Origin of the sequence: Serratia sp. BNK-10 (genome assembly GCF_047456065.1) — a bacterium.
Classification (GTDB): domain Bacteria; phylum Pseudomonadota; class Gammaproteobacteria; order Enterobacterales; family Enterobacteriaceae; genus Serratia; species Serratia ureilytica.
Genome location: NZ_CP179894.1, coordinates 1 through 230686 on the forward strand (window position 1 = coordinate 1; position 230686 = coordinate 230686).

A 230686-nucleotide genomic window follows, 5' to 3' on the forward strand; every position below is an offset into this window, starting at 1 on the left:
AACTCCCTATAATGCGCCTCCATCGACACGGAACATGTGAACAACTTCACAGAGTATCCGGGGGTCGCAGAGAAAAAATCCTGAAAATTAGGGTTGACTCTGAAAGAGGAAAGCGTAATATACGCCACCTCGAGTTAGCAAGCGAAAGCACCTAACTCACTGCTCTTTAACAATTTATCAGACAATCTGTGTGGGCACTCCACAAGACGATATCCAGCATCTTCGGATGCAAAAAAATATCAAGTCTTGAAGAGTGACTAACTGAAGTAAAATTCATGCAGTAAATCTTTGAGCATCGCTTCTCGAGTGGAAGCACATCAAGCTTTTAATTGAAGAGTTTGATCATGGCTCAGATTGAACGCTGGCGGCAGGCTTAACACATGCAAGTCGAGCGGTAGCACAGGGGAGCTTGCTCCCCGGGTGACGAGCGGCGGACGGGTGAGTAATGTCTGGGAAACTGCCTGATGGAGGGGGATAACTACTGGAAACGGTAGCTAATACCGCATAACGTCGCAAGACCAAAGAGGGGGACCTTCGGGCCTCTTGCCATCAGATGTGCCCAGATGGGATTAGCTAGTAGGTGGGGTAATGGCTCACCTAGGCGACGATCCCTAGCTGGTCTGAGAGGATGACCAGCCACACTGGAACTGAGACACGGTCCAGACTCCTACGGGAGGCAGCAGTGGGGAATATTGCACAATGGGCGCAAGCCTGATGCAGCCATGCCGCGTGTGTGAAGAAGGCCTTCGGGTTGTAAAGCACTTTCAGCGAGGAGGAAGGTGGTGAGCTTAATACGCTCATCAATTGACGTTACTCGCAGAAGAAGCACCGGCTAACTCCGTGCCAGCAGCCGCGGTAATACGGAGGGTGCAAGCGTTAATCGGAATTACTGGGCGTAAAGCGCACGCAGGCGGTTTGTTAAGTCAGATGTGAAATCCCCGGGCTCAACCTGGGAACTGCATTTGAAACTGGCAAGCTAGAGTCTCGTAGAGGGGGGTAGAATTCCAGGTGTAGCGGTGAAATGCGTAGAGATCTGGAGGAATACCGGTGGCGAAGGCGGCCCCCTGGACGAAGACTGACGCTCAGGTGCGAAAGCGTGGGGAGCAAACAGGATTAGATACCCTGGTAGTCCACGCTGTAAACGATGTCGATTTGGAGGTTGTGCCCTTGAGGCGTGGCTTCCGGAGCTAACGCGTTAAATCGACCGCCTGGGGAGTACGGCCGCAAGGTTAAAACTCAAATGAATTGACGGGGGCCCGCACAAGCGGTGGAGCATGTGGTTTAATTCGATGCAACGCGAAGAACCTTACCTACTCTTGACATCCAGAGAACTTTCCAGAGATGGATTGGTGCCTTCGGGAACTCTGAGACAGGTGCTGCATGGCTGTCGTCAGCTCGTGTTGTGAAATGTTGGGTTAAGTCCCGCAACGAGCGCAACCCTTATCCTTTGTTGCCAGCGGTTCGGCCGGGAACTCAAAGGAGACTGCCAGTGATAAACTGGAGGAAGGTGGGGATGACGTCAAGTCATCATGGCCCTTACGAGTAGGGCTACACACGTGCTACAATGGCGTATACAAAGAGAAGCGACCTCGCGAGAGCAAGCGGACCTCATAAAGTACGTCGTAGTCCGGATTGGAGTCTGCAACTCGACTCCATGAAGTCGGAATCGCTAGTAATCGTAGATCAGAATGCTACGGTGAATACGTTCCCGGGCCTTGTACACACCGCCCGTCACACCATGGGAGTGGGTTGCAAAAGAAGTAGGTAGCTTAACCTTCGGGAGGGCGCTTACCACTTTGTGATTCATGACTGGGGTGAAGTCGTAACAAGGTAACCGTAGGGGAACCTGCGGTTGGATCACCTCCTTACCTAAAGATATTAGTTCGCGTGGCGTGCTCACACAGATTGTCTGATAGAAAGTAACGAGCAGAAATACCTTTATAGGCTTGTAGCTCAGGTGGTTAGAGCGCACCCCTGATAAGGGTGAGGTCGGTGGTTCAAGTCCACTCAGGCCTACCACTTCTTGTAAGTGGAAAAGGTACTGCACGTGACTGTATGGGGCTATAGCTCAGCTGGGAGAGCGCCTGCCTTGCACGCAGGAGGTCAGCGGTTCGATCCCGCTTAGCTCCACCATATAGTCCGGTATTTCAATACTTCAGAGTATATTGGCGACAGTATGCTGCGAAGTATTTTGCTCTTTAACAATCTGGAACAAGCTGAAAATTGAAACATGACGGCTGAAATTTATCCCTCCGTAGATGTACTGGGATGAAGAGTAACCTGTCATAGAGTCTCTCAAATGTTTGCAGCGCGAACGATGGAAACATCTTCGGGTTGTGAGGTTAAGTGACTAAGCGTACACGGTGGATGCCTAGGCAGTCAGAGGCGATGAAGGGCGTGCTAATCTGCGAAAAGCGTCGGTAAGGTGATATGAACCGTTACAACCGGCGATACCCGAATGGGGAAACCCAGTGTGTTTCGACACACTATCATGTCATGAATACATAGTGGCATGAGGCGAACCGGGGGAACTGAAACATCTAAGTACCCCGAGGAAAAGAAATCAACCGAGATTCCCCCAGTAGCGGCGAGCGAACGGGGAGGAGCCCAGAACCTGAATCGGCTTGTGTGTTAGTGGAAGCGTCTGGAAAGTCGCGCAGCAAAGGGTGATAGCCCCGTACACTAAAATGCACAGGTCGTGAGTTCGATGAGTAGGGCGGGACACGTGACATCCTGTCTGAATATGGGGGGACCATCCTCCAAGGCTAAATACTCCTGACTGACCGATAGTGAACCAGTACCGTGAGGGAAAGGCGAAAAGAACCCCGGCGAGGGGAGTGAAATAGAACCTGAAACCGTGTACGTACAAGCAGTGGGAGCACCTTCGTGGTGTGACTGCGTACCTTTTGTATAATGGGTCAGCGACTTATATTTTGTAGCAAGGTTAACCGTATAGGGGAGCCGTAGGGAAACCGAGTCTTAACTGGGCGATTAGTTGCAAGGTATAGACCCGAAACCCGGTGATCTAGCCATGGGCAGGTTGAAGGTTGGGTAACACTAACTGGAGGACCGAACCGACTAATGTTGAAAAATTAGCGGATGACTTGTGGCTGGGGGTGAAAGGCCAATCAAACCGGGAGATAGCTGGTTCTCCCCGAAAGCTATTTAGGTAGCGCCTCGTGAACTCATCTTCGGGGGTAGAGCACTGTTTCGGCTAGGGGGCCATCCCGGCTTACCAAACCGATGCAAACTCCGAATACCGAAGAATGTTATCACGGGAGACACACGGCGGGTGCTAACGTCCGTCGTGAAGAGGGAAACAACCCAGACCGCCAGCTAAGGTCCCAAAGTCATGGTTAAGTGGGAAACGATGTGGGAAGGCATAGACAGCCAGGATGTTGGCTTAGAAGCAGCCATCATTTAAAGAAAGCGTAATAGCTCACTGGTCGAGTCGGCCTGCGCGGAAGATGTAACGGGGCTAAACCATGCACCGAAGCTGCGGCAGCGACGCTTAGGCGTTGTTGGGTAGGGGAGCGTTCTGTAAGCCGTTGAAGGTGGCCTGTGAGGGTTGCTGGAGGTATCAGAAGTGCGAATGCTGACATAAGTAACGATAAAGCGGGTGAAAAGCCCGCTCGCCGGAAGACCAAGGGTTCCTGTCCAACGTTAATCGGGGCAGGGTGAGTCGACCCCTAAGGCGAGGCTGAAAAGCGTAGTCGATGGGAAACAGGTTAATATTCCTGTACTTGGTGTTACTGCGAAGGGGGGACGGAGAAGGCTAGGCTGGCCGGGCGACGGTTGTCCCGGTTTAAGCGTGTAGGGGGTGTGACCTGGTAAATCCGGTTGCATACTAACCCTGAGGCGTGATGACGATGCACTACGGTGCAGAAGTAGTTGATGCCCTGCTTCCAGGAAAATCCTCTAAGCTCCAGGTAACATTAAATCGTACCCCAAACCGACACAGGTGGTCAGGTAGAGAATACCAAGGCGCTTGAGAGAACTCGGGTGAAGGAACTAGGCAAAATGGTGCCGTAACTTCGGGAGAAGGCACGCTGGCATGTAGGTGAAGTCCCTTGCGGATGGAGCTGAAGCCAGTCGAAGATACCAGCTGGCTGCAACTGTTTAATAAAAACACAGCACTGTGCAAACACGAAAGTGGACGTATACGGTGTGACGCCTGCCCGGTGCTGGAAGGTTAATTGATGGGGTCAGCCGCAAGGCGAAGCTCTTGATCGAAGCCCCAGTAAACGGCGGCCGTAACTATAACGGTCCTAAGGTAGCGAAATTCCTTGTCGGGTAAGTTCCGACCTGCACGAATGGCGTAATGATGGCCAGGCTGTCTCCACCCGAGACTCAGTGAAATTGAACTCGCTGTGAAGATGCAGTGTACCCGCGGCAAGACGGAAAGACCCCGTGAACCTTTACTATAGCTTGACACTGAACATTGAGCCTTGATGTGTAGGATAGGTGGGAGGCTTTGAAGCGTGGACGCCAGTCTGCGTGGAGCCATCCTTGAAATACCACCCTTTAATGTTTGATGTTCTAACTCGGCCCCGTGATCCGGGGTGAGGACAGTGTCTGGTGGGTAGTTTGACTGGGGCGGTCTCCTCCCAAAGAGTAACGGAGGAGCACGAAGGTTAGCTAATCACGGTCGGACATCGTGAGGTTAGTGCAAAGGCATAAGCTAGCTTGACTGCGAGAGTGACGGCTCGAGCAGGTACGAAAGTAGGTCTTAGTGATCCGGTGGTTCTGAATGGAAGGGCCATCGCTCAACGGATAAAAGGTACTCCGGGGATAACAGGCTGATACCGCCCAAGAGTTCATATCGACGGCGGTGTTTGGCACCTCGATGTCGGCTCATCACATCCTGGGGCTGAAGTAGGTCCCAAGGGTATGGCTGTTCGCCATTTAAAGTGGTACGCGAGCTGGGTTTAGAACGTCGTGAGACAGTTCGGTCCCTATCTGCCGTGGGCGTTGGAAGATTGAGAGGGGTTGCTCCTAGTACGAGAGGACCGGAGTGAACGCACCACTGGTGTTCGGGTTGTCATGCCAATGGCATTGCCCGGTAGCTAAGTGCGGAAAAGATAAGCGCTGAAAGCATCTAAGCGCGAAACTTGCCTCAAGATGAGTCTTCCCTGGGCCTTCAAGGCCCCTGAAGGAACGTTTAAGACTAAGACGTTGATAGGCTGGGTGTGTAAGTGCAGCGATGCATTGAGCTAACCAGTACTAATGATCCGTGAGGCTTAACCTTACAACACCGAAGGTGTTTTTAGAGAGACAAAATCGTCAGGAACGATTTTGAACAACGCAGAGCGTTGGCCCCGAAGGGGTGAGTATCAGGATGATACGAATAATTTTCAGCGACGTTCCAAGATTGGTTCTGATGGCTTCATGGAAGTGAAGCGGTTGGAATGAAACAGAATTTGCCTGGCGGCAATAGCGCGGTGGTCCCACCTGACCCCATGCCGAACTCAGAAGTGAAACGCCGTAGCGCCGATGGTAGTGTGGGGTCTCCCCATGCGAGAGTAGGACACTGCCAGGCATCAAACAAAGCCGAAAGCCCTGAACTGACGTTCAGGGCTTTTTGCTATGCGTAAAACGCAAAAAAGCGCAGCTACGCTGCGCTGCTTTCTCCTCCTTCTTCTCCGTCAGCGAGCCAGAGAAAAGGCCCCGAAGGGCCTTTGATTAGGGTGTGTTTGCTTTTTTCACTTATTATTCGGTCAATGCGAGCTGCCCTGAGAAATGCCCAGCCCGGTTTGCGAACGAACAAACTGCGCCCGGAAGCGTTCCCGCTCTTGCTGCCCGGCCAGTGAGCTGTCGGTGATCGAGAACAGCCAGGTGCCGACAAAGGCCACGATCATCGAGAACAGCGCCGGGTATTCGTACGGGTAAATCGGTTTCTCATGGCCGAGGATCTGCACCCAGATCGTCGGGCCGAGGATCATCAGAATCACTGCCGTCAGCAGGCCTAACCAGCCGCCAATCATCGCGCCGCGGGTCGTCAAACGCGACCAGTACATCGACAGGATGATGATAGGGAAGTTACAGCTGGCGGCGATGGAGAACGCCAGCCCGACCATAAAGGCGATATTCTGCTTCTCGAACAAAATCCCCAGGGCAATGGCGACCAGGCCTAATACCACGACGGTGATCTTGGAGACCTTCAGCTCATCGCGCTCGGTCGCCTTGCCGTTTTTAATCACGCTGGCGTACAGATCGTGGGACACGGCCGAGGCGCCGGCCAGCGTCAGGCCCGCAACCACCGCCAGAATGGTGGCGAACGCCACCGCCGAGATAAAGCCGAGGAAGAAGTTGCCGCCAACGGCATTGGCCAGATGCACCGCCGCCATGTTGGTACCGCCCAGCAGCGCGCCGGTGGCGTCTTTGAACGCCGGATTGGCGCTGACCAGCAAGATGGCGCCGAAGCCGATGATAAAGGTCAGAATATAGAAGTAACCGATAAAGCCGGTGGCGTAGAACACGCTCTTGCGCGCTTCCTTGGCGTCACTCACGGTGAAGAAACGCATCAGGATGTGCGGCAGACCGGCGGTGCCGAACATCAGCGCCAGGCCAAGCGACAGCGCGGAAATTGGATCGGACACCAGCCCGCCGGGGCTCATGATGGCGATGCCTTTCGGATGCACCTTCACCGCTTCGGCGAACAGGGTATTGAAGTCGAAGTTAACCGACTTCATCACCATCAGCGCCATAAAGCTGGCGCCGGCCAGCAGCAGCACCGCTTTGATGATCTGCACCCAGGTGGTGGCCAGCATGCCGCCGAACAGCACGTACAGCACCATCAGGATACCGACCAGGATCACCGCCACATGGTAGTTGAGCCCGAACAGCAGCTGGATCAGCTTGCCGGCGCCGACCATCTGCGCGATCAGATACAACGCCACCACCACCAACGAGCCGCAGGCCGAGAGGGTACGGATCGGTTTCTGCTGCAGACGGTAAGAGGCGACATCGGCGAAGGTATAGCGGCCGAGATTACGCAGGCGTTCCGCGATCAGGAACAGAATGATCGGCCAGCCGATGAGGAAGCCGATGGAGTAGATCAGGCCGTCATAGCCCGAGGTATAGACCAGTGCGGAGATGCCGAGGAACGAGGCGGCGGACATGAAGTCGCCGGCGATCGCCAGCCCGTTTTGCAGACCGGTGATGCGCCCGCCCGCAGTGTAGTAGTCCTGACGGGAACGGGTGCGTTTGGAGGCCCAATAGGTGATGTAGAGCGTGGCGCCGACAAACAGGATAAACATCACAATCGCCTGGATGTTCAGCGGCTGACGATGCACCTCGCCGCCAATGGCGTCGGCGCAGGCCAGGCCCGGCAGCAACAGCAGCGCGGCGGCGGACAATAAGCGCTTCATTGTTTCACCTCGCGCAGAATCTCTGCGGTGAGGCGATCGAATTCGCCGTTGGCGCGGAACACATAGATCCCGGTCAAGACGAAAGAGATCACGATCAGCCCGACGCCGACCGGGATCCCGCGGGTAATGGTCGATCCGGCGGCGATCGGCGTGCCGAGCCATTGGGGATCGAAGGCGATCAACAAGATAAAGCCGACGTACAGCGCCAGCGTAATCAGCGAAAGCAGCCAGGCGAACCGGCCGCGTTTTCTCACCAGCTCTTTAAAGCGCGGGTTTTCTTCAATCCCTTGATAAATGGTGTCATTCATCAGAGTGTCTCCAGTAGGTATTGATAGAGTACGCCGCGCCAGGGCCCCTCAACGGCGCGTTATCCGAATGAGCGGCCTGAAGCGGCGTAAATTATGACGGCACTTTCATTGATTGTTTTTCTTCCAACAGCTTGTCGACTACAGCCGGATCCGCCAGCGTGGAGGTATCCCCCAGGTTGCTGGTGTCGCCGGCGGCAATTTTGCGCAGGATACGCCGCATGATCTTGCCGGAGCGTGTTTTGGGCAGCGAGTCTGTCCAGTGCAGCACGTCCGGCGTGGCGATTGGCCCTATCTCTTTGCGCACCCAGTTGCGCACTTCGGCATAGAGCTCCGGCGTCGGTTCTTCGCCGTGGTTCAGCGTGATATAGGCGTAGATCGCCTGGCCTTTGATGTTATGAGGAATGCCGACCACCGCCGCTTCGGCGATTTTCGGGTGAGATACCAGCGCGGACTCGATCTCGGCGGTGCCCAAACGGTGGCCGGAGACGTTCAGCACGTCATCGACGCGGCCGGTGATCCAGTAGTAACCGTCCTCGTCGCGGCGGGCGCCGTCGCCGCTGAAATACATGCCTTTGAAGGTCGAGAAGTAGGTTTGCTCGAAGCGGTCATGATCGCCGAACAGGGTGCGCGCCTGGCCCGGCCAGGAATCGACGATCACCAGGTTGCCTTCGCAGGCGCCTTCCTGCGGCGTGCCGACATTATCGACCAGCGCCGGCTGTACGCCGAAGAAAGGCCGCGTGGCGGAACCGGCCTTCAGCTCGGTGGCGCCCGGCAGCGGGGTAATCATGAAGCCGCCGGTTTCAGTTTGCCACCAGGTGTCGACGATCGGGCATTTGGCGTTGCCTATCTTGTTGTAGTACCACTCCCAGGCTTCCGGGTTGATCGGTTCGCCGACCGAGCCCATGATGCGCAGCGAATCGCGCCGGGTGCCTTCGATCGCCTTGTCGCCTTCGGCCATCAGGGCACGAATGGCGGTCGGCGCGGTATACAGAATGTTGACCTGGTGTTTGTCTATCACCTGCGACAGACGATTGACGCCCGGATAGTTAGGTACGCCTTCGAACATCAGCGTGGTGGCGCCGCAGGCCAGCGGGCCGTACAGCAGATAGCTGTGACCGGTGACCCAGCCCACGTCGGCGGTGCACCAGTAAATGTCGCCGTCGTGATAGTCGAACACATACTTAAAGGTCATCGCGGCGTACACCAGGTAGCCGCCAGTGGTGTGCAGCACGCCTTTTGGCTTGCCGGTCGAGCCGGAGGTGTACAGGATAAACAGCGGATCTTCGGCGTTCATTTCTTCCGGCGGGCAATCGGCGGAAACGCCCTGGGTCAGCTCATGCCACCACAGATCGCGCCCTTCCTGCCAGTAACCCGGTTTGCCGGTGCGCTGGAACACCACGACGTTGGCCACGCTGACCACGCCGGGGTTTTTCAGCGCATCGTCGACGTTCTTTTTCAGCGGCACGGCGCGGCCGGCGCGCAGGCCTTCATCGGCGGTGATCACCAGTTTGGCGTTGGAGTCGATAATGCGCCCGGCGACCGCTTCCGGTGAGAAGCCGCCGAAGATCACCGAATGTACGGCGCCGATGCGGGCGCAGGCCAGCATCGCGACCGCCGCTTCCGGCACCATCGGCATATAGATAGCCACCACGTCGCCTTTTTTCACGCCGAGCTTTTTCAGCACGTTGGCGAATTGGCAGACATCATTGTGCAGCTGTTTGTAGGTCACTTTCTTGGATTGGGTCGGGTCATCGCCTTCCCAGATAATGGCGGTCTGGTCGCCGCGCTCGGCCAAATGACGGTCCAGGCAGTTGGCCGCCAGGTTCAACGTGCCGTCTTCAAACCAACGGATGCTGACGTGGCCCGGATCGAACGAGGTGTTTTTGACTTTGGTATAGGGTTTGATCCAGTCCAGGATTTTGCCATGCTCACCCCAGAAAGCTTCTGGGTCTTGAACCGACTGTTGATAATACTGTTGGTATTGTGCCGGATTAATCAGGGCGCGTTCTGCAATTGCAGAAGGAATAGCGTGTTTATGCAGTTGGCTCATAGCTTTTCTCCTTGAAGTTGTTAATGATATGTCAACTGAAGGTTAAGTATAGTTTGCTACGATTCTTTGTTTCTTTTTTGCGCGGCAGATCACGCAACAAAGATATTGATTTGTAATAGTTCTGTCGCATTTGCAGTACGTATCTATCTATTTGGCGTTTAAATCATCATAAACCCGCTTTTTTAGCCAAAAACACTTATCTAAAGAACAAAAAAGAATAAACAAAGGCGAGGGTATTTGCCTTGCGCTTAATAAGGGTGGGAGAGACCGACATTATTTCGCGCTATAAATCTTTTTTGATTATTTTTCGCTATTAATATTCGAAGTTGGTATTAACGCGATATAACGATGGACGCCACATCGTGAAATAACGTTCTATTAACGTTTAATTCCTGATGAAAACTCGGGAAATACCGTGTGGCATTCATCCTGCTGAATTGTTCGATTTTTAATCGGAATATAAAACGGCGCTGCATTTATGGGTGAAAATGTCACTCGGTCAATTCCCATTTATTTGACTTTTGAGTAACAAAATATAAACATTTGATGCGGACTAAATATGCAGAATGGACGAAAAATAACGCATTTTAATCGCGTTCAAAAAAACGTCGCCGGCGCGGTTATGTGCTTCATTATATGAAAAATTATGTTTTTAATAACAAGCAATTATGCCATTTGAAATAGTTGCGCGAATTTTTTGTGATTCGATTCAGCGCTCAACCCTGACAAATCAAGGCTTGCAGAGCATGCCGCCCGGATGATACAGATTTATACTGCGTCGCACCCAGGGCAGGTGAACGCTTCCACTGAATTAACATAAGCCTGTAATAAATGATTAAGTATTCTTTTCGCCGTGTTGCGACTTTGTACGGCGCAAAGAGTCTTTGAGGACTTTTTGGGTATGAAAAGTGTAAAAATTAGCCTGGCTTGGCAAATCCTGATCGCGTTGGTGCTGGGTATTATTGTTGGCGCGGTATTGCACAACCAGACCGAATCTCGTGAGTGGCTGGTGAGCAATATTCTCAGCCCGGCGGGTGATATCTTTATTCGTCTGATTAAGATGATTGTGGTGCCGATCGTTATTTCCACGCTGATCGTCGGTATTGCCGGCGTGGGGGATGCGAAAAAGCTGGGCCGCATCGGATTGAAAACCATTATTTACTTCGAAGTGATCACCACGATCGCCATCGTGGTGGGGCTCACCTTGGCCAACGTCTTCCAACCGGGCCACGGCATCGATATGTCGACGCTGACCACGGTGGACATTTCGCAGTATGAGAAAACCACCGAACAGGTGCAAAGCGGTTCGCACAGCCTGGTGGCGACCATTCTGTCGCTGATCCCGTCGAACGTCTTCTCGTCGATGGCCAAGGGCGACATGCTGCCGATTATCTTCTTCTCGGTGCTGTTCGGTCTGGGGCTGTCGTCGTTGCCGAAAGAGACCAAAGAGCCGCTGCTGAAGGTCTTCAAGGCAGTGTCCGAGAGCATGTTCAAAGTCACCCACATGATCATGCGCTATGCGCCGATCGGGGTGTTTGGTCTGATTTCGGTCACGGTGGCGAACTTCGGTTTCGCTTCGCTGCTGCCGTTGGCCAAGCTGGTGGTGCTGGTGTACTTCGCCATCGCGTTCTTCGCCCTGGTGGTGCTGGGGGCGGTCGCTCGGCTGTGCAACCTGCGCATCTGGACGCTGATCCGCATCCTGAAAGACGAACTGATCCTGGCTTATTCCACCGCCAGTTCGGAAACGGTGCTGCCGCGCATCATCGAAAAGATGGAGGCTTACGGCGCGCCCAAGTCGATCACCAGTTTCGTGGTGCCGACCGGTTACTCCTTTAATTTGGATGGTTCGACGCTGTACCAGAGCATCGCCGCCATCTTTATCGCCCAGCTGTACGGCATCGAGCTGTCGTTGGGGCAGGAGATCGTGCTGGTGCTGACGCTGATGGTGACCTCGAAAGGGATCGCCGGCGTGCCGGGCGTCTCGTTCGTGGTGCTGCTGGCGACGTTGGGCAGCGTCGGCATTCCGCTGGAAGGCCTGGCGTTTATCGCCGGCGTGGACCGTATCCTGGATATGGCGCGCACCGCGCTGAACGTCGTGGGCAACGCGCTGGCGGTACTGGTTATCGCCAAGTGGGAGCACCAGTTCGATCGCAAGAAGGCGCTGGCCTACGAAACGGAGTTCCTGGCGCAGAAGGTGAAGCCGGCCAATCAAGGCTAATCACCGGCTAGCGGGATATGAAAACCGCCCCGGGCATCCGTGCCCGGGGCGTTTTGTTTTTATGCCCTTTCAGCCTGCCACTTTCTTTTCTCTGCCCCCGCTGCGTCGCTTGCATCCCCGCTTAACAGAATCTAAAGTGTTACCAAATTATTGGAAATGATAATAGATGTTATTATCATTTTCATTTGATGATGTATGGAGACACACAAAAGCCGTTGAACGGCGGGGTATCGCCCATTCGGCGCTTTTATTCAGGCTTATCAAAGGTAGGTAACATGTCGGACACCGCTTTGGCCTCTGAATGGTTGCCGCTGGCGCCAGCGCAGCTTGATTTCTGGGAAGAATACACCTTGCACCCTGGGCAGACCTTATCCACCGTCGCCCATTGCACCGAACTGTGCGGCGCAATAGAGGAAGCGGCGCTCTGCCGGGCGATCGCCGCCACCCTCGCCGAGACGCAGGCGTTTGCCCTGCGCTTTGGCGAACGGCGTGGCGACCATCCACCGTCGCTACGGCACGAGCCACAGCGCATACCGCCATTGCAACGTATCGATCTGCAAACGCATCGCGATCCCTGGCAGGCGGCGCAAAGCCTGATGCACGAGGATATCGCGCAGCACCGGGCGTTGCACCGCGAACCGTTAGCCGCCGCCTGGCTGCTGAAGCTGGGACCGGAGCGTTACCTCTGGTACGTGCGTGCGCACCATATTCTGGTCGACGGTTTCGGCATGGCGCTAATCGAGCACCGCTGCGCCGCGCTCTATGCGCACTACCTCGGCCAGGGGAGCGCGGGCATCCCTTTGGGCGCCTTCGCCCCCTTTCAACAGGCCGAGTTGGCCTACGTCGATTCTGAACGCTGCGAGCGCGATCGGCGCTTTTGGCAGGCCTATCTGCCGCCGTCGCAGGCGCTGCCGACGGTGCGTAAGGGCGGCGGGGAGTATGGCGTGCGACGCCTGAGCGTCAACCGTCGGTTGCCGACAGAAGTCGCGCAACGTCTGGCGCAGCAGTCGGAACGCAGTGGCATCAATTGGCCCGACTTGCTGGTGGCGCTGTCGGCGGCCTGGCTGTTTCAGGTCATGCCGCGCCACGCCCGGCAGGGCGATGCGTTGCCGATGTGGATGCCGGCGATGAATCGCCGCGGGCAAGCCGCCACCAACGTCCCTTCGTTGGCGGTTAATACCCTGCCGCTGCTGGTATCGCCGTCGCCAATGGAGACGCTGGGGAGCTTTCTGACCACCCTGACGCAGCAGCTGCGCGAGCTGCGCAGCCACGCCGGCTATCGTCTGCGCCAACTGGCCGCCGATCGCGGCGTGGATCCGAACTCGCGCTTCTTTATTTCTCCCTTCATCAACGTGCAACCCTTCGATGCGCCCCGTTTTGTCGGCTGTCGCGGCGCCCGGCGCGTTTTGGCCGGCGGCTCGGGCGACGGTTTCAACCTGACGTATCGCGGCCGCACCGACGCCCGCGATCTGCAGGTGGATATCGATATTTATCTGGAACAGTTCCCGACGGAGGATGCGCTGGACTATGGCGAGGCGCTGCAAGAATTTCTGCTGCGCGCGCTGCAGCGGGAAGCCTGGGAGCAACCGCTCGCGGCCCTGACGGCATTGCCCGCCTGATAACCTGCGGGCGGGGGATATCCCCGCCCGAGTGATGTGGCTTCAGCTTGTCAGTAACGCCGCCACTTCGCGCGCATTCTTGCACGGCAAGAGCGCACTGCTCCCCAGCCGGGTGCCGAAAGCGTCATTGAGGCGCTCCGCCACCTGTTTGATATGCGGCAGCTTCAGCCCCATGGCGATAAACGCCGTCTCTTCTCCCCATTCCGGGCGCGGCGTCACGCCGATCGCCTGCCAATAGATGGTCAGGATCTCTGCGCTGCGCGCCAAAGGCGCGTTCGGCGGCGGGGCTGCGCAGGCGTTCAGCGCCGGCGCGGTTTGCCGCTGGCTCAGGTCGGCGCGGATGCGATGGCGGTCGGTTTTGCCGTTGGCAGACAGCGGCAGCGCCTCGGCGTGGATAAAGCGCGTGGGAATATGGGTACAGGGCAGATAGCCGGTGGCGAAGGCGCGGATCTCGGACAGCGGCAGCGGCTTGCCGTCGCGGGTCAGATACAGGGCGCCGAGCGCCGCCTCGTTGTTCTCTCCGCTGGGATAATCCACGACCACCATATCCCGGATCGCCGGATGGCGGCGCAGCACGTCTTCGATTTCCGGCAGCGAGACGCGCACGCCGCGGATCTTCACATAGCCGTTCACCCGGGTGGCGAACATGATGTTGCCGTCCGGACGGTAATAGCCCTGATCGCCGGTGCGGAAAGCGCGCAGCGGCTGCCCGTCCGGCCCTGCAAGGGTGACGAAGTCGTGCTGCTTCAGCTCCCCCTGCTCCAGGTAGCCCAACGCCAGATTGACCCCGGTGGTATGGATGCGGCCGACCACGCCGGCCGGGCAGTGGCTGCCGTCGTCATGGCAGATGAAATAGCGGTTGGCCGGCAGCGGGCGGCCGTAAGGCACGGTGCCGCTCTCCTGCGGGGCGATCGGGTGCCAGATGCTCCAGATGGTGGTTTCGGTCGGCCCGCCGAGTGAGAACAGCGCGAGATCCGGGCGCAAGGTGCGCAGGGTTTGCACCGTCGCCGGCTTGATGTAGTCGCCGCCCTGCGCCACCAAGCGCAGCGAGCGCAGGCTGTCGGCCGTTTTACAGGTGAGCAGCATCTCCAGAATGGCGGGCACCGAGCACCACAGGCTGACCCGATGTTTTTCCACCAGTTGGTTCCAACTGATGGCGTCTTTTTCCTGATGCGGCGCCGGCAGCACCAGCGTGGCGCCGGCGCACAGCGAACCGAACAGATCGAACATCGACATGTCATGGTGTGGCGGCGTCACGGAAATAAAGACGTCGTCGGCGGTGACTCTCCAGCGCTGTTGGGTTTGGTGCACGACATTGGCGGTGGCGCGGTTGTTGAGCACCACGCACTTGGGTTTACCGGTGGTGCCGGAGGTATACAGGTAATAGCTCGCGGCCTGGCTGGCGCTGCGTTCCGCCAACGCCTGTTCATCCGGCAGCGCGGGCGCGCGATCTGTCGGCGTCAGCAGGGTAGCCGGCGTCACGCCGATCGGCGTCTCCAGATCGCCGCCGTGCACCACCAGCGTCGGCCGGCAGTTCTCCAGCAGGTAGGCGGTGCGCTCCGGCGGCGAGTTGATGTCGATAGGCACCCAGATCACCCCCTGTAGGGCGCAGGCGAGGCTGAAGATGATCTGTTCCGGGCTGCGCGGCAAATACAGCGCCACCACGTTGCCCGGCTGTACGCCGCGGCTCTGCAGGTTGGCGATCGCCGTGGCGATCCGCTGGCCCAGCTCGCGATAGGTCAGCGTCTGCTCGCCACAGATAAGCGCGTTGCCGCCGTTATGCGCGCCGAACAGCCGCTCGGCCAGCTGCGCCAGATAAGGATAAGGCGCGTAATTCGCTTCGCTGTCGTTGTGGCGGTAATGCGCCAGATCGATGAAATCTCGCGGGGCGATCGCCAGATCGGCGCGTTGGCAACTGTGCAGGATGCGCCGCTGCAAGGCCGCCAGCATGGCCGCTACCTGCTCGCCGTGCAGCGCCTGCTCGGCGTAATCCACGCACAGCTGCAGGTTTTTTTCGCTGTCCTGCGTCAGACGGATATCAATGGCGACCTGCGGCGTTTGGGTCAGGCCATCGTGGAAGCGCACCGGCGCCTCGGCCGGCAGCGTTTCCCAACCCAAACAGTTGGTCAGGATCACCGGCAGCGCCGGGCCGCCCTGGCTTTGGCCGAGCAACTGACGCGCCAGATCGACGCCGGAAAACGCCAGGTGATCGAGCGCGCCGAGCACATCGTCCTGCAAGGCTTGCGCGCGCTGGATAAAGTCTTCGCCATAGCGCGAATAGCGCACCGCCACGAAGCTGGAGGCGTTGCCCAGCGCGCCGTCGGCGGCGGGGAACGCCACCGGCACCCCGACGCACAGCTCCCCGTCGGTGGTCCAGTGGGCCAGCGTATCGAGGATCAGCGCCGAGAGCAGGCTGTTGCGCAGCAGCGCATGCGGCGATCCCAGGCGGCCGAGTTGTTTGACCGTGTCGTGCGGCAGCGTCAGGGTGGCGCGGCGATAGCGTGATGCGGTGAGATTGGCGAGCGGGGCGCGCCACGGCAACGCCGACGGGGTGGTGACATCCTGCAGCTTCTCGCGCCAATAGGCGGCATCGGCCTGGCGTTGCGCCGCCGATGCCGCAGGGGGCGGCAGCGCGGCGGCGGTCGGCGTCAGAGGGCGATCGTCGAACAGGCGCGCGATCACGGCGGAGATCCCCTGGCCGTCGAGGATCAAGGCATCAAAGCTGGTAAAGATCAGCGTATCGTACGGCGATCCTGTCGGATCCTGCTGTTCGGCAAGTTGGATCACGGCGATGCGCCACAGCGGTTGGCTCGGATCGTGGCGCTGGTGGGAGTAACGCTCGCGCAGTTGTTCCGTCTGGCGCTGCGCCGCTTCGTCATCCAGCGAGCGCAGGTCGTGGCGATCCAGATGCAGCGTGATTTCCGGGCGCACGTGCTGCGTGCCGCGCTGCACATCGATGCAGGTGCGCAACGCCGGGTAGTGTTGTACCAGCTCGGCCAGGCGCGCTTCAAGGCGCGGCACATCCCGCTGCCGGGCGCGGTATTCGCGGAAGTCGTGCATCGCCACGCCGCCGAGCGGCCATCGATCGCTGCGGCCGAGAAGATAGGCCTGCTGCAGTGCGGTTAATGGTGTCTCCATGGTGCTTCCCTATAGTCGCTAACCGATTAAAACGTGCCGGACGTCGCGCGCCCGGAAACCGATCTCAGTGCTGCGGCGCCAGCGCGGCGAGCAGCGTTTTCGCATGCCGTCCTGCCTCGGGCGAGCGTTGGCAGATCAATGCCGCCAGCGCCGCCGGAGAGGGATGCGCCGCCAGATCCTGCGCCGTCAGCGCCGCCGCCAGATATTTGTTGAGCACCGTTAGCAGCGCGTTCACCCCAGCATCCGGCAGGGCCAAGCGGTGGATATCGTCGTGGTCGTGCAAGCCGGCCTCGGGAGCCACCCGTGCCAGCAGGCGGTGCAACACCTGGCGCACCGGCGCCTGCTGCGCCAGCGCGTCGGGGGTACACTGCGCCAGCAGTTGCGACAGCGGGCGATCGAACGCCCCCGCTTGCCGCGCGGCCAGGTGCAGCAGCGCCCGGTAACAGGCCAGCAGGCGTGGCAACACGTGCTCGGGAAACGCGTCCAGCCGCACGTCCCAGTTGATCAGAATGCCGTCGTCGACGTGGGCGACCTGTGCATCCAGCGCGACCTGCGGCCCCTGAGAGATGACCCAGCCGAGAGGGCCGAAGGTGTCGGCGACCCGTTCGGAAAACAGCGTCTTGCCGCGGATGCCGAAACCGGCGGTAAACACCACCGGCGAAGGCTGCAGGCTGCCGTGCAGGCGTGACAGATCGCGCATCACGCTGACGCCGGGATAATCCGCATGCTCGATCAGCTCCGCCAGCTGCGCCATCAGGCGTTGGCAGAAGGCGTTCAGGTTTTCCGCCGGGTTCAATTCCACGCCGAGCAATACCAGATTAGAGAAGTCGCCGACGAGGCGATGCGCGTCTTCCCGTTCGCTCTCGCGGTGGAACAGCGGCACGTTGAGCCGGAAGCGCGTCATGTTCCAACCCTGGCCGACGGCCAGCGCGAACAGCGCCAGAAACAGCGTCGAGAGGGAGGTGTGGTGCCGCTTGGCCACGCTCTCCAGCGCACGGCTTTCTTCTGCATTCAACTGGATGGCCAAACGATCGCTGCGGCAGCGATCCGGCGTGCGCAGCAGGCGCGGCGCCGGCGGCACCTGCGCCAGGCGAGCACGCCACCAACGCTGGCCGCGTTCGCGCCGCTGGCGCAGCGCCTCGTCCGCGTTGCGTCGTTCGAGGTGATCGAAGTAGGCCGGCGGCGCGTCATGGGAGGGCGCCGCCGGACACTGGTGATAAAACGCCGCCAGATCCTCCATCAGCAGGCGAAAGCTCATGGCATCGCCGGCGATCATGTCGAGATCGACGTGCAAGCGGCTGCGCCCTTCCGGCAGCAGGCTCAGGCTGATATCGCAGGGAACGCCCTGTTCCAGCGGCAGCAGCTGGGTGCTTTTCGCCTGGCGTTTGGCGGCGAGCGCGGCCGCCAGCGTCGCTTCATCGGCGTGTCGCCAGTCGTCGAGATGCAAGGTATGCCGGGGACTGGGGGGCGCGATCGTCTGTCGGCCATCGTCGGTAATGCGCAGGCGCAGCAGCGGATGATGCAGGTACAACATCTCTACGGCCTGGCGCAGCCGAGCGGCATCCAGCTCGCCGCCGTCGAACTCCGCATACAGGTGGGCGGCCATGCCGCCCAGAGGGGGAGCGGACTGTCGGCCTACCCAATAGGCGGCCTGCATCGTGGTTAACGCTTTCATCGGGTATCCATTTTGATTCAGCCAACGAGACTGCAAGAATATATCCAAATGTTAATAGGAATGAAAATTATTATTATTTGATCCATTTGGCGCACGGGTGCTATCTATAAGGCGTTTTAGCAATACCGAGCAGAGAGGGCGTTGGGTGTGAATAATTTATCTATATTATTCTTAGCATTGAAATGATTGCTTGTTATTACAGCGCTCGTTTTTCCTGCGAAAGTATAAGGGTTTCTGGCAGTTATCTTGTCAGCCCTCACACCTTTATTGATAATGATTTGCATTAGAAAATGCAAAATATTATCATTATTAACATTATTTTACGTTTTTATACAAGCTGCCGGCCGCTCCGCCGGCGGCTTGGCCGTGGACGGGGCCGCGCCCGTTCGGCCGCGAAAGACATGGGTTTGCCGCAGGGATAAGCAACAGCAAGGCCGGGAAGGCCGCAGCGTCATGATCTGTGTGAGTGTCGATGTAGGTTGTGTAAAAAAAAATCAAATTTTGTGCACCTCTGGGATGAAAGGAGAAGACATCTATGGGCAAGCATTTTGCGGCTCAACGGCATGAAAGCGTAGGAAACGGGGAAAAGGCGGGGTTGAAAGCCATTGGGGCATTTTCCTCCGTATTTTTAGGGGTTTGTTCACTGGCGATCGGTAACGTCAACGCGGCGGAAACGAAGAGCAATGAAACCTACCAGGACGCGGAAACGCTGCTGGTCACCGGTGAGAAGATCAAACGGTCCATTTTCGACACCGGCTCCAGCGTGCAGGTGTTCGACAGCAACCGCATCGCCTCGATGCCCGATGCGGTGCAGATCCCCGATCTGCTGCGCATGACCCCCAACGTGGTGGATCTGGGCATCGGCAACGAACTGCCGACCGTGCGCGGCATCGACGGTTCCGGCCCGAACGTCGGCGCCAACGCTTTCCTCAGCGGCACCCGCCCGCGCCTCAATCTGTCATTGGACGGCCGTTCGCTGACTTATAACGAACAGGCGTTCGGTCCGCAGTCGCTGTGGGATCTGGATCGCGTCGAAGTGTTCCTCGGCCCGCAAAGCTACATCCAGGGGCGCAACGCCATCGCCGGCGCCATCGTCATGGCCAGTAAGGATCCGACCTTCGAGTGGGAAAGCGCCTTCAAGGGCGGGGCCGGCAACCAGCACTCTTCACAGTTGGCGGCCATGGCGTCCGGCCCGCTGGTGGAAGATCAGCTGGCGTTCCGCGTCAGCGTCGATCGCCAGCGCCGCCGCAGCGAAGCCGATCTGCCGGCCTATGCGCCGGTGGGCGATCCGCGCGAAGTGGAAGCCACCACCGCCCGCGCCAAGCTGTTGTTCAACCCGGCCGGCCTGCGCGATCTGACCACCAAGCTGACCTTCAACCACTTCGGCAGCACCGCGCCGCAGAACGAAAGCCTCAACCCGCAGCCACATCCGACCAATCCGCGTTACGAGTCGCGTCGGCCGGTGTTCAAAAGCAACATGAACAGCACCATCTGGGATTTGGCCTGGGAGCAGTCCGACGCACTGACGTTGGAAAACCGCGTTATCTACACCGACTTCAATATCAATCGGCCGACCGCCTACAGCCAGCCTTATGCCGAGATCGACGGCCAGGAAGTTCACGTGGAGCCGGTGGTGCGCTTCGGCGGCGCGGACAGCCGCCTGCACGGGCTGGCGGGGCTGCGTTACTTCCACGGCACGCAGGATGAGTTCGTCAACATCTTCGGCGGCTCGACCTTCAAGGATAAGACCGATACCCATTCGGCGTTCGCCGAGCTGACCTATGCGCTGACGCCGCAGGTGGATGTGACCGCCGCCAGCCGTCTGGAGCGCGAACATCGTCGCCGAGACGGTGGCAGCCAGGCGGTGCGCATCGATTTCGATGAAACCTACACCGTGTTCCTGCCGAAGCTGGACGTGGCCTGGAAACCGACGGATACCCAAACCTACGGCGCCAAGATCGCACGCGGCTATAACGCCGGCGGCGGCGGCATCACGATCGGTACGCCGGTGGTCAGCTACACCTACGGTTCCGAGTATGTCTGGAACTACGAGCTGTACACCCGCCATCACCTGAAAGACGCCAACGTGGTGCTGACGGGTAACATCTTTTACAACGATTACAAGGATATGCAGCTGCCGTACTCGCTGGGCGAGAACTCCAGCGTGATCCGCAACGCCGACAAGGTGGAAACCTACGGCGCGGAAATCGGCGCTACCTGGCAGCCGCGCTGGGATTTCGAACTGTTCGGCAACCTCGGCCTGTTGAAAACCGACATCAAGAAGTTCTCGGGCAGCGGCGTGGAAGGGCATGAGCTGGCGCGCGCGCCGGCTTACACCGCCAACATGGGCGCCAAATATCAGTTCCTGAAAGGGTGGGAGCTGAGCAGCAACGTGGCGTTTACCGACTCCTACTATTCGCAATACGACAACGACTCGCGCGGGCGCATCGGCTCCTATTGGACGGCCAACGCCCAGCTGGCTTACACCTTTGACTACGGTCGCGCCACGCTGTATGCGAAAAACCTGTTTGATTCCGACCGCCGCGAGATGGTCAGAAGCAATGACATTTACACGGCGACGCTCCAGCGAGGCCGCCTGGTCGGCGCAGCGGTTGAGCTGACTTTCTAACGCTATCGCGGTGACGGGGGACGAATGTCCCCCGTTTTATGCGCTATCCCGGCACGGCCGGGCAAAGGAGATAACGCAGTGATCGGTGATTTTGACAGCATTCTGAGCGATGAAGAGGCCCAGCGGCTGGAGAGCGCGTTTCAGGCGCTGGGCGCGGGGGCGGCGAACGGCGAGCGGCCGGTAAGCGAAGCCGAAGAACGGGCATGGTTTGCCCATCTGCAGCAGGGTGACGCACGCGGGCAGCGGGCGCTGGCCTGGCGCCTGACGGGAGAGGTGGATATCGCCCAACTGACGGCGGCGCTGCAGGCGCTGGTGCGGGAAACGCCGGGCGTGAACGTGCATTACGTTTTTGATGATGAAAACGGTCTGATTAAACGCGCCGCCGATTCGGCGCCGTTGCCGGTGAGCCTGCGTCAGGTGGCGGATGAACAACACGCCATGGATTGCCTGCTGCAGGCGCAGGCGGCGCCGTTTGAACTGGAAGGCGAAGCGCCGCTGCGCTTCTTGCTGTTGCTCACGCCGGGCGGTGACGTGATGTTGGGCGCGGTCTTGCATGACATCCTGGCGGAAACGCTGCCGTGGCGCCACCTGCCGGCGATGTTGTCCGCCCGTTATAACGGAGATGCGATGCCTCTGCCTTTCGCGGCGGAGCCGGTCGAGCCGCCGGAAACCCCGGAGCCACAGCTGCCCTGGGCGCGCCAGGCGGTCGCGCTGCAGGATTATCGCAGCCCGGCGCAGCGTGTTGAAGCGTTGCCACCGGTGGGCGCGCGCGTGGTCACGCGCATTGCGCGCTCGCTGTTGCCCGCCAACGACACGCCGCGGGCGTTGATGGCGGCGGTGGCGGCGCGTTTTGCCGAGTTCGTCGCCGCGCAGGCCGGCGGCCAAGCGGTGCAGCTGTGCGTGCCGGCGGCGGAGACGACGGAGTGCGTCGGTCTGGAGCTGGGCCTGACGGCGCCGCCGCTGATGCGCCTGACCGTACAGCATGGCGAGGGCGACATCGGGCAGCGGCTGCTGGCGCAGGCCGTGGCTGAACAGCCGGATCCGCAGCGGGCACAGCTGCTGGTGGCGTGGCGCGACGATCTGACCGCAGAGTGGCGGTTGGAAGGCGTTCACGCCGAACGCCTGTTGCTGCCGCCGCTGCATACGCCGTTTGAACTGGCGCTGCTGCTGGGCTTGCCCGAGGCGGAAGCGCTGACGCTGGAGCTGGTCACCGACCCGCGCCTGTCTCCGCACGCGGCGCCTTTCCTGCTGGAGCAGTTCAGCGCTTTCCTGGCCGGGCAGCGAATTGCCGTCGCATTGCCGGTGGCTGAGTCCGCTTCCCCGGCGATGGCCGCGCCGGCGGCGAACGGCGACGCGGACGAAAGCGTTGCGCCGCTGATTTTGCAGGAGTTCCGTGAGGCGCTGGTGGCCCCGGAAATGACCCTGGATGAAGACTTCTTCGATCGCGGCGGCCATTCGCTGGTCGCCACCCGGGTGATCGGCCGCTTGCTGAGCCTGCATCAGATCGAAATCAATATTAACGATCTGTTCAGCCATCCCACGGCGCGCGGGCTGGCGGGGTACGCCAAACGCCTGAACGTCGCGCAGCCGAATGCCGCACCGACGACCGCCGACGATCATGATCGGGCGCAGGCGCCGCTGTCGTTGGCGCAGGAATCGTTGTGGAAGGTGTATGAAGCCTTTGGTCATGACGAGATCTTCAACCTGCCGTTCTCTCTGCGTTTCTTCGATGAGGTGGATGAAACGGCGCTGCGTCAGGCGTTTATCGACGTCATGACTCGCCATACCGTGCTGCGTTCACGCTTCGTCGAGCAGCAGGGCGAGGTGGTGCAGGTGGTGGTGCCGGCTGCCGAACTGTCAGATTACCAATGGTTCCGCTTCTCTCAGGAAACGCCGGCGGGCAACGCCGCCGCCCTGTTGGCCGACGCCGGCCAGCACCGTTTCGATCTGGCCGCCGAGCTGCCGCTGCGCGTCACGCTGCTGCGCGATGCGGACAACGGCCAGCAGCTGCTGTCGCTGCTGTTCCACCACGTGGTATTGGATGAATGGTCGCTCAACCTGATGATGGATGAGCTGGGCGTCGCCTACCGCCATCGCGTCGTCGGCCAGGTGCCGCAGTGGAGCGGACAGCCGCCGCAGTTCCACACCTTCGCCCGGCAGCAGCGGGCCTCGGGGGTGCAGCAGCAACATCTGGATTACTGGCTCGACGCGCTGCGCGGCGCGCCGGTCGGCCAGCCGATCTTCCGGCAAGAACCGTCCACCCATCCGGCGGTGCCGGCGCCGGCGGACGTCAACGGCGGCTGGCTGGAGTTCGAGGTCGATCCCGCCGTGGCGGAAGGCCTGTATCAGCTCGCTCGCCGCAACAACGCTTCGTTGTTTAACGTAGTGTATGCCGGGATTACCTCGGCGCTGCGCCTGCTGGGCGGCCCGGCGGATCTGCTGGTGGGCACCTCGACCTCCGGCCGTAACGACGCCGAGTTCTTCGATACCGTCGGCTACTTCACCACCGTGGTGGTGCACCGCGTGCGCTTCGACGAAGGGCTGACGGTCGCCGGGTTGGTCAGTCAGGTGAAAAACACCATCAATGGCTCGCTGCCGTACACCGACATTCCGATCGACCTGGTGGAAGAAGGGCTGTTCGGCGTGGATGCCGACCGCAAAAACCACATGTTCGAAGTGTTCATCCAGATCCACAGCCGCATCAAGCTGAACGGCGAGTTCCGGCTGCAGGACGGCCGTGCGATCGCCTACCGTCAGGTGGAGCCGGAGAAAGCCGAATCGCTGCTCGGCCTGCAGTTTGAGGTGATGGAAGACGATCTGGCCGGGAAGAAATCCCTGCGGGTGATGATGACCTATCGCCAGGATCACTACAGCCGGGAGCAGGCCACTCTGATCGCCGACGGCGTTCAGCACGTCTTTACCCAGTTTGCACAGCACATCGCTGGTGATATCGCTCTGGCGGCGCTGCCGCCCGGGCCGCAGGCATGACGTTGTTTCACTCTAACCGAAAGCATGATTTTCAAGGAGATAAAAGGATGTCTGGAACCCTAGCAACCCCGCGCGCGTTACTGTCGCTGCTGGTGGCGGCCTCTCTGGTGGTCGCCGGCGCCGCGCAGGCGGACGATGCCGGCATCAAACCGCAGGACATCAAGCGCCAGGCGCTGTCGTCGGCGGTGGTGGAGATGGCCTACAGCACCTCGCAGCAGGCGCTGTTCGTCAGCGCGCCGGACTGGAAGGAAGAAGCGCGCTCCCGCGTGCTGCGGCTGGATCCCAACACCCTGGCGATCAAGGCGGAGATCCCGCTGAAGGTGAAAGGCTTCGGCGTGGCGCTGAACGATGCGGGAAACCGTTTGTACCTGACGCAGGCCTTCAACGGCGAAGTCGGGGTGGTGGACACCACCACCAACCATGCGCTCGACAGCATCAAGCTGCTGGATAAAGCGGTGCTGGAGCAGGCCTACAAGCAGGCGGGCATCAGCGGCAAGCGCCTGGATTTCCTGCTGGCGGAGCTGAAGAAGTTCAAGATCACTGAGGACTACCTGTACCGCATCCGCGAGATTAAATATGACGCGCAAAGCGGCCGCCTGTTCCTGCCGGGGCTGGGCTTCGGCGTCGACAGCGTGCTGTACGTGGTCGATACCAAGGCCGGCAAGCTGGAGAAAGTGATCCCGGGCTTCGGTTACAACGCGGTGGGCATCACGCTGGATGAGAAGGGCCGCAGGGTGTTCGTCTCCAACATGCAGGGGCAGGTGATCACCCTGAACGCCGACACGTTGGCGATCGCCGCCACGCACGAGGTGCAGGCCGATCAGTTGCTGAACCTGGTGTATGACCCGGCGAGCAACCGCCTGTTGGGCGTCGATCAGGGCATCGACCGCGACGACTACCGCAACCATCATCTGGGGCGCGACTACGTGAAGCGCAGCAGCGGCCACCGGGTGTTCGCGCTGGATGCGGACAGCGGCAAGGTGCTGGCCAGCGAACTGACGGATGAAGTGCCGATCGGTCTGCTGCTCGACGAGCGCAGCCAGCGGCTGTATGTCGCCAACCGCAAGGGCGTGCGCGTGGATCACGGCGCCGGGACGCTGACGGTGTTCGACGCCAAGACCCTCAAGCGCCTGCAAACTGTAGACCTGCCGCCGCACCCTAACAGCCTGGCGTTGGATCCGAAAGGCGATGCGCTGTTCGTAACGGTGAAAAACGACGGCGCTGCCACCAAGGCCGGCACAGCCGAAAGCGTGGTGCGCATTCAGCTACACACCAAATAACTGAATGGAAAGATAAAAAAAGGGCGCCGCGGCGCCCTTTCTCGTGGCTGATAAAGGAGGAAAAAGCGTGGTTTTTCCTCCTTTGTGGTTATCAGCCGAAAATCAATGAATTGATTTTCCTTGTTTTCTATCTGTCGCCTAATGAAAGCCCGGCAACGTCATCCGCTTTGTCATTTACCTCAAGGGGTGCTGAGCACCCCTTTGTCGTTGGTTCATGTCATCAGAAGTGGGTGTTGATGCTCATGTAGTAGGTGCGGCCCGGTTCGTTGTAGGTGGCCGCGCCCGCACCGGCGATGTTGATCGCACCGGTGTTCGGATCGCCGACGTTCTGCGCGTTGCCGGCGCGGAACTGGCGTTTATCGAACAGGTTGTCGATGCCGGCGGTGAGGCTGACGTTTTTGGTCAGATCATAGGTCGCGCTGGCGCCGACGACGGCGTAAGGGCTAACCTCGCGGGTTTCGCCGCCGGTGGCCGGTTTACCCTGGTAGTTGTACTTCTTCGGCTTCTGACGGCCGTACCAGGTCAGGGTGGACTGCATCGACAGATCCTGCGTGGCCTGCCAGCTGAGGGTCGAGTTGACGGTGAACTTCGGGATCACCGACAGGTAATCGCCGGTGGTCTTGTTCTTGTTCTCGATCATGTAGGTGGCGTTGTTGCTCCAGGTGACGGTCTCGCTGACCGGCACGTTCAGCGAGCCTTCCAGCCCTTGCACCACCGCCTTCGGCACGTTTTCCCACTGATAGACCGCCGTGCCGGTGCTGCTGGTGGCGATGCGGGAGTTACCCGCTTCAATCTTGTTGTGGTAATCGTTGCGGAAGTAGGTCACGCCGGCCAGCCAGCCGTCGTTATGGAACTCCAGCCCGATCTCTTTGTTGACGCTGGTTTCCGCCTTCAGATCGTCGTTGCCGAGCAGGTAGCAGCCGTTTCTGGTATCGCTACCGGCGCATCCCTGGCCTTTGCTGTACAGCAGATAGTTGCCGTTGGTCTGGAACAGGGTCGGCGCCTTGTAGGAACGGGCGATGCCCATCTTCAGCGTGAAGTAGTCGCCCAGTTCCTGCGACAGGTTCAGCGCCGGGCTCCAGTTGTTGCCGGATTCCGAATGCAGATCGTAACGCAGCCCCGGCGTCAGCATGGTGGTGTCGGTCAGTTCAATGTTGTCTTCGGCGAACAGCGAGAAAATATGCGCGGAAGCGTAAGGGCTGCGCGTACCGGTCGTCATGCCGGGAATGGTGCCGCCCATCAGCGTTTGGCTGGTGGAGGTGCCGTCCTTCATCCGTTGCTGGCTCCATTCGGTACCCAGCGTAGCGGTTTGCGCGACGCCCAGCTCGAACGGCACGCTGACTTCGCTGTGCGCCAGGAAGTCATCCAGCTTGGTGGTGCCGAAACCGGTGTTCTTGGTATCGAAGATGCCTTCGGTGCCGCCGGCCAAGCCTTCGTTCAGGCGGGTGTTGCGGGTGCGTTCGAACTGCACGTAGTTGTTGGTGCTCACGCCGTTGTCCCAGGCGCCGCGGTGGGTCAGGCCGAAGGTTTCACGGTAGATGCGGTTGGTCTCTTTGCCGTAGTTGCTCTGTACCAGGGCGTTGGTGTTGGTGTTCTGAGTATCGCCGGCGTACAGGTTGCCCTGGCGGCCATAGGCGTATTCGAACTCCAGCGACTGCAGATGGGCGAAATCCCAGTGCAGCAAGGCGTCGATGTTTTTATCGACCACCCCTTCGCGCCCGGCGGGCACGCTGTTGGCGTAGGCGCCGACGCGTTCGGATTTGTGCGATTCGTTAATGTCCCAGGCGTCGGCCTGCGTTTTGCTGTAGCCGCCGAACAGGCGGAAGCTCAGGGAATCGCTCAGCGGGCCGGACAGGCTGAAATCGGTACGCTTGGTGGCGCCTTCCTGCTTGTGCTGCGGCACGTTGAAGTAGCCGTTCAGCGAGCCGTGCAGCGCATCGCCGGCCTTCTTGGTGATGATGTTGACCACGCCGCCCGCGGCGCCGTTGCCATAGCGCGCCGCAGCCGGGCCGCGCAGCACTTCGATGCGTTCGATCATTTCCGGCGGCACCCAGGCGGTATCGCCGCGTGAGTCACGTTCGCCGCGCCAGCCCTGACGCACCGAGTTGCGGCTGGAGGCCGGTTTGCCGTCGATCAGAATCAGGGTGTTTTCCGGGCCCATGCCGCGGATATCGATCTGGCGGTTGTTGCCGCGCTGGCCGCTGGTGGAGTTGCCGGTCAGGTTAACCCCGGGCATGGTGCGGATCAGCTCGCTGATGTCGCGCGCCGGCGGGCGTTTCTTGATCTCGTCGGCGGTGATGGTGGATACCCCCGGCGCCTGCAGGTTCTGCCGGGCGGCGGTCACGACGATGGTGTCTTCGCCGCGCGGCTTTTTATCCGCTGTGCCGCTGTTTTCTTCCGTGGTGGGGGTGTCGGTCTGCTGCGCGGCGTTGGCGAACGCGGACGCGCCCAATCCCAAGCCGATAAGAGTGGCCAAAGAATAACGTGATAGCTTGCTTTTCATTTGAGTGTCCTACCTTGCTGCCCTCCCTCGCCGAATGGGGGAAAGGCGGTTGTAGTTTTTGTGTAGTCGGAATAGAAAATCGGCTGCGGCAAGGGATGCCATTGATGTATCCCCGATCCCTGTCCGTTGCGCGCAATACCAGCACGATCTCCAAGCCTTACACACTATTGCAAATGCAAATTATTATCAATAGTATTTGGCCTACAGTGTGTTCGGGCGGTGGCCGGCGATAGGGAAAAGTCGACGTTCCCGGTGCCGCCAACTACAAAATGGGTAGGCGTTGTGAATACAGAACTAGAGTCAGAAAGCAGCAGATTATTGGCCAGCAGCAATGCGGGCAGTCCAGGGTGGTGGTTGACGGTGGCACGACGCGGTACGCCATGGGTAGAACCGGCGGGTAACGGCCGGTGGCGAACCACCTTTTTCTGGCGCGATCCGCAGGGATGCGAATTGACTTCCGCCTACCGCCGGGTGTGGATCAACATCAACTGCCTGACCGACCACCATCAGCCGAATCCGCCGCAAAGCCTGCTGCGTTTGGCCGGTACCGACGTATGGTACTGGCAGACCGAGCTGAACGGCGCCTGGCGCGGCAGCTACTGCTTTATTCCTTGTTTTGACGAGCGGCCGCCGGCGTTCAGCGACGACGACGCGCACGCCAACATGCACAACCTGCGTCACTGGTGGCACCAGGTGTTCGCCTGCGCCACTCCCGATCTGCTCAACCCCTATCGCTCCTGGCAAAGCGCCAGCGGCCACAGCGTTTCCGGTCTGCACATGCCGGATGCGCCGCCGCAGCCGGTGTGGCGCTCGTTCGATGAGTATGAGATCGCCAGCGGGCGCTGCACGCCGCCGCTGCCGGCGCGTTTGCAGCGCCATACCTGGCAGAGCGAGCGTCTGGGCAACAGCCGCGATGTCTGGATCTACACCACCGGCGACAGCAAGCCGGCCGAACGCCCGCTCGCGATCCTGCTCGACGGCCAGTTCTGGGCGAAGCAAATGCCGGTCTGGGCGCCGTTGATGCAACTGACCCGCGAGGGGGCGTTGCCGGAAGCGGTGTATGTGCTGATCGACATCATCGATCTGCCGCACCGGGCGCGTGAGCTGACCTGCAAGGACGATTTCTGGCTGGCGGTGCAGGAAGAACTGATGCCGCAACTGGCCGAATGGGCGCCGCACAGCGACAATCCGGCTGAGACGGTGGTGGCGGGGCAAAGCTTTGGCGGCCTGGCCTCTCTGTACGCCGGGCTGCGCTGGCCGCAGCGCTTCGGCGCGGTGATCACCCAGTCCGGCTCCTATTGGTGGCCGCGGCGCGACATGCTGCAGCTGCCGAGCATTCCCGACGACGCCTGCTGGCTGATGCAACAGGTCGAACGCCACGGCCTGGGCAACCACGGCGCGCTGAAGGTATTTATGGAAGCCGGTACGCAGGAAAAGCTGGTGCATCAGGTCAGCGGGCAAATGGCGGTGCGCCTGAGCGAAGCCGGCCATCGGGTGCACTACCGGGTGGTGGAAGGCGGGCACGACGCGCTGTGCTGGCGCAGCGGCCTGACCGACGGGCTGCAGGCGGTGTGGGCTTCCGCTTTCGCCACCGCTTATCCGGCATCGGTAACGACAGCGGCACAAGGAACGCAGGATGGAAAGCCTGAATCCGTTCGATGATCAACAGCAGCGCAGCCTGGTGCTGCGCAACGTACAACAACAATACAGTTTGTGGCCGGATTTCCGCGCCATTCCACCCGATTGGACGATCGTATTTGGCCCGGCGGCGCGCACCGAGTGCGCCGAGTGGCTGGAACAGCATTGGCAAGATATTCTGCCGGTCGCAGCACGCAAGGCGTGACCGGCGCCTGGTAATCACGGGAGCAATAAGCAGTGTCACACACCCCTAACTCTCTCAGCGGCCCGGCGCTTGCGGGCGAATGGCCGCTGGTCGCGGCGCAACCCGGCATCTGGGTCGCCGATCAAATCTCCCCGCATCGCAACGCCTACGCGGTGGCGCATGCCATCGAACTCAACGGCCCCGTCGCCGTGGAGCCCCTGCTGCAGGCCATCACCCAGGGCCTCGGCGAGGTGGACATGCTGCGGCTGCGTTTTGCGGAACTCGACGGCGTGCCGGTGCAATGGCTGGATGACTCGCTGGCGGTGCATGCGCCGGAACTTGTCGATCTGACGACGTCGCCGGATCCCGAAGCCGCCGCGCGCGCGCTGATGGATATCGATCTGGCGAGCGATCTGCGCGCCGGCAGCGGCGCACCGCTGTATCGCCATGTGGTGATGCGCCTGGCGGACGATCGCTGGTTCTGGTATCAGCGTTATCACCATCTGCTGGTGGACGGTTTCAGCTTCACCGCCATCGCTCGCCGCGTGGCGGCGATTTATACCCATCTTTGCCGCGGCGACGCGCTGGAGCCGACGCCTTTCACGGCGTTCAGCGACGTGGTGGCGGAATACCAGGCTTACCGGCAGGCGCTGGCCTGGCAACGCGACGCCGATTTCTGGCGCGAAAAAGCGCGGCAGCTGCCGCCGCCGGCCACGATCTGCCCGCAGCCGCTGGCCGGGCAAACGCCCACGCCGCGCATCCACCGGCTGGAACAGCGCTGCGATCCGCAGGCCTTCGCCGAACTGGTGCAGCGTGGCGCGCAGCAGAAGCTGAACGCCGCCGATATGGCGGTGGCGCTGGTGGCGCTGTGGGTGTCGCGCCTGAGCGGCCAACCGAGCTTCAGCGCCGGTTTTATCTTCATGCGCCGTACCGGCTCGGCCGCCCTGTGCGCCGCCGGCCCGGTGATCAACGTGCTGCCGATGGAGATGCATCTCGAGCCGCAGGCCACGCTGTATGAGGCCGCCGCACGCATCAGCCGCGAGCTGAAAACGGTGCGCCGCCATCAGCGCTACGACGCCGAACAGGTGCAGCGCGATCTGGGGCGCATCGGCGACGGCGAACCGCTGTACGGCACGGTCTTCAACTTCAAAATGTTCGATTACCAGCTGGATTTCGCCGGCATCGAGGGCATTACCCACGATCTGGCCTCCGGGCCGGTGCGCGATCTGGAGATTGCGCTGTTTATCGATGAACACCGCCAATTGAAGGTGGAGCTGCTGGCCAATGCCGAACGTTACAGCCGCCAGGAGCTGCAGGCGCACCTGCAACGGTTGCCGCTGCTGCTGGCGCAGTTCGCCGCGCAGGCAACGTTGCCGATCGGCGAGGCCGATATGCTGACCGCCGACGATCGCGCGCTGCTGGCGCGGATCAACGACACGGCGCATGCGGTGCCGGCGACCACGCTGAGCCAATTGCTGGCGCAGCAGGCGCAAGCCACGCCGGACGCGCCGGCGTTGGCGGATGCGCATTTCAGCTTCACCTACCGCGAAACGCGCGAGCAGGTCACGGCGCTGGCGCGCCAGCTGGTGGCGCAGGGCGTGCGGCCGGGCGACATCGTGGCGGTGGCGCTGCCGCGCTCGGTGTTCCTGTCGCTGGCGTTGATGGCGATCGTCGAAGCGGGCGCCGCCTACCTGCCGCTGGACACCGGTTATCCGGACGAGCGGCTGGCGATGATGCTGGAAGACGCCGCGCCCCGCTTGCTCATCACTCACCCGGCGCAGCAGGCGCGTTTCGCCGACAAGGGTGACATGTTGCTGTATGACGCGCCGCTGGCGGCCGATCACGCCGCCGGGGTGGCGATCGCGGGCCCGACGCCGGACCATGCGGCCTATATCATCTTTACCTCCGGCTCCACCGGGCGCCCGAAAGGCGTGCTGGTCGGCCATCAGGCGATCGTCAACCGCCTGCTGTGGATGCAACACCAGTATCCGCTGGGGGCGGACGACGCGGTGCTGCAGAAAACGCCGTGCAGTTTCGATGTCTCGGTGTGGGAATTCTTCTGGCCATTGATGGTCGGCGCCCGGCTGGTGATGGCGCCGCCGGAGGCGCACCGCGATCCGCAGCAGCTGCAACAGCTGATCGCTCAACACCGCATTACCACGATGCACTTCGTACCGTCGATGCTGGCGGCTTTCGTTGCCGCCCTGGACGACGACGCGGCGGTGGCGAGCTGCGCCGCGCTGCGCCAGGTGTTCTGCAGCGGCGAAGCGCTGCCGGCGGAGCTGTGCCGCCTGTGGCAAAGCCGCACGGCGGTGCCGCTGCACAACCTCTACGGCCCGACCGAAGCGGCGGTGGACGTGACCTGGCATCCGGCCTACGGCGAGGCATTGGCGAAGGTGACCGGCGCCAACGTGCCGATTGGCCTGCCGGTGTGGAACACCGGGCTGCGCATTCTGGACGCGCGTCTGCGGCCGGTGCCGCCGGGCGTAGCGGGCGATCTGTATCTGACCGGCGTCCAGTTGGCGCACGGCTACCTTGGCCGGCCGGATCTGACCGCCAGCCGCTTTGTCGCCGATCCGTTCGGTGAGGGGGGGCGCATGTACCGCACCGGCGACGTGGCGCGCTGGCTGCCGGACGGCGCGGTGGAATATTTGGGCCGCAGCGACGATCAGCTGAAGATCCGCGGGCAGCGTATCGAGCTGAGTGAAATCGACCACGCCCTGCTGTCGCTGCCGGGCGTGCGCCAGGCGGTGACGCACGCGCGGGTGCTGCAGGGCACGCCGGTGGACGCCGGCGGCGATGCGCGCCAGCTGGTGGGTTATCTGGTGATGCAGCCTGGCGCGAGCTGGGATGCGGAAGCCCTGCGCGCGGCGCTGGCCGACCGCCTGCCGCCGCACATGGTGCCGGTGGCGTTGGTGGAAATGCGTGATTTGCCGCTGAGCGCCAACGGCAAGCTGGATCGCAAGGCCCTGCCGCAGCCGCAGGGCGGCGAGCGCAAGGCAGGACGGCCGCCGCAGGCCGGGTTGGAAAGCGAGATCGCCGCGGTATTCGCCCGCCTGCTGCAGCGCGAGCAGGTGTTCGCCGACGACGATTTCTTCGCGCTGGGCGGCCATTCGCTGCTGGCGATGCGTCTGGCGGCCGAGCTGCGCCGCGATCTGGGCAAGGCGGTGTCCGTCGGCCAGGTGATGGTGGCGTCGCGCGTCGAGCAACTGGCCGCCTTGCTGGCGGAAGATCGCACGCAGGAAGAGGCCGATCGCAGTGGCTTCGACAGCGTATTGCCGCTGCGCGTCACCGAGGGGCCGACGCTGTTCTGTCTGCATCCGGCGTCCGGTTTCTCCTGGCAGTTCAGCGTATTGCCGCGCTATCTCGATCAGCACTGGTCGCTGGTCGGCATTCAGTCGCCGCGGCCGGACGGCCCGCTGGCGCTGAGCGAAGACATGGACCAGGTGGTGGAGGCGCACCTGCAGACGGTGCTGCAGGTGCAGCCGCACGGGCCGTACCACTTCATCGGCTACTCGCTGGGCGGCACGCTGGCCCAGGGCATCGCCGCCCGGCTGCAGGCGCGCGGCGAGCAGGTGGCGTTCCTCGGCCTGCTGGATACCTATCCGCCGGAGACCCAAAACTGGGACGTAATGCTGGACGACAACGTGTTGAAGGAAGTGCAGCGCGAGCGCGAACAGTTCCTGGCGGTGTCGCAGGATACGCTCGATCCGGCGCTGGGCGAGACGCGCACCATGATGTTCGACAACATCGAAGCCAACTACGCCGATTCGGTGCGGTTGCTGTCGCACACACGAACCGCCCGCTTCCACGGCCAGGCGACGCTGTTCGTCGCCAAACGCACGTTGCAGGTAGGGATGGACGTGCAGCAGACCTGGTCGCAGTACGTCGATGCGCTGCAGGCCCACGAGCTCGACTGCGCGCATGTCGATATCGTTTCGCCGGCGTCGTTCAAAGTGCTGGGGCCGCTGCTGAACCGGATTTTGCGCACGCTGTAATAACGCCCGTCATCTCGCCGCCAGGCACGGGGATTGCCCCGCGTTTGGCGGCGTTTCTTGCGTCCGCTCACAATTGAATATCAATGATTTCTATTATCATTATTGATTTCGTTATCTGTGCTAGCATAGCGCTCCGCAACTGCAGAATCCCCGTTTAAAGATGTGGTGAACAACCGATGAGTAGCAAACCCTCCATCCTGCTTGATTTTAGCCTGCTGAAAACCCACCGGGCCTTTCGCGCGGTATTCTGCGCGCGTTTCATCTCCATTGTGGCGCTGGGGCTGATGGCGATCGCCATCCCGGTGCAGATCCAGGCGCTGACCGGTTCCACCCTGCAGGTCGGGTTGGCGGTGACGCTGGCCGGCGGCGGCATGTTCGCCGGGCTGCTGATGGGCGGCGTATTGGCCGATCGCTATGAGCGGCGCCGGTTGATCCTGTTCGCGCGCTCCACTTGCGGCATCGGGTTCGTCGGCCTGTGCCTCAACGCCCTGTTGCCATCACCTTCGCTGGCGGCCATTTATCTGCTGGCGGTGTGGGACGGTTTCTTCGGCGCAGTGGGGGTGACGGCGCTGCTGGCGGCCACGCCGGCGCTGGTGGGCCGCGAAAACATCGTGCAGGCAGGCGCCATCAGCATGCTGACGGTGCGCTTCGGCTCGATTCTTTCCCCGGCCATCGGCGGCCTGGTGATCGCCCATATGGGCATCGCCTGGAACTACGGCCTGGCGGCGTTCGGCACCCTGTTGACGTTGCTGCCGCTGCTGAGCCTGCCGCAGCTGATGCCGCCGCCGCAGCCGCGGGAACATCCGCTGCGCGCGCTGGCGGGCGGTTTCGCCTTCCTGTTCCAGAACAAGGTGATCGGCATGGTGGCGCTGATCGGCGCGTTGCTGACCATGGCCAGCGCGGTGCGCGTGCTGTACCCGGCGATGGCGGAAAACTGGCGCATCGACGCAGCCCACCTCGGTTATATGTACGCCGCCGTGCCGCTCGGCGCGACTATTGGTGCGTTCACCAGCGGGCGCGTGGCGCACGTGGCGCGCCCCGGTTGGGTGATGCTGCTGACGGCGATCGCGGCTTTCGCCTCTATTGGCCTGTTCGGCCTGATGCCGTGGTACAGCCTGGCGTTGCTGTGCCTGGTGGCGTTTGGCTACCTGAGCGCGCTGAACTCGCTGCTGCAATACGGCCTGATCCAGGGCCTGACGCCGGACAATTTCCTTGGCCGCATCAACGGTCTGTGGACGGCGCAGAACGTGGTGGGCGATGCGCTGGGCGCGTTGCTGCTGGGGGCGATGGGCGCCTTTATGCTGCCGGCGATGAGCGCCAGCGGTTTCGGCTTTGGCGCGGCGCTGCTCGGCATCCTGTTGCTGTTCGCCATGACCGGTTTGCGCCAGGTTACGCTGCACAAACCGGAGCCGCAGCCCGCCACAGAAAAGTAGTCGAACGCGTTAAGACAACGCTGTGGGATCAAATAAAAGGCTGCGTCCCACCCTTGCACGTGAGCGCCGCTGGCGGTCATTTGGGCGCGCAGCAAGGCGCGAGTCGTGAGGTTTGGTGGGCCAAATAAGCGACTCGCAACACCGATGCGCGTCCAAATGGCCCCAGCCCTTCGGGTCGCGCCCCAAAAGCCCGTACTCCGCGTTGTCGGGCTGGAACATAGGCCCGCTATGCCCTGCACCCTCCGCCTTGATTACGGGCTTTTGGGTCTGCGACGGCGCCACGGTCAAGGGTGGGGCGCAGCCTGGCTTATCATCGGCATGCGTAAAACCCACAGCGTTTATGTCATGATTTCGAAATGAAAGAAGTGCTTACGTTTATTGACATAGCAAATATCGGCGAGTAATTTAGCGCGGAATCAACTCAAATGATAATCATTATTATATTGGTTATCACTTCAAATTCTTGAGGGCGAAGCGATGGTTACTGCCGTGAACGACATCAATCGAAAGGAAATGCAGGAGCGCGAAGAACACCGGTTCGCCGCTGATTTTTCTCCGGCGTCGGGCTTCTTCTTTACCTCCCCTTACCGCAGCTTGACCACCACCGGTTGTTTCAGCCGCATTCGCCTGCCGGCCGCGGACGGCGCCGATCTGAACGGCGAGTTCCAGCGCCGCGTGCGGCAGGCGTTTGCCGAGGCCCGTCAGGCCGGCATCAAAAAGCCGCTGCTGTGCGGCGCCATTCCGTTCGATACCCGGCAGCCTTCGGCGCTGTTTGTTCCCCAGCAGAGCCGCTGGTTCGACCGCGCCGCCTTTATGGCCGGCGTTCGGCCTTCGGCGAATGGCCCTGAACTGGCCGGGGTGACGGAGCTGCCGCCGCAGCAGACGTTCATGAACATGGTCAGCGACGCCGTTGCCGCGATGAAGGCCGGTGAGCTGGATAAAGTGGTCTTGTCGCGCCTGCTGGAGATCGAAACGCGCCAGCCGGTGGATCGCCATGCGCTGATGGCGCGCGTGATCGCCCAGAACCCGCACGGTTTCCACTTCCATGTGCCGCTGGAGCAGGGCGCGCTGTTGGGCGCCAGCCCAGAGCTGCTGCTGCGCCAGGACGGCGGCCGTTTCTATTCCAACCCGCTGGCCGGTTCCGCCCGGCGCGAGGCCGATCCGCAGCGCGATCGCGAAGTGGGGGAGCGGCTGATGGCCTCGGCGAAAGATCGCCACGAGCACCGCATCGTCACCGAAAGCATGCGCGACGTGCTGGCCGGCCGCTGCCGCTACCTGAACGTGCCGCAAACCCCTGAATTGCTGACCACCACCACGCTGTGGCATCTCTCCACGCCGATCGACGGCGAGGCGGCGTCTCCGGACGAAAACGCCCTGTCGCTGGCCTGCCTGTTGCACCCGACGCCGGCGCTGTGCGGCATGCCGACGGCCGAGGCGCACGCCCTGATCGGCAAGCTGGAGCCGTTCGATCGCGGCCTGTTCGGCGGCATCGTCGGCTGGTGCGACGATGAAGGCAACGGCGAGTGGGTTGTGACTATCCGCTGTGGCACCGTTGACGGCAACCGAGTGCGGCTGTTCGCCGGCGCCGGCATCGTGGAAGACTCTTCACCCGAATCTGAATGGCATGAAACAGGTACCAAACTCAGCACCATTCTGCGTGCCTTTGGTATGAATCAAGGATAACGACAAGATGAGCATTGCCTTTACCCCCTGGCCGGCGGAGTTCGCCAGCCGCTATCGCGAGCGCGGCTACTGGATTGACAAGCCGCTGACCGAGATCCTCGACCGCCAGGCCAATAACGACGCTCCGGCGATTATCGACGCCCAGGGCAGCCTGACCTACCGCGAGCTGCAGCAGCGCTCCGATCGCCTGGCGGCCGCTTTGCTGCGCCGCGGCGTGAAATCCGGCGACACCGCGCTGGTGCAGCTGGGCAACGTGGCGGAATTTTATATCGTGTTCTTCGCGCTGCTGAAAATTGGCGTGGCGCCGGTCAACGCGCTGTTCAGCCATCAGCGCAGCGAGCTGAACGCCTATGCCGAGCAGATCAAACCGGCGCTGCTGATCGCCGATCGCCGGCACGCGCTGTTTGCCGACGATCAATTCCTGAACGCCTTCCGCGATGCGCATCCTTCGCTGCGTGCCGTGGCGCTGCGCAGCCAGCCCGAGGGCGAGCTGGCGCTGGCCGCCTGGCTGGAAGAAGCCAGCGACGGTTTTGTCGCGCAGCCTTCCGCGGCCGATCGGGTGGCGTTCTTCCAGCTTTCCGGCGGCAGCACCGGCACGCCGAAGCTGATCCCGCGCACCCACAACGATTACTACTACAGCATTCGCCGCAGCGTGGAGATCTGCCGTTTCGACGCGCAGACCCGCTATCTGTGCGCGCTGCCGGTAGCGCACAACTACCCGATGAGTTCGCCGGGCGTGCTGGGCGTGTTTTATGGCGCTGGGCTGGTGGTGTTCGCCGCCGATCCGGACGCCGCGCAGTGCTTCCGCCTGATCGAACAGCATCAAATCAACGTGACGGCGCTGGTGCCGCCGGCGGTCACGCTATGGCTGCAGGCGATCGAAGAGTGGGGCGGCAATGCCCAGCTCGCCAGCCTGAAACTGCTGCAGGTGGGCGGCGCCAAGCTGGGCGAAACGCTGGCGGCGCGCATTCAGAATGAAATCGGCTGCCAATTGCAGCAGGTGTTTGGCATGGCGGAAGGGCTGGTGAACTACACCCGGCTGGACGACGACGAACGCCACATCCTGACGACGCAAGGGCGGCCGATGTCGCCGGACGACGAAGTGTGGGTGGCGGATGACGACGGCAATCCGTTGCCGGCGGGTGAGATCGGACGGTTGATGACGCGCGGGCCTTACACCTTCCGCGGTTACTACCAGAGCCCGGCGCACAACGCCGACGCCTTCGACGCCGACGGTTTCTACTGCTCCGGCGATCTGATCAGCATTAGCGAAGACGGTTACATCACCGTGCAGGGGCGGCAGAAAGACCAGATCAACCGAGGCGGAGAGAAGATCGCCGCCGAGGAGATCGAGAACCTGCTGCTGCGTCATTCGGACGTGATCAACGCCGCGCTGGTGTCGATGCCGGACGCGCTGATGGGGGAGAAGAGTTGCGCCTATATCATCGCCAACGCGCCGCTGAAGCCGGTGGTGCTGCGTCGCCACCTGCGCGAACAGGGCGTGGCGGACTTCAAACTGCCGGATCGCTTTATTCAGGTGGACAGCCTGCCGCTGACCCCGGTCGGCAAAGTGGACAAAAAACGGCTGCGCGAGCAGCTCGACGCGCAACTACAGACTCAGGCTCAGGGAGATTAATTGATGGCCATTCCAAAACTTAATGATTACGCACTGCCGACGGCGGACGAACTGCCGCAAAATAAGGTCACCTGGCAGGTAGAACCGCAGCGCGCCGCGCTGCTGATCCACGACATGCAGCAGTATTTCCTCAATTTCTGGGGCGAAGACAGCGCGCTGATTAAACAGGTGGTGGAGAACATCGCCAACCTGCGTCGCTACTGCAAACAGCAGGGCATTCCGGTGTTCTATACCGCGCAGCCGAACCAGCAGAGCGATGAAGATCGCGCGCTGTTGAACGACATGTGGGGGCCGGGCCTGAACAAACACCCCGAGCAGCAGGCGGTGACCGCCGCGCTGGCGCCGGACGAAGACGACACGGTGCTGGTGAAATGGCGCTACAGCGCTTTCCACCGCTCGCCGCTGCAGGAGATCCTGCAGGAGTCCGGCCGCGATCAGCTGATCATCTGCGGCGTGTATGCCCACATCGGCTGCCTGACCACCGCCATCGACGCCTTCATGCGCAACATCCAGCCTTTCATGGTGGCCGACGGCCTGGCGGACTTCTCGCGTGACGAACACCTGATGGCGCTGCGCTACACCGCCGGCCGCTGCGGCCGGGTGGTGACCACCGCGTCTCTGCTGCCGGCGACCGGCATCGCCAGCATCGACGCGTTGCGTCAGCAGATCCTGCCGCTGCTGGACGAAGACAGCGAAGACATGGGCAACGATGAAAACCTGATCGATTACGGTCTGGATTCGGTGCGCATCATGGAGCTGGCGACCCGCTGGCGCAAGATCCGCGGCGATATCGACTTTATCGCGCTGGCGCGCAACCCGACCATCGACAGCTGGTGGGCGCTGCTTTCCGAAGAGAAAGCCTGATTTTAATAATGAAAAGAGGGCGGCCGCGCGGTCGCCCCGTTAGCTCTATAAGGAAATTTCAATGAATGCTTTGATCACCAAGGGAAAACGGGCGGCATTTCCGCTGATGCTGCTGTCCACGCTGCTGTTCTCCAACACCTTGCAGGCGCAGACCGCGCCGGACGTGCTGCGCAAACCGGTCGGCAAGGGCGCTTATGAAATGGCCTACAGCCCGAGCGAGAACGCGCTTTACCTGGCGACCTCGCAGAGCCGCAAGCTGGATAAGGGCGGCATCGTCTACCGCCTGGATCCGACCACGCTGGACGTGACCCAGATTATTCATAACGACATCAAGCCGTTTGGCGCCGCCATCAACGCCAAGACCGGTACGCTGTTCTTCGGCAACACCGTCAATAACTCGGTGACCGCCATCGACGCCAAGACCGGCGACGTAAAAGGCCGTCTGGTGCTGGACGCGCGCCAGCGCTCCGAGACCGTCAAGCCGCTGGCGCCGCGCGAGCTGGTGGCGGATGCCGACAGCGATACCCTGTATATCACCGGGCTGGGTGAATCCAGCGTGGTGTGGGTGGTGGACGGCAAGGATCTGACCCTGCGCGCCACCGTGGCCGACACCGGCAAATACGGCACCGGCCTGGCGCTGGACGCCGCCGCCAAACGCCTGTACGTCACCAACGCCGACGGCGAGCTGGTGACCATCGATACCCAGAGCAACAAGGTGCTGTCGCGCAAGAAGCTGGATGAGACTAAAGAGCACTTCTTCCTGAACATCAGCCTGGATACCGCCACCCATCGCGCCTTCATCACCGATTCCAAGCAGCCGCAGGTGCTGGTGGTGGATACCCGCAACGGCAACATCCTGAGCAAGATCGACGTGCCGGAATCGCTGGCGGTGCTGTTCAACCCGGCGCGCAATGAAGTCTACGTCACCCACCGCCAGGCGGGCGAAGTGAGCGTGATTGACGCCAAGAGCTACAAGGTGCTGAACACCATCAAGACGCCGACCCATCCGAACAGCCTGGCGCTGTCGCCGGATGGCCAGACGCTGTATGTCAGCGTCAAACAGGCTTCCAGCCGCGAAAAAGAGGCGACTGCGCCGGACGACGTGATCCGCGTAGCGCTGAAGTAATCCCGCGCAGAATAATCCCCTCGAACAGGCGAAGCAGCGACGCTCCGCCTGTTTTTTTCGCCGTGCGATCTGCGGTATAAAGTGTGGATTGCCTTATTGATCCGAAGGAACGTTGGTTATGCCTGCCTCACGCACACCGCTGTTGTTGTCCGTTATCACCCCGCTGCTGCTGGCCGCGCTGATCCACAGCGGCATCAGCCCTTACGATCGCACCACCTGGTTGATGGAGGTGGCGCCGGTATTGATTGTTTTGCCGCTGCTGTGGCTGACCCATCGCCGTTATCCGCTGACGCCGCTGCTCTATACGCTGATTTTCTTCCACGCGCTGATCCTGATTTTCGGCGGCATGTACAGCTACGCCCGCGTGCCGCTGGGGTTTGAGGTGCAGCAGTGGCTGGATCTTGGCCGCAACCCGTACGACAAACTGGGGCATTTCTTCCAGGGGCTGGTGCCGGCGCTGGCGGCGCGCGAGATCCTGCTACGCGGCGGTTATGTGCAGGGCCGCAAAATGCTGGGCTTCGTGGTGTGCTGTATCGCGCTGGCGATCAGTGCGGTGTATGAGCTTATCGAGTGGTGGGCGGCGCTGGCGCTGGGCCAGGGCGCCGATGAGTTTCTCGGCACCCAGGGCGACCCGTGGGACACGCAGTCCGACATGTTCTGCGCCTTGCTCGGCGCGATAGCCGGCCAATGGCTGTTTGGTGGCTGGCAGGATCGGCAACTGCGGCGTTTAAAGGCGTAAGCCCGGCGGCGGTTGAGCCTGGTGAAAATGGATATTTCTCGTGCCGCCCGGTATTTGCCGGGCGGCATTTTTAATGTCGACATGATAAAAATCGACAATCATCAGTTAAATGTTTGGCATGCTGTGATATGGCGCAATGTTATTTCCCATATTTATGTTTATTTAGCTTTTTATGCGTTTTTCTAGGAATTTTCTTAACTCATGCCGTGTGCTACTATTCTCATGTTTAACAAGGGCTAATTATTATTAATTAGTTTTTTGAGCGGGGAACAATGAGATACATAATTAATAATAAGATTAAATATCATGAAGATAGATCAGAGTTGGTGGATCTCAACGCTGAGCTGCCGCCTCAACCGCTCACCGCCACGCTGAACCGCCTGCTGTCCGCGTTGGTCAGAAACAATAATCTGGTGGTCTCCCGCGATACCCTGCTGACGCAAGTATGGGAAGCGCACGGCCAGGTGGCCTCCGGCAATAACCTCAATAACACCATTTCCATCCTGCGCAAGATGTTCGCCGCCATGGGCGAGGACGACATTATCGTCACGTTGCCGCGCCAGGGATTCATGTTTACCGCCGCTTCGTTGAAGACGACGGACAGCCTGGCGGAGAGTTTGCCGGAGATGCCGATCCTGGCGGCTGCAGAAAACCCCTTGCCGACCAGGCCGCTGCGAGTGCAGCGATTTAAGCGCTTCGGGTTGGCCGCGTTGCTGCTGCTGGCGGCGGGGAGCGGGATTTTGGCCTGGCAGGAGACGGGGTATCCCTCGGCCAGTTTGATGACGGTGGGTAAGATCGGGAGCTGTAATGTGCAATTTGTCACTTCCTATCACAATGTCGGCCCCGGTGAGATCGACCTGAACCACCTGAAGAACATGTTGCAAGAGAAGAAAACGGCAACCTGCGGCGAGCCGGCGACGTTGCTTTATTATGACAGCCAGGCCCTGGTGCCAAATGCCAGTGGACGGGTCAGAGCATCTTATTTCTATTATTGTCCGCAAGAGGCCATGACCTCGGGCAAAGTACAATGTGAGAACTACTATGAAAGCAGGGGTCTATAGCTCGGTATGCCGCCACGGTTATGCGATTGCCGCGGCGGTGGCCGTGCTGGTATGCAGCGTTTCTGCTTATTTTTTATTTTTTAAACCGCAAATTCCGGAATGTACGGCGGTTGAACGTTTCGTCAACCAATATGAAGGAAAAATGCTGGAGAGAACGCTGCTGATAAGCGTGGTCCCTGATGGGGTGCGGCATGCCACCATACTGTTTAACGGCAGTGTGTTTTACGATGGCAAGCGTTACATCATTGAACGATCCATGGGGGTCGATTACCGAAAATGGGGGGGAACTACGAATTTCAGGTGCGGGAAAATATCCGAAAACCTCAGGACACGCTACAAGATGAGGCGCTGAACCGCAGTTTACCCATCGAAGGGCAGACGATTCATCTGCGTATTGAACGCATGGATGCACGCCATTATCTGTTTGTGGATAACCATGCGCCGTATTATGTCTGCGTGACGTCATCATAACAGCAGCCTGCGCCCCCGGTACGACCGAGGGGCAAGGTGGATTCATAGCCCAGGTGCTATTTTAAAATGAATTGAGATATCGTTATTTTTTTATGTAATTGTTAATGCACGGGCTATTGCTCGCCCGCGGGCAATAGGTTAACCACTGTTCGTCCTTCTCGGCATCCTCATTGCGAATGTTGTCATAGTAATAGACATCCGCCCGGTATTGGCAGTCGAAGCCGGCTTGCCGTATCTCTCGCTTAATATTTGCCAGCTCGCCGCTGCCTAACCGCATGGTGTAAATTTGGCAATTTTGCTCATTGCCCAACGGATAAACGCTGATGCGCGTGCTGTTTTGGTAAAGCACAATCGCGGCAAACGGCACTAAACAAGCGGCCACAATCATAATTAAACGCTGTACAGAACGGCGAAAGTTCGGCGTTCTTGCCGGCGGCGGCGTTGACGCTATTTCGGTTTCGCTATAATCATTATTATTAATCTCATCGGTATTTATATCCATCTGTTGAATGCTTGAAGCATTAAATTTAAACCCCTGGCGGGGGTAGGTCACAATAATATCTTCTACGCCGAACTGCGCCAATGACTTACGCAGGCCGGAAACGTAATTATTCAGGTTGTTATTGGAGGCTTTGAGCCCATGCTCAACCCAGACGTCATTAAGCAACCTCTCTCGCAGCAGCAGTTTATCATTATTGCGTATAAACAACGAAAGCAATCTGCTGGTCGGTTTAAGTAACGCAACTTTATTGCTGGCATTATCAATATGCGACAGCGTGCCCTCATCCTCATTAAAGAGGACGTCTTCATTTATGATAAAAATCATTTCATTTACCCATCAACTTTCCTGTCGAGGGATTATTCTGAGACCTGATGCGGCTTTTTTCAATCCTTCAACCTGTGTGTAAATAGGATTTTTCTCTCTATCCGTATAATTGACATGAAATGTTTATCTTCTTACAAGTTTTTTTATATAAATAGTGATAATTAATTTCTATTTTTTGGGTTTAAAATCTATTTAATTATTATTTAATCGATAATAATCCTGTGTTTTTGTCTTTTTGCGACATAACGTTTCAAAAATGAGGCGTGAGGTGTAAATTTGTTTCCACTGATACGGAGCGTGGAATCGCAGCGTATTAGCCACGAATACAACGCTCAGGAATAAAGCTGTGGCATTGCATGCGTGACTTAAGGATTTAATTTACTCCACTACTTACTAAGGAATGTAAGGGATTTCTATGAAACTGAATAAAATTATGCTGGCCGCCGTTATGGCATTGGGTGTTTCTTCTCTGGCGCACGCTGCTGACCAGGGGCACGGTAAAGTGACCTTCAGCGGTTCTATCATTGACGCTCCTTGCTCAATCGCGCCTGAATCTCTGGATCAGACCGTTGAACTGGGCGCGATCTCCAATGTGGCGCTGAAAAGCGGCGGTAAATCTACCCCGCGCAATTTCCAGATCAAGCTGGAAAACTGCGAACTGTCTGATAATAAGAAAAGCGTTGCGCTGACCTTCAGCGGCGCGAAGTCCGAAGCTAACGACAAGCTGCTGGGCATCACCGGTTCCGCCAAGGGCGTGGGCATCGCCATCACTGACGGCGCTGGCACCAACATCGAACTGGGCACTGCTTCTAAAGCGCAAGCGCTGCAGAGCGGCAGCAACACCCTGGCCTTCTCCGCCTACCTGCAGGGCGCTACCGCCTCTACCGCAACGATCACCCCGGGTGAGTTCCAGTCTGTAGCCGACTTCACGCTGGCTTACCAGTAAGTCGTTACCTGACGAAATACGTGTGATTATCGGGCATGCGGGGCAACCCGCATGCCATTTTGAGGAAACATGATTTCACCAGGGAATGGCAATGAATGAACAGCTAAAAAAGACAGGGGCTTTTTGCCTATTGCTGGTGCCGTATTTTATTTCCCAGCAGGCAATGTCTGCCGGGCAAGGTGAAGGGCGCGTCAATATGCAAGGGGCTATTATCGATACAGCCTGTGCCATTGCGACTGAGAGCCGAGAGCAAATTATCGATATGGATATTATTCCCATTTCAGATATTGCACGAGATGGCAGAGGCCGAACGGTGCCATTCAGTATTGAGTTGATTAATTGCGTGCTCGAACGTGCCGATAAGCATTTGCCGGACTGGAAACAGTTTCGGATTACCTTTGATGGCCACGTTGATGGCGAGATGTTTGGTATTAACGGCCATGCCTCCGGTGTTGCGCTGAAAATTACCGATGCCGCCGGCAATATTGCCACGCCAGGGAAATCATTGCCGCCGGTGAATATCTTGCCGGGAAATTATCGGCTGAATTACGCCATGACGTTAATCAGCAACCAGCGGCCATTGAAGGCCGGGGACTATTTCTCATCGGTGCGTTTCAAAATGGATTATTACTGAGCGGCTGATGAATCAGGGAAGTTAATAAATTAGAAGGTCTTGGAAATGATGTCTTTACCTGCCGGGAAACCGTTTCGTTTGCATATTCTCAGCGCCTGCGTGGCGCTGGTGCTGGGCAGTTTGACGAGCAAAGCCGGCGCGGTGGAAGACATTCAGTTCAACACCGACGTGCTCGATGTAAACGATCGTAAAAATATCGATCTGAGCCAGTTTTCGCGCGGCGGCTACATTATGCCCGGCCAGTACAGCATGGTGGTGCGCGTGAATAAAAGCGATCTGCCGGAACAGCCGGTGGCGTTTTATGCGCCGGACGGGGATGCCAACGGCAGCCGCGCTTGCTTATCGCCGGAGCTGGTGGCGCAGCTGGGCATCAAGGATGAGGCCGCGAAAAAACTGACCTGGTGGCGAGAAGGCGCCTGTCTGGACGAGGCCAGCCTGCCGGGCATGGAGGTGCGCGGTGAATTGGCCACGTCGGCGCTGTATCTGAGCATCCCCCAGGCCTATCTGGACTATGTCTCGGAGGACTGGGATCCGCCGGCCCGCTGGGACGAGGGGATACCGGGGCTGCTGTTCGACTATAACCTCAACGGCCAGGCGCAGCGCCAGCAGCAGGTGGGCACTCAGAACTACAGCCTGGGCGGCAACGGCACGGCGGGGGCCAACCTGGGCGCCTGGCGGCTGCGGGCCGACTGGCAGGGGCAGTGGAACCGGCAAGGCGGCGGTGAATCCACCCGGAACCTGGACTGGAGCCGCTATTACGCCTACCGGGCGATCCCGATGCTGCGATCCAAGCTGACGCTGGGGGAAGACTATCTGGATTCCGGGCTGTTCGACAGTTTTCGCTTCGGCGGTGTAAGCCTGCGTTCAGACGACAACATGCTGCCGCCGAACCTGCGCGGTTATGCGCCGGAAGTCAACGGAGTGGCGAAGAGCAACGCCAAGGTGACCGTCAGTCAGCAAGGGCGAGTGTTGTATGAGACCACCGTCGCGGCGGGGCCATTCCGCATTCAGGATCTGAACGATGCGGTCACGGGCGATCTGGACGTGCGGGTGGAGGAGCAGGACGGCAGCGTGCAGGAATTCAAAATGAGCACCGCCAACATCCCGTATCTGACGCGCCCCGGCTCGCTGCGCTACAAGCTGGCGGCGGGCAAGCCGTCGGATATGGATCACCGCTACCAGGGGCCGATGTTCGGCACCGGCGAGTTCTCCTGGGGGGTGAGCAACGGCTGGTCGCTGTTCGGTGGGGCGTTGCTGGGCGGCGATTACAACGCGGCGGCGCTGGGTATCGGCCGCGATTTGCTGCTGCTGGGCGCGCTGTCGTTCGACGTCACCCAGTCGCGCGCCAAACTGCCGTATAACGGCGAGACGTTGAGCGGCGGTTCTTACCGCCTCAGCTACTCGAAAAGCTTCGACGAACTGGACAGCCAGGTGACCTTCGCCGGCTACCGCTTCTCTGAGCGGAACTTTATGAGCATGAGCGAGTACCTGGATGCGCGGCAATACGGGCAGCGGTTCGGCAACAGCAAGGAGATGTACACCATCACCTACAACCAGCAACTGCGTGACATCGGGCTGAGCGCTTATCTCAACTTTAGTCATCAGACCTACTGGGAGAGGCCGGCCAACGATCGCTACAGCCTGACGATGTCGCGCTATTTCGACCTGGGCAAGTTTAAAAACCTGAGCCTGTCGCTGTCGGCGTACCGCAATCGCTATAACGAGACCAACGACGACGGCATGTATTTGGGACTCTCGGTGCCGTGGGGCAACGGCGCGACCCTGAGCTATAACGCGACGCTCACCCGTGATGACAACACTCATCGGGCGGGGTACTACGATCGCATCGACGAGCGCAGCAACTACCAGATCAGCGCCGGCGGCTCGCGCAGCGGTGCCAGCCTGAGCGGTTATTACAACCGCGACGGCGATCTTGCGCGAATGAGCGCCAACGCCAGCTACCAGCAGAGCCGCTATAGCGCGATTGGCGGTTCTGTTCAGGGGGGCATGACGCTGACTGCTGAAGGCGGGGCGCTGCACCGCAATGGGATCGCGGGCAGCACCCGGCTGCTGCTGGATACCGAAGGGGTGGCCGGGGTGCCGGTGCGTGGCTACGGCAGCCCGGTGGCGACCAACCGTTGGGGCAAGGCGGTGGTGACGGACGTCAACAGCTACTACCGCAACAAGGCCAGCATCGATCTGGACAAGCTGGGCGATAACGCCGAGGCCACCACTTCGGTGGTGCAGGCGACGCTGACCGAAGGCGCCATCGGCTACCGCAAGTTCGCGGTGATCGCCGGGGAGAAGGCGATGGCGGTGATCAAGCTGGCGGACGGCAGCGAACCGCCGTTCGGCGCCACGGTGCTGAACGCGCGTAAACAAGAGACCGGCATCGTCAACGACGGCGGCAGCGTCTACCTGAGTGGCATCAACGCCGGGGAACGCATGATGGTGCGCTGGAACGGCGCCGAACAGTGCGAAGTGCAGATGCCGACGCCGTTGCCGGCCGAGATGCTGACAGCCAATTTACTGCTGCCGTGCCGGGCGCTGAGCGCCGGTGCGGATAGCAAAGAACAATGAATTAAGGAGTTTTTTATGATGAACACGATGCGTAAACCTGGCGTTTTACTGTTGACGGCGGCGCTGCTGGGCGGCGCGTTGGCACCAACCGCCCAGGCGGCCATCGCGCTGGATCGCACTCGGGTGATTTTCGACGGCAGCGTGCAGTCGGTGAGCCTGAGCGTGAGTAACCAGAACAAGCAATTACCGTACCTGGCGCAGGGCTGGCTGGAAGACGAACAGGGCAACAAGATCCAGAGCCCGCTGACGGTATTGCCGCCGGTACAGCGTATTGAACCGGGCAAACCGAGCCAGGTGAAGCTCCAGGCGCTGCCGGCGGCGAAGATGCTGCCGCAGGACAGGGAGACGCTGTACTACTTCAACCTGCGCGAGATCCCGCCGAAGAGCACCAAGCCGAACTCGCTGCAGATCGCGCTGCAGACGCGCATCAAGCTGTTTTACCGCCCGGCGGCGATCGCCCCGGAGCGTGGCGCGGCGCCGTGGCAGGAGCAGCTGACGCTGAACAAGCAGGGCGACAAGTATGTGGTGAACAACCCGACGCCGTACTACGTCACCATCATTGATGCCGCCAGCCGCAAAGGCATTGACGGCGCCAAGGAGTTCGAACCGTTGATGGTGCCGCCGAAGGGCAACTTGCCGTTAACGGTGAGCGCCGGGAGCCTCGGCAGCAGCCCTGTGCTGACCTACATCAATGATTACGGCGGCCGGCCGCAGCTGAGCTTCAACTGCGCGGGTGCGGTCTGCAAAGTGGTGCCGGAGAAGAACGCATCTTGATGTTTCGGCGGGCGTTTGCGGCGCGGATTGGCAAAACGTCCTCATTATCGTGCCGCCCGATGTGATGGGGAATATAACGGGCAGTACATAACAGGGAATGGGGCAAAAGGTGAACCGCTTATTTAACACAACATGCATGCTTTGTTTGACCGGCGCATTTTGCCTCTTGGCGGCCAGCGTGGCGCAGGCTGCCACTACGGTGTCGGTTAAGGTAACCGTGTTGGCGCCGCTGCCCTGCGTGCTCAATGGCAATCAACCGATCGAGGTGAATTTCGGCGATGAGGTGATGACGACGCGTATTGATGGCGAAAACTACCTTACGCCGGTCGATTATGAATTCACCTGTAACAAGCCGGAAAAGAACGGCATGCGGTTACTGCTTGCCGGCGCCGGGGCGGGGTTTGATGGCAAATTGCTGCAGACCAGCGTCGGTGGCCTGGGCATTGCCTTTTTGAACAATGGGTCGCGTATCGCGCTGAACAGTTGGCAAAACTTCACTTTTCCCTCATTGCCGAAGCTTGAAGCCGTGCCCGTGAAGCAAGCGGACGCAGTGCTGCCGACCGGTGAGTTTACGGCGTCCGCCACGTTGCGTGTCGATTATCAATGAACCGGGAGGCGAACATGAAACAGGGCGTTGCCGTGATGCTGTTGTGTGCAAGCAGCCTGGCCAGCCATTCCGTTCAGGCGGCCGAAGAGGTCGCCATGCACCTGAAAGGGACGCTGCGTGCGCCACCGCCCTGCCACATCAACGATGGCGGCGTTATCGAGGTGGCGTTTGGCCAGCGCGTCGGTATCAACAAGGTGGATGGCGTCAACTACCGGCAGGCGGTGAATTACCGCGTCCAATGTGATTCGCCTGGCGCTCTGCCGTGGGAACTGACGTTGACCTTCAAAGGCAACGCCGCGTCCTTTGATAACGCCGCGTTGCAAACCGATAACGACAACCTTGGCATTCGGCTCTATCACGATGACCAGTCGTTCGCGCCGAACAGCAGCATCAAAATCGATCCGGCGAACCCGCCGCGTTTGGAAGCGGTGCCGGTCGCGAAGGCCGGGGCGCCGTTGACGGAAGGCGCGTTCGCCGCAACGGCGACGCTGCAGGCGGATTACCTGTGAATGACAGGGGCGGCAGGGAATGGGAGAGAAAAAGCGCATGAAGAGGAGAAGTAAAGCGGCGGCGTGGCGAGGGTTTATCGGCGCTGGGTTGTTGGTTAGCGCGAGCTGGAGTTGGGCCGCCGCCGACAATATGCATTTTAGCGGCGCGCTGGTGGCCGAGCCTTGTACGCTGCGCCCGGGAGATGAGGACATCCGCCTGGATTTCGGCACCGTGATCGATAAATACCTGTACACCCATGGCCGCACTGCCGGCAAGGCGTTCAGTCTGGTGTTGCAAGACTGTGACATCAGCCTGGGCAACTCGGTGAAGGTGACCTTCAGGGGCGCCGAGAGCGCGGCATTGCCCGGCCTGCTGAGGCCGGACGGAGGGAGCCTGGCGCAGGGCATCGCCCTGGGGCTGGAAACGGCGGCGGGCGCGCCGCTGGCGCTGAACAAACCGAGTGCGGGATATGCAATCGGCAAGGGCAGCAACAGCCTGCAATTGCAGGTTTATGTTCAGGGAGAGCCGGAGGCGATAGCGCAGAAAAACATCGGCCTGGGGACATTTTCTGCCGTGGCGACCTTCGGTTTGGAATATGAGTAGGCGTGATTAACGCCACTGCTAATGAACATAACGGATGGATTTATCTGGAGAGAAACATGACCGGGAAACAGACGGCGCGCGATTGGGCGTACCTTTGCGGTGAGCTGCGCTATTACGCCGTGTTGGGCGGGCTGGTGCTGATGGCGCCACTCAGCTTGACGGCTCTGCTGTGGCTGCTGCCGCCTGCGAATGCCGTAGATAACTGGCAGGTGGACGGCGCCGGCGGCGTGCTGGAAATTCGCGGCGCCATGACCGAGAGCGCCTGCCGGCTGGAGATGGACAGCGTGCGGCAGGAGGTCTGGCTGGGGGAGGTTGCGACCGGCAGGTTAGAGCAGCCGGGTGCTCGTGGTACGCCGGTGGCGTTTGAGTTGCGGTTGCGCGACTGCCTGCGTAGTCCGGCTGCGAGTCGGGATGAGCGCACCGGCGCGCGGAGCTGGGCGGCGGATCAGCCTGCGGTGCGGGTGAGCTTCCGGGCGCCGGCCGATGCGGACAACCCGCAGCTGGTGAAAGCGCAGGGCGTAAGCGGCATGGGGCTGCGCCTGCTGGGGGCCCAGGGTGAAGACATTCGCTTAGGCAGCCGCGGCAAGCCGCTGTGGCTGACGCCGGGCAGCAATGTGCTGAACTATCGCGTTATGGCGGAGCGTACCGGTGCGCCTTTGCGGCCCGGCAGCTTTGCGGCCGTGGTGGATTTTAGCCTGAGCTATGACTGATACAGGAAAATGGGCGCTAGCTAAATAGCACAGTCTCAGCAGAGTAAACATAAGGCTTAAATCGGCACTGAATTATTGTGTTCATGACAAAAATAAATTCTGCTGTTTTTCTTGGCCATCAAGGTGCCGGTCGGGAGAGTATTTCCATGATTTATCTTCTTCCCGTGTTGGAGTAGAGAATGAAACCGTTATTTATTTTTTGCATGCTGTTTATTTCGCTCCAGGCTAAAGCTAGCTGGGAGTTAGATGTGAAATACTTTCCGCAAGATAATCAAGTTAAAGTTAATGTTATTCGGTGGGATGTGAATGATTCAAGCAGGAACCTTTTATATAACTGCTGGGACCCTATCGCGGCTTCTGATCAGCGCTGTCGGCTTTTCATAGCATTTGACAACGAAGAGCGCGGTGCGACCTTGCTCGGTGAGCCATTTAATATGGGCAAAGAGGTATCAGGTTTAAGAACGATGGGGGAAGTAGCCGCTGTTTTTGCCCGAAAAGGGTATTTGAATCAAGAGAGAAGCGGTGGAGCGCAACTTATTGGAAGAAGAAACTGTTTTGCATTGGCTTGGAAGTATCCCACCGGATTCCATGGCCCCTTGCCGAATGGAGCCGTAGATTGCGCGTTGCCGGAAATTACCCCGACCTACTGCAGTATCAGGGAGCCCTATATTGAATTGGATCACGGCTCGGTAACAAGTGAGAGGGTAAATGGCCATACCGTCAGCCACTCTTTTAGGGTGGCCTGTAATAATAATTTTAAAGTATTGATTGTTGCGCAGGGTGGAAAAGGCGATCTGCCGTTAGGCGGTGGCATCACCAGCCACCTGAAAGTCAATGGCGACGATCTCGGTGCCGGGCATGCGGAAATGGTCGGCCCGACAGGGAAAAGCTTTACGTTAAGCTCAACGCTGAGCGGCTTTCCCAGCGGTGCCGGTGAATTCCAAGGTTCGAAAGTGATTATTTTAAGTCTTCCGTGATGGGCTATAGGGAATCGCGATGTATCCACAAACGGTAAGTTTGTTCGTTTCCTGCAGCACCGCGTCGATGCTGGGGTAAGGGGGCGTCTGGTGCTGGGTACCGCCAGCCTCGCGGGTGCCCGAGACGCAGTAAACAACGTCAGCGTTCAGGGATGGAGAGATGAAATGCGTTTTGTGATGGCGGGTTGGGCCAGTACGGTGTGGCGTCACGGTATGGTGAGAAAGCATGTGTGCATGACAGCGCGGGCTTGGCCTGGGTTTTTCAGGCGCTACGGTTTATGGGGAGTGGCGCTGGCGGGGACGATCTTTCTCTCACCCGGGCGGGCGGCGACGGCCCCAATCTTTATCTCCGGCACGATCACCAGCAAACCGCAGTGTGAGGTGAACAACAATCAAACCATACGGGTCGAGTTCGGCGATGATCTGGTGACCACCAAGGTCAATGGCAGCAACTATCTTCGCACGATCGATTATGTGCTGGAGTGTAAAAACAACAGTAAAAACGCGATGAGGATGAAAGTAGTGGGCGTTGCTACAGCGTTCGACCGCAGCGCGATTCAAAGCAGCAAAAGCAATCTGGGCATCGCGCTGCGGGCGAATGATATGCCGTTGGTCATCGGCAGTTGGTTGAACTTTACCTACCCGAACAAGCCGGTGTTGCACGCGGTACCGGTGAAAGGCAGCGGTGTTCTGACCGCCGGCTTTTTTAGCGCGGGAGCGACGCTGATGGTGGATTACCAATGAAGATAACCGCTGGGAAAGTGGTGGCGTTGTTGGCTTGCAGCCTGTTCCTGCCGGTGTGGCAGGGATGGGCGGCGGACAATGAGGCGGGCATGTCGTTCAGCGGCACGCTGAACGAACCGCCTTCATGCGTGATCAATAACGGCCAGCAAATCGACGTGGATTTTGGTCAGAAGGTCGGGATCGGTAAGGTTGATGGGCAGAATTATCTGCAAACCGTCAATTACCGCATCGAGTGTGAGCCGGGTGGCAACGGACAGACGCTCGGCTTAACCGTGGTGGCCGCCGCCAGTGGATTTGACGACGCCGCCGTGCCGACGAATGTGCCCGATCTGGCGGTACGGCTCTTGCTGGCGGGGAATGCTTTCGTTCTGAATAAACGCGAAGCGATTGACGCCGCCAATCCGCCGACGTTGCAGGCCGTACCGGTGAAGCGACCGGGAGCCGGATTAACGCCGCAGGCGTTTAGCGCCCAGGCGACGCTGTTGGCCGATTACCAGTAATCAAAACTATATTTAACGCGCCTCCAGCCGGCGATGAGTATTCATTTTCTGGCATAGCGCTGTCGTTATTATTTAAATAATTAAGGCATGAAGGAGCTATTGTGAAATATCTGCTTCGTTATATCTTTGCAGTGTTTCTCACGCTTTGGGTGGGTGTTTGCCACGCTGACGTTAAAGTGCAATGGGAACCCTCCAGCGACGGAAAAACATTGAGATTTACCGTGTTGTCTGCGACATCAAACCCGTTTCCGGCAGAGTTTACGCTGAAGTGTGGGCTTTTTTCTACATGTTATGTCGATGCGCATGTCGGATTACTTACCGAAGTCTATCGATCGCCTAACATCGCTTCATCCCCAGGAACGCAGAAAGCCTCAACGCTGATTGCCGCCTGGGCTGCGAGATCGCCGGTTGGGTTCATTGGCAACTGGGGAGAGCTGGTGGAGAAAAATGGCGGCCAGCCACCTTGTATCATCTTTAATCTCATGGGGGGCGTGAGTGGTTCGGGATCGTTTGGCAGTACATGTAATGGTTCGGTGAACCCGCCTGAACCCCCAAAACCGCCGGTGTCATGTTATATGATCGGCGATATTTATCTGCGCCACGGTTCTCTCGCCGATAGTGAAGTGACGGGTAACCGAGCCGAGAGTACGGCCTACGTCTATTGCACCGGGGCCGCTAAAGTGAAGGTGCGAGCCTTAGCCGCCGTCGGCAGCGACAGCTACACCGTCAATTTGCGTGCTGACGGCAGCCTGAAATCGATGCTGAGTGTCAATGGGGTTGTAGGTAACTCAGGGGTGACGTTGAATGTACCTGGGGCGGGAGGAAATACGGTGACCTTCTCCTCTTTACTGATTGCAGCGGGAATACCGGCCCCAGGGGATTTCTCCGGTTCGGCGGTAGCGGTCGTCGATATTCTCTAAAATTGAGGCGATAACATAGAAAAGCCTGTGGTTAATGCCGTGGGAACCCTTATATGAAGTTATATATAAATATCCTTGTTAAGTTATAAATATGGAGAAATAGATTTTCTGTGGATCAAATCATCCACTGGCAGGGGAACTATTCCTTAATGATTTTATTAAATTAAAGAAGAACTCTCTTCTTGACCACTATTTTAAATGTTGATTCTCGGAAAAAAGGGGGGGGTAATGAAATCTCTCAATATCGTCATCGATGACGAAAACCGCTATTTTGCCGCCGGCTTGCGGTTAAGCATTGCGAAATATGCGCAGCAGCATAATAAAGTCGCGCATTTTCTGCCGCCGGGCAGCGATGAGCGGCCTGACATTGTATTGACTTCTACGGCCCGGCGCGCCCGGCGTTGGGCTGCCTATTCAGGGGAGCATGTCGTTACCATTAAAGAAAGACAGACCCTTGTCGCCAGGCGTGCAAGCCGGGTGCTGTACCGCACCGACGACCAGCAATGCCTGTTTGCGCTGCTGTCTGATACGTTGACTAATCCGAGGCCGGTATGTCGGTTTCCCGCTAAGCTGTTGACTCCCCGCGAGCGGCAGGTTATCGGTTATTTGCGGCGCGGGCTGGATCAATCGCAAACCGCCAGAGTAATGGGCGTGAGCGTTAAAACGGTGCATAGCCATAAACGTTCGGTAATGGGTAAGCTGATGTTAAACCGCAGCCATGATTTTATTTATTGGCTGCTATCCCCAGAGGCAGAGTATTCCTAACCGTGATGGGGAATAATTTTAGTTGTTATCATCTGCTATCTTTATAGCGTTAAAAGATAATGGGTTATGATTAAAATTCCCCAAGGGAATGTTAAATCTCGTTTTATTCACTTGCTAAATAACACAAAGGGAAAATTATGAAAAAGAAAGCAACTTTGCTTCTCGGCGCCTGCATCATGATGGCGTCTTATGCACATGCCGGTTTTAACGGCAATCAGAACGTGCAGGGCAATAATGGCAACGCCAGCGGCGCCGGCAATAGCGATTTTGGCCAATGCATCAATGGCCAGGGGAAAAATGGCGGGCAATGTGCAGGCAACACCAACTCAGGCGCCAAGCCTAAAGAGAAAGATAAAGGCGAAGTCATGAATGCGATCTGCGAATCGCCGTTTATGAAAAAATACTCGCCGCTATGTCAATAATATTGATTTTTAAATAACAAGCAGGGTCATCCTCCCTGCTTTTTTTGTGACTATTGATTAAATAGCCTGTTGTTTCGACCCAAAGCATAATTTCGGTGAATTATTATCGTTGGCAGCGAGGGTAGCTGTACGTAATTTACGTTAGGTATTATCTACACCAAGGGAAAGGTGAAGTGGATTTGTTTTATTTTGCGATATTCTTGTTCTGTTTAAGCATCTATTCATTCTACAAACATGCGCAGCGGATGAAGAAAAGGCAGTTGTCTATCCAAGACTACGGCCATTCTTCCTGGTGGTTGGCATTACTACGTCATCATTGACGCTGCTGCACATTGTATGAGGTAGCGTTTTTTACCAGAGAGTGATTATCCGCCTCAACGAAATTGGGCATTGCTCGCCTGACGTCGCCACTTTCACGCCTAATGCCGAGAATGCGGTAATTCGCTTACCCTTGGAGCCAACGTTTCTGGGGGGATGCCAAGCAGATAAGGGAGCATTCGTCCTGTGTCGCCGACCCGCAGGGTGAGGCCCTTGGCCGAATAATCGAATGCAGTTCGATGGAGAGTCCTGTCCCTGAAAAGCAAAAACCCAGCCATAGGCGGGTTCTTCTAAATAGGGCGACCGGACTCGGACAACCGGCGCTGGCGCCGTGTTGAACAGCGCTTCAGCGCTGGCCCGCAGGGTGAGGCCTTTGGCCGAATAATCGAACGCAGTTCGATGGAGAGTCCGTACCCCAGAAAGCGAAAAACCCGCCATAGGCGGGTTCTTCTAAATAGGGCGACCGGACTCGGACAACCGGCGCTGGCGCCGTGTTGAACAGCGCTTTAGCGCTGGCCCGCAGGGTGAGGCCTTTGGCCGAATAATCGAACGCAGTTCGATGGAGAGTCCGTACCCCAGAAAGCGAAAAACCCGCCATAGGCGGGTTCTTCTAAATAGGGCGACCGGACTCGGACAACCGGCGCTGGCGCCGTGTTGAACAGCGCTTTAGCGCTGGCCCGCAGGGTGAGGCCTTTGGCCGAATAATCGAACGCAGTTCGATGGAGAGTCCGTACCCCAGAAAGCGAAAAACCCGCCATAGGCGGGTTCTTCTAAATATGGTGCCCGGACTCGGAATCGAACCAAGGACACGGGGATTTTCAATCCCCTGCTCTACCGACTGAGCTATCCGGGCAACGGGCAGCATTAAACCGTATTGGCCGAAAGCCGTCAACGGCTTTATGCGTGAAATACGCGAAAATGCCTCCGGTTGCTGGCTTTTCAGGCAAAGGGCGCAAAAAATGCGCCTGTTGGGGCTATCGCCTCGGGTTGGTGGCGCTGCCAACCCTGCCGATTCAGCTCAACGCCCCGTTGCGGCGGCACTGCGCCACCTGCAAGATGTCTTCCGCCAGCCGTTTGGCGACCGATACGTCCTGGAGCTGGCGTTTTACCAGCAGTTTGCTCAGGCAGCCTTCCTGAATCAGCTCCATTTGCTGCGCCACCATGTCGGCGTCGTCGGCATCCATGTCGCGCAGCAGCTCGCGGGTCAGCTCCAGCGAGGTCAGCTTCTGTTGCTCCGCCAGTTGGTGGATCGGATGATCCGTTTCCGGGAAGAAGCTGCAGGCGGCGATAAACAGGCAGCCGGGGTAGCGGTCTTGCTGCACGTATTCCGCCAGCACGTCATAGCGCGCCAGCAGTTTTTGCTGCGGGCTCAGGTTTTCGTCCAGCAGCAGCTGGCGGCGCCAGGTGTCGATCTGTTGGCCGTGGTAGCGCAGGCAGTCGTACAGCAGCGCTTCGCGATCCGGCCAGAACCGTTTGAGATCGCCGGGCTGAACGTCGAGTTTTTCCGCCAGCATCTCTAATGTGGCGGTCGCCAGGCCCTGTTGTTCCAACAGGCCCAGCGCGGTATCAAGGACGTGTTCACGTTGCACTTGTGCTTCCTCCCATTCGCTTCCGATCTTCAGTGTCAGTTATCGCATCACTTTCTGCAAATGCGTGTTGAAGGCTTCCGCCTTCATAAAACCGGTGACACGCTCGGCCGTCAGCTCGCGGCCCGCCGGATCGAAGAACAGGATCGTCGGCAGCCCCAGCACCTGCAGGTGCTTCAGCAGCGCCGCCTGTTCCGCACCGTTGGCGGTCACATCCGCCTGCAGCAGCACCGCGTTGGCCAGGCTTGCCTGCACTGCCGCATCGCTGAAGGTGTATTTTTCGAACTCTTTACAGGCCACGCACCAGTCGGCGTACAGATCCAGCATCACCGGCTTGCCCCGCGCCTGTTGCAGCGCGAGATCGAGCTGTTCGACGTTGTTGATGCGGGTAAAGGCCAGGTGCGGCTGAGCCGCCTGCTGCGCCTGGTCGGCGCCGAAAGCCCAGTCCTGCAGCGGCCGCGCGGCGATCACCGCCGCCGCCAGCAACAGCAGTTGCAGGGCGCGTGCCCAGCCGCGCGCGCTTCTCAGGCTCAGGGCGAAGGCCCAGCCGAAGAACGCCAGGCCGAGCAGGCTCCACAGGCGCATGCCCCACAGATCGCCGATCACCCGCTCCAGCAGGAACACCGGCAGCGCCAGAATGACGAAGCCGAAGGCCTCTTTCACGTACTGCATCCACGGGCCGCTGCGCGGCAGCAAGCGGTTGCCGAACAGGGTGACGATCACCAGCGGAATGCCCATCCCCAGCGCGTACAGGTACAGCGTGCCGCCGCCGGCCCACAGATTGCCGCTCTGGGCGATATACAGCAGGATGGCGCTGAGCGGCGCGGTGGTGCAGGGGGAACAGATCAGCCCGGCCAGGGCGCCCATCAGGAACACGCCGGTCAGTGAGCCGCCGCGCTGGGTGTTGCTCCAGTTTGCCAGCCGGGTTTGCAGCGCCGAGGGCAGCTGCAGGGAATAGAGGCCGAACATCGACAGCGCCAGCGCGATGAACAGCGCCGACAGGCCAATCAGCACGTAAGGATGCTGCAGCGCCGCCTGGAACTGCAATCCGGCGGCGGCCACCACCAAGCCCAGCAGGGTGTAGGTGAGCGCCATGCCCTGCACGTAAACCACCGCCAGCGCCAGAATGCGGCCGCTGCTTTGCGGCCGGTCGCGGCCGAGAATGATGCCGGAGATCAGCGGGTACATCGGCAGTACGCAGGGGGTGAAGGCGATGCCGATGCCGATCAGCAATGCCCACAGCGGCGAGAACGGCAGGCTGGCCGGTGTTGCGGATTGTTCGGCTGGCTCAGAGGCAGCCGCCGGGAGCGGCGCGGCTGCGGTGGCGCTGACCGCGTCCAGCGGGATGGTTCGGGTTTCCGGCGGATAGCAGAAGCCGGCCTCGGCGCAGCCCTGATAGGTGACGCTGAGGCTGGCGTTGGCCGCCGCCTGTTGCAGCGGCACCTGCAGATTCAGCTGCTGCTTGAAAATCGCCACTTCGCCGAAGAACTCGTCCTTGTGGCTCAGCCCTTCCGGCAGGGTAAAGGCGCCGAGCGTCGCCTGCTGCGGCACCAGTTTGATCTGCTGGCGATACAGGTAATAGCCGGGGCGGATCTGCCAGTTCAGCGTCACCTGGCCGCCTTGCTGTTTGAAATCGAAGGCGAAGGCCTGATCGACGGGCACGAACTGGCTGCCGCCCTTCGGCGCGAACAGCGAAGCCTGCGCCGCCTGCGGCAGGAAGCACAGGCTGCACAGCAGCAAAATCAGTTTAATGAAGCGTTGATCCATAACAGGTAGTCTTTATCTCCGGCCATCACCGGCAAGACCAGCAGCTCAGGCGTCTGGTAAGGGTGATGTTGTTTCAGGGTGTCGAGCAGGGCTTGCTGACGGCGGCGATCGCTTTTGAACAGCATCTGCACTTCGTATTCCTGTTCCAGTTTCCCTTCCCAGTAATACAGCGAGGTGGCGCCGGGCAGCAGCGTGGCGCAGGCCGCCAGCTTATCGCCCAGGACCCGCGCCGCCAGTTCCTGGGCACTGGCTTCATCGGGTGCGGTACAGAGTATGACGACAGCTTCGCAATCAGACATCTTCAGCCCTCTCATCGGTTCGAATGGGCACTATACCCTGAAGGCGGATTGGCTAGAAGGCGAGTTTATCGCCAGAAAGAAAACCGGGGCCGCAGCCCCGGTCGACGCCTTACAGCATGACGCTGCCGAGCAGGAAGCCGAATACCACCGCGAAAATCACGCCCATGGTGCCGGGAATGAAGAACGGGTGGTTGAACACGAAGCGGCCGATGCGCGTGGTGCCGGTATCATCCATCTGCACCGCGGCGACCAATGTCGGGTAGGTCGGCAGGATGAACAGGCCGGAAACGGCGGCGAAGGAGGCGACGGCGGTCAGCGGCGACACGTTCAGCGCCAGCGCCATCGGCATCAGCGCCTTGGCGGTGGCGGCCTGCGAGTACAGCAGCGCCGAGCAGAAGAAGAAGATCACCGCCAGCAGCCACGGGTGCGCCTGAATGACGCTGCCGGCCGTCTCTTTGATCCAATCGATGTTGGCCTGGACGAAAGTATCGCCCAGCCAGGCGACGCCGAGGATACAGATACAGGCGCTCATGCCGGCCTTGAAGGTGCTGGAGTTCAGCACCATGTCGGTGTCGACGCGGCACAGCAGGGTGGTCAGCGTGGCGACGCTCAGCATGATGATCAGAATGGCGTTGGTGGTGTTCATCAGCGGCTTGGCCACCAGACCCAGGCCCGGGCTGTTGATGATGGCGTAGGCGACCACGCACAGCACGCCGAGCAGGAACAGCAGCACCGAGGTTTTGGCGCGTGGTTTGATCGCCAGCGCGTTGTTGCCGCGCAGGGTGATCAGGCCTTCTTCCAGGCGTTTCAGGTACACCGGATCGTTAGACAGCTTGGAATCGAACAGCCAGGTCACCAGCAGCGACATCAACAGCACCGCGCAGAAGGTGGACGGGATCACCACCATCAGCAGGTGCAGGTAGCTGACGCCGTGGCCCTCCATCACCGAAGACATGTACACCACCGCGGCGGAGATTGGCGAGGCGGTGATGGCGATCTGGGCGGAGACCACGGCGGTCGACAGCGGGCGGCAAGGCTTGATGCCCTGTTCTTTCGCCACCTCGGCGATCACCGGCAGCGCCGAGAGTGAGATATTGCCGGTGCCGGCGAAGATGGTCAGGAAGTAGGTGACGATAGGGGCGAGAATGGTGATGTGCTTGGGGTTCTTGCGCAGCAGTTTTTCGGTCTGCTGCACCAGGTAGTCCATCCCCCCGGCGACCTGCATGGCAGAGATCGCCGCAATCACCGCCATGATGATGGAGATGACGTCGAAGGGAATGTTGCCCGGTTTGACGCCGATCAGCGCCAGCGCCAATACGCCCAGTCCCCCCGCGAACCCGATACCGATACCGCCCAATCTGGCCCCTAAAAAGATGGCCAGCAGAACGATAACCAATTCTACGGCTAGCATAGTGTTTACTCCTTAAAATGAGAGAAATTGAAAATCAAACGTTAAAATTTTGTGGGCGCCTAAAAGTAAAAAGGCACGCTATCCAGAGGATTTAGCGTGCCTTTCAGGGCTACCGGGTAGGTCTGTTATTGTTCATTTTCATCCGTATAGCGTTTAGCTTTATAGGCCGGGTGCATCAGGTTCTCCACGGAGAAGATGTCATCCAGCTCGGCTTCGGTCAGCAGGCCGCGTTCCAGCACCACTTCGCGCACGCTCTTGCCGGTTTCGGCGCAGATCTTCCCGACGATGTCACCGTTATGGTGGCCGATGAACGGGTTCAGATAGGTGACGATACCGATCGAGTTGAAGACGTAGTGTTCGCAGACATCTTTATTCGCGGTGATGCCGTTAATGCATTTTTCCAGCAGGTTGTAGCAGGCGTTGGTCAGGATGTGGATCGACTCGAACATCGCCTGGCCGATCACCGGCTCCATCACGTTCAGCTGCAGCTGGCCCGCTTCGGCCGCCATGGTAACGCAAGTGTCGTTGCCAATCACCTTGAAACACACCTGATTGACCACTTCCGGCACCACCGGATTCACTTTGGCCGGCATGATGGACGATCCCGCCTGCAGCTCCGGCAGGTTGATTTCGTTCAGGCCGGCGCGCGGGCCGGAGGAGAGCAGGCGTAGGTCGTTACAGATTTTGGACAGTTTCACCGCCAGGCGTTTGAGCGCGCTGTGCACCATCACGTAGGCGCCGCAGTCGGAGGTGGCTTCGATCAGGTCTTCCGCCGGCACCACCGGCAGGCCGCTGACTTCCGCCAGTTTTTGCACCGCCAGCGGCTGGTAGCCTTCCGGGGTGTTGAGCGCGGTGCCGATGGCGGTGGCGCCGAGGTTCACTTCCAGCAGCAGTTCCGCGGTGCGGTGCAGATTGCGGGTCTCTTCGTTCAGCAGCACGCTGAAGGCGTGGAATTCCTGGCCGAGGGTCATCGGCACCGCGTCCTGCAGCTGGGTGCGGCCCATTTTCAGGATGGTTTCGAACTCTTTCGCCTTGCGATCGAAGCCTTCGCGCAGCTGGTTGATGGCGTCGATCAGTTTCTGGTTGGAGGCATACACCGCGATGCGGAACCCGGTCGGGTAGGCGTCGTTGGTGGACTGACACTTATTGAGGTGATCGTTCGGGTTCAGGTACTGGTATTCGCCTTTTTGATGGCCCATCAGCTCCAGGCCGATGTTCGCCAGCACTTCGTTGGTGTTCATGTTCAGCGAGGTGCCCGCGCCGCCCTGGAATACGTCCACCGGGAACTGATCCATGCACTTGCCTTTATCCAGCACCTCGTCGCAGGCCTGGATGATCACGTCGGCGATTTTGCGCGGGATGGTTTTGAGTTCTTTGTTGGCCATCGCCGCGGCCTTTTTCACCATCACCATGCCGCGAACGAACTCGGGGACATCGCTGATTTTGCTGTTGCTGATGTAGAAGTTTTCAATCGCACGCAGAGTGTGAACTCCGTAGTAAGCGTCTGCGGGGACTTCACGTGTTCCTAACAGGTCTTCTTCGATACGAATGTTGTTTGACATGAGAACCTTCTCTATGTGTTGCTGCCGAATTAATAATTTGTCAGGTCAAGGCTAGTAAGGGCACAGCCTAAATTAATATTGCCGAAGGCTTGGGGCGTGAAACGATTAACCAAATCGCCCGTAGCTGCCCAGATCATATGCTGGTTGGTAAGAAATGACTGAATCCAGATCACCTTATGGTGTTTAAGGATATGCCCTTTTTCGGTTCTGTGACTTCTTTCACGTTTGTGAACTTTAGCAATAAAAACCGGCTCTCGGTTGAAATGGTGGGGGGATGCCCTCATTGTAATAGTGTCGGCCGTTTACGGCCTCTTTTTTCGCGCCGTCGCCCCGTGGCGGCCGTGCCTTACCTACCGATAGGAGAACCAGGTGCGCTGGTTACCGCTACTGCTGATATTTCTGCTGGCTTACATAGAAATATCCATCTTTATCAAAGTCGCCGCCGTGCTCGGCGTGGCTGTCACCCTGCTGCTGGTGGTGTTCAGCTCCTGCGTCGGCATTTCGCTGGTGCGCAATCAGGGCATGAAAACCTTCGTGCAGATGCAGCAAAAACTGGCGGCCGGCGAAAGCCCGGCGGCGGAAATGGTGAAAAGCGTTTCGCTGGTGCTGGCGGGCTTCCTGCTGCTAATACCGGGCTTCTTCACCGATTTCCTCGGCCTGTTGCTGCTGCTGCCGCCGGTGCAAAAATCGCTGACGCTGAAACTGATGCCGCACCTGTCGGTGTATCGCCCCGGCGGTTGGACGGGCGGCGACGCCGCCAACGGCAATACCTTCGACGGCGAATTCCAGCGCAAGGACGATGAACGCCCGGTGCTGGAACACCGCCCGGACGAGGATCGCAAACCTCACGATCGTTAAGCAAACGCGGCTCTGGCCGCGTTTTTCATCTCTGCGGCACTCGTCGGACCAAAAATGCGAAATTTTTTTTGTTCGCCCCCTTGAAGGGGGCTGGAACGCCCCCATCTCAAATGCCACGAGGCCGGTAATAACAACCATCCGGTGTACAACCCTAAATCTGATAGAGACCTTCTTACAGGAGAGCGTTCAATGAGTATTCGTCCATTGCATGACCGCGTTATCGTCAAGCGCAAAGAAGTTGAATCAAAATCTGCTGGCGGCATCGTCCTGACTGGCTCTGCTGCGGGTAAATCCACTCGCGGTGAAGTGGTTGCAGTGGGTAAAGGGCGTGTGCTGGAAAACGGCAACATCCAACCGCTGGATGTGAAAGTTGGCGATATCGTGATTTTCAACGACGGCTACGGCGTGAAAGCAGAGAAGATCGACAATGAAGAAGTGTTGATCATGTCCGAAAGCGACATTCTGGCAATTGTTGAAGCGTAATTGCGCTTTATCTTCTGAACTGAACGAGTTGAAGGGAAATACCAATGGCAGCTAAAGACGTAAAATTCGGCAATGACGCTCGCGTGAAAATGCTCCGCGGCGTGAATGTTCTCGCTGATGCAGTAAAAGTGACCCTGGGCCCGAAAGGCCGTAACGTAGTGCTGGATAAATCTTTCGGCGCACCGACCATCACCAAAGACGGCGTTTCCGTTGCGCGTGAAATCGAACTGGAAGACAAGTTCGAGAACATGGGCGCACAGATGGTGAAAGAAGTGGCCTCCAAAGCGAACGACGCGGCGGGCGACGGCACCACCACTGCAACCGTACTGGCTCAATCCATCATCACCGAAGGCCTGAAAGCGGTTGCTGCAGGCATGAACCCGATGGATCTGAAGCGCGGCATCGACAAAGCGGTTGTCGCTGCGGTTGAAGAACTGAAAAAACTGTCCGTACCTTGCTCCGATTCCAAAGCTATCGCTCAGGTCGGCACCATCTCCGCCAACTCCGACGAAACCGTGGGTAAACTGATCGCGGAAGCGATGGAGAAAGTGGGCAAAGAAGGCGTTATCACCGTTGAAGAAGGCACCGGCCTGCAAGACGAGCTGGACGTGGTTGAAGGTATGCAGTTCGACCGCGGTTACCTGTCCCCATACTTCATCAACAAGCCGGAAACCGGTTCTGTTGAGCTGGAAAGCCCGTTCATCCTGCTGGCTGACAAGAAGATCTCCAACATCCGCGAAATGCTGCCGGTGCTGGAAGCCGTTGCCAAAGCAGGCAAACCGCTGCTGATCATCGCTGAAGACGTAGAAGGTGAAGCGCTGGCGACCCTGGTGGTCAACACCATGCGCGGCATCGTGAAAGTGGCTGCCGTTAAGGCGCCTGGCTTCGGCGACCGTCGTAAAGCCATGCTGCAGGACATCGCTACCCTGACTGCCGGTACCGTTATCTCTGAAGAGATCGGTCTGGAGCTGGAAAAAGCCACCCTGGAAGACCTGGGTCAGGCGAAACGCGTTGTCATCAACAAAGACACCACCATCATCATCGATGGCGTGGGTGACGAAGCGACCATCCAGGGCCGCGTTGCTCAAATTCGTCAGCAGATCGAAGAAGCGACCTCTGACTACGATCGTGAAAAACTGCAGGAGCGCGTAGCGAAACTGGCCGGCGGCGTTGCCGTTATCAAGGTTGGCGCAGCCACTGAAGTTGAAATGAAAGAGAAGAAAGCCCGCGTTGAAGACGCCCTGCACGCGACCCGCGCCGCAGTGGAAGAAGGCGTGGTTGCCGGCGGCGGCGTAGCGCTGATCCGCGTTGCAGGCAAAATCGCCGCGCTGAAAGGCGACAACGAAGACCAGAACGTGGGTATCAAAGTTGCGCTGCGCGCAATGGAAGCCCCTCTGCGTCAGATCGTGGTCAACGCCGGTGAAGAAGCTTCCGTTATCGCCAACCAGGTGAAAGCGGGCGAAGGCAGCTACGGCTACAACGCTTACTCTGAAGAATACGGCGACATGATCGCGATGGGTATCCTGGATCCAACCAAAGTGACCCGTTCTGCTCTGCAGTACGCGGCTTCCGTGGCTGGCCTGATGATCACCACCGAATGCATGGTCACCGACCTGCCGAAGGCTGACGCACCGGATCTGGGAGCAGCAGGCGGCATGGGTGGCATGGGTGGCATGGGCGGCATGATGTAATCATCCCCCACACGCTTGTGTGCTGAAAGCCCCGGTCAAATGACCGGGGCTTTTTTATGCCGGAGCGCCGCCGCACTGTATTTGATGATATTTTTGCCGCCCGGGGCGATTTAGCTGGTAAACTGGTAAGTCATCAGCTGTCGCTCAAGACGTTGGCCCGCTCGCGTGGCAACGGATGCTTAAGAGATGGCATCGCTTTCTGATATACCCTATGAATTTCAAGTTGTAGCTAGGCGGCCAGCTCGTGAGTCCCCAGGCGCTTACTTGAGTAAGTAACTGGGGTGAGCGAGTGCAGTCAACAACGCTACAGCTTGAAAGGCGACGGGTAGAAGATTTTGCGTAATTCTCAACATCGAATGGGGAACAAGATGCGGATTAAAGCCTTACTGGGTCTTTCGGCAGCGATGCTGCTGGCGGGTTGCAGCACCACTCATGAACTGACCGCTGCGGGTCAGCAGATCAAGTTCACCGACAGCAAGCCGGCGGCGGAATGCCAGCTGCTGGGGGAAGTGACCGGCACCCAGAGCAACTGGCTGTCCGGCAACGGCGGTGAAGGCAGCTCCATGCGCGGTGCGGCCAACGATCTGCGCAACAAGGCAGCGGCGATGGGCGGCAACGTCATTTACGGCGCCAACAGCCCAAGCCAGAACCTGCTCTCCAGCTTCGCGCCGCTGGACAGCAAAATGGTCGGCCAGGTTTACAAGTGCCCGTAAGGCGCTGAGGCCTAACGCCGCGAAGAGATAAAAAAGAGGAATGCCACGGCATTCCTCTTTTCGTTTCGTCGAGCCCTGTGGCGCGCGTCACTCCTGCATCAGGCGCAGGTCGATCGGCGTTTTGCTCGGTTCGCCGCCTACTTCACGCGTCAGGCGCGGCACCAGATAACCGGACACCTTGCTCAGCAGCGCCTGCATGATGACGCGCGCTTCATCGTCGCTGACCATGAAATGCGCCGCGCCCTGCACTTTGTCCAGCACGTGGATGTAATAGGGCAGGATGCCGGCGTCGAACAGCGCGTTGCTGAGCGCCGCCAGCGTATCGGCATCGTCGTTGACGTCGCGCAGTAGCACGCTCTGGTTGAGCAGCGTGACGCCGGCGAGGCGCAGCTGGGCCATGGCGCTCTGCAGCTCGCGGTCGATTTCGTTGGCGTGGTTGATGTGGGTGACCATCAGCACCTGCAGGCGCGAGGCCGACAGCAGGCGGCACAGCGCCGGCGTAATGCGCGCCGGGATCACCACCGGCAGACGGGTGTGAATGCGCAGGCGTTTCAGGTGCGGGATGGCCTCCAGCTCGCCGACCAGCCACTCCAGCTCGCTGTCTTTGGCCATCAGCGGATCGCCGCCGGAAAAAATGATCTCGTCCAGTTCCGGGTGTTGGCGGATATAATCCAGCGCCTGCCGCCAGTTGTTCTTGTTGCCCTGATTATCCTGATAGGGGAAGTGACGGCGGAAACAGTAACGGCAGTTGACCGCACAGCCGCCTTTGACCAGCAGCAGCGCGCGATTGCGGTATTTGTGCAGCAGGCCCGGCACCACGCTGCGCTGTTCATCCAGCGGATCGGTGGTGAACCCTGGGGCGTTGATGAACTCCTCTCTGGCGGTCAGCACCTGGCGCAGCAGCGGGTCGTTGGCATCGCCGGGGCGCATGCGCGCAGCGAAGGCGCGCGGCACGCGCAGGGCAAACAGCCGACGGGCATCGCGCCCCTGCGGCAGTTCCGGGTGCGTATTCAGTGACAAAAGCTGCAGTAATTCATCGGGATCGGTAATAACATCGGCGAGTTGATGCAACCAATCTTCTCTATGTGCCGTACTTTGGGTTATAATGTGTGCCATTTTTTTGGCTAAGCTACCAGTTCAAATATTCAGAGGGCCATCATGGCGACTTATTCTAGCAACGATTTCCGTCCGGGTCTTAAAATCATGTTCGAGGGCGAACCTTACGCCGTCGAAGCCAGTGAGTTCGTTAAGCCGGGCAAAGGCCAGGCGTTCGCGCGCGTGAAAATGCGCCGTCTGCTGACCGGCACCCGCGTGGAAAAAACCTTCAAGTCTACCGATTCTTGCGAAGGCGCAGACGTGATGGACACCAACATGAACTACCTGTACAGCGACGGTGAGTTCTACCACTTCATGCACCCTGAGTCTTTCGAACAGCATCAGGTTGACGGCAAAACCGTCGGCGACGCGGCCAAATGGCTGCAGGATAACGCAGAGTGCATCATCACCCTGTGGGATGGCCGTCCAATCGCCGTTCAGCCGCCGAACTTCATCGAAGCGGAAATCACCGATACCGATCCTGGCCTGAAAGGCGATACCGCAGGGACTGGCGGCAAGCCGGCTACCCTGAGCACCGGCGCCGTGGTTAAAGTGCCGTTGTTCGTCCAAATCGGCGAAGTGATCAAGGTTGACACTCGCTCTGGCGAATACGTCTCTCGCGTCAAGTAAGTTTCAAAACAGAGGAACCCCCGCGGTTCCTCTGTTTTATCCCATCCCCGTTCGTTGGCAGAAAATCCGCATGTTCAAGAAAACGCTGTTGGCCGTGCTCTCCCTGTTGTTCCTTTTCTCCCTCAGCAGTTGCAATACGTTTCGCGGTTTCGGCGAAGACGTTCAGCATCTCGGCGGCGCCATCTCCCGCACGGCCAGTTGATCCCGCCTTTAACCCGATGTATTTGCGCCACAAAGCCGGTCACGATCCCACACCCTCCGTCAATTTTGACTACGCTTAGAAAGCCGTACTTTTTCATCAACGACAAATAAGGACTTTCTTATGCTGAAGAAAAGTATTATCGCGATCTTCTCTTTGATGATTTTGAGCTCGCTGACCGCCTGCAATACCACCCGCGGTGTGGGTGAAGACATTCAGGCCGGCGGCAAGGCTATTCAGCGCAGCGCGGAATAATCCGCATTCCACCCGGCGGCGTTCCGGCTGCGGAGAGCCGCCACATTTCTATCCCTTGCCTGAGCGTTAACGCTGCTGCTATCCTGCCGCAGTGCGGGTGAGGTTACCCGTCATGCATCACCTCGCTAAACGGGACGACCCGTTTACGCGTCATTTTATCGGGGACGACCCCAGTGGTAGGGAGGCCGTCTCATGGCCTGGATTATTCTGCTTATCGCCGGTTTGCTCGAAGTGGTTTGGGCTATCGGTCTGAAATACACCCACGGTTTTACCCGGCTGACGCCGAGCATCATCACCATCGCCGCGATGGTGGTCAGCATGTTGCTGTTGGCCAACGCCATGAAAACGCTGCCCGCCGGCACCGCCTACGCGGTGTGGACCGGCATCGGCGCGGTGGGCGCGGCCATCATGGGCATGGTGCTGTTGGGCGAATCGACCAATATCGCGCGCATCATCAGCCTGTGCCTGATCGTGGTCGGCATACTCGGGCTGAAGTTCAGCAGTCACTGATCGGCGGACTGCTGCACCCAGATCAGCTTGTCGGTGGCGAAACCGTAGCCTTTGGCTGTCTGCAATAAGCGGTCGCGCACGGCGGCGTCAAGCGTCGGCGTGCGCGACAGGATCCACAGATAGTCGCGGTTCGGGCCGCAAACCAGCGCGTAGCGATACGCCGGATCCAAGGCAATGACGTTGTAGCCGCCATAGAAGGGGCCGAAGAACGACACTTTCAGCGCCGCGACCTGCGGTGAACCGATAAAGTAGGCTTTGCCTTCGCTTTCTTGCCATTGCTGTTTCTGCGGATTGAAGCCGCGATTGATAACTTTCAGCCCCCCGTCGGCGCGTGGGCTGTAGTGGGCGGTCACCTGCTGCAAACCGCGTTCAAAACGATGATCCAGACGCGCGATTTCGTACCAGGTGCCGAGATAGCGCTGGCTGTCGAAATTGTTCACGACCTTGATGTCTTTAGGCGGAGAGACGCTGCAGGCGACGGAGAGCAGGGCGGAAAGCATGACGCAAAGCTTTGACCATAAACGCATCGGTGACTCCTGTTTACCGGGGGCGAGTAGACAGTGTAGCCGATGAGAAAAGGGCGGCCAACGGGCGTTGGCCACCCGAGCGGTTTACAGAGTGACGACGCCGATGACGGTGACGACGCTGAGGATTGCCGCCAGACCGTAGAACACCCACTTGCCGGCCGGCACGTGGATCTTCAGATCGTGCATCGCATGGTGGATGCGGTGCAGGCCGCACCACAGCGGCAGAATGATCATCAGCAGCAGGAACAGGCGGCCGATCAGGCTCTGGCAGAACGCCAGCACGCGCTCGTAACCCAGCGCTTCACCGGGGAACAGCCCCAGCGGCAGCAAAATGCCGATCAGCAGCACGATAGCCGGCGCGACGATCGCGCCCCACATGCCGCCGGCGCCGAACAATCCCCAGAAAACCGGCTCGTCGGAGCGTTTAGGTGCTTGATTTATCATGTTTCCTCCGGATTAGAACAGGGCCACGGCCAGGATGACCACGCTGACGACGATCGTGACGGCCCACAGCCCTTTCACGATGGGGCCCGGTCCCATTTTCTCGCTGTTGACCACGATATTGGCGGCCTTCGGCGCCAGATCGAACCAGGTTTTGGTGTGCAGCGCCGCCGCCAGCAATGCGACGACGTTGATTAACAGCACCAGCGGATTCTGCAAGAAACCGACGAAGCCGGCCCAGCTCTCGGCACCGCCCTTCAGCGCGAACACGCCGTAGAGCAGCACGATGCTGAACCAGACGGCCAGCACCGAGGTGCCTTCGCGCAGCATGTAGAAACGGTAGAAGCCGAGCTTTTGCCACCAGGTGGGCGTCATGGTGCGCACATAGGGCTTACGTTGAGTTGTCATGGCAATTTTCTCCCTTATTGCGGCTTCAACATGGCGATCATGAAGTCTTTGGCGCTCTCCACCTTGCCTTGCTGGATAGCGGCGGCGGGATCGACGTGTTTCGGACAGACTTCGGAGCAATAGCCGACGAAGGTGCAGCTCCAGACGCCGTTTTGGCCGTTGAGCTGCGGCATGCGCTGTTTCTTGCCGTGGTCGCGGTTGTCCAGGTTATAGCGGTGCGCCAGCGTGATCGCCGCCGGGCCGATAAACTCGGGGTTGAGGCCGAACTGCGGGCACGCCGCGTAGCACAGGCCGCAGTTGATGCAGCCGGAGAACTGGTGGTATTTGGCCATCTGCGCCGGAGTCTGCACGTTCGGGCCATCCTCCGGTTTGCGATCGTTGCCGATGATGTACGGTTTGATCGCCTCCAGGCTTTCGATGAAGTGGGTCATGTCGACCACCAGATCGCGCTCGATCGGGAAGTTGCCCAGCGCTTCGACCTTCATGCCGCCGACGTAGTCGCGCAGGAAGGTTTTGCACGCCAGCTTCGGCACGCGGTTGACCATCATGCCGCAGGAGCCGCAGATCGCCATGCGGCAAGACCAGCGGTAGGAGAGGTCCGGCGCCAGGTTATCCTTGATATAGCCCAGCGCGTCGAGCAGCGAGGTCTGTTCGTCGTAAGGCACGGCGTAAGTGACGAAATGCGGCTCGGCGTCGCTTTCCGGGTTATAGCGCATGACGTCGATCTTCAGGGTTTGCATCTCAGCCATTTGCCTGCTCCTTATTCTTTTTCTCCTGCGCTTCGGCTTCTGCGCCGTAGACGCGTTTGGCCGGCGGCAGCTTGGTGATTTTCACGTCGCTGTATTCAAGACGCGGCGCGCCCTGCGGATTGTGGAACGCCAGCGTATGCTTGAGGAAGTTGACGTCGTCACGCTCGGTGCAGCCTTCGTCCAGGCGCTGGTGGGCGCCGCGCGACTCTTTGCGGTTAAATGCGGAGTGCGCCATGCATTCAGCGACGTCCAGGCCATAGCCCAGCTCGATGGTGTACAGCAGATCGGTATTGAACACGCTGGTGTTGTCGGTGATTTTGACGCGCTTGAAACGTTCTTTCAGCTCGGCCAGCTTATCGATGGTTTTTTGCATCAGCTCCGGCGTGCGGTAGATGCCGCAGCCTTCTTCCATCGACAGCCCCATTTCGTCGCGGATCTTCGCCCAGTTTTCGTTGCCTTCCTGCTTCATCAGGTTGCTCAGGCGGGTTTCGACGTCGCGGGTTTGCGCATCCAGCGCGCTGCCGTTGGCCGGCGCGGTTTCCAGCGCGCGGCGCGCGGCGTGTTCACCGGCGACGCGGCCGAATACCACCAGTTCCGCCAGCGAGTTGGAGCCGAGACGGTTGGCGCCGTGCAGGCCGACGGAGGAACATTCGCCGACTGCGAACAGCCCCTTGATGCGGGTTTCGCAGTTCTGGTCGGTTTCAATGCCGCCCATGGTGTAGTGCGCGGTAGGGCGCACCGGGATCGGATCTTTCACCGGATCGACGCCGACGTAGGCTTTGGCCAGTTCACAGATGAACGGCAGCCGCTCCAGCAGCTTTTTCTCGCCCAGGTGGCGCAGATCGAGGTAGACCACGTCGCCGCGCGGGGTGGCGATGGTGCGGCCGGCACGCCATTCGTGCCAGAAGGCCTGGGACACTTTATCGCGCGGGCCCAGCTCCATGTATTTGTTCTTCGGCTCGCCCAGCGGGGTTTCCGGGCCCATGCCGTAGTCTTGCAGGTAACGGTAGCCGTCTTTGTTCACCAGAATGCCGCCTTCGCCGCGGCAGCCCTCGGTCATCAGGATGCCGGAACCGGGCAGGCCGGTCGGGTGATACTGCACGAACTCCATGTCGCGCAGCGGTACGCCGTGGTGGAACGCCATGCCCATGCCGTCGCCGGTAACGATGCCGCCGTTGGTGTTGTAGCGATAAACGCGCCCGGCGCCGCCGGTGGCCATCACCACCGCGTTGGCGCGGATCTGCACGCGGGTGCCTTCCATCATGTTGAGCGCCACCAGGCCGCGCGCCTGGCCGTCATCCACCAGGATATCCAGCACGAAGTGCTCGTCGAAGCGTTGGATTTGCGGGTATTTCAGCGAGGTCTGGAACAGGGTGTGCAGCATGTGGAAGCCGGTCTTGTCGGCGGCGAACCAGGTGCGTTCGATCTTCATGCCGCCGAAGCGCCGCACATTGACCGAACCGTCCGGTTTGCGGCTCCATGGGCAGCCCCACTGCTCAAGCTGGGTCATCTCGCGCGGGCACTGATGCACGAAGTGATCGACCACGTCCTGCTCGCACAGCCAGTCGCCACCGGCGACGGTGTCGTGGAAGTGATAGTCGAAGGTATCGTGATCCTGGGTGACGGCGGCGGAGCCCCCCTCGGCGGCGACCGTGTGGCTGCGCATCGGGTAGACCTTAGAGATCAGCGCGATTTTCAGTTGGGGATTGGCTTCCGCTGCGGCTATTGCTGCACGTAAACCAGCGCCCCCGGCCCCAATAATGGCAAGATCGGCGTTAAAGGTTTGCACTGCATTCCTCCAATGTTCTTGTTAAGAACGGCAAGTTAAATATCTATGCTTAAAATTTAGCGAACTCTTCGGGTGCTAACTAATTGAACCGATTAATGTTGCTTAAAGGTTAAGGATAGATATCTCCCACCAATAATGGGGAATTAACTATACCTAAAGTTAAGTAGTCGAAATTTGATGTGATCGATTGTTTTGTCGATTAACGCTTGCCCGGCAGCCTTGTCTGTTTTTTTGCGCGTTCGGCCGGCTTTACTCTTTTTAACGCGCTTTTGCCGCCCTTTTATCGGAAATTGGCGTTATCGCCGGTTGCGCATCGTGAAGAATTTGTTTGGCTGCAAGGATGCGAGTAGACTGCATCCCCTGTTTGATTTCGGAGTTAATTACCATGAGCGAAACGGCAAGCTGGCAGCCTAGTGCACCCATCGCCAATTTGTTGAAACGCGCAGCGATTCTGGCTGAGATCCGGCGTTTCTTCGCCGATCGTGGTGTGCTGGAAGTTGAGACGCCCACCATGAGCCAGGCGACGGTCACCGACGTTCACCTGTTCCCGTTCGAGACGCGTTTCGTCGGGCCGGGAGCGGCAGAGGGCCTGACGCTATACATGATGACCAGCCCGGAATATCACATGAAGCGCCTGTTGGCGGCGGGCAGCGGCCCGATCTACCAAATGGGGCGCAGCTTCCGCAATGAAGAAGCCGGGCGGCATCACAACCCGGAATTCACCATGCTGGAGTGGTACCGTCCGCACTACGACATGTACCGCCTGATGAATGAAGTGGACGATCTGCTGCAGCAGGTGCTGGACTGCGAGAGCGCGGAGACCCTGTCCTATCAGCAGGCGTTCCTGCGCCATCTGGACATCGATCCGCTGTCGGCGGAGAAGGCGCAGCTGCGCGAAGCAGCGGCCAAACTCGATCTAAGCAACATCGCCGATACCGAAGAAGATCGCGATACGCTGCTGCAGCTGCTGTTCACCGTGGGCGTGGAACCGCATATCGGCCGTGAAAAACCGGCGTTCGTGTACCACTTCCCGGCCAGCCAGGCGGCGTTGGCGGAGATCAGCACCGAAGACCACCGCGTGGCGGAGCGTTTCGAGGTGTACTTCAAGGGTATCGAGCTGGCGAACGGTTTCCGCGAGCTGACCGACGGCCGTGAACAACAGCAGCGTTTCGAGCAGGACAACCGCAAACGCGCGGAGCGCGGCCTGCCGCAGCAACCGATCGACTACAACCTGTTGGCGGCGTTGCAGCACGGCATGCCGGAGTGTTCCGGCGTGGCGTTGGGCGTGGATCGCCTGGTGATGCTGGCGCTGGGCGCCGAGAGCCTGAGCGACGTATTAGCCTTCCCGGTCGGGATCGCCTGACGTTTCAGGCGGCGAAAAAGCAAAAAAGGGGGTCGGCATTTGCCGACCCCCTTTTTTATCGCGAGAAGCGCTTATAGCCCCCCGACGTCGCGCTTGGTGTTCGGCGCCGGCGTGGACGGCGGCGTGCGGCCGTTGTTGGTTAGCCGCGACAGCGTCTCGGTACGCACCTGGAACGGCGGGTACGGCAGCGTGATGCCGTGCTCGCGGTAGCCCGCCAGGATCAGCTGGTGGATCTCATGGCGTAGCGGCATACGGTGGCCCATCTCGGCGGCGTAAATACGCATCTCGAAGATCTGAATGCCTTGCTGCAGATCGACCAGATAGACCTCCGGCGCCGGGTTATCCAGCACCAGCGCGCAGCGCTCGGCGGCGTTCATCAGGATCTTGGTCACTTCTTCGCTGTTGGCCTCGCCCGGCGCCGGTACGGTCAGCACCACACGGGTCAGGGTATCCGACAGCGACCAGTTGACGAACTGTTCGGTGATGAACGCTTTGTTCGGCACGATGATCTCTTTGCGGTCCCAGTCCGAGATGGTGGTGGCGCGGGTATTGATCTTGGTGACGGTGCCGGTCAGATTGCGGATCGTCACGGTGTCGCCGATGCGGATCGGTTTCTCGAACAGGATGATCAAGCCGGAGATGAAGTTGGAGAAGATCTCCTGCATGCCGAAGCCCAACCCCAGACTGAGCGCGGTAACCACCCACTGCAGTTTCGACCATTCGATGCCGATCCAGGCGAAGCTGAGCACCGCGCCGAACAGCAGCAGCAGGTACTTGGTGATGGTGGTGATTGCGTAGCCGGTGCCCGGGGACAGATCCAGGTGCTGCAGCACCGCCAGCTCCAGCAGCGCCGGCAGGTTGCGCACCAGCTGCATGGTGATGATCAACACCAGAATGGCGATCAGAACCGCGCCGAGGGTGATCGGATGGGCGGTTTCCACGCCGTTCACCGTCGAGGTTACGTCCCACAGCGAGATGTTTTCCAGGAAGGCGAACGCGGAGTGGATCTCCGACCACAGCACGATCACCGACACCAGCGCGATCAGCGTTAGGATCGAACGCACCAGCCGCAGCGACTGGGCGCTGATGGTGTCCAGATCGAAGTCCGAATCGTCCGGATCGATGGCGCCTTCGGTGCTGTTCGGGGTATGTGAAGTTTCGTCTTCGCCGCGGGCGCGCTGGGCCAGAATGTCGGCGCGGCGCTGCTTGGCGCGATCGAAGGCGATGCGCCGCCGCTGGATCAACATCCAACGGCGGATGATGTGGTAGACGACCAGCAGCAGGAACCAGATCGCCACCGAAGTTTCCAGACGCGCCAACAGCGCCTGCGCGGTGGTGAGGTAACCGACGGTCGAGGCCAGCGCCGCCAGCAGCGGCGCCGACAGCAGCAGCCCCCAGAAGGCGCTGTTGAGCATGTTGTCGCCGGAGCCGTTTTTATCCAGATACAGCGGAATGCCGGCGCGTTTCAGGCTGTGGGTGACCAGCGCCAGCGCCAGACACAGCAGGATGAAGCACAGCCGCCCCAGGGTGTTGGCGAACTCGCGTTCTTTCAGGCTATCGAAGGTGATCAGCGCCATGATCAGCGGCACGATCAGCCAGATCGACATCTTGTAGTAGCGCATGGCGCGCGAAACCTGCTTCGCCGGCCAGCGGAAGTGCACGATGAACAGCCCCTGCGGGTGGGCGAAGGCGGCGCAGATCATGCAGATCCACAGGATCGGCAGCGTGGCGGTTACCCCTTTGCCGATCGCTTCCGCCACCGGGTAGTTCCAGGCGCTTTGCAGGCCGTAACCGAGCGCGGCCCACAGCACCGGCAGCGGCATCGCCACCAGAATCGACCAGAACACGGTGCGCACCGTCAAGAAGAATTCGTCCTGCGTCACCTTGCCGACGCGGCTGCTCGCGCGCTCGAGGAAGGCGTGGTAGTGCTTGCGCGAGCTGATGCTGAAAATCACCAGCAGCAGGGCGCCGAAGATCGGGATCAGCGTTTCGCGGCTGGTCACCATCATCATGAAGGCGCCGCCGAGTTGAGACAGCGTGTCCAGCGACAGGACGCGCGTCAGATCGTGCGCCACGTTGAGCGGGTAGGAGAAGTTGATCGGATTGACGTCCGGCACCCAGAACAGATAGCGGTGGGTGGCGTCGCGAATTTCGTTCAACGCTTCGATCAGCTGGGTGTTGGCCACCTTCAGCTTGGTCAGCTCGAGGATTTGGGTGTCGCACCCGGATAACAACGAGTTGAGCAGCTCGCGCTGGGTGCGCAGCTGGGCATCGACGATGCGTTGCTCCTGATTGGTCAGCGCGCTGCCGTCGTCGCGTTTGAATTCGCGCTGCGACAGTTTTTCCAGCTGGTTTTCAAACTGCAGGCGCTGCACGCGCAGCTGGGCCATGTCGCCGTCCAGCTGTTGCGGCTTGGGCATTTCCGGCAGTGTCGCCACCTGGGCGCGCAGGGTTTCCCCCAGCGCCGACGACGAACCGAGCCATTGGGCCTGCTCGATGATGGTGCTCAGCGCCTGGCGCACCTGCAGCGTCTGCGCCGCCGCCTGCCGCTGCTGCGATGAAATCAGATCCATGCGCTGCGCCTGGCTGTTCAGCGCGGCGGACAGTTCGCGGTTGATCTGCAGCTGCTGGCTGATGCTTTTTGGCAAATCGCCGTTCTGCTCGGCCAACTGCTCGGTTTTTTCCAGCGCCAGCTCTGCTTCGCGTTGGCGTTGGGCGTTGAGGTTATTGCGCAGCGCCTGCAGCTGAACGTCTATTTTCTCGTGGCGCTTTTTATAGACCTCGGCGCGCATGCGCGCCAGCTCCTGACGGTTGTTGGCCGACAGCTGCGCCAGCTCCAGCTCGTCCACTTTGGCTTTGCGCGCCGCGGCTTCGGCCTGCAGCAGGGCCAGGGCGGCCTGCGCATACGGCGTGGTTGGGTTGGCGGGCTGCGCCTGCAGGCGGCGCTGCACTTCCGTCAGCGCACGGCGGGCGTCGGTCTGCTGCTGCGGCAGCTGGCCGAGCGAATCGCTGATCTCCCGCGTGCGATCCTGTTCTTGCTGCAGCAGGCGCGCCTGTTCCAGCAGCAGGCTGCTGGTTTGCAGGATCTGCTGTTCCAGCTCGGCGGCCGGCAGATCGTCGCCGTTAGGCAAGATCTTGTTGCTTTCCAGCACCAGCTGACGGCGCAGCTCCTGCGTCATCTTCGGAAAATCGTCGATCACCCTCTGATACTGCTCGGAGCGAGTCTGCGACTCTTTGCGCTCCGTCAGCCAGTTGAGGGCGCTTTGCAGCGCCTCGGTGGTTTCCGCCTGATTCGGCGCGTTTTTGCTGCTTTCCGCCTGCTTCAGCTCCTGTTTGAGCTGGGTCTCGGTCGGCACGGGGGCGGCCAGCGCCGGTTGCCACAGCAGGCAACCGAGCAAAAGCGTGATGAAAAGGCGCACGGCGTCGATTCCTTTAGAGCGGGGTCTGTGGCGTTTCAGCGGCGGCCGGGATTTCGGCGAAGGCTTCACCCATGCGGGTGACGGTGCCGTTATGCAGCTGCGGCGCAAACTGCACGCTGCCTGCGGTAAACAGGTTGATCACCGTGGAGCCGAGTTTGAAACGGCCCATCTCGGCGCCTTTTTCCAGCGCGATGGCGCCTTCTTCGCCGGCGGCCGGGTAGGTCCAGCGTTTGATGATGCCTTCGCGCGGCGGCGTGACGGTGCCGGCCCAGACGGTTTCGATGCTGCCGACGATGGTGGCGCCGACCAGGATTTGCACCATCGGCCCGATGTCGGTGTCGAATACGCAGATCACGCGCTCGTTGCGCGCGAACAGATTAGGCACGTTGGCGGCGGTGAGCGGGTTGACCGAGAACAAATCGCCCGGCACATAGATCATTTCGCGCAGCACGCCGGCGCACGGCATGTGTACGCGGTGATAGTCGCGCGGCGCCAGATAGGTGGTGGCGAACAGGCCGTTGCGGAACGGCTCGGCCAACAGATAGTTGCCGGCCAGCAGCGCTTCGAGGCTGTAGTGGTGGCCTTTGGCCTGGAAGATTTGATCGTCGCGGATCGGGCCGAGCTGGCTGATGGCGCCATCGGCAGGCAGCGCCAGCCAGTTGGCGTCGGCGATGATGGGGCGCGCGCCGTCGCGCAGCGGGCGCACGAAGAAGTCGTTGAAGGTGGCGTAAGACGCCAGGTCCGGATTTTGCGCTTCCTGCATGTCCACGCGGTAGTAGCGGGCGAAGGTTTTGACCACCAGTTGGGTCAGCCAGCCGGCCCGTTTGTCGGCGCCCCAGCCCGCCAGGCGGGTCAGCGCCAGCTTCGGCAGCCAATATTGCAGTTTAATCTTGATGCTATCCAGCACGTTAACCTCGTGAATCAGGGTAAAGGGCGCGCATTGTAACGAGGGCTCCGCCGTCGTCAATGCTCGCTCGTCAGTGTCAGTCTGCGGCGTCCGTGAAGTTCTTGCGAACCTTCACCTGCGCCATGCTTTCCAGAATACGGTGATAGTTGTCGAACCGCTCTTGCGCGATATCGCCTTTCTCCATCGCCGCGCGAATGGCGCAGCCGGGATCGGTATCGTGGCGGCAGTCGCGGAATTTGCAACCGCCTAAATAATCACGGAATTCGACAAAGCCGCGGGTGATTTGTTCCGGCTCCAGGTGCCACAGGCCAAACTCGCGCACCCCCGGGGAGTCGATCACGTCGCCGCCGTGCTGGAAATGGTACAGCCGCGCGGCGGTGGTGGTATGTTGCCCGAGGCCCGAGACGTCGGAAACCTGATTTACCAGAATTTGCTCTTCAGACGGCGGCAGCAGCGCGTTCAGCAAGCTGGACTTGCCGACCCCGGACTGACCGGCGAAGATGCTGATGCGCCCGGCCAGCGCCTGTTCGAACTCCGCCATGCCTTCCCGCGTTTGGCTGGAGACTTCCAGCACCCGGTAGCCAATCTTGCGATAGATATCCATCATGCCGTCGACCAGCTTGCGCGCTTCGGCGTCCAGCAGGTCAATTTTGTTGAGCACGATCAGCGGCTCGACTTCGAGCGTTTCGCAGGCCACCAGATAACGGTCGATGATGTTCAGCGACAGCTCGGGCAGGATCGCCGACACGATGACGATCTGATTGATATTGGCGGCGATCGGCTTCACGCCGTCATAGAAGTCCGGGCGCGTCAGCACCGAGGTGCGTTCGTGCACCGCTTCCACAATGCCTTTTACCCCTTCATGGGCGCCCAGGCCGGGGCGCCACACCACGCGATCGCCGGTCACCAGCGAACGCAATGTGCGGCGGATGTTGCAGCGGTGCTGAGTGCCATCCGGCGCCTCAACGTCGGCGTGCATGCCGAAACGACTGATGACGACGCCTTCCTGCGGCTCGCCCAGCTGGGAATCATCCGGTTCCGGTTTGTTATCGGCGCGCTTCAGACGGCGCTGATGGTTCGCCTGCACGCGGCGTTGCTGACCTTTGGACAGTTTGTTCTTACTCACTGCGCCTCACTTGAATCGGTTTTATACCTTTACGTATACGCACAGCCGCGGCGGGGGACTTGCCCCGGGCGCAGCCTTGAACCCGTCAGGGTATATGTCGCCCATGGCGACCAAAAAGACTATGATACACGCTATTTTATATTAAATAACCGTTGTTAGCCGCCGGCTGCGGCGTGTCGCCATCGGCGGCGGCCGTCGTCTCGTCCGCACAGCGTTTTTCTCTCGGCTTTTAGGCAGGAAACATCATGACAGCAAACGAAAATAACCTGATTTGGATCGATTTGGAGATGACCGGGCTGGATCCCGAGCGTGACCGCATTATCGAGATCGCCACGCTGGTCACCGACGCCAATCTGAACATCCTGGCGGAAGGGCCGGTGATCGCCGTGCACCAATCCGACGAGCAGCTGGCCTTGATGGACGAGTGGAACGTGCGCACCCATACCGGCAGCGGGCTGGTGGAGCGGGTGAAAGCCAGCCGGCAGGACGATCGCGCCGCCGAGCTGGAAACCATCGCCTTCCTGCAGCAATGGGTGCCGGCCGGTAAATCGCCGATCTGCGGCAACAGCGTGGGCCAGGATCGCCGTTTCCTGTTCCGCTACATGCCGGAGCTGGAGGCCTACTTCCATTACCGCTACCTGGACGTCAGCACGCTGAAAGAACTGGCGCGCCGTTGGAAGCCGGAAATTCTCGGCGGCTTTAAGAAGCAGGGCACCCATCAGGCGCTGGATGACATCCGCGAATCGGTGGCCGAACTGGCTTATTACCGCGAGCATTTCATTCAGCTTTAAGGCGATGGCGGCCTCTGCGGGGAAAAAATGCCGTTTTTAGCCGCTTAATTCGCCAATCTGGCGCTTTAATCGGCAATCAAACAAAAATCGCGTTTTTTTGCTTTCAGGGGCTTGCGACAAAAAGGATTTCTCGTATAATGCGCACCCCGTACCGATGAAGAATTTCGTAACGTTCCACCATCGATACGCCGGGCGGGAATAGCTCAGTTGGTAGAGCACGACCTTGCCAAGGTCGGGGTCGCGAGTTCGAGTCTCGTTTCCCGCTCCAAATTCAACAATGTCGCGATGCGGCATGATGAATAAATAAAGCAGTATCAAGCAGTACCTATGCGACGCGGGAATAGCTCAGTTGGTAGAGCGCAACCTTGCCAAGGTTGAGGTCGCGAGTTCGAGCCTCGTTTCCCGCTCCAAAAATTCAAAGGTCACGCCAGTGTTTGGTGACCGGATGCAAAAAGCATCTCAATGCGGGAATAGCTCAGTTGGTAGAGCACGACCTTGCCAAGGTCGGGGTCGCGAGTTCGAGTCTCGTTTCCCGCTCCAATTTTCTCTTCGTTTCAAACTCAAATCCAACGCCTTATCCGGCGCGGGTTTTTGTCCCGTTTTACACACCTGCTAAAAACGTTGTGAACAGAGTTATCCACAGCCTCTGTATATAAACCCGCCAGCCTGAAAAATCAACGTCATACAAATTAAATATTTATGCATTTGATTTATAAGCTTATTTATTTATCCCAAAACGTTATGCCGATCACTTGCTCTTTTTGTTGCAGTTGAAAGACAACGTGTTTTTATTTTTATGCACAAATCCACAGAGTGAGATTTCGGGCGATACGCCCGCGCGGCGCACCCCGTCAGGCATCCCTTGGCAAACCTTTTTCCACAGCCCGTATCAACCGTTTTTTCTGCGCCGTTTGCACCTCGATGCCCAGCGCTTCACGGCGAGCGAGCTGTTGCGCCAGCGCCCAGTGGATATGTTCGTCCAGCATGGCGTCCTGGTCCAAACGCGTGCGCAGCGCGAGCACGATGCTGTCCTCATAAGGCGCATTGCCCAGCGCCACGGCGATGTTGCGCAGCCAGCGCAGGTGACCGATGCGGCGTATCGCCGAGCCTTCGGTGATGCGCAGGAATTTTTCTTCCGTCCAACTGAACAGATCGATCAGCTGCGGCGCATGCAGCGCGGCGCGCGGGCTGAAATCGTCTTCGTCGGTGAGTTGCGAAAATCGGTTCCACGGGCAGATCAGCTGGCAGTCGTCGCAGCCGTAGATACGGTTGCCGAGCAGCGGCCGGAATTCCTCCGGGATCGCGCCTTCCAGTTCGATGGTCAGATAGGAAATGCAGCGCCGGGCATCGACGGTGTAGGGCGCGACGATGGCCCCGGTCGGGCAAGTGGTGATGCAGGCGACGCAGCGGCCGCACTGCTCTTCCTGCGGCTGATCCACCGGCAGCGGCAGGTCGATCAGCAGTTCGCCGAGGAAAAACCAGGATCCGGCTTCGCGGTTAAGAATTAGTGAGTGTTTACCAACCCAGCCGATGCCCGCCTTGGCGGCCAGCGCGCGCTCCATGACCGGCGCCGAGTCGACAAAGGGGCGGAAATTCAGTTCGCCGCAGTAGGCCTGGATCTGATCGCCCAACTTTTTCAGGCGCTGACGCAACAGCTTGTGATAATCGCGCCCCAGTGCATAGCGGCTGACGTAGCCCAATTGCGGGTTCTGCAGGGTGCTGGCGAACGCCGCCTTGGCCGGCAGGTAGTTCATGCGCACGCTGATCACCCGCAGCGTGCCCGGCAACAGCTCGTGAGGGCGCGCGCGCAGCATGCCGTGGCGCGCCATCCACTCCATCTCGCCGTGGTACTGTTTGTCGAGCCAGGCCTGCAGCTTCGGCTCTTCCAGGCTGAGATCGGTATCGCAGATGCCAACCTGCTGGAATCCTAGCGATTGCCCCCATTGCTTGATATGTTGGGCGAGTTGATGGAGATCGAGGGGGTGCGTCATGACGGGCCACAGTGAAAAAGCATACGCTGACAGTTTACCACACTCTGTCTGGCCTGCGGATTGGATCCGTCGTTCGGAACCTGCGGCGGCGGCCTCGCTCGGTCTTTCTCTTTACGATTTAATGCTGCGCGCCGGTCAGGCGGCCTACGTACTGGCGCGCGACACTTATCCCTCCTGCAACCACTGGCTGGTGCTCTGTGGCCACGGCAACAACGGCGGCGACGGCTATGTGGTGGCGCGTTTGGCGAAGGCGGCGGGCGTGCAGGTGACGGTGATCGCCTGCGAAGGCGCACGCCCTTTGCCGCCGGAGGCCGCAGCGGCCCGCGAGGCCTGGCTGGCCGCTGGCGGCGATATTCTGCCGGCGAACAGCCGCTGGCCGGCGTCCGTCTCTCTTATTATCGACGGTCTGTTAGGCACCGGCCTGGGCAGCGCGCCGCGCGCGCCTTACGATGCGCTGATCGAGGCCGCCAACCGCCATTCGGCGCCGGTGGTGGCGCTCGATATTCCGTCCGGGCTGCTGGCGGAAAGCGGCGCGGCGCCGGGCGCGGTTTTGCGTGCCGCGCATACCGTCACCTTCATTGGCCTCAAGCCGGGCTTGCTGACCGGGCAGGCGCGCGACTGGGTCGGGCAACTTCATCAGAATACGCTAGGCTTATCGGATTGGTTGGCGAAGCAACCGGAACAGATTCAGCGGCTTACCGCCGAGGCGTTGCCGCGCTGGCTGCATCCGCGGCGCCCCTGCGCCCATAAGGGCGAGCATGGCCGTCTGCTGCTGGTGGGCGGCGACCGCGGATTCGGCGGCGCCATTCGCATGGCGGCGGAAGCGGCGCTGCGCAGCGGGGCTGGATTGGTGCGAGTGCTTACTCACATTGAGCACGTCGCGCCGCTGCTGGCGGCCAGGCCGGAGTTGATGGCGCAGGCGCTGGACGAGACGGCCTTGCGGCAGGCGATGCAATGGGCGGATGTGCTGGTGATTGGCCCGGGGCTGGGCCAGGCTGAGTGGGGCAAAAACGCCTTGAACGTGCTGCAAACCAGCGATAAACCGGCCTTGTGGGACGCTGATGCGCTGAACTTGCTGGCATTAAATCCCGAGAAACGGCAGAATCGCGTGATGACTCCGCATCCCGGAGAGGCGGCGCGGCTGTTGAGCTGCAGCACTGCCGACATCGAGAGTGATCGCTTACTTGCCGTGCGTAACCTGACGGCGCGCTATGGCGGCGTGGCGGTGCTGAAAGGCGCCGGCACGCTGATCGCCGATGAGCAGGGCCAGATGGCGATCGCCGACGTCGGCAATGCCGGCATGGCCTCCGGCGGCATGGGCGATGTGCTGTCGGGCATCATCGGCGGTTTGCTGGCGCAAAAGCTCTCGCTGTATGATGCCGCCTGTGCGGGCTGCGTCGTACACGGCGCGGCCGGCGATCGCGTAGCGGAAAGACAAGGAACAAGAGGCATGTTGGCGACCGATTTACTGCCGGACATCCTTCATTTCGTTAACCCTGAGTGGGCAAAATAGACTTTATCGAATGAAAGAACTCGTTTTACCTCTGCCGGACGAGGCAGCGACTGTCGCTTTGGGCACCACTTTGGCCAAGGCTTGCGATCGCGCCAGCGTCATCTATCTCTACGGCGACCTGGGCGCCGGTAAAACCACCTTCAGCCGTGGCTTCCTGCAGGCGTTGGGGCATCAGGGCAATGTCAAAAGTCCGACCTACACGCTGGTGGAGCCCTATGCCTTGCAGCCCTTGGCGGTATATCACTTCGATCTGTATCGCCTGGCCGATCCGGAAGAGCTTGAATTTATGGGCATTCGCGATTACTTCGCGCAAGACGCCATCTGCCTGGTCGAATGGCCGCAGCAGGGCACCGGCGTGCTGCCGGAGCCGGATCTGGCGCTGCACCTCAGCTATCAGGGCGAGGGGCGAGAGGCGAAGATCGAGGCGATTTCTGCTTACGGCAGCCAGCTGTTAGACCGTATTCATGGATCACAGGGATGATGCTGCAATGACGCATGCGTTGAAAAAATTTGCGGTCATCATGCTGATCGCCGTGCTGGGGCCGCTCGGCGCGTTGAACGCGCTGGCGGCGTCCTCGCTGTCCGATATCAAAGTGTCCAACGCCCAGCGCGAAGCGACGGTGTCGGTGAGCTTCAATGGCCCGCCGGACTACGCGTTTTTCCCGCTGCACGGCCCGGAGCGCGTGGTGCTGGACGTCAACCAGAAAGGCAAGGTCGGCGGGCTGCCGCTCAATTTCAGCGGCCAAAACCTGGTGAAAAGCATTCGCTCCAGCGCGCCGAAAGACGCTCAGAGCGTGCGCCTGGTGTTTGATCTGACTCAGCGCGCTAAAACCCGCGTCTCCACCCGCCAGAACGGCGGCGTGCACACCGTGGTATTCACCCTTACGGCCGAAGGCGGCGTCAATACCGTGGCGCGTAAAGCGCCGGTCCAAACGCCTGCGCCGGTCGCCGTCAGCCAACCGCCGCGTCAGGCGCCGGTCGCGGTGCGTGAAGCGCCGGAGCCGCCGCTGCGCAAAGCGCCGACGGGATCGAATCCCTTTACCAATAAACAGAGCGTGGTCGCGGGCACCGCCACTGAGGTGACGCCGCGCAGCAGCCGCGTTTCCGCCGGTTCCGGCGATCGGGTGGTGGTGGCGATCGACGCCGGCCACGGCGGCCAGGATCCGGGCGCCATCGGCCCGAGCGGGTTGAAGGAGAAGAATGTCACTATCGCCATCGCGCGTCGCCTGCAGGCGATGCTGGACGCCGATCCGCAGTTCAAGCCGGTGCTGACACGTAACGGCGACTATTTTATTTCGGTGATGGGGCGTTCCGACGTTGCGCGTAAACAGGGCGCCAACGTACTGGTCTCCATCCACGCCGACGCCGCGCCAAACCGCAGCGCCAGCGGGGCTTCCGTCTGGGTGCTGTCCAATCGCCGCGCCAACAGCGAAATGGCCGGTTGGCTCGAACAGCATGAGAAGCAGTCCGAGCTGCTCGGCGGCGCCGGCGACTTGCTGGCCAACAGCCAGGCCGACCCTTATCTGAGCCAGGCGGTGCTGGATCTGCAGTTCGGCCACTCGCAGCGCGTTGGCTACGATGTGGCGGTGAAGGTGCTGCAGCAGCTGCAGAGCGTCGGATCGTTGCATAAACGCCGGCCGGAACACGCCAGCCTGGGCGTGCTGCGTTCGCCGGATATTCCATCGCTGCTGGTGGAAACAGGATTTATCAGTAATAGCACGGAGGAGCGGCTGCTGGGCAGTAGCGCGTATCAGGAGAAGATTGCCAAGGCCATTCATAACGGCCTGCGCAGCTACTTCCTGGCGCATCCGCTGCAAGCCGACCCAAAGGTGGAAAACCGACCGCTGGACGTCGCAGCGGCGGTTAACACCTCAACACCAGACGTGCGCCAGCCTGAGCCTATCGTCAGCTCGGCCGGCGCGGGCCGCAGCGTAAGCGGCAAGACCCAGATCCACGTGGTGAAACGGGCGGAGACGCTGTCCGGCATCGCCGACAGCTACGGCACGACCATGGCGGCGCTGCGGGATCTGAACAAACTGAAGAAAGACGGCGTGTGGGTCGGGCAACGCCTGAAGGTGCCGGCGGGGAAAACCGCCGCCGTCACCGCCGTCGCCAAAGCGAAAACGCCGGCGAAGAAGCCGTCTAAACATAAAGTGGCCCGCGGGGACACGCTGTCCTCCATCGCTTCTCGCTACGGGGTCAGCGTCGGCGATTTGAAACGGGTCAATAATCTGAAGTCGGACGTCGCGCCGCTGGATCGGACGCTGACCATTCCGCAGGCCTAGCGCCACCGCTACAGGAGTCAGCATGCCTATCCAGGTGTTACCGCCACAGCTCGCCAACCAGATCGCCGCCGGAGAGGTGGTCGAACGCCCCGCGTCGGTCGTCAAAGAGCTGGTGGAAAACAGCCTGGACGCCGGTGCGACGCGCATCGATATCGATATCGAACGCGGCGGCGCCAAGTTGATCCGCATTCGCGACAACGGCTGCGGCATCGGCAAGGACGATCTGGCGCTGGCGCTGGCGCGGCACGCCACCAGTAAAATCAGCACGCTCGACGACCTGGAGGCGATCGTCAGCCTCGGTTTTCGCGGCGAAGCGCTGGCCAGCATCAGCTCGGTTTCCCGTTTGACCCTGACGTCGCGCACCGCAGATCAGAGCGAAGCGTGGCAAGCCTATGCCGAAGGGCGCGAACAGGCGGTGACGGTCAAACCCGCTGCGCACCCGGTCGGCAGCACGCTGGAAGTGTTGGATCTGTTTTACAACACCCCGGCGCGCCGCAAGTTCATGCGCACCGAGAAAACCGAATTCGGCCATATCGATGAAGTGGTGCGGCGCATCGCGCTGGCGCGCTTCGATGTGGCGATCAACCTCAGCCATAACGGCAAACTGATCCGCCAATATCGGGCGGCGAAGGAAGAAAGCCAGCACGAGCGCCGTTTGGGCAGCATCTGCGGCCCGGCGTTTTTGCAGCATGCGCTGAACATCGACTGGCAGCATGGCGATCTGAGCATCCGCGGTTGGGTGGCGGATCCGGACGGGGCGCGCCAGCTGGGTGAGATGCAGTATTGCTACGTCAACAGCCGCATGATGCGCGATCGCTTGATCAACCACGCCATTCGTCAGGCCTATCAGGATCAGCTGAAAGACGATCAGCAGCCCGCTTATGTGTTGTATCTGGAGGTGGATCCGCACCAGGTGGACGTCAACGTTCATCCCGCCAAGCACGAGGTGCGTTTCCATCAGGCGCGGCTGGTGCACGATTTTATCTACCAGGCGGTGACCACGGTGCTGCAACAGGCCGGACAGACGCCGTCGCTGCCGTTGGCGGAAACGCCTGACGAGGCGCCTGCGCCGGTCTGGCAGCAGGAAAACCGCGTCGCCGCCGGCGGCAACCATTTTTCACAGCCGGCGCCGCGTCGCGAAACGCCGCCACCGGCCGGCGCTGCCCGCGAGCGCGCGCCGCAGCCCGGTTGGCAAACGGCGGGCGGTTACCAGAAACGCGAAGGCGAGCTGTACGGCAAACTGATGCGGCCTGCCGCCGAGCCGCAGGCTGAGGCCGCGCCGGAAGCCCCGAGTCGGCCGCCGCTGTTCCCACCGGTGAAAGCCGCCGTGGAAACGCCGTTGGCGAGCGGGCAACACAGCTTTGGCCGGGTGCTGATGATCCATCCGCCGTGCTACGCGCTGATTGAACAGCGCCAGCAGCCGGCGTTGCTCAACCTGACGGTGGCCGAGCGCTGGCTGCGCCAGGCGCAGCTCAATCCGCCGACGGAAGGGCTGCGGCCGCAGCCGCTGCTGATCCCAGTCAAGCTGACGTTGGACAAGAACGAAGCGGCGGCCATCGCGCGGCATCAGGCGCTGCTGACGATGATGGGGCTGGACTTGCAGACGGATCACGGCCGTGTGACGCTGCGCGCAGTGCCTTTACCATTACGCCAACAAAATTTACAAAAACTGATACCCGAACTGTTAGGCTATCTGGCCGAGCATCAGGAGATGTCGCCCGCGGTGTTGGCCACCTGGCTCGCTCGCCGTCTCGGCAGCGAACATGAACAGTGGAACACCTCGCAAGCGATACAATTGCTGACCGACGTTGAACGACTTTGCCCGCAGCTGGTCAAATCGCCACCGAGCGGACTTTTACAACCCGTTGATTTACAGGCCGCACTGGCGGCCCTCAAGCATGACTGAAACTGAAATGACATCACGTCCCCCGGCTATTTTCATTATGGGGCCGACCGCCTCGGGCAAGACCGCGCTGGCGATCGCGCTGCGCGAGCGCCTGCCGGTGGAACTGATCAGCGTCGATTCCGCGCTGATTTATCGCGGCATGGATATCGGCACCGCCAAGCCGAGCGCCGAAGAATTGGCGCAGGCGCCGCATCGGCTGATCGATATTCGCGATCCCGCCGAAGCTTACTCGGCTGCGGAGTTCCGCGCCGATGCGCTGAAAGAGATGGCCGATATCACCGCCGCCGGCCGCATTCCGCTGTTGGTGGGCGGCACCATGTTGTATTTCAAGGCGTTGCTGGAAGGATTGTCGCCGTTGCCGTCCGCCGATCCCGCGGTGCGCGAGCGCATCGAACGGCAAGCGGCGGAGCAGGGCTGGGAGGCGTTGCACCGTCAGTTACAGGCGATCGATCCGGTCGCGGCAGTGAGAATTCATCCGAATGATCCGCAGAGACTGTCCAGAGCACTGGAAGTTTTTTTTATTTCGGGTAAAACTTTAACGGAACTGACTAAAATTTCGGGTGAATCGTTACCGTATCAAGTTCACCAATTTGCGATAGCGCCGACCAGCCGTGAGTTGATCCATCAACGCATCGAGCTGCGGTACCATCAAATGTTGGCGGCGGGTTTTGAGACGGAAGCGCGTGCACTTTTCGCACGGGGTGATTTGCATACGGACTTGCCCTCCATTCGCTGTGTCGGTTACCGCCAGATGTGGTCATACTTGTCTGGTGAAATTAGTTACGATGAGATGGTTTATCGTGGTATTTGCGCAACACGTCAGTTGGCTAAACGCCAGATGACCTGGTTACGGGGTTGGGAGTCGGTCCATTGGTTGGACAGTGAAAAGCCGGGAGAGGCTTTGGACTCGGTGACACAGGTTGTTAGTGCATAGGTTGGGTGATTGTGTACAATTGCTGAGTATTCAGCGCGCAAATTTTTTACGTCGTTTATTTTAGAGCCGACAGGTTCTTAGTTACAAACAACAAGCAAATAAGGAAAAGATAGAATGGCTAAGGGGCAATCTTTGCAAGATCCGTTCCTGAACGCATTGCGTCGTGAACGTGTTCCGGTTTCTATTTATTTGGTGAATGGTATTAAGCTGCAAGGCCAGATTGAGTCTTTTGACCAGTTTGTCATCCTGTTGAAGAACACGGTTAGCCAGATGGTGTACAAGCACGCTATCTCTACCGTTGTCCCGTCACGCCCGGTTTCGCATCACAGCAACAACCCGAGCGGCGGTTCAAGCAACTATCACCATGGCAACAATCCGTCTGCGCAGCAACAGCCGCAGCAGGAAAGCGATGACGCTGAATAAAGCGCGTTGCAAGTCAACCATGACGGGGAGCATAAGCAGCCGCGTGCTGTTTATGTCCCCCAAACTCACGGTGAGTGTCCGTTTGAGAGGTTGCACGCTTGTTTGACCGTTATGAAGCCGGTGAGCAGGCCGTACTGGTTCATATCTATTTCTCGCAAGACAAAGATACGGAAGATCTCAGCGAGTTCGAATCGCTGGTCTCCTCAGCCGGTGTCGAAGCTTTGCAAGTGGTGACTGGTAGCCGCAAAGCCCCGCATCCGAAGTACTTTGTCGGCGAAGGAAAGGCCGAAGAAATTGCAGATGCGGTGAAAGCCAGCGGCGCGTCTGTTGTCCTGTTTGATCATTCCCTTTCCCCGGCGCAGGAAAGAAACCTCGAGCGCCTGTGCGAATGCCGGGTGATCGATCGCACCGGGCTGATTTTAGACATTTTCGCCCAGCGTGCCCGCACCCATGAAGGTAAGCTGCAGGTGGAGCTGGCGCAGTTGCGTCACATCGCCACGCGTCTGGTACGCGGCTGGACGCACCTGGAGCGGCAAAAAGGGGGGATAGGCCTGCGCGGGCCGGGGGAAACCCAGCTTGAGACCGACCGTCGCCTGTTACGCGATCGCATCAGCTTGATTCTGCGCCGCCTGGAGCGGGTAGAGAAGCAGCGTGAACAAGGCCGACGCGCGCGAACCCGCGCCGATGTGCCGACCGTATCGCTGGTGGGCTATACCAACGCCGGCAAATCCACCCTGTTTAACCGAATAACGTCTGCCGAGGTGTATGCGGCGGACCAGCTATTTGCCACCCTGGATCCTACGTTGCGGCGCATTGACGTGCCGGACGTGGGGGATACCGTGTTGGCGGATACCGTAGGCTTTATCCGGCACCTGCCGCACGATCTGGTGGCCGCCTTCAAGGCGACGCTGCAGGAGACGCGCCAGGCCTCTTTGCTGCTGCACGTCATCGACGCGGCGGATCCGCGTGTCGACGAGAACATCGACGCGGTGAACACCGTGCTGGCGGAGATAGACTCGGATGAAATCCCTACACTGTTAGTGATGAACAAAATAGATATGCTGGACGATTTTGTGCCGCGTATCGACCGCAACGATGAAAACCTGCCGATCCGGGTGTGGCTGTCCGCCGCCAGCGGAGAGGGTATTCCGTTGCTGTATCAGGCGTTGACGGAGCGCTTATCGGGGGAGATCGCGCATTACGAATTGCGCTTACCGCCACGGGCAGGCCGTCTTCGCAGCCGTTTTTACCAGCTTCAGGCGATTGAAAAAGAGTGGAACGAAGAGGACGGCAGCATTGGCGTGGTGGTGCGAATGCCGATCGTCGAATGGCGTCGTCTCTGCAAGCAAGAACAGGACCTGATTGACTTTATCGTATGATCATATCCTGTTACATTTATGCTTCGCGAAAGCCTGAAGTACCCAATCACAGAATATGGAGCTAAAACATGGCGTGGAATCAGCCCGGTAATAACGGACAGGACCGCGACCCGTGGGGGAGCAGCAATAACAATGGCGGCAACTCTGGCGGTAACAACAAAGGCGGTCGTGATCAAGGGCCACCTGATTTGGATGATATCTTCCGCAAACTGAGCAAGAAATTGAGCGGTTTTGGCGGGGGCAAAGGCTCCAACAGCAATAGCGGCGGCACCGGGGCCTCCGGCCCGGGCTTCAGCGGCCGCATTATCGGTATCGCGGCGGTTGCCGTGGTGGTGATCTGGGCCGCCAGCGGCTTCTACACCATCAAGGAAGCCGAGCGCGGCGTTGTGACGCGTTTCGGTAAGTTCAGCCACCTGGTGCAGCCGGGCCTGAACTGGAAGCCGACCTTCATCGACGACGTGCGTCCGGTGAACGTGGAATCCGTGCGTGAGCTGGCGGCGTCCGGCGTGATGCTGACCTCCGATGAAAACGTGGTGCGCGTGGAAATGAACGTGCAGTACCGCGTGACCAACCCGGAAGCGTACCTGTTCAGCGTCGTCAATGCCGACGACAGCCTGAGCCAGGCGACCGACAGCGCCCTGCGCGGCGTGATCGGCAAATACTCGATGGATCGCATCCTGACCGAAGGTCGTACCGTGGTGCGTAACGATACGCAGCGCATGCTGGAAGAGACCATTCGTCCTTACAACATGGGCATCACGCTGCTGGACGTCAACTTCCAGGCGGCGCGTCCGCCGGAAGAGGTGAAGGCGTCGTTCGACGATGCGATCGCCGCGCGTGAGAACGAGCAGCAATACATCCGTGAAGCGGAAGCTTACGCTAACGAAGTTCAGCCGCGTGCGAACGGCCAGGCGCAGCGTCTGCTGGAAGACTCCAAGGCTTATAAAGACCGCACCGTCCTGGAAGCTCAGGGTGAGGTGGCGCGCTTTGCCAAGCTGTTGCCGGAATACAAGTCCGCACCGCAGATCACCCGCGAGCGTCTGTATATCGAAACCATGGAAAAAGTGCTGGGCCATACCCGTAAGGTGTTGGTGAGCGACAAAGGCAATAACCTGATGGTGCTGCCGCTGGATCAGATGCTGCGCGGCCAAGGCGCGGCGACGGAGAGCGGCAACAAGGATACCAGCCTGATTCGCCTCAATCCGAATCCAGCGCCGGCTGCCAACAGCAGCACTCCGCGCACCAGCAGCGGATCGGTTATGGATCAGCGCCGGGCGAATGCGCAGCGTGACGACACCACTCGCGTAGGGAGAGAGTAATCAATGCGTAAGTCTTTTGTAGTTATTGTCCTCGCGGTGCTGGTGGTGCTGTACGCTTCGCTGTTCGTGGTGCAGGAAGGCCAGCGTGGCATCGTGCTGCGCTTCGGCAAGGTGCTGCGCGACGGCGAAAACAAGCCGCTGGTGTATGCGCCGGGTCTGCACCTCAAGATCCCGTTCATTGAGACCGTGAAGAACCTGGATGCGCGTATCCAGACCATGGACAACCAGGCCGATCGCTTCGTGACCAGCGAGAAGAAAGACCTGATCGTTGACTCCTATCTGAAGTGGCGCATCAGCGATTTCAGCCGCTACTATCTGGCGACCGGCGGCGGCGACGTCTCCCAGGCCGAAGTGCTGCTGAAGCGTAAGTTCAGCGACCGTCTGCGTTCCGAGATTGGCCGCCTGGACGTGAAAGACATCGTGACCGACTCGCGCGGCAAGCTGATGTCTGACGTGCGTGACGCGCTGAACACCGGCACCGTGGGTGACGGCGAAGAAGTAGCGACCACCGAAGCCGATGACGCTATCGCCTCTGCGGCGGCGCGCGTTGAGCGGGAAACCACCGGCAAACAGCCGCAGGTGAACCCGAACAGCATGGCGGCGTTGGGCATCGAAGTGATCGACGTGCGTATCAAGCAGATCAACCTGCCGGCCGAAGTCTCCGACGCCATCTACCAGCGTATGCGCGCCGAGCGTGAAGCGGTAGCCCGTCGCCTGCGCTCGCAGGGCCAGGAAGAAGCCGAGAAACTGCGCGCCAGCGCGGACTACGAAGTGACCCGTACCCTGGCGGAAGCCGAGCGTCAGGCGCGTATCACCCGTGGTGAAGGCGATGCTGAAGCAGCCAAGCTGTTCGCCAACGCGTTCAGCCAGGATCCGGACTTCTATGCCTTTATCCGCAGCCTGCGTGCCTATGAAGCCAGCTTCAAGGACAACCAGGACGTGCTGGTACTGAGCCCGGACAGCGATTTCTTCCGCTACATGAAGTCGCCTGATACCCTGCGCAAATAAGCGCGGCAGGCAATCTGATCGAGGGCCCGTTTTCGCGGGCCCTTTCTCGTTTTTGGGGGATGCATGAACTCAACGATTTGGCTGGCGCTCGGGCTGGTCCTGGTGCTGGAAGGATTGGGGCCGATGCTGTTTCCGCAGGCCTGGCGCAAAATGATTGTGGCGATGTCGCAGTTGCCGGACGCGACGCTGCGGCGATTTGGCGGTGGAATAGTGGTTGCGGGCTGCGTGATCTACTACATGTTGAGCGGCCGCACGGGTCTTTAAAGTCTAGCCCAAAATTTATGCAATCGTATGCTAAAAGTGCTGAAAATCGAAAATTACGGTGGTAGAATCCATTTTTAAGCAATCGGTGATTTTGAAAAATGGGTAAGAACGTCGTCGTACTGGGCACCCAATGGGGTGACGAAGGTAAAGGCAAGGTTGTAGACCTGCTGACTGAACGGGCTCAATATGTTGTGCGCTACCAAGGTGGCCATAACGCTGGCCACACTCTGGTAATCAACGGTGAAAAAACCGTTCTTCATTTAATTCCTTCAGGTATTCTGCGTGAAAACGTCACCAGCATCATCGGCAACGGTGTTGTTCTGGCGCCGGACGCGTTGATGAAAGAAATGGGTGAACTCGAAGCGCGTGGCATCCCGGTACGCGAACGTCTGTTACTCTCTGAAGCTTGCCCGTTGATCCTGCCTTACCACGTTGCGTTGGATAACGCGCGTGAGAAAGCGCGCGGCGCGAAAGCGATCGGCACCACCGGTCGCGGCATCGGCCCGGCTTACGAAGATAAAGTGGCTCGTCGCGGTCTGCGCGTCGGCGATCTGTTCAACAAAGAAACCTTCGCCGTTAAGCTGAAAGAGATCGTCGATTACCACAACTTCCAACTGGTCAACTACTACAAAGTTGAAGCCGTCGATTATCAGGCGACGCTGGACTACGTGCTGTCTATCGCCGATATCCTGACCGCGATGGTGGTTGACGTTTCCGAACTGCTGGACGGCGCGCGCAAGCGTGGCGATCTGATCATGTTCGAAGGCGCTCAGGGCACCCTGCTGGATATCGACCACGGTACTTACCCGTATGTGACCTCTTCCAACACCACCGCCGGCGGCGTGGCTACCGGTTCCGGCATCGGCCCGCGTTATGTGGACTACGTGCTGGGCATCGTGAAAGCCTACTCCACGCGCGTGGGTGCAGGCCCGTTCCCAACCGAACTGTTCGATGAAACCGGCGAGTACCTGTGCAAGCAGGGTAACGAGTTCGGTGCCACCACCGGCCGTCGTCGTCGTACCGGCTGGCTGGACGCGGTAGCGGTGCGTCGCGCGGTGCAGATCAACTCCCTGTCCGGCTTCTGCCTGACCAAACTGGACGTCCTGGACGGCCTGAAAGAAGTGAAGATCTGCGTGGGTTACCGCATGCCGGACGGCCGTGAAGTGGACACCACTCCGCTGGCGGCTGAAGGCTGGGAAGGCATTGAGCCTATCTACGAAACCATGCCGGGCTGGAGCGAAACCACCTTTGGCGTGAAAGAGCACAGCAAGCTGCCTCAGGCTGCGCTGAACTACATCAAGCGCATCGAAGAAGTGACCGGCGTACCGGTAGACATCATCTCTACCGGCCCGGATCGCAGCGAAACCATGATCCTGCGCGACCCGTTCGACGCATAATCAGGCTTTGCGGCATTAAACAAACCGGGCGCGTCCCGGTTTGTTTTTATCCTGACTCCCTCCGATTGCGGTTTCACGTCAAAAAATCCTTTCATAAACCCGCCTTAGGGCGCGGGATTCGCTAAATAATTAGCGACGAACTCTCCGGCTGGTTTATTATCCAATGAGTAATCTTTTGAATAGCGCCGAAAAGCGGCGTATCAGACGGGTAAAGTCATACCCAGAGGTAAGATGTGCAGTTAACAAGTTTTACTGATTATGGTCTGCGGGCGTTGATCTACATGGCCTCGTTGCCGCAGGACAAGATGACCAGTATCTCGGAAGTGACCGAGGTGTATGGCGTGTCTCGCAACCATATGGTGAAGATCATCAATCAGTTGAGCCGGGTCGGTTTTGTCACGGCGGTGCGCGGCAAGCATGGCGGCATCCGTTTGGGCAAACCGGCCGAGAGCATTCGCCTCGGCGATGTCGTGCGGGCGCTGGAGCCGCTTGCGCTGGTTAACTGCAGCAGCGAGTTTTGCCACATCACCCCTGCCTGCCGATTGAAGCAGGTGCTCCAACAGGGCGTACAGAATTTCCTTGAAGAGCTGGATAAGCATACGTTGGCCGACATGGTCGAAGACAATCCGCCGCTCTACAAGCTATTGCTTGTCGAATAAAACGACGTTGAGAAGACAAGGCTCAACGTCATCCTGCTGATGACAACGGAGGAACCGCAATGTCACAAGATCCATTCCTGGAACGAGAAGCAGAAAAATACGAATCTCCCATTCCCAGCCGTGAATATATCCTGGCCCATTTGGCGAAACGAGAAACGCCGGCCAGCCGCGAAGAACTGGGCAACGAATTGGGCCTCAGCGGCGAAGAACAGCTGGAAGCGCTGCGCCGCCGCCTGCGCGCCATGGAGCGCGATGGCCAGTTAGTGTTTACCCGCCGCCAGTGCTACGCGCTGCCGGAACGTTTGGACCTGCTGCGCGGCACGGTGATTGGCCACCGCGACGGCTACGGCTTCCTGCGCGTTGAAGGCAGCAAAGACGATCTGTACCTGTCCGCCGAACAGATGAAAATGGCGATCCACGGTGACGTGGTGCTGGCGCAGGCGCTGGGCGCGGATCGCAAAGGGCGTCGCGAAGCGCGCATCGTGCGCGTGCTGGTGCCGAAAACCAGCCAGATCGTCGGCCGCTTCTTCATGGATGCCGGTACCGGCTTCGTGGTGCCGGACGACAGCCGTCTGAGCTTCGATATTCTGATCCCGGCGGACAGCGTCAGCGGCGCGCGCATGGGCTACATGGTGGTGGTGGAGCTGACTCAGCGCCCGACCCGCCGCACCAAAGCGGTCGGCAAGATCGTCGAGATCCTCGGCGACAAAATGGGCACCAGCATGGCGGTGGATATCGCGCTGCGCACCCATGAGATCCCGCATACCTGGCCGCCGCAGGTGGAAAAGCAGGTGGCCGATCTCAGCGAACAGGTGCCGGAAGCGGCCAAGAAGGGCCGCGTCGATCTGCGCAAGCTGCCGTTGGTCACCATCGACGGTGAAGACGCGCGCGACTTCGATGACGCCGTGTACTGCGAGAAAAAACGCGGCGGCGGCTGGCGCCTGTGGGTCGCGATCGCCGATGTCAGCTACTATGTGCGTCCACGCACCGCGCTGGACGACGAAGCGCGCAGCCGCGGCAACTCGGTGTATTTCCCGTCGCAGGTGATCCCGATGCTGCCGGAAGTGCTGTCCAACGGGCTGTGCTCCCTGAACCCGCAGGTCGATCGCCTGTGCATGGTGTGCGAGATGACCATCTCCGCCCAGGGGCGCCTGTCCACGGCCAAGTTCTACGAGGCGGTGATGAGCTCCCACGCCCGCCTGACCTACAACAAGGTGTGGCACATTCTGCAGGGCGATCAGGAGCTGCGCGAGCATTACCACCCGCTGGTCAAGCACCTGGAAGAGCTGCACGCCATGTACAAGGTGCTGGATAAGGCGCGCGCCGAGCGCGGCGGCATCGCGTTTGAAACCGAAGAAGCCAAATTCATCTTCAACGCTGAACGCCGCATCGAGCGCGTGGAGCCGACGGTGCGCAACGACGCCCACAAGCTGATCGAAGAGTGCATGATCATGGCCAACGTGGCGGCCGCGCGCTTCGTCGAGAAACGCAACGAGCCGGCGCTGTACCGCGTGCACGATCGTCCGAGCGATGACCACATCTCCGCGCTGCGCAGCGTGCTGAGCGAGCTGGGGCTGACGCTGGGCGGCGGCAACAAGCCGCAGCCGAAGGACTATGCGGTGCTGATGGATGAAGTGTCCGAGCGCCCTGACCACGAAATGCTGCAAACCATGTTGCTGCGCTCGATGAAGCAGGCGATTTACGATCCGGAAAACCGCGGCCACTTCGGCCTGGCGCTGGCCTCTTACGGCCACTTCACCTCGCCGATCCGCCGTTATCCGGATCTGGCGTTGCACCGCGCGATCAAATACCAGTTGGCCAAAGAGCATGGCGAGCCGAAAGAGCGCTGGACGCCGACCGGCGGCTGGCACAGCGAATTCGAAGAGATGCTGCAGCTGGGCGAACACTGTTCGATGACCGAGCGCCGCGCGGACGAAGCGACGCGCAACGTCGCCGACTGGCTGAAGTGCGACTTCATGCAGGATCACGTTGGTGAAGTGTTCAGCGGCATCATCTCCAGCGTGACCGGCTTCGGCTTCTTCGTGCGCCTGAACGATCTGTTCATCGACGGGCTGGTGCACGTATCAACGCTGGATAATGATTACTATCGTTACGATAATATCGGCCAGCGCCTGATCGGCGAGTCTTCCGGCACGGTCTATCGCCTGGGGGATACGGTGGAGATCCGCGTGGATGCGGTGCATATGGACGAGCGCAAGATCGACTTCGCGCTGGTGTCCAGCACCCGCAAAGCGCGCGGTGAAGGCAAAACCGAGCGCGATCGCGCCAAGAAGGGCGGCCAGCGCACGCTACGCGACAGCGGCAATGCGGGGCGTGGCAAGCGCCGCGGCGGCAAACCGCCGGCCAACTTCGAGCCGGACAGCGCCTTCCGTAAGCAGGATGACGCCAAGCCCGCGGACAACGTGAAGAAGGCGAAAAAGAAAGCCAAGAAAGCGTCCGACAAAACGCGGAAAATCGCGGCGGCGACCAAAGCCAAACGCGCAGCCAAGAAGAAAGGTGCCGAGCAGGCTTAACCTGCCGCACATCGTTACCATCGGCCGGTTATCGCCGGCCGCACGACTTTAAAAGAGCATCATGAGCGAAATTATTTACGGCATCCACGCCGTCAAAGCCCTGTTAGAGCGCGATCCGCAACGCTTCCTGGAAGTGTTTATCCTGAAAGGCCGCGAAGATCGCCGCCTGCAACCGCTGATCGCCGAGCTGGAAGCGACCGGCATCGTGATCCAGGTGGCGAACCGCCAATGGCTGGATGACAAGGTTGAAGGCGCGGTGCACCAGGGGATCATCGCCCGGGTGCGCGAAGGGCGTCAGTATCAGGAGAACGATCTGCCGGGCCTGTTGGAGAGCGTGGAAACGCCATTCCTGCTGGTGCTGGACGGCGTGACCGACCCGCATAACCTCGGCGCCTGCCTGCGCAGCGCCGATGCGGCCGGCGTGCACGCGGTGATCGTGCCCCGCGATCGTTCCGCCCAGTTGAACGCCACCGCCAAGAAAGTGGCCTGCGGCGCCGCCGAAAACGTGCCGTTGATCCGCGTGACCAATCTGGCGCGCACGCTGCGTCTGCTGCAAGAGATGAATGTCTGGGTCGTCGGCACCGCCGGCGAAGCCGACCATACGCTGTATCAAAGCAAAATGACCGGCCCGATGGCGCTGGTGATGGGCGCGGAAGGCGAAGGCATGCGCCGCCTGACCCGCGAACACTGCGATGAGCTGATCAGCATCCCGATGGCCGGTACCGTCTCTTCACTGAACGTGTCGGTCGCCACCGGCATCTGCCTGTTCGAAGCGGTGCGCCAGCGCGGCTGATTCTTCTGACGGGGGCGCCGTGCTCCCGTTAATTCCCCCTCTTGTGATCCCGCCTGCGGCAGAAATCTCTGCGCCGACCATACTTACTCCTGACGCTTTTTTCAGGGAGCACTCTCATGGTCTGGACTACGCACACCGTTTTTAACCAACCCAAGCCGCTGGGCAACAGCAACCTGTTTCTCTCCGATACGCCGCTGCGCGAAGCGTTGCAGCGCGAGCAAGGCGGTTGGGACGCCGAGGTATTGGCTTCGCTGGGCCAGCAGCTCGGCACGCAGGAGTCGCTGGAGCTGGGGCGGCTGGCCAACGCCAACCCGCCGGAGCTGCTGCGCTACGACGCCACCGGCCAGCGGCTGGACGACGTTCGCTTTCACCCGGCCTGGCATATCCTGATGCAGGGGCTGATCGCCAACCGGGTGCACAACCTGCCCTGGCAGGAGGATGCGCGCATCGGTTCCTTCGTGGCGCGCGCCGCGCGCTTTATGCTGCATGCGCAGGTCGAGGCCGGCACGCTCTGCCCGGTGACCATGACCTTCGGCGCCACGCCGCTGCTGCTGCAGGCGTTACCGGCCGAGTTTCGCGCCTGGCTGACGCCGCTGCTGTCGGATCGTTATGACGCTCATCTGCTGCCGGGCGGGCAAAAGCGCGGCCTGCTGATCGGCATGGGCATGACAGAGAAGCAGGGCGGCTCCGATGTCTTGAGCAATACCACCACCGCCACGCCGCTCGGCGCGCGCGGGCCGGGCGAAGCCTACCGGCTGGTGGGGCACAAGTGGTTCTTCTCGGTGCCGCAAAGCGATGCGCACCTGGTGCTGGCGCAGGCCGAAGGCGGGCTGTCCTGTTTCTTCCTGCCGCGCATTTTGCCGGACGGCAGCCGCAACGCCATTCGCCTTGAGCGGTTGAAAGACAAGCTGGGCAACCGCTCCAACGCCAGCAGCGAGGTGGAGTTTCAGGACGCCACGGCCTGGCTGCTGGGCGATGAGGGCGACGGGGTGCGGCATATCCTGAAGATGGGCGGCCTGACCCGTTTCGACTGTTCGCTGGGCAGCCACGGCCTGATGCGCCGCGGGCTGTCGGTGGCGCTGTATCATGCGCTGCAGCGGCAGGCGTTCGGCAAATTGTTGATAGAACAACCGCTGATGCGCCAGGTCTTGGCGCGCATGGCGCTACGGCTGGAAGGGCATACCGCGTTGCTGTTCCGGCTGGCCCGCGCCTGGGAGAGCCGCAGCAATGAAGGCGAACTGATCTACAGCCGGCTGCTGACCCCGGCGGCCAAATACAGCATCTGCCGTCAGGGCATGCCGTTCATCGCCGAGGCGATGGAGGTGCTGGGCGGCATCGGTTACTGCGAGGAGAGCGAGCTGCCGCGCCTGTACCGTGAAATGCCGGTGAACAGCATCTGGGAGGGCTCCGGCAACATCATGTGTCTGGACGTGTTGCGCAGTCTGCATAAACTGCCGGGCGCGCTCGAGATGTTGCAGTTCGAGCTGCAGCCGGTGCGCGGCCAGAATCGGTTGTTCGATCACGCCTGGCGGCAGTGGCAGCAGCGTGCCCGGCAACCGAGCGAGGAGATGGGGCGGCTGCTGACTCAACAGCTGTTCGATCTGTGCTGCGCCGCGCAGCTGCTGCAGCACGCCAGCCCGCTGATCGCCGACGCCTGGTGTCATCTGACGCTGGATCACCGCGGCGAGAGCCTGCTGTCGGCCGAGGCGTGCGAACTGCTGCTGAACCGCGCCATCGGCGGTTAGGGAAAAGGGTGGCGCGCGGCGGCGAAAACCTTTTTAATTCAGCCTCACTCTGACAGGAAAATGCACATGGATATTCTCAGCGCGTTGGCGGCGTTCGCCTCTTACTTCTTCAGCGGCTTCGCCATGATTTTGGTGTTTCTGTTCGTCTATACCCGCATCACCCCGCACGACGAATGGGCGCTGATCAAGGCCGATAATCAATCCGCCGCCTTCGCTTTTATCGGCGCTTGCCTGGGATATGTGATCCCGCTGGCCAGCGCGGCGATCAACTCGATCAGCCTGCTGGATTACCTGCTGTGGGGCGTGGTGGCGCTGGTGGTGCAACTGCTGCTGTTCGCCGCCGTGAAGATCTACATGCCGCGCATCAGCGACAAGATAGAAGCGAATCACCTGGCCGCCGGGATTTTCCTGGGGGGCGTCTCCGTCAGCGGCGGAGTATTGAATGCGGCTTGCATGAGCTACTAAAGGTATAAGATGGCCGAGGCGCGCCAGCCAAGCGGGTGCGCCTGCTCTTCCATCCGCAGAATGCGGTAATAGCTGGCGCCGTGTTGGTCGGCGGTGCGGGCGATGGCCAGTTCCGCCTCCTGCGGTGAGCCGGGCAAATCGTTGAAGGTGATCTCGGCGATTTCACTGAGCGGCGTCACGCGATCGGCGGGCGCCAGCTCGGCGGACTGTGCGCCGGTGCTGAGCAATCCCATGGAAAGCAAGAGGGAGGTGAGTGCGGTGGAGCGTTTCATGGCGTTCCCCTTCGTCAGATCCTGAATCGACACCCGCAACATGCGGCATGCTGTCCCTCAGTGTGCAACACCCTTCTTCAGCCAGTGCAAAGCCAGTGTAAAGCTGCTTAAAAAATCCCCGCCTTAACGATACAGGATCGCCTGGGAATACCATTGGCCCGGCACGACGGTTTCGCTGTTCATGATGATCACGTAATAACGGGCGCCGGCGGCGGTGGCCTTGCGTTGGATCTCCGCTTCCACGTCCATCGGGCTGCCGCGCACCACGGCGGTGACGGTGCCCATTTTCACCAGCTCGGCGGTCTGCGCGCGGACGATCTCCTGCGCCTGAGCGTTGGGGGGCGGCGGCGGTTTCGGCGTGGTGGTCATGATGCCGCAGGCGGAAAGCTGTGCGGCCAGCGTCAGGGTAATGAGTGTGCGGGCAATCGTCATGGTGACCTCGTAAGCGCCGGTGCGATGGCTTCAGTGTAACGCAATATAAGCTGTAACAGATTGAGCTAACGCTGCTTCGCGCAAGTTTGTCATGATGAATGCCAACAGGTGAGTTGAGGATGAACGGATGATCGAAATTCATGACGAGCGGGTTGGCGATATCGCGGTGATCCATGCTGTGCCGGCGGGGCAGTATCATCGGCCGTTGCCGACGGTGTTCTTCTGCCATGGCTATACCTCGTCGAAAGAGGTGTACGCTTATTTCGCCTATGCGCTGGCGCGCGCCGGTTTTCGGGCGGTGTTGCCGGATGCCGATCGGCACGGCGAGCGATTCGACGGCGATGAGGCGCGGCGCCTGGCGTCATTCTGGGAGATCCTGCGCAGCAATATCGATGAATTGCCGCAGATCAACGCGCATTTTGAGCGGCTTGGCCTGATCGCCGACGGCCGCATCGGCGTCGCCGGCGCCTCAATGGGCGGCATGACCGCGCTTGGCGCCTTCGCGCGCTTTCCGTGGATCCGTGCGGCCGCCAGCCTGATGGGTTCCGGCTATTACCGTGCGCTGGCGCAAACGCTGTATCCGCCGTTGGGCGAGACGGGCGAGGCGCTCCCGCCGGCGGCGTTTGCGGCGCGCACTGCCGTGCTGGCGGAGTATGAGCTGGAAGGACGTTTGGCGCAGATTGCCGGGCGGCCGCTGCTGCTGTGGCACGGCGAGACGGACGACGTGGTGCCGGCGGCGGACAGCCTGCGTTTGGCGGCTGAACTGCGGCAGCAAGGTGCGGACGGCCGTTTGACATCGCTCGTCGAGCCGGGCGTGAAGCATCGCATCACGCCGCTGGCGCTGTCCGCCACCACCGATTTCTTTCGCCGCGAATTGTAATGCGCCTCCGGGCGCGATGCGTGGAATTGCGGTGCTCTCTGTAGGCTGTTTCGGTCATTGTTTGACGCATGGCGGAGGAGAATGTCAGCGTGAATTCTTTCAGGGGCGGCAAGGAGCGGAGAGCATGATAAAGGGTATCAGCAATACGGCCGAGACAGCGCGCGGGCTGACGGGAACGATGAAAGCGCGCGCCGATCTTAACTCAATGGCCTTCAGTGAGATGCTGGGGGCAGCCGACGGCAAGGCGCGGCAAAACAAGGCGAATCCGCTGTCGCGCATCACCGCGCATACGGTGCATAACATGACGGCGCTGTTCGCTTCCGCGCCGAAAGCGGCGGCCGCGCAAACCGCGAAGGCCGGCTCGCTCTCCTTCGAGCAGCGGGCGACGCTGGAGGAAAGCGCCGAACTGCTGCAGGCACGGACAAACTATCTGCGGATGGCGCTGCAATTGCACAATCCGGGCAAGGCGTTCAGCGCGCCGACGTTGCTCAAACTGTGATGGGTGAGGAAGTGGAGCGCCCGACAGGCGGCGCTCCGGTGCGGACTGAACGGGCTTTCTGATGAAGCCCTGGGGATTTCCCTGGCGTGGCGCGTCTTTTTAACGGTACAGCTCGGCGCTGACGTGCATCGTGCTGTTGTCGCCCGGTTCATGCAGGGCGATGATGCGATAAGAGCTTGCACCGCGTTGATCGGCGATTTTACTGACCTGGCTGCTGGCGTCATCCGGCGAGACCACGTTCTGGTTCAGGGTGACGAAGCCAACGCTCTGGCGTTGATCGGCCTGGTGCGAGGAGATCTCCGTCGCGGCCATCACGTTGGCGGAGAACAGGGCGGCAAGCGCCGTCGCGAGAATGATGCGTTTCATAGTGCCTCTCTTACTTTTTGCCGTTACGGCCTGACAGCGAGTGTCGCTGCGGCAAAAAGTCATTTATCTGCATTGAATAACCTGGAATCTTTTTCGTCGCGCTGTCTGCGGCGGATAAGGTTAATTTTAGTCGGTTGCGGCGGATTAAAAAGCGGGGCGTTTTGATGGCCTATTTCAAAAAAAATGAAATAGATTTGTGACTCAGCGCTGATTTCATTGAAAGATTTTTGAAACTGATGGATTGGCGTACATAGGTTTCCCCGCCAGCAAATCGTGCTATTTCCCATACCCCCTCTCAATAACGCGAATAAAACCCACGCAGTCCTTGAGTTTCCCGCCCTGCGTCAGTATGATTACGCGTCATTTTTCAGCCGCACACTAAACACGTTCCTTGCTTCCATGGGCCGCGGTTGACCCTGACAGGAGGCTGAATAATCCGTAAGGAGCAATTCGATGCGTCATTACGAAATCGTTTTTATGGTCCATCCTGACCAAAGCGAACAGGTTCCGGGCATGATCGAGCGTTACAGTGCTACCATCACTAACGCGCAAGGTCAGATTCACCGTCTGGAAGACTGGGGCCGCCGTCAGCTGGCTTATCCGATCAACAAACTGCACAAAGCTCACTACGTTCTGCTGAACGTTGAAGCGCCGCAGGAAGCGATCGATGAGCTGGAAACTAACTTCCGCTTCAACGACGCCGTTATCCGCAGCATGGTTATGCGCGTTAAGCACGCGGTAACTGAAGCATCTCCGATGGTTAAAGCGAAAGACGAACGTCGTGGCGATCGCCGCGAAGACTTCGCTAACGAAACCGCAGATGATGCAGATGCTGGGGATTCTGAAGAGTAATTGCCGCCGTGACGGCTAATCGTCTGGTTTTGTCGGGCACTGTGTGCAAGGCGCCGGTTCGAAAAGTGAGTCCTTCCGGGATACCGCACTGCCAATTTGTGCTAGAGCACCGTTCGCAGCAGATGGAAGCCGGATTCAGCAGACAAGCATGGTGCCGAATGCCCGTGGTTGTCAGCGGACAACAGTCACAAGCACTAACTCAAAGATTAACGGTCGGCAGTCAGATTACCGTGCAAGGCTTTGTAAGCTGCCATCAAGGGCGCAACGGGCTGAGCAAATTGGTTCTGCATGCCGAGCAGATTGAATTGATAGATTCTGGAGACTAGCCAAATGGCACGTTATTTCCGTCGTCGCAAGTTCTGCCGTTTCACCGCGGAAGGCGTTCAAGAGATTGACTATAAAGACATCGCTACGCTGAAAAACTACATCACCGAAAGTGGTAAAATTGTACCGAGCCGTATCACCGGTACTCGTGCAAAATATCAGCGCCAGCTGGCCCGTGCTATCAAGCGCGCGCGCTACCTGTCTTTGTTGCCGTACACTGATCGTCATCAGTAATCGGCCACTGTCCATTAACGACTTTGAGAGGATAAGGTAATGCAAGTTATTCTGCTTGATAAAGTAGCAAACCTGGGCAGCCTGGGTGATCAAGTTAACGTTAAAGCGGGCTACGCTCGTAACTTCCTGGTACCACAGGGCAAAGCTGTTCCTGCTACCAAGAAAAACGTTGAGTTCTTCGAAGCACGCCGTGCTGAACTGGAAGCCAAACTGGCTGACGTTCTGGCTGCTGCTGAAGCTCGCGCAACCAAGATCAACGAACTGGGTTCAGTGACCATCGCTTCCAAATCTGGCGACGAAGGTAAACTGTTCGGCTCTATCGGCACCCGCGACATCGCTGACGCAGTGACTGCGGCAGGCGTTGAAGTTGCCAAGAGCGAAGTTCGTCTGCCGAACGGCGTTCTGCGTACCACTGGTGAGCACGAAGTGCACTTCCAGGTACACAGCGACGTGTTCGCACAGCTGAATGTAGTTGTGGTTGCAGAAGCGTAATTTACGCTGCTGTTAACCCGGTTAAAACGCCAGCCTCGCGCTGGCGTTTTGCTTTTCTGCGCCCGGCAAAACGCGCTACGCTAGAAGACGGGATGAAAAGGGAGAGCGTGTGATGGCAACGATTACGCTACAGCGGGTTTACGACTTCAGCGCGCCGGCGCCGGCGCATTGCTATCTGATAGACAGGCTATGGCCGCGCGGCATCAGCAAGGAGCGGCTGGCGGGCGTGCAGTGGTTGAAACAGGTGGCGCCGGATGACGAGCTGCGCAAGTGGTTCCATCAGCATACCGACCAGTGGGAAGCCTTCGAGGCGCGTTACCGCCAACAGCTGGCGGCCAACGACGCCTGGCAGCCGCTGGTGGCGCTGTTGCGGCAGGGGGAGGCGCTGACGCTGCTGTATGGCAGCAAAGATACCTCGCACAACCAGGGCGTGGTGCTGCGCGAGTTTCTGCTGGCGCAGCTTTAGCGATTAACGTTCCCGGCGGTAGCTGCCGTCGGCCTGGCGGCGGAACAGCGCCTGGCTGTTGTCCACGGTGGTGACCGACAGCGCGTTAATCACGCCGTTGGCGTCGCGTTCGATGCGCACTTCCTGACCGGCTTTCATGTTGCTCAGCGGCTTGTCGCCGCCTTCCACCTGCGCCATGGCGAACACCTCATTCACCGGCAGATTGTTGTCGCGAAACAGCTGGGCCAGCGTCTGGCCGGGCTGGATCTGATAACGCTGCCAGTTGCCCGCCGGCGTCGGTTCGTTGGCCGGCGTGGCGGCGCCACCGCCGTTTTGCAGCTCAGCCTGCAGCGGCACGCTGGTTTCCTGCTGAGAGACCGGGAACGGCTGTCTTTCGGGCGAGTAGGGCCACAGCAACGCCAGCAGCAGAATGATGCCGAAGATCAGCACCCAGCGACGGTGAAAGTAGGGCAGTGGTTCCATCCAATGGAAACCGTCCGGCAGATGCCAGACTTTGGCCAGCAGCGCTTTGACCCGCTGCATCTTGTCGTTGGCCGACGGCGGTTCCGATGGCGACTCCGCGTCTTCCTGCGTGGGTGCGGCGCCGGGTTTCAGGCGCTGGCTGATGTTCAGCCAGGTGCGCAGCAGCGGCTGGTAGATGCGGGTGGTTTTCCTTCTCCTGGGCGCGATTCTGCCCATGGTGACCTCTCTTCGACGGCGTAATAATAAGCGCGGCGCGGCAAGCGCGTCGCCTGCCCGATATCCTGCTTTCAGTATAGTCCGCTAACTGATTGAAGTGAAAGGCGGCTGAGCGGCAGGGCCGGGGTTTGCGGCTGCGGGCGTTAACAGAAGGTTATTGTTTCTTTTTCTACGACAAAAGTCATCATTCTCCACACAAGATTTTACCCGGCATTGACGCGCTGTTATGCTGCGCTTTCGACTTTTTACAGACTTAAGGAAAACCCCATGACAACCCCTTCTTTTGACAGCGTTGAAGCGCAAGCAAGTTACGGGATTGGTTTACAGGTCGGCCAGCAGCTGCAAGAGTCCGGGCTGGAAGGTTTGCAACCGGAAGCTTTGCTGGCGGGTCTGCGCGACGCGCTGGAAGGGAATGCCCCGGCGGTTCCGGTAGACGTGGTGCACCGTGCGCTGCGTGAAATCCACGAGCGTGCGGATGCGGTGCGCCGCGAGCGCCAGCAGGCTATGGCCGTTGAAGGCCAGAAATTCCTGGACGACAACGCCAAGCGCGACGACGTGACGCTGACCGAGTCTGGCCTGCAGTTCTCCGTACTGGAGCAGGGCAACGGCCCAATCCCGTCCCGTCAGGATCGCGTGCGTGTGCACTACACCGGCCGTCTGATCAACGGCGACGTGTTCGACAGCTCGGTTGAACGCGGCCAGCCGGCAGAATTCCCGGTCAGCGGCGTGATCCCAGGCTGGATCGAAGCGCTGACCCTGATGCCGGTCGGTTCCAAATGGCAGCTGTATATCCCGCACAACCTGGCCTACGGCGAGCGTGGCGCAGGCGCGTCCATCCCGCCGTTCAGCGCGCTGGTGTTCGACGTCGAGCTGCTGGAAATCCTGTAATCCCACCGAGGATTACTCTGGGCGCCTTCGTGGCGCCCTTATTTTATGCGCCGCGCAAACGGGCGATGAATGGCCGGGCGAGCCGGCCAGTGACAGTGAGTTACTTACCGCTTAAATCGATGCGATAAACCGCGAAGCCGATGCTGTCGCTGCCTGCGGCGCTCATCGGGTATTGGGCGTGCTCTTTGATAAACTTCGTCGCTTTGTCCGAAGGCGAGGTCTCGAAGCGGATATCCAGCGGCTGCTTGCTGCTGAAGTTAGCCAAACGCCAATTGTTGTCCGCCTGCGGGCGCACCGCGCCATGCCGCTGGGTTTCGGCGGTGATGTAGGCCGCCAGCACCGAGCGGTTTTCATCCGGCGAAGCGAAGGCGATATGTTTGTCGCCGGTGCCGGCAAACTTGCCGCCGTAGGCGCGGTAGTTGTTGGTGGCAACCAGGAAGGTGGCGTTCGGATCGATCGGCTTGCCGTTGAAGGTCAGCTGCTTGATGCGCTCCGCCTTAGCGTTGATCAGCTGGCATTCGCCGTCGTAGCGCGCCGGTTGGCTGACGTCGATCTGGTAGTTGACGCCGTCGATCACGTCGAAGTTATAGGTGCGGAAGCCGTCCCAGTTGATCAAGCCTTGTGGCTTGGCGCTGTTGACGTCGATCTGGTTGAACTGGCCGGCGGAGCACTCCAGCCACTCTTTCACCTCTTTGCCGCTGGCCTTCACCACCACCAGCGTATTGGGATAGAGATAGAGATCGGCGGCGTTGCGGAAGGTGAGCTGGCCTTTTTCCACTTCGACGAAGCTGGCGGGGTCGTTCTTGCGGCCGCCGACCTTGAACGGGGCCGCCGCGGACAGCACCGGCAGATCGGCCAGGTCCGGGTCGCCCTGGATGTAATGTTCGACGTAGGCCTTCTGCGCATTGTTGACGATCTGCACCGTCGGATCGTCCTGCACCAGCGCCAGGTAGCTGTACATGTTGCCGTCGGATTTACCGATCGGCTGGCTGACGAACTCGCGCGTGCCTTTGTGATCGTCCGCCAACACCTTCACCAGCGCGGCATCTTCCGCCGCCAGCGATTTCTTGTTCTCTTTGTCGTAGATCGGCCGCGCTTCCGCTTTGGCGGCGGTCACTTTCCAGCTACCGCCATCGTTGTTGAGCTGCAGATCGACCACGCCGAGATGGTCGCCCCATTGGCCCGGCATCACCGCCGGTACGCCATTCAGCAGGCCTTTGTCGATATCCGCGCCTTTGATGTTGGCGAAGTCCTTGCTCGGGAACACCGCGTGGGCGTGGCCGAACATGATGGCGTCGATGCCGGGCACCTGGCTGAGGTAATAGACCGAGTTTTCCGCCATCGCCTTGTAAGGCTCGCTGGACAACCCGGAATGCGGGATCGCCACCACCAGATCGGCGCCCTGTTTACGCATCTGCGGCACGTAGCGCTTGGCGGTGGCGGTGATGTCGTCCACCGTCACTTTGCCCTGCAGGTTGGCTTTGTCCCACACCAGGATCTGCGGCGGCACGAAGCCGATGTAGCCGATGCGCAGCGTATGCGCCTTGCCGTCGCGATCCTTCACCGGGGTATCGACGATGATGTATGGCGTGAACAGCGGTTTTTGCGTTTTGGCGTCGATGACGTTGGCGTTGATGTACGGGAATTTGGCGCCGGCGATGGCGTTCTTCAGGTAGTCCAGCCCGTAATTGAACTCATGGTTGCCGATGTTGCCGACCACATAGTCCAGCGTGTTCATCGCCTTATAGACCGGGTGCACGTCGCCCGGTTTCAGCCCCTTGGCCGCCATGTAATCGCCGAGCGGGCTGCCCTGAATGATGTCGCCGTTATCCACCAACACCGCGTTGGCGGCCTGCTGGCGCGCCTGTTGGATCAGGCTGGCGGTGCGCACCAGGCCGAACTTGTCGGTCGGCGTGTCCTTGTAGTAATCGAAGTCCATCATGTTGCTGTGCAGATCGGTGGTTTCCAGCACGCGCAGATCGACGGTGGCCGCCTGCGCCGAGGCGCATACCAGCAGCGCAAGCGCGGACAGCGTCAGTGGATGCTTCATCATTTGGGGTTCTCTCCATTCCATTATTCGAGTGTTATCGCAGAGGGAAATGTAATTAACACTGCTTGCCACAGTAAACTGTGAAGTGTGGCAGAAAACGGCGGCGGGTAACGCGGGGAAGTTCACAGTTGTGCCCAACAAGATCTGAGGAATTCCCGCGGCTTAGCCGGTTGAGATGGATATTCGGCGTAAAAAAAACTAGTCTGCTAGCAGAGACAGAGGGAAATTTCCCACGGAGATGCAGAGTTGAGGTGCATGATGTTAGAGCGAATTTGCCAACTGTCCCGCGAGGCGGGGGCGGCGATCATGGCGGTGTACGACGGTGAACAACCGCTTGATGTCGCACAGAAAAAAGATGACTCACCGGTGACGGCGGCCGATCTGGCGGCGCATCACATCATCAAGCGCGGCCTGGCGGCCCTGACGCCGGAGGTGCCGCTGCTGTCGGAAGAGGATCCGCCGGCGTGGGAAGAGCGCCGCAACTGGACGCGCTACTGGCTGGTCGATCCGCTGGACGGCACCAAAGAGTTCTTGCATCGCAATGGCGAGTTCACGGTCAATATCGCCTTGATTGAAGACGGGCAGGCGGTGATGGGCGTGGTGTACGCCCCGGCGATCGACGTGTTGTACCTGGCGGAGCGCGGCAAGGCCTGGAAAGAAGAGAAGGGCGTGCGGCAGGCGATCGGCGTCAGCAACGCGCATCCGCCGCTGGTGGTGGTGAGCCGCTCGCATATCGACGACGAATTGAAAGACTATCTGCAGCAGTTGGGCGAGCACCAGACCGTGTCCGTCGGTTCCTCACTGAAGTTCTGCCTGGTGGCGGAAGGCAAGGCGCAGCTCTATCCGCGCTTCGGGCCAACCAATATTTGGGATACCGCTGCAGGACACGCGGTGGCGGTGGCCGCCGGGGCGCAAATTCACGATTGGCAGGGCAAGCCGTTGCTCTATACCCCGCGTGAATCTTTCCTCAACCCCGGCTTCCGGGTTTCGCTGTTCTGAGTCAGTTCTCCAACAGCTGGTGCAGCTTGGACATCACCTGCTGCACCTCTTCCGGCGTCAGCGCGCCGTCTTTGGCGAACTGAATGCGCCCTTGCTTATCCAGCACCACGATGGCGGAACCTTTTGGCTGCAGATCCCAGGCTTTGCGCACGTTGCCGTCGCTGTCGACGATAAACTGCGACCACGGGAACTCTTTCTTGCTGTCTTCGATGCTGCTGCGCACGAACATGGCGGTGCCCATCAGGGCATCGTCGGTGTTGACGATTGTCGTCGTTTGGTAACGATCGTGTGGTAGCTTCGCCTTCTTAATCGCTTCAATCAGTGGGTCGTTCATGTCTTTGGCGGAGCTGCGGCCGGCAATGTGCTGTATCACCCGCACTTTTCCACTGAGCTGCGCGCTGTTCCAATTCTGGTAGCTAAAATTACCGTCAGCGTAATTGAGCTCTCCTTTATCGCTGACGCCAACCGGCGCCACGCGCTGCTGGAGCTGGAAGTTGTGCGCGGAAGCGAAAAGCGGGGCGAGCAGCAGGGATACCATCAGCATGCGACTTGTTTTCATGCTTTCTCCTTGTAAATGGGGGAATTTGTGCGACAGCACTTCGACAGCCTAAAGCATAGGATGTGATAAGAGGTCTGTCCTGTTAACCGGATCGCAGTTTTTCCCTTGGTTCGCTAATCATCAGATTTTGAAGGGATATCCTGAAAACGTTATAAATCATCATATACAATTCTGTCAAAAAGTGTAAATCCAGTGCAGATCACCGGGCGGAAGTGAACGATCTGGTCTTTACTGGGTCTACTACATGCAATCAAGTTGCGTTCTGAATTTCGAGGCTGCCACCTTTGGCGGCTCGCTGAGCGCATGGATCAACGGGAGGAGCGTAAAAGAATGAGAATCTTCCAGCGTTATAACCCTTTGAAAGTGGCGAAGTACGTTAAGACCCTGTTTCGCGGAAGGCTGTATATCAAGGACGTGGGCGCATTTGAATTCGACGAGGGGAAAATCCTGCCGCCGAAGATTCGCGACAAGCGCCATTTCAGCGTGATGTCCGAAGTGAACCGCCAGGTGCTGCTGCTGCAGGCCGAGGTCGGCTGAACACGGCGCTGACAGCGGTAAAAAAATGCGGCCCCGATGGGGCCGCTGATGTTTTTGTCCTTCGCGCCGTCAGGCCGCAGGCGTGTCGTCCGGCGCTTTCGGCAGCACCGCCGCCGGTTTGTCGCTCAGCCGGGTGACCAGCAGCTGATCTATCTTGTAGCTGTCGATATCCACCACTTCGAACTTGTAGCCGGCGTATTTGACGAAGTCGGTGCGTTTCGGGATCTTGCGCAGCATGTACATCATAAAGCCGCCAATGGTTTCGTAGTTGCCCGCCTGCGGGAACTCGTCGATATCCAGCACGCGCATCACGTCGTCGATCGGCGTGCCGCCTTCAATCAGCCATGAGCTTTCGTCGCGCGCCACGATCTGCTCTTCCTGGCCCTGGCCGACCAGATCGCCCATCAGCGTGGTCATCACGTCGTTAAGGGTGATGATGCCCACCACCAACGCATATTCATTGAGGATCACCGCGAAGTCTTCGCCGGCGGTTTTGAAGCTTTCCAGCGCTTCGGACAGCGTCAACGTGTCCGGCACAATCAGCGCCGAGCGGATCTGCACGCCGCTGCTCAGCACCAGGCTCTGGTTGCCCAGCACGCGGTTCAGCAGGTCTTTGGAATCGACATAACCCACCACCTGATCGATATGGCCGTCGCACACCAGGAACTTGGAGTGCGGATGGGTCGAGACCTTCTCCTTGATGCTCTCTTCGCTTTCGCGCAGATCGAAGTACACCACGCTTTCGCGCGAGGTCATCGAAGACGGCACGGTGCGCGATTCCAGTTCGAACACGTTTTCAATCAGCTCGTGCTCCTGCTTGCGCAGCACGCCCGCCAGGGCGCCGGCTTCTACCACCGCGTAGATGTCATCGGAGGTGATGTCGTCTTTACGCACCATCGGCAGCTTGAACATGCGGAAGATCAGGTTGGCCATGCCGTTGAAGAACCACACCAGCGGGCGGAAGATCATGATGGAGAAACGCATCGGGTTGATGATCCGGACGGCGACCGTCTCTGGTGCAATCATACCGATGCGCTTCGGGGTCAAATCGGCGAACAGGATAAACAGGCTGGTCACCAGCACGAAGGAGCAGATGAAGCTGACCTGTTCCGCCAGTTCGGGCGACAGGAAGCGAATAAAGAACTGTTGGAAGGTGCCGGAAAACGCCGCGTCGCCGACGATACCGCCGAGGATGGCCACGGCGTTCAGGCCGATCTGCACCACGGTGAAGAAGATGCCAGGGGTTTCTTGCAGTTTAAGCACTCTGGCGGCGTTGATGTTGCCTTCGTCCGCCATCAGCTTCAGTTTGATCTTGCGCGAGGCGGCCAGAGAGATTTCCGACAGTGAGAAAAACGCACTCACCGCGATCAGAAAAAGAATCAGTAAAATACTGTTTAACATAATCTATCCATACGTGCCGACGGGATGCCGGCGCTCTTGAGGAAGGGTAGTACATAGTAAAAAAAGCAGCGATAACAACCAGAAGGGAAGCTATCGGGCCGCAGAAGCGGCCCGTACAGTATAGCAGTTGCCCCACAGGGGCCGCCAGCGGTTAAAAAAGTGCCGCCGGCCGGCATCGGATCAGCCCTGCGGCGGCAGGCAAACGCCGATGCCGCCCAGCCCGCAGTAACCTTCCGGGTTTTTGAACAGGTACTGCTGGTGATCGTCTTCCGCATAATAGAACGGCAGTGCCGGCGCGATCTCGGTGGTGATGACGCGCTTGTCGCCCGCCGCCGCCATCGCCTGCTGGAAGCGTTGCAGGCTGCTTTCCGCCTCGGCCTGCTGCTCTGGGCTCAGCGTGTAAATCGCCGAGCGGTACTGCGTGCCGACGTCGCCGCCCTGGCGCATGCCCTGCGCCGGATCGTGATTTTCCCAGAACACCTGCAGCAGCTGCTTGTAGCTGACGACCTGCGGATCGAACACCACGCGCACCACTTCGGCGTGGCCGGTCTGGCCGCTGCACACTTCGCGGTAGGTCGGGTTCGGCGTGTAGCCGCCGCTGTAGCCGGCGGCGGTGCTGTAGACGCCCGGCTGTTGCCAGAACAGACGCTCAACGCCCCAGAAACAGCCCATGGCGAAGATCGCCACTTCCATGCCGGCCGGCACCTGAGTCATCGAGTGTTCGGTGACGACGTTGAGCGTTGCGACAGGCATTGGCGTGGTGCGGCCAGGCAGCGCGCTTGCCTTATCGACGGTTTGTGATTTATCAAAAAATGGCACCACGGTTGACTCCTGTTGTCACAGTAAGAATTGACCCTACATGGCGGCGGTTCGGTTGTATCTCACCGCGTCTTTGCCCACAATAAGCGGCAAGTGGGATTTTGTATAAGCTTAACGCAGTATTTTGAGCGCCAAAAGTGAAGAATTCGCCTGTTGCGCGGCGGCAAAGCGCGGCGGGCGGCGTCCGGAAGAAGGTTGAAGAGGGCTGCCGTCATGATAGCGCGGAGTCTGCCCTGGCCCCGGAGCGAACACCATAACAGGAAAGTAAAATCAATAAGGAGAACACGTGCCAAAGTACCCGGTCATGTGCTTGATATCTGTGTTGCTTGCGGCACCTGCAGCCTATGCGGCCAACGTGCGGCTGCAGGTGGAGGGGTTAAGCGGAGAGTTGGAAAAAAACGTCCGGGTGCGGCTGTCGTCGATCACGCCTGAAGAGGTCGGCACCGACGGTCGTTTCCGCGCACGGGTGGATGAGGCGGTGCGCCAGGGGCTGCGCGCGCTCGGCTATTACCAGCCGACCATCGAGTTTACGCTGGACGATCGGCCGGGGATGTCGCGTCCGGTGCTGCATGCCAAGGTCAATCCGGGCGAACCGGTGCGCATCGCCGGCGCCAACATCGTGCTGGAAGGCGGCGCGAAGACCGATGAGGACTATCTGGCGCTGGTAAAGAAGGATCGGCCGACCATCGGCGAGATCCTCAACCACGGCAAGTATGACAGTTTCAAAGGCTCGCTGACCGGCCTGGCGCTGCGCAAAGGCTACTTCGACGCCGACATGACCAAAAGCCAACTTGGCGTGGCAGAAGATCTGCACAAGGCGTTTTGGGATATCGATTTCAACAGCGGCGAACGTTACCGCTTCGGCAAGGTGAAATTCACCGGTTCGCAAATCCGCGAAGACTATCTGCAAAATCTGGTGCCCTTTCATCAGGGGGATTACTACAGTTCGGAGGATTTGGCCGAGCTGAACCGCCGTTTGTCCGCCACCAACTGGTTCAACTCGGTGGTGGTGTCCCCTGATTTCAACGATGCCAAAGAGAACAAGATTTTGCCGTTGGACGCGCTGGTAACGCCGCGTACGCGCAATACCATCGAAACCGGTATCGGTTACTCCACCGACGTCGGCCCGCGGGTGAAAGGCACCTGGAAAAAGCCCTGGCTCAACGATCGCGGCCACAGCCTGGAAACCAGCGCCAGCGTGTCGGCGCCGGAGCAGCAGCTGGATCTGACCTATAAGATCCCGCTGCTGAAGAATCCGCTGGAGCAGTATTACCTGCTGCAGGGCGGGCTCAAGAATGTCGACCTTAACGACACCAAATCCGTGACCTCCAAAGTGGTGGCCTCGCGCAACTGGGATCTCTCCAGCGGCTGGCAGCGGGCGATCAACCTGACCTGGCGCTGGGATAACTTTACCCAGGGCAACGTCAGCAACACCACCATGCTGCTGTACCCCGGCGTCAGCTTCAACCGCACCCGCTCGCGCGGCGGCCTGATGCCGACCTGGGGCGACAGCCAGCGCTACTCCATCGACGTATCCGACACCACCTGGGGCTCGGGCGTGGACTTCGCGCTGATGCAGGCGCAGAACGTCTGGATCCGCACGCTCGCCGACAAGCATCGTTTCGTGGCGCGCGGGCAGGTGGGATGGATAGAAACCAACGACTTCGACAAGGTGCCGCCGGATTTGCGCTTCTTCGCCGGCGGTGACCGCAGCATTCGCGGCTACAAGTACAAAGACATTTCTCCGCGCGGCGACGACGGCAAGCTGACCGGCGCCTCCAAGATGCTGACCGGCTCGCTGGAGTATCAATACAACGTGACCGGCAAATGGTGGGGGGCGATGTTCGTCGATTCCGGTGAAGCGGTGAACGATATCAAGCAGAGCAACTTCAAGACCGGCGCCGGCGTAGGCGTGCGCTGGCAGTCGCCGGTGGGGCCGGTGAAGCTGGATATCGCCGCGCCCGTGGGAGACAAGGACACTCACGGGATGCAGTTCTACATCGGTTTGGGGCCTGAACTATGAGCCTGGTTAAAAAGATTTGTCTCGGATTTCTGGTCGTTCTGCTGCTGCTGATCGGCGGACTGGCCTTTCTGGTGGGGACCACCACCGGTTTGCATATCGTCATCAACGGCGCGGCGCGCTGGGTGCCGGGGCTGGAGATCGCCGGCGTCAGCGGCGGCTGGCGCGATCTGACGCTGAAGGGCGTGAAGTATCAGATGCCGGGCGTGACGGTCAACGCCGGGCAATTCCATCTGTCCCTCGATCTCTCCTGCTTTAAACGCAGCTCGCTGTGCGTCAACGCCTTGACCGCTCAGGACGTGGACGTGGCGGTGAACACCAAAGAGATGGCGCCCTCCGCGCCGGTAGAGGAGAGCAGTGAGCCGACCACCAATCTCAGTACGCCTTATCCGATCACCCTGCGCCTGCTGGCGCTGAACAACGTCAAGGTCACCGTCGACGACACCGCCATTTCTCTGGCCGAGTTCCGCACCGGCGCACAGTGGCAAGAGCGCGCGCTGACGCTGATGCCGACCAAGATCGGCTCGTTGCTGATCGCCTTGCCGAAAACGCCGCAAAATCCGTTGCCGGAAGCGGTGCAACCGGCGGTCGAGGTGGCGAAAAAGGTCGGTGAGCAGGTTACCGACGCGGCGAAACCGGCGCCGCAGCCGGAAGAGAAGCCGCTTGGCGAAACGCTGAAGGAACTGTTCGCCAAACCGCTGTTGCCGGATCTGCCGGACATCCGCCTGCCGCTGGATATCACCGTGAAAGAGATCAGCGGTGAACAGCTGCGCTTGACCGGCGATACCGACGTGCTGATCACGAGTCTGTTGCTGCAGGCCAGCACGCAGGATCAGCATATCCAACTGGACAACTTTGACGTGAAGTCGCCGCAGGGTACGCTGTCGGTGCAGGGGCAGGCGACCCTGACCGGCGATTGGCCGGTGGCCCTGACCGCCAACAGCGCGTTGAACATCGACCCGTTGAAGGGCGAAAAGGTGAAGCTGAACATCGGCGGCGGGTTGCGTGATGAGCTGAAGGTCGCGCTGAACCTGTCCGGCCCGGTCGGCGCCCAGCTTGATGTGCAAACCCGGCTGGCCGAAGCCGGCCTGCCGCTGGCGCTGACGCTGCAGAGCAAACAGCTGAAATGGCCGCTGAGCGGCGAGGCGCAGTACCAGGTTAACGATTTCCGCCTGCGCTTTAACGGCAAGGCGACCGACTATGCGTTGTCGACGCGCGCCAATCTGAAAGGTCAGGATCTGCCGCCGGCGGTGCTGACGCTGGACGGCAAAGGCAACGTCGAGCAGTTCAAGCTGGAGCGCCTGCGGCTGGCGGCGCTGCAGGGTAATACCGATCTCACCGCGCTGGTGGACTGGAGCAAGGCCATCAGCTGGAACTCGCAATTGACGCTGAGCGGCATCAATACCGCCAAGCAGTGGCCGGAATGGCCGGCGAAACTCGACGGCAAGATCACCACGCGCGGCAGCCTGCACGGCGGCAGCTGGCAGTTGCAGGTGCCGGTGCTGCAGCTGGACGGCAACGTGAAGCAGAACAAGGTCACGGCGCGCGGCACGCTGAGCGGCAACGCCGCCGGGCAGTGGAAAATCCCCGGCATCGATCTGACGCTGGGGCGCAACCAGCTGAACGTCAAAGGACAGCTGGACGAGAAGAGCTGGAACCTGGACGCCAACATCGACGCGCCGCGTCTGGACGGCGCGCTGCCGGGCCTGGGCGGCACCGCCAAAGGGCTGCTGAAGCTGCGCGGCAATCTGCAGGCACCTCAGCTGCTGGCGGATTTGACCGCCTCCGGTTTGCAGTGGCAGGCGCTGCGCATCAACCGGGTGAAGATCGACGGTGACGTGCGCTCCACGGATCAGATCCAGGGGCAGTTGGCGGTTCGCGTCGAGCAGCTGAAGCAGGACGCGCTGGAAGTCAGCCTGCTGACCCTGGACGCCAAAGGCAGCGAGAAGCAGCATCAGCTGCAGTTGAAGATCGACGGTAAGCCGGTCTCCGGCCAGCTGGCGCTGCAGGGCAGCTTCGATCGTCAGCAGCAGCGCTGGCGCGGCAATCTGAACAATACCCGCTTCGATACGCCGGTGGGGGAGTGGCGCCTGACGCGCGCCATCGCGCTGGACTACCTGAACACCGCGCAGAAAATCAGCATCGGGCCGCACTGTTGGCAGAACCCGAATGCCGAGCTGTGCGTGCCGAAGACCATCGAAGCCGGCCAGAGCGGCCAGGCCAGCGTGGTGCTCAACCGGTTCGATCTGGCGATGATCAAGCCGTTCCTCGGCCCGGAGACCGCCCTGAGCGGCGTGTTCACCGGCCGGGCCGACGTCAGCTGGAAACCGGGCGGCGCGCTGCCGGAGGCGAAGGTCACGTTGGCCGGCAACGGCGTCAAGGTGGTGCAGCAGGTGCAGGGCAACGCGCTGCCGATCGCCTTCGATACGCTGACCCTCAACGCCGGTCTGAACAACGGCCGCGCGCAGGCCGACTGGCGGATCAAACTGACCAACAACGGCCAGTTCGACGGCAATATCCAGGTGGCGGATCCGCAGGTGCGGCGCACCATCAGCGGCAACGTCAATATCACCAACATTTCGTTGGCGCTGATTAACCCGGCGCTGATGAAGGGCGAAAGCGCTGCAGGCATGCTGAACGCCAACCTGCGTCTGGGCGGCAGCGCGCAGAAGCCGCTGGTGTTCGGGCGTCTGGCGTTGGATCGGGCGAAGGTGCAGGGCCACTGGATGCCGTTCGATATGACCGACGCGCGGCTGGCGGTGAATTTCAATGGCATGACATCGACGCTGGAAGGGCTGCTCAGCACCACGCGCGGCCAGCTGAATCTGGCGGGCGATGCCGACTGGCGTGACATCAACGCCTGGCGTGCGCGCATTGCCGCCAAGGGCGACAAGCTGCGGGTGACGGTGCCGCCGATGATCCGCATCGACGTGTCGCCGGATCTGGTGTTCGAAGCCACGCCGCAGCTGTTCTCGCTCAACGGCAAGGTCGACATCCCTTGGGCGCGCATCACGGTGCAGGAGCTGCCGGAAAGCGCGGTGGGCGTCTCTTCCGACGAAGTGATGCTGGACGACCAGCTGAAGCCGATTCAACCGAAGACCGCCTCGATTCCGATCAACAGCAACCTGATGATCCACGTCGGCAATGACGTGCGGCTGGACGCCTTCGGCCTCAAAGCCCGCTTGAAGGGTGATTTGAAAGTGGTGCAGGACAAGAAAGGGCTGGGCCTCAACGGCCAGATTGACATCCCTTCTGGTCGCTTCCATGCTTATGGTCAGGATTTGATCGTGCGTAAAGGGCAGCTGATGTTCTCCGGCCCGCCGGATCAGCCGCTGCTCAATATCGAAGCGATCCGCAACCCGGAATCCACCGAGGACGACGTGACCGCCGGCGTGCGCGTGACCGGCCTGGCGGATGCGCCGAAGCTGGAAGTGTTCTCCGATCCGGCCAAATCGCAACAGGAAGCCTTGTCTTATCTGCTGCGCGGCCAGGGCTTGAACAGCTCAGGCGCCGACGGCAACGCCATGACGTCGATGTTAATCGGCATGGGGGTTGCACAAAGTGGTCAACTTGTGGGTAAAATCGGCGAGGCATTCGGCGTGAGTAATTTGGCTCTGGACACTCAAGGGGTTGGCGACAATTCCCAGGTTGTCGTGAGCGGCTATGTCCTCCCAGGCTTACAAGTAAAATATGGGGTGGGCATTTTCGACTCGCTGGCCACGCTGACGTTGCGTTATCGCCTGATGCCTAAGTTGTATCTTGAAGCGGTGTCTGGTCTCGACCAGGCATTAGATTTGCTCTATCAGTTTGAGTTTTAGCGATGCGAATAATTGTCTACGGCAGTTTACGACGCAAACAGGGAAACAGCCATTGGATGACCAACGCCCAATGGCTCGGCGAGCACGAGCTCGAAGGCTATCAGATTTACAATCTGGGCCATTACCCGGCGGCGATCCCTGGAGAGGGCACGATACATTGCGAGGTGTATCGTATTAACTCATCGATTCTGGCAGAGCTGGACGAACTGAAAAGCAACACCAAGGACTATAAGCGCGAGCTGATTCAGACGCCTTATGGGAGTGCGTGGATCTACCTGTACAAACACAGCGTGGACGGTTACCCGCGAATTACCAGCGGTGACTGGCTGAAGCGTCTCGAAGAACAGTAAGAAAAAAACACCGCTCAATGAGCGGTGTTTTTTCATCGGACGGCGGCTGGAATTACTTCTTGGCAGCGCGTTCGAAGGAGGCGATGATTTCCGCTTTAGCCGCGGCAGCGTCTGCCCAGCCTTCCACTTTCACCCATTTGCCTTTTTCCAGATCTTTGTAGTGCTCGAAGAAGTGAGCGATCTGGGCTTTCAGCAGTTCCGGCAGGTCGTTCACGTCTTTCACGTGATCGTACTCTTTGGTCAGCTTGCTGTGCGGCACCGCAACCAGCTTGGCGTCTTCACCGGCTTCGTCGGTCATTTTCAGCACGCCAACAGGACGGCAGCGGATCACGGAGCCCGGCTGCAGCGGGTATGGGGTTGGAACCAGCACGTCAACCGGGTCACCGTCCAGAGACAGGGTGTGGTTGATGTAGCCGTAGTTGCACGGGTAGAACATCGCGGTGGACATGAAACGGTCAACGAACAGCGCGCCGGTTTCTTTGTCGATTTCGTATTTGATTGGATCGGCGTTGGCCGGGATTTCGATTACTACGTAGATGTCTTCCGGCAGGTCTTTGCCAGCAGGGACCAGATTCAAGCTCATGTCGGTTTCCTTTAATCATCAAACCAGAAATGGAGTGGCGGCTATTATAGCGGACTCTTTTGCGATTTCCTGCCCTTTTCATCGTCGAAAACCCCGCGCGCCGACGCAGGGATAATTTCCAGATTAATCCCGCCGCGGCATGAAGTTTTGCCTCCGCCTGCCGATAACTTCAACAAACAATAATGAGCCAGCAAAGCTGGCTCCGCGTTTTGCCACCCCTACTACGTCTGATCTCACTATTCTGAAGCCGGGAAGAACTCATGCTAAAAAAGATTACGGTGAAGGCTGGGCTGATCGCCCTGCTGAGCCTGATGACCATGCTGCTGATCATGGTCAGCGTTATTGGCGTCAACGCGATTAACGAAGGATCGCGCTCGATCCATACCTTAAACCAGATCCTCGGCGAAGAGCTGGGCTCGCTGGCCAACAGCTCCAACCTGACGCTGCGCGCCCGAACCGCCGCCTCGCTGGCGGTGCGCCAACGGGAGATCGGCCAGACTGATGTCTCCGACGCCACCGTGGGCCGCATCTACGGCTACCTCGAGCAGTCGAACAAGGAAATGGCGCGCTTTGTCGGCGTCGGCACCGTGACCGAGCGCGGCCGCGAACTCTCCAGCCGCCTGCAAAACAGCTATCGCGCCTATCTGGAGCAGGGCGTGAAGCCGATGGCCGCCGCCATCAAGGCCGGCAAGATCGATGAGTATTACCATATCCAGGAGACGCGCATTTCCGCCTTGAGCATCGCGTTTGAAAAGGATCTCACCGATTTCCGCAGCTTCGCCATGAAGCTCGGCGAGAAGCAGGTGTATGAGGCGGAAAGCAACGCCAGCACCAAGATCTCGCTGATCGTGGTGGCGGGCCTGCTCAGCGTGCTGTTGGCGTTGCTGGCCTGGTTCGCGCTGCGCGTGATTATTCTGCGTCCGCTGGACGAGTCCATCGCGCAGCTGGAACACATCGCCGGCGGCGATCTGACCCACGAGATCCGCGGCGAGGGCGATACCGAGATGGGGCGCCTGGTGCGGGCGATGCAGCGCATGCAGCAGGCGCTGGCCAGTTCGGTCAGCAAAGTGCGCGACGCCAGCAGCCAGATCGACACCGGCTCGCGCGAACTGGCGGCCGGCAACCTGCATTTGGCGCAGCGCACCGAAGAATCGGCCGCGTCGCTGGAAGAGACCGCCGCCAGCATGGAACAGCTGACCTCGACGGTAAAAATGAACGCTGAGAACTGTGAACAGGCCAACCAGCTGGCGCTGAGCGTGTCCGATATCGCCAACCAGGGCAGTGAGGTGGTCAGCCAGGTGATGAGCAAGATGCAGGCGATCACCGACAGTTCGCGCCGCATCGCCGATATCATCAGCGTGATGGACGGCATCGCCTTCCAGACCAACATCCTGGCGCTGAATGCGGCGGTGGAAGCCGCGCGCGCCGGCGAACAGGGCCGCGGTTTCGCGGTGGTGGCCGGTGAAGTGCGCAACCTGGCGCAGCGCAGCGCCCAGTCGGCGAAAGAGATCAAAGGGCTGATCGAAGCGTCGCAAAACCGGGTGCAGGAAGGCGAACAGATGGTGGAGTCGGCGGCGCAGACCATGAGCGGCATCACCGGTGAAGTGGGCCGGGTGACGGCGTTGATGCGTGAGATCTCGGCGGCGACGCGCGAACAAAGCAGCGGTATCGAACAGGTGAATCTGGCGGTGGCGCAGATGGATCAGGTGGCGCAACAGAATGCGGCGCTGGTGGAGGAGTCTGCGGCGGCGACGCGCTCGCTGGAAGATCAGGCTCAGCTGCTGGCGCAGAGCATGGCGGCGTTCAAGCTGTAAGGTAATAAGGGTTCGGCAAGGCGCCGAACCCTGGCAAAGAACGCGTTACTCGTCCGGGTTTTCGGCGATGAAGCGTTCTGCGTCTTCCACCATCGACTTGGTGCCGACGAAGAATGGCGCGCGCTGGTGCAGTTTCACCGGCGTGATGTCCAGAATGCGGTTTTTGCCGTCGCTGGCCTTGCCGCCGGCCTGTTCGGCCAGGAACGCCATCGGGTTGCATTCGTACAGCAGGCGCAGCTTGCCTTGCGGGTGGCTGGCGGTGCTTGGGTAGATATAGATGCCGCCTTTCAGCAGGTTGCGGTGGAAGTCCGCCACCAGAGAACCGATGTAGCGCGAGGTGTAAGGGCGCTGCGTCGCTTCATCCTGCTCCTGGCAGTACTTGATGTATTTCTTCACGCCGAGAGGGAACTTGATGTAGTTGCCTTCGTTGATGGAATACATGTTGCCGCTCGCCGGGAAACGTACTTTCTCGTGAGAGAGACAGAACACGCCCAGAGACGGATCGTACGTGAAGGCGTGGACGCCGTAACCGGTGGTGTACACCAGCATGGTGGACGAACCGTAAACCACGTAACCCGCTGCGACCTGGGCGCTGCCCGGCTGCAGGAAGTCTTCTTCGGTCACCGGCGTGCCGACCGGCGTGATGCGACGATAGATAGAGAAAATCGTACCGACCGAGACGTTGACATCAATGTTGGACGAACCGTCCAACGGATCCATCAATACGACATACTTGGCATTTTCAGCTCGCTCGCCGTCGAATATCACGATTTCATCTTCTTCTTCGGAAGCGATACCCGCAACTTCACCACGCGCTTTCAACGCCGCTTTCAGTTTTTCGTTCGCGTACAGGTCCAGTTTCATCTGAACTTCGCCCTGTACGTTGGACACCCCGCTGGTCCCCAGAATATCAACCAGGCCGGCCTTGTTGATGTCGCGGTGAATGATTTTGGCGCCCAGTTTAATGGCAGAAAGTAACGCGGTCAGCTCGCCGGTGGCGTGCGAGAAGTCGTGCTGTTTCTCGACGATAAATTCGCCTAACGTTTTCATGACACAATCCCTGAATCTACGGATGGATAGCGGCCTGTTAACAAACCGCCAACGTTTTCGCGAGCAGTGTAGCCCAAAGATGCGCGCCATTCATAGGCAAATCCATTTCTTCTGGACGATTCTGAGCGTTAGAATATGCCGACATTCGATGCACTCACATGAGAAACCTATGCGCATTCACATTCTTGGGATCTGTGGCACCTTTATGGGCGGGCTGGCGATGCTGGCGCGCTCACTGGGGCATGACGTCACCGGTTCGGACGCCAACGTCTATCCGCCGATGAGCACGCTGCTGGAGAACCAGGGGATCGATCTTATTCAGGGTTATGATCCGGCCCAGCTGGATCCGGCGCCGGATCTGGTGATCATCGGCAACGCCATGACGCGCGGCAACCCGTGCGTGGAGGCGGTGCTGGAGCGTGGTATCCCTTACGTTTCCGGCCCGCAGTGGCTGCACGACGCCGTGTTGCGCGATCGCTGGGTACTGGCGGTCGCCGGCACCCACGGCAAAACCACCACCGCCGGCATGGCGACCTGGATCCTCGAAGCCTGCGGCTACCAGCCGGGCTTCGTCATCGGCGGCGTGCCGGGCAACTTCGACGTCTCGGCTCGCCTCGGCGGCAGCCCGTTCTTCGTGATCGAGGCCGACGAGTATGACTGCGCGTTCTTCGACAAGCGCTCCAAGTTCGTGCACTACAGCCCGCGCACGCTGATCATGAACAACCTGGAGTTCGACCACGCCGATATCTTCGACGATCTGAAAGCCATTCAGAAACAATTCCACCACCTGGTGCGCCTGGTGCCGGGCAAAGGCAAGATCATCCTGCCGGACAATGACAGCCACCTGAAGCAGGTGATGGCGATGGGCTGCTGGAGCGAACAAGAGCTGGTGGGCGAAGAGGGCACCTGGCGCGCGCAGAAGCTGACGCCGGACGCCAGTCATTACGCGGTGTTCCTCGACGGCGAGCAGGTCGGCGAAGTGAACTGGGCGCTGGTGGGCGAGCACAACATGCATAACGGCCTGATGGCCATCGCGGCGACCCGTCACGTCGGCGTGCAGCCGGCGGACGCCTGCCGCGCCTTGGGCGACTTCATCAACGCCCGTCGCCGCCTGGAGCTGCGTGGCGAAGCCAACGGCGTCACGGTCTACGACGATTTCGCGCACCACCCGACGGCGATCCTGGCCACTCTGGCCGCGCTGCGCGGCAAGGTAGGCGGCACGGCGCGCATTCTGGCGGTGCTGGAGCCGCGATCCAACACCATGAAAATGGGCATCAGCAAAAACGATCTGGCGCCTTCGCTCGGCCGTGCCGATGAAGTGTTCCTGTTCCAGCCGCATCACATTCCGTGGCAGGTTGCGGAAGTGGCGGATGCCTGCGTGCAGCCGGCGCACTGGAGCGCGGATCTCGACACGTTGGTGGAGATGGTGGTGAAAACCGCACAGCCGGGCGACCACATTCTGGTGATGAGCAACGGCGGTTTCGGCGGCATTCACGATCGCCTGTTGGACGCGTTGGCGAAAAAGCAGGAACCGAAGGTGACCTACTGATTGTTCAGCCGCATAAGCCAACCTAAGGGCCGCATTCGCGGCCTTTTTTACGCCCATAAAAAAGCCCTCGCGAGCGAGGGCAACGGGGTTCGTCGGATAGGACGACGAGAGGGTCTCTGGGAAATCGGCGTTTGCGTCAGAACTCGGCAGTGGCAGTGACGAGGGTAATCAGCTCTGCAAAGCCGTTCCCAGAGTTGTTATTTGTAAATCTCGGCGGTGGCGTGGTAGTTGCCTTCGTTACGCGCTTCGATCACGCGGTAGGCGGTCGCGCCTTTAGCATCGGCTTTCTCCGACAGCGCCTGGCGAATGTCGGTCGGTGCGCCGTCGATACCGCTGACGGTAATGGTGCCGATAGATTGCAGATTGGCGGTCTGATCGTTAGTCACCAACTGGGCGGCAGACGCGCCAAAGGAGATGACAGACAGCAAACCGAGTGCAGCGAGAGTAGTTTTCATGTTCATGATAGCGATCCTTGGTCATAACAGCCTGGAAGGGCTTGGCAGCGATTTTTATTCTTGAAGGCCGTTATGACAGCGTTTGATTCCAGAGATGTATTGCCCGTTGCCGGGTAATGCCGGTACTTATTTGTAGATTTCAGCGGTCGCGTGGAAGTTGCCGTCGTTGCGCGCTTCGATCACGCGGTAAGCGGTCGCCCCTTTGGCGTCGGCTTTATCGGACAGCGCCTGACGAATGTCGGAAGGCGCAGCGGCGACGCCGCTCACGGTGATCACACCGGCGGGCTGCAGTTTTGCGGCCTGGGTTGCGTCAACAGATTGTGCTGCGAATGCACCAAAGGAAAGCATGGACAGAACGCTCAGGGTTGCAACGGTAGCTTTAATTTTCATCATCTCACCTCATCGTATTCTTTTATCAGTTCCAACGAACTGTGATTCAGTTCACGAAAATGAGTATACAGCTAGTAACGCGAAAAATTAATAGTTCGCTAACAGTTGCTAGTGAAACTTTAAACCGATGAACCTTATTTTTTATAACTACAAGGAATAAAAAACGCTCATAAAACGATCTTTCGATGTTAAATTTATGTAATTTCAATAAGGTAAGTGCTTTTGACCAAAAGTGCGGAAGATCACAGTGAGTACTGCTGGTTACATGGATATGTCATGGAAATGTGTTGTTGCGGGATAAAAAAGCAGTGTTAAACGCGGTTGAAGGCCGGAAAGGTAACGCGAGGGTTAAAGAAGCGCTAACAAAATGCGGGCGGTAGCCGCACTTTGTTAGCGCCAGGTTTCACAGCTCTTGCTCGAACACGCCCAGGATCGCTTCATGCAGCTTCTGAGCGGTAAAGCCGCTGGACGGCGTGACGAAAATCGTGTCGTCGCCAGCGATAGTGCCGAGGATGCCCTGGGATTTGCCCAAGGAGTCAAGCAGGCGGGCGATCAGCTGTGCGGCGCCCGGACTGGTGTGGATCACCACGACGGCGTCGTTATGGTCGACGTCCAGCACCAGGTTCTTCAGCGGGCTGGTGGTGGTCGGCACGCCGAGTTCGGCAGGAAGGCAATACACCATTTCCATTTTGGCATTGCGCGTACGTACCGCACCGAACTTGGTCAGCATGCGCGATACTTTGGATTGGTTAATGTTTTCGAAGCCTTCTTCTTGCAGCGCCAAAACGATCTCGCCTTGAGAACTGAATTTTTCTTCTTTCAATAACGCTTTGAACGTCTTGATCAGATCTTCCTGTTTTGCGGGATTACGCATTTTGCACCGTGGAATGTTGATAATGGAAGTCATGATTATGCATATAGATGAATTTTTATGCAACAAAGGCCGACCCAAAGAAAATAAACATGACCGGGCGGCGAGGAAAGGGCGGCATTTTAACAAAATCCGGCCGTGATGAATATGCCCTTTTGACGTCGGAAAATCGGCCTGCGCTGGTAAATAAAATGTTATTAAAATGATGTTGTTCTGATGTTGCGTAAGGGTGTAATGTAACGGCCGGTTAACTTGCTCGTGAATAACCTCGCACTATTTTTGATTAGTGTGCGCTATGCCCTTCATGCGTAAGCGATTTAATCTAAAATGGGCGCGACAGCGGTCATTTTATTGCACCTGCAGGCAACAATTAGCTAATTTATTGTTTTTAAAGGTGTAATAATTTAAGGTCCGTCACCAACACATTCACGGCGCTTTATATATTTAAGACAATAAAGGAGTATAGGATGAAAGTTGCAGTTCTCGGTGCTGCTGGCGGTATCGGCCAGGCCCTCGCCCTTCTACTCAAAACCCAGCTTCCTTCAGGTTCTGAACTCTCTCTCTACGACATTGCCCCCGTTACCCCAGGCGTTGCCGTCGACTTAAGCCACATCCCAACCGCAGTTAAAATCAAAGGCTTCAGCGGCGAAGACGCGACCCCGGCTCTGCAGGGTGCGGACGTGGTGCTGATTTCCGCCGGCGTGGCCCGTAAGCCAGGCATGGATCGCTCTGACCTGTTCAACGTTAACGCCGGCATCGTGCGTAACCTGATTGAGCAAGTGGCGAAAACCTGCCCGAAAGCCTGCATCGGCATCATCACCAACCCGGTTAACACCACGGTCGCCATCGCGGCGGAAGTGTTGAAAAAAGCCGGCGTTTACGACAAGAACAAACTGTTCGGCGTGACTTCGCTGGATATCATCCGTTCCAACACCTTCGTGGCCGAGCTGAAAGGCAAGCAGCCGGAAGAGCTGAACGTGCCGGTCATCGGCGGCCACTCTGGCGTGACTATCCTGCCTCTGCTGTCGCAGATCCCTGGCGTGAGCTTCACCGATCAGGAAGTGGCGGATCTGACCAAACGCATTCAGAACGCCGGCACCGAAGTGGTGGAAGCCAAAGCCGGTGGCGGGTCTGCTACGTTGTCCATGGGCCAGGCGGCCGCGCGTTTCGGTCTGTCTCTGGTGCGCGCACTGCAGGGCGAGAAAGGCGTTGTGGAATGCGCTTACGTTGAAGGCGACGGCAAATACGCTCGCTTCTTCGCACAGCCGCTGGTGCTGGGTAAAAACGGCGTTGAAGAACGCAAGGATATCGGCACGCTGAGCGCCTTCGAACAGAAAGCGCTGAATGAGATGCTGGACGTGCTGCACAAAGATATCGAACTGGGCGAGAAGTTCATCAATAACTGATCGTCGCCGATAGTCAGCCGATAAACGCCGCCGGACGCTGTTCCGGCGGTTTTTTTTTGCCCCGCGTTCACGATTTGATGCGGGCTTTTCGATCCAGCAGGCAATCGCTGTGCGGATCATAATAGCGGCTTGGCCAGATCTCCGATGGGTGGATGCCGATTGCTTCGGCGATCAGCCATTCCCCCTTCGGCCAGGGACGCGATAGCGCGTTGGCCAGCGTTGATGAGCTTAATCCGGCCTTGCGCGACACCGCCGCCAGCGTGGTGCCCTGTTTGCGTAACGCCGCGATGATATCTGCCGGATGCCAATCTGGGTTCCTTGAATTCATGTTTACATTCCTTTTCTGATTAGCCAAAGTTGCGTTAGTGGTATAACTAACGGATCAGGGTTAGGCGTTTGAACAACGTGAAACGCTTATTCGGAAACAAGAATACCATTAAATTTCCTAAAAAATACCCAAGTAATTTCCAAAAATGACTTTGCCCACTATTGCCCAGAGATGATGGCTATGAGAAACGAGTGGTTTGCCGCCAAGGAACTGACAGGCATCGCAGGATTACCTTCCTCACCACAGGGAATCAATCTGATGGCCCGGCGCGAAGGCTGGATAAGCCGCAGGCGTAAAGGCGTGCAGGGAAAAGCGTTGGAGTATCATATCGACAGCCTGCCGCCTGGCGCGCGCAACCTGCTGATGCTGAAAGAAGATGGGGCGGCGTATGACGTAGAACGCCAGGATCCGTTAGCGGTATGGATCGAGTATTACTACCATTTGACGGAGAGCGAGCGCGAGAAAATGGTGGCTTTCCTGATGCGGGAAGGGATAGGCGGCCTGCTGGCGCGCATTGACGAAGAGAACAATACCTAGACAGGCCCGCATCAGCGGGCCTGATAAGAACGTTAAGAAACTTTTGTTTCTTAAAAGTCGCGTTGCACTGCCAGATGCGCCAGGCCTTCCAGCGCCGTGCGGTGCTCCGAGGCCGGCAAGACCTGCAGCGCGGCGATCGCCTTGTCGGCTTCTTCCTCGGCGCGTTGGCGAGTGTATTCCAGCGAACCGCATTGTTGCATCGCCTGCAATACCGGCTCCAGCAGATGACGACCGTTGCCTTGCTCAATCGCGCCGCGGATCATCTCACGCTGTGCGTCGTCGCCGTTGTGCATCGCGTGCAGCAGCGGCAGGGTCGGTTTCCCTTCATTCAGATCGTCACCGGTGTTTTTGCCCAGGGTGCTGCCGTCGGCGCTGTAGTCGAGCAGATCGTCGATCAGCTGGAAAGCGGTGCCGAGGTAGCGGCCATAATCTTGCAGCGCCTTCTCTTGCTCGGCGTTGGCGCCGGACAGGATCGCCGACGATTGCGCCGCCGCCTCAAACAGACGGGCGGTTTTGCTGTAGATCACCCGCATATAGCTTTCTTCGCTGATGTCAGGATCGTGCACGTTCATCAACTGCAGCACTTCGCCTTCGGCGATGACGTTGACCGCCTCCGACATCAGCGCCAGCACGCGCAGCGATTCCAGGCTGGTCATCATCTGGAAGGCGCGGGTATAGATAAAGTCGCCGACCAGCACGCTGGCGGCGTTGCCGAACGCGGCGTTGGCGGTGGCTTTGCCGCGGCGCATGTCCGATTCGTCGACGACGTCGTCATGCAGCAGCGTGGCGGTATGGATGAATTCGATCAGGGCGGCGACGGTGACGTGCTTGTTGCCTTCATAGCCCAACGCTCGCGCCGCCAGGACGGCGATCATCGGCCGGATGCGTTTACCGCCACCGCTGATAATGTAATAGCCAAGCTGATTGATGAGCGTGACATCGGAATTCAGCTGTTCGAGAATTGTTGCGTTCACGGCCGCCATATCTTGCGCGGTTAACTCGGTAATTTGCTCTAGGTTCATTGTGTTTTTTTCAGCTGTGTTTCTCTTCACCGCGTTGAGATCGCTGCTCACATCGGTACATGGCGGTAACTGTCCCTATGATTGTACTTGAAAAACGGTTCAGATAAACGCCACGAAAGAAACTGTGTTTTTTTTCTTCTTTTTTGTACATCTGGTCTTATTCTGCTCTTGTCATGCGCCGCTTTTTTGCGTAGAATTCGCGCCCTATTGTGAATATTTATAGCGCGCTCTGAACTAACACAGTCGGGCACGCGGAAAGCGGAGTTTTATATGTACGCGGTTTTCCAAAGTGGTGGTAAACAACACCGAGTAAGCGAAGGTCAGACCGTTCGCTTGGAAAAGCTGGACATCGCAACTGGTGAAGCGGTTGAGTTTGACCAGATTCTGATGATCGCTAATGGCGAAGATATCAAAATCGGCGTTCCTTTCGTCGATGGCGGCAAGATCAAAGCTGAAGTCGTTGCTCACGGTCGTGGCGAGAAAATTAAAATTGTTAAGTTTCGTCGTCGTAAACACCACCGTAAGCAGCAGGGCCACCGTCAGTGGTTCACTGACGTTAAAATCACCGGCATCAGCGCTTAAGTTAGGAGAGCGGATTAATGGCACACAAAAAGGCTGGCGGCTCGACTCGTAACGGTCGCGATTCAGAAGCTAAACGTCTGGGCGTAAAACGCTTTGGCGGCGAAGCAGTACTGGCAGGCAGCATCATCGTTCGTCAGCGCGGCACCAAATTCCACGCTGGTACCAACGTGGGTTGCGGCAAAGACCACACTCTGTTTGCTTTGAAAGACGGTAAAGTCAAATTCGAAGTTAAAGGCCCGAGCAATCGTAAATTCATCAGCATCGAAGCTGAATAATTTTTCGAGCCTTACGAAATAGATGTAAGCCCCGCAATTCGTTGCGGGGCTTTTTACATTTATGGGTTGCCTGCGGGCAGCCCCGTCAGCGTTGGCGAAGGTAATATGGATACGAAGCAGCAGGTCGGCGTGGGTATTTCCCTGGCGTTAACCACGGCGGTTTGCTGGGGCGCGTTGCCGATCGCGATGAAAGAAGTGTTGGCGGTGATGGAGCCGTTTACCGTCGTTTGGTATCGCTTTACCATGGCCGCCATCGGTTTGGGCGTGATCCTCGCGGTGCGCGGCAAGCTGCCGCCGCTGAAGATGTTCCGTCAACCGCGTTGGCTGCTGCTGTTGGCGATCGCCACGGCGGGGCTGTTGGGCAACTTTGTGTTCTTCAGTTCCTCGCTGCAATACCTGAGCCCGACGGCGTCGCAGGTGATTGGCCAGCTGTCGCCGGTGGGCATGATGTTCGCCAGCGTGCTGATTTTAAAAGAGCGCATGCGCATCACCCAGGTCATTGGCGCCTTGATGCTGATTTGTGGACTGATGTTGTTTTTCAACGTCAGTCTGATAGAGATCTTTACCCGGCTGACGGACTACACGCTGGGCGTCATGCTGGGCGTGTGTGCGGCGATGGTCTGGGTGAGCTACGGCGTGGCGCAGAAGGTATTGCTGCGACGGCTGGCTTCGCCGCAGATCCTGGTTATGTTGTACACTTTATGTGCGATAGCGTTGTTCCCTCTGGCCAAACCCGAGGTGATTTTCCAGCTTAGCGGCTGGCAATTGGCGTGCCTGCTGTTTTGCGGCGCCAACACGTTGATCGGCTATGGCGCGCTGGCGGAAGCGATGGCGCGCTGGCAGGCGGCGCAGGTGAGTGCGTTGGTGACGCTGACCCCGCTGTTTACCCTGCTGTTTTCTGATTTATTGGCGCTGGCCTGGCCCCAGGCGTTCGCCGCGCCGACGTTAAATCTCGTCGGCTATGTTGGCGCGTTTGTGGTCGTGGCGGGCGCTATGTTTTCCGCAATTGGTCACCGGTGGTGGCCGCGACGGGCAGAACCCCCCCAGGTTGCTCCTTTGAAGCAGCCCGGTGAATGATTTACGGAGACGGTAAATGAAGTTTGTAGATGAAGCAGCGATTCTGGTCGTTGCAGGCGATGGCGGCAACGGATGCGTCAGCTTCCGCCGCGAAAAATATATCCCTAACGGTGGGCCTGACGGCGGCGACGGCGGCGACGGCGGTGACGTCTACCTGCTGGCGGACGAGAACCTCAATACCCTGATCGACTACCGCTTTGAGAAGTCTTTCCGCGCCGAGCGCGGTCAGAATGGCCAGAGCCGCGACTGTACCGGTAAACGCGGTAAAGACGTCATCATCAAGGTGCCGGTCGGCACGCGCGTGAAGGATCAGGGCACCGGCGAGATCCTCGGCGACATGACCCGTCACGAGCAGAAACTGATGGTCGCCAAAGGCGGCTGGCACGGTCTGGGCAACACCCGTTTCAAATCGTCGGTCAACCGTGCGCCGCGTCAGAAGACGCTGGGCACCGCCGGCGAAGCGCGCGATCTGTTGCTGGAGCTGTTGCTGCTGGCCGATGTGGGCATGCTGGGGCTGCCGAACGCCGGCAAATCGACCTTCATCCGCGCGGTGTCCGCCGCCAAGCCGAAGGTGGCCGATTATCCGTTTACCACGCTGGTGCCAAGCCTGGGCGTGGTGCGCATGGACCACGAGCAGAGCTTTGTGGTCGCCGACATTCCGGGGCTGATCGAGGGCGCCTCCGAAGGCGCGGGCCTGGGCATTCGCTTCCTGAAACACCTGGAGCGTTGCCGCGTGCTGCTGCACCTGGTGGACATTGCGCCGATCGACGAATCCGATCCGGTGGAAAACGCCAAAGTCATCATCAACGAGTTGAACCAATACAGCGAAAATCTGGCACAGAAGCCACGCTGGCTGGTGTTCAACAAAATTGATGTGATTGGTGAGGAAGAAGCCGCCGAACGCGCCAAGGCGATTGTGGAAGGCATGGGCTGGGAAGGAAAGTACTACATGATCTCCGCCGCCAACCGCGAAGGCGTCAACGCGCTGTGCTGGGACGTGATGAACTTCATCAATACCCAGCCGAAAGCGATGGCGATCGAAGAAAGCGCGCCGGAAAAAGTCGAATTCATGTGGGACGACTATCACCGCGAACAGCTGGCGGAGATGGAATCGGAGGCGGATGACGACTGGGATGACGACTGGGACGAAGACGACGACGAAGGTGTCGAAATCATTTACCAGAAGTAATTCGATGATAAAGGGCTCAGCAACGCTGGGCCCTTATTATTTGAGCGCCTTTTCCGGCAGCCAACACTGGGCATTCAGGCCGCGCGCATCGCGGCGGTTTTCCAGCGTCAAGCGCCCCTGGTGCAGCTGCACGATGCGGATCACGATATTCAAGCCCAGTCCGCTGCCGCCGTAGCGTTGATCCATGCGGCGAAACGCCTGCGTCAGCTCCCCGACCATCTCTTCCTTGATCCCCGGGCCATCGTCGATGACCTGCAGCAGATAACCGCGGTCCTGCGGCGTTAACCGCACCTGTATCGCGCCGCCTTCCGGGCCGTATCGGTGGGCGTTTTCGACCAGGTTGCGCAGCAGCAGCCGCAGCAGCACCGGATCGCCGTTCACCGCGGCGGCGGCCGGCAATTGCCAGGCCAGCGTTTGCCCGCGTTGGGCGGTCATTTCGTCGAGCTCTTCACGCAGCGGCTGGATCACATCGGCTACCCAATCGAAATGCTGGTAATGGCCGCTGGCAAAGTCTTGCCCGGCGCGCGACAGCATCAGCAGTTGCTCGACGGTGTGCATCAGTTGATCGATGCGGGCGATCAGCGCCTGGCTGCCCTTGACGCCCTGTTTTTCCATCAGTTCCAGATGCAGGCGGATGCCGGCCAGCGGCGTGCGCAGCTCGTGGGCGGCGTCGGCGGTGAACAGGCGTTCCTGCTGAATGGTGTTGTCCAGCCGCGAGAATAGCTGATTGAGCGCATTGGTGACCGCCACCATTTCCTGGCTGTCGCTGGTGATCGGCAGCGGCGTCAGGTTATCGGCAGAGCGCTTTTCCAGCCGCTGCTGCAATTGGTTGAGCGGGCGGGTGATCCAGCTGATGGCCCAGAAAGACGCCAGCAGGGTCACGATCATCATGATCAGCGAAGGCGCCAACAGCGAGGCGATGGCCTCGGCGATCTCGGTATCGACGCGCTCGCTGCGCACTTTGGCGGACAGGGTTTCGTCCACCAGGAAGCTGATCTGTTCCTGGCTTTCGTGCCACAGCCAGAAGGCGCTGATGAGCTGCGTGACCAACAGGATCAGCGCCAACATCAGCAGCAGGCGGCGGCGCATGCTGATCATGAGGAAGGTTCCAGGCGGTAGCCGATGCCGCGCACGGTGCGGATGCGATCCTTGCCCAGTTTACGGCGCAGGTTGTGGATGTGCACTTCCAGCGTGTTGGAGCCCAGATCGTCTTGCCAGGTGTAGAGATCTTGTTGCAGGAGCTCACGGTTGACCGTCTGCCCGGCACGCATGATCAGGCGCGACAGAATGGCGAACTCTTTTGGCGTGACCTCCACCGGTTGTTGCTGCAGGTAGACCTGCTGGCTGGAGAGGTTCAACTGCAGGTCATCCACCTGCATCAGATTGTCGCTGTGGCCCTGGTAGCGCCGCAGGAGGGCGCGCACGCGCGCCTGCAGCTCAACCAGCGCGAAGGGTTTGACCAGATAGTCGTCGGCGCCGGCGTCCAGCCCGTCGACGCGATCTTCCAGGGCGTCGCGGGCGGTCAGGATCAGCACCGGCAGATCGATCTGCTGGCGGCGCCACTGCCGCAGCAGCGCCGCGCCGTCCATATCCGGCAGGCCGAGATCCAGGATCACCATGCTGTATTGGCTGGTGATGAGCAGGCTGTTGGCCTCCGCCGCCGTGGCGGCACAGTCGCAGACGTAACCCTCGCCGGTCAGCGCCAACGCCAGCCCCTGTTGCAGCAGTTCATCATCTTCAACGACCAGCAGCTTCATGACGACCCTCAGTTGTTTTGGTAAATATCCCGATACAGGCGGCTTTCGAAGCGCACCAGCGGCGCGCGGCGCTGTTTCTGATCTTCCGGCGGCACGGCGTAGCCGGAGAGATACTGCACGAAGGCCATGCGCTGGCCGCTGGCGGTCGTGATGAAGCCCGCCAGGTTGTAGACGCCCTGCAGCGCGCCGGTCTTGGCCGACACCTTGCCGTCGACGCCGGCTTCATGCAGGCCGCCGCGGTAGCGCAGGGTGCCGTCATAGCCGGACAGCGGCAGCATCGAGATAAAGTTCAGCTCGTTGTCGTGCTGCGCGATGTACTGCAGCGCCTGCATCATGGTCGCCGGGGCCAGCAGGTTGTGGCGCGACAGGCCGGAACCGTCGGCGATGATGGTATTGCCCAGATCGATGCCGGCCTTTTGGCGCAGCACCTGGCGCACCGCATCGGAGCCCGCTCGCCAGGTGCCCGGCACGCCGAAGCGCTCATGGCCGATGGTGCGGAAGACGGTATCGGCAATCATGTTGTCCGACTTTTTCAGCATGATCTTCAACAGATCGTGCAGCGGTGCCGACTGGGTTTGCGCGATCACCGTGCCGGTAATGCCGGGACGCGTCTGGCGTTTCAAATGCCCGTCGATCTGGATGCCGGCCTGCGTCAGCTCGTCTTTCAAGATGGCGCCCGCATAGCTGGCGCCGTCCTGGATGGCGAAGGCCAGCGGCAACGGCTCGCTGCGCTGCGTCAGGCAGCCGGTCAGGGTAAAGCGGTTCAGCTCGCCCGGCACCACGTCCAGCTCGCAGTACTGCGCGTCTGCCGAGCCGCGCGCCAGGGTGCGCACCTGGCTAAACATATTAACCGGATAATAGGAGGCGACGCGGATAAACGCCATGTCGCCCGGATTCGGCGCGCTGTACAGCGAGACCGAGAAACAGTTGCGATCGACGATGGCGGCGGCCGGCGGCGCGCTGAAGCACTGCGTCAGATCGTTCCACGGCCAACCGGGCGCTTTGTCATGGCTGGCGAAGACCGAGGTATCGACCAGCACATCGCCGCTGATTTGGCGCACGCCTTGCTTTTTCAGGACGGCCACCATATTGCGCAGGCTCTGGCGTTTGAAGGTCGGATCGCCGCTGAAGCGAGCGATCAGGTTGCCGCGCAGCACGCCGTCGCGGATATCGCCCTGGCTCTCCAGCGTGGTGGTGAAACGGTAATCGGGCCCGAGTTGCAGCAATGCCGCCAGCGCCGTCAGCACTTTTTGGGTACTGGCCGGCAGCGCCATTTGCTGAGAGTGGTAATCGATCGTCGGCGAGCCGGCGCCGATCTTCTGAACGACCAGGGCAAGGTTGGCCCCATCAGGCAGATATTGTGTGTACTCTTCAACCGGGGCCGCATTCGCATTCAGAACAAATGCGCAAGCCAATGCACTGACAATTCGTGAAAAACGCATAATCTCGGGATAACAGCTGGATAACGTGCCGTCATACTACGGTGCAATCAGGGAAAAAGTAAACGATGACCCTCAAGGAACTCTAGGCTAAAATGCGTATCAAAATGCAAAACCGATCTTGGCTTGGGCTCCGTTCCGAGTCAGGTTTCTTTTGTTTGTCGCCTGGAGGCGGGGGGCGGTATGCCAACCGTGTTTTCATACGAATACGTCAGGATGACGGTTATTTGAACAGGAAAGATTTAGAGGTATTTATACGATGAACCAAATTCCGATGACCTTGTTTGGCGCTGAAAAACTGCGCGAAGAGCTCGAATATCTGAAAAGCGTGCGCCGCCCGAAAATCATTGCGGATATCGCTGAAGCGCGTGAACACGGCGACCTGAAAGAAAATGCCGAGTACCATGCCGCCCGCGAACAGCAGGGTTTCTGTGAAGGCCGCATTCAGGAAATCGAAGCCAAGCTGTCCAATGCTCAGGTGATCGACATCACCAAGATGCCGAACACCGGTCGGGTGATCTTCGGCGCCACCGTATCGGTGATGAATCTGGACAGCGAAGAAGAAGTGACTTACCGCATCGTTGGCGACGATGAGGCCGATTTCAAGAAAAATCTGATTTCGGTAAACTCGCCGATGGCGCGCGGCCTGATCGGCAAAGAGCAAGACGATGTGGTGGTGATCAAAACCCCAGGCGGCGACGTGGAATACGAGATCCTGAAGGTCGAGTATCTCTGATCGGGACCGTTGGTCATTAATGCGCCAACGTTTTGTAAAGATAGGAAAAAGGCCGCAAGCGGCCTTTTATCTTGGTCAGGCGCATGGCACCTTTTCGTTAACCTGATGGTTATTAACGCGGTAGACTGATCTTGCGCTCTTTCGACGGGCGGTAAAGAATAAGCGTACTGCCGATAACTTGCACATTGCAGGCGCCCGTTTCACGCACGATAGCGTCGGCGATCAGGGTCTTGGTTTCGCGATCTTCAGCGGCGATTTTTACCTTGATCAGCTCATGATGCTCCAGAGCCTGTTCAATTTCAGCCAGCACCCCTTCGGTAAGACCGTTATTGCCCAGCATCACCACCGGTTTTAACGGATGCGCCAGGCCTTTCAGGTGCTGTTTTTGTTTATTATTCAGATTCATTGTCTTTTTTGCTTAAGTTGGGATTGAAAACGGTACATTCTACCGCCATCTCATGTATATCACCAAATCGGTCTTCACCGGTGTGAGTCTACGTGAGCAGCGACCCTGACATAAGACTCTTTTTATGATAGTTGGAAAACGAGATGGCTAATAAAAAGCGTTCGGCTAGCTCCAGTCGCTGGTTACAAGAACACTTTAGCGATAAATATGTACAGCAGGCGCAGAAAAAGGGACTGCGTTCCCGTGCCTGGTTTAAACTTGATGAAATACAGCAGAGCGACAAACTGTTCAAACCGGGCATGACCGTGGTTGATCTGGGCGCCGCACCGGGCGGCTGGTCGCAGTATGTGGTCACCCAAATCGGCGGTACCGGGCGCATCATCGCCTGTGATATTTTGCCAATGGATCCTATCGTTGGCGTCGATTTCCTTCAGGGCGATTTTCGTGATGAACTGGTGCTGAAGGCACTGTTGGAACGAGTAGGCGAGAGTAAGGTTCAGGTGGTCATGTCCGATATGGCCCCGAATATGAGTGGCACCCCGGCGGTCGATATTCCAAGGTCGATGTATCTGGTGGAGTTGGCGCTGGATATGTGTCGTGATGTCCTCGCACCAGGCGGAAGTTTCCTGGTGAAGGTGTTCCAGGGAGATGGCTTTGACGAGTACCTACGGGAAATTCGCTCCCTGTTTACGAAGGTTAAGATTCGTAAGCCAGACGCTTCCCGCGCCCGTTCGCGCGAAGTGTACATTGTAGCGACAGGGCGCAAACTGTAGTACCCTAACGCTGTTTGTTAACACAGTTGTAAGATGAGGTTAATCCCTTGAGTGACATGGCGAAAAACCTAATTCTCTGGTTAGTCATCGCGGTAGTGTTGATGTCTGTATTCCAGAGCTTTGGGCCCAGCGAGTCGAATGGCCGTAGGGTGGATTACTCTACCTTCATGTCCGAACTGACCCAGGACCAGGTTCGCGAAGCGCGAATCAACGGACGTGAAATTAACGTTACCAAGAAAGACAGTAACAAATACACGACCTACATCCCTGTCAACGATCCTAAGTTGCTGGATACGTTGTTAACGAAGAATGTGAAAGTTGTCGGCGAGCCGCCTGAAGAGCCGAGCCTGCTGGCTTCTATCTTTATCTCTTGGTTCCCGATGCTGTTGCTGATCGGGGTCTGGATCTTCTTTATGCGGCAAATGCAGGGCGGCGGCGGCAAGGGCGCGATGTCCTTCGGCAAGAGCAAGGCCCGCATGCTGACGGAAGACCAGATCAAGACCACTTTCGCCGATGTCGCCGGGTGTGACGAAGCGAAAGAAGAGGTGAGCGAACTGGTGGAATACCTGCGCGAACCGAGCCGTTTCCAGAAGCTGGGCGGCAAGATCCCGAAAGGCGTGCTGATGGTTGGCCCGCCGGGGACCGGTAAAACGCTGTTGGCGAAAGCGATCGCCGGCGAAGCGAAGGTACCGTTCTTCACCATTTCCGGTTCCGACTTCGTCGAAATGTTCGTCGGCGTGGGTGCATCCCGCGTGCGCGACATGTTCGAACAAGCGAAGAAAGCCGCGCCGTGCATCATCTTCATCGATGAAATCGACGCCGTCGGTCGCCAGCGTGGCGCCGGCCTGGGTGGCGGTCACGATGAGCGTGAACAGACCCTGAACCAGATGCTGGTTGAGATGGACGGTTTCGAAGGCAACGAGGGCATCATCGTCATCGCGGCGACCAACCGTCCGGACGTGCTTGACCCCGCGCTGCTGCGCCCGGGCCGTTTCGACCGTCAGGTCGTGGTCGGGCTGCCGGACGTGCGCGGCCGCGAGCAGATCCTGAAGGTGCACATGCGCCGCGTGCCGTTGGCGGCTGACATCGACGCCTCCGTCATTGCGCGCGGTACGCCGGGCTTCTCCGGTGCCGACTTGGCCAACCTGGTCAACGAAGCGGCGCTGTTCGCCGCCCGCGGCAACAAGCGCGTGGTGTCGATGGTGGAGTTCGAGAAAGCCAAAGACAAGATCATGATGGGTGCGGAACGCCGCTCCATGGTGATGACTGAAGCGCAGAAAGAGTCGACCGCGTATCACGAAGCGGGCCACGCCATCATTGGCCGCCTGGTTCCTGAACACGATCCGGTGCACAAGGTCACCATCATTCCTCGTGGTCGGGCGCTCGGCGTGACCTTCTTCCTGCCGGAAGGGGATGCGATCAGCGCCAGCCGTCAGAAGCTGGAGAGCCAAATCTCCACCCTGTACGGCGGTCGTCTGGCGGAAGAGATCATCTACGGGCCGGAAAAAGTCTCTACCGGTGCGTCGAACGATATCAAAGTGGCGACCTCCATCGCCCGCAACATGGTGACCCAATGGGGCTTCTCCGAGAAGCTGGGGCCGCTGCTGTATGCGGAAGAAGAGGGCGAAGTGTTCCTGGGCCGTTCCGTGGCCAAGGCGAAGCACATGTCGGATGAAACCGCGCGTATCATCGACCAGGAAGTGAAGTCGCTGATCGAACGCAACTACACGCGTGCTCGCTCGCTGCTGATGGAAAACATGGACATCCTGCACTCGATGAAGGATGCGTTGATGAAGTATGAAACCATTGATGCGCCGCAGATCGACGATCTGATGAACCGCAAAGACGTGCGTCCGCCGGCGGGCTGGGACGATGCGAACAAAGGCAACAGCTCCGACAACGGCGGCACCCCAAAAGCCCCGACGCCGGTAGATGAGCCGCGCACCCCAACGCCGGGCAACACCATGTCCGAACAGCTCGACAAGTAACAGCGGCTGTGTAATAACATCAAACCCCGGCATGCCGGGGTTTTTTTTTGCCCGGCGGGCAGTGAACCAGGCAACAGTAAGGTGGACCAACCATGCAGTTAACCGTGCGCGACATGACGCTCAATCTCTCCCATCCGCAGGTGATGGGCATCCTCAACGTGACGCCGGATTCGTTTTCCGACGGCGGCCGCCACAACACCCTGAACCAGGCGCTGGTGCATGCGCATGCGCTGATTTCGGCCGGCGCCACGATGATTGATATCGGCGGCGAATCGACAAGGCCGGGGGCGGCGGAAGTGAGCGAAGAGGAGGAGCTTGAGCGGGTCGTGCCGGTGGTAGAAGCGCTGGCGCAGCGCTTTGAAGTCTTTATCTCGGTCGATACCTCGAAAGCGGGTGTGATCCGCGAATCGGCGCACGCCGGCGCACACTTGATCAACGACATCCGTTCGCTGCAGGAGCCGGGCGCCCTGGCGGCGGCGGCGGAAAGCGGTTTGCCGGTCTGCCTGATGCACATGCAGGGGCAGCCGCGCACCATGCAGCAGGCGCCGCACTACGACGATCTGATCGCCGACGTTCAGACGTTTTTCGAGCACCATATCCGGCGCTGTAACGAGGCGGGGATAACAAATCAGAAATTGCTGCTCGACCCAGGCTTCGGTTTCGGTAAAAATTTGTCGCACAACTATCAGCTTCTGGCCCGGTTGTCGGAATTTCATCGTTTCGGTTTGCCGCTGTTGGTCGGCATGTCGCGCAAATCGATGATTGGACAACTGCTGAACGTGCCGCCGGATCAACGGGTTATCGGCAGCGTGGCCTGCGCGGTGATCGCGGCGATGCAGGGTGCGCAGATTGTCAGAGTGCATGACGTTAAAGAAACCGTCGAGGCGATGCGTGTCGTCGAGGCAACACTTTCAGCTAAGGGACAGTAGAGACATGAGCGAGCGCAAATATTTTGGCACCGACGGCATCCGTGGCAAGGTCGGGGACAGCCCCATCACGCCTGACTTCGTGCTGAAGCTGGGCTGGGCGGCCGGTAAAGTGCTGGCGCGTCACGGTTCCCGCAAGATCATCATCGGTAAGGATACGCGCATCTCCGGTTATATGCTGGAGTCCGCTCTGGAAGCCGGCCTGGCGGCCGCCGGATTGTCCGCCTCCTTCACCGGGCCGATGCCCACGCCGGCGGTGGCCTACCTGACGCGCACCTTCCGCGCGGAAGCGGGCATTGTCATCTCCGCTTCGCACAACCCGTTCTATGACAACGGCATCAAGTTCTTCTCGATCGACGGCGCCAAATTGCCGGACAACGTCGAAGAGGCGATCGAAGCCGAGATGGAAAAACCGCTGACCTGCGTGGAGTCCGCCGAGCTGGGTAAAGCCAGCCGCATCATCGACGCCGCCGGCCGCTATATCGAATTCTGCAAAGGCACCTTCCCGAGCGAGCTGAGCCTGAAGGGGCTGAAAATCGTGGTTGACTGCGCCAACGGCGCGACTTACCACATCGCGCCGAGCGTGCTGCGCGAGTTGGGCGCCACGGTGATCGCCATCGGCGTTGAGCCGGACGGGATGAACATCAACGAAAAATGCGGCGCTACCGATGTGCGTCAGCTGCAAGAGCGCGTACTGAAGGAAAAAGCGCACGTCGGCCTGGCGTTCGACGGCGACGGCGACCGCGTGATGATGGTGGATCACCTGGGCAACAAGGTGGACGGCGACCAGATCCTGTACATCATCGCCCGTGAAGGCCTGCGTCAGGGCCAGCTGCGCGGCGGCGCGGTCGGCACCCTGATGAGCAATATGGGGTTGGAGCTGGCGCTGAAACAGCTGGGCATTCCGTTCGCTCGCGCCAAAGTGGGCGACCGCTACGTGCTGGAGAAGCTGCAGGAGTTGGGCTGGCGCATCGGCGCGGAAAACTCCGGCCATGTGATCCTGCTGGACAAAACCACCACCGGCGACGGCATCGTGGCCGGGCTGCAGGTGCTGACCGCCATGGTGCGCAATCACATGAGCCTGCATGACCTGTGCAGCGGCATGAAGCTGCTGCCGCAGATCCTGGTCAACGTGCGCTTCGCCGGCGAGCACAACCCGCTGGAGTCCGACGCGGTGCGCAAAGTCACCGAGCAGGTGGAGGCCGAGCTGGCCGGCCGCGGCCGGGTGCTGCTGCGCAAATCGGGCACCGAGCCGCTGATCCGCGTGATGGTGGAAGGCGAAGACGAGCAGCAGGTGACCGCGCTGGCGCATCGCATCGCCGACGCGGTGAAATCCGCAGGTTAAAACAGACAGTTAGCCGCCGGGCTTGGCATCGCTGAGCCCGAACAGGCGATTGTTGGCGTTTTTTTCCGCAAACGCGCCGGCGGCTGCAAATTGCCCTTGCGCGGGTTGGCGGCTTTGGTTAGTATTCACACCCGCTTCAGTAGGCAGTTTATAAAAACGCCTGCTTGATGAGTGTGAAGCATTTGGCATGCGGTAAGGCCGCAAGGATACGGGTACTACTATGTACGAAGCTCTTCTGGTAATTTTCCTGCTGATCTCAATCGGGCTGGTTGCTCTGATTATGTTGCAGCAAGGTAAAGGCGCTGATATGGGAGCCTCTTTCGGAGCAGGTGCATCAGGCACATTGTTCGGTTCGAGTGGTTCCGGTAACTTTATGACCCGCATGACTGCTGTGCTGGCGACGCTGTTCTTCGTCATCAGCCTGATTCTGGGCAACCTCAGCAGCAACCAGAGCAAGAAAGGCAGCGAGTGGGAAAACCTGGGTCAGCCAGTGAAAACTGAGCAGACGACCGCGCCGGCGGCACCAGCCAAGCCGAGCAGCGATATCCCGCAGTAAGCCGCAACAAAGTTTGAAAACGGTGGTTGTGAACTCGAAAGAACAACGGCCGTTAGCAGTAAGAATCAGTACCGAGGTGGTGGAATTGGTAGACACGCTACCTTGAGGTGGTAGTGCCCTAACGGGCTTGTGGGTTCGAGTCCCATCCTCGGTACCAAATCCCAGAGATAACTTGCAATTTTGCGATTATCGGCGTAGTATTTGCCACGTTTTCGGACGCGGGGTGGAGCAGCCTGGTAGCTCGTCGGGCTCATAACCCGAAGGTCGTCGGTTCAAATCCGGCCCCCGCAACCACTTTCCTTTAAGTGTTTATTTTCAAATACACTTTTCGATTGAAACCCGCTTTTCTCGATCAACATTTGAAAATGACACTTGCTCGAAAGTTGTACCGAGGCCGCCTAGCGGCAAACAGGGTCCAGTTGCATAAAGCCCCGATTTTTCGGGGTTTTTTGTTATTTGGCAACAGAATCACTGGGCTATTTAGCCCTTTTTTTATGTCTTGGGGGTGGGCTTGTCCACATTAGAGCAAAAGTTAACAGAGATGCTTTCGGCACCGGTAGAAGCGTTGGGCTTTGAGCTTGTAGGCATCGAATTCATTCGTGCGCGCCAATCGACGCTCCGCATCTATATTGATAGTGATAACGGCATCAATGTTGATGATTGCGCTGATGTCAGCCACCAGGTCAGCGCTGTATTGGACGTCGAAGATCCAATCACGGTCGCTTACAACTTGGAAGTCTCCTCTCCTGGCCTTGATCGCCCGATGTTCACCGCAGAACACTATACGCGTTACCTCGGTGAAGAAGTCAGCCTGGTCCTGCGCATGGCGGTACAGAACCGTCGCAAGTGGCAGGGTATTATCAAGTCTGTCGAAGGCGAGATGATCACGGTTACTGTGGAAGGGAAAGATGAAGTGTTCGCGCTGAGCAACATCCAGAAAGCGAACCTGGTACCCCACTTTTAAAGTTTGGAAGAGGCAACTAGGATGAACAAAGAGATTCTGGCTGTTGTTGAAGCAGTTTCCAATGAAAAATCCCTTCCGCGCGAGAAGATTTTCGAAGCGCTGGAAACTGCATTAGCCACCGCAACCAAGAAAAAATACGAGCAGGAAATCGACGTGCGCGTCAGCATTGACCGCAGAACCGGCGATTTCGATACCTTCCGCCGTTGGGTCGCCGTAGACGAAGTGACTCAGCCGACGCGTGAAATCACGCTGGAAGCCGCTCAGTTTGAAGATCCGAGCATCGAGCTCGGCGGATACGTCGAAGATCAGATCGAATCCGTGACCTTCGACCGCATCACCACCCAAACCGCCAAGCAGGTTATCGTGCAGAAAGTGCGCGAGGCCGAGCGCGCGATGGTGGTCGACGCTTTCCGTGAACACGAAGGTGAGATCGTCACCGGCGTGGTGAAGAAAGTGAACCGTGACAGCATCGCGCTGGATCTGGGCAACAACGCCGAAGCGGTCATTGGCCGTGAAGACATGCTGCCGCGCGAAAACTTCCGTCCGGGCGACCGCATTCGCGGCGTATTGTATGCCGTACGTCCCGAAGCTCGCGGCGCGCAGCTGTTCGTCAGCCGTTCCAGCCCGGAAATGCTGAAAGAGCTGTTCCGCATCGAAGTGCCGGAAATCGGCGAAGAAGTGATCGAGATTAAAGCGGCAGCCCGCGATCCAGGCTCCCGTGCGAAAATTGCAGTGAAAACCAACGACAAGCGCATCGATCCGGTCGGCGCCTGCGTAGGTATGCGCGGTGCGCGCGTTCAGGCCGTGTCGAGCGAGCTCGGCGGCGAACGCATCGATATCATCCTGTGGGATGATAACCCTGCGCAATTCGTCATCAACGCCATGGCGCCGGCCGACGTCGCGTCGATCGTGGTAGACGAAGATAACTGCACCATGGATATCGCCGTTGAAGCCAGCAACCTGGCGCAGGCGATCGGCCGTAACGGCCAAAACGTGCGTTTGGCTTCCCAGCTGCTGAAACAACACCGCGGCGACGATCGTTGGGAACTGAACGTGATGACGGCGGACGACCTGCAGGCCAAGCACCAGGCCGAGGCTCATGCCGCTATTGATACCTTCACCAAGTATCTTGATATCGACGAAGATTTCGCCACCGTACTGGTTGAAGAAGGCTTCTCCACGCTGGAAGAGCTGGCCTACGTGCCGATCAAAGAGCTGTTGGAAATCGACGGTCTGGATGAAGATACGGTTGAAGCATTGCGCGAACGCGCCAAAGCTGCATTGACCACGCTGGCCCTGGCACAAGAAGAAAGCCTGGGCGACAACAAACCGGCCGACGATTTGCTCAACCTGCCGGGTCTTGAGCGCAGCATGGCCTTTAAACTGGCCGCGCGTGGGGTTTGTACGCTGGAAGATCTTGCCGAGCAGGGTGTTGACGATCTGGCTGATATTGAAGGGCTTAGCGATGAGCAAGCCGGTGAGCTGATCATGGCTGCACGCAATATCTGTTGGTTTGGCGACAACGCGTAATAACTGTAGCAGGAAGGAACAGCATGACGACAGATGTAACCGTAAAATCGCTGGCAGCAGAGATTCAGACTCCGGTTGATCGCCTGGTACAGCAGTTTGCTGATGCAGGGATCAACAAGTCCGAGTCGGACTCTGTTACCCAGCAAGAAAAAGAAACATTACTGGCGCACCTGAACCGTGAACACGGCAGCGCGCCGGGTAAACTCACTTTGCAGCGCAAAACGCGCAGCACCTTGAATATCCCGAGCACCGGCGGTAAAAGTAAATCGGTGCAAATTGAGGTCCGCAAGAAACGCACTTATGTAAATCGCGATACGCAGGAAGCCCAGTTGGCTGAAGCGGCAGAGCAGGCACAGCGTGAAGCGGAAGAGCAGGCACGGCGCGAAGCGGAAGAGCTCGCAAAACGCGAAGCGGAAGCGAAGCGCGCAGCCGAAGAGCAAGCCAAACGTGAGGCCGCGGAGATTGCTAAGCGTAATTCAGCGGAAAAAGAAAAAGTGACCAATCAACATACCGACGAAATGACCAAGCCAGCTCAGGCGGAAAAAGCACGCCGTGAAGCCGAAGCCGCTGAACTGAAACGTAAAGCGGAAGAGGAAGTGCGCCGCAAGGTTGAAGAGGAAGCCAAGCGCGTGGCGGAAGAAGCCCGTCGCATGGCCGAAGAGAACGGCGAGAAGTGGGCCCAGGCCGACGCGGCTAGCGCTGCGGTTGAAAGCGCCGACTATCACGTGACCACCTCTCAGCACGCCCGTGCCGCTGAAGATGAAAACGACGCCAAAGTTGAAGGCGATCGTCGCAGCCGCACCCGCGGCGGCAAAGCCACCAAGCAGAAGAAAGGCAACAAGCTGTCCGAATCCAAAGCGGATCGTGAAGAAGCGCGTGCCGTTACCCGTGGCGGCAAAGGCGGCAAACGCAAGCCTAGCGCTCTGCAGCAGGGCTTCAACAAGCCGGCGCAGGTGGTTAACCGTGACGTGGTGATCGGTGAAACCATCACCGTGGCCGAGCTGGCCAACAAGATGGCGGTCAAAGGTTCTCAGGTCATCAAAGTGATGATGAAACTGGGCGCCATGGCCACCATCAACCAGGTTATCGACCAGGAAACCGCACAGCTGGTTGCCGAAGAGATGGGCCACAAAGTTATCCTGCGTCGTGAAAACGAGTTGGAAGAAGCGCTGATGAGCGACCGTGATACGGGCGCTGCGGCCGAGCCGCGCGCGCCGGTCGTGACCATCATGGGCCACGTTGACCACGGTAAAACCTCTCTGCTGGACTACATCCGCTCCACCAAAGTGGCGGCGGGCGAAGCTGGCGGCATTACCCAGCACATCGGTGCCTACCACGTAGAAACCGAGAACGGCATGATCACCTTCCTGGACACCCCGGGCCACGCCGCGTTTACCTCGATGCGTGCTCGCGGTGCTCAGGCGACTGACATCGTGGTTCTGGTGGTGGCGGCCGACGACGGCGTGATGCCACAAACCATCGAAGCTATCCAGCACGCGAAAGCGGCGCAGGTGCCATTGGTGGTTGCGGTGAACAAAATCGACAAACCGGAAGCCGATCCGGACCGCGTTAAGCAGGAACTGTCTCAGTACGGCGTTATGCCGGAAGAGTGGGGCGGCGAAGCGCAGTTCGTTCACGTGTCCGCGAAAGCCGGTACCGGTATTGACGAGCTGCTGCAGGCCATCCTGCTGCAGGCCGAAGTTCTGGAGCTGAAAGCGGTTCGCAGCGGCATGGCGAGCGGCGTAGTGATCGAGTCCTTCCTGGATAAAGGCCGTGGCCCGGTTGCTACCGTGCTGGTTCAGGAAGGTACGCTGAACAAGGGCGATATCGTCCTGTGCGGCTTCGAATACGGCCGCGTGCGTGCGATGCGTGACGAGCTGGGTCGTGAAGTGACCTCCGCCGGTCCGTCTATCCCTGTGGAAATCCTGGGTCTGTCCAGCGTGCCTGCAGCGGGTGACGAAGCGACCGTGGTGCGTGACGAGAAGAAAGCGCGTGAAGTGGCGCTGTACCGTCAAGGCAAGTTCCGCGAAGTCAAACTGGCGCGTCAGCAGAAGTCCAAGCTGGAAAACATGTTCGCCAACATGACCGACGGCGAAGTGTCCGAGCTGAACATCGTGCTGAAATCCGACGTACAGGGTTCTTGCGAAGCGATCAGCGATTCGTTGCTGAAACTCTCCACCGACGAAGTGAAGGTGAAGATTGTCGGCTCCGGCGTAGGTGGGATCACCGAAACCGACGCGACGCTGGCTGCGGCTTCCAACGCCATCATCCTGGGCTTCAACGTGCGTGCCGACGCTTCTGCGCGCCGCGTGATCGAAGCGGAAAGCCTGGATCTGCGTTACTACTCCGTGATCTATAACCTGATCGACGAAGTGAAGCAGGCGATGAGCGGTATGCTGGCGCCGGAATACAAGCAGCAGATCATCGGCCTGGCCGAAGTGCGCGACGTGTTCAAATCGCCTAAGTTCGGCGCTATCGCCGGCTGTATGGTTACCGAAGGGACCATCAAGCGTCACAACCCAATCCGCGTACTGCGCGACAACGTGGTTATCTATGAAGGCGAGCTGGAATCCCTGCGTCGCTTCAAAGATGACGTTAACGAAGTCCGTAACGGCATGGAATGTGGTATCGGCGTTAAGAACTATAACGACGTGCGCGTCGGCGACATGATCGAAGTGTTCGAAATCATTGAGATCCAACGCACCATCGCTTAACGATTGCACATCTGCTTATATCTGTTTACGGGGGGCCTTTGTGCCCCCCGATTTGTCTGGAGAATCCAAAATGGCAAAAGAATTCAGCCGCGGTCAACGCGTGGCGCAAGAGATGCAGAAAGAGATTGCGATCATTCTGCAGCGTGAAGTGAAAGATCCGCGCGTCGGCATGGCGACCGTTTCCGGCGTGGAAGTGTCCCGCGACCTGGCGTATGCCAAGGTTTACGTCACCTTCCTGAACGTGCTGACCGAGAACCACGATCCGGATCTGGTCACCAACGGCATCAAAGCGTTGCAGGACGCTTCCGGCTATATCCGCACCCTGCTGGGCAAAGCGATGCGCCTGCGCGTGGTGCCGGAGCTGACCTTCGCTTACGACAACTCCCTGGTGGAAGGCATGCGCATGTCCAACCTGGTGACCAACGTGGTGAAGAACGACGCAGAGCGCCGTTCCGCCTCAGGCGATGACAAGGAGGATTAATGAGTCGCCCTCGTCGCCGCGGCCGTGACATCCACGGCGTGCTGTTGCTGGACAAGCCGCAGGGATTGTCGTCCAACGATGCGCTGCAAAAAGTAAAACGTCTGTACAACGCCAACCGAGCGGGCCATACCGGCGCGCTCGATCCGTTGGCGACCGGCATGTTGCCTATCTGCCTGGGCGAAGCGACCAAGTTTTCGCAATACCTGCTCGATTCCGACAAGCGCTATCGGGTGATCGCCAAGCTGGGGCAGCGTACCGATACCTCCGACGCCGACGGGCAGATCGTGCAGGAGCGCCCGGTGAACTTCACCCAGGCGCAGCTCGACGCGGCGCTGGACACCTTCCGCGGCGACATCCAGCAGGTGCCGTCGATGTATTCGGCGTTGAAATACCAGGGCAAGAAACTCTACGAGTATGCGCGCCAGGGCATCGAAGTGCCGCGCGAAGCGCGCAGCATCACGGTGTACGAGCTGCAGTTTATCCGCTGGGAAGGGGATGAACTCGAGCTGGAGATTCACTGCTCGAAAGGCACCTACATCCGCACCATCACCGACGATCTCGGCGAGCTGCTGGGCTGCGGCGCGCACGTGATCTATCTGCGCCGCCTGCAGGTGGCGACTTATCCCATCGCGCGCATGGTGACGCTGGAACAGCTGAACGCCTTGGTGGCGCAGGCGCAGGAACAAGCGATCGCGCCCGGCGAGCTGCTCGATCCGCTGCTGATGCCGATGGACAGCCCGGTTGAGAACTATCCGGAAGTGAATTTGCTGCCGGTGGTGGCGGGTTACGTCAAGCAGGGGCAACCGGTGCAAGTGGCCGGCGCGCCGGCATCCGGCCTGGTGCGCATCACCGAGGGTGAAGAGCGGAAATTCATCGGCGTTGGCGACATCGCCGAGGATGGTCGCGTGGCGCCGCGCCGCCTGGTGGTCGAGCATTTCGACTGACGGCGGGGCACTGCGTCGCCTTGCGATCGCACTGCGCTAAGAGTAGAATGGCGCAGCTTATGCATTGGGTTGCTGAATTAGAGATCGGCGCCTGTTTTTATTATCTATAATCTGGAGTATTACAATGTCTCTAAGTGTTGAAGCTAAAGCTCAAATCGTAGCTGATTTCGGTCGTGGTACTAACGACAGCGGTTCTACCGAAGTTCAGGTTGCCCTGCTGACTGCGCAGATCAACCATCTGCAAGGCCACTTCTCCGAGCACAAAAAAGATCACCACAGCCGTCGTGGTCTGCTGCGTATGGTTTCTCAGCGTCGTAAGCTGCTGGACTACCTGAAGCGTAAAGATGTAGCACGTTACACCAGCCTGATCGAGCGTCTGGGTCTGCGTCGCTAATCTAGCAAGTTTCAGTGGAAAGGGGCCTATTTTGGCCCCTTTCTTCTAGGAAGCATAAGCAAATCAGGTTAATGTATTACTGATGTTTCCAAACAGGTTCTTCCGTTACAGAGGTTCGCGCGGCTAATGAGAGGCTTTATCTCCCGCCTGAGATAAGGATTGTCATTAGTCGCGAGGATGTAGTGAGAAGGCAAATCGAGTCACAGGCGTGTCGAGTCGTCAATGCGATTGCGCGCCGTTAATCAAGGATATAATTTTGCTGACACCGATCATTCGCAAATTCCAGTATGGCCAGCATACCGTCACCATCGAAACCGGTATGATGGCTCGTCAGGCCACCGCCGCCGTTATGGTGAGCATGGATGACACCGCCGTATTCGTTACCGTCGTTGGCCAGAAAAAAGCCAAGCCGGGCCAGAGCTTCTTCCCGCTGACCGTTAACTACCAAGAGCGTACCTACGCCGCCGGCCGTATCCCGGGCAGCTTCTTCCGTCGCGAAGGCCGTCCGAGCGAAGGCGAGACCCTGACTTCCCGTTTGATCGACCGCCCGATCCGTCCACTGTTCCCGGACAGCTTCCTGAACGAAGTTCAGGTGATCGCGACCGTGGTTTCCGTTAACCCGCAGGTGAACCCGGACATCGTTGCGATGATCGGTGCCTCTGCCGCCCTGAGCCTGTCCGGTATTCCGTTCAACGGCCCAATCGGCGCCGCGCGCGTAGGTTACATCAACGATCAGTACGTACTGAACCCGACGACCGACGAGCTGAAAGAAAGCCGTCTGGATCTGGTGGTTGCCGGTACCGCCGGCGCGGTGCTGATGGTGGAATCCGAAGCGGACGTGCTGAGCGAAGATCAGATGCTGGGCGCCGTGGTGTTCGGCCACGACCAGCAGCAAGTGGTTATCGAAAACATCAACGCGCTGGTTGCCGAAGCCGGCAAGCCGAAGTGGGATTGGCAGGCGCCTGCGGTCAACGAAGCGCTGCACGCGCGCGTGGCTGAACTGGCCGAAGCTCGCCTGGGCGACGCTTACCACATTACCGAAAAACAAGAGCGTTACGCTCAGGTTGACGCGATCAAAGACAGCGTGGTTGAAACCCTGCTGGCGCAGGACGAGACGCTGGACGCCGGCGAAATCCAGGACATCCTGGGCACCGTCGAGAAGAACGTGGTGCGCAGCCGCGTACTGCGTGGCGAGCCGCGTATCGACGGCCGTGAAAAAGACATGATCCGTGGCCTGGACGTGCGCACCGGCGTACTGCCGCGCACCCACGGTTCTGCGCTGTTCACCCGTGGCGAAACTCAGGCGCTGGTTACCGCGACTCTGGGCACCGCGCGCGACGCACAGAACCTGGACGAGCTGATGGGCGAGAAGACCGACAGCTTCCTGTTCCACTACAACTTCCCTCCGTACTCCGTAGGCGAAACCGGCATGGTCGGTTCTCCTAAGCGTCGTGAAATCGGTCACGGTCGCCTGGCGAAACGCGGCGTATTGGCTATGATGCCTAAACCGGAAGATTTCCCGTACACGGTTCGCGTGGTGTCTGAAATCACCGAATCCAACGGTTCTTCTTCCATGGCTTCCGTGTGCGGCGCGTCTCTGGCGCTGATGGACGCCGGCGTGCCAATCAAGGCTGCCGTTGCGGGTATCGCGATGGGCCTGGTGAAAGAAGCCGACAACTATGTGGTTCTGTCCGACATTCTGGGTGACGAAGATCACCTGGGCGACATGGACTTCAAAGTGGCCGGTAGCCGCGACGGTATCACCGCGCTGCAGATGGACATCAAAATCGAAGGCATCACCCGCGAAATCATGCAGGTGGCTCTGAACCAGGCCAAGGGCGCGCGTCTGCACATCCTGGGCGTAATGGAACAGGCTATCAGCACCCCGCGCGGCGATATCTCCGAATTCGCACCGCGTATTCATACTATCCGCATCAACCCGGATAAAATCAAAGACGTGATCGGTAAGGGCGGTTCCGTTATCCGCGCGCTGACCGAAGAGACTGGCACTACCATCGAAATTGAAGATGATGGTACAGTTAAAATCGCTGCGACCGACGGTGAGAAAGCGAAATTCGCTATCCGTCGCATCGAAGAGATCACGGCAGAGATCGAAGTGGGCCGTATCTACCAGGGTAAAGTGACCCGTATCGTTGATTTCGGCGCATTCGTCGCTATCGGCGGTGGTAAAGAAGGCCTGGTGCACATTTCTCAGATCGCCGACAAGCGCGTTGAGAAAGTGACCGACTATCTGCAGATGGGTCAGGAAGTGCCGGTTAAGGTACTGGAAGTTGACCGTCAGGGCCGCGTGCGTCTGAGCATCAAAGAAGCGATGGCGCCGGAAGCAGGTTCACCTGCGCCTGAAGCAGAATAACTGTATAGATAGTTTTACAGCTCCCCGCCACGGGGTTGGGAGCTGTTCGTATCGCGCGGGTAGGATGCCCGCGTTTTAGCAAACGGAGGACAGGACGTTCATCCAATGTTTGTCTTCGGGAGTGGGAAATGAAGCCTTTCTTGCGCTGGTGTTACGTTGCGACAGCACTCATGCTGGCAGGATGCAGCAACCATGATTGGCGTAAAGACGAAGTTTTGGCAATCCCGTTGCAGCCTACGTTGCAGCAGGAAGTGATCCTGGCGCGCATGGAACAAATTCTTGCCAGCCGGGCACTGACGGATGACGAACGCGCACAGCTTTTATATGAGCGCGGTGTGCTGTATGATAGCCTCGGGTTACGTGCATTAGCGCGCAATGATTTCTCGCAGGCGCTGGCGATACGTCCCGACATGCCGGAAGTTTTCAACTACCTGGGCATTTACTTAACGCAGGCAGGCAATTTTGATGCTGCCTATGAAGCGTTTGATTCTGTACTAGAGCTTGATCCAACTTACAATTACGCGCGTTTAAACCGGGGCATCGCACTGTATTATGGCGGCCGCTTCCCGTTGGCGCAGGATGATCTGCAGGCGTTTTATCAAGACGACCCAAACGATCCCTTCCGTTCGTTATGGCTGTATCTGGTGGAGCGAGAAATCGATCCCAAGAAGGCCGAGGTAGCGCTTCAGCAGCGCTATGACAAAGCGGACAGAGGGCAATGGGGATGGAATATTGTCGAATTCTACCTGGGCAAGATCAGCGAAAAAACGCTGATGGAACGCCTCAAGGCAGATGCAACGGATAACACTTCGCTCGCTGAGCATCTCAGTGAAACTGACTTCTATTTGGGTAAACACTACCTGAGTCTGGGGGACAAGGACACCGCTTCGGCGCTGTTCAAACTGACGGTGTCTAACAACGTTCACAACTTCGTTGAGCACCGCTATGCATTGTTGGAATTGGCGCTTTTGGGCCAAGAGCAAGACGACCTATCGGAATCGGACCAGCAATAGCTGACGAACACCTATCAGCCTGATGAACATTGGTTTTTAACCAAAGTTATCGCCTTAACGGGCGAGGGCTTTTTTGTTCGTTTTATAATCTAATTTGAGCCGGTTCACACTTTTCAATGAAAATGACTGAAAATTTTCTCGACGAGTTATGTAGACTGGCTGCCATTATTAATGAGGCACGTGTACATGACGACTGAGTTTGAAACCTCTTTTGCTGATCTGGGGCTGTCTGCTCCAATCATTTCCGCCCTGAACGATCTGGGCTATGAAAAACCATCTCCGATCCAGGCTGAGTGTATTCCTCACCTGTTGAATGGCCGCGACGTGCTGGGCATGGCACAGACCGGTAGTGGTAAAACTGCAGCGTTCTCGCTGCCGCTGCTGCACAACCTGCAGGCAGACCTGAAAGCACCTCAGATCCTGGTGCTGGCACCGACCCGCGAACTGGCGGTTCAGGTTGCTGAAGCGATGACCGATTTCTCCAAACACATGAACGGCGTTAACGTGGTAGCCCTGTACGGCGGCCAGCGTTACGACGTGCAGCTGCGCGCTCTGCGCCAGGGCCCGCAAATCGTTGTGGGTACCCCAGGCCGCCTGCTGGACCACCTGAAGCGCGGCACCCTGAACCTCTCCAACCTGAGCGGTCTGGTGCTGGATGAAGCCGACGAAATGCTGCGCATGGGCTTTATCGAAGACGTAGAAACCATCATGGCTGAGATCCCGGCTGAACATCAGACCGCGCTGTTCTCCGCCACCATGCCGGAAGCGATCCGTCGCATTACCCGCCGCTTCATGAAAGAGCCGCAGGAAGTGCGCATCCAGTCCAGCGTCACCACCCGTCCGGACATCAGCCAGAGCTACTGGTCGGTCTACGGCATGCGTAAAAACGAAGCGCTGGTGCGTTTCCTGGAAGCCGAAGACTTTGACGCGGCGATCATCTTCGTTCGTACCAAGAACGCGACCCTGGAAGTGGCCGAAGCGCTGGAGCGCAGCGGTTACAGCAGCGCCGCGCTGAACGGCGACATGAACCAGGCGCTGCGTGAGCAGACCCTGGAGCGCCTGAAAGACGGTCGTCTGGATATCCTGATTGCCACCGACGTTGCGGCCCGTGGCCTGGACGTTGAGCGCATCAGCCTGGTTGTCAACTATGACATCCCGATGGACTCCGAGTCTTACGTTCACCGTATCGGCCGTACCGGTCGTGCGGGCCGCGCCGGCCGCGCGCTGCTGTTCGTGGAAAACCGCGAACGCCGCCTGCTGCGCAACATCGAACGCACCATGAAGCTGACCATCCCGGAAGTGGAGCTGCCGAACGCAGAACTGCTGGGCGAGCGTCGTCTGGCCAAGTTCGCCGCGAAAGTTCAGCAGCAGCTGGAAAGCAGCGATCTGGATCTGTACCGCGCGCTGCTGACCAAACTGCAGCCGGAAGAAGAGCTGGATATGGAAACCCTGGCCGCAGCGCTGCTGAAAATGGCTCAGGGCGAACGTCCGCTGATCCTGCCACCGGATCCGGTCTTCAAGCCGCGTCAGCGTCGTGAGTTCAACGACCGTGACGATCGCCGTGGCGACCGTCGTGACAGCCGCGATAGCCGTGACGGCGATCGTCCGCGTCGCGAACGTCGTGACGTTGGCGAAATGCAGCTGTACCGCATCGAAGTAGGCCGTGACGATGGCGTAGAAGTCCGTCACATCGTTGGCGCTATCGCTAACGAAGGCGACATCAGCAGCCGTTACATCGGTAACATCAAGCTGTTCGCTTCCCACTCCACCATCGAGCTGCCAAAAGGCATGCCGGGCGAGATCCTGAATCACTTCACTCGCACTCGCATCCTGAACAAGCCGATGAACATGCAGCTGCTGGGCGATGCACAGCCGTTCGAACGTCGCGAGCGTCGTGACGGCGGCAACGGCGGCGAGCGTCGCGGCAACGGTCGTCCGTTCAACGGCGAACGTCGCGAAGGCGGCCCACGTCGTTCCTTCGGCGAACGTCGTGAAGGCGGTAACGGCGGTGAGCGTCGTGGCGGTAACTACAACCGTGACGGCAAGCCGGCGCCACGCCGTGATGACGGCGCACCGGCGGCACCACGTCGTCGTTTCGGCGACGCGTAATCGCCGATTCACCGTTCGCGGTGAGCGCTCTGAAAAACCAGCCTGCGGGCTGGTTTTTTTATGCCTGAAAATTGCCGTCAAACGCCCCTGAATGGCGTATCATTCATAAGGTTTTTTCTTACGGATGATATGCACGGGAGATGCCATGAGTTGGCAGCAGTTCAAATCTCAATACCTGGTGCGCTTTTGGGCGCCGCTGCCGGCGGTGATCGCCGCCGGGATCCTCTCTACCTACTACTTCGGCATGACCGGCACCTTCTGGGCGGTGACCGGCGAATTCACGCGCTGGGGCGGCCATGTGCTGCAGTGGTTCGGTCTGCACCCTGAGCAGTGGGGCTATTTCAAGGTGATCGGTTTGCAGGGCACGCCGCTGGAGCGCATCGACGGGCGCATGATCATCGGCATGTTCGCCGGTTGTATCGCCGCCGCGCTGTGGGCCAACAACATCAAGCTGCGTCAACCGCAGCATCGTATTCGCATCGTGCAGGCGCTGCTGGGCGGCATCATCGCCGGTTTCGGCGCGCGCCTGGCGATGGGTTGTAACCTGGCGGCATTCTTCACCGGCATTCCTCAGTTCTCGTTGCACGCCTGGTTTTTCGCGCTGGCGACCGCCGCCGGTTCTTACTTCGGCGCCAAATTCACGCTGCTGCCGATGTTCCGCATCCCGGTCAAATTGCAAAAGGTGAAGGCCGCCGCGCCGCTGACGCAGAAGCCTGAGCAGGCGCGCCGCCGCTTCCGGCTGGGCATGGCCGTCTTCGGCCTGGCGGTGGCCTGGTCGCTGTGGACGCTGTTCGATGCGCCGAAGCTCGGCATCGCCATGCTGTTCGGCATCGGCTTTGGCCTGCTGATCGAGCGCGCGCAGATCTGCTTCACTTCGGCGTTCCGCGATCTGTGGATCACCGGCCGCACTCACATGGCGAAAGCCATCATCATCGGCATGGCGGTGAGCGCCATCGGCATCTTCAGCTATGTGCAGCTCGGCGTGGCGCCGAAGATCATGTGGGCCGGCCCGAATGCGGTGCTGGGCGGTTTGCTGTTCGGCTTCGGCATCGTGCTGGCCGGCGGCTGCGAGACCGGTTGGATGTACCGCGCCGTGGAAGGGCAGGTGCACTACTGGTGGGTGGGGCTGGGCAACATCATCGGCGCTACGCTGCTGGCCTATTACTGGGACGACCTGGCGCCGGCGCTGGCAACCGACTACGACAAGATCAACCTGCTCGATACCTTCGGCCCGATCGGCGGCCTGCTGGTGACTTACCTGCTGCTGGCGCTGGCCTTCGCCGCCATGCTGTGGTGGGAGAAACGCTTTTTCCGCGCCCGGCCTGAGGCGCAGGTGGTGAATTTGAGGAGCATGCCATGAAAGCGACGACGATAGTGCCGGACTACCGGCTGGACATGCTGGGCGAGCCTTGCCCATACCCGGCGGTGGCGACGCTGGAGGCGATGCCGCAGCTGAAGCCGGGGGAGATCCTGGAGGTGATCAGCGATTGCCCGCAGTCGATCAACAACATCCCGCTCGATGCGCGCAACCACGGCTACAAGGTGCTGGATATCCAGCAGGACGGGCCGACCATTCGCTACCTGATCCAGCGTTAACGCCAAGGCGGTGGGGTTCCCACCGCCTCTTCGCTTTTTAGCCCTTCACGATGTCGCCCTTCACGCCGGCGACGATCTCGAACGAACGCAGCCGCGCCTGATGATCGAAAATCTGGCCGTTGACCATGATCTCGTCGGCATCGGTTTCACGCAGCAGCGTTTGCAGCCCGTGGCGCACCGTTTTTTCATCGCCGACGATCGACATCCGCAGCGCCTGCTCGACGCCGTATTGCTCGCCGGCGGTCCACAGCGCGTGAATGTTATCCACCGGCGGCGGCAGCGGGCCGGGCGAACCGCGGCGCAGATTGATGAACTGCTGCTGCATCGAGCTGAACAGGAAGCGTGCGTCACGGTCGCTGTCGGCGGCGATCACGTTGACGCAGACCATGGCGTGCGGCTGCGCCAGCTGTTTGGACGGTTTGAAGTTCTCGCGGTACAGCTGCAGCGCCTGGAACAGCATATCCGGGGCGAAGTGCGAAGCGAAGGCGAACGGCAGGCCGAGCTGCGCCGCCAGCTGCGCGCTATAGAGGCTGGAGCCGAGCAGCCAGAGCGGCACATGCAGCCCCTGGCCCGGCACCGCCTGCACCGGTTGCCCGGGCTGCGCATCGCAGAAGTAGTTTTGCAGTTCCTGCACGTCGCGCGGGAAGGTATCCACGTCGCCGGACAGGTGGCGGCGCAGCGCCATCATGGTGCGCTGATCGGTGCCGGGCGCGCGGCCCAACCCCAAATCGATGCGCCCAGGGTAGAGTGACTCCAGCGTGCCGAATTGTTCGGCGATCACCAGCGGCGCATGGTTCGGCAGCATCACGCCGCCGGAGCCGAGGCGAATGCTCTGGGTGCCGGCGGCCAGATAGCCCAGCAGCACCGAGGTGGCGGCGCTGCCGATGCCGGTCATGTTGTGGTGCTCGGCCAGCCAGTAGCGCCGGTAACCCCAGCGTTCGGCGTGCTGCGCCAAATCCAGCGAACAGTGAAAAGCGTCGCGCGCCTTGGCCCCTTGCGGGATTGGCGATAAATCCAGTACCGAAAGCGGTACGGCAGTGTGTTCAGTCATGACATCGTCCATCAGAGAGTGGATCGCTTAAAGGGCGATTGCAGGAGTCTGCATACTAAAAGGCCGAAAAAAAGATGCTTTTTAGTGTTAAAAGCATAATCCAATTTATAGTTATAAAAGAGGAGATATGTGCTTGTGATATCCTCATGAGTGCAATGGTGTTTTTTGGAGCAATTTGAGACATGGAAATGATTATCCCCGCCCGCCGCTTACCGTTCCGGGAGCTGACATAATGAAAAAAAAGACGCTGTTTACCCTGTTGCTGATGTTGGCGGCGATCGCATTGGCGATCCTGTTCCGCGCGCACAATCAGGATCTGTTGCTGCAGGGTGAAGTGGATGCCCCCGAAGTGATCGTCGCATCCAAGGCGAAAGGCCGGGTCGTTGAACGCCTGATCGAACGCGGCGACGACGTGAAAAGCGGCCAACTGATCATTCAACTTGATAGCCCCGAACTGATGGCGCAACTGCGTTCCGCACAGGCGACGCGCGACGAGGCCAAGGCACAGCTCGAGCTGTCGCTGCACGGCACCCGTGAAGAGAGCATCCGCAACCTGCGCGCCAACCTGGCGCAGGCCGAGGCGCAGTACCGCAATGCGCAAAACGACTACAACCGGAACCTGAGCGTGGCCGGCAAGGGCTATATCTCGAAGTCCGAGCTGGACGCTTCGCGCCGGTCGCGCGACACCGCCTTCCAACAGGTGCAGGCCGCCAAGGCCAATCTGGATGAAGGCATCAACGGCGACCGCGTCGAGCAGCGGCAGCAATATGCGGCGGCGCTGCGGGCGGCGGAAGAGAACCTGCTGCAGATCCAGGCGCAGAGCGACGATCTGCAGGTGAAAGCGCCGGTAGACGGCGAAGTGGGGCCGATCCCGGCCGAAGTGGGCGAATTGCTGAACGCCGGCAGCCCGCTGGTGACGTTGATCCGGGTGCCGGACGCCTACTTCGTGTTTAACCTGCGTGAAGACATCCTGGCCCACGTGCGCAAAGGCGACAAGGTCAAGCTGCGGGTGCCGGCGCTGAAGGACAAAATGATCGACACCGAGGTGCGCTACATCGCGCCGCTGGGGGATTACGCCACCAAACGCGCCACCCGCGCCACCGGCGACTTCGACCTGAAAACCTTCGAAGTGCGCCTGTATCCGTCACAGCCGGTGGACGGCCTGCGTCCGGGGATGAGCACCTTATGGCAATGGAAAGAGTAAGGGCCGGCTGGCGCTGCTTCAGTCACGCGTTCGACAAAGAGTGTCGCGTCGCCTTTCGCAGCCCGGTGGTGCACTGGCTGAGCTGGATCTTTCCGCTGATCCTGTTTGCGCTGATCAGCAGCAACTTCTCCGAAGGCACGCTGCTCGATCTGCCGGTCTCGGTGGTGGACAGCGATCACAGCCCGCTGTCCAAATCGCTGACGCGGCGGCTGGACGCCGGTTCGCACGCCCACGTCGAGGCTTACGGCGGCGGGTTGCCGGAGTCGCTGAGCCGCCTGCGCAGCGCGCAGGATTACGCGTTGCTGTATATCCCGCCGGATCTTGAGGCCAACGCGCTGTCGGGCAAACAGCCGAGCGTGGTGATGTACTACAATGCGTTGTTCTACGGCGCCGGGCTGTACTCCACCCAGGACTTTGGCGGCCTGATGAACGAAATCAACGCCAGCACCCGCAGCATCATCGCCACCGAGATGGGCAAGACGCTGCCGCCGTTGGCGGACGTGACGCTCTCCTACGGCAGCCTGTTCAACGCCAGCGGCAGCTATATCTATTACCAGCAGTTCGCCGCCACCATCCATCTGCTGCAGCTGTTCGCGGTGACCTGCATGATCTACGTGCTGGCGCGCAGCAAGTCGCTGCTGCAGGCCAAGCCGTTCAGCCTGGCGCTACTCGGCAAGCTGGCGCCGTACACGCTGTGTTTCACCACCCTGCTGATGGTCGAGATCGCGGCGCTGGTGGGCATCTTTGACGCCCGCGTCAGCGGCAATCCTCTGTTTATGCTGATGATCGGCCTGTTCTACGTGATGGCGGCGCAGAGCATCGGCCTGCTGCTGTACACCTTTACCGGTAGTACCATCACCGCGTACAGCCTGATCGGTATTTTGGTCAGTATCGCGATGACCTTCTCCGGCATGGCGGTGCCTGAGCTGTCGATGCCGCTGCCGGCGCGCATCATTTCCAACATCGAACCGCTGACCCACGCGCTGTACGCGATGTTTGACGTGTTCCTGCGGCAGGTGCACGCCAGCGCCATCTTCAGCGTGTGCGCGCTGCTGGCGGTCTATCCGCTGGTGGCCGCGCTGCTGGTGCGCAATCGCCTGCCGGCGCGGCTGGAAAAAGAGGGGAACGCCGGATGAAGCTCTATTGGCAAACCTTCGTTAAAGTGCTGCTCGGCATGCTGGAGCGGCCGGTGTGGCTGATGCTGATCCTGTCGCTGTGCATCATGAGCCTGGTGTACGCCAACCGCACGGTCTGGGATCTGCCGGTGGGGGTGGTCGATCAGGATCACAGCACCGCCAGCCGGCAGCTGATCCGCCAGCTGGACGCCACGTCCAAGATAGCGATTGAAACCTACGACAGCCTGGAACAGGCGCAGCGCGATCTCAGCTGGCGCAAGCTGTTTGCGGTGATCATCATGCCGGTGGATCTGGAGAAGAAGATCCTCAGCGGGCAGAACATCGTGGTGCCGGTCTACGGCGACGCCACCAACCGCCTGGCCAACGGCCAGATCCAACAAGACGTGGTGGCGGCCTATCAGCAGCTACTGACGGAGTACAACAACGGGCTGCTGCTGCGCAGCGGCTTCAGCGAACGGCAGGCGCAGATACTGCTGACGCCGATACTGGGACAAACGCTGGACGTGTTCAACCCCGGCATCAGCTTTGCGGCGATCATCTTCCCCGGTCTGTTGGTGATGCTGTTGCAGCACTCGTTGCTGATCGCCTGTATCCGCGTCAATATCGCCATGAAGAGCATGCCCGGCGGCAAAGCGCCGCTGGCGGCGCACCTCGGCGGGCTGACGGCGCTTCTGCCGATCTGGCTGTTCCTGTCGATCGTGCTGTTCGTGCTGTGGCCGTGGGTATTGGGCTATAGGCAGACGGCGAACATCGCCGAACTGCTGCTGCTGACCTTCCCGTTCCTGCTGGCGGTATTGGGGCTGGGCAAGCTGGTGACCGAGTGCCTGCGCAGCGTCGAGATGATCTACCTGACGCTGGCGTTCATCACTACGCCGGTCTTCTACCTGTCCGGCACCATCTGGCCGCTGCAGTCGATGCCGGCCTGGGTGCGCGCCATCTCGTATAGCATTCCCTCCACCTGGGGCACCAAGGCGATCGCCGGCGTCAACCAGATGGGGCTGTCGCTGAATGAAGTGTGGGGCGACGTGGTGATGATGCTGATACTCGGCGTGGTCTACACCCTGCTGGGCTTCGGCGTGGCCTTCTTGCGCAACAGCGTGGCGCTGCGCGGGATGTTCAGGAAGCGGCGGGCGTAAGGGGAGGCATTGATGCCTTTCCCGGTGACGTCAAAAGATAATTAATCAAATGGGTTATTGCGTTATCCCCGCGGCCGGCGGGGATAACGCAAAGCGACCACAACCCGGCAATCGGGTTTCGGCCGCGCATAAACTCTCCTCGCTAACGACACGCAGCAACCCCTTCTTGAAATTCGGTCTGGCCCGCCGACAATCACGCACACCTTCAATCACGCCTGTTTGTGTTGCAGTGTTATGTTCTCTTTTTGATAAGGCTATTCCTAATTCTTTCAACCTTATCATCCCTAAAAAATAACCATTCGACTATTTAGCCAAAAGTGATATTTGCCGGGATAGAACATTGCTTATCCAATTTTAATTGTTATATTTCTATTTCGCCCAAAATGATTAAATTTTCTTGATTGTTTATGTGTGTGATGAACTCCTCGGAATTTACGATCTTAGCGTGCGGAAATCATTAATTGTAGGATAATTAAATGGATTGCTCGCTCATAGTCATGAGATTGGTCTGTAAACGGGATGTTTCAGATAGGTGCCGTTATGTAATAAATATGAAGGAGCATGATGTATGACGGGTAAGTTAAGCGTTCAAACGGTTCTGTTTGAATATCATGGACAAAAATATAAGCTCTTCCTGGCATGCGATAAACGGCATGTTGGGTGCAACGAATTAAATCCGTTGTATTTTTTAGATGCCAACAGACACTTTGAGACCCTAATTAAGGCGGGTTATCACGGTGATGATGTATCCCCTGTGCTTTATATTGGAATCGGTTATCAGGAGGGGGTCGATATTAAGGCGGCTCGCACATTCGACTATACGGTGAGCGATGGCAGCGAGCGCTTTAAAGACGGGGGCGGAGCGGAGCAATTTTATCGATTTATTCAGGATGTCGTCAAACCGTGGGTCGAATGTCGTTTTAAGGTCAATAAGCAAATGCAAACGCTGGCGGGGCATTCGTTTGGCGGGCATTTCACCTTATACGTGGCGTTTCATCATCAAACGGCTTTTCAGCGCTATGTTGCCGCCAGTCCCGCGCTCTGGTGGGCGAATGGCGCAGTGCTGCCCGAAGGCGACGTTAAGCTTGCCGCAAGCATTGATTGGTTATCGCTGCTCTTAGGCAGCCGCGAGGAGCGGGCGGAGCCGGACAGTACCGATCTTGAGAAAGAGATCTTCCAGCGCATAGGGGATAACCCAAGGTTGAATGTCAGGAATCTGGCGTCGCAGTTAGTGAAAGACGGCGAGCGCTGCAGCTTCGAGTTTCTTCCCGGGCGCAAACATCCGGCGGTGGCAAAAGATTATGCACGCATAGCGAATTTCGTTGCGAGCCAAAAACCACTGCCAACAGGGCTGTGACAGGAGAGGTTAAATGGATTTTAAAGTGACGAGAGGGTTGCTGCTTTTGGCTGGATTATTTTTCTCTATCACGGCGGTGGCAAAGCCTATTCAAACCGACGAGACCGCCTCATTGATTAACCAGCGATTGTCTTACATGAAAGACGTTGCCGGGTATAAGGCAAACAACCATCTGGCCATTGAGGATTTGCCTCAGGAAGCCAACGTATTGGCCAACTCAGTCCGCGAGGCGGAAGCATTGGGATTGGATGGCAAGTCGGTGGCTCCTTTTATACAGGCGCAAATGGATGCGGCCAAAGCGATTCAGTATCGCTACCGGGCAGACTGGCTGTCGGCGCCGGAAAACGGCTGGCAGCCTGAATCGCTGGACAGTGTGAGAGCGAAAATCAGCCGGCTGAATACCCAGATTTTGACCAGCGTCAGCAATAAATTGAAGAAAGGCGAGCGCTTTAATGACAGGTTTGTTTTTATGAAATCCCTGGAACAAACCCACCTGAAAGTTGGCGATAAAGAACGCCTGTGGCAGTCATTAAAGCGAATTGCGTTGAAAGGGTAATCGCCTGCCGTTGTTCTGGCTGAATGCGCCCGATGTGTGGTTTCGGGCGCATTCTCCTCGCGGGCGGCCAGCCGAATAATGGCGTTGAAAGGCCCCTCAGGCGAGGGAAAGCCCGGCGGCGGCCTCCATCACCCCACCAACGCCAACCCCGCCACGCGGCGCCAGTAGCCGTTGCAGTCGGCGTGGTCGGTCAAGGCCAGCGGCTGCTCGCCGCGCTCGTTGGCGCGGAAGGCATCGATCTGCGCCAGCGTCTCGGCGCCCTGCGGCGACAGCCGCACGATGTCCACCAGCCCCTGCATGTTCGGCAGCTCGTTGCCGAGGTTATAGCAGTAACCGCTCATCGTCTGGATGCCGTTGAGTACGAACACCTGCTGTTGTTCCTGCGAACGCATCATGCGGCCCTGCGGGTACTTGATGCAGCAGGTTTCGCACTCGTCCTTGCCGCGGTTCTCCGAGCGGGCGGTGAAGCAGCGCGCGGAATAGGCCAGCGGCAGATGGCCGTAGCTCAGCACCTCTACCTCGAAGTCGTGGCGGAAGCCCAACTCGTCGCACTGCGTCAGCAGATTGGCCAGCCAGTCGCGCGACAGCTCGACCGGCATGCACCAGCGGATCATGCCCTGGCGGCGCAGCAGGCGCAGGGTATAGGCGTTGTAGCAGTTCAGCGCATGGCCGGCGACGAACGGCAGGCCGCGCTCCGCCGCCATGTTCACCGCGCCCAGATCGTTGGCTTCAAACAGGAACTCGCCGTTTTCCACATAGCGTTTCAGCTCATTCAGTTCGGACGGCGCCTGCAGCAGCGCCAGCGTGGAGATCACCACCTGTTTACCGCTGCGGGCGATTTCGCGCGCCAGCGCCAGCCAGTCGCCGACCTTCATCTCGCGGCGCTTGGCGCAGACGCTCTCGCCGAGATAAATGATGTCGGCGCTGCTGTCCGCCGCCTGTTGATAGAACGTTGCGATGTCGTTTTTCGGCCAGTAGTAGAGTACCGGCCCGAGTGCGTATTTCATGTTTCCTCCGGCTACTGCCATTTGCGGTGATAGGCGCCCAGCGTGGTTTGGGTGCCTTCGGACATCGCGCCCAGCGTCTCCATCCAGGCGGCGTCGGCGCGGTAGGCGGCCGGATCGGCCTGGCAACGGTCGATCGCCTGGCGCCAGACGCGCGCCACCTGGCTGACGTAAGCCGGGCTGCGCTGGCGGCCTTCGATCTTCACCGAAGCGATGTTGGCGGCCAGCAGCTCCGGCAGCAGCTCCAGGGTATTGAGGCTGGTGGGCTCTTCCAGCGCGTGGTAGCGCACGTCGTCCACCAGATAGCGGCCCTTGCACAGCGTCGGGTAACCGGCGTTTTCGTGGTCCTGATAGCGGTCGATCAGCACGTCGTTCAGGCGCGACTCCATGCCCTGTGCGGTTTGCTGCCAGCGCACGAAACGCGCCGGCGAACAGGCGCCGACGGTGTTCGGCGACTCGCCGGTCAGGTAGGAGGAGAGGTAGCAGCGCCCCTCGGCCATGATGCACAGGCTGCCGAAGGCGAACACTTCCAGCGGCACCGGGCTGGTGCGCGCCAGCTGTTTCACCTGGTGCATCGACAGCACCCGCGGCAGCACCACCCGGCCGACCTCGAAGTTGCGCTGGTAGAAACGGATCGCCTCCTCATTGGTGGCGGAAGCCTGCACCGAAACGTGGCGTTCCAGCTGCGGGTAGCGCTGGGCGGCGTATTCCAGCATCGCCAGATCCGCCAGAATCAACGCGTCGGCGCCCAGTTGGGCGGCCATGTCCACCGCGCGCTGCCAGCGGGCGTAGCCGTCGGGATGGGCGAAGGTGTTGATGGCGATATGCAGTTTGCGGCCGTGGCGATGCACGTAATCGACCGCTTCCTGCAGCTTTTTCTCGGTGAAGTTGAGGCCGGCGAAGTGGCGCGCGTTGGTATCGTCTTTCAGCCCGATGTAAACGGCATCGGCGCCGTTATCCACCGCGGCCTTCAGGGCCGGCAGGTTGCCGGCGGGACAAAGCAGCTCCATAGATTTATCCTGGCTTAGCCGTACGCCCGGCCGGGCGCACGCTGTCTTTAAAGGTTGCCGACGACGGTGTTCCGCCGGCAAACGCGAATCGGGGAGGCCATTTTAGGCAAAGGGGCGCGCACGGGTTTTGATTTGAGGCAGCTTATGGCGTATTGATAAACATGGCGGTGAAATGCACTATTTGTTGATATAGACCGCTGAAGCCGCGCGTCAGTGTGGCAAAATAGCGGTAGTCCGTATTGAAAGGAGTGGATGACCGTGTTGGAACAACTACGAGCACGTCTTGTGCGCCAGGGGCCGTCGCTGCTGCGCATCCCGCTGAAATTCACGCCGTTCGCTCTGCAGCGCCAACTGCTGCAACAGGTGCTGAGCTGGCAGTTCCGCCAGGCGTTGGCGGATGGCGATCTGGAATTTCTCGAATCGCGCTGGTTAAAGATCGAAGTTCGCGATCTGGCGCTACAATGGTTTATGACGGTAGAAAACGACAAACTGGTGGTCAGCCAGCACGCCGAAGCGGACGTCAGCTTCAGCGGCGACGCCAACGATCTGATCCTGATCGCGGCGCGTAAGCAAGATCCGGATACGCTGTTCTTTCAGCGTCGGCTGCAGATTGAAGGGGATACCGAATTGGGCCTGTATGTGAAAAATTTGATGGACGCCATTGAGCTGGAAAGCATGCCTGCGCCGCTGCGCATGGGGCTGTTGCAGTTGGCTGATTTTGTCGAAGCAGGGCTGCAGGAGGGCACGGCGTCGGCTTCCCGTGTGGCGGCATCATGCTGATCCGCGTAGAGATCCCGGTAGACGCGGCGGGTATCGATGCCTTGCTGCGCCGCGCCTTTGGCCGCGACGACGAAGCCGACCTGGTGCAGCAGCTGCGCGAAGACGGCCTGCTGACGCTGGGCGTGGTCGCCACTGACGACGAAGGCGGCGTAGTGGGTTATGCCGCGTTCAGCCCGGTGGATGTGGCCGGCGAAGATCGCCAATGGGTGGCGCTGGCGCCGCTGGCGGTAGATGAAAGCCTGCGCCGTCAGGGGCTGGCTGAAAAGCTGGTGTACGAGGGGTTGGATTCGCTGAACGAATTCAGCTACGCCGCGGTGGTGGTGCTGGGCGATCCGGCCTATTACGGCCGCTTCGGTTTCAAACCGGCCGCCGCCTATGGCCTGAATTGTCGCTGGCCGGATACGGAAAGCGCATTCCAGGTGTATCCGCTGGCGCAAGACGCTCTGAATGGCGTCAGCGGCGAAGTGGCGTTTTCGGCGCCGTTTAATCGCTTTTAACGACCGGCAATAGAGACTCCAACGACAGCGGCGGGTGATTCACCAGCCGCTCTTTTTGTATTTTGCTCAGCTGTTTGACGCGGTATTCCAGCTTCAGCGCCGTTGAGCGATCCCCCACCTGGCAGTGAAACGCCAGCGTCAGCTCCCCTTTACCGCGCAGCGCCTTGGCGCCTTTGCCGGCTTGATGTTGCGCCAGGCGGCGCGCCACGTCGGTGGTGATGCCGGTATACAGCATGCCGCTCGGTAAACGCAGCATGTAGAGGTGCCAGGGAGTGGGGGTAGTGTCGGTCATCGTACGCCGTTTCGGTGGCCAGGGTCGGCGTATGATGGCATGTTCGCCGTCACAATCCCATCCCCGGCCGCCGGAGCCTTACCGCTTTACCCCTTTTTTCCCGCCAGCTCGAAGCGCGGCGAGACGATGCCGTACAGCGTCCAGCCGAGGAAGGTGGCGATGGCGCCCCACATCATCGCTTCCTCACCGGAGCTGTAAAGCGCATAGAAGCTGTACAGCGCGCCGATGCCGGCGATGATATTGGCGATGCGCGCCTTGTTGTCCGGCACCTTCGCCACTTTCTGAATAATGACCAGCGCCGCCATCGACAGGATGTAAGGGATGATGTTGGTCACCACCGCCAGGTTCACCAGCACGTTGAACTGCTTGTTCAGCGACGGGCTGATGGTCATCAGAGACAAACCGCTCTGGATGACGACGATGGTCAGCATGCCTTTAACCGGCGCGTCGGCCTTGCTCAGCTTGGAGAAGATTTTCGGGAAGAAGCCGCTGTCGGCGGAGGATTTGAACACCTGGGCGATGGTGAACTGCCAGCCGAGCAGCGAGCCGACGCAGGACATCACCATCAACGCCATGATGATCTTGCCGACCGTCGGATTGAACATGTGGGAGAACGCCAGCCCGAACGGGGCGGTGGAGTTGGCCAGATCCATGTTCGGCACGATGCCGGCGATCACGTTGGTCGAAACGATATAGATCACCGCTGCGCTGAGTGTGCCGCCCAGTACGGCGATCGGCACGTTGCGCTCCGGATTTTCCACCACGTCGGTGTTGGCGCAGGCGGATTCCAGCCCCAGGAACGCCCACAGGGTCATTGAGATCGAGGCGCCAATGGCTTCGAAGGTCGGCACCTGATGCGGGTTCCAGGCGGCGACGTAGGCGCTGCCGCTGAACCAGTACCAGCCGATGACCGAGATGCCCACCACCGGAATGATCACGCCCCAGACGGTGATGCCGCTGATTTTGCCGGTGATGCGCGCGCCGCCGAAGTTGGCGACGGTCGCCAGCCACAGCACGCCGATGGTGGCGATACAGATACCGAGCGGGCTGAGCGTGGTGTCGAACAGCTCGGTGCCGTAGCCGACGGCGGAAATGGCGATGGCGATATTGGCGATCAGCAGCGAAACGCCGTAGGTGTAGTTCGCCATGAAGTTGCCTGATTTACCGAAGGCGTATTCGGCGTAGCCGCCCATGCCGCCGGATTTACGGCTGAACATGCCGCATTTGGCGAACGCGTAGGCCAGCGCCATCGAGCCGACGGCGGTCACCAGCCAGGAAACGATCGAAATCGTGCCCACTTCGGCCAGCTTGGTCGGCAGCATAATTATGCCGGAACCCATCATATTCACGGCGGTCAGGATCGTTAATTGCACGACCCCCATTTTATTGTTGGACTTACTCATGATCATTTTCTCTTTTAGGATGCGATCCGGGCGGCGAGAATAATCGCCGCCCCGTAAGGTGATTAATTTTTCATGACGTAGCCGTAAGCGCGGTTCCAGCCGTCCTCATCCTGTTGGATATAAACGCCCTGCAATTCTGGCGCGAATCCCGGCAATAAGTTGATGCCTTCTTCCAATGCCAGGAAATAACGCTGCGCGGCGCCGCCCCAAATTTCACCGGGCACGACGCACAGCACGCCAGGCGGGTAAGGCAGGGCGCCTTCGGCGGCGATGCGCCCCTCGGCCTTGGCCAGCGAGACCAATTCCACGTTGCCGCGTACAAACTCGGTATTGGCGTCCTGCGGATTCATCACCACGCGCGGGAAATAACTTTTGCGGAACATCTCTTTTTGCAGTTCTTTAACGTCGTAGCTGACGTAAAGGTCGTGCATTTCCTGGCACAGCTGGCGAATGGTGTAGTTTTTGTAGCGCTGCTGGTGGTTTTTATAGACCGCAGGCAGCACCTCGCTGAGCAGGGAGTTTTGCTCGATGTGCTTCTCGAAGCGGGCGATCAGGGCCACCAGGTGTTGCATCTTGGCGATGTCTTCCGCCGGCGTCAGCAGGAACAGGATCGAGTTGAGATCGCATTTTTCCGGCACGATGCCGTTTTCGCGCAGGTAGTTGGCCAGAATGGTCGCCGGGATGCCGAACTCACTGTAGCTGCCGGTCGCGGTATCGATGCCCGGCGTGGTGAGCAGCAGTTTGCACGGATCGACGAAGTACTGCGATTCGGCATAGCCCTCAAAAGCGTGCCATTTTTCGCCGGGCACGAAGTTGAAGAAGCGCAGATCGTTGGCCATCGCCGCGGTGTCATAGGCTTGCCACGGCTTGCCGTCGATCTGATCCGGCACGAACGGTTTGATCATCGTGCAGGTATCCAGCAGCATTTTGCGCGCTTCGATGCCCACGCGCACACATTCTTGCCACAGGCGCTGGCCGCTCTTGCCCTCGTGCATCTTGGCGTTGACGTCCAGCGCGGCGAACAGCGGATAGAACGGGCTGGTGGAGGCGTGCAGCATAAAGGCGTTGTTGAAGCGCTTGTGGTTGCAGTAGCGGCTCTGCCCCTTGATATGCTTGTCTTTTTTGTGGATCTGCGAGGTTTGCGAGAAGCCGGCCTGCTGCTTGTGCACCGACTGGGTGACGATGATGCCGGGATCGTTCTCGTTCAGCTCCAGCAGCAGCGGTGAGCAGTCTTTCATCATCGGAATGAACTGCTCATAGCCCACCCAGGCGGAGTCGAACAGGATGTAATCGCACAGGTGGCCAATCTTGTCGACCACCTGACGGGCGTTGTAGATAGTGCCGTCGTAGGTGCCGAGCTGGATGATCGCGAGGCGGAACGGGCGGGCTTCGTTGGCGCGTTCCGGCGCCACTTCGCGGATCTGCTGGCGCAGGTAGCGCTCGTCGAAGCAGTGCGCGTCGATGCCGCCGATAAAGCCGAACGGGTTGCGCGCGGTTTCCAGATAAACCGGCGTGGCGCCGGCCTGGATCAATGCGCCGTGGTGGTTGGATTTATGGTTGTTGCGGTCAAACAGCACCAGATCGCCGCGCGTCAGCAGGGCGTTGGTCGCCACCTTGTTCGAGGCCGAGGTGCCGTTGAGCACGAAGTAGGTCTTGTCGGCGTTGAACACCTTGGCGGCGTGCTGCTGCGCCGCGCAAGGCGCGCCTTCGTGGATCAACAGATCGCCCAGTTTGACGTCTGCGTTGCACATGTCCGAACGGAAAAGCGTTTCGCCGTAGAAGTCGAAGAACTGGCGGCCCGCCGGATGTTTGCGGAAGAACTCGCCGCCCTGGTGGCCGGGGCAGGCGAAAGTGGCGTTGCCCATTTCTACGTATTGCGTCAGCGTGTTGAAGAACGGCGGCAGCAGCTCGCTCTCATATTTTGCGGCGGCGGCCTCCAGCTGTTTGCCGTAGAACTGGGTATTCTTGCCGCACAGCTCAAACACGCCATGCAGCGCCGGCAATACGGCGTTATCCAGCTCTTCTTCGCAGCAGACGGCGACGAACAGCGGAATGTTCAGGCCGTGCTCTTCGATGCGCGCCACCATGCCTTGCGCGACGTCGTCTACCGACAGCACGATGGCGGCGACGTCATTGAAATCGCTGTGGTGCACATCGACGATGTCGCGTTCAGTTTCAAAGCAGCCGAGGGTGTGGGTGTTGGCGGCAATTTTTAATTTTTTCATTTTTCTCATTCTTCAGGCAAAGGCATTACGCCGGCAAATAATTCCATTTGCCGCTAACGCCTTCACGAAAATAAAGGTGTACGAGAACCCAGCGATGCCCTAAGACATTAACTGTGTTCTTTGTTTTATTTTTCTTGGAGGCTCTTTTACGGTATTAAAAATGTATTGCGCGCCCTTCCCGGTTTGCGGGGGAAAGACATTATCACCGGAGTGCGGAGAATAAAGTGAAACGCAAAGACACTCTTAACAACGGCGTAAGAGCGAGGGGGTGAGGGTTATCTGTAGTTGAAGAATGCGAAACTAAAGCAGCTGCGATGAGCCATCATCATAATATGGGTTGTGCGCCTGATGTGCGCCATTTTTCGGTTATTGTTTTCCATTTTCTAATCCACCTTGCTGAGTGAAAAGATGGCGCTATTTTAACGCAAGATGGGCAGGAAATCGTGATTTTCATCACATAAATGCCGGTGTTTATAAATAACTATTCATTGATTATGCAGTGAGTTGCATAAACTGCGGCCTGGCAGACAAATGAGCATGTAAATAAATTGCTAATCGGCGCCGGGCAGACGCGCTAAATTTGCGTGCCGTCAGGATGGGAATAAAAGAATGGCGCAATTAATCGGTTGCCTAACGATCAAATAAATCCGGTTTGTTTTTTTTATGTTATAAACCCACCTGATGCTGAAATGAGTAAAAATACAGATATTGTGATTTTATATTCGCATGGGATTTTTGGTGATTATCGTTATTTGTGACTCGCTTCAACAACGCAGGGTAAGATGAAGTGAGTGAACCGGGAGGTGAGTAACCTTGAATACCCCAGAACAACGGCAACAGATTGCGGATTTCATCGGCAAGCAACATGTCCTAACGCTGTGCGCCGGCGACGGTCTCGACATGTGGTGCGCCAACTGTTTTTACGTGTTCGACGCCGCGACGATGGCGCTGTGGCTGATGACCGAACCGCACACCCGCCACGGTGGGCTGATGCTGAACAACGGCCGGGTGGTCGGCACCATCGCGCCGAAACCGAAAAGCATCGCGCTGATCCGCGGCGTGCAGTACCGCGCCGAGGCGGTGCTGCTGAGCGGCGAAGAGGCCGAGGCGGCGCGCGCGCGTTACTGCAAGCGCTTCCCGATCGCCAGGGCGATGAAGGCCTCGGTATGGCGGCTGGATCTGCACGAGGTGAAGATGACCGACAACACCCTCGGCTTCGGCAAGAAGCTGCATTGGGCGCGGTCTATACTTTAAGTCGACGTATTGATTACAACGGGAGATCGCATGGCGCGAGCACTGTTAGTCGGCGCAACCGGGCTGGTGGGGCGCGAGTTGCTGCAGTTGTTACAAAGCGATCCGCAGGTAACGGCCATTGTGGCGCCGACGCGTGCGCCGCTGCCGCCGCACGGCAAGCTGACCAACCCGGTCGGCGATGCGCTGTTCGAGCTGCTGAGCGGCCTGCAGCAGCCGGTCGATCTGGTGTTCTGCTGCCTGGGCACCACCCGCCAGGCGGCGGGCAGCGCCGATGCCTTCCGCTACGTCGATTACCAACTGGTGGTGGAGAGCGCGCTGACCGGCCGCCGGTTGGGGGCGCAGCACTGTCTGGTGGTGAGCGCGTTGGGCGCCAACGCGGATTCCACCTTCCTGTATAACCGCACCAAAGGCGAGATGGAGCAGGCGCTGCGCGAACAGCGCTGGCCGCGCCTGACGCTGGTGCGGCCTTCCATGCTGGTGGGGGATCGCCCTGCGCCGCGCCTGATGGAGCGCCTCACGCTGCCGCTGTTCAGGCTGCTGCCCGGCAAATGGCGCGCCGTCGCCGCCAAAGACGTGGCGCAGACGCTGCTGCAGCAGGCGTTCACGCCGGGCGAAGGGGTCAGGGTGCTGGAGTCGGATCGGCTGCACTGCTACCGAGACTGACGCTGAGGTGATCGAACGCCAGCTCCAGCCCGGCGGGCAGCTCGTTGTCCAGCAGCCATCGATCGAGATGATGGCTGATGTGCGTCAGCAGCGTGCGTTTGGGCTGCAGCAACCGCTGCGTCTCCTGCGCACGGGTCAGGTCGTTGTGGTTGCGCGGCGCCTGCGGCTGAGGCGGCAGGCTGCAGTCGAGCACCAGCAGGTCCAGCGCCACGTTCTGCAGATAGTCGGCGGTGGCCGGCGGCAGGCCGACGGTGTCGGTCAGGTAGGCCAGCGCAGCGCCCGTCGCCTGGATCAGATAGCCGTGGGTCAGTTTGGAGTGTTGCAGCGGCAGCGGGGTGATGCGCATGCCGCCCAGCTCGACGGTGGCGAAGGGCGCCAGCGGCGGCTGAAACGCCAGAATGCCGGGGTGTTTGAACAGGTCGTCGCAGCCCTGTTCATCCGGTGGGCCATACACCGGAATGGAATTTCCGCACCCCCAACGCAAAGGAAATAACCCCTGAACGTGATCCATGTGGTAATGTGTCAGTAAAAAACGTTGAATTTGCCCCGCCGAAAATCGCCGCTCCAAAGCCGGCAATCCCGCATCCAATAAGGTCGTTTCCCCCTGATAGTTAAGCATGGCGCTGCACGCTCGCCGCCGAAATGCCGGCTCGCGCCGCGCCCGTTGGCAGATCAGGCAGTCGCAGCCGAACACCGGCACCTGCTGCGCGCCGCCGGTGCCGAGAAAGGTCAGTTGCATCGCTCCCCCTCCGTTAAAGGTACTTCTGCGCAAAGCGGTTGATGTCGCGAAAATCCGCCAGCCGCGCCTGCAGCGTGGCGTGATCCCAGTGCCACCACTGGCTGCGTTCGATACGCTCTATCAGCGCATCGTCGAAGCGCATGCCGATCTTCTTGGCCGCCACGCCGGCGACGATGCTGTAAGGCTCCACGTCCTTGGTGACCACCGCTGCGCTGCCGATCACCGCGCCGTTGCCGACGCTGACGCCCGGCATCAGGATGGCGTTATGGCCGATCCACACGTCGTGGCCGACGGTGACGTGGTGCTCGCGCCGCCAGTCGAAGAACGCCGCGTCGTCTTCCCCCAGCCCGTATTCGGAAGCGCGATAGGTGAAGTGGTGCTGCGCGATGCGCTGGTAGGTCGGGTGGTTGCCGGGATTGATGCGCGCATAGGAGGCGATGGAAACGAACTTGCCGATAGTGGCGTAAAAGATCTGGTTGTGCCCGGCGGTGTAGGAGTAGTCCCCCATCTCCACCTCTTCCAGGATCGCATCGTCGGCCAGATGCACATACTGGCCGAGCCGGGTGCGGTTAAGGGTCACGTTGTCGCCGATTTTCGGCTGGGCAAAGTCGTTCATGGCGTCGCATCCTGAGCTTGTCGGGTGGCGGTAGGCAGCAGCGCCAACAGCGCCGCCAGGGTATCGTCGAGTGGGCCGTCGTTGTGCAGCACCCGGCAGCCGGCGGGCAGACTCTGCTGATATTCCGCCGCCCGCGCCAGCCGCTGCTCGATCTGTTCAGCGCTTTCCCGTCCGCGATCCTGCAGGCGCCGGCGCAGGATCGCGGCGTTGACCTGCAGGCATACCGGCAGCAGCTGCGCACCGTAGCGCTGCTGCGCCTGCGGCAGGTGGGCGCGTGAACCGTTGACCGCTACGTCGATCCCCTGCAGCAGCCAAAGATCCACTTCGATCCCGAACGCGTAGCGCTGCTGATGGGCCTGCCAGTCGAGCGCGAACAGCCCCTTGGCGCGGCGGCGCAGAAATTCGGGTTCGCTCAGCGCGATGTGATTCTCGCAGCCGGCGTCCGCCGGCCGGGTGATGTAACGGTGCGCCACCAGCGGCGCGCGGTCGGCGTCGGCCCGCAGCGCAGCCAGCAGGCTGTCTTTGCCGGCGCCGGAAGGCCCCATCAGATAGATGAGCCGCGCCATCAGAACACCTGCCTGCCCTGGCGCCACACGTTCTGCACGTAAACGTGCTCGCCGTGCGGCCGCGCCAGCACCAGATCCGCCCGCAATCCTTCGGCGATGGCGCCGCGATCCTGCAGATCCAGCGCCCGCGCCGGGTTGCGGGTGATCATGCGCACCGCCTGGGGCAGATCGTAGGCGTTGCGCTCGTCCGCCGCGAGGCGAAACGCCGCGTCCAGCAGGCTAGCCGGGTAATAATCGGAAGAGAGGATATCCAGCACCCCCAGCGCCGCCAGGTGGTGCGCCGCAACGTTGCCGGAGTGGGAGCCGCCGCGCACGATGTTCGGCGCGCCCATCAGCACCTGCAGGCCCTGCTGGTGCGAAGCGCGGGCGGCCGCCTCGGTGGTGGGGAACTCGGCGATGGCGCTGCCCAGCGCGCAGGATTCGGCCACGTGCGCGGCGGTGGCGTCGTCATGGCTGGCCAGCGAGATGCGGCGCGCGCGGCAGTGGGCGGCGATCGCCTCGCGGTTCGGCGCGGCCCAGCGGGCGGACAGGGCGACCTGCTGCGCCTCGTACTCGCTCATCTGCTGATCGTTGAGGTGGTATTTGCCCTGATAATATTCGCGGTACTTTTCGCGCGAGGCGAACTGGCGCTGGCCCGGCGAATGGTCCATCAGCGACACCAGCGACACGCCCGGCTTGTCCATCAGCTGTTCGAACAGCGGCAGCGTGCTCTCGTGCGGCAGCTCGCAGCGCAGGTGCAGCCGGTGCTCGGCGCGGTTCACCCCGGCGCGCTGGCTGTGGATCACCGCGTCGATCATCTTCTGCAGGTTTTCCAGCCGGTGGCCGCCGTCGCGCACGTCGCCGATCGCCACCGCGTCCAGCACCGTGGTGATGCCGTTGGCCACCATCAGCGCATCGTGGCTGCTCATCGCCGAATGGGCCGGCCAGTCGACGTTCGGGCGTGGGGTGAAAAACTTGTCCAGGTTGTCGGTATGCAGCTCGATCAGCCCCGGCAGCAGCCAGCCGCCGTCGCCGTCCAGCGCCTGCGGCAGCCGGCTCGGGCCGTCGGCGAAGCTGCGGATCACGCCGTCCTGCATCTCCAGCGAGCCTTGCACCACCTGGTCATCCAGCACCAGCTTAACGTTATTGACGATCATCAGAGGGCCTCCAGCGCCTGTGGCGCCTGCATGTCATAAAGCCGGTCAGCGACCTGTCGGCGGACGCCTTCATCGTGAAAAATGCCGACGATCGCCGCGCCGCGCGCCTTGGCGCGTTCGATAAGCTGCACCACCGCCGCGCTGTTGCGGCTGTCGAGCGAGGCGGTCGGTTCGTCCAGCAACAGAATGGGGTAATCGACGATAAAGCCGCGCGCGATGTTTACCCGCTGCTGCTCGCCGCCGGAGAAGGTGGACGGCGCCAGCGGCCACAGGCGCTGCGGCACGTTGAGCGCGGCGAGCAGCGCTTCGGCGCGGTCGCGGCATTCGGCGCGCTCAACGCCCTGTTCCAGCAGCGGCTGCATCACCACCTCCAGCGCGCTGATGCGCGGGATCACCCGCAGGAATTGGCTGACCCAGCCCAGCGTATGGCGGCGCACCGCCAGAATCTGGCGCGCGTCGGCGCTGACCATGTCCAGCCAGTCGCCCTGGTGGTTGATCCAGATATGGCCGCTGTCCGGCAGGTAGTTGGCGTACAGCGAGCGCAGCAGGGTGGACTTGCCGCTGCCGGAGTGGCCGTGCAGCACCACGCATTCGCCGCCGTGGACCGTCAGGTTGGCGTCGTGCAGCACCGGCAGGCGGGTGCCGTACTGCTGATGCAGCACAAAGGTTTTACTGAGATGTTCAACTCGGATTTGCATAGTCATCTGTTATCGCCTTGGGTTACGACAGCACCGAAGAAACCAGCAGCTGGGTATAAGGATGGTGCGGATCGTCCAGCACCCGATCGGTCAGGCCGCTCTCCACCACTTCGCCCTGTTTCATTACCAGCAGGCGGTGGGCCAGCAGCCGCGCCACGCCGAGATCGTGGGTGACGATCACCGCCGCCAGCTGCATCTCCACCACCAGGTTGCGCAGCAGATCGAGCAGGCGCGCCTGCACCGACACGTCCAGCCCGCCGGTCGGCTCGTCCATAAACACCAGTTTGGGGTGGGTGACCAGATTGCGGGCGATCTGCAGCCGCTGCTGCATGCCGCCGGAGAAGGTGGTCGGCAGATCGTCGAGGCGCGACAGCGGGATTTCGACGTCTTCCAGCCACTGGCCGGCCTGGCGGCGAATGTCGCCATAGTGGCGCTGGCCGATGGCCATCAGCCGCTCGCCGATGTTGCCGCCGGCGGAGACCTGCGGCCGCAGCCCGTCGAGCGGGTGCTGGTGCACCACGCCCCAGTCGGTGCGCAGCAGGCGGCGGCGATCGCTCTCCGCCATGGCGTACAGATCGTGTTCCTGGTCCGCCTGCGGGCGGTAAAGGATCTGCCCGCGCTGCGGCGCCAGCCGCGCCGAGATCGACTTCAGCAGCGTGGTTTTGCCGGAGCCGGATTCGCCGACGATACCCAGCACTTCACCGGGGTAGATATCGAACGACACGTCGCTGAAGCCCTTGCCGGGGGCGTACAGGTGGGTGAGCCGGTTCACCGACAGCAGCGGGGTGGTGCTCAAAGGGGTGAAAGTCATCAGTGCTGCGCCTCTTGCGAAGATTGCGCCAGCTGCTGCCGGCAGTAGTCGGTGTCCGAACAGACGAACATGCGGTTGCCCTGATCGTCGAGCACCACCTCGTCGAGATAGCTGTGGCGCGAGCCGCACAGCGCACAGGGTTCGTCCCACTGCTGCACGCTGAACGGATGGTCGTCGAAGTCCAGGCTCTCCACCTTGGTGAACGGCGGCAGGGCGTAGATGCGTTTCTCGCGCCCGGCGCCGAACAGCTGCAGCGCCGGCATCATGTGCATTTTCTGGTTGTCGAATTTCGGGATCGGCGACGGATCCATCACGTAGCGATCGTTGACCTTCACCGGGTAGGCGTAGGTGGTGGCGATATGGCCGTAGCGCGCGATGTCCTCATACAGCTTCACCTGCATCACGCCGTACTCCTCCAGCGCGTGCATCTTGCGGGTCTCGGTTTCGCGCGGTTCGATAAAGCGCAGCGGCTCCGGGATCGGCACCTGATAGATCAGGATCTGGTCTTCGCGCAGCGCGGTTTCCGGAATGCGGTGACGGGTCTGGATCAGCGTAGCCTCCGGCGTGCGTTCGGTGGTTTCCACCCCGGTGACGCGCTGGAAGAAGCGGCGGATCGACACCGCGTTGGTGGTGTCGTCGGCGCCCTGGTCTATCACCTTCAGCACGTCGGCGCGGCCGATGACGCTGGCGGTGAGCTGAATGCCGCCGGTGCCCCAGCCGTAGGGCATCGGCATCTCGCGGCCGCCGAACGGCACCTGATAGCCGGGGATCGCCACCGCCTTGAGGATGGCGCGGCGGATCATGCGCTTGGTCTGCTCGTCCAGATAACCGAGGTTATAGCCGGTCAATACTTCACTCATCGCGGGCCTCCTGACGCTCGCTGTATTCCTGCCGCAGCCGCTTGAGCAGTTCCAGTTCAGCCTGGAAGTCGACGTAGTGCGGCAGCTTGAGATGGGAGACGAAGCCGGCGGCCTCGACGTTGTCGGCGTGGGCCAGCACGAACTCTTCGTCCTGCGCCGGGCCGGCGACGCCTTCGCCGTAGTCGGGGCTTTGCAATGCGCGCTCCACCAACGCCATCGCCATCGCCTTACGTTCGGCGCGGCCGAACACCAGCCCGTAGCCGCGGGTGAAGTGCGGCGGATGGTCCTTTGGATCGACGAAGCCGTTGACCATTTCGCACTCGGTCAGCAGGATTTCGCCGATATCGATGGCGAAACCGAGCTCTTCCGGCACGATCTCCACCGAAACGTGGCCGGTGCGGATCTCGCCGGCGAACGGGTGGTTGCGGCCGTAGCCGCGCTGGGTGGCGTAGCCGAGCGCCAGCAGAAAACCTTCGTCGCCGCGCACCAGCTGCTGCAGGCGCGCCGAGCGCGAGCAGGGATAAACCGGCGGGTTGCGGGTGATGTCGTCCGGCGCGCTGCCGTCGTCCTGTTCCTCCCGCGCCAGCTGCTGGCGACACAACAGATCGAACACGTGGCCGCAGTTGTCCGGCAGCGGTTCGTCGGCCTGCGGCGCACGCGGCGCTTCGCCTTCCGCCAACAGCGCGAAATCCAGCAGCCGGTGGGTGTAGTCATAGGTCGGCCCCAGCACCTGCCCGCCGGGCAAGTCCTTGTAAACCGCCGAGATGCGCCGCTCCAGCCGCATGTTTTCGCTGGCCAGCGGCTCACTGACCGCCAGGCGCGGCAGGGTGGTGCGATAGGCGCGCAGCAGGAAGATCGCCTCCACCAGATCGCCGCTGGCCTGTTTGATGGCCAGCGCCGCCAGCTCGCGATCGTAGATGCCGCCTTCGGTCATCACCCGATCCACCGCCAGCCCCAGCTGCTGTTCGATTTGTTCCGCGCCGATCGCCGGCAGCGCCTCGTCGCCGCGCCGCAGCTGTTCCTGCAGCTGATGGGCGGCCTCAATGGCTTTTTCGCCCCCTTTTACCGCTACGTACATCAGCACACCTCCACGCGGGTGGTCCGCGGGATCGCCAGCAGGCGATCGCCGCAGGTCAGCAAAATATCCAGCCCCAGCGGGAAGCGCTGTGGGCGGTTGACCAGATAATCCAGCAGCGCCGGCGGCAGGCGCGGCGCAATCAGGCGTTGGCTCTCGATGCCGGGGCCGGTCAGGCGCAGCGCGGCGCCGTTCTCCAGCTCAGCAAGCTGCACCACCACCGTGGCGCCGCATTCCGGCGAGATTTCCGTGCCGTGCGGCAACGCCTGCAGATCGGCGGCCTGCAGCTGCTCATCGAACAGGGCAAAACAGACCTCCTGCGCCGTGGCGGCCAGCGGCGCGCCGCTGTGAAAGCGAATGTTTGTTAGCACTTGCTCACTTTTAAGCGCAGCGCACAGCTGCAGCGGCGTTTCCTGATCGGCCAGCGTCAGCAGCGCGGCGGTGCTGGCGGCGTTCAGCGGCGCCCAGGCCGGGCCGGCCGGCAGCGTCACCCGGTGGCCCGGTTCGCTCAAGGCTTTAAGAATCAAACGGAAAGCGTGCTGCGATTGGTCTATCGGTTGTTCAAAACTGGTCAATAAACTCATGGCTTAATCCCCTCGCACCAGCGTAAAGAAGTCCACCCGGCTGGCGGCGATCGCCCGGGCGCGCAGCTGGCGCTGTTCGTGCTGCAGCGCGGCCAGCGGCGCGATCAGCTGTTGTTGCAGGCGTTCGCCGTGTTCCGGCTGTTGCAGCAGGGCATCGGCCAGCGCGCACAGCTCGGCGTGCGCCTTGTCGCGCCCGGCGATATAGCTGTAGCCGTAGCCGCCGTTGTCCAGCTGCACCACAGCGCGGGTGACCGTCATGTCTCCCAACACGAAGCGGCGGCCGGTGGCGCCCATGCGCCCCTGCAGCTGGGCCAGGCCGATCTCCGGCGCGCGGATGCTGCGGTAACCCGGGCTGAGGTTCAGCGCCTGCCAGTGGCTGCGCAGCTGCTCGGGCCGGCTGTGCGCCAGCACCGACATCCAGCGTTGTCTCGACTCTAAGGCTTGCATTCAGTGCTCCATCGTCAGTTCAATCATGTCGGCGCGGGCCAGGCTGACGGAGTATTCCGCCACGTCTTCGCCGCCGCTGCGGACGTTAAGGGTGCGCACGCACAGCAGCGGCGCGTGGGTGGCGATCTCCAGCAGCCGGCTCTCTTTGGCCTGCGCGCGGCGCGCGCTGATGCGCGTCTGGCGGCGGGACAACGGCTGCTGCAGGTGCTGTTCGATAAACTGGTGCAGCGAACCGCTGTGGAACTGCTGCAGCGCCGGCCACCAGTCCAGATCGGGCAGATAGTGGTCGATCACGCTCATCGGCACGCCGTTGACCCGGCGCAGGGTGCGCAGGTGGATCACCATTTCGCCTTCTTCACGCGAGAGTGCGCTGGCGACATGCCCATTGCACGGGCGCAAGACGGCGAGTAAGCGCTCACTGGTGGGGTGGCTGCCCTGCTCGAACAGGTTCTGGCTGAAGCGGGTGTTGGCGTGCAGCGGGTAGTCATAAGGCCGCATCAGTACCAGAATGCCGACGCCGTGGCGGCGCTGCAGCCAGCCGCGCTCCACCAGCTGATCCACCGCGCGGCGCAGGGTGTGGCGATTGACCTGGTAACGTTCGGCCAGCTGCTGTTCCGAAGGCAGGTAGTCGCCGCAGCGGTATTGCGTGCGCAGCTCCTGTTCCAGCTGCGCGGCGATCTGCTGATAGCGGGTGGGGTAAGTGATCGGATGTCTAGATAACTCCATCATAATAAAAACCTCGTCATACCGATGGCGGTGCGATGAAGGCGTAAGCGGTGCGTTTCATCGTGCGTCTACCCTGTGGTTTTCACGTTGGCATCATGGTGACGGGCGCAGATGACAATCGCGTTACGCGTCGGTGGCGAACAGATGAACTATTTAGGACAGCCCGGGCGTGCACGGGCGGCGGCGGCGCGCTATGCTGGCGCCACTGTTGACTGACTCTGGCCGCGACCATGCCGCAATCTCTGAACGCCCCTGAACACGCCCCACGCGCCTGGCCGCTGTGGAAACCGATCCTGTTTCTGCTGGTGGTGGCCGTCGGCCTCTACTACGTCAAATGGCAGCCTTACTACGGCAAGGCCTTCGTGGCGGCGGACAGCCACTCGATCGGCAAATCGATCCTGGCCGACGGCGCCGGGAGCCCCTGGCTGGCGGCCTGGCAGTATGCATTGGTCTACTTCACCGCGGTATGGAAGGCGGCGCTGCTCGGGGTGCTGTTAGGTTCGCTGGTGCAGGTGCTGATCCCGCGCGACTGGCTGGCGCGCACGCTCGGCCACCGGCGTTTTTCCGGCACCGTGCTGGGGGCGCTGATCGCGCTGCCGGGCATGATGTGCACCTGCTGCGCCGCACCGGTTGCCGCCGGCATGCGCCGCCAGTCGGTATCCAGCGGTGCAGCGCTGGCCTTTTGGCTCGCCAACCCGGTACTGAACCCGGCGACGCTGGTGTTTATGGGGTTTGTGCTCGGTTGGCCGTTCGCCGCCATCCGTCTGGTGGCGGGCGTGGTGATGGTGCTGGGCATCGCCTGGCTGGTGCAGCGCGTGACCGCCAACGATCCGCAACCCGCCGCGCCGCAGCCTTTGGTGCTGACGGCGCAGAGCGACGAGCAGCCGTTCCTCGCCCGCTGGGGCAAAGCGCTGTGGGCGCTGTTTTGGTCGACCATCCCGATCTATGTGCTGGCGGTGCTGGCGCTGGGCGCGGCGCGGGTCTGGCTGTTCCCGCACGCCGACGGCGCCGTCGACAATAGCCTGCTGTGGATCATCGGCCTGGCGATCGTCGGCTGCCTGTTTGTTATCCCCACCGCGGCGGAAATCCCGATCGTGCAGACCATGATGCTGGCGGGCATGGGCGCCGGCCCGGCGCTGGCGCTGCTGATGACCCTACCGGCGGTCAGCCTGCCTTCGCTGCTGATGCTCAACAAGGCCTTCTCCGCCCGCGCGCTGTGCCTGACGGCCGCGCTGGTGGCGCTGTGCGGCGTGCTGACCGGCATAGTGGGGATGGGGTTGGTGTAACGGATTCGTGACTTGACGCTATCTCAATGGAGGAGATGGAAATGGAACAGCGGAATAAACCTGAACTGGACGTAGAGGCGATGTTGCTGGAGCAAGCGTTGCGTGAGAGGGTGGATGCCGCCTTTGCACGCTTAAAAAACGGCACCGCGGTTTATCTCAGCCATTCAGAGGCAGAAAAACGAATGGCTTTATTTAAGGTGAAAATCCGGGGGCGTTCAGAGCGGGGCTGGCAGGTTCTAGAGATAGAATAAAATGTTAGTTGATAGTTGGCTTTGACAGAAAGTCTGCCGTTGACCTTGAGGTTACTTCGCACATATAGCAGTAGTCTTATTAATGGATTGGAAGATTCTACGGGATAGTTACAGTATGATAGATATTGATTTTTTACATAACTTTATCACTAGTAAATAAGCCCCCTACAGGGGGCATATGAATCAAGCCAGATAAGGACGGTCTTTGCTGACATCAAATAGGTCTAAGAAAAATGAATCCCCTATCCGAATATTAGAACCAATCTTCACATTTGTTGAGTTATTGCAGAAGAAGTCAAAGTGATATCTTGGATGTACTTTGCCGTTAACATTTATTGGGTCATCATCAAATCTAAAATATCCATGATCTAATAATAGCAAGGCTGATATAGCATCAGAATAATTTATAGCCTGTTGCATATCTCTGTCAAAATTATCGCATAGGTCGACAGCTATTGCCTCATGAGAAAAGAAACCATTTTCACATGTTGTGATTACATTTCTGCATCTTGAAATAAACTCGGAATTAACCGCCAAACCATAAGCATCATAATTAAAGCTGATATTTTCTTCGAATTCAATAACCTGAAAAGGAAGATTCATTGTAAAAAAACCGTCTGGCTTTCTAATAAGTATTCTTTTATGCGTTCCAGTTGTTATTAACAAATCAAAATCATTTGATTTCTTATTCCACGAACCATGGCAAGAGTTAACTATTTCCGCTGTCACAAGAAGGTTTTCCAAATTGGAAAATGCATCTCTTACAGGTCGGAATTTATCGAAATACTCCGCTGGTATATCATTGAATAAATACTGGCTCATAGTTTCTTATTCCTTTCATATTCTATCTCTATCAGCCCTTTTATGTATTCTCCATCAACATCATCATCTTCTGAAATAATTCTTTCTACTCTATCTATTATTTTGGCAATTAACCGAGGAGATGCTTTTTTGTCTGAACAATAATTTTTCACCAATTTAGAGATAGAGACTGACTCATCCAATACAATGAAATCTTTTTGGTTTATTATTTCTTGCTCAGATGGTAGTCTTACATCCATGTAGTTTTTGTTATTTAGGAAATCAAGCCCTTGAAGAATCGTAGGCATCGATGGATTTTCTTTGTCATTATTCAAAACGAGATGGCTTTCTAGAAAGGAACGGGCCATCATGGTATAAAGGGCATTTCGGAAGTTTGATTTCTTTACCAATTTCATGGCAAAGCAAATTACAAAAGGAAACTCTAAGCCTTTTGCATTATTTATATTGGAAATGAATAACTTGCCATCTTGCTTTGCTTTTGTTTCATGTGAAATATTAGAGTCCCAGCCAAGTTGCTGCTTAACCTTTAATTTCAGGGAATGGATGTAATCATAGATATAACCACCTGAGTCAAGGAATATAACAGCTATATCACCTTCCTCTAAAGATGGATTTCGATATTTTATATCTTTTATTATTTCAATTATCTTTTCTGGTCCGTTATCAGTCCCCTCCAGCAAATGAAGAGTAGTGCTTTTATAATCTTTTGGAATATCTTCAAAACGCCTTAGTGGATCTCTAGATAGCTCCACTCGGTTACCTACTTTATTGTATTTATATCCACAGGAGTCCCATTCAGGCTCTTTTAACCATCTTAGAACAGGCTCTTCATAAAGACCCATCCCTAATGCATGGGAAAACATTAAATTTTTAGGATCAGTGCGATAGCATTTTTTAAGAACAATATCGGCTCTATTTACGTTATCGTTAATTGGCATGAAAATATTTTGAAAAACGTCACCCGCTACGTACAGTTTTTTAGATGTTACCATTTCACAGAGATCAATGAAGCTTTGTGGGAAATCTTGGCTCTCATCAATAAATACATAATCAAGTGCCTTTTTATCCGAGCGTCCGCTGTTATTTATGTCTGCAATGGCTTTCTTACACAGAAAATCAAAGTCTCCGTTACCAAAACCCCCGAATGGAATTTCGTAAAAATGGCATATATATCTGTACATTCCAGAGAAAGGATCTTTAGTCAAACCCCAAGAATTGAAACAGAAAAGCTTTGTTCCCCATTCAATCTGCTTTTCAACTCGCATGAAATCGAAAAATTCAGGAATTCTAGTTCTCATTGTAGATGCGAGGATTTTATTGAAACATGTGAACGCAATTTTAGAATCAGGGTTTTTAGAATAGATTTCTTTTAACTTGTGTAAGAGAAGCTCGGTTTTACCTGAGCCAGCCAATCCCTGAATTACACTTTTTTTTCCATACCCGCTCTGGAAAACAAAGCTGGTTTGATCCGTGTCAAACAAAATGATTTTAGACTTGATTGTATCTAAAAGATTACTTGCTTCAAGATTAATTCTAGAAGTATCGTTAATGCTTCCTACGATCAGTGAGATTATTAAGTCAATAACCCTGCTTTCCTTAGTTTCAACTTCTAGTTTACTGAAGTCGAGTCCTCCTATAGGAAGTGATTCGAACAGGTTTTGCCATGATTTTTTTCTGCCAATTTTTTCTCTGTATTTAAACTTCTCAGCTAAAAAAGAAACATCTTCTAAAAAGTCTTCCTGATACTCTTCAAAAAGTTCAGAATTATTACCTATATCTATGAAGAAAGGCTTTATACCAGAGGAAAAAACTGCAATTGCTTGGTCATAATCATATTTCACATCCTCATTAGATAAGGGTCTGCAAAGAATGTAAGTTTGTTTTTTATGCTGATCAGCATAATTATTTATAAGCTCATCGACCCCTGAGCTTTGAGCGAGGGCTAATGCATCTTGAGAGTAAAAACAGTAGCTGGACATACATTTCCTTTTAAGTAGTCTGCACACACATGGGAAATATAATTTTGAATTTACGATGTGTACAGCAGTATGCTTGTAATGTAAATATCATACCTCACGAATAGAGAAAAAACACACTGTATTCAATGTTGATCATTGCGGTCCTTAAGTTTTATCCCCTTAAAGGAACAACTTAAACTTACTGTTTTTTATCTGTCTAGAACTCAGTCTACTTTGTCTGCACTTCTTAACGTAAGAGTAGCATCCTGATAAATGCTACCGAGAAGTGAAGATCCTGTTCTCACCCAGTATGGATGATACTCTGTTGCTTCAGTCAGGCACTGCAGGCAACCAGCAATCTTTGCTTCTGGCACAAAGACACCTGTCAGATCAGGCTTAGCTCTGTGCCATAGCCATCTCAGGTCGAGTCAGGACTAACACATGTCGACACACATACCACCAGCTCATCGCAACCTATGCACCACCTGGTTGCTGCTGCCGCGCCAGATCAGCGCCGGGTCTTTCAAATCCTGCACGAACTTGCCGTCGATCAGTACGTTGATCCTGTCCACCACCTGCATTTGCTGTGCGTCCAGCTCCGCCAGCCGGTAGCCGGTCCACAGCCAGATATCCTTGCCGAGGCATTCGGCGCGCACCCGTTTCACCAGTTGCAAGATGCTCGGTACGTTGGCCGGGTGCAGCGGATCGCCGCCGGAGAGCGACAGCCCCTGGCGCGGCACGCGCGTATCGTTCAGATCGGCGATGATGCGGTCTTCCAACGCCGGGGTAAACGGCTGACCGGAGTTGAGCCGCCAGGTGCTTTTGTTGTAGCAGCCGGGGCACTGGTGCACGCAGCCGGCGACAAACAGCGTGCAGCGGGTGCCGGGGCCGTTGACGACGTCGATCGGGTAATACTGGTGATAATTCATGTGAGGCCTGTCCATCAGGCTATTTTACTGGCCATTTTGCCTCCGGCAGTGCTCCCAATCCTTACGTACTGCGTGTACGCTGCGGTTTGTGCGCGTTGGCCGAAGGCAAACTGGCGGCGACAATCACGCCTGATGAACAGGCTTTTGCCTAGGTTGCACGGCGTTTCTCAGCCGAGCTGCCCGTTGCCGAGGTGTTTCACCCGGCGTTTCACTTCTTCCTGCTTGCCGGCGTTGAACGGCCGGGCATCGGGGCTGCCGAGATAGCCGCACACCCGGCGGGTGACCGATACTTTGGCCGAGTCATGGTTGCCGCATTTCGGGCAGGTGAAGCCTTTGCTGGTGCAGGAGAATTCACCGGTGAAGCCGCATTCGTAGCACTCGTCGATCGGCGTGTTGGTGCCGTAGTAAGGCACCCGGGTGTAGCTGTAGTCCCACACGTCTTCCAGCGCCTTCAGGTTGTGCTGCAGGTTCGGGTACTCGCCGTAGCAGATGAAGCCGCCGCTGGCCAACGGCGGGTAGGGCGCTTCGAAGTCCAGCTTGTCGTACGGATTGACCTTCTTCTCCACGTCGAGGTGGAAGCTGTTGGTGTAATAGCCCTTGTCGGTGACGCCCGGCACCACGCCGAAATCGGCGGTGTCCAGCCGGCAGAAGCGATCGCACAGGTTCTCGCTCGGCGTGCTGTAGAGGCTGAAGCCGTAGCCGGTCTCGTCTTTCCAGGCGTCGACGGCGGCGCGCAGCCGCGCGACGATCGCCACCGCTTTGGCGCGCAGCGCCTCGTCGTCATACACGTGGTTTTCGCCGCCGAACAGCGCGTTGATGGTCTCGTGCAGGCCGATGTAGCCCAGCGAAATCGAGGCGCGGCCATTCTTGAAGATATCCGCGATGTTGTCGTCGGCCTTGAGCCGCACGCCGCAGGCGCCTTCCATGTACAAGATTGGCGCCACCCGCGCCTTGATGCCTTCCAGCCGGGCGATGCGCGTCATCAGGGCCTTTTTCGCCAGCTGCAGGCGCTGTTCCAGCAGCGCCCAGAAGCGCGACTCATCGCCCATCGCCTCCAGCGCGATGCGCGGCAGGTTGAGGCTGATGACGCCGATGTTGTTGCGGCCGTCGTGCACCAGCTCGCCGTCCTGCTCGTAGGTGCCGAGGAAGCTGCGGCAGCCCATCGGCGTTTTGAACGAGCCGGTGACTTTCACCACCTGATCGTAGTTGAGGATGTCCGGGTACATGCGCTTGCTGGCGCACTCCAGCGCCAGCTGCTTAATGTCGTAGTTCGGATCGCCGTACTGGTGGTTGAGGCCGTCGCGGATGGCGAACACCAGTTTGGGGAACACGGCGGTCTTGCGGTTTTTGCCCAGCCCGGCGATGCGGTTTTTCAATATCGAGCGCTGGATCAGGCGCGACTCCCAACTGGTGCCAAGGCCGAAGCCGAAGGTGACGAACGGCGTCTGGCCGTTGGCGGTGTGCAGGGTGTTGACCTCGTACTCCAGCGACTGGAAGGCGTCGTAACACTCTTTCTCGGTGCGCGCCATGGCATAGCCTTTGGCGTCCGGGATCTGCCATTCTTCCGCCACCTGCAGGTGTTTGCGGAAGCTCTCGTCGACGAACGGCGCCAGAATTTCATCGATGCGGTTGATGGTGGTGCCGCCATAAATATGGCTGGCAACCTGGGCGATGATCTGTGCGGTCACGGCGGTGGCGGTGGAGATCGACTTCGGCGGCTCAATCTCGGCGTTGCCCATCTTGAAGCCGTTGGTCAGCATGCCTTTCAGATCGATCAGCATGCAGTTGAACATCGGGAAGAACGGCGAGTAGTCGAGATCGTGGTAGTGAATTTCGCCGCGTTCATGGGCCAGTACCACGTCGCGCGGCAGGATGTGCTGCTTGGCGTAGTGTTTGGCGACGATGCCCGCCAGCAGGTCGCGCTGGGTGGGGATCACCTTGCTGTCCTTGTTGGCGTTTTCGTTCAGCAGCGCGCGGTTGCTTTGCTCGACCAGGCCGCGAATTTCCTGATTCAGGCGGCCGCGCAGTTCGCGCGCCACGTCGCGATCGTGGCGGTATTCGATATAGGCGCGCGCCAGCTGTTTGTATTCGCCGGCCATCAGCTGGTTTTCCACCGCCTGCTGGATCTCGTGGATATCGACGCGCGGCTGCTGCTCCATGCGCTGAGCGACCACGCGGGCGACGGTGGCGCAGTAGTCGGCGTCGACCACGCCCACCGCCAGCGCGGCGCGCTCGATGGCCTGCGCAATGCGCGCTTCGTCAAAAGGTACCTGGCAACCGTCCCGCTTAATCACTACTGGTTTCACGTTGTACTCCTTGTTCCCCGAGGGAGCGTTCATACCCGCCTGGCGTGGCGAGCAACCGTCAAATTTCGCTTATCCACAGGGCAAAGCCGCAGCGCGCAAGGGCTGTGGCGGCGTGTGGATGATTTTGTGGATAACTACTATATATAGGTGTTCGCAATTCTTAATGCACTATATATAGATATTGGCGCGATTCTTTTGATGTAGAACAAGGAAAACGGAAGAGCGTGCGCAAGCTGAACAGTCGTCAATCGCCTGCCGGCCGATCGCGAAAATGCTCCAGCAGAAAATCGACCCAGACGCGCACCCGCGGCGGCAGATCCGCCGAGGCGTAATAGAGCCACAGCTGTACCGGGCGCGGCCAGCATTCCGCCAGCACCGGCCGCAGCGTGCCCTGCTCGAAGTGTTTCTCGACGTACCAGCGCGCCAGGTTGACGATGCCCAGCCCGGCCAGCGCCGCATCCAGCAGCATCTCCGGGCGGCTGGCCACCAGGCGGCCGTTCAGATCCAGCGCCAGCGTTTCGCCCTGATGGCGCAGCTGCCATTTGACGTGGCGGCCGTTGGCCGGGTTGCGGTGCAGCAGGCAGTCGTGCCGCAGCAGATCGTGCGGCGTTTGCGGTTCACCGCGCCGCGCCAGATAGTCCGGCGACGCCGCCAGCACCATGTGCATCGGGTAGAGCGGGCGGGCCACCAGCCGGCTGTCGGGATCGACCCGGCTGCCGATGCCGACGTCGAAACCTTCGCCCACCAGATTCACCACCCGGGCGTCCAGCGACAGATCGAGATCGATCTGCGGATAGCGCGCCAAAAATTGCGGGATCAACGGCATCAGCATCCGGCGGCCGAAGCCGGGGATCATCGTGACGCGCACCACGCCGGCAGGCGCCTGCCGTTCGCCGCCGGCGCTTTCCAGCGTCGCCGCCAATGCCTGCCACAGCGGCGCCACCTGCGCCAGCAGCGCTTTGCCCTCGTCGGTCAGCAGCACGTTGTGGGTGTTGCGCTGAAACAGCCGCAGCGCCAGCTTCTCTTCCAGCGCGCGGATGTTTTTGCTGACCGCCGCCGGCGTCACGCCCAGCTGGCGAGCGGCGGCGGAGAAATTTTGCGCCTGCGCGGCGGCGAGGAAGGCCGGCAACAGGCGGTGTACGTCAAAGGGCAGCGACATAGTGGTTGATACTTTCAGTTGAAATTGAAATGACCTCTAACAGCCTACACCCGCAGCGGCGGAAATGGAAAAATGCCCACATCTTCTTATGACCGAGGAATCGTTATGTCGCGCATTTTAGTGTTAACCGCCCACCGCACCCCCGACGAGTCGCGCATTAATAAGGCGCTGATCGAGGCCGTACGCCCGCTGCCTAACGTGACCGTTCACGAACTGATCCGCGCGTATCCGGATTACCGCATCGACGTGGCGCGCGAACAGGCGCTGCTGCAGAGCCATGATGTGGTAGTGATGCTGTTCCCGTTTTACTGGTACAGCTCGCCGGCGATCCTCAGCGAATGGCAGGATGCGGTATTAACCTACGGTTTTGCCTACGGCAGCGAAGGCACCCAGCTGCACGGCAAGCCGCTGCAGCTGGTGGTGAGCACCGGCGGTAACGCGCAGGCTTATACGGCGCAAGGGTATAACCGTTATCCGGTGCAGGATCTGCTGCTGCCGTTCCACGCCATGGCCAACCTGACCGGCATGGATTATCTGCCGCCGCATCTGGTGCAGGGCGTGAGCGACATGAGCGATGAGCAGTTGGCGCAAGAGGCCGCCGGCGTGGCGGCGCTGCTGGGGAAATGGTAGGGCGCAGCGTTCGCCGCGCCCTGTGGGGTTAGTCTTCGAGCAGCCACCACACCGCTTCGAACGGCCGCAGCGTCAGCGCCTGCGGCTGGTCCGCCGAATCGGCGTAGTTGCTCATCAGCGGGCGCCATTGCGCGGAAGGCTCCACGCCCGCCGCCGCCCAGGCCAGCGGTTCGCGGCTCAGGTTGGCCGCCACCAGCAGGCGCTGGCCGTTCCAGCTGCGCTGATAGCACCACAGCGCCGGGTGTTCCGGCGCCAGATCCTGATAGTCGCCGTGGGTCAGCAGCGGATACTGCTTGCGCAGGGTGATCAGCTGGCGATAGGCGTAAAACACCGAGTCGAGATCGGCCAGCGCCGCGTCGGCGTTGATCTGCGGGTAGTTCTCGGCGCAGCCGATCCACGGCGTGCCGGTGGTGAAACCGGCGTGCGGTGCGGCGCTCCACTGCATCGGCGTGCGGCCGTTGTCGCGCGATTTGTCGGCCAGGATCGCCAGCAGCTCGGCGTCGCTGCGGCCCTGGGCGCGCAGTTCGGCGTACATGTTCAGGCTTTCCACGTCGCGATACTGCTCGATGGCGCGGAAGCCGGGGTTGGTCATGCCGAGTTCTTCGCCCTGATAGATATAAGGCGTGCCCTGCATGCCGTGCAGCACCATCGCCAGCATTTTGGCGGCCGGCGCCCGCAGTGCGCCTTCATCGCCGAAGCGCGACACGATGCGCGGCTGATCGTGGTTGCACCAGAACAGCGCGTTCCAGGCGCGGTTATGCATCCCTTGCTGCCAGTGGCGGAAGATCTGCTTCAGTTCCACGTAATCCGGCGCCGCCCGCGTCCATTTTTCACCGCCGGCGTAGTCCACCTTCAGGTGATGGAAGTTGAAGGTCATCGACAGCTCTTCGCCGCTCTGCGCCGCGTAGCGCTGGCAATGCTCAAGCGTGGTGGAGGACATCTCGCCCACCGTCATCAGGCCGCGCGGCTGAAACACGTCGCGGCTCATCTCCTGCAGGAACTCGTGGATGCGCGGGCCGTCGGTGTAGAAGCGGCGGCCGTCGCCCTGGCTGTCGGACGGGAAGTCCTGCTGTTTGGACACCAGGTTGATCACGTCGAGGCGCAGCCCGTCGACGCCTTTGTCCGCCCAGAACTGACACACTTTCTTCAGCTCTTCGCGTACCGGCGGGTGCTCCCAGTTGAGATCCGCCTGCTCGGCGGCGAACAGGTGCAGGTAGTACTGGCCGCTGTCGGCGTGCCACTGCCAGGCGTTGCCGCCGAACTTGGAGCGCCAGTTGTTCGGCGGCGTTTCACCCTCGCCGTCGCGCCAGACGTAGAACTGACGATACGGGCTGTGGCGATCCTGCGCGGCCTTGAACCACGGGTGCTCGGTCGAGGTGTGGTTGAACACCATATCCATCACGATGCGGATGCCGCGCTGGTGGGCGGCGGCGACCAACTGCTCGAAGTCCGCCATCGTGCCGTAAGCCGGATCGATGGCGCAGTAGTCCGCCACGTCATAGCCGTTATCCACCTGCGGCGACACGTAGACCGGCGTCAGCCAGATCGCGTCCACGCCCAGTTCCTGCAGATAGTCCAGCCGCCGGGTCACCCCGGCCAAATCGCCGTAGCCGTTGCCGGTGCTGTCCTGAAAACTCTTCGGATAAATTTGGTAGATGACGCCGTTCTGCCACCAGGGGGTTGGGTTGCTCATAGTTCAATACCTTTGAATCGTGACAACGAGCCTGCGCGAGCAGGCTCCTACATTCATATTGCGTCAATCAAACCGGCAGCTCGCCGCGGGCGGCCTTGCGTTTGTAGACCATGATGGTCAGCACCAGCGGGATGACGATCGCCACCAGAATCGCCAGCGAGTAAATCAGCCAGAACTGCGGCTTGATAGACAGGATGCCCGGCAGGCCACCGACGCCGATGCCGTTGGCCATCACGCCGTCCAGCCCGCAGATAAGGCCGGCGATCGCGGAGCCGATCATCGCGCACAGCATTGGGAAGCGGTATTTGAGGTTGATGCCGTACATCGCCGGTTCGGTCACGCCGAGGTAGGCGGAGATCGCCGCCGGCACCGAGATTTCACGCTCGTTGGCCTTGCGGCTGATGATGATGATGCCGAGCACCGCCGAGGCCTGCGCGATGTTGGACAGCGCAATCAGCGGCCACACCGGGGTGCCGCCCATGCTCTGGATCATCTGCATGTCGATAGCCAGCGTGGTCTGGTGCACGCCGGTGATCACCAGCGGCGCATACAGGAAGCCGAACAGCGCGGCGCCCACCGGCGCGAAGCTGCCGGTCATCACCGCTTTCACTGCCCAGGCGACGCCGTCGCCGATCATGCGGCCGAACGGCCCGATCAGCGCGTGCGCCAGGAACACCGCCAGCAGCAGCGAGACCACCGGCACCACCACCAGATAGAGATAGTCGGGAACGATCTTTTTCAGCCGGGTTTCTATCCAGCCCAGCGCCATACCCGCCAGGATCGACGGGATCACCTGCGCCTGATAGCCCACTTTCTGGATCACGAACCAGCCGAAGTTCCACACTTCCGGCGTTTGCTGGCCGAGCAGGTAGGAGTTCATCAGCTGCGGCGACACCAGGGTGACGCCAAGCACGATGCCGAGCACCGGGGTGCCGCCCATCTTTTTCACCGTCGACCAGCAGATGGCCACCGGCAGGAACATGAAGATCGCTTCACCGAGCAGCCACAGGAAGTCGTAAACGGTTTTCCACGCCGGGTGCATCTGCGCCAGCGTTTGGCCGCCGGACATCGGGATGTCGCCGATCACGTTGCGGAAGCCGAGGATCAGACCGCCGCTGATCAGCGCCGGCAGCAGCGGGAAGAAGATCTCGGCGAAGTGGGAGATGGTGCGCTCGGTCCAGGTCATGTTCTGGCGTGCGGCCACCTTGGCCTGTTCCTTGTCGGCCTCGTTGACGCCGGTGCTGGCGATCAGCGCCTGATAGTAGTCGCCGACGTCGGTGCCGATCACCACCTGGAACTGCCCGGCGTTGGTGAAGCAACCCTTGACCATCGGCAGCTCTTCGATCTCTTTCGGTTTCGCCTTGTTGGGATCGTTGAGGACGAAACGCAGCCGGGTAATGCAATGGCTGACGGTGGCGATGTTCTCGCGGCCGCCGACCAAAACAATCAGGCGATCAATATCCTGCTGTTTTACTTTGCTCATTATGGGATACCTGCAGAGGTGTTGACTGAGTAATGATCAAAGCTTAGCCACTCGGCATTTTGAATGAAATGGGAACGTTCCCGGTTTGGGGCGAGGATCACAAAATGACGAAAAATGGTCAACTTCCGATCAGGAAAGTTTGCTGGGCACCACCAGGCGGCGGATCCCCTGTTCGCCGCTGAGCTGCGCCAGCAGCTGCTGCGCGGCCAGCAGGCCGGCGCTGCCGTAGCCGAACTCCACCGACAGGGTGTCGGGGAACAGGAAGCTGAGCAGCGGGGTGTTGCCGATGGCGCATACCTGGATGGCGCGCGTCGGCTGTTGTTGCAGGTATTTGATCGCCCCCAGGGCGATGCTGTCGGAGGCGCAAATCAGCGCGCTGGTGTGCGCGTCAATCACTTCGGCGGCGTGCTGGAAACCGCTCTGGTAGCTCAGTTCGCCCAGCGTGGCGCGCGGCGTGAGCGTGAGGCGTTCACAGGCGTCGAGATAGGCCTGATAGCGGCGCTGGCCGGTGGTGGCGTCGCTGAGCTGCACCCCCAGATAGCCGATATGCCGATGCCCTTGCTGATACAGGCGATCCATCAACAGGTTCACCGCGCCGGCGTCGTCGTAGCAGACGGACGAGAAGCCGTCGTATTCGCGCACCATCACCACCATTTTTTCCTGCCACGGCTTGAGCATCGCCGCGGTCAGGCCGGTGAAGCCGAACAGGATCACGCCGTCGACGTTGCGCTGATGCAGTACGTGCAGATGCTCCTGCACCAGGCGGGTTTCGAACTGGCTCTCCATCACGATCGGATCGAAGCCTTGCTGATACAGCAGCGGCAGCATGGTGCGCACCGCCTGGTTTTCCGACGGCGAGTCGAGACGGGAAACGATGATGCCCACCACTTTGTCGCTTTGGCCGCGCATGGCGCGCGCCGACTTGGAGGGTGTAAACCCTTGCTGACGGATCACCGCTTCCACCCGTTCACGGGTTTGCGGGCTCACGCTGCCTTCATTGTTCAGCACGCGTGAGACGGTGGATTTGCCTACGCCGCTCAGGCGCGCGATGTCCTTGATGGTCAGCCGGTTTTGCATGGTTTACTTTTCGTTGAGGTGGACAGGCGTAACATAAAGGCCTGTAAAACAATGCCCGTCAGCATAGCTCATTTTCCGACGCGGATCTTGATGCAAAACGGGATTGTGACATTGCGATGAACGGCCGCTCCTGCCGCTCTGTTTTTCCCTTTACCGGAGGTTATTCCCCATATGGATCCCGACCCGACTGCTTTAGACACTCACTCGGTTCTCCGGTAAAACCTCTCCGCCTGGCGCTGCTGTTTTACCGGTGAAGTACATCACGGTAACCGGTAGCGCGCGCTTCGTCGTTCGCTCCTGCTGCTGAAAAAAAGAATAAGGATCTGCGTTGGCAGAGGCTTTTTGGCGCACCCGCCATTCGCCCGGCCGATGACGATCCCGGTTTACCCGCTGCCGTGAGGCACCGGGCGACGAGGTGCGAACCATGAAATTGAAAAAACTCCCCCGTCAGCTGCTGGGCCTGTTCGCCCGCGGCCTCCCGCGCCGTTTGGTGCGCCGCGACAGCCTGCTGGACAGCGTCGGCGGCGCTGCGCGCGACATGCCGGCCGGCCTGGCGCAGCAGCGGCTGGAATGCGCCGCCGCAGAAACGATGCAGCTCTTTGAGCGTTTTCACAGCCACCCGGAAGGCATCACCGCCCATGAGGCGGAACAGGTGCGCCAGCGCTGCGGCGAGAACGTCATCGACGATCAGCAGAAAGAGGCCTGGTGGCAACACCTCTGGCACTGCTACCGCAACCCGTTCAACCTGCTGCTGACCGCGCTCGGCATGATCTCTTACGCCACCGAGGATCTCACCGGCGCCTTGGTGATCGCGCTGATGGTGCTGATCTCCACGCTGCTGAATTTCATCCAGGAGGCGCGATCCAACCGGGCGGCCGACGCGCTGAAGGCCATGGTGAGCAACACCGCCACGGTGATCCGCAGCGATGCGCTCACCGGCAAGAGTGAGCACGTGGAGCTGCCGATCGCGCAGCTGGTGCCGGGCGATATCATCAAACTGGCGGCCGGCGACATGATCCCGGCGGATCTGCGCGTGCTGTCGGCCAAGGATCTGTTCATCAGCCAGGCGGCGCTGACCGGCGAATCGCTGCCGGTGGAAAAATCCGCGGCGCCGCAGTTGCCGGCGGCCGATCCGCTCGACTGCCAGAACCTGTGCTTCATGGGCACCAACGTGGTCAGCGGCACCGCGCTGGCGATGGTGATCGGCACTGGCGGCGGCACCTATTTCGGCCAGCTGGCGCAGCGCGTCACCAGCCAGGATGAGCAGCCGAACGCCTTCCAGAGCGGCATCAGCAAGGTCAGCTGGCTGCTGATCCGCTTTATGCTGGTGATGACGCCGATCGTGCTGCTGATCAATGGCTACACCAAGGGCGACTGGTGGGAGGCGGCGCTGTTCGCGCTGTCGGTGGCGGTCGGGCTGACGCCGGAGATGCTGCCGATGATCGTCACCTCGACGCTGGCCAAAGGGGCGGTGAAGCTGTCGCGCCAGAAGGTGATCGTCAAACGTCTGGACGCCATCCAGAACTTCGGCGCGATGGACATTCTGTGCACCGACAAGACCGGCACCCTGACCCAGGACAAGATCGTGCTGGAGCGCCATACCGACGTGTTCGGCGCCAGCAGCGAGCGGGTGCTGCGCTACGCCTGGCTGAACAGCTTCTACCAGACCGGGCTGAAAAACCTGCTCGACGTGGCGGTGCTGAGCTGCGCGGAGCAAAATCAGCAGCCGCAGGCGCTGCAAAACTACCGCAAGGTGGATGAGATCCCGTTCGACTTCGTGCGCCGCCGCATGTCGGTGGTGGTGGCCAAAGACAACGAGTATCACGAGTTGGTGTGCAAGGGTGCGCTGGAAGAGATGCTGGCGATTTGCAGCCACGTGCGCCACGAAGACGAGGTGATCCCGCTGAGCGAGGCGCTGCTGGCGAGGATCCGCCGCATCACCGACGATCTCAACCAGCAGGGGCTGCGGGTGGTGGCGGTGGCCAACAAGATCCTGCCGGCGCAAACCCATGAATACGGCGTGGCGGACGAGTCGGATCTGATCCTCGAAGGCTACGTCGCCTTCCTCGATCCGCCGAAGGAAAGCACCGCGCCGGCGCTGGCGGCGCTGAAACAGAACGGCGTCACGGTGAAGATCCTCACCGGCGACAACGAGCTGGTGGCCGCCAAAGTGTGCCGTGACGTCGGGCTCGAGGCCGATCATCTGCTGCGCGGCAGCGAGATCGAGCAGATGGACGACGAGCAGCTGGCGCAGGCGGCGGCGCGCACCACGGTGTTCGCCAAGCTGACGCCGCTGCACAAGGAGCGGATCGTCAAACTGCTGCGCCGCCAGGGGCACGTGGTGGGCTTTATGGGCGACGGCATCAATGACGCGCCGGCGCTGCGCGCGGCCGATATCGGCATCTCCGTTGATTCGGCGGTGGACATCGCCAAGGAAGCGGCGGACATCATCCTGCTGGAAAAAAGCCTGATGGTGCTGGAGCAGGGGGTGATCGAAGGGCGCCGCACCTTCGCCAACATGCTGAAATACATCAAGATGACCGCCAGCTCCAACTTCGGCAACGTGTTCAGCGTGCTGATCGCCAGCGCCTTCCTGCCGTTTCTGCCGATGCTGCCGCTGCACCTGTTGATTCAGAACCTGATGTACGACATCTCGCAGATCGCCATCCCGTTCGATAACGTCGACGACGATCAGATCACCCAGCCGCAGCGCTGGAACTCCGCCGATCTGGGGCGGTTTATGGTGTTCTTTGGGCCGATCAGTTCGATCTTCGACGTGCTGACCTTCAGCCTGATGTGGTGGGTGTTCAAGGCCAACACGCCGGAAATGCAGACGCTGTTCCAGTCCGGCTGGTTTGTGGAAGGGCTGCTGTCACAGACGCTGATCGTGCACATGATCCGCACGCGCAAAATTCCGTTTATCCAGAGCCGCCCGTCCTGGCCGCTGTGCATCATGACGCTGGCGGTGATCGCCACCGGCATCGGCCTGGTGTTCTCGCCGCTGGCCGGCTTCCTGCAGCTGCAGGCGCTGCCGCTCGGTTACTTCCCGTGGCTGGTGCTGATCCTCGCCGGTTACATGGTGCTGACCCAGTGCGTGAAAGGCTGGTTCGTGCGCCGCTACGGCTGGCAATAACCCGTTCGCCCCCTCCGGCCGGGAGGGGGCAACTGTGATCCCGTCCGCTTTTTCACCGCAACGGTTGGACATCTGTTCTGTGCTGAGTCTTTATCTACAGCGTTGGCTGTTTTCCCCTGCGCCTTTCAAACCAACGCGTTGTTGTTTATCGCCTAGCGGTGGTTTGAAATTCATTGGGGATATTTTGTTTTTTTCCTCTGAGGAATTTCCGATGCACAGACCTTTCCGTTATACGCTACTGGTTTCATCGTTATGGTTTTCTTGCGGCGCGCTGGCGCAGCCGGCTGGCGATCTGCCGCTGATGCCCTGGCCGCAGCAGGTGGAAGTGACGCAACCGGCGGGCAAACTGATTTTGGATCACCGGCTGTCGTTAAGCCTCCAGGGTGACGAACTGGGTGACGCGCTGCCGCGCTGGCGCCAGCGCATCGAGTTGCAGACCGGCTGGACGCTGGCGCCGAGGGAAGAAGCAAACGGCGCGGCGATCAAGGTGGTGATCAAGGATCGGGTGGCGGCGCAGCCGCTGCCGGGCAGCGATGAGAGTTACCGGCTGGTGGTCACGCCGCAGGGCGCCACGCTGACCGCCAACACCCGCTTCGGCGCGCTGCGCGGCATGGAGACCCTGCTGCAACTGCTGCAGACCGACGGGCAAAACACCTTCCTGCCGCTGGTGGATATCCGCGACGTGCCGCGTTTTCCGTGGCGCGGCGTGCTGCTGGATTCGGCGCGCCATTTCCTGCCGCTGCCGGACATTTTGCGCCAGCTTGACGGCATGGCGGCGGCCAAGCTCAACGTATTCCACTGGCACCTGACCGACGATCAGGGCTGGCGCTTCGCCTCCGAGCATTACCCCAAATTGCAGCAGCAGGCCAGCGACGGCCTGTTCTACACCCGTGAGCAAATGCGGCAGGTGGTGGCTTACGCCACGGCGCGCGGCATTCGCGTGGTGCCGGAGATCGACATGCCGGGGCACGCCTCCAGCATCGCGGTGGCCTATCCCGACCTGATGAGCGCGCCGGGGCCGTATCGCATGGAGCGCGAGTGGGGCGTGCATAAGCCGACGCTCGATCCAACCCGCGACGAGGTGTATCAGTTTGTCGATACGATCGTCGGCGAGCTGGCGGCGATTTTCCCCGATCCTTATCTGCACATCGGCGGCGACGAAGTGGACGCCAGCCAGTGGCGGGCGTCGCCGTCGATTCAGGCGTTTATGCAGCAGAACGGGCTGGCGGATACCCATGCGCTGCAGGCCTACTTCAACCAGAAGCTGGAAAAAGTCCTCGAGAAGCACCAGCGGCAGATGGTCGGCTGGGACGAGATCTATCATCCGTCGCTGCCGCGTTCGATCGTCATTCAGTCCTGGCAGGGGCAAGACTCACTGGGCGCCAGCGCGCAGGACGGCTATCAGGGCATTCTCTCCACCGGTTTCTATCTCGATCAGCCGCAAAGCACCGCCTATCACTACCGCAATGAAATTCTGCCGCAGCCGCTGGGGGTCGAAACGGCGGTGCAACCCGGCGAGCAGGCGCAAAGCTGGCGTTTCAGCATGCCGCGCCTGAAGGGCAGCGCGGTGGAGGGCAGCTTCACGCTGATCGAGGGCAAGCAGGGCTGGCGCGGCTTTATCGATTTCAACGGCAAGTCGCGCCGCGCGGTGCACGATATCGTCTGGCGCACGCCGCAGCAGGTGACGTTCCGCGTCGATACCTGGATGGGCGACACGCGGCCGGTATTTACGCTGCAACAGGACAAGCTCAGCGGCTATACGCTGGTCGGCAACGTGCGTTACCCCACCCAGGGCGAGAAACTGGCGGCGGCGCCGGCGGGCAAGATGCCGGTGGTGCCGGATGAGAAGGGGCAGGCCAAGATCCTCGGCGGGGAAGCGGCGCTGTGGGCGGAAAACGTGCGTGCGCCGCTGATCGATCTCAAGCTGTGGCCGCGCGCCTTTGCGGTGGCGGAGAGGCTGTGGTCGGCGCAGGACGTCACCGACGAAAGCAACATGTACCGGCGGCTGGCGGCGATCGACGCCTGGTCGGTGGTGTCGGTCGGCCTGCAGCAGCACGCGGAAACGGCGCGCGAATTCACCCGGCTGAGCAACAGCGTGCAGATCATGCCGCTGCAGATCCTGGCCGAGGCGGTGGAACCGGCGCAGTATTACACCCGCCAGCACCTGAAGTTCCAGGCCGGCAACTATCATCAGTTCGAACCGCTGAACCGCTTTGCCGATGCGCTGCCGCCGGAGAGCGAGGCGGTGCGCGCCATGCATGCGCAGGTCGCGGCTCTGCTGAAGGATAAGCGCGATAAGGCGGCGGCGCAGGCGCTGCGCGAACGGCTGCAGCGCTGGCAGGCGAACGGCGCGGCGCTGCAGACGGCGATCGCGGGCAACCGCACGCTGCGGGAGCTGGCGCCGGTGGCGCAGGACGTCGATGCCCTGGCCGCATTGGGGTTAACGCTGCTGGAGCGCTATCAGCAGGATAAACCGCTGAGCCGAACTGAGGCCGAACAAGCGCAGCGCCGGCTGGATGCGGCGGCGCAGACGCGCGACGAAGTGGTGATTGCGGCGGTGTACCCGCTGGAGGCGTTGCTGCGGGGGCTACAGGTGCGATGAGGCGGACGGGCTCGTGTGAGCCCGGATCCCTACAGCTGCAGCGGCGGCAACTGGGTGAAAATGCTGACCAGGCCTTCGCCCCAGCCCTTGCGGATGGCGCTGAAGTACGGATGGTCTTCGGTAATGCGGTATTGCCGGGCATGGCTGAAGCTGTCGCGCGGGTAGATCATCACGTCGAGCGGCAGCCCGACGGACAGGTTGCTGCGCAGGGTCGAATCCAGTGAAATCAGCGCGCATTGCATCGCTTGTTCCAGCGGCGTGTCGTAGTGCAGCACCCGGTCGATGATCGGTTTGCCGTATTTGCTTTCGCCTATCTGAAAATAGGGCGTGTCGCGGGTGGCTTCGATAAAGTTGCCTTGCGGGTAGATATGGAACAGCCGCATCTCTTCCCCGCTAATTTGGCCGCCGAGCAGCAGGTTGCAGCTGAAATCGGTGGTGCTGCCGCTTTGCTGCGCCTCGCTGTCGCGCTGGATCACCTCGCGCACCGTTTCCCCCACCAGCGTGGCGGCGTCGTAGAGGCTGGGAGCGTTGAGCAGGTTGGGGCGTTCGGCGTCCTTGCTGCGGTGCAACAGCAAACTGATGATGCTCTGGGTGGTCGCCAGGTTGCCGGCGCTTTGCAGCACCAGCGTGCGATCGCCGTCCTGTTGGAACACGTGCAGTTTGCGGAAGGTGGAAATATGGTCCACCCCGGCGTTGGTGCGCGAATCGGACGCAAAGACCAGCCCGGACGACAAACGCATGGCCACACAGTAGGTCATACTACAATCCCTCAAAACAAGACCGGCACGCCGCCAACGCGCAGCGTGCCCGAAACATTTTCCATCGGCAAGCGGCTACTGGCCGGTTGGCATCATTTGTACGGCGGCGATGGCGCTCATGTCTTCGCAGCCGCCGCCCAATCGCATGCCGCGCACCGGGCAGGCGTCCAGATAATCGATGCCGACCGCCAGCTTAAGGTGCTGATTCGGCATGCGCGTATTGTTGGTCACGTCGAAGCTGTGCCAGCGTTCCTCCACCCACACTTCCGCCCAGGCATGGGTGGCGACATGGGTCGAGTCTTCGCTGTACAGGTAGCCGCTGACGTAGCGCGCCGGGATGTTCAGGCTGCGGCAGCAGCTCAGGAAGACATGCGTATGATCCTGACACACGCCGCTGCCGGCGGCGAAAGCCTCGGCGGCGCTGTCGGTCACGCGCGTGGAGCCAGGGCTGTAAGGCATTTTCAGCAGCAGTTCGCCCATCAGATGTTCCAGGCCGCTCAGCACCGCCTGCGGTTGATGATAACGCAGGGCGAAGGCCTGAATGGCGTCATCGGGTTGAGTCAGCGGGCTATGGCGCAGGAATACCAGCGGCGACAGATGCCCGAGCGCCCGATCTTCGACGCCGTCTTCAATCTCCACTTCCCCGAGCACCCGAATGGTGATGGCCTGATGCGGTTCATCAAGCGTCAGCACGTGCAGTACATTGCCGAAGGCGTCGGTGGTGCGCACCGCGTCATCCGGCAACGACAGTTGCCAGGAGAGGATGCGCTGATGCGGCGAATCCTGCGGCGTCAGCCGCAGATATTGGGTGCTGCGCTGCACCGGCTGGGCGTAGCGATAATGGGTGTTGTGCTCAATATTCAGTTTCATTGCGCCTCCAGATAAGTGTGATGGATGCTTTCGGCGATGCCGTTCACCTGGCCGAGAAAGGCGCTCAACCACTCGCCCAGGCCTATCTTGTTCAGGTCCTTCATGCTGCTGAAGCGCAGCTCGGCATGCAGGGTGTGCGCCAGACGTCGCGGTTGGTTGGCGCCGCCGCCGATCAGTTCCAATTGCTGCACCATGTCGCCGACGCAGGCCAGCAGAGAACGCGGGATTTCATTGCGCAGAATCATCAGTTCGGCGATGGTCTCGCGGCTCAACGGCTGCTTGTAGATGCTGTGGTAGGCTTCGCGCGCGCTCACCGCCCGCAGCAGCGTGTCCATGCGGTAATATTCGCGCACCGGGTCGCCGTCGATGTCCATCAGCGTGTTCTTCACCTCCAGCAGACGGGCGGTGCCGTCGGCACGCTCCAGCAGGGTGCCGAGACGGATAAAGCGCATGGCGTCGCTGCGCAGCAGCGTGCCGAACATGGCGCCGCGAAACAGATGGGCGCGCTCCTTCACCCAGTCGAAGAAGGCATCGGCGCCCACCGAGCCGATGCCCTGGCGGCGGATCAGTTTCATCTCTATCCAGGTGGCGTTGATGCACTCCCAGACTTCGGATGACAGGCTGCCGCGTACCGCGTGGGCGTTGTTCCAGCCCATTTGCAGGCAGCTGAAGATGCTGCTGTGGTTACGGTTGTCGAGCGCGAAGAAACTGACCAGATTGGGCATCGTCAATTCCGGGTAGGCGGCGGCATACAGCTGGCCGGTGCCGGTCAGGTTGAGCGGCACCTGCAGATCCTGATCGCCGCCGTCGCGGATCGGCATCATCGACAGCTTGTTGGTGACGTCCAGCACCCGGGCGATGCTTTCCGCCCGCTCCAGATAGCGGGCCATCCAATAGAGTTCACTGGCGGTGCGGCTCAGCATAGGTCGTCCTCCAATACCCAGGTGTCCTTGGTGCCGCCGCCCTGCGACGAGTTCACCACCAGCGAACCTTCCGCCAACGCCACCCGGGTCAGGCCGCCGGGCACCAGGCGGATCTCCGCGCCGCTGAGGGCGAACGGCCGCAGATCGATATGCCGCGGCGCCAGACCATCGTTGACGAAGGTCGGGCAGGTGGACAGCGCCAGCGTGTTTTGCGCAATGTAATTCTGCGGGCGAGACAGCAGCAGAGCGCGGAAGCGGGCGAGCTCGTCCTTGCTCGCCGTGGGGCCGATCAACATGCCGTAGCCGCCGGCGCCGTGCACCTCTTTCACGACCATCTGTTCGAGGTTGGCCAGCACATACGACAGTTCGTTTTTATGTCGGCACTGCCAGGTCGGCACGTTGTTGAGGATCGGTTCCTCTTGCAGGTAGAAGCGCACCATATCCGGCACGTAGGGGTAGATCGATTTGTCGTCGGCCACGCCGGTGCCGATGGCGTTGGCCAGCACCACATTGCCGGCGCGATACACCGACAGCAGCCCCGGTACGCCGAGCATCGAGTCCGGCCGAAACGCCAGCGGATCGAGGAAGGCGTCGTCCACCCGACGATAGATCACGTCCACTTTGCACGGCCCGGCGGTGGTGCGCATGAAGACCGCGCCGTCCTTGACGAACAGATCGGCGCTTTCGACCAGCTCCACCCCCATCTGCTGCGCCAGGAAACTGTGCTCAAAATAGGCGCTGTTGAAGCGGCCCGGCGTCAGCACCACTACGGTGGGATCGTTGATGGGCGAGCTTTCGCGCAGCGTTTGCAGCAGGTGCGACGGGTAGCGCTCCACCGGCGCGATGCGTTGCCGGGCGAACAGTTCCGGATAGAGACGCATCATCATTTTGCGGTTTTCCAGCATGTAAGAGACGCCGGACGGGGTGCGCAAGTTATCTTCCAGCACGTAGTATTGGCCGTCGCTGTTGCGGACCATGTCCACGCCGACGATATGCGCATAGATATCGCGATGCAGATCAACGCCTTGCATACAGGGTTGATAGTGATCGTTGGCCAGCACCTGCTCCGCCGGAATGAGGCCGGCCTTCAGAATATGCTGCTGGTGGTAAATGTCATGCAGGAAGGCATTGAGCGCCTGTACGCGCTGGCGAATGCCGCGATCGAGCATCGCCCATTCGGCGGCCGGAATAATGCGCGGCACGCTGTCGAACGGGATCAACCGCTCGGCGCCGTCATCGTCGCCGTAGACGTTGAAGGTGATGCCCACCCGGTGAAACAGCAGCGCAGCCTCTTCCCGCTTGCGTTGCACGGCCTGGTGATCGGCCTGCTGCAGCCATTGCCAGTAGGCGTCGTAGTGGCCACGGTGTTTTCCCTCAGCCAGAAGCATCTCATCAAAAAACGGTGAAGCGGAAAGATTGATATTCAGCATCGTCACCTCGTCGACATTGCAGGCTGTCAATCAATTGAGCATAAAACGTGCCAAGGCGATAACGGGCGAAAATGGCGCAGAGCGAGGCTGCCGCGGCGAAAAACGCCCGTTTGCGGTGCAGGTCTGGCGTGACGACGCCTTAATATAGGGCGAAAAGGCGGCGGCGGTGAGCGCTAAAGGCGCAGGGAGGCAGGCTGTCGGGGCAGAGCAGAAATAAAAACGGCCAGTCTGCACTGGCCGTGATGCGCGTGACCGTCGATTAACGACGCACGGCGATGGCTTCGATTTCGATCTTCACGTCTTTCGGCAGACGCGCCACTTCCACGCAGGAACGGGCCGGGAACGGCGCGCTGTGCTCGGTGAAGAAGGCTTCGTACGCGGCGTTGACGGTGGCGAAGTCGTTCAGGTCTTTCACGAACACGGTGGTTTTCACGATGTCGGCAACGATCAGGCCGGCGGCTTCGACGATCGCTTTGACGTTTTCCAGCGACTGGCGCGCTTGAGCGGCGACGTCGTCGGCGACGGCGCCGGTTTTCGGATCGACCGGGATCTGGCCGGAAGTGATGATCATGCTGCCCAGATCAACGCCCTGCACGTAAGGACCAATGGCTGCCGGGGCGAGTTCAGTGCTGATGTTACGTGACATGTTTTCTCCTGATAAACCCGTTGTCTTTCACGCCGCCGCGCGGTCGGCCGCAGCGTAAAATTCGGTGGGTAGCAACGTGGGTAGAGTGATTTTCAGAGGACCCATTATAGGGCGTCACCGGGAGAATAACAGCGCCATCTCCCGGCGCCCATGCCGGGATTAGTCCGCCTGCAGCACCACCTGATGCTCGAACTCTTTTTCGCAGTAGCGGCACTTCAGGTGTACTTCACCGTCGCGCGATTTGACGCTGAAGCTCGACGCCACCGGCTCGCTGCGGCTGATGCAGTTGCCGTTCGGGCAGGTCAGCACGCCGTCGATGTGGTCCGGCAGGCTGAGGGTCAGCTTGCGCACCACTTCATAGTTGTCGATGCGGTTTACCGTGGCCTTCGGCGCGTACATCGCCAACTGGTTGGCCTGCTGCTCGGTCAGGAAGGTGTTCTCTATCTTGATCAGATCCTTGCGGCCCAGCTCGTTGGAGGGCAGGTTCAGGCCGATGGTGATGCGCTGGTCGGTGGCGGTCAGCTTGAACAGCGTCAGCAGTTTGAAACCAATCTGCGCCGGAATGTGGTCGATCACCGTGCCGCATTTGATCGCTTCGACCTGCAGTTTGTTGTCGTGAGTCATGGCGGTTCCCCCTTAAAGAGCCAAATCTGCGTTGAGCACCAGCGCCAGCAGCGCCTGACGGGCGAAGATGCCGTTGCCCGCCTGCTGGAAGTAGTAAGCGTGCGGCGTTTTATCCACGTCGGTGGCGATCTCGTCGATGCGCGGCAGCGGGTGCAGCACCTTGAGGTTGGTGCGCGCGCCGGCCAGATCTGCGGCACGCAGCACGAACTGCGCCTTCACGTTGGCGTACTCGGACGGATCGAGGCGCTCTTTCTGCACCCGGGTCATGTAGAGAATATCCAGCTCCGGCACCACTTCTTCAATGCTGCCGTGCAGGCTGTACTCGATGCCTTTCTCTTCCAGCATTTTCAGGATGTAGGCCGGCATCGCCAGCGCGTCCGGGGCGATGAAGTAGAAGCGGTTGCCTTCGAACTTGGCCAGCGCCTGGGTGAGTGAGTGCACGGTGCGGCCGTACTTCAGGTCGCCGACCATGGCGATGCTGAGGTTGCTCAGGCGCCCCTGGGTTTCCTGGATGGTGAACAGATCCAGCAGGGTCTGGGTCGGGTGCTGGTTGGCGCCGTCGCCGGCGTTGAGCACCGGCACGTTGCCGGAGAACTCCGAGGCCATGCGCGCTGCGCCTTCCTGCGGGTGGCGCATCACGATGGCGTCCACGTAGGTGCTGATCACCGAGATGGTGTCGGCCAGGGTTTCGCCTTTTTTGCCGAGCGAGGTGTTGCTGCCGTCGGCGAAACCGACCACCGAGGCGCCGAGGCGGTGCATCGAGGTTTCGAACGACAGGCGGGTACGGGTCGAGGCTTCGAAGAAGCAGCTGGCGATCACCTTGTGTTTCAACAGTTCCGGCTGCGGGTTGGCTTTCAGACCGGCGGCGGTGCGCAGCACCAGCTCCAGATCCTCGCGGCTGAGATCGTTAATAGAGATGATGTGTTTGTGATACAGCGGGTTGGCCATTTTTCACTCCTCCTCGACGCGTGCCCGTGGCGCGGGACTTTTTAAGGCAAAAAAAAGCCCCTCAATGAGGGGCTTGAAACGATCGGTTTAGCAACAGGAGAAACAACGGCAGCTGGCCGCCGATAGGCAGTCGGTTTTGTCGATTGCGGCTAACAAAACAAACGTCGTTTTTCATGCTTTCTCCTGGCAAATTGTGGCGCATTATACTCGCGCTTTTCGCCACTGCAAGCGTTAAAACGCCGTTTTTTGCCGCTCCGCAATCGATTGGCCGGCGATGGCCGCCTGCGGGCTATTTGCTGACGCGATCGTAGTAGACCATGTCGGCGTTCAGCCCCTGCTGGTAGCCTTTGACGTTGTCGCGCAGCACCACTTCGGTTTTGGCCTGATCGATAAACACGTACGGCGAACTGCGCTGCAGCTCCTGCTGCATGGCGGTGTACAGCGCGCGGCGCTTGGCCGGATCGGCTTCGGCCAGCGCCGCCAGCGTCTGCTTATTCAACTGCGGGATCTGCCACCCGTTCAGCCCGGCCACCGTGCTGCTCTTGCCGTCGTTGTAGGCGAAGGCGCTGGCGTTGGAGTGAGCGTCGAAGTAATCCGGGATCCACAGGCGGATTGCCGCCTGATGCTGCCTGGCGCGCACGCGGGAGTAAACCTGGCTGCCCGCGGCCGGCAGCAGCTCGACCTTCACGCCGGCGGCGGCGAAGCTGCCCTGCAGCGCCTGCGCGATGGTGATGAACGGCGGCTTGTTCTCTACGTCCAGCGTAAAGGCGGCGTGGGCGATGCCCGCCTTGGCCAGAATGGCTTTCGCCTTGGCCGGATCGTAGCGGAACGGGTTGGTCTCCAGCGCGCCCGGCAGCCCGACCGGCAGGAAGCTCTGATGCACGAAGTATTGGCCCTTCAGCAGATCCTGGGTGATGCCCTGATAATCCACCAGATAGCGCGCCGCCTCCCAGAAGGCCGGGTTGTTCAGCAGCGGATTGGCGCCGTTGCCGGTGTTGAATACCAGGTAGTTTTGCTCGGCGGACGGGATCTCCAGCACCTTAATCCCCGGCTGGTTCTTCAGCGTGTCGGTTTGGTCGGCGCCCAGTTCGCGGGCGATATCGGCGTCGTCCTGCTGGACCAGCAGGCGGCGGGTGGCCGGATCCGGCACGTTCTTGATGATGATGTTTTTCAGCTGCGGCTTGTCGCCCGGCGTCGTGGGGTTGGCGTCCAGCACGATCGCCTGATGCGGCTGATAGACGCGCATCTTGAACGGGCCGCTGCCGGCGGAGTGCATTTTCAGCCAGGCGTTGCCGAAGTCGCCGTCTTTAACGTTGGCCAGCGCCGCTTTGCTGTCGACGATCGAGGCGATCGGCGTCGAGAGGATATTCAGCGCCACCGCCGGGCTGACGTCCGCCGTCCAGCGCAGCTGCACGGTATGGTCGTCGATCTTCTTGAGCTGCGCGTCGATGTTGTCCGGCTGCCAGCCGAGCACGTTGAGGATGAACGCCGGCGATTTGTTCATTTTCACCGCGCGGCTGTAGGAGAAGATCACGTCGTCGGCGGTCAGCGGGTTGCCGGAGGCGAACGCCGCCTGCGGCCGCAGTTTCACCGTCAGCGTTTTGGCCGCCGCATCGCTCTGCCAGCTTTCCGCCAGCACCGGCGCCACCTTGGCCGGATCGTCGCGATCCGCCTGCACCAAGCGCTGGTACAGGCTGGGCACCGTCTGGATGCTGGAGAGTTCGTTGGCTTCCGCCGGATCGAGGCTGACGATGTCATCCAGCGATTGCACCACCACCAGCGTATTCGGCGGCGTGGCGGCTAACGCGGCGGCGGGCAGGGCGGCGAGCAGGAACAGCGGCAAGAGTTTGGTTTTCATCGATGTGTATCCCCTGAAGGCGCCGCAAGGTGGCGCTGCGAACGGTTTGTTATCGTTGGTTTTTACGGCGCGGGCGCCGTCGGCCTGTCACGGTAGAACCTTTGTCCGCGGCGGGCAAAGGCCAATGCGCTATTTGATATTCCAGGAATATATTAGCCGCCCTGGCCGGGGGCGCCAGGGCGGAGGGGGAGGCGTGTCAGAGCGTTGCGCTCAGCGTGGCGACCAGCACCGCCTTGATGGTATGCAGCCGGTTTTCCGCCTGATCGAACACCACGCTATGCGCCGACTCGAACACCTCGTCGGTCACTTCCATGCCGCCGTGCAGATCGTACTGCTGCGCCATCTGCTTGCCGAGCGTGGTTTGATCGTCGTGGAACGCCGGCAGGCAGTGCAGGAACTTCACGTTCGGGTTGCCGGTCAGTTTCAGCATCGCCATGTTGACCTGATACGGCCGCAGCAGCGCGATACGCTCCTGCCAGGTCTCTTTCGGTTCGCCCATCGACACCCACACGTCGGTGTAGAGGAAATCGGCGTCTTGCACCCCTTCGGCGATGTCTTCGGTCAGGGTGAGTTTCGCGCCGGTTTGCTGCGCCAGCGCCTGGCATTCGGCCACCAGCTCCGGCTGTGGCCAACAGGCCTTCGGCGCCACCAGCCGCAGATCCATGCCCGCCAGCGCGGCGGCTTCCAGCAGCGTGTTGCCCATGTTGTTGCGCGCGTCGCCGACGTACGCCAGCTTCACTTCGTTCAGCGCCTTGCCCGGCAGGTGTTCCTGCACGGTGAGCAGATCCGCCAGCAATTGGGTAGGGTGGAACTCGTCGGTCAGGCCGTTCCACACCGGCACGCCGGCGTGTTCCGCCAAGGTTTCCACCAGCGCCTGGCCGTAGCCGCGGTACTGAATACCGTCGTACAGGCGGCCCAGCACCCGGGCGGTGTCTTTCATCGACTCTTTATGGCCGATCTGGCTGCCGCTCGGGCCGAGGTACGTGACCTGCGCGCCCTGATCGAATGCGGCAACTTCGAAAGAGCATCGCGTGCGGGTCGAGTCTTTTTCGAAGATGAGCGCAATGTTTTTGCCCTGCAGCCGGCGCTGTTCCCGCCCCTGCTTCTTGGCCTGCTTCAGATCGGCCGAAAGCCGCAGCAGCGCCTGCAGTTCGGCGGGGGTGAAATCCATTAACCTCAGAAAGTGACGTTGGTAGAACGCATTGCCGGTGCTCATAGTCCGATTCCCTGATTGCTTAATTGAATTAAAATTCACTTTATATGTATGAATATTCAATTTCAACCCCGGTGAGGAAATCTTTCACGTTTATCGTGGAAGCAATGTCGGCGGTGTGTGAAAATAGAAGGAATGAAGGCCATTTGACTTGAGGATATAGGCATGGCAAACCGCGAATTGCTGGAAGAACAACGTGAAGAGACCCGCCTGATCATCGAAGAGCTGCTGGAAGACGGCAGCGATCCGGACGCGCTCTACACCATCGAGCACCATCTGTCCGCCGAGAAATTTGAGGTTCTGGAGCAGGCCGCCGTTGAAGCCTTCAAGCTGGGCTACGAAGTGACCGACGCCGAAGAGCTGGAAGTGGAAGACGGTTCGATGGTGATGTGCTGCGACGTGATCAGCGAAGTCGGCCTGAACGCCGAGCTGATCGACGCTCAGGTCGAGCAGCTGGTGGCGTTGGCGGAGCGCTGCGGCGTCAACTACGATGGCTGGGGCACCTACTTCGAAGATCCGAACGGTGAAGACGGTGAGGATGACGAAGACGGCGACTATATCGACGAAGACGACGACGGCAAACGCCACTAATTCCTTTCCGATTAATGCCTGTGGGCCGGCTCTCGCCGGCCCCTGATATCCCCGTCGTCTTTCAAGCTGCAGCGTTGTTGGCTGCACTCTCTCACCCCAGTCACTTACCTGAGTAAGCTCCTGGGGATGAGTGAGCTGGCCGCCTAGCTGCAACTTGAAATACATAGGGCAATGACGCCATGACATACCAATCCCTGCTAGCCCCGATTTTAAGCTTCCTGCACTGTGAAACTCCCGACGCCTGGATCGACGCCGCGCGCCGTCCGGAAAACCTGCAGCTGTTGCTGACCGACCACCTGGTGTGCGAGCTGAAAGCCGCACAGACCGGCATGTGGCTGATCCGCCGCTACGTGGCGGACAAAGAGAGCGGCGACGCGCTGTTGGCGCTGCTGCGGCCCTACGAGGCGTTTCTGCACGAAGCGCAGGGCGCGCCCGACACATTGTTCCGCCAGGGCCAGTTCACCCGCAAGATCCTGCCGAAAAACGGCTCGGCCTACGGCCAGGATCTGGCGGATCGCATGGTGCTGCTGATCAAGGAAGAACTGCATCACTTCTCGCAGGTGCTGGAGATCATGCAGGCACGCGGGATCCCGTATCGCAAGATCACCGCCAGCCGCTATGCCAAGGGGATGATCCGCGAGATCCGCACCCACGATCCGGCGACGCTGATCGACAAACTGATCTGCGGCGCCTACATCGAAGCGCGATCCTGCGAGCGCTTCGCCAAACTGGCGCCGCACCTGGACGACGAGCTGAACCGCTTTTACGTCTCGCTGCTGCGATCCGAAGCGCGCCACTATCAGGACTACCTGACATTGGCCGAGCAGATCGCCGGCGACGACATCAGCGAACGGGTGGCGCATTTCGGCCGCCTCGAAGCTGAACTGATCCTGTCGCCGGACAGCGAGCTGCGTTTCCACAGCGGCGTGCCCGTCGCCGCCTGACGTTGAGGCGCGTCCTTACTGCGGCGCGCCCAGCAACAAATCCACCGCCTTTTCCGCCAGCATAATGGTCGGCGCATTGGTATTGCCGCTGGTGAGCTGCGGCATCACCGAGCAGTCGATCACCCGCAGCCGTTCAAAACCGTGCACCCGCAGCTGCGGATCGGTCACCGCGTCCTGCGGCGACGGCCCCATGCGGCAGCTGCCCACCGGGTGATACACCGTCTTGCAGAAGTTGCGCACGAAGGCTTCCAGCTGCGCGTCGTCGCGCGTCCACTCCGGCTGCGGCATCAGCAGATCCTTGATCAGCGGCTTCAGCGCCGCGGTTTGCAGGAAATCCAGACCGAATTTCACCGCGCGCACGCTGCCGGCCAGATCGTCCGGGTGGCCGAGGTAGTTGGCGTGCAGCTTGACCGGATCGCGCGGGTTGCTGCTGCGCAGCAGCACTTCGCCGCGCGCCTTCGGTTGCAGATAGCCGACCTTGAGCGTGAAGCCGTGAATGTTCGGCAGCGGCTCGCCGGGCACGTCGTCCCAGCTGTCGAGCATCGGCAGGAAGTGGATCTGCACGTCCGTGCGGCCATCGCCCCGGCTGTCGGTGAAGGCGGCGCCTTCCAGCACGTTGGACGAAAGCACCCCGCTGCGAAACGCCAGCCACTGCGCGCCGTGGCTCAGCGCCTGCAGGCCGCGATCGGCGCCGAACAGGCTGATCGGCTCGCGGGTGCTGACGTTGATCGACATGTGCAGGTGGTCGTGGAAGTTTTTACCCACCGGCAGATCCGCCCGCACCTCGATGCCCAGCTGCTGCAGGTGGTCGCGCGGGCCGATGCCGGACAGCATCAGCAGCTTCGGCGAACCGACCGCGCCGGCGCTGACGATCACCTCTTTGGTGGCGCGCGCGGTGATTTCCGCGCCGCCGTTCTGGCTGTAGACCACGCCGGTGGCGACGTTGCCCTCGAAGGTCAGCCGGTGCGCCAGGGCGTTCAGTTTCACCACCAGCCGCCGTTCGTCGCGCACCGCCTTCAGATAGGTGCGGGCGGTGCTGGCGCGCTCGCCGTTGCGGGTGGTGGTTTGGTAGAAACCGACGCCGTGCTGGCTGTCGCCGTTGAAGTCGTTGCGATAGGGCAGGTTCAACTCCTGGCCGGCGCGGATAAACGCCATGCTCAGCGGATGGCGATAGCGGTTCTCGCTGACCGGCAGCAGCCCGTCGGCGCCGTGGTAGTCGTCGGACAGGCTTTCGTTGGCCTCGGCGCGTTTGAAGTAGGGCAGCACCTCCCGGTAGCTCCAGCCGGCGCAGCCATAGCGCTCGGCCCAGTCGTCGTAGTCCTGCGGCTGGCCGCGCAGGTAGATCATGCCGTTGACCGAACTGCTGCCGCCCAGCACCTTGCCCTGCGCGATTTGCATGCGGCGGTTGTTGGCGTGTGGTTCCGGTTCCGTCTCGTAGGGCCAGCTCTTTTTGGCGATGATCTTGGCCACCCCGGCCGGCATCTTGATAAACAGGTTATTGTCGTCGCCGCCGGCTTCCAGCAGCAGCACCCGCGCCTGGGTGCGGCGGATCAGCTGCGCCGCCAGCACGCAGCCGGCGGAACCGGCGCCGACGATAATGTAATCAAAGGTGTTTTCCGACATGACAGCTCTCCGTGCGCGATTGGGATACTGGCAGAGTAGCGCGGGGGCGCAAGCGGTCAATTTACGATCGTTAATTTATTAACGAACTTCACATTAAATTTACATCGCGGTTTTTAACGTCAGTTTATCTGCTTGAAAAACGGCGTTATAGCGAGTTTTACTGATTGATTGTGATATTAATAAAAAGGCGCAGCAAGCTGCACCCTGATGGAGAGACGGGACGGTTACAGCGTTTTCAGCATGGTGACTTCGCAATCGACGTGGCCGGTGGCGCCCATCGCGTGGTCGATGTGTTCGAAACCCAGGTGTTCGTACAGCGCAACGGCCTGCGTCAGGCTGGCGGTGGTCTCGAGGTAACAACAGCGGAAGCCGTGCCGGCGGGCGAAATCCAGCGCCTGCAGCGCCAGGCGTTTCGCCAATCCCTTGCCGCGCAATACCGGCAGGAAATACATCTTCTGCAATTCGCAAATATCGTCTGCGCCGCCCTGCAGCGGCGCGATGCCGCCGCCGCCGGCGACCTGGCCGTCCACCTCGATCACCCAGTAAGCGCTGCGCGGCAGGCTGTAGAGCTGATACAGGGCGTCCAGATTGGGATCGGAGACGGTATAGCCTTTATCCGCCGTCAGGCCGTGCTCGGCGGAGACTTCGCGAATGACGTGAGCAATGGCGGCATTGTCTTCCGCCGTAATGGGGCGCACCAGCAGGCGCGCCGGGGTTGCTGTTGTCATGTTTACACTCGCCATTGAAAGAGACCACGTTCGTTTTTCGTTTTTATCGCAGCACGAAACGCGCCGGGGATTATTTCCCGGCGGCGTCCCTGCAGCAGTAATATCTTGTAATAACATCTAACCCGGCCCGGATGCAACGGCGATAAAAAAACAGCGGGGAAGACCCCGCTGTTTTTCAGGCGTTGGCGTGAGCCGGTGGATTACAGCGCGGCGATGGTCGCCTGCTGTTCCTGCAGCTTCACTTTGCCTTCTTTGCAGGCCGCCAGACGATCGCGTTCTTTGGCAACCACCGCCTCCGGCGCGCGCGCCACGAAGCCTTCGTTCGCCAGCTTGCCTTCGATCGAAGCGATTTCCGCATCCAGTTTGCCCATCTCTTTGGCCAGACGCGCGATCTCGGCGTCTTTGTCGATGAAACCGGCCATCGGGATCAGCAACTCGGCGCCGTCCACCAGCTTGGTGACGGAGACCGGGCCTTTCTCACCGGCCGGCAGCAGCGCGATGGATTCCAGGCGCGCCAGACGGGCGATAAAGCTCTGGTTCTCCTGCACGCGGCGCTGGGCGTCGGCGCTGCAGTTGCGCAGCAGCACGTCGAGCGCTTTGCTTGGCGCGATGTTCATCTCGGCGCGGATGTTGCGCACGGCGATGATGGTTTGCTTGATCCACTCCAGATCGTTCAGCGCCTGCTCGTCTTCCAGCGCGGCGTCGTAGGCCGGGAACGGCTGCAGCATGATGGTGTCTGCAGTCGTGCCGGTCAGCGGCTTCACGCGCTGCCAGATGGTTTCGGTGATGAATGGGATGATCGGGTGCGCCAGGCGCAGCAGCGCTTCCAGCACGGTGATCAGCGTGTGGCGGGTGCCGCGCTGTTCCGCTTCGCTGCCGTTGCTCACCACCGGCTTGGTCAGCTCCAGATACCAGTCGCAGAACTGGTTCCAGGTGAATTCGTACAGGATGTTGGCCGCCAGATCGAAGCGGTAGGTGTCCAGCGCTTCGCGGTAGGCTTTCACCGTGCGGTTGAATTCGGCCAGGATCCAGCGATCCGCCAGCGACAGCACTTTCTCGCCGCCGTTGAAGCCGCAGTCGTGCGCTTCGGTGTTCATCAGCACGAAGCGGCTGGCGTTCCACAGCTTGTTACAGAAGTTGCGGTAGCCTTCCAGGCGCTTCATGTCCCAGTTGATGTCGCGGCCGGTCGATGCCAGCGCCGCCAGGGTGAAGCGCAGGGCGTCGGTGCCGTGCGGCTCGATGCCGTTCGGGAATTGCTTCTCGGTGCGCTTGCGGATTTTCTCCGCCAGCTGCGGCTGCATCATGTTGCCGGTGCGTTTTTCCAGCAGATCTTCCAGCGAGATGCCGTCGACCATGTCCAGCGGATCGATCACGTTGCCTTTGGACTTGGACATCTTCTGGCCTTCGTCGTCGCGGATAAGGCCGGTCATGTAGACGGTCTTGAACGGCACCTGCGGCTTGCCGTTTTCATCCTTGATGAAGTGCATGGTCAGCATGATCATGCGCGCGATCCAGAAGAAGATGATGTCGAAGCCGCTGACCATCACGCTGGTCGGGTGGAAGGTTTTCAGCGCCTCGGTCTGCTCCGGCCAGCCCAGGGTAGAGAAGGTCCACAGGCCGGACGAGAACCAGGTGTCCAGTACGTCTTCGTCCTGGGTCAGCACCACGTCGGCGCCCAGGTTGTTCTCGCTGCGCACTTCTTCTTCGCTGCGGCCCACGTAGACTTTGCCGTTCACGTCGTACCAGGCCGGGATGCGGTGGCCCCACCACAGCTGACGCGAGATGCACCAGTCCTGAATGTCGCGCATCCAGCTGAAGTACATGTTTTCGTACTGCTTCGGCACGAACTGGATGTCGCCCTGTTCGACCGCTTCCACCGCCACTTTGGCCAGCGGCGCGGTGCGCACGTACCATTGGTCGGTCAGCATCGGCTCGATCACCACGCCGCCGCGGTCGCCGTAAGGCACCGTCAGGTCGTGCGGTTTGATCTCGTCCAGCAGGCCCAGATTATCGAAGGCAGCAACCACCGCTTTCCGCGCCGCGAAGCGCTCCAGGCCGCGGAACTCGGCCGGGATCTCGTTGCAGTAGTCGGTGCAGACTTCGCCCAGGGTGTTGAACACTTCCGCTTCCTGACGGATGTCGCCGTCGAAGGTCAGAATGTTGATCATCGGCAGGCCGTGGCGTTTGCCGACTTCGTAGTCGTTGAAATCGTGCGCCGGGGTGATCTTCACGCAGCCGGTGCCTTTTTCCATATCGGCGTGTTCGTCGCCGACGATGCGGATGCGGCGGCCGACCAGCGGCAGAATGATCTCTTTGCCGATCAGGTCTTTATAGCGCGGATCTTCCGGGTTGACCGCCACGCCGGTATCGCCCAGCACGGTTTCCGGACGGGTGGTGGCGACCACCAGGTAGTCTTTGCCCTCGGCGGTTTTCGCGCCGTCGGCCAGCGGGTAGCGCAGGTGCCACATGGAGCCTTTGGATTCGCGGTTTTCCACTTCCAGATCGGAGATGGCGGTGCGCAGCTTCGGATCCCAGTTCACCAGGCGCTTGCCGCGGTAGATCAGGTCTTCTTTGTGCAGACGGACAAACACTTCGCGCACCGCGTTCGACAGGCCTTCGTCCATGGTGAAGCGCTCGCGCTCCCAGTCCACGGAGTTGCCCAGACGGCGCATCTGGCGGGTGATGGTGCCGCCGGATTCCGCCTTCCACTGCCAGATTTTGTCGATGAACGCGTCACGGCCGTAGTCGTGGCGGGTTTTGCCTTCTTCCGCGGCGATCTTGCGCTCCACCACCATCTGGGTGGCGATGCCGGCGTGGTCGGTGCCCGCCTGCCACAGGGTGTTTTTACCCTGCATGCGCTGATAGCGAATCATGGTGTCCATGATGGTCTGCTGGAACGCGTGGCCCATGTGCAGGCTGCCGGTGACGTTCGGCGGCGGGATCATGATGCAGAAGCTTTCCTGGCTGGTGTCGCCGTTCGGCTTGAAGTAACCCTGACTCTCCCAGTGATCGTACAGCTTCTGTTCGATCTGTTTTGGGTCGTATGCGGTGTCGAGCTGACTGTTTGTCTTTTCCATTCTTTATCGTATTCAGTGAGTTGGCGGCGTAGCCGTGGTCAAATGGAAGCCGACGCTGCGATAGGCCTTGTAACGGTCGCGCGCCAACTGTTTCAGAGTGTCTTCGTAAGGAACGAAGTCTACCACTTCATGGAAAGCGGTAGCAAAATCGGCAAACTGCGGCAGCAGGGCGATCAGCAGATCGCGCGGGGCATTGCCGCGCTTGCCGGGCCAGCACAGTTCCACCGGCGCGCCATAGTGCGGCCCTTCGCCGGCCAGGTTGTGCGGCACGAATTCATGCGGCTCGCGCTGCCACAGCGCTTCGTCCAGCCGCTGGGCCTGCTCCTGACTCTCGCAGGCGATCAGCACCCGCTTGCCGGCGCGGAAGCCGTTGGCGGCAACGGCGCAGGCCACGGCCTCATGGGCGCTGAGCGCGCCTGACGGTTCCGCGTTGTCGAGCAAATAAAACGTCGCCTGTTTCATTAAGGATCCACCGCTGCCGATAAAAAAATGTAGGGGCACAGCATGCTGTGCCCCTTGGGATTATACCTGAATTACCGCTCAGATTTAATCGTCGCCGTTCAGGCCTGCACGGTTCAGCAAGAACTGAGACAGCAGCGCGACCGGGCGGCCGGTCGCGCCCTTGGCTTTACCGGAGCGCCAGGCGGTGCCGGCGATGTCCAGGTGCGCCCAGGTGTACTTGCGGGTGAAGCGCGACAGGAAGCAGGCGGCGGTGATGGCGCCGCCAGGGCGGCCACCGATGTTCGCCATGTCGGCGAAGTTGGAGTCCAACTGCTCGTAGTACTCGTCGGCCATCGGCAGACGCCAGGCGCGATCGCCGGCCTGCTCGGAAGCGCCCAGCAGCTCGTGCGCCAGCGGGTTGTGGTTCGACATCAGGCCGGTGATGTGGTGGCCCAGGGCGATCACGCAGGCGCCGGTCAGGGTGGCGATGTCGATCACCAGCTCCGGCTCGAAGCGCTCGACGTAGGTCAGGGTGTCGCATAGCACCAGGCGGCCTTCGGCGTCGGTGTTGAGCACCTCGACGGTCTGGCCGGACATGGTGGTCAGCACGTCGCCCGGACGATACGCCCGGCCGCCCGGCATGTTTTCACAGCCGGCCAGCACGCCGATCACGTTCAGCGGCAGGTTCAGCTCCGCCACCACGCGCATCACGCCGTACACAGTTGCCGCGCCGCACATGTCGTATTTCATCTCGTCCATGCCGTCGGCCGGTTTGATCGAGATGCCGCCGGAGTCGAAGGTCAGCCCTTTGCCTACCAGCACGATCGGCTTAGCGTCCGGATTTGGGTTGCCCTTATATTCCATCACCGACATCAATGATTCGTTCTGCGAACCGGCGCCAACCGCCAGATAGGCGTTCATGCCCAGCTCTTTCATCTGCTGTTCGCCGATGACGCGGGTGGTGATGTTAGTGCTGAAGGCGTCCGCCAGCTGACGGGCCTGTGAGGCCAGGTAGCCGGCGTTACAGATGTTCGGCGGCATGTTGCCGAGATCTTTGGCCGCCTTGATGCCGGAAGCCACCGCCAGGCCATGCTGGATGGCGCGCTCGCCGCTGGTGAGCTCACGGCGGGTCGGCACGTTGAACACCATTTTGCGCAGCGGACGACGCGGCTCCACCTTGTTGCTTTTCAGCTGATCGAAGGTGTAGAGCGTCTCTTTGGCGGTTTCCACCGCCTGACGCACTTTCCAGTAGGTGTTGCGGCCTTTCACGTGCAGTTCGGTCAGGAAGCAGACCGCTTCCATCGAGCCGGTGTCGTTGAGGGTATTGATGGTTTTCTGGATCACCTGCTTGTATTGGCGCTCATCGAGCTCGCGCTCTTTGCCGCAGCCGATCAGCAGGATGCGCTCGGAGAGAATGTTGGGCACATGGTGCAGTAGCAGCGTCTGCCCGACCTTGCCTTCCAGTTCGCCACGGCGCAGCAATGCGCTGATATAACCATCACTGATTTTGTCGAGTTGTTCTGCGATAGGGGACAGGCGGCGCGGTTCGAAAACGCCGACTACAATACAGGCACTGCGCTGTTTTTCCGGGCTACCGCTTTTTACACTGAACTCCATGCACTCTCCTGAATCTTAAAGACAAAGGCGGACGCTACGGCTAGAATAACCGACTCCGTAACGATCTCCTGCCATTTGAGTTAACGGATTATGTTAACCTGAACGGCATAAATTGCTCTGTTTTGGCGACTATAAGCAAGTTCCTATAGGACACCCAAACGGCTTGATGTTGTAATACTATTTTAGCTGTGAAGGTTGCCATATGATGAGAATAAATGGCGGATTAACGATGAAATTATCGATTTTCCTGCAAAAAGACAAGTTTTCACAGGCGTAATAAGCGTGATCATCATAAGATATCTGGTACGGGAAACGCTCAAGAGCCAAATCGCCATCCTGTTCATCCTGCTTCTGATCTTCTTTTGTCAGAATTTGGTCAGGGTGTTGGGCGACGCGGTGGACGGCAATATCCCGACAAACTTAGTACTCTCTCTGCTCGCGTTGGGCGTGCCGAAAATGGCGCAGCTCATCCTGCCTTTGAGCCTGTTTCTCGGCTTGCTGATGACGCTTGGGCGGTTGTATACCGAGAGCGAAATCACCGTCATGCACGCCTGCGGGCTGGGTAAACGCACCCTGATTATCGCCGCCATGATCCTGGCGCTGCTCACCTCTGCGATCGCGGCGGTGAACGTATTTTGGGCCGGCCCCTGGGCCTCGCGCTATCAGGACGTGGTGGTGAACGAAGCCAAGGCCAACCCGAGCATCGCCGGGCTGGCGGAAGGGCAGTTCAAACCCTCGCAGGACGGCAACGCGGTGCTGTTTATCGGCAACGTGAAGGGCAGCACCTTCAACGACGTGTTCCTGGCGCAGCTGCGGCCGAACGGCAACCAACGCCCATCGGTGGTGGTGGCCGAGCACGGCAACATCGTGCAGCAGAAAGACGGCTCGCAGGTGGTGACGCTCGACAAGGGCACCCGCTTTGAAGGCACCGCGCTGCTGCGCGACTTCCGCATTACCGACTTCACCGACTACAAGGCGGTGATTGGCCACCGCACCGTGGCGGCGGACAACACCGAATCCGAACAGATGTCGATGCAGACGCTGTGGGAATCCGACGATCCGGACGCGCGCGCCGAATTCCACTGGCGCCTGACGCTGGTGGTGTCGGTGGCGCTGATGGCGCTGCTGGTGGTGCCGCTCAGCGTGGTGAACCCGCGCCAGGGCCGCGTGCTGAGCATGCTGCCGGCCATCCTGCTGTACCTGATCTTCTTCCTGCTGCAGACCTCGCTGCGCTCCAACGCCGGCAAGGGCAAACTGGATCCGATGCTGTGGCTGTGGCTGGTTAACGGCGTTTACTTCGCGCTGGCGCTGGCGCTGAACCTGTGGGATACCGTGCCGATGCGCAAGCTGCGCGCACGCCTGAGAGGAGCGGCCTGATGTTTGGCGTATTAGACCGTTATATCGGTAAAACGATTTTCAACACCATCATCATGACGCTGTTCATGCTGGTGTCGCTGTCCGGCATCATCAAGTTCGTCGATCAGCTGCGCAAGGTCGGCCAGGGCGAATACACCGCGCTGAGCGCCGGCATGTACACCCTGCTGAGCGTGCCGAAAGACATCGAGATCTTCTTCCCGATGGCGGCGCTGCTCGGTGCGCTGCTCGGCCTGGGCCAGCTGGCGACGCGCAGCGAACTGGTGGTGATGCAGGCTTCCGGCTTCACCCGCCTGCAGATCGCCGGCTCGGTGATGAAAACCGCCATTCCGCTGGTGCTGCTGACCATGGCGATCGGCGAGTGGGTGGCGCCGCAGGGAGAGCAGATGGCGCGCAACTACCGCGCCCAGCAGATGTACGGCGGCTCGCTGCTCTCCACCAAGAGCGGGCTGTGGGCGAAGGACGGCAACGACTTCATCTACATCGAGCGCGTCTCCGGCGATAAAGAACTCTCCGGCGTGAATATCTACCACTTCAACGATCAGCGTCGCCTGGAGACGGTGCGCTATGCCGCCACCGCCAGCTTCGAGAACGGCCTGTGGCAGCTTTCGCAGGTGGACACCTCGGATCTGACCAACCCGAAACAGGTGACCGGCACCCAGACGCTGACCGGCGAATGGAAAACCAACCTGACCCCGGACAAGCTGGGCGTGGTGGCGCTGGATTCGGATTCGCTCTCCATCAGCGGGCTGCACAACTACGTGAAGTACCTGAAGCAGAGCGGCCAGGAATCGAACAAATACCAGCTCAACATGTGGCGAAAAATCTTCTCGCCGCTGTCGGTGGCGGTGATGATGCTGATGGCGCTGTCGTTCATCTTCGGCCCGCTGCGCAGCGTGCCGATGGGCATCCGCGTGGTGACCGGCATCAGCTTCGGCTTCCTGTTCTACGTGCTGGATCAGATCTTCGGCCCGCTGAGCATGGTTTACAGCATGCCGCCGGTGCTGGGGGCGCTGCTGCCGAGCATGCTGTTCCTGCTGATCAGCGTGTATATGCTGCTCAAACGCAAGTAGCGGGGCGAGCGGTATGGGAAAAGGCGCGGCCGTGGGGCCGCGCCTTTTTTGTGGGTGCGGCATGCCCCCGGTGAACCACTCCCCCGACCTGTCGCTTTTCGTCGTGCTATAGTCAACCCTGCGGCATGCGGATAGAGGGAGCGGGCAGTCAATGGAAGACGAATACAATCTCAGCAATATCATCGGCAAGCGCCTGGAAGCGGCGTTGGGGGAGTTGGGCGAGCTCCTGTGGGCGTATGTGGTGTTATCCAAAAAAGACATTTCCTGTATTTTTGGCGTCACCAACTACCCGACTGAATGGGTCAACAAGTATCAAGAGCAGGGGTTGCAGTACATTGATCCGGTGGTGATTACCGCCCGCAACCGCCTGACCCCCTTCGCCTGGGACGAGCAAATCATGGCCGACGCAGGGCTGCATTTTCCCGAACTGTTCGAGCAGGCCCGCGAGTTTGGCGTGACGCACGGCTATACCTTCGTATTGCACGATTACAACAACAATCTCGTCACGCTTTCCTTTGCCTTCAGCGCAGAACAGAAAGCGGAAGTCATCCCGGCGCTCATCGAACGTAAAGGTGAAATCTCGGTATTGCTGGCCTCAATCCATGAGTCGTATCTGGCGCTGGCCCCACCGTCAGATAAAAACGCCGCAGCGCTGGAGGGCAACGCCCGCTTTACCGACAGGGAAAACGAAATCCTCTATTGGGCCAGCGTGGGTAAAACCTACCAGGAAACGGCGATGATCCTGGGCATAAAGACCGGCACCATCAAGTACCATATGTCCAACGTCGTCAAAAAGTTGGGGGTAACGAATGCCCGACATGCCGTGCGCCTGGGGATGGAGCTGCGGCTGATTAAACCGGTGGATGGATAGGCTGATCGCTCACGGCAGCTTTCGAACCGGGAAATGACGGGCGTTAATCGGTATTGAGTGGGCAGCGTGGCGGCTCACGAGAGGGAAGCAATACAGCACCGGCCCTGATTTCTACGATGTGAAATAATAACCTGCATGAACTGATAAAGGTCTAGTAAGGGACTGTACTTTAGTCTAACTAGTTTCTCACCCCTTAAGGCGATACACTTTCCCGGTAATGTTTTGATAAAAAATATAAAAAAAAACCTGACCGCGTAGGTCAGGCTGCCAATATTGGCCAACACCAGGGAAAATTTTCTTACATCATCTTAAAGCTATTAACTCTGCAGAGGCAAGTGTTCTCTGCTGGTTTTTACGCCTTGAGTTGCTATTTTGTTACGTATGTACGCTATTTTGTGGTGATTTTAGATAACCCCCCATCTAACCGAAATAGCGTCTCTCCCCTGAAGGCAGCATTCCGCTTCTTTATTTCCCATCTGATATTCATTAATGAAAAAATAGTGTTCTCGGAATGTTGCGCAACCTCATTCTTTATTCGCTGACACATTGGCGTGCAATTATTTGCAGCATTGCCATTACGGCTGGGGATTATTTTGTTTTTGCCAGGCGCAGGGTGAGACAGTGGCAATGGGCGGGCAGGTGCTACTTTCCGCGTGCCGGGCTCCTGAACCTGTTTCGCCAGTTGGGCGAGCAGTTCTGGCTCGTGGGAGTGAATGACGTACGGCACAGGAGCCATCATTGCTCTGTGCAACGATGCTGAAACCTAGGATCGGATGGTATTGCGTGAGTGTAGCGCCTTATCTTGGATGCTCGTTGCAACAGCCTGTTTATCATCAACAGGGTTGGGAAGGGCGCGCAGCGGGAAGGCGGGGCGGACAAACGCGCGTTGCGGCGGTTTTTTCGACACTTAACTCATTGAACAACGGATAAGTGTTGCGTGCTGGTCGCGGGAAGGTATAATTCACCCGTTTTCCGCATACTACTTCAGTGCCGAAGTGGCGAAATCGGTAGACGCAGTTGATTCAAAATCAACCGTAGAGATACGTGCCGGTTCGAGTCCGGCCTTCGGCACCATCGGAACATCAATAGACGTCAACGGACGTCTTTTTTTGTGCCTGAAATCCGCGCTGTACAAGGCTTTACGCGATTTTCCTTTCAACAGAAGTCAATCTGAGTCAACCCACATCAAGTCGCTTGTGAGTATAGAACCGAGTATATATGCTGGTTCGATAATGGTTGTATACTCACAGCGGCACATGGAAGGAGAACTTTTATGGCTTTGACAGATATCAAAGTGCGTTCTGCAAAACCGCAGGAAAAGGAATACACCCTTGTCGATGGGGATGGCATGTTTTTGCTTATTCACCCTAACGGCTCAAAATACTGGCGGTTCCGCTTTCGTTTTGGTGGTAAGCAGCACCTAATGGCGTTTGGAGTTTATCCTGAAACGTCATTAGCTGATGCTCGTCAAAAGAGGGAAGAGGCCAGAAGGCTTGTTGCTGCTGGAATCGATCCTCGCGAACACAAGCGTGTGGTGAAAGAAGAGCAGGCAAAAGAGGTTATCACTTTCGAATCTGTTGCCAGAGATTGGCACGCCAGCAATCAAAAGTGGTCTGAGTCCCACAGTGGACGTGTTCTTAAAAGCCTGGAAGATAATTTGTTTGCTGCGATTGGTAAACGAAATATCACTGAGCTAAATACGCGAGATCTTCTTATACCTATCAAAGCCGTAGAGATGTCTGGACGTCTTGAGGTGGCTGCGCGTCTACAACAACGCACGACTGCGATTATGCGATTCGCCGTACAGAGCGGCTTAATCGACTACAACCCCGCGCAAGAAATCGCAGGTGCTGTCTCCACTGCTAAACGACAGCATCGTGCTGCTCTAGAGCTCAACCGCATTCCTGAACTACTTCATCGTATCGACACATATACCGGCAGACCACTAACACGCTTAGCTGTGGAGCTGACGTTGTTAGTTTTCATCCGCTCTAGTGAGTTACGTTTTGCTCGATGGGCAGAAGTCGATTTCGAAAACGCTATGTGGACGATCCCGGGTGAACGCGAGCCATTGGAAGGAGTGAAGCATTCACATCGAGGATCAAAAATGCGTACACCTCACCTTGTTCCTTTATCTCGACAGGCTCTGACCATTCTAGAAAAGATCAAAAGCATGAGTGGAAACCGTGATCTGATTTTCGTAGGTGATCATGATCCACGTAAACCGATGAGTGAGAATACGGTGAACAAGGCGCTGCGCGTAATGGGATATGACACGAAGGTCGAGGTATGTGGGCATGGCTTCAGAACTATGGCCTGTAGTTCGTTGATTGAATCAGGGCTGTGGTCGAGGGATGCGGTAGAGCGGCAGATGAGCCATATGGAACGTAGCTCAGTTCGTGCGGCTTACATTCATAAGGCTGAGCATTTGGATGAGCGTAGGTTGATGCTGCAGTGGTGGGCTGATTATCTGGATGCGAATAGAGAGAAGGGAGTTACTCCGTTTGATTTTGCAAAGCAAGCAGTAAGATAAACCCTTCTAAGGATTATAAACCCTTGAAAATACGAACTTTAAAGCGTTATTTAGCGCTTGAGATAAACAGTTTTTCTGTGTAATTTTCAAAAATTACACAGAAAAGAATTGACATCAGCACAACCTCATTGTTTAATGGCCTCAGTTTCAGGTTTGGTAATTTTTAAAAATTACCTATTTGAACATGAGTGGGTGAGTTCTTGGCGGAATACCCACAAATCTAAAATATGAAAGCGAGGGTTGAAACATGGTGACAATTAAACAATGGGCCGAGATTGAGGCCAAATACGATGATACTTTACTTTTGGGGAATGGTGCAAGTATCGCAGTTAATAGTGATTTTGCCTATCGTAGCTTATGTCAGAAGTTGACCGAGCTCAGTTCAGATGGGCAGCTGGCAGCCTTGTTCGAACTATTTGATACGCAAGATTTTGAGTTGATTCTGCATCGTCTGTGGATTGCAACTCAAGTAAATAAACAGCTCGGTGTGCCTGAAAATGCAACGACTGAGAGGTATAAGTTACTTAGAAATCTCTTGATTCAATGTGTGAGCCAAAATCATCCTGAGCATCATGAAATATCGGATGTGCTAGTTAAAATTCGTCCTTTTATAGGCAGATTCAAGACGGTTTTATCCCTGAATTACGATCTTATTGTGTACTGGGCATCCTTGCTTGAAGATACAACTACCGGAAAACTAAAGGATTGCTTCATCGACCGTTTGTTTAATGAACAGTTTGATTGGAGTGATTTTAGAGACTTACATTGGAAGGATCGTGAAAAAGGTTACAAGACGACAAGCTTAGTCTTCTACCCACATGGTTCTTTGATTTTGGCCCAAGACTTCAGTGGTCAAGAGTCCAAATTACATACTAATCCTCGAGGTGACGGAAATTATCTCCAACAAATTTCTCAGCAATGGAGTTCTGCAACAGTTACGCCAGTTTTTGTTTCTGAAGGGACAAGTAAGCAAAAACTAAGCGCGATAGCTCGTAGCCGTTATCTTGACACTGTCTACCGTGAAGTACTACCAGAGAAAAAGAAAAGTATCGTGATCTATGGATGGAGTATGGGGGAAAATGACAGCCATATACTTGATGCACTGAAAAAAAGTCGTCCATCAAGGGTTGCGGTTTCAGTGTATGGCACTGATACCTCTGGCTGTGATGCAATTGAAGGGAAATTAAAAGCGGTGTTTGGTGACGGTTTGCTTGTCGAGTTTTTCGACAGTGAAAGTGCCAACTGCTGGTGCCATTAACTAAGCGAAAGGGGGCGTAGCCCCCTATTTTACGAGGATAAAAATGGGAAAAATCGTCTATAGCGACATTGCAAATTTTATCCCCGGAGTAAACCTGTCACGCATAGAGTCAGAAGAATCAGGTAAAGCGTATCGCTTTTATACAGCACAGTTGCATCAGATCGATGACTGGCAACCTGAAGTGATAGTTTCTGATAAAGAACAGGTAGTTAAGAGTACGTCGTTACTCAAAGTGACAAGAGAAAATGATGTCATTATTAACTTAGCGAATGCTAAAGCTGTTCTTGTTAAGCAGGAGCATGCAGGGCGAATATTGGGCAATAACTTTGTTAAGGTCGAGTTGGATGTTAGCAGAGTCTCTCCATTGTTTTGGATTTGGCATTTCAATGAGAGCAACGCTGTAGCCCAACAAAAATCATTTGCTCTACAGGGGTCAACTGTACCTAAGTTAACTCTGCAAATGGTTCGTCAATTTGAACTCGATTTACCTGTACTAAAAAAGCAACAAGCGATAGGTGAGCTGTATCTTCATCTCAGGATGAAAGATTACTACGAGTACAACTTGATGAAATTAAAGCAACAATATTATTTTGCCAAAATAGAAAATTTATCAAAATAATCAAAGATTAAGGTTTTTTATGTCTCCTCAGATTGAAGCGCAAAATTTAAGTGAACTGCAAGGCCGCCTGTGGAATATCGCCGATACCCTGCGCGGTAAGATGAATGCCGATGAATTCCGCGACTACTGCTTAGGCTTTATTTTCTACAAATATCTTTCTGAAAAATTCGTTGCTTACGCTAATAAAATTTTGGCGGAAGATGGCATTCAGTACAACGAGCTGACTCCTGAACATCCGGCGTATCAGGACATTGTTGACGCAGTAAAAGAGGATAGTATCCCGTCCTTAGGCTACTTTTTGCCGCCAACCGATCTGTTCCACACTATGGCAGAACGAGTTGCTAAAGATCCCAAAGGTGCAGGCACCGGCTTTATTCTGGAAGACCTCGCCACTACACTACGCAGCATTGAACAAAGCACGTTGGGCACCAACTCCGCGGATGACTTCAGCAACCTCTTTGAAGATCTCGATTTAGGTTCCAGCAAGCTCGGCAACACTGCTAAGGCTAAAAATGAGCTGATCGGCAAAGTCGTCACTGAACTCGACAAACTGAGCTTTAACCTGAGCGAAGCGAGTTCCGACATTCTGGGTGATGCCTACGAATACCTGATCGGCCAGTTCGCCTCTGGCGCAGGTAAGAAAGCCGGGGAGTTCTATACCCCGCAGCCGGTTTCCACGCTGCTGGCGAAAATTGTCACGACCCACAAGCTGAAATTGAAAAACGTCTATGACCCGACCTGTGGCTCCGGCTCTTTGTTATTGCGCGTGAAACGTGAAGCCTCGTCGGTGGGTAAAATCTACGGCCAGGAGATGAACCGTACCACCTATAACCTGGCGCGTATGAACATGATCCTGCACGGGGTTCACTATGCAGATTTTGAAATCATTCAGGAAGACACGCTGGAGCACCCGCAGCACACGCATCTGAAATTTGACGCCATCGTTGCCAACCCACCGTTCTCCGCCAAGTGGAGTGCCAGCCCGCTGTTTATGAACGATGACCGCTTTACCCAGTACGGCAAACTGGCACCCTCGAGCAAAGCAGACATGGCGTTTGTGCAGCACATGTTCCATCACCTGGAAGATGACGGCACCATGGCGGTGGTGTTGCCTCACGGCGTTCTGTTCCGTGGCGCAGCGGAAGGCCATATTCGTCAGTTTATGATTGAGAAGCTGAACTGTATTGATGCGGTGATCGGCCTGCCTGCCAATATCTTCTATGGCACCAGCATTCCGACCTGCGTGCTGGTGTTGCGCAAGTGCCGCAAGCACAACGACTGTATTCTGTTTATCGATGCCAGCAATGACTTTGAAAAGGTGAAAACTCAGAACCGCCTGCTGCCGGAGCATATCGACAAAATTGCCGATACCTACAACGACTGGCAAGCACTCGAGAAATACAGTCATATCGCAACCCTGGAAGAGATCCGTAACAACGATTACAACCTCAATATCCCGCGCTATGTCGATACTTTTGAAGCGGAAGAAGAGATTGATCTCAACGCCGTAGCGCAGGAAATCCGCGATCTTGAAGGGAAAGTGGCAGAGATTGATAAGACCATTGCCGGATTCTGTAAGGAGCTGGGGATTGAAGCACCGTTTACAGTGGTGGAGGACGTTAAGTGATGGTGCCGAAATTAAGATTTACGGGGTTCAACGAACCATGGAGTGAGACTTCGCTAGGTAAAATATCTTCATTTATTACCAGTGGTTCTCGTGATTGGGCACAGTACTATTCTGACTGCGGTGATAAATTTATTCGCATGACAAATCTTGTAAGAGATGGAATTACATTGAACTTGTCAGATTTAAAATTTGTCCGCTTGCCTGAAAATTCGAATGAAGGTAAACGAACAGCCTTACAGCATCATGATATTTTGATTTCTATTACCGCGGAACTGGGTAAACTGGGATGGGTTCCAGATGATTTGGGAACTGCGTATATTAATCAACATACTGCTTTAGTTAGACCTAATTTATCTATAGCCTCATCCAAGTTCATCGCAAATCTTTTATCCACGAAAAAATACAACAATATCTTAAATCTGCAGAATGATGCTGGTGCTAAGTCTGGACTCAATTTAAGTACAATTAAAAACTTTGGATTTTACGCACCTAATAAAATAGAACAAGCCAAAATCGCCGATTTTTTGTCCTCTGTTGATGAAAAAATCTCATTACTGAACAAGCAGTACGACCTGCTGTGCCAGTACAAAAAAGGCATGATGCAGAAGATTTTTAGTCAGGAAGTGCGGTTTAAGGATGAATACGGTGAGGAGTTTCCAGAATGGGAAGAGTCTTTATTATCTGAAAGGATAAAAGTGCAGGGAGGGTTTGCATTTAAAAGCCAACTTTTTAGTGAGATGGCTAGTACAAAGGTGCTCCGTATTGGTGATATTTCGGAAGAAATTGATCTATCAGCATTCTCAGGGGTATTTTCTACTGAGACTCCAGCGATTCGCTACCAGGTTAATAAAGGTGATTTTGTGATGGCCTTGTCTGGGGCAACATTTGGGAAAATGGGTTTAATTAAATGCGAGAGTGCTTTTTTAAATCAACGCGTCGCGACATTTAGGCTATTGGATAACACTACCGATATATTAAGCTTCTATTATTACTATATGTCAACAATGGAATTTATTAATTATATAAAATCTATACCAACTGCAAGTGCTCAACCAAACATATCAAATAAAGATATTGAACTGTATTTGTCTTTTATACCGACCAAAAAAGAGCAAACCAAAATCGCCAACTTCCTCTCTGCCCTTGACAATAAAATCGCCGTCAAAAAAGCAGAACTGGACAAGTTAAAAACCTGGAAGCAAGGCCTGCTCCAGCAAATGTTTGTATAAAAACCTCCCGGCTCGACCAACTCCGGGCCAGCAAAATAATAAAAGGCACGACACACTGATGGCAACGCAAAGCGAATACGAGTTAGAAGCGCAGCTGGTGGAACAACTGGTAGGCATGCACTACGAACGGGTGAATGTCACCGACGAAACCAGTATGAAAGCCAATCTGCGCAAGCAGATTGAAATCCACAACCGACTGGAATCTGCCCCACTCACGGACAGCGAATTTAACCGTATTTTTTTGCACCTGACAAAAGGCAATGAAGTTATCGATCGCGCTAAGATCCTGCGCGATCGCTACCAGTTGTTGCGCGATGACGGCACCGAGAAGTGGCTCAGCTTTATCAATAAAGAGGAGTGGTGCCAGAACGAGTTTCAGGTGACGAGCCAGGTGAAGCAATTCAATGCCGAGCAAAGTACACGTAAAACCCGCTTCGACGTCACTCTGCTGATCAATGGCCTGCCGCTGGTGCAGATCGAGCTTAAGCGTCGCGGCCTGGGACTGAAAGAGGCCTTTAACCAGATCGATCGTTACCATCGGGATGCGTTCTGGGTCGGCAGCGGCCTGTTCCAGTATGTGCAGATCTTTATTATCAGTAACGGTGTGGATACCAAATATTACGCCAACAACCGCGCCAACCATTTTGAGCAGACCTTCTTCTGGACCGATGAAAAGAATAATCCGCTTAAAGCGCTGGAGAAATTCACCGACGCATTTCTGAAAGTGTGTCACATCGCCAAAATGATCACCCACTATACGGTGTTGAACGAAACCCGTAAGTGTCTGATGGTGATGCGCCCGTACCAGTTTTACGCCTGCGAAGCGATGATCCGCCACGTGAAGGAGAATCTCCGCAAGCAGGGACGGCCTGAGAACGGCTATATCTGGCACACCACCGGCTCCGGTAAAACGCTGACCTCGTTTAAAGCCAGTCAGGTGATCATGGAAATGCCGGAAGTGGATCGGGTCATTTTTGTGGTCGATCGCCGGGATCTGGATTATCAGACAGCGAAAGAGTTCAACGGCTTTGCAAAAGACAGCGTGGACACCACCAACAACACCAGTACGCTGATAAAACATCTCAAGCAAAGCAGCACCAAACTGACCCTGACCACCATTCAGAAGCTGAACAATGCCATCACCCATGAAAGGTATAAAGCGCAGCTCGCACACCTGCGCAAAGAGCGCATCGTCTTTATCTTCGATGAATGCCACCGCAGCCAGTTCGGTGATACACATAAAGCGATCGTGAACTTCTTCGAGAACGCGCAGCTGTTTGGTTTTACCGGGACGCCAATCTTTGCCGATAACGTCAATATCACCAATGGTGTCAAACAGACCACCGAGCTGTTGTTCGAGAAATGCCTGCATAAATACGTGATTGTCGACGCCATCCGGGACGAAAATGTTCTGCGCTTTGCCGTGGAATATGTAGGCACCTATAAGCGCAAAGAAAGTAGCAATGAGATCGATATCGATGTGGAGGATATCGACACCAAAGAGGTGATGGAAAGCGACATCCGGTTAGGCAAAGTAACCGACTATATCCTTGCCCATCATAACGCTAAGACCCGCAATCGCGAGTTCACTGCGATGTTCTGCGTCGGGTCAGTCGATATGCTGATCACCTACTACAAACTCTTTAAAGCAAAGCAGGCCACACTGCAGGCGGCGGATGCCAACTATAAGCCATTAAAAATTGCCACCATCTTCACCTACGCCGCCAATGAAGCGGACAAAAGTGATAAAGAGGCGGTAAACGGCCTGCTGGATGAAGAAGATATCAGCCTGCCGCAGGGGGCGAAAGTTGATACCTCGAGTCGCGACCATCTGGATAGTTTTATTAAGGATTATAACGAGCTGTATGGCACCAGCTACTCGGCCAGTGACTCAAAGAGCTTTTACGATTACTACAAAAATATTGCC

General features: G+C 59.2%; 201 protein-coding genes, 9 tRNA genes and 3 rRNA genes (1 of these 213 cut by a window edge). 131 read left to right on the plus strand and 82 right to left on the minus strand.

All coding sequences use genetic code 11. The annotated features are described in order from the left end of the window. Positions 1–326 precede the first annotated feature (326 nt). The 5 genes from ACMGG9_RS00005 (at position 327) to rrf (ending at position 5539) form a co-directional block, all read left to right on the plus strand. Positions 327–1868: ribosomal RNA gene (locus ACMGG9_RS00005) — 16S ribosomal RNA — on the plus strand. A 74-nt stretch (positions 1869–1942) separates the two neighbouring features. Next, a tRNA-Ile gene (locus ACMGG9_RS00010) sits at positions 1943–2019 on the plus strand. A gap of 38 nt (positions 2020–2057) precedes the next feature. Continuing rightward, a tRNA-Ala gene (locus ACMGG9_RS00015) sits at positions 2058–2133 on the plus strand. Positions 2134–2340: 207 nt separating this feature from the next. Continuing rightward, a 23S ribosomal RNA gene (locus ACMGG9_RS00020) occupies positions 2341–5248 on the plus strand. 175 nt (positions 5249–5423) lie between these two features. Beyond that, positions 5424–5539 (plus strand): 5S ribosomal RNA (gene rrf, locus ACMGG9_RS00025). Together the 16S, 23S and 5S rRNA genes with 2 tRNA genes alongside form the textbook arrangement of a ribosomal RNA operon. A gap of 178 nt (positions 5540–5717) precedes the next feature. Here the strand turns inward: rrf and actP are convergent. From actP to acs, 3 genes are all read right to left on the minus strand, one after another. After that, entirely contained in the window at positions 5718–7370 is a 1653-nt protein-coding gene (gene actP / locus ACMGG9_RS00030; RefSeq protein ID WP_004930048.1) for a cation/acetate symporter ActP, read from the minus strand. Beyond that, positions 7367–7678 (minus strand): DUF485 domain-containing protein, encoded by a 312-nt coding sequence (locus ACMGG9_RS00035; protein WP_004930047.1) that lies wholly within the window; start codon positions 7676–7678, stop codon positions 7367–7369. The genes actP and ACMGG9_RS00035 overlap by 4 nt, the downstream gene beginning before the upstream one ends. A gap of 91 nt (positions 7679–7769) precedes the next feature. Then, on the minus strand, positions 7770–9728 hold the full coding sequence (gene acs / locus ACMGG9_RS00040) for an acetate--CoA ligase (RefSeq protein ID WP_147881320.1): 1959 nt from the start codon (positions 9726–9728) through the stop codon (positions 7770–7772). 901 nt (positions 9729–10629) lie between these two features. Here acs and gltP point away from each other — a divergent pair. Both gltP and ACMGG9_RS00050 read left to right on the plus strand, forming a co-directional pair. Beyond that, entirely contained in the window at positions 10630–11946 is a 1317-nt protein-coding gene (gltP, locus tag ACMGG9_RS00045) for a glutamate/aspartate:proton symporter GltP (protein ID WP_033641576.1), read from the plus strand. 275 nt (positions 11947–12221) lie between these two features. Next, complete coding sequence (locus ACMGG9_RS00050) at positions 12222–13565, plus strand: condensation domain-containing protein (protein WP_414161800.1); 1344 nt, start codon at positions 12222–12224, stop codon at positions 13563–13565. A 42-nt stretch (positions 13566–13607) separates the two neighbouring features. On the opposite strand, the gene ACMGG9_RS00055 is transcribed toward ACMGG9_RS00050, so the two are convergent. Both ACMGG9_RS00055 and ACMGG9_RS00060 read right to left on the minus strand, forming a co-directional pair. After that, positions 13608–16703, minus strand: a complete 3096-nt coding sequence (locus ACMGG9_RS00055; RefSeq protein WP_197781932.1) for an amino acid adenylation domain-containing protein — start codon at positions 16701–16703, stop codon at positions 13608–13610. Positions 16704–16767: 64 nt separating this feature from the next. Next, positions 16768–18378, minus strand: a complete 1611-nt coding sequence (locus ACMGG9_RS00060; protein ID WP_262825735.1) for a condensation domain-containing protein — start codon at positions 18376–18378, stop codon at positions 16768–16770. Between the two features lie 535 nt (positions 18379–18913). Between ACMGG9_RS00060 and ACMGG9_RS00065 the strand changes: the two genes are divergently transcribed. The 3 genes from ACMGG9_RS00065 to ACMGG9_RS00075 all read left to right on the plus strand — a co-directional run bounded on the left by ACMGG9_RS00065 (position 18914) and on the right by ACMGG9_RS00075 (position 25275). Next, complete coding sequence (locus tag ACMGG9_RS00065; RefSeq protein ID WP_213588309.1) at positions 18914–21007, plus strand: TonB-dependent receptor; 2094 nt, start codon at positions 18914–18916, stop codon at positions 21005–21007. Positions 21008–21085: 78 nt separating this feature from the next. Continuing rightward, the gene (locus ACMGG9_RS00070; protein WP_414161801.1) at positions 21086–23995 is read left to right on the plus strand and encodes a condensation domain-containing protein; all 2910 of its coding nucleotides are present in this window, start codon (positions 21086–21088) and stop codon (positions 23993–23995) included. A gap of 47 nt (positions 23996–24042) precedes the next feature. After that, a complete protein-coding gene (locus tag ACMGG9_RS00075; RefSeq protein ID WP_197845399.1) occupies positions 24043–25275 on the plus strand; it encodes a YncE family protein in 1233 nt (410 codons plus the stop codon). A gap of 220 nt (positions 25276–25495) precedes the next feature. On the opposite strand, the gene ACMGG9_RS00080 is transcribed toward ACMGG9_RS00075, so the two are convergent. Then, entirely contained in the window at positions 25496–27778 is a 2283-nt protein-coding gene (locus tag ACMGG9_RS00080) for a TonB-dependent siderophore receptor (protein ID WP_060660058.1), read from the minus strand. A 282-nt stretch (positions 27779–28060) separates the two neighbouring features. On the opposite strand from ACMGG9_RS00080, the gene fes reads away from it, so the two are divergent. The 11 genes from fes to ACMGG9_RS00135 all read left to right on the plus strand — a co-directional run bounded on the left by fes (position 28061) and on the right by ACMGG9_RS00135 (position 42492). Further along, complete coding sequence (gene fes / locus ACMGG9_RS00085; RefSeq protein WP_074446879.1) at positions 28061–29440, plus strand: enterochelin esterase; 1380 nt, start codon at positions 28061–28063, stop codon at positions 29438–29440. Next, the gene (locus ACMGG9_RS00090; protein WP_033644173.1) at positions 29415–29621 is read left to right on the plus strand and encodes an MbtH family protein; all 207 of its coding nucleotides are present in this window, start codon (positions 29415–29417) and stop codon (positions 29619–29621) included. The genes fes and ACMGG9_RS00090 overlap by 26 nt, the downstream gene beginning before the upstream one ends. Positions 29622–29653: 32 nt before the next feature. Then, positions 29654–33598 carry an enterobactin synthase subunit F gene (locus ACMGG9_RS00095; RefSeq protein WP_414161802.1) on the plus strand — a complete coding sequence of 1315 codons (3945 nt, stop codon included), beginning with the start codon at positions 29654–29656 and terminating at the stop codon, positions 33596–33598. Positions 33599–33774: 176 nt separating this feature from the next. Continuing rightward, on the plus strand, positions 33775–35031 hold the full coding sequence (gene entS / locus ACMGG9_RS00100) for an enterobactin transporter EntS (RefSeq protein WP_414161803.1): 1257 nt from the start codon (positions 33775–33777) through the stop codon (positions 35029–35031). A gap of 477 nt (positions 35032–35508) precedes the next feature. Continuing rightward, positions 35509–36714, plus strand: coding sequence for an isochorismate synthase (locus ACMGG9_RS00105; RefSeq protein ID WP_047025054.1), 1206 nt, complete (start codon positions 35509–35511; stop codon positions 36712–36714). 7 nt (positions 36715–36721) lie between these two features. Then, positions 36722–38350, plus strand: coding sequence for a (2,3-dihydroxybenzoyl)adenylate synthase (locus tag ACMGG9_RS00110; protein ID WP_033652617.1), 1629 nt, complete (start codon positions 36722–36724; stop codon positions 38348–38350). 3 nt (positions 38351–38353) lie between these two features. Then, a complete protein-coding gene (locus ACMGG9_RS00115; protein WP_033641590.1) occupies positions 38354–39214 on the plus strand; it encodes an isochorismatase in 861 nt (286 codons plus the stop codon). Positions 39215–39320: 106 nt separating this feature from the next. Continuing rightward, the gene (locus tag ACMGG9_RS00120) at positions 39321–40340 is read left to right on the plus strand and encodes a PQQ-binding-like beta-propeller repeat protein (protein WP_414162257.1); all 1020 of its coding nucleotides are present in this window, start codon (positions 39321–39323) and stop codon (positions 40338–40340) included. A 118-nt stretch (positions 40341–40458) separates the two neighbouring features. After that, complete coding sequence (locus tag ACMGG9_RS00125; RefSeq protein WP_414161804.1) at positions 40459–41079, plus strand: DUF2238 domain-containing protein; 621 nt, start codon at positions 40459–40461, stop codon at positions 41077–41079. A gap of 326 nt (positions 41080–41405) precedes the next feature. Beyond that, on the plus strand, positions 41406–42140 hold the full coding sequence (locus ACMGG9_RS00130) for a winged helix-turn-helix domain-containing protein (protein ID WP_233501983.1): 735 nt from the start codon (positions 41406–41408) through the stop codon (positions 42138–42140). After that, positions 42121–42492, plus strand: coding sequence for a hypothetical protein (locus tag ACMGG9_RS00135; RefSeq protein WP_414161805.1), 372 nt, complete (start codon positions 42121–42123; stop codon positions 42490–42492). Before ACMGG9_RS00130 ends, ACMGG9_RS00135 begins: the two co-directional genes overlap by 20 nt. 201 nt (positions 42493–42693) lie before the next feature. On the opposite strand, the gene ACMGG9_RS00140 is transcribed toward ACMGG9_RS00135, so the two are convergent. After that, entirely contained in the window at positions 42694–43437 is a 744-nt protein-coding gene (locus ACMGG9_RS00140; protein WP_414161806.1) for a winged helix-turn-helix domain-containing protein, read from the minus strand. 415 nt (positions 43438–43852) lie between these two features. Here ACMGG9_RS00140 and ACMGG9_RS00145 point away from each other — a divergent pair, with 415 nt between their 5' ends. The 14 genes from ACMGG9_RS00145 (at position 43853) to ACMGG9_RS00210 (ending at position 55108) form a co-directional block, all read left to right on the plus strand. Next, positions 43853–44383 (plus strand): fimbrial protein, encoded by a 531-nt coding sequence (locus tag ACMGG9_RS00145; protein ID WP_414161807.1) that lies wholly within the window; start codon positions 43853–43855, stop codon positions 44381–44383. A 91-nt stretch (positions 44384–44474) separates the two neighbouring features. Further along, entirely contained in the window at positions 44475–45017 is a 543-nt protein-coding gene (locus ACMGG9_RS00150; protein WP_414161808.1) for a fimbrial protein, read from the plus strand. 45 nt (positions 45018–45062) lie between these two features. Then, the gene (locus ACMGG9_RS00155; protein WP_414161809.1) at positions 45063–47597 is read left to right on the plus strand and encodes an outer membrane usher protein; all 2535 of its coding nucleotides are present in this window, start codon (positions 45063–45065) and stop codon (positions 47595–47597) included. Positions 47598–47612: 15 nt separating this feature from the next. Further along, positions 47613–48371 (plus strand): fimbria/pilus periplasmic chaperone, encoded by a 759-nt coding sequence (locus ACMGG9_RS00160; RefSeq protein ID WP_414161810.1) that lies wholly within the window; start codon positions 47613–47615, stop codon positions 48369–48371. Positions 48372–48480: 109 nt separating this feature from the next. Next, positions 48481–48978, plus strand: coding sequence for a fimbrial protein (locus ACMGG9_RS00165; protein WP_414161811.1), 498 nt, complete (start codon positions 48481–48483; stop codon positions 48976–48978). Positions 48979–48992: 14 nt separating this feature from the next. Further along, on the plus strand, positions 48993–49487 hold the full coding sequence (locus tag ACMGG9_RS00170) for a fimbrial protein (RefSeq protein WP_414161812.1): 495 nt from the start codon (positions 48993–48995) through the stop codon (positions 49485–49487). A 37-nt stretch (positions 49488–49524) separates the two neighbouring features. Beyond that, a complete protein-coding gene (locus ACMGG9_RS00175) occupies positions 49525–50070 on the plus strand; it encodes a fimbrial protein (protein ID WP_414161813.1) in 546 nt (181 codons plus the stop codon). 56 nt (positions 50071–50126) lie between these two features. Next, on the plus strand, positions 50127–50780 hold the full coding sequence (locus tag ACMGG9_RS00180; RefSeq protein ID WP_414161814.1) for a fimbrial protein: 654 nt from the start codon (positions 50127–50129) through the stop codon (positions 50778–50780). A gap of 179 nt (positions 50781–50959) precedes the next feature. Continuing rightward, on the plus strand, positions 50960–51757 hold the full coding sequence (locus ACMGG9_RS00185; protein WP_414161815.1) for a hypothetical protein: 798 nt from the start codon (positions 50960–50962) through the stop codon (positions 51755–51757). 90 nt (positions 51758–51847) lie between these two features. Next, complete coding sequence (locus ACMGG9_RS00190) at positions 51848–52501, plus strand: fimbrial protein (protein WP_414161816.1); 654 nt, start codon at positions 51848–51850, stop codon at positions 52499–52501. Further along, positions 52498–53001, plus strand: coding sequence for a fimbrial protein (locus ACMGG9_RS00195; RefSeq protein WP_414161817.1), 504 nt, complete (start codon positions 52498–52500; stop codon positions 52999–53001). Before ACMGG9_RS00190 ends, ACMGG9_RS00195 begins: the two co-directional genes overlap by 4 nt. Positions 53002–53102: 101 nt before the next feature. Beyond that, a complete protein-coding gene (locus tag ACMGG9_RS00200; RefSeq protein WP_414161818.1) occupies positions 53103–53921 on the plus strand; it encodes a hypothetical protein in 819 nt (272 codons plus the stop codon). Between the two features lie 228 nt (positions 53922–54149). Next, complete coding sequence (locus tag ACMGG9_RS00205) at positions 54150–54686, plus strand: helix-turn-helix domain-containing protein (RefSeq protein ID WP_414161819.1); 537 nt, start codon at positions 54150–54152, stop codon at positions 54684–54686. A gap of 137 nt (positions 54687–54823) precedes the next feature. After that, the gene (locus tag ACMGG9_RS00210) at positions 54824–55108 is read left to right on the plus strand and encodes a hypothetical protein (RefSeq protein ID WP_414161820.1); all 285 of its coding nucleotides are present in this window, start codon (positions 54824–54826) and stop codon (positions 55106–55108) included. Positions 55109–56203: 1095 nt separating this feature from the next. Here the strand turns inward: ACMGG9_RS00210 and ACMGG9_RS00215 are convergent. The 6 genes from ACMGG9_RS00215 to aspA all read right to left on the minus strand — a co-directional run bounded on the left by ACMGG9_RS00215 (position 56204) and on the right by aspA (position 62051). Beyond that, a tRNA-Phe gene (locus ACMGG9_RS00215) sits at positions 56204–56279 on the minus strand. 160 nt (positions 56280–56439) lie between these two features. Continuing rightward, the gene (dicD, locus tag ACMGG9_RS00220) at positions 56440–57015 is read right to left on the minus strand and encodes a division control transcriptional repressor DicD (RefSeq protein WP_015376374.1); all 576 of its coding nucleotides are present in this window, start codon (positions 57013–57015) and stop codon (positions 56440–56442) included. 39 nt (positions 57016–57054) lie between these two features. Continuing rightward, a complete protein-coding gene (locus ACMGG9_RS00225; RefSeq protein ID WP_414161821.1) occupies positions 57055–58779 on the minus strand; it encodes a protein-disulfide reductase DsbD in 1725 nt (574 codons plus the stop codon). Continuing rightward, a complete protein-coding gene (gene cutA / locus ACMGG9_RS00230; RefSeq protein WP_004929657.1) occupies positions 58755–59078 on the minus strand; it encodes a divalent cation tolerance protein CutA in 324 nt (107 codons plus the stop codon). The genes ACMGG9_RS00225 and cutA overlap by 25 nt, the downstream gene beginning before the upstream one ends. Before the next feature lie 109 nt (positions 59079–59187). Further along, complete coding sequence (locus ACMGG9_RS00235; protein WP_033641606.1) at positions 59188–60489, minus strand: anaerobic C4-dicarboxylate transporter; 1302 nt, start codon at positions 60487–60489, stop codon at positions 59188–59190. Between the two features lie 125 nt (positions 60490–60614). Then, entirely contained in the window at positions 60615–62051 is a 1437-nt protein-coding gene (gene aspA / locus ACMGG9_RS00240; protein WP_333550450.1) for an aspartate ammonia-lyase, read from the minus strand. A gap of 369 nt (positions 62052–62420) precedes the next feature. On the opposite strand from aspA, the gene ACMGG9_RS00245 reads away from it, so the two are divergent. The 4 genes from ACMGG9_RS00245 (at position 62421) to ACMGG9_RS00260 (ending at position 65796) form a co-directional block, all read left to right on the plus strand. Continuing rightward, complete coding sequence (locus ACMGG9_RS00245) at positions 62421–62909, plus strand: FxsA family protein (protein ID WP_004929660.1); 489 nt, start codon at positions 62421–62423, stop codon at positions 62907–62909. A gap of 189 nt (positions 62910–63098) precedes the next feature. Then, on the plus strand, positions 63099–63392 hold the full coding sequence (locus ACMGG9_RS00250; RefSeq protein WP_004929661.1) for a co-chaperone GroES: 294 nt from the start codon (positions 63099–63101) through the stop codon (positions 63390–63392). Between the two features lie 44 nt (positions 63393–63436). Further along, positions 63437–65083 (plus strand): chaperonin GroEL, encoded by a 1647-nt coding sequence (groL, locus tag ACMGG9_RS00255; RefSeq protein ID WP_004929662.1) that lies wholly within the window; start codon positions 63437–63439, stop codon positions 65081–65083. A gap of 368 nt (positions 65084–65451) precedes the next feature. Further along, positions 65452–65796 carry a DUF4156 domain-containing protein gene (locus ACMGG9_RS00260; RefSeq protein WP_025305007.1) on the plus strand — a complete coding sequence of 115 codons (345 nt, stop codon included), beginning with the start codon at positions 65452–65454 and terminating at the stop codon, positions 65794–65796. A gap of 87 nt (positions 65797–65883) precedes the next feature. Here ACMGG9_RS00260 and epmB read toward each other — a convergent pair whose 3' ends face one another. After that, a complete protein-coding gene (epmB, locus tag ACMGG9_RS00265; RefSeq protein ID WP_042783506.1) occupies positions 65884–66912 on the minus strand; it encodes an EF-P beta-lysylation protein EpmB in 1029 nt (342 codons plus the stop codon). 42 nt (positions 66913–66954) lie between these two features. On the opposite strand from epmB, the gene efp reads away from it, so the two are divergent. From efp to sugE, 4 genes are all read left to right on the plus strand, one after another. Continuing rightward, complete coding sequence (gene efp, locus ACMGG9_RS00270) at positions 66955–67521, plus strand: elongation factor P (RefSeq protein ID WP_004929666.1); 567 nt, start codon at positions 66955–66957, stop codon at positions 67519–67521. A 70-nt stretch (positions 67522–67591) separates the two neighbouring features. Next, a complete protein-coding gene (locus tag ACMGG9_RS00275; protein WP_004929667.1) occupies positions 67592–67723 on the plus strand; it encodes an entericidin A/B family lipoprotein in 132 nt (43 codons plus the stop codon). Between the two features lie 120 nt (positions 67724–67843). Further along, a complete protein-coding gene (locus tag ACMGG9_RS00280; protein WP_004929668.1) occupies positions 67844–67975 on the plus strand; it encodes an entericidin A/B family lipoprotein in 132 nt (43 codons plus the stop codon). Positions 67976–68167: 192 nt separating this feature from the next. Beyond that, entirely contained in the window at positions 68168–68485 is a 318-nt protein-coding gene (gene sugE / locus ACMGG9_RS00285; RefSeq protein WP_004929669.1) for a quaternary ammonium compound efflux SMR transporter SugE, read from the plus strand. Here the strand turns inward: sugE and blc are convergent. The 5 genes from blc to frdA form a co-directional block, all read right to left on the minus strand. After that, positions 68479–69012, minus strand: coding sequence for an outer membrane lipoprotein Blc (gene blc, locus ACMGG9_RS00290; protein WP_047025073.1), 534 nt, complete (start codon positions 69010–69012; stop codon positions 68479–68481). The genes sugE and blc overlap by 7 nt on opposite strands. A gap of 84 nt (positions 69013–69096) precedes the next feature. Further along, a complete protein-coding gene (gene frdD, locus ACMGG9_RS00295) occupies positions 69097–69456 on the minus strand; it encodes a fumarate reductase subunit FrdD (protein WP_042783508.1) in 360 nt (119 codons plus the stop codon). Positions 69457–69468: 12 nt separating this feature from the next. Next, the gene (frdC, locus tag ACMGG9_RS00300; RefSeq protein ID WP_025305010.1) at positions 69469–69861 is read right to left on the minus strand and encodes a fumarate reductase subunit FrdC; all 393 of its coding nucleotides are present in this window, start codon (positions 69859–69861) and stop codon (positions 69469–69471) included. Positions 69862–69875: 14 nt separating this feature from the next. Continuing rightward, complete coding sequence (locus tag ACMGG9_RS00305) at positions 69876–70610, minus strand: succinate dehydrogenase/fumarate reductase iron-sulfur subunit (RefSeq protein ID WP_004929676.1); 735 nt, start codon at positions 70608–70610, stop codon at positions 69876–69878. Next, on the minus strand, positions 70603–72399 hold the full coding sequence (gene frdA / locus ACMGG9_RS00310; protein WP_042783510.1) for a fumarate reductase (quinol) flavoprotein subunit: 1797 nt from the start codon (positions 72397–72399) through the stop codon (positions 70603–70605). The genes ACMGG9_RS00305 and frdA overlap by 8 nt, the downstream gene beginning before the upstream one ends. A 385-nt stretch (positions 72400–72784) precedes the next feature. Between frdA and epmA the strand changes: the two genes are divergently transcribed. Continuing rightward, positions 72785–73762 (plus strand): elongation factor P--(R)-beta-lysine ligase, encoded by a 978-nt coding sequence (epmA, locus tag ACMGG9_RS00315; RefSeq protein ID WP_004929681.1) that lies wholly within the window; start codon positions 72785–72787, stop codon positions 73760–73762. 71 nt (positions 73763–73833) lie between these two features. Here the strand turns inward: epmA and mscM are convergent, their stop codons facing one another. The 3 genes from mscM to rsgA all read right to left on the minus strand — a co-directional run bounded on the left by mscM (position 73834) and on the right by rsgA (position 79214). Then, positions 73834–77181 (minus strand): miniconductance mechanosensitive channel MscM, encoded by a 3348-nt coding sequence (gene mscM / locus ACMGG9_RS00320; RefSeq protein WP_033651501.1) that lies wholly within the window; start codon positions 77179–77181, stop codon positions 73834–73836. Between the two features lie 13 nt (positions 77182–77194). After that, entirely contained in the window at positions 77195–78088 is an 894-nt protein-coding gene (gene asd, locus ACMGG9_RS00325) for an archaetidylserine decarboxylase (protein WP_147838218.1), read from the minus strand. A 76-nt stretch (positions 78089–78164) separates the two neighbouring features. Then, entirely contained in the window at positions 78165–79214 is a 1050-nt protein-coding gene (gene rsgA, locus ACMGG9_RS00330) for a small ribosomal subunit biogenesis GTPase RsgA (RefSeq protein ID WP_033641617.1), read from the minus strand. Between the two features lie 245 nt (positions 79215–79459). Here rsgA and orn point away from each other — a divergent pair, with 245 nt between their 5' ends. The 4 genes from orn (at position 79460) to ACMGG9_RS00350 (ending at position 80545) form a co-directional block, all read left to right on the plus strand. Then, on the plus strand, positions 79460–80005 hold the full coding sequence (gene orn, locus ACMGG9_RS00335; protein ID WP_033641618.1) for an oligoribonuclease: 546 nt from the start codon (positions 79460–79462) through the stop codon (positions 80003–80005). Between the two features lie 192 nt (positions 80006–80197). Then, a tRNA-Gly gene (locus ACMGG9_RS00340) sits at positions 80198–80273 on the plus strand. 66 nt (positions 80274–80339) lie between these two features. Then, a tRNA-Gly gene (locus ACMGG9_RS00345) sits at positions 80340–80415 on the plus strand. A gap of 54 nt (positions 80416–80469) precedes the next feature. Continuing rightward, positions 80470–80545: transfer RNA gene (locus tag ACMGG9_RS00350), tRNA-Gly, on the plus strand. A 311-nt stretch (positions 80546–80856) separates the two neighbouring features. Here ACMGG9_RS00350 and queG read toward each other — a convergent pair. Then, positions 80857–81996, minus strand: coding sequence for a tRNA epoxyqueuosine(34) reductase QueG (queG, locus tag ACMGG9_RS00355; protein ID WP_047025076.1), 1140 nt, complete (start codon positions 81994–81996; stop codon positions 80857–80859). Between queG and nnr the strand changes: the two genes are divergently transcribed. The 16 genes from nnr (at position 81995) to ACMGG9_RS00435 (ending at position 100620) form a co-directional block, all read left to right on the plus strand. Continuing rightward, positions 81995–83509, plus strand: coding sequence for a bifunctional ADP-dependent NAD(P)H-hydrate dehydratase/NAD(P)H-hydrate epimerase (gene nnr / locus ACMGG9_RS00360; protein ID WP_414161822.1), 1515 nt, complete (start codon positions 81995–81997; stop codon positions 83507–83509). The genes queG and nnr overlap by 2 nt on opposite strands. A gap of 10 nt (positions 83510–83519) precedes the next feature. Next, complete coding sequence (tsaE, locus tag ACMGG9_RS00365; RefSeq protein WP_025305017.1) at positions 83520–83990, plus strand: tRNA (adenosine(37)-N6)-threonylcarbamoyltransferase complex ATPase subunit type 1 TsaE; 471 nt, start codon at positions 83520–83522, stop codon at positions 83988–83990. A gap of 7 nt (positions 83991–83997) precedes the next feature. Next, positions 83998–85794 carry an N-acetylmuramoyl-L-alanine amidase AmiB gene (amiB, locus tag ACMGG9_RS00370; protein WP_147880178.1) on the plus strand — a complete coding sequence of 599 codons (1797 nt, stop codon included), beginning with the start codon at positions 83998–84000 and terminating at the stop codon, positions 85792–85794. A 22-nt stretch (positions 85795–85816) separates the two neighbouring features. Further along, positions 85817–87700: a DNA mismatch repair endonuclease MutL gene (mutL, locus tag ACMGG9_RS00375; RefSeq protein WP_099783302.1), complete on the plus strand. Its 1884-nt coding sequence runs from the start codon at positions 85817–85819 to the stop codon at positions 87698–87700. After that, positions 87693–88634, plus strand: coding sequence for a tRNA (adenosine(37)-N6)-dimethylallyltransferase MiaA (gene miaA / locus ACMGG9_RS00380; RefSeq protein WP_047025079.1), 942 nt, complete (start codon positions 87693–87695; stop codon positions 88632–88634). The genes mutL and miaA overlap by 8 nt, the downstream gene beginning before the upstream one ends. A gap of 114 nt (positions 88635–88748) precedes the next feature. Continuing rightward, entirely contained in the window at positions 88749–89057 is a 309-nt protein-coding gene (gene hfq, locus ACMGG9_RS00385; protein WP_004933678.1) for an RNA chaperone Hfq, read from the plus strand. 98 nt (positions 89058–89155) lie between these two features. Next, complete coding sequence (gene hflX, locus ACMGG9_RS00390; RefSeq protein ID WP_033641625.1) at positions 89156–90436, plus strand: ribosome rescue GTPase HflX; 1281 nt, start codon at positions 89156–89158, stop codon at positions 90434–90436. A gap of 68 nt (positions 90437–90504) precedes the next feature. Next, on the plus strand, positions 90505–91755 hold the full coding sequence (gene hflK, locus ACMGG9_RS00395; protein ID WP_033641626.1) for an FtsH protease activity modulator HflK: 1251 nt from the start codon (positions 90505–90507) through the stop codon (positions 91753–91755). 3 nt (positions 91756–91758) lie between these two features. Next, complete coding sequence (gene hflC, locus ACMGG9_RS00400; RefSeq protein WP_004933669.1) at positions 91759–92763, plus strand: protease modulator HflC; 1005 nt, start codon at positions 91759–91761, stop codon at positions 92761–92763. 63 nt (positions 92764–92826) lie between these two features. Then, positions 92827–93027, plus strand: coding sequence for a DUF2065 domain-containing protein (locus ACMGG9_RS00405; RefSeq protein WP_004933666.1), 201 nt, complete (start codon positions 92827–92829; stop codon positions 93025–93027). 98 nt (positions 93028–93125) lie between these two features. Then, the gene (locus tag ACMGG9_RS00410) at positions 93126–94424 is read left to right on the plus strand and encodes an adenylosuccinate synthase (RefSeq protein ID WP_025159583.1); all 1299 of its coding nucleotides are present in this window, start codon (positions 93126–93128) and stop codon (positions 94422–94424) included. A 233-nt stretch (positions 94425–94657) separates the two neighbouring features. Further along, on the plus strand, positions 94658–95083 hold the full coding sequence (gene nsrR / locus ACMGG9_RS00415; protein WP_015376391.1) for a nitric oxide-sensing transcriptional repressor NsrR: 426 nt from the start codon (positions 94658–94660) through the stop codon (positions 95081–95083). A 59-nt stretch (positions 95084–95142) separates the two neighbouring features. Further along, the gene (gene rnr, locus ACMGG9_RS00420; protein WP_033651494.1) at positions 95143–97617 is read left to right on the plus strand and encodes a ribonuclease R; all 2475 of its coding nucleotides are present in this window, start codon (positions 95143–95145) and stop codon (positions 97615–97617) included. Between the two features lie 61 nt (positions 97618–97678). Then, positions 97679–98410, plus strand: a complete 732-nt coding sequence (gene rlmB / locus ACMGG9_RS00425; RefSeq protein ID WP_004933653.1) for a 23S rRNA (guanosine(2251)-2'-O)-methyltransferase RlmB — start codon at positions 97679–97681, stop codon at positions 98408–98410. A 116-nt stretch (positions 98411–98526) separates the two neighbouring features. Continuing rightward, entirely contained in the window at positions 98527–100155 is a 1629-nt protein-coding gene (locus ACMGG9_RS00430) for an isovaleryl-CoA dehydrogenase (RefSeq protein WP_047025082.1), read from the plus strand. 66 nt (positions 100156–100221) lie between these two features. Next, on the plus strand, positions 100222–100620 hold the full coding sequence (locus ACMGG9_RS00435) for a DUF350 domain-containing protein (RefSeq protein ID WP_015376394.1): 399 nt from the start codon (positions 100222–100224) through the stop codon (positions 100618–100620). On the opposite strand, the gene ACMGG9_RS00440 is transcribed toward ACMGG9_RS00435, so the two are convergent. After that, a complete protein-coding gene (locus tag ACMGG9_RS00440; protein ID WP_025305027.1) occupies positions 100617–100892 on the minus strand; it encodes a DUF1471 domain-containing protein in 276 nt (91 codons plus the stop codon). The two genes, ACMGG9_RS00435 and ACMGG9_RS00440, sit on opposite strands and share 4 nt — an antisense overlap. Before the next feature lie 123 nt (positions 100893–101015). Next, positions 101016–101324 carry a biofilm peroxide resistance protein BsmA gene (gene bsmA / locus ACMGG9_RS00445; protein ID WP_414161823.1) on the minus strand — a complete coding sequence of 103 codons (309 nt, stop codon included), beginning with the start codon at positions 101322–101324 and terminating at the stop codon, positions 101016–101018. Positions 101325–101451: 127 nt separating this feature from the next. On the opposite strand from bsmA, the gene yjfP reads away from it, so the two are divergent. Both yjfP and ACMGG9_RS00455 read left to right on the plus strand, forming a co-directional pair. Beyond that, the gene (yjfP, locus tag ACMGG9_RS00450; protein ID WP_069100489.1) at positions 101452–102204 is read left to right on the plus strand and encodes an esterase; all 753 of its coding nucleotides are present in this window, start codon (positions 101452–101454) and stop codon (positions 102202–102204) included. Between the two features lie 124 nt (positions 102205–102328). Further along, entirely contained in the window at positions 102329–102703 is a 375-nt protein-coding gene (locus ACMGG9_RS00455) for a hypothetical protein (protein ID WP_414161824.1), read from the plus strand. A 99-nt stretch (positions 102704–102802) separates the two neighbouring features. On the opposite strand, the gene ACMGG9_RS00460 is transcribed toward ACMGG9_RS00455, so the two are convergent. Continuing rightward, the gene (locus ACMGG9_RS00460; RefSeq protein WP_033638913.1) at positions 102803–103069 is read right to left on the minus strand and encodes a DUF1471 domain-containing protein; all 267 of its coding nucleotides are present in this window, start codon (positions 103067–103069) and stop codon (positions 102803–102805) included. A 453-nt stretch (positions 103070–103522) separates the two neighbouring features. Here ACMGG9_RS00460 and rpsF point away from each other — a divergent pair, with 453 nt between their 5' ends. The 5 genes from rpsF (at position 103523) to ACMGG9_RS00485 (ending at position 105437) form a co-directional block, all read left to right on the plus strand. Continuing rightward, on the plus strand, positions 103523–103921 hold the full coding sequence (gene rpsF / locus ACMGG9_RS00465) for a 30S ribosomal protein S6 (RefSeq protein ID WP_004933634.1): 399 nt from the start codon (positions 103523–103525) through the stop codon (positions 103919–103921). 8 nt (positions 103922–103929) lie between these two features. Beyond that, positions 103930–104247, plus strand: coding sequence for a primosomal replication protein N (gene priB / locus ACMGG9_RS00470; protein WP_049233092.1), 318 nt, complete (start codon positions 103930–103932; stop codon positions 104245–104247). Positions 104248–104251: 4 nt separating this feature from the next. Next, positions 104252–104479: a 30S ribosomal protein S18 gene (gene rpsR / locus ACMGG9_RS00475; protein WP_000135199.1), complete on the plus strand. Its 228-nt coding sequence runs from the start codon at positions 104252–104254 to the stop codon at positions 104477–104479. Between the two features lie 39 nt (positions 104480–104518). Beyond that, positions 104519–104971 (plus strand): 50S ribosomal protein L9, encoded by a 453-nt coding sequence (gene rplI, locus ACMGG9_RS00480; protein WP_004933629.1) that lies wholly within the window; start codon positions 104519–104521, stop codon positions 104969–104971. A gap of 112 nt (positions 104972–105083) precedes the next feature. Then, positions 105084–105437: a DUF488 domain-containing protein gene (locus ACMGG9_RS00485; RefSeq protein WP_033651490.1), complete on the plus strand. Its 354-nt coding sequence runs from the start codon at positions 105084–105086 to the stop codon at positions 105435–105437. A gap of 3 nt (positions 105438–105440) precedes the next feature. On the opposite strand, the gene ACMGG9_RS00490 is transcribed toward ACMGG9_RS00485, so the two are convergent. Beyond that, entirely contained in the window at positions 105441–106115 is a 675-nt protein-coding gene (locus ACMGG9_RS00490) for an OapA family protein (RefSeq protein ID WP_033651489.1), read from the minus strand. 267 nt (positions 106116–106382) lie between these two features. Here ACMGG9_RS00490 and fklB point away from each other — a divergent pair, with 267 nt between their 5' ends. Continuing rightward, positions 106383–107003, plus strand: coding sequence for an FKBP-type peptidyl-prolyl cis-trans isomerase (fklB, locus tag ACMGG9_RS00495; protein ID WP_004933618.1), 621 nt, complete (start codon positions 106383–106385; stop codon positions 107001–107003). Positions 107004–107103: 100 nt separating this feature from the next. Here the strand turns inward: fklB and ACMGG9_RS00500 are convergent, their stop codons facing one another. Further along, positions 107104–109056, minus strand: a complete 1953-nt coding sequence (locus ACMGG9_RS00500) for a bifunctional 2',3'-cyclic-nucleotide 2'-phosphodiesterase/3'-nucleotidase (protein ID WP_033651488.1) — start codon at positions 109054–109056, stop codon at positions 107104–107106. Between the two features lie 255 nt (positions 109057–109311). Between ACMGG9_RS00500 and cysQ the strand changes: the two genes are divergently transcribed. Next, complete coding sequence (gene cysQ, locus ACMGG9_RS00505) at positions 109312–110052, plus strand: 3'(2'),5'-bisphosphate nucleotidase CysQ (protein WP_033644177.1); 741 nt, start codon at positions 109312–109314, stop codon at positions 110050–110052. A 1-nt stretch (position 110053) separates the two neighbouring features. Here the strand turns inward: cysQ and ACMGG9_RS00510 are convergent, their stop codons facing one another. Then, positions 110054–110611, minus strand: a complete 558-nt coding sequence (locus ACMGG9_RS00510) for a YtfJ family protein (RefSeq protein ID WP_089192482.1) — start codon at positions 110609–110611, stop codon at positions 110054–110056. A gap of 330 nt (positions 110612–110941) precedes the next feature. Between ACMGG9_RS00510 and ACMGG9_RS00515 the strand changes: the two genes are divergently transcribed. Continuing rightward, the gene (locus tag ACMGG9_RS00515) at positions 110942–111148 is read left to right on the plus strand and encodes a DUF1107 domain-containing protein (RefSeq protein WP_033641639.1); all 207 of its coding nucleotides are present in this window, start codon (positions 110942–110944) and stop codon (positions 111146–111148) included. 69 nt (positions 111149–111217) lie between these two features. On the opposite strand, the gene ACMGG9_RS00520 is transcribed toward ACMGG9_RS00515, so the two are convergent. Next, complete coding sequence (locus ACMGG9_RS00520) at positions 111218–112549, minus strand: hemolysin family protein (protein ID WP_033641641.1); 1332 nt, start codon at positions 112547–112549, stop codon at positions 111218–111220. A gap of 180 nt (positions 112550–112729) precedes the next feature. Next, positions 112730–113368, minus strand: a complete 639-nt coding sequence (gene msrA / locus ACMGG9_RS00525) for a peptide-methionine (S)-S-oxide reductase MsrA (protein ID WP_089195519.1) — start codon at positions 113366–113368, stop codon at positions 112730–112732. Positions 113369–113672: 304 nt separating this feature from the next. On the opposite strand from msrA, the gene tamA reads away from it, so the two are divergent. From tamA to ACMGG9_RS00540, 3 genes are read left to right on the plus strand one after another with little or no spacing between them, the layout of a single operon-like run. Continuing rightward, the gene (gene tamA, locus ACMGG9_RS00530) at positions 113673–115391 is read left to right on the plus strand and encodes an autotransporter assembly complex protein TamA (RefSeq protein WP_169539905.1); all 1719 of its coding nucleotides are present in this window, start codon (positions 113673–113675) and stop codon (positions 115389–115391) included. Then, positions 115388–119206 (plus strand): autotransporter assembly complex protein TamB, encoded by a 3819-nt coding sequence (gene tamB, locus ACMGG9_RS00535; RefSeq protein ID WP_047572983.1) that lies wholly within the window; start codon positions 115388–115390, stop codon positions 119204–119206. The genes tamA and tamB overlap by 4 nt, the downstream gene beginning before the upstream one ends. Positions 119207–119208: 2 nt before the next feature. Beyond that, entirely contained in the window at positions 119209–119556 is a 348-nt protein-coding gene (locus tag ACMGG9_RS00540; protein WP_025159589.1) for a gamma-glutamylcyclotransferase, read from the plus strand. A gap of 52 nt (positions 119557–119608) precedes the next feature. Here ACMGG9_RS00540 and ppa read toward each other — a convergent pair whose 3' ends face one another. Then, positions 119609–120139, minus strand: coding sequence for an inorganic diphosphatase (gene ppa / locus ACMGG9_RS00545; RefSeq protein WP_004933594.1), 531 nt, complete (start codon positions 120137–120139; stop codon positions 119609–119611). 260 nt (positions 120140–120399) lie between these two features. On the opposite strand from ppa, the gene ACMGG9_RS00550 reads away from it, so the two are divergent. Further along, the gene (locus ACMGG9_RS00550) at positions 120400–121953 is read left to right on the plus strand and encodes a methyl-accepting chemotaxis protein (RefSeq protein ID WP_033651483.1); all 1554 of its coding nucleotides are present in this window, start codon (positions 120400–120402) and stop codon (positions 121951–121953) included. A gap of 45 nt (positions 121954–121998) precedes the next feature. Here the strand turns inward: ACMGG9_RS00550 and fbp are convergent, their stop codons facing one another. Then, on the minus strand, positions 121999–123003 hold the full coding sequence (gene fbp, locus ACMGG9_RS00555) for a class 1 fructose-bisphosphatase (RefSeq protein ID WP_004933587.1): 1005 nt from the start codon (positions 123001–123003) through the stop codon (positions 121999–122001). 169 nt (positions 123004–123172) lie between these two features. Between fbp and mpl the strand changes: the two genes are divergently transcribed. Then, a complete protein-coding gene (mpl, locus tag ACMGG9_RS00560; RefSeq protein WP_033651482.1) occupies positions 123173–124552 on the plus strand; it encodes a UDP-N-acetylmuramate:L-alanyl-gamma-D-glutamyl-meso-diaminopimelate ligase in 1380 nt (459 codons plus the stop codon). A gap of 197 nt (positions 124553–124749) precedes the next feature. On the opposite strand, the gene yhcN (ACMGG9_RS00565) is transcribed toward mpl, so the two are convergent. The 3 genes from yhcN (ACMGG9_RS00565) to argR form a co-directional block, all read right to left on the minus strand. Then, positions 124750–125013 (minus strand): peroxide/acid stress response protein YhcN, encoded by a 264-nt coding sequence (gene yhcN, locus ACMGG9_RS00565; RefSeq protein WP_025305042.1) that lies wholly within the window; start codon positions 125011–125013, stop codon positions 124750–124752. A gap of 120 nt (positions 125014–125133) precedes the next feature. Then, positions 125134–125397 (minus strand): peroxide/acid stress response protein YhcN, encoded by a 264-nt coding sequence (gene yhcN / locus ACMGG9_RS00570; RefSeq protein WP_004933574.1) that lies wholly within the window; start codon positions 125395–125397, stop codon positions 125134–125136. 403 nt (positions 125398–125800) lie between these two features. Further along, the gene (gene argR, locus ACMGG9_RS00575) at positions 125801–126271 is read right to left on the minus strand and encodes a transcriptional regulator ArgR (RefSeq protein WP_016929335.1); all 471 of its coding nucleotides are present in this window, start codon (positions 126269–126271) and stop codon (positions 125801–125803) included. 464 nt (positions 126272–126735) lie between these two features. On the opposite strand from argR, the gene mdh reads away from it, so the two are divergent. Next, positions 126736–127674, plus strand: a complete 939-nt coding sequence (gene mdh, locus ACMGG9_RS00580) for a malate dehydrogenase (RefSeq protein WP_033636811.1) — start codon at positions 126736–126738, stop codon at positions 127672–127674. Between the two features lie 67 nt (positions 127675–127741). Here the strand turns inward: mdh and ACMGG9_RS00585 are convergent, their stop codons facing one another. Continuing rightward, positions 127742–128002, minus strand: coding sequence for a helix-turn-helix domain-containing protein (locus ACMGG9_RS00585; RefSeq protein WP_004933567.1), 261 nt, complete (start codon positions 128000–128002; stop codon positions 127742–127744). 180 nt (positions 128003–128182) lie between these two features. Here ACMGG9_RS00585 and ACMGG9_RS00590 point away from each other — a divergent pair, with 180 nt between their 5' ends. Next, positions 128183–128539 (plus strand): DNA-binding protein, encoded by a 357-nt coding sequence (locus ACMGG9_RS00590; protein ID WP_164106790.1) that lies wholly within the window; start codon positions 128183–128185, stop codon positions 128537–128539. 50 nt (positions 128540–128589) lie between these two features. On the opposite strand, the gene ispB is transcribed toward ACMGG9_RS00590, so the two are convergent. Continuing rightward, entirely contained in the window at positions 128590–129561 is a 972-nt protein-coding gene (gene ispB / locus ACMGG9_RS00595; RefSeq protein ID WP_033641648.1) for an octaprenyl diphosphate synthase, read from the minus strand. Positions 129562–129831: 270 nt separating this feature from the next. Here ispB and rplU point away from each other — a divergent pair, with 270 nt between their 5' ends. The 4 genes from rplU (at position 129832) to cgtA (ending at position 132684) form a co-directional block, all read left to right on the plus strand. Then, entirely contained in the window at positions 129832–130143 is a 312-nt protein-coding gene (gene rplU / locus ACMGG9_RS00600; protein ID WP_004933561.1) for a 50S ribosomal protein L21, read from the plus strand. Between the two features lie 17 nt (positions 130144–130160). Beyond that, positions 130161–130418, plus strand: coding sequence for a 50S ribosomal protein L27 (rpmA, locus tag ACMGG9_RS00605; RefSeq protein WP_004933559.1), 258 nt, complete (start codon positions 130161–130163; stop codon positions 130416–130418). 105 nt (positions 130419–130523) lie between these two features. Next, positions 130524–131495, plus strand: a complete 972-nt coding sequence (locus ACMGG9_RS00610) for a DMT family transporter (RefSeq protein ID WP_033651479.1) — start codon at positions 130524–130526, stop codon at positions 131493–131495. Between the two features lie 16 nt (positions 131496–131511). Continuing rightward, on the plus strand, positions 131512–132684 hold the full coding sequence (gene cgtA / locus ACMGG9_RS00615) for an Obg family GTPase CgtA (protein ID WP_033641651.1): 1173 nt from the start codon (positions 131512–131514) through the stop codon (positions 132682–132684). 36 nt (positions 132685–132720) lie between these two features. Here cgtA and pmrB read toward each other — a convergent pair whose 3' ends face one another. From pmrB to dacB, 3 genes are read right to left on the minus strand one after another with little or no spacing between them, the layout of a single operon-like run. Beyond that, positions 132721–133782, minus strand: coding sequence for a two-component system sensor histidine kinase PmrB (gene pmrB, locus ACMGG9_RS00620; RefSeq protein WP_033641653.1), 1062 nt, complete (start codon positions 133780–133782; stop codon positions 132721–132723). Further along, on the minus strand, positions 133779–134441 hold the full coding sequence (gene pmrA, locus ACMGG9_RS00625; RefSeq protein WP_033641655.1) for a two-component system response regulator PmrA: 663 nt from the start codon (positions 134439–134441) through the stop codon (positions 133779–133781). Before pmrA ends, pmrB begins: the two co-directional genes overlap by 4 nt. Positions 134442–134449: 8 nt before the next feature. After that, positions 134450–135883, minus strand: a complete 1434-nt coding sequence (gene dacB, locus ACMGG9_RS00630; protein ID WP_025159591.1) for a serine-type D-Ala-D-Ala carboxypeptidase — start codon at positions 135881–135883, stop codon at positions 134450–134452. Between the two features lie 256 nt (positions 135884–136139). Here dacB and greA point away from each other — a divergent pair, with 256 nt between their 5' ends. Then, on the plus strand, positions 136140–136616 hold the full coding sequence (greA, locus tag ACMGG9_RS00635) for a transcription elongation factor GreA (protein WP_004933539.1): 477 nt from the start codon (positions 136140–136142) through the stop codon (positions 136614–136616). Positions 136617–136728: 112 nt separating this feature from the next. Here the strand turns inward: greA and yhbY are convergent, their stop codons facing one another. After that, complete coding sequence (gene yhbY, locus ACMGG9_RS00640; protein ID WP_004933536.1) at positions 136729–137022, minus strand: ribosome assembly RNA-binding protein YhbY; 294 nt, start codon at positions 137020–137022, stop codon at positions 136729–136731. 143 nt (positions 137023–137165) lie between these two features. Between yhbY and rlmE the strand changes: the two genes are divergently transcribed. The 19 genes from rlmE (at position 137166) to yedF (ending at position 156729) form a co-directional block, all read left to right on the plus strand. Next, complete coding sequence (gene rlmE / locus ACMGG9_RS00645) at positions 137166–137795, plus strand: 23S rRNA (uridine(2552)-2'-O)-methyltransferase RlmE (RefSeq protein ID WP_004933533.1); 630 nt, start codon at positions 137166–137168, stop codon at positions 137793–137795. Between the two features lie 56 nt (positions 137796–137851). Continuing rightward, complete coding sequence (gene ftsH / locus ACMGG9_RS00650; protein WP_004933529.1) at positions 137852–139783, plus strand: ATP-dependent zinc metalloprotease FtsH; 1932 nt, start codon at positions 137852–137854, stop codon at positions 139781–139783. Between the two features lie 92 nt (positions 139784–139875). Then, complete coding sequence (folP, locus tag ACMGG9_RS00655) at positions 139876–140712, plus strand: dihydropteroate synthase (RefSeq protein ID WP_033651477.1); 837 nt, start codon at positions 139876–139878, stop codon at positions 140710–140712. 4 nt (positions 140713–140716) lie between these two features. Continuing rightward, a complete protein-coding gene (glmM, locus tag ACMGG9_RS00660; RefSeq protein WP_033651476.1) occupies positions 140717–142054 on the plus strand; it encodes a phosphoglucosamine mutase in 1338 nt (445 codons plus the stop codon). Between the two features lie 220 nt (positions 142055–142274). Beyond that, positions 142275–142610, plus strand: a complete 336-nt coding sequence (secG, locus tag ACMGG9_RS00665) for a preprotein translocase subunit SecG (protein ID WP_004933519.1) — start codon at positions 142275–142277, stop codon at positions 142608–142610. 70 nt (positions 142611–142680) lie between these two features. After that, positions 142681–142767: transfer RNA gene (locus ACMGG9_RS00670), tRNA-Leu, on the plus strand. 60 nt (positions 142768–142827) lie between these two features. Continuing rightward, positions 142828–142904 (plus strand) — tRNA-Met (locus ACMGG9_RS00675). A 217-nt stretch (positions 142905–143121) separates the two neighbouring features. Then, positions 143122–143574 carry a ribosome maturation factor RimP gene (rimP, locus tag ACMGG9_RS00680; protein ID WP_033644179.1) on the plus strand — a complete coding sequence of 151 codons (453 nt, stop codon included), beginning with the start codon at positions 143122–143124 and terminating at the stop codon, positions 143572–143574. A 21-nt stretch (positions 143575–143595) separates the two neighbouring features. Further along, positions 143596–145104 carry a transcription termination factor NusA gene (gene nusA / locus ACMGG9_RS00685; RefSeq protein WP_004933514.1) on the plus strand — a complete coding sequence of 503 codons (1509 nt, stop codon included), beginning with the start codon at positions 143596–143598 and terminating at the stop codon, positions 145102–145104. Positions 145105–145127: 23 nt separating this feature from the next. Further along, complete coding sequence (gene infB, locus ACMGG9_RS00690; RefSeq protein WP_019453339.1) at positions 145128–147818, plus strand: translation initiation factor IF-2; 2691 nt, start codon at positions 145128–145130, stop codon at positions 147816–147818. Between the two features lie 70 nt (positions 147819–147888). Next, on the plus strand, positions 147889–148299 hold the full coding sequence (gene rbfA / locus ACMGG9_RS00695; protein ID WP_004933508.1) for a 30S ribosome-binding factor RbfA: 411 nt from the start codon (positions 147889–147891) through the stop codon (positions 148297–148299). Next, positions 148299–149243 (plus strand): tRNA pseudouridine(55) synthase TruB, encoded by a 945-nt coding sequence (gene truB, locus ACMGG9_RS00700; RefSeq protein ID WP_033641660.1) that lies wholly within the window; start codon positions 148299–148301, stop codon positions 149241–149243. Before rbfA ends, truB begins: the two co-directional genes overlap by 1 nt. A 124-nt stretch (positions 149244–149367) precedes the next feature. Further along, a complete protein-coding gene (rpsO, locus tag ACMGG9_RS00705) occupies positions 149368–149637 on the plus strand; it encodes a 30S ribosomal protein S15 (RefSeq protein ID WP_004933502.1) in 270 nt (89 codons plus the stop codon). A gap of 256 nt (positions 149638–149893) precedes the next feature. Continuing rightward, positions 149894–152011, plus strand: coding sequence for a polyribonucleotide nucleotidyltransferase (pnp, locus tag ACMGG9_RS00710; RefSeq protein WP_016929321.1), 2118 nt, complete (start codon positions 149894–149896; stop codon positions 152009–152011). A gap of 128 nt (positions 152012–152139) precedes the next feature. After that, complete coding sequence (gene nlpI, locus ACMGG9_RS00715) at positions 152140–153024, plus strand: lipoprotein NlpI (RefSeq protein WP_004933495.1); 885 nt, start codon at positions 152140–152142, stop codon at positions 153022–153024. 122 nt (positions 153025–153146) lie between these two features. Then, positions 153147–153221: a protein YrbN gene (yrbN, locus tag ACMGG9_RS00720; RefSeq protein WP_223182019.1), complete on the plus strand. Its 75-nt coding sequence runs from the start codon at positions 153147–153149 to the stop codon at positions 153219–153221. Next, positions 153211–155133 (plus strand): DEAD/DEAH family ATP-dependent RNA helicase, encoded by a 1923-nt coding sequence (locus ACMGG9_RS00725; protein WP_033641661.1) that lies wholly within the window; start codon positions 153211–153213, stop codon positions 155131–155133. Before yrbN ends, ACMGG9_RS00725 begins: the two co-directional genes overlap by 11 nt. Positions 155134–155278: 145 nt before the next feature. Continuing rightward, positions 155279–156493: a selenium metabolism membrane protein YedE/FdhT gene (yedE, locus tag ACMGG9_RS00730; RefSeq protein WP_016929320.1), complete on the plus strand. Its 1215-nt coding sequence runs from the start codon at positions 155279–155281 to the stop codon at positions 156491–156493. Then, the gene (gene yedF / locus ACMGG9_RS00735) at positions 156490–156729 is read left to right on the plus strand and encodes a sulfurtransferase-like selenium metabolism protein YedF (RefSeq protein WP_033641662.1); all 240 of its coding nucleotides are present in this window, start codon (positions 156490–156492) and stop codon (positions 156727–156729) included. The genes yedE and yedF overlap by 4 nt, the downstream gene beginning before the upstream one ends. Positions 156730–156766: 37 nt before the next feature. On the opposite strand, the gene ACMGG9_RS00740 is transcribed toward yedF, so the two are convergent. Then, positions 156767–157780 carry a luciferase-like monooxygenase gene (locus ACMGG9_RS00740; protein ID WP_072626611.1) on the minus strand — a complete coding sequence of 338 codons (1014 nt, stop codon included), beginning with the start codon at positions 157778–157780 and terminating at the stop codon, positions 156767–156769. Between the two features lie 232 nt (positions 157781–158012). On the opposite strand from ACMGG9_RS00740, the gene ACMGG9_RS00745 reads away from it, so the two are divergent. The 5 genes from ACMGG9_RS00745 (at position 158013) to ACMGG9_RS00765 (ending at position 163169) form a co-directional block, all read left to right on the plus strand. After that, positions 158013–158984 carry an HlyD family secretion protein gene (locus tag ACMGG9_RS00745; RefSeq protein WP_033638900.1) on the plus strand — a complete coding sequence of 324 codons (972 nt, stop codon included), beginning with the start codon at positions 158013–158015 and terminating at the stop codon, positions 158982–158984. Continuing rightward, entirely contained in the window at positions 158966–160120 is a 1155-nt protein-coding gene (locus tag ACMGG9_RS00750) for an ABC transporter permease (protein WP_033651473.1), read from the plus strand. Before ACMGG9_RS00745 ends, ACMGG9_RS00750 begins: the two co-directional genes overlap by 19 nt. After that, positions 160117–161256, plus strand: coding sequence for an ABC transporter permease (locus tag ACMGG9_RS00755; RefSeq protein ID WP_016929316.1), 1140 nt, complete (start codon positions 160117–160119; stop codon positions 161254–161256). Before ACMGG9_RS00750 ends, ACMGG9_RS00755 begins: the two co-directional genes overlap by 4 nt. A gap of 568 nt (positions 161257–161824) precedes the next feature. Continuing rightward, positions 161825–162613 (plus strand): alpha/beta hydrolase, encoded by a 789-nt coding sequence (locus ACMGG9_RS00760; RefSeq protein ID WP_033651472.1) that lies wholly within the window; start codon positions 161825–161827, stop codon positions 162611–162613. A gap of 13 nt (positions 162614–162626) precedes the next feature. Beyond that, positions 162627–163169, plus strand: a complete 543-nt coding sequence (locus ACMGG9_RS00765; protein ID WP_033641664.1) for a chorismate mutase — start codon at positions 162627–162629, stop codon at positions 163167–163169. Positions 163170–163297: 128 nt separating this feature from the next. Here ACMGG9_RS00765 and ACMGG9_RS00770 read toward each other — a convergent pair whose 3' ends face one another. Together ACMGG9_RS00770 and ubiU are read right to left on the minus strand one after the other, a co-directional pair. Further along, a complete protein-coding gene (locus tag ACMGG9_RS00770; protein WP_033641665.1) occupies positions 163298–164176 on the minus strand; it encodes a U32 family peptidase in 879 nt (292 codons plus the stop codon). Positions 164177–164187: 11 nt separating this feature from the next. Then, the gene (gene ubiU / locus ACMGG9_RS00775; RefSeq protein WP_033641666.1) at positions 164188–165183 is read right to left on the minus strand and encodes a ubiquinone anaerobic biosynthesis protein UbiU; all 996 of its coding nucleotides are present in this window, start codon (positions 165181–165183) and stop codon (positions 164188–164190) included. Positions 165184–165441: 258 nt separating this feature from the next. Here ubiU and ubiT point away from each other — a divergent pair, with 258 nt between their 5' ends. Together ubiT and ACMGG9_RS00785 are read left to right on the plus strand one after the other, a co-directional pair. Further along, the gene (gene ubiT, locus ACMGG9_RS00780) at positions 165442–165963 is read left to right on the plus strand and encodes a ubiquinone anaerobic biosynthesis accessory factor UbiT (RefSeq protein ID WP_033644181.1); all 522 of its coding nucleotides are present in this window, start codon (positions 165442–165444) and stop codon (positions 165961–165963) included. Beyond that, on the plus strand, positions 165957–166460 hold the full coding sequence (locus tag ACMGG9_RS00785; RefSeq protein ID WP_021504238.1) for a GNAT family N-acetyltransferase: 504 nt from the start codon (positions 165957–165959) through the stop codon (positions 166458–166460). The genes ubiT and ACMGG9_RS00785 overlap by 7 nt, the downstream gene beginning before the upstream one ends. Here the strand turns inward: ACMGG9_RS00785 and ACMGG9_RS00790 are convergent. The 4 genes from ACMGG9_RS00790 to speFL all read right to left on the minus strand — a co-directional run bounded on the left by ACMGG9_RS00790 (position 166447) and on the right by speFL (position 170760). After that, positions 166447–166752 carry a GIY-YIG nuclease family protein gene (locus ACMGG9_RS00790; RefSeq protein WP_139120340.1) on the minus strand — a complete coding sequence of 102 codons (306 nt, stop codon included), beginning with the start codon at positions 166750–166752 and terminating at the stop codon, positions 166447–166449. The two genes, ACMGG9_RS00785 and ACMGG9_RS00790, sit on opposite strands and share 14 nt — an antisense overlap. Positions 166753–166838: 86 nt before the next feature. Then, positions 166839–168155, minus strand: a complete 1317-nt coding sequence (potE, locus tag ACMGG9_RS00795) for a putrescine-ornithine antiporter (protein ID WP_033648789.1) — start codon at positions 168153–168155, stop codon at positions 166839–166841. Between the two features lie 62 nt (positions 168156–168217). Beyond that, entirely contained in the window at positions 168218–170380 is a 2163-nt protein-coding gene (gene speF, locus ACMGG9_RS00800; RefSeq protein WP_164106804.1) for an ornithine decarboxylase SpeF, read from the minus strand. Between the two features lie 275 nt (positions 170381–170655). Beyond that, positions 170656–170760 carry a leader peptide SpeFL gene (gene speFL, locus ACMGG9_RS00805; RefSeq protein WP_004933443.1) on the minus strand — a complete coding sequence of 35 codons (105 nt, stop codon included), beginning with the start codon at positions 170758–170760 and terminating at the stop codon, positions 170656–170658. Positions 170761–171193: 433 nt separating this feature from the next. Between speFL and ACMGG9_RS00810 the strand changes: the two genes are divergently transcribed. Both ACMGG9_RS00810 and ACMGG9_RS00815 read left to right on the plus strand, forming a co-directional pair. Then, positions 171194–171634 (plus strand): YhbP family protein, encoded by a 441-nt coding sequence (locus ACMGG9_RS00810; protein WP_015376428.1) that lies wholly within the window; start codon positions 171194–171196, stop codon positions 171632–171634. A gap of 30 nt (positions 171635–171664) precedes the next feature. Then, positions 171665–172297, plus strand: coding sequence for an NAD(P)H-binding protein (locus ACMGG9_RS00815; protein ID WP_414161825.1), 633 nt, complete (start codon positions 171665–171667; stop codon positions 172295–172297). Here ACMGG9_RS00815 and phnP read toward each other — a convergent pair. From phnP to phnF, 11 genes are read right to left on the minus strand one after another with little or no spacing between them, the layout of a single operon-like run. Further along, the gene (phnP, locus tag ACMGG9_RS00820; protein WP_414161826.1) at positions 172254–173036 is read right to left on the minus strand and encodes a phosphonate metabolism protein PhnP; all 783 of its coding nucleotides are present in this window, start codon (positions 173034–173036) and stop codon (positions 172254–172256) included. The genes ACMGG9_RS00815 and phnP overlap by 44 nt on opposite strands. A 13-nt stretch (positions 173037–173049) precedes the next feature. After that, a complete protein-coding gene (locus ACMGG9_RS00825) occupies positions 173050–173652 on the minus strand; it encodes a DapH/DapD/GlmU-related protein (protein WP_015376431.1) in 603 nt (200 codons plus the stop codon). Next, entirely contained in the window at positions 173649–174218 is a 570-nt protein-coding gene (gene phnN, locus ACMGG9_RS00830; protein ID WP_016929305.1) for a ribose 1,5-bisphosphokinase, read from the minus strand. The genes ACMGG9_RS00825 and phnN overlap by 4 nt, the downstream gene beginning before the upstream one ends. Beyond that, on the minus strand, positions 174218–175354 hold the full coding sequence (phnM, locus tag ACMGG9_RS00835; protein WP_033638888.1) for an alpha-D-ribose 1-methylphosphonate 5-triphosphate diphosphatase: 1137 nt from the start codon (positions 175352–175354) through the stop codon (positions 174218–174220). Before phnM ends, phnN begins: the two co-directional genes overlap by 1 nt. Then, the gene (gene phnL, locus ACMGG9_RS00840) at positions 175354–176058 is read right to left on the minus strand and encodes a phosphonate C-P lyase system protein PhnL (RefSeq protein WP_046688116.1); all 705 of its coding nucleotides are present in this window, start codon (positions 176056–176058) and stop codon (positions 175354–175356) included. The genes phnM and phnL overlap by 1 nt, the downstream gene beginning before the upstream one ends. A 16-nt stretch (positions 176059–176074) precedes the next feature. Next, positions 176075–176863 (minus strand): phosphonate C-P lyase system protein PhnK, encoded by a 789-nt coding sequence (gene phnK, locus ACMGG9_RS00845; RefSeq protein ID WP_414161827.1) that lies wholly within the window; start codon positions 176861–176863, stop codon positions 176075–176077. Next, the gene (locus ACMGG9_RS00850) at positions 176863–177723 is read right to left on the minus strand and encodes an alpha-D-ribose 1-methylphosphonate 5-phosphate C-P-lyase PhnJ (protein ID WP_414161828.1); all 861 of its coding nucleotides are present in this window, start codon (positions 177721–177723) and stop codon (positions 176863–176865) included. The genes phnK and ACMGG9_RS00850 overlap by 1 nt, the downstream gene beginning before the upstream one ends. Then, entirely contained in the window at positions 177716–178801 is a 1086-nt protein-coding gene (locus tag ACMGG9_RS00855; protein ID WP_414161829.1) for a carbon-phosphorus lyase complex subunit PhnI, read from the minus strand. Before ACMGG9_RS00855 ends, ACMGG9_RS00850 begins: the two co-directional genes overlap by 8 nt. After that, entirely contained in the window at positions 178801–179382 is a 582-nt protein-coding gene (gene phnH, locus ACMGG9_RS00860) for a phosphonate C-P lyase system protein PhnH (RefSeq protein ID WP_414161830.1), read from the minus strand. The genes ACMGG9_RS00855 and phnH overlap by 1 nt, the downstream gene beginning before the upstream one ends. Before the next feature lie 3 nt (positions 179383–179385). Continuing rightward, on the minus strand, positions 179386–179829 hold the full coding sequence (gene phnG / locus ACMGG9_RS00865) for a phosphonate C-P lyase system protein PhnG (protein WP_019453314.1): 444 nt from the start codon (positions 179827–179829) through the stop codon (positions 179386–179388). Further along, a complete protein-coding gene (phnF, locus tag ACMGG9_RS00870) occupies positions 179830–180558 on the minus strand; it encodes a phosphonate metabolism transcriptional regulator PhnF (protein WP_414161831.1) in 729 nt (242 codons plus the stop codon). It lies immediately after the preceding gene. A gap of 227 nt (positions 180559–180785) precedes the next feature. On the opposite strand from phnF, the gene ACMGG9_RS00875 reads away from it, so the two are divergent. Then, positions 180786–181841: a permease gene (locus tag ACMGG9_RS00875; RefSeq protein ID WP_414161832.1), complete on the plus strand. Its 1056-nt coding sequence runs from the start codon at positions 180786–180788 to the stop codon at positions 181839–181841. A 41-nt stretch (positions 181842–181882) separates the two neighbouring features. Beyond that, a complete protein-coding gene (locus ACMGG9_RS00880) occupies positions 181883–182092 on the plus strand; it encodes a hypothetical protein (RefSeq protein ID WP_414161833.1) in 210 nt (69 codons plus the stop codon). A 183-nt stretch (positions 182093–182275) separates the two neighbouring features. Here the strand turns inward: ACMGG9_RS00880 and ACMGG9_RS00885 are convergent, their stop codons facing one another. The 5 genes from ACMGG9_RS00885 to ACMGG9_RS00905 form a co-directional block, all read right to left on the minus strand. Next, positions 182276–182914: a hypothetical protein gene (locus ACMGG9_RS00885; RefSeq protein WP_197831383.1), complete on the minus strand. Its 639-nt coding sequence runs from the start codon at positions 182912–182914 to the stop codon at positions 182276–182278. Further along, positions 182911–184893 carry a DEAD/DEAH box helicase gene (locus tag ACMGG9_RS00890; RefSeq protein WP_318670029.1) on the minus strand — a complete coding sequence of 661 codons (1983 nt, stop codon included), beginning with the start codon at positions 184891–184893 and terminating at the stop codon, positions 182911–182913. The genes ACMGG9_RS00885 and ACMGG9_RS00890 overlap by 4 nt, the downstream gene beginning before the upstream one ends. 443 nt (positions 184894–185336) lie before the next feature. Further along, positions 185337–185801, minus strand: a complete 465-nt coding sequence (gene nrdG, locus ACMGG9_RS00895; protein ID WP_318670030.1) for an anaerobic ribonucleoside-triphosphate reductase-activating protein — start codon at positions 185799–185801, stop codon at positions 185337–185339. 167 nt (positions 185802–185968) lie between these two features. Next, positions 185969–188107, minus strand: coding sequence for an anaerobic ribonucleoside-triphosphate reductase (gene nrdD / locus ACMGG9_RS00900; RefSeq protein ID WP_149569933.1), 2139 nt, complete (start codon positions 188105–188107; stop codon positions 185969–185971). 244 nt (positions 188108–188351) lie between these two features. Next, entirely contained in the window at positions 188352–189266 is a 915-nt protein-coding gene (locus ACMGG9_RS00905) for a LysR family transcriptional regulator (RefSeq protein WP_033651455.1), read from the minus strand. Between the two features lie 105 nt (positions 189267–189371). On the opposite strand from ACMGG9_RS00905, the gene ACMGG9_RS00910 reads away from it, so the two are divergent. Then, positions 189372–189896: an NAD(P)H-dependent oxidoreductase gene (locus ACMGG9_RS00910; RefSeq protein ID WP_206359019.1), complete on the plus strand. Its 525-nt coding sequence runs from the start codon at positions 189372–189374 to the stop codon at positions 189894–189896. Positions 189897–189924: 28 nt separating this feature from the next. Here ACMGG9_RS00910 and treC read toward each other — a convergent pair whose 3' ends face one another. The 3 genes from treC to treR form a co-directional block, all read right to left on the minus strand. Then, a complete protein-coding gene (gene treC, locus ACMGG9_RS00915) occupies positions 189925–191589 on the minus strand; it encodes an alpha,alpha-phosphotrehalase (RefSeq protein WP_197752310.1) in 1665 nt (554 codons plus the stop codon). A gap of 67 nt (positions 191590–191656) precedes the next feature. Next, complete coding sequence (gene treB, locus ACMGG9_RS00920; RefSeq protein WP_033631654.1) at positions 191657–193072, minus strand: PTS trehalose transporter subunit IIBC; 1416 nt, start codon at positions 193070–193072, stop codon at positions 191657–191659. Positions 193073–193201: 129 nt separating this feature from the next. Beyond that, the gene (gene treR / locus ACMGG9_RS00925; RefSeq protein WP_042783558.1) at positions 193202–194149 is read right to left on the minus strand and encodes a trehalose operon repressor TreR; all 948 of its coding nucleotides are present in this window, start codon (positions 194147–194149) and stop codon (positions 193202–193204) included. A 424-nt stretch (positions 194150–194573) separates the two neighbouring features. On the opposite strand from treR, the gene mgtA reads away from it, so the two are divergent. Continuing rightward, positions 194574–197282: a magnesium-translocating P-type ATPase gene (gene mgtA / locus ACMGG9_RS00930; RefSeq protein WP_108680108.1), complete on the plus strand. Its 2709-nt coding sequence runs from the start codon at positions 194574–194576 to the stop codon at positions 197280–197282. Between the two features lie 211 nt (positions 197283–197493). Further along, positions 197494–199884, plus strand: coding sequence for a beta-N-acetylhexosaminidase (locus ACMGG9_RS00935; protein WP_414161834.1), 2391 nt, complete (start codon positions 197494–197496; stop codon positions 199882–199884). Positions 199885–199913: 29 nt separating this feature from the next. On the opposite strand, the gene ACMGG9_RS00940 is transcribed toward ACMGG9_RS00935, so the two are convergent. The 9 genes from ACMGG9_RS00940 to argF form a co-directional block, all read right to left on the minus strand. Next, the gene (locus tag ACMGG9_RS00940; protein ID WP_015376453.1) at positions 199914–200642 is read right to left on the minus strand and encodes a proteasome-type protease; all 729 of its coding nucleotides are present in this window, start codon (positions 200640–200642) and stop codon (positions 199914–199916) included. 75 nt (positions 200643–200717) lie between these two features. After that, a complete protein-coding gene (locus ACMGG9_RS00945) occupies positions 200718–201512 on the minus strand; it encodes a transglutaminase family protein (protein ID WP_004933384.1) in 795 nt (264 codons plus the stop codon). Then, positions 201509–202435, minus strand: coding sequence for an alpha-E domain-containing protein (locus ACMGG9_RS00950; protein ID WP_004933382.1), 927 nt, complete (start codon positions 202433–202435; stop codon positions 201509–201511). The genes ACMGG9_RS00945 and ACMGG9_RS00950 overlap by 4 nt, the downstream gene beginning before the upstream one ends. Then, positions 202429–203865 carry a circularly permuted type 2 ATP-grasp protein gene (locus ACMGG9_RS00955; RefSeq protein WP_308383121.1) on the minus strand — a complete coding sequence of 479 codons (1437 nt, stop codon included), beginning with the start codon at positions 203863–203865 and terminating at the stop codon, positions 202429–202431. The genes ACMGG9_RS00950 and ACMGG9_RS00955 overlap by 7 nt, the downstream gene beginning before the upstream one ends. Positions 203866–204124: 259 nt before the next feature. Beyond that, the gene (gene ridA, locus ACMGG9_RS00960; RefSeq protein ID WP_004933379.1) at positions 204125–204511 is read right to left on the minus strand and encodes a 2-iminobutanoate/2-iminopropanoate deaminase; all 387 of its coding nucleotides are present in this window, start codon (positions 204509–204511) and stop codon (positions 204125–204127) included. 159 nt (positions 204512–204670) lie between these two features. After that, entirely contained in the window at positions 204671–205135 is a 465-nt protein-coding gene (gene pyrI, locus ACMGG9_RS00965) for an aspartate carbamoyltransferase regulatory subunit (RefSeq protein ID WP_033641690.1), read from the minus strand. 12 nt (positions 205136–205147) lie between these two features. Further along, positions 205148–206083, minus strand: a complete 936-nt coding sequence (pyrB, locus tag ACMGG9_RS00970) for an aspartate carbamoyltransferase (protein ID WP_193159620.1) — start codon at positions 206081–206083, stop codon at positions 205148–205150. A 289-nt stretch (positions 206084–206372) separates the two neighbouring features. Beyond that, a complete protein-coding gene (locus tag ACMGG9_RS00975; protein ID WP_414161835.1) occupies positions 206373–207941 on the minus strand; it encodes an ABC transporter substrate-binding protein in 1569 nt (522 codons plus the stop codon). 196 nt (positions 207942–208137) lie between these two features. Next, positions 208138–209157 carry an ornithine carbamoyltransferase gene (gene argF, locus ACMGG9_RS00980; RefSeq protein ID WP_198774397.1) on the minus strand — a complete coding sequence of 340 codons (1020 nt, stop codon included), beginning with the start codon at positions 209155–209157 and terminating at the stop codon, positions 208138–208140. 162 nt (positions 209158–209319) lie between these two features. On the opposite strand from argF, the gene rraB reads away from it, so the two are divergent. Further along, entirely contained in the window at positions 209320–209745 is a 426-nt protein-coding gene (rraB, locus tag ACMGG9_RS00985) for a ribonuclease E inhibitor RraB (RefSeq protein ID WP_025305115.1), read from the plus strand. 179 nt (positions 209746–209924) lie between these two features. Then, on the plus strand, positions 209925–210689 hold the full coding sequence (gene miaE, locus ACMGG9_RS00990; protein WP_108680113.1) for a tRNA isopentenyl-2-thiomethyl-A-37 hydroxylase MiaE: 765 nt from the start codon (positions 209925–209927) through the stop codon (positions 210687–210689). 15 nt (positions 210690–210704) lie between these two features. Here miaE and ACMGG9_RS00995 read toward each other — a convergent pair whose 3' ends face one another. The 5 genes from ACMGG9_RS00995 to pepA form a co-directional block, all read right to left on the minus strand. Continuing rightward, positions 210705–212312 (minus strand): GMC family oxidoreductase, encoded by a 1608-nt coding sequence (locus tag ACMGG9_RS00995; protein ID WP_414161836.1) that lies wholly within the window; start codon positions 212310–212312, stop codon positions 210705–210707. Between the two features lie 224 nt (positions 212313–212536). Then, positions 212537–213040, minus strand: coding sequence for a GNAT family N-acetyltransferase (locus ACMGG9_RS01000; RefSeq protein WP_033636872.1), 504 nt, complete (start codon positions 213038–213040; stop codon positions 212537–212539). A gap of 200 nt (positions 213041–213240) precedes the next feature. Beyond that, positions 213241–216117 carry a valine--tRNA ligase gene (locus ACMGG9_RS01005; protein WP_089197625.1) on the minus strand — a complete coding sequence of 959 codons (2877 nt, stop codon included), beginning with the start codon at positions 216115–216117 and terminating at the stop codon, positions 213241–213243. Positions 216118–216129: 12 nt separating this feature from the next. Further along, a complete protein-coding gene (locus ACMGG9_RS01010) occupies positions 216130–216579 on the minus strand; it encodes a DNA polymerase III subunit chi (protein WP_004933353.1) in 450 nt (149 codons plus the stop codon). Between the two features lie 84 nt (positions 216580–216663). Then, positions 216664–218175, minus strand: a complete 1512-nt coding sequence (pepA, locus tag ACMGG9_RS01015; RefSeq protein WP_004933352.1) for a leucyl aminopeptidase — start codon at positions 218173–218175, stop codon at positions 216664–216666. Between the two features lie 282 nt (positions 218176–218457). On the opposite strand from pepA, the gene lptF reads away from it, so the two are divergent. The 10 genes from lptF to ACMGG9_RS01065 form a co-directional block, all read left to right on the plus strand. Beyond that, positions 218458–219552, plus strand: coding sequence for an LPS export ABC transporter permease LptF (gene lptF / locus ACMGG9_RS01020; protein WP_033641697.1), 1095 nt, complete (start codon positions 218458–218460; stop codon positions 219550–219552). Next, positions 219552–220622 (plus strand): LPS export ABC transporter permease LptG, encoded by a 1071-nt coding sequence (gene lptG, locus ACMGG9_RS01025; RefSeq protein WP_033641698.1) that lies wholly within the window; start codon positions 219552–219554, stop codon positions 220620–220622. The genes lptF and lptG overlap by 1 nt, the downstream gene beginning before the upstream one ends. A 151-nt stretch (positions 220623–220773) precedes the next feature. Next, entirely contained in the window at positions 220774–221493 is a 720-nt protein-coding gene (locus ACMGG9_RS01030) for a LuxR family transcriptional regulator (RefSeq protein WP_108680117.1), read from the plus strand. Positions 221494–222482: 989 nt separating this feature from the next. Continuing rightward, positions 222483–222567, plus strand: a tRNA-Leu gene (locus tag ACMGG9_RS01035). 199 nt (positions 222568–222766) lie between these two features. After that, positions 222767–224026 carry a tyrosine-type recombinase/integrase gene (locus ACMGG9_RS01040; RefSeq protein WP_414161837.1) on the plus strand — a complete coding sequence of 420 codons (1260 nt, stop codon included), beginning with the start codon at positions 222767–222769 and terminating at the stop codon, positions 224024–224026. Between the two features lie 247 nt (positions 224027–224273). Beyond that, a complete protein-coding gene (locus ACMGG9_RS01045; protein WP_414161838.1) occupies positions 224274–225284 on the plus strand; it encodes a DUF4917 family protein in 1011 nt (336 codons plus the stop codon). 43 nt (positions 225285–225327) lie between these two features. Beyond that, on the plus strand, positions 225328–225903 hold the full coding sequence (locus tag ACMGG9_RS01050; RefSeq protein ID WP_414161839.1) for a restriction endonuclease subunit S: 576 nt from the start codon (positions 225328–225330) through the stop codon (positions 225901–225903). A gap of 19 nt (positions 225904–225922) precedes the next feature. Next, positions 225923–227530 carry a type I restriction-modification system subunit M gene (locus ACMGG9_RS01055; protein ID WP_414161840.1) on the plus strand — a complete coding sequence of 536 codons (1608 nt, stop codon included), beginning with the start codon at positions 225923–225925 and terminating at the stop codon, positions 227528–227530. After that, positions 227530–228759 carry a restriction endonuclease subunit S gene (locus ACMGG9_RS01060; protein ID WP_414162258.1) on the plus strand — a complete coding sequence of 410 codons (1230 nt, stop codon included), beginning with the start codon at positions 227530–227532 and terminating at the stop codon, positions 228757–228759. Before ACMGG9_RS01055 ends, ACMGG9_RS01060 begins: the two co-directional genes overlap by 1 nt. Positions 228760–228817: 58 nt before the next feature. Continuing rightward, a protein-coding gene (locus tag ACMGG9_RS01065) for a type I restriction endonuclease subunit R (RefSeq protein ID WP_414161841.1) crosses the window boundary here: on the plus strand, positions 228818–230686 show its 5' portion. 1047 nt of this gene lie beyond the right edge of the window; the window shows 1869 of its 2916 coding nt (coding positions 1–1869); its start codon is at positions 228818–228820; the stop codon falls past the right edge of the window.

What these genes read in the sequence shown, in the direction of transcription:
- greA (WP_004933539.1), top strand. Translation starts at nt 136,140, where the DNA reads ATGAACCAAATTCCGATGACCTTGTTTGGCGCTGAAAAACTGCGCGAA.
- ACMGG9_RS00235 (WP_033641606.1), bottom strand. Translation starts at nt 60,489, where the DNA reads ATGCTAGCCGTAGAATTGGTTATCGTTCTGCTGGCCATCTTTTTAGGG.
- ACMGG9_RS01050 (WP_414161839.1), top strand. Translation starts at nt 225,328, where the DNA reads ATGGGAAAAATCGTCTATAGCGACATTGCAAATTTTATCCCCGGAGTA.
- ACMGG9_RS00170 (WP_414161812.1), top strand. Translation starts at nt 48,993, where the DNA reads ATGAAACAGGGCGTTGCCGTGATGCTGTTGTGTGCAAGCAGCCTGGCC.
- ACMGG9_RS00145 (WP_414161807.1), top strand. Translation starts at nt 43,853, where the DNA reads ATGAAACTGAATAAAATTATGCTGGCCGCCGTTATGGCATTGGGTGTT.
- ACMGG9_RS00790 (WP_139120340.1), bottom strand. Translation starts at nt 166,752, where the DNA reads ATGACCGACACTACCCCCACTCCCTGGCACCTCTACATGCTGCGTTTA.
- pyrI (WP_033641690.1), bottom strand. Translation starts at nt 205,135, where the DNA reads ATGACTCACGACAACAAACTGCAGGTCGAAGCGATCAAATGCGGCACG.
- ACMGG9_RS00995 (WP_414161836.1), bottom strand. Translation starts at nt 212,312, where the DNA reads ATGTCGGAAAACACCTTTGATTACATTATCGTCGGCGCCGGTTCCGCC.
- ACMGG9_RS00510 (WP_089192482.1), bottom strand. Translation starts at nt 110,611, where the DNA reads ATGAAAACAAGTCGCATGCTGATGGTATCCCTGCTGCTCGCCCCGCTT.
- ACMGG9_RS00060 (WP_262825735.1), bottom strand. Translation starts at nt 18,378, where the DNA reads ATGAAAGCGTTAACCACGATGCAGGCCGCCTATTGGGTAGGCCGACAG.
- rraB (WP_025305115.1), top strand. Translation starts at nt 209,320, where the DNA reads ATGGCAAACCGCGAATTGCTGGAAGAACAACGTGAAGAGACCCGCCTG.
- miaE (WP_108680113.1), top strand. Translation starts at nt 209,925, where the DNA reads ATGACATACCAATCCCTGCTAGCCCCGATTTTAAGCTTCCTGCACTGT.
- ACMGG9_RS00180 (WP_414161814.1), top strand. Translation starts at nt 50,127, where the DNA reads ATGACCGGGAAACAGACGGCGCGCGATTGGGCGTACCTTTGCGGTGAG.
- phnM (WP_033638888.1), bottom strand. Translation starts at nt 175,354, where the DNA reads ATGATCGTCAATAACGTTAAGCTGGTGCTGGATGACCAGGTGGTGCAA.
- folP (WP_033651477.1), top strand. Translation starts at nt 139,876, where the DNA reads ATGCAGTTAACCGTGCGCGACATGACGCTCAATCTCTCCCATCCGCAG.
- ACMGG9_RS00155 (WP_414161809.1), top strand. Translation starts at nt 45,063, where the DNA reads ATGATGTCTTTACCTGCCGGGAAACCGTTTCGTTTGCATATTCTCAGC.
- miaA (WP_047025079.1), top strand. Translation starts at nt 87,693, where the DNA reads ATGACTGAAACTGAAATGACATCACGTCCCCCGGCTATTTTCATTATG.
- yhcN (WP_025305042.1), bottom strand. Translation starts at nt 125,013, where the DNA reads ATGAACATGAAAACTACTCTCGCTGCACTCGGTTTGCTGTCTGTCATC.
- ACMGG9_RS00585 (WP_004933567.1), bottom strand. Translation starts at nt 128,002, where the DNA reads ATGAATTCAAGGAACCCAGATTGGCATCCGGCAGATATCATCGCGGCG.
- epmB (WP_042783506.1), bottom strand. Translation starts at nt 66,912, where the DNA reads ATGGCACACATTATAACCCAAAGTACGGCACATAGAGAAGATTGGTTG.
- ACMGG9_RS00305 (WP_004929676.1), bottom strand. Translation starts at nt 70,610, where the DNA reads ATGGCTGAGATGCAAACCCTGAAGATCGACGTCATGCGCTATAACCCG.
- infB (WP_019453339.1), top strand. Translation starts at nt 145,128, where the DNA reads ATGACGACAGATGTAACCGTAAAATCGCTGGCAGCAGAGATTCAGACT.
- ACMGG9_RS00280 (WP_004929668.1), top strand. Translation starts at nt 67,844, where the DNA reads ATGCTGAAGAAAAGTATTATCGCGATCTTCTCTTTGATGATTTTGAGC.
- nusA (WP_004933514.1), top strand. Translation starts at nt 143,596, where the DNA reads ATGAACAAAGAGATTCTGGCTGTTGTTGAAGCAGTTTCCAATGAAAAA.
- ACMGG9_RS01040 (WP_414161837.1), top strand. Translation starts at nt 222,767, where the DNA reads ATGGCTTTGACAGATATCAAAGTGCGTTCTGCAAAACCGCAGGAAAAG.
- ACMGG9_RS00825 (WP_015376431.1), bottom strand. Translation starts at nt 173,652, where the DNA reads ATGAACGACTTTGCCCAGCCGAAAATCGGCGACAACGTGACCCTTAAC.
- ACMGG9_RS00195 (WP_414161817.1), top strand. Translation starts at nt 52,498, where the DNA reads ATGAAGATAACCGCTGGGAAAGTGGTGGCGTTGTTGGCTTGCAGCCTG.
- ACMGG9_RS00125 (WP_414161804.1), top strand. Translation starts at nt 40,459, where the DNA reads ATGCCTGCCTCACGCACACCGCTGTTGTTGTCCGTTATCACCCCGCTG.
- phnL (WP_046688116.1), bottom strand. Translation starts at nt 176,058, where the DNA reads ATGACTATGCAAATCCGAGTTGAACATCTCAGTAAAACCTTTGTGCTG.
- ACMGG9_RS00105 (WP_047025054.1), top strand. Translation starts at nt 35,509, where the DNA reads ATGGTTACTGCCGTGAACGACATCAATCGAAAGGAAATGCAGGAGCGC.
- blc (WP_047025073.1), bottom strand. Translation starts at nt 69,012, where the DNA reads ATGCGTTTATGGTCAAAGCTTTGCGTCATGCTTTCCGCCCTGCTCTCC.
- treB (WP_033631654.1), bottom strand. Translation starts at nt 193,072, where the DNA reads ATGAGCAAAGTAAAACAGCAGGATATTGATCGCCTGATTGTTTTGGTC.
- phnK (WP_414161827.1), bottom strand. Translation starts at nt 176,863, where the DNA reads ATGACTTTCACCCCTTTGAGCACCACCCCGCTGCTGTCGGTGAACCGG.
- sugE (WP_004929669.1), top strand. Translation starts at nt 68,168, where the DNA reads ATGGCCTGGATTATTCTGCTTATCGCCGGTTTGCTCGAAGTGGTTTGG.
- orn (WP_033641618.1), top strand. Translation starts at nt 79,460, where the DNA reads ATGACAGCAAACGAAAATAACCTGATTTGGATCGATTTGGAGATGACC.
- ACMGG9_RS00890 (WP_318670029.1), bottom strand. Translation starts at nt 184,893, where the DNA reads ATGTCCAGCTACTGTTTTTACTCTCAAGATGCATTAGCCCTCGCTCAA.
- ACMGG9_RS01000 (WP_033636872.1), bottom strand. Translation starts at nt 213,040, where the DNA reads ATGACAACAGCAACCCCGGCGCGCCTGCTGGTGCGCCCCATTACGGCG.
- bsmA (WP_414161823.1), bottom strand. Translation starts at nt 101,324, where the DNA reads ATGACGATTGCCCGCACACTCATTACCCTGACGCTGGCCGCACAGCTT.
- ACMGG9_RS00065 (WP_213588309.1), top strand. Translation starts at nt 18,914, where the DNA reads ATGGGCAAGCATTTTGCGGCTCAACGGCATGAAAGCGTAGGAAACGGG.
- actP (WP_004930048.1), bottom strand. Translation starts at nt 7,370, where the DNA reads ATGAAGCGCTTATTGTCCGCCGCCGCGCTGCTGTTGCTGCCGGGCCTG.
- ACMGG9_RS00175 (WP_414161813.1), top strand. Translation starts at nt 49,525, where the DNA reads ATGAAGAGGAGAAGTAAAGCGGCGGCGTGGCGAGGGTTTATCGGCGCT.
- hfq (WP_004933678.1), top strand. Translation starts at nt 88,749, where the DNA reads ATGGCTAAGGGGCAATCTTTGCAAGATCCGTTCCTGAACGCATTGCGT.
- ACMGG9_RS00210 (WP_414161820.1), top strand. Translation starts at nt 54,824, where the DNA reads ATGAAAAAGAAAGCAACTTTGCTTCTCGGCGCCTGCATCATGATGGCG.
- rplI (WP_004933629.1), top strand. Translation starts at nt 104,519, where the DNA reads ATGCAAGTTATTCTGCTTGATAAAGTAGCAAACCTGGGCAGCCTGGGT.
- ACMGG9_RS00075 (WP_197845399.1), top strand. Translation starts at nt 24,043, where the DNA reads ATGTCTGGAACCCTAGCAACCCCGCGCGCGTTACTGTCGCTGCTGGTG.
- ACMGG9_RS00540 (WP_025159589.1), top strand. Translation starts at nt 119,209, where the DNA reads ATGCGAATAATTGTCTACGGCAGTTTACGACGCAAACAGGGAAACAGC.
- tamB (WP_047572983.1), top strand. Translation starts at nt 115,388, where the DNA reads ATGAGCCTGGTTAAAAAGATTTGTCTCGGATTTCTGGTCGTTCTGCTG.
- acs (WP_147881320.1), bottom strand. Translation starts at nt 9,728, where the DNA reads ATGAGCCAACTGCATAAACACGCTATTCCTTCTGCAATTGCAGAACGC.
- ACMGG9_RS00950 (WP_004933382.1), bottom strand. Translation starts at nt 202,435, where the DNA reads ATGCTGAGCCGCACCGCCAGTGAACTCTATTGGATGGCCCGCTATCTG.
- yedE (WP_016929320.1), top strand. Translation starts at nt 155,279, where the DNA reads ATGAGTTGGCAGCAGTTCAAATCTCAATACCTGGTGCGCTTTTGGGCG.
- argR (WP_016929335.1), bottom strand. Translation starts at nt 126,271, where the DNA reads ATGCGTAATCCCGCAAAACAGGAAGATCTGATCAAGACGTTCAAAGCG.
- ACMGG9_RS00610 (WP_033651479.1), top strand. Translation starts at nt 130,524, where the DNA reads ATGGATACGAAGCAGCAGGTCGGCGTGGGTATTTCCCTGGCGTTAACC.
- rbfA (WP_004933508.1), top strand. Translation starts at nt 147,889, where the DNA reads ATGGCAAAAGAATTCAGCCGCGGTCAACGCGTGGCGCAAGAGATGCAG.
- ACMGG9_RS00185 (WP_414161815.1), top strand. Translation starts at nt 50,960, where the DNA reads ATGAAACCGTTATTTATTTTTTGCATGCTGTTTATTTCGCTCCAGGCT.
- rlmE (WP_004933533.1), top strand. Translation starts at nt 137,166, where the DNA reads ATGGCTAATAAAAAGCGTTCGGCTAGCTCCAGTCGCTGGTTACAAGAA.
- ispB (WP_033641648.1), bottom strand. Translation starts at nt 129,561, where the DNA reads ATGAACCTAGAGCAAATTACCGAGTTAACCGCGCAAGATATGGCGGCC.
- argF (WP_198774397.1), bottom strand. Translation starts at nt 209,157, where the DNA reads ATGAGCACCGGCAATGCGTTCTACCAACGTCACTTTCTGAGGTTAATG.
- ACMGG9_RS00225 (WP_414161821.1), bottom strand. Translation starts at nt 58,779, where the DNA reads ATGGATCAACGCTTCATTAAACTGATTTTGCTGCTGTGCAGCCTGTGC.
- phnP (WP_414161826.1), bottom strand. Translation starts at nt 173,036, where the DNA reads ATGCAACTGACCTTTCTCGGCACCGGCGGCGCGCAGCAGGTGCCGGTG.
- efp (WP_004929666.1), top strand. Translation starts at nt 66,955, where the DNA reads ATGGCGACTTATTCTAGCAACGATTTCCGTCCGGGTCTTAAAATCATG.
- mutL (WP_099783302.1), top strand. Translation starts at nt 85,817, where the DNA reads ATGCCTATCCAGGTGTTACCGCCACAGCTCGCCAACCAGATCGCCGCC.
- frdD (WP_042783508.1), bottom strand. Translation starts at nt 69,456, where the DNA reads ATGATAAATCAAGCACCTAAACGCTCCGACGAGCCGGTTTTCTGGGGA.
- tsaE (WP_025305017.1), top strand. Translation starts at nt 83,520, where the DNA reads ATGAAAGAACTCGTTTTACCTCTGCCGGACGAGGCAGCGACTGTCGCT.
- treR (WP_042783558.1), bottom strand. Translation starts at nt 194,149, where the DNA reads ATGCAAAACCGGCTGACCATCAAGGACATCGCGCGCCTGAGCGGCGTA.
- ACMGG9_RS00785 (WP_021504238.1), top strand. Translation starts at nt 165,957, where the DNA reads ATGCTGATCCGCGTAGAGATCCCGGTAGACGCGGCGGGTATCGATGCC.
- ACMGG9_RS00035 (WP_004930047.1), bottom strand. Translation starts at nt 7,678, where the DNA reads ATGAATGACACCATTTATCAAGGGATTGAAGAAAACCCGCGCTTTAAA.
- ACMGG9_RS00490 (WP_033651489.1), bottom strand. Translation starts at nt 106,115, where the DNA reads ATGGGCAGAATCGCGCCCAGGAGAAGGAAAACCACCCGCATCTACCAG.
- ACMGG9_RS00760 (WP_033651472.1), top strand. Translation starts at nt 161,825, where the DNA reads ATGACGGGTAAGTTAAGCGTTCAAACGGTTCTGTTTGAATATCATGGA.
- ACMGG9_RS00755 (WP_016929316.1), top strand. Translation starts at nt 160,117, where the DNA reads ATGAAGCTCTATTGGCAAACCTTCGTTAAAGTGCTGCTCGGCATGCTG.
- ACMGG9_RS00945 (WP_004933384.1), bottom strand. Translation starts at nt 201,512, where the DNA reads ATGAAACTGAATATTGAGCACAACACCCATTATCGCTACGCCCAGCCG.
- ACMGG9_RS00090 (WP_033644173.1), top strand. Translation starts at nt 29,415, where the DNA reads ATGGAAAGCCTGAATCCGTTCGATGATCAACAGCAGCGCAGCCTGGTG.
- ACMGG9_RS01060 (WP_414162258.1), top strand. Translation starts at nt 227,530, where the DNA reads ATGGTGCCGAAATTAAGATTTACGGGGTTCAACGAACCATGGAGTGAG.
- ACMGG9_RS00150 (WP_414161808.1), top strand. Translation starts at nt 44,475, where the DNA reads ATGAATGAACAGCTAAAAAAGACAGGGGCTTTTTGCCTATTGCTGGTG.
- ACMGG9_RS00725 (WP_033641661.1), top strand. Translation starts at nt 153,211, where the DNA reads ATGACGACTGAGTTTGAAACCTCTTTTGCTGATCTGGGGCTGTCTGCT.
- nrdG (WP_318670030.1), bottom strand. Translation starts at nt 185,801, where the DNA reads ATGAATTATCACCAGTATTACCCGATCGACGTCGTCAACGGCCCCGGC.
- pmrA (WP_033641655.1), bottom strand. Translation starts at nt 134,441, where the DNA reads ATGAAGCTGCTGGTCGTTGAAGATGATGAACTGCTGCAACAGGGGCTG.
- ACMGG9_RS00485 (WP_033651490.1), top strand. Translation starts at nt 105,084, where the DNA reads ATGGCAACGATTACGCTACAGCGGGTTTACGACTTCAGCGCGCCGGCG.
- ACMGG9_RS00550 (WP_033651483.1), top strand. Translation starts at nt 120,400, where the DNA reads ATGCTAAAAAAGATTACGGTGAAGGCTGGGCTGATCGCCCTGCTGAGC.
- ACMGG9_RS01005 (WP_089197625.1), bottom strand. Translation starts at nt 216,117, where the DNA reads ATGGAAAAGACAAACAGTCAGCTCGACACCGCATACGACCCAAAACAG.
- fbp (WP_004933587.1), bottom strand. Translation starts at nt 123,003, where the DNA reads ATGAAAACGTTAGGCGAATTTATCGTCGAGAAACAGCACGACTTCTCG.
- cgtA (WP_033641651.1), top strand. Translation starts at nt 131,512, where the DNA reads ATGAAGTTTGTAGATGAAGCAGCGATTCTGGTCGTTGCAGGCGATGGC.
- aspA (WP_333550450.1), bottom strand. Translation starts at nt 62,051, where the DNA reads ATGTCAAACAACATTCGTATCGAAGAAGACCTGTTAGGAACACGTGAA.
- rnr (WP_033651494.1), top strand. Translation starts at nt 95,143, where the DNA reads ATGTCACAAGATCCATTCCTGGAACGAGAAGCAGAAAAATACGAATCT.
- ACMGG9_RS00855 (WP_414161829.1), bottom strand. Translation starts at nt 178,801, where the DNA reads ATGTACGTAGCGGTAAAAGGGGGCGAAAAAGCCATTGAGGCCGCCCAT.
- ACMGG9_RS00975 (WP_414161835.1), bottom strand. Translation starts at nt 207,941, where the DNA reads ATGAAAACCAAACTCTTGCCGCTGTTCCTGCTCGCCGCCCTGCCCGCC.
- potE (WP_033648789.1), bottom strand. Translation starts at nt 168,155, where the DNA reads ATGAGTAAGTCCAACAATAAAATGGGGGTCGTGCAATTAACGATCCTG.
- yjfP (WP_069100489.1), top strand. Translation starts at nt 101,452, where the DNA reads ATGATCGAAATTCATGACGAGCGGGTTGGCGATATCGCGGTGATCCAT.
- mgtA (WP_108680108.1), top strand. Translation starts at nt 194,574, where the DNA reads ATGAAATTGAAAAAACTCCCCCGTCAGCTGCTGGGCCTGTTCGCCCGC.
- ACMGG9_RS00050 (WP_414161800.1), top strand. Translation starts at nt 12,222, where the DNA reads ATGTCGGACACCGCTTTGGCCTCTGAATGGTTGCCGCTGGCGCCAGCG.
- ACMGG9_RS01010 (WP_004933353.1), bottom strand. Translation starts at nt 216,579, where the DNA reads ATGAAACAGGCGACGTTTTATTTGCTCGACAACGCGGAACCGTCAGGC.
- amiB (WP_147880178.1), top strand. Translation starts at nt 83,998, where the DNA reads ATGACGCATGCGTTGAAAAAATTTGCGGTCATCATGCTGATCGCCGTG.
- lptG (WP_033641698.1), top strand. Translation starts at nt 219,552, where the DNA reads ATGTTTGGCGTATTAGACCGTTATATCGGTAAAACGATTTTCAACACC.
- phnN (WP_016929305.1), bottom strand. Translation starts at nt 174,218, where the DNA reads ATGGCGCGGCTCATCTATCTGATGGGGCCTTCCGGCGCCGGCAAAGAC.
- ACMGG9_RS01045 (WP_414161838.1), top strand. Translation starts at nt 224,274, where the DNA reads ATGGTGACAATTAAACAATGGGCCGAGATTGAGGCCAAATACGATGAT.
- rpsO (WP_004933502.1), top strand. Translation starts at nt 149,368, where the DNA reads ATGTCTCTAAGTGTTGAAGCTAAAGCTCAAATCGTAGCTGATTTCGGT.
- ACMGG9_RS00745 (WP_033638900.1), top strand. Translation starts at nt 158,013, where the DNA reads ATGAAAAAAAAGACGCTGTTTACCCTGTTGCTGATGTTGGCGGCGATC.
- nnr (WP_414161822.1), top strand. Translation starts at nt 81,995, where the DNA reads ATGACGGGCCACAGTGAAAAAGCATACGCTGACAGTTTACCACACTCT.
- ACMGG9_RS00875 (WP_414161832.1), top strand. Translation starts at nt 180,786, where the DNA reads ATGCCGCAATCTCTGAACGCCCCTGAACACGCCCCACGCGCCTGGCCG.
- ACMGG9_RS00815 (WP_414161825.1), top strand. Translation starts at nt 171,665, where the DNA reads ATGGCGCGAGCACTGTTAGTCGGCGCAACCGGGCTGGTGGGGCGCGAG.
- queG (WP_047025076.1), bottom strand. Translation starts at nt 81,996, where the DNA reads ATGACGCACCCCCTCGATCTCCATCAACTCGCCCAACATATCAAGCAA.
- ACMGG9_RS00880 (WP_414161833.1), top strand. Translation starts at nt 181,883, where the DNA reads ATGGAACAGCGGAATAAACCTGAACTGGACGTAGAGGCGATGTTGCTG.
- ACMGG9_RS00955 (WP_308383121.1), bottom strand. Translation starts at nt 203,865, where the DNA reads ATGCTGAATATCAATCTTTCCGCTTCACCGTTTTTTGATGAGATGCTT.
- ACMGG9_RS01055 (WP_414161840.1), top strand. Translation starts at nt 225,923, where the DNA reads ATGTCTCCTCAGATTGAAGCGCAAAATTTAAGTGAACTGCAAGGCCGC.
- ACMGG9_RS00120 (WP_414162257.1), top strand. Translation starts at nt 39,321, where the DNA reads ATGCTGCTGTCCACGCTGCTGTTCTCCAACACCTTGCAGGCGCAGACC.
- rpmA (WP_004933559.1), top strand. Translation starts at nt 130,161, where the DNA reads ATGGCACACAAAAAGGCTGGCGGCTCGACTCGTAACGGTCGCGATTCA.
- entS (WP_414161803.1), top strand. Translation starts at nt 33,775, where the DNA reads ATGAGTAGCAAACCCTCCATCCTGCTTGATTTTAGCCTGCTGAAAACC.
- ACMGG9_RS00440 (WP_025305027.1), bottom strand. Translation starts at nt 100,892, where the DNA reads ATGAAACGCTCCACCGCACTCACCTCCCTCTTGCTTTCCATGGGATTG.
- speF (WP_164106804.1), bottom strand. Translation starts at nt 170,380, where the DNA reads ATGAAAAAATTAAAAATTGCCGCCAACACCCACACCCTCGGCTGCTTT.
- frdC (WP_025305010.1), bottom strand. Translation starts at nt 69,861, where the DNA reads ATGACAACTCAACGTAAGCCCTATGTGCGCACCATGACGCCCACCTGG.
- ACMGG9_RS00940 (WP_015376453.1), bottom strand. Translation starts at nt 200,642, where the DNA reads ATGACCTACTGTGTGGCCATGCGTTTGTCGTCCGGGCTGGTCTTTGCG.
- ACMGG9_RS00260 (WP_025305007.1), top strand. Translation starts at nt 65,452, where the DNA reads ATGCGGATTAAAGCCTTACTGGGTCTTTCGGCAGCGATGCTGCTGGCG.
- epmA (WP_004929681.1), top strand. Translation starts at nt 72,785, where the DNA reads ATGAGCGAAACGGCAAGCTGGCAGCCTAGTGCACCCATCGCCAATTTG.
- ACMGG9_RS00460 (WP_033638913.1), bottom strand. Translation starts at nt 103,069, where the DNA reads ATGAAACGCATCATTCTCGCGACGGCGCTTGCCGCCCTGTTCTCCGCC.
- ftsH (WP_004933529.1), top strand. Translation starts at nt 137,852, where the DNA reads ATGGCGAAAAACCTAATTCTCTGGTTAGTCATCGCGGTAGTGTTGATG.
- ACMGG9_RS00115 (WP_033641590.1), top strand. Translation starts at nt 38,354, where the DNA reads ATGGCCATTCCAAAACTTAATGATTACGCACTGCCGACGGCGGACGAA.
- ACMGG9_RS00520 (WP_033641641.1), bottom strand. Translation starts at nt 112,549, where the DNA reads ATGTTAAACAGTATTTTACTGATTCTTTTTCTGATCGCGGTGAGTGCG.
- ACMGG9_RS00905 (WP_033651455.1), bottom strand. Translation starts at nt 189,266, where the DNA reads ATGTCGCTGCCCTTTGACGTACACCGCCTGTTGCCGGCCTTCCTCGCC.
- ACMGG9_RS00110 (WP_033652617.1), top strand. Translation starts at nt 36,722, where the DNA reads ATGAGCATTGCCTTTACCCCCTGGCCGGCGGAGTTCGCCAGCCGCTAT.
- ACMGG9_RS00140 (WP_414161806.1), bottom strand. Translation starts at nt 43,437, where the DNA reads ATGATTTTTATCATAAATGAAGACGTCCTCTTTAATGAGGATGAGGGC.
- cysQ (WP_033644177.1), top strand. Translation starts at nt 109,312, where the DNA reads ATGTTAGAGCGAATTTGCCAACTGTCCCGCGAGGCGGGGGCGGCGATC.
- ACMGG9_RS00590 (WP_164106790.1), top strand. Translation starts at nt 128,183, where the DNA reads ATGAGAAACGAGTGGTTTGCCGCCAAGGAACTGACAGGCATCGCAGGA.
- secG (WP_004933519.1), top strand. Translation starts at nt 142,275, where the DNA reads ATGTACGAAGCTCTTCTGGTAATTTTCCTGCTGATCTCAATCGGGCTG.
- ACMGG9_RS00055 (WP_197781932.1), bottom strand. Translation starts at nt 16,703, where the DNA reads ATGGAGACACCATTAACCGCACTGCAGCAGGCCTATCTTCTCGGCCGC.
- yedF (WP_033641662.1), top strand. Translation starts at nt 156,490, where the DNA reads ATGAAAGCGACGACGATAGTGCCGGACTACCGGCTGGACATGCTGGGC.
- phnF (WP_414161831.1), bottom strand. Translation starts at nt 180,558, where the DNA reads ATGATGGAGTTATCTAGACATCCGATCACTTACCCCACCCGCTATCAG.
- ACMGG9_RS00750 (WP_033651473.1), top strand. Translation starts at nt 158,966, where the DNA reads ATGGCAATGGAAAGAGTAAGGGCCGGCTGGCGCTGCTTCAGTCACGCG.
- ACMGG9_RS00410 (WP_025159583.1), top strand. Translation starts at nt 93,126, where the DNA reads ATGGGTAAGAACGTCGTCGTACTGGGCACCCAATGGGGTGACGAAGGT.
- nlpI (WP_004933495.1), top strand. Translation starts at nt 152,140, where the DNA reads ATGAAGCCTTTCTTGCGCTGGTGTTACGTTGCGACAGCACTCATGCTG.
- hflK (WP_033641626.1), top strand. Translation starts at nt 90,505, where the DNA reads ATGGCGTGGAATCAGCCCGGTAATAACGGACAGGACCGCGACCCGTGG.
- ACMGG9_RS00135 (WP_414161805.1), top strand. Translation starts at nt 42,121, where the DNA reads ATGAAAGCAGGGGTCTATAGCTCGGTATGCCGCCACGGTTATGCGATT.
- mpl (WP_033651482.1), top strand. Translation starts at nt 123,173, where the DNA reads ATGCGCATTCACATTCTTGGGATCTGTGGCACCTTTATGGGCGGGCTG.
- speFL (WP_004933443.1), bottom strand. Translation starts at nt 170,760, where the DNA reads ATGGAAAACAATAACCGAAAAATGGCGCACATCAGGCGCACAACCCAT.
- ACMGG9_RS00455 (WP_414161824.1), top strand. Translation starts at nt 102,329, where the DNA reads ATGATAAAGGGTATCAGCAATACGGCCGAGACAGCGCGCGGGCTGACG.
- ACMGG9_RS00515 (WP_033641639.1), top strand. Translation starts at nt 110,942, where the DNA reads ATGAGAATCTTCCAGCGTTATAACCCTTTGAAAGTGGCGAAGTACGTT.
- ACMGG9_RS00405 (WP_004933666.1), top strand. Translation starts at nt 92,827, where the DNA reads ATGAACTCAACGATTTGGCTGGCGCTCGGGCTGGTCCTGGTGCTGGAA.
- rpsF (WP_004933634.1), top strand. Translation starts at nt 103,523, where the DNA reads ATGCGTCATTACGAAATCGTTTTTATGGTCCATCCTGACCAAAGCGAA.
- ACMGG9_RS00435 (WP_015376394.1), top strand. Translation starts at nt 100,222, where the DNA reads ATGGATATTCTCAGCGCGTTGGCGGCGTTCGCCTCTTACTTCTTCAGC.
- ACMGG9_RS00275 (WP_004929667.1), top strand. Translation starts at nt 67,592, where the DNA reads ATGTTCAAGAAAACGCTGTTGGCCGTGCTCTCCCTGTTGTTCCTTTTC.
- yhbY (WP_004933536.1), bottom strand. Translation starts at nt 137,022, where the DNA reads ATGAATCTGAATAATAAACAAAAACAGCACCTGAAAGGCCTGGCGCAT.
- dacB (WP_025159591.1), bottom strand. Translation starts at nt 135,883, where the DNA reads ATGCGTTTTTCACGAATTGTCAGTGCATTGGCTTGCGCATTTGTTCTG.
- phnH (WP_414161830.1), bottom strand. Translation starts at nt 179,382, where the DNA reads ATGAGTTTATTGACCAGTTTTGAACAACCGATAGACCAATCGCAGCAC.
- rpsR (WP_000135199.1), top strand. Translation starts at nt 104,252, where the DNA reads ATGGCACGTTATTTCCGTCGTCGCAAGTTCTGCCGTTTCACCGCGGAA.
- rlmB (WP_004933653.1), top strand. Translation starts at nt 97,679, where the DNA reads ATGAGCGAAATTATTTACGGCATCCACGCCGTCAAAGCCCTGTTAGAG.
- ACMGG9_RS00080 (WP_060660058.1), bottom strand. Translation starts at nt 27,778, where the DNA reads ATGAAAAGCAAGCTATCACGTTATTCTTTGGCCACTCTTATCGGCTTG.
- ACMGG9_RS00500 (WP_033651488.1), bottom strand. Translation starts at nt 109,056, where the DNA reads ATGATGAAGCATCCACTGACGCTGTCCGCGCTTGCGCTGCTGGTATGC.
- ACMGG9_RS00765 (WP_033641664.1), top strand. Translation starts at nt 162,627, where the DNA reads ATGGATTTTAAAGTGACGAGAGGGTTGCTGCTTTTGGCTGGATTATTT.
- truB (WP_033641660.1), top strand. Translation starts at nt 148,299, where the DNA reads ATGAGTCGCCCTCGTCGCCGCGGCCGTGACATCCACGGCGTGCTGTTG.
- ACMGG9_RS00770 (WP_033641665.1), bottom strand. Translation starts at nt 164,176, where the DNA reads ATGAAATACGCACTCGGGCCGGTACTCTACTACTGGCCGAAAAACGAC.
- treC (WP_197752310.1), bottom strand. Translation starts at nt 191,589, where the DNA reads ATGAGCAACCCAACCCCCTGGTGGCAGAACGGCGTCATCTACCAAATT.
- ACMGG9_RS00885 (WP_197831383.1), bottom strand. Translation starts at nt 182,914, where the DNA reads ATGAGCCAGTATTTATTCAATGATATACCAGCGGAGTATTTCGATAAA.
- ACMGG9_RS01030 (WP_108680117.1), top strand. Translation starts at nt 220,774, where the DNA reads ATGGAAGACGAATACAATCTCAGCAATATCATCGGCAAGCGCCTGGAA.
- ACMGG9_RS00850 (WP_414161828.1), bottom strand. Translation starts at nt 177,723, where the DNA reads ATGAGTGAAGTATTGACCGGCTATAACCTCGGTTATCTGGACGAGCAG.
- ubiU (WP_033641666.1), bottom strand. Translation starts at nt 165,183, where the DNA reads ATGGAGCTGCTTTGTCCCGCCGGCAACCTGCCGGCCCTGAAGGCCGCG.
- groL (WP_004929662.1), top strand. Translation starts at nt 63,437, where the DNA reads ATGGCAGCTAAAGACGTAAAATTCGGCAATGACGCTCGCGTGAAAATG.
- cutA (WP_004929657.1), bottom strand. Translation starts at nt 59,078, where the DNA reads ATGTCTGATTGCGAAGCTGTCGTCATACTCTGTACCGCACCCGATGAA.
- pyrB (WP_193159620.1), bottom strand. Translation starts at nt 206,083, where the DNA reads ATGGCCAACCCGCTGTATCACAAACACATCATCTCTATTAACGATCTC.
- ACMGG9_RS00910 (WP_206359019.1), top strand. Translation starts at nt 189,372, where the DNA reads ATGTCGCGCATTTTAGTGTTAACCGCCCACCGCACCCCCGACGAGTCG.
- hflC (WP_004933669.1), top strand. Translation starts at nt 91,759, where the DNA reads ATGCGTAAGTCTTTTGTAGTTATTGTCCTCGCGGTGCTGGTGGTGCTG.
- yhcN (WP_004933574.1), bottom strand. Translation starts at nt 125,397, where the DNA reads ATGAAAATTAAAGCTACCGTTGCAACCCTGAGCGTTCTGTCCATGCTT.
- ACMGG9_RS00935 (WP_414161834.1), top strand. Translation starts at nt 197,494, where the DNA reads ATGCACAGACCTTTCCGTTATACGCTACTGGTTTCATCGTTATGGTTT.
- ppa (WP_004933594.1), bottom strand. Translation starts at nt 120,139, where the DNA reads ATGAGCTTGAATCTGGTCCCTGCTGGCAAAGACCTGCCGGAAGACATC.
- ACMGG9_RS00250 (WP_004929661.1), top strand. Translation starts at nt 63,099, where the DNA reads ATGAGTATTCGTCCATTGCATGACCGCGTTATCGTCAAGCGCAAAGAA.
- pepA (WP_004933352.1), bottom strand. Translation starts at nt 218,175, where the DNA reads ATGGAGTTCAGTGTAAAAAGCGGTAGCCCGGAAAAACAGCGCAGTGCC.
- ACMGG9_RS00430 (WP_047025082.1), top strand. Translation starts at nt 98,527, where the DNA reads ATGGTCTGGACTACGCACACCGTTTTTAACCAACCCAAGCCGCTGGGC.
- rplU (WP_004933561.1), top strand. Translation starts at nt 129,832, where the DNA reads ATGTACGCGGTTTTCCAAAGTGGTGGTAAACAACACCGAGTAAGCGAA.
- phnG (WP_019453314.1), bottom strand. Translation starts at nt 179,829, where the DNA reads ATGCAAGCCTTAGAGTCGAGACAACGCTGGATGTCGGTGCTGGCGCAC.
- ACMGG9_RS00160 (WP_414161810.1), top strand. Translation starts at nt 47,613, where the DNA reads ATGATGAACACGATGCGTAAACCTGGCGTTTTACTGTTGACGGCGGCG.
- glmM (WP_033651476.1), top strand. Translation starts at nt 140,717, where the DNA reads ATGAGCGAGCGCAAATATTTTGGCACCGACGGCATCCGTGGCAAGGTC.
- mdh (WP_033636811.1), top strand. Translation starts at nt 126,736, where the DNA reads ATGAAAGTTGCAGTTCTCGGTGCTGCTGGCGGTATCGGCCAGGCCCTC.
- ACMGG9_RS00205 (WP_414161819.1), top strand. Translation starts at nt 54,150, where the DNA reads ATGAAATCTCTCAATATCGTCATCGATGACGAAAACCGCTATTTTGCC.
- ACMGG9_RS00740 (WP_072626611.1), bottom strand. Translation starts at nt 157,780, where the DNA reads ATGACTGAACACACTGCCGTACCGCTTTCGGTACTGGATTTATCGCCA.
- pmrB (WP_033641653.1), bottom strand. Translation starts at nt 133,782, where the DNA reads ATGATCAGCATGCGCCGCCGCCTGCTGCTGATGTTGGCGCTGATCCTG.
- fklB (WP_004933618.1), top strand. Translation starts at nt 106,383, where the DNA reads ATGACAACCCCTTCTTTTGACAGCGTTGAAGCGCAAGCAAGTTACGGG.
- ridA (WP_004933379.1), bottom strand. Translation starts at nt 204,511, where the DNA reads ATGTCACGTAACATCAGCACTGAACTCGCCCCGGCAGCCATTGGTCCT.
- gltP (WP_033641576.1), top strand. Translation starts at nt 10,630, where the DNA reads ATGAAAAGTGTAAAAATTAGCCTGGCTTGGCAAATCCTGATCGCGTTG.
- tamA (WP_169539905.1), top strand. Translation starts at nt 113,673, where the DNA reads ATGTGCTTGATATCTGTGTTGCTTGCGGCACCTGCAGCCTATGCGGCC.